The following is a 230686-nucleotide window of genomic DNA, read 5'->3' on the forward strand; positions in this document are numbered from 1 at the left end:
GGAACAGGCCGATGGCCTTGGCTTCCAGCTCTGCGCGGGTGCCGAGGCCGTGGATCAACGGCCCTTCCACCACTTGATCGAGGAGTTTTTTCGCCGGATTAAAGGCAGCCGCCGCGCTCTGGGCAATGTACGAGACGCGATTGCCGCGCAGGCCCTGCAACTCTTTTTCGCTGAGGGCGAGCATGTCGTGTTCGCCGACCTGCACCACGCCACCGGACAACCGGCAGCCCCGTCGCGCATAACCGAGCAAGGCCAGGGCAATCGTGGTTTTGCCGGAGCCGGACTCGCCGATCAGCGCCAGCACTTCGCCCTTCTCCAAGGCAAAACTCACGCCCTTGACGATCTCCACTTCGCTGCCCGGATCACCGGCCACTACGCGCAAGTCTTCGACGCGAATCAACTGGGTCATATCAATGGCCTCCCGAGCGGCGACCGCGTCGCGATGACAGGTAGTCGATCAGCAGATTGACGCCGATGGTCAGCGTGCCGATGGCCAGTGCCGGAATGATGATCGCCATCGCGCCCTGGTTGAGGCCGCCGATGTTTTCCCGCACCAGCGAGCCGAGGTCGGCGTCCGGCGGCTGCACGCCGAGGCCCAGAAAACTCATGCCGCTGAGCAACAGCACGATGTAGCCGAAACGCAGGCCCAGGTCGGTGAGCACCGGGTTGAGCATGTTCGGCAGGATTTCCCGGCACGCCACGTACAACTTGCCCTCGCCCCGGGTGCGCGCCACTTGCACGTATTCCAGCGCTTCGATATTGACCGCCATGCTGCGGGCCACCCGGAACGAGCCGGGGATGTAGCTGATGACCGCCGTGCAGATCAGCAGCGTGACCGACGAGCCGAAGGCCGAGACCATGATCAGCGCAAGCATTTTGCTGGGGATCGAAATGAAGGCGTCCATGATCCGGCTGATGATTTCGTCCAGCCATTTCGGCGAGACCACCGACAGCAGTGCGCAGCCGGTCCCGAAGAAGCTGGCCAACAGCGCCGCCACCAGCGACAGACCGACCGTGAAGCGCGCGCCCACCAACACCCGGCTGAGCATGTCGCGGCCCAGGTAATCGGTGCCGAAGGGATGCGCCAGGCTGAAGCCTTCGAAGATGTTGTCGGAGATCACTTCCCCGACCGGGTGCGGCGCCAGCCACGGGCCGAACAGCGCCACCAGCAGCCAGATCACGCAGACGGCAGCACCGACCAATCCCAGCCAGGACGGGTTGCCGGAGACCTTGGCCAGTGCCAGGGCTGAAGACGCAGGCCTGGATTTCGCAATGAGCGGGTTCATTGGTTTCTCAGCCTCGGGTTGGAGAGGATGGCGCAGAGGTCGGCAAGCAACACCAACGCCAGATAGGCCGCGCAGAACAGCATGGTGCAGGCTTGCACCAGGGCCATGTCGCGGTTGGTCACGGCATCCACCATCAGGCTGGCGATGCCGGGGTAGTTGAAGATGGTCTCGACGATCACCACCCCGCCGAGCAGGTACGACAGGCTCAGGGCGATGGCGTTGGCAATCGGCCCGATGGCGTTGGGCAACGCGTGACGCAGGACGATGCGGATCGGGCTGACGCCTTTGAGGCGGGCCATTTCCACGTAGGGGCTGTCGAGCTGGTCGATGACGGCGGCACGCGTCATGCGCGCCATCTGCGCCACGATCACGCAGCACAGGGTCATCACCGGCAGCGCGTAAGTGCGCAGAAATTGCAGCGGTGACGTGATGTCGGTGGCGTAGGACAGCGCCGACAGCCAACCGAGGTTGACCGCGAAAATAAGCACCGCCAGGGTTGCCACCAGAAACTCCGGCACTGCGACCATGGCCAGGGTAATGAAACTCAGGCAACTGTCGATGCGCCCGCCCCGGCCCATGGCCGAACCGATGCCGAGGATCAGCGCCAGCGGCACCGACACCAGCGCCGTGGCGGCCGCCAGCATCAGCGTGTTCGGCACCCGGCCGGCCATCAATTCACCCACCGGCATGGCGTTGGACATCGACTGGCCCATGTCGCCGGTGAGCAGGCTCATCAACCAGTGCAGATAGCGCAACACGCCGGGTTGATCGAGTCCCAGTTTCAGGCGCAGTGCCGCCACCTGTTCAGGGGTGGCGAACTGGCCGAGGGATTGCTGCGCCGCGTCGCCCGGCAGCACGGCCGTGATCGCAAACACGACCATGGACACGATCAACAGGGTCACGACCCCGGCACCGAGGCGCCGGCAGATCAACCACAGCGTATGGCTATTCATCGCACTGCCTCCTCAAGCGTCCAGCCACACCTGCTCGGCGAACATGTAGCCCATGAAGCCGCCCAACGGGTTGGAGTCGTAGCCCTTGATGCGCTGGTCGACACCGTCGATGTTGCTGATGAATACCGGCACGCCGATGCCGCAGTGATCGTGCACCAGGGTCTGCATGTCGCCGTACATCTTGGCGCGCTTGGCGTCGTCGGTTTCGCCCCTGGCCAGCATCAGCAACTGGTCGAACTGATCGTTCTGCCAGCCGGATTCGTTCCACGGCGCCTTGGACTGGAAGAACTGCGAGAACATCACGTCGGCGTTCGGTCGCGGGTTGATGTTGCCGAAGCTCAACGGGTGCTTCATCCAGTGATTGGACCAATAGCCGTCGCTGGGCAGACGGTTGACGTCCAGCTTGAGCCCGGCCTGTTTCGCCGATTGCTGCAGCAGCACGGCGATGTCCACCGAACCGGTCGCGGCAGGCGACGCCATGACCGGCATGGTGATGCTTTCCATGCCGGCTTTCTTGAGCAGGAACTTGGCTTTTTCCGGGTCGTAGACCGTCTGCGGCAAGTCGGTGTTGAAGTATCGCGAACCCGGCGCAATCGGGTGATCGTTGCCGACCACGGCGAAGCCACGGAACACGGCGGATTTGACCTGTTCGCGGTCCAGCAGCAGTTTCATGGCCTGGGTGAATTCCGGGCTTTTGCCGGGGAGCTGGTCCTGGCGAATGATCAAGTCAGTGTAGTTGCCCGACGGTGCATCGACGACGCGGTGTTTGGGGCTGGCGGCGATGCGCGTGGTGGAGCGAGGGTTGACCTCGTTGATCATGTGCACGTCGCCGGACAGCAGCGCGTTGACCCGCGAAGGCTCGTCGGCAATGGCGATGAATTCGATCTCGTCGAGGTACGGCAGGCCCGGTTTCCAGTAGTTCTTGTTGCGCACGGCCACCGAACGCACACCCGGCTTGAACTCGCCGACGGTGAACGGCCCGGTGCCGATGCCTTTGTTGAAATCGGTGGTGCCCTCGGGAACGATCAGCAGGTGCGACACGGCGAGGATCGACGGCAGCTCTGCGTTCGGCGCGCTGAGGCGAATCTGCACTTCGTTCGGGCCGGTGGCCTTGATCTCGGCGAACTGCTCCATCAGCGGCATGACTTTGGAGCCGGTGATCGGGTCCTTGTGGCGGCTGAGGGAGAACACCACGTCGGCGGCACCGAGGCTCTTGCCGTTGTGGAAGGTCACGTCCTTGCGCAGGGTGATGGTCCACAGCGTGGCGTCGACGTTGTCGATGCGCTCGGCCAGTTCCAGCTGCGGCACCAGGTGCTTATCGAAACGGGTCAGGCCGTTGTAGAACATGTAGTGACGAGCATAGTCGGTGGACAGCGCGCCCTTGGCCGGGTCGAGGGTGTCGGCGGTGGAGCTGGACATGCCGGCGACGCGAATCTTGCCGCCGGGTTTGCCTTTGCCGCCAGCGGTGGCTTCTTCGGCGAACAGTTTGCCGGCGCTGCCGAACAGGCTGCCCGCCCCCGCTGCGGCGACGCCGGCAAGGCCGAGCATCTGCAAGGCGTTGCGCCGCGACATGCCGCGATTGAGGCCTTCGAATACCCGCAGGCTGTCTGGGCCGGAGATAAGCTCGGGGGTGTCTTTGTGGTCAGTCATATCAAGGCTACCTGTCGATGATCGGGATATTCGAGTGCTCACGGATGTCCGGAGCGTCCTGGAAACGCAGACGACGGTGACGCTACAACGGGCGACTCAGCGCAGGCGTCAGTGCAGATAGTCCTGCAGCCGGTAGTACGCGCCCACGAACGGCAGAAACCACGGCTTGCCGAAGTGACCGGGGATCGCCGGCCATTCCAGTTCACGCCAGGGGTTGGCCGCCGCGTTGCCGGCCATGACCTCGGCCATGACCTGGCCCATGTGCACGGACATCTGCACGCCATGGCCGCTGTAGCCCATGGAATGGAACACGCCGCCGTGCTGGCCGGCGCGGGGCAGGCGGTCGGACGTCATGTCCACCAGCCCGCCCCAGCAGTAGTCGATTTTTACGTTGGCCAATTGCGGGAACATGTTCAGCATCGCCGCCTGCAGCACCTTGCCGCTCTTGGCGTCAGACACGCCGTCGGACATGGCAAACCGCGCACGGCCGCCGAACAGCAGGCGGTTGTCCGGGGTCAGGCGGAAGTAGTTGCCGATCTGGCGGCTGGTCACGTACGCCCGGTGCTGCGGCAACAACTGATCGATCAGCGCCTGGGGCAAGACTTCCGTGGCGATGACAAAACTGCCCACCGGCACGATCCGCCGGCGGTACCAGCCGAGGTCGCCGTGCTGGCAAGCGCCGGTTGCCAGCAGCACTTGGCCTGCGTGCAGCGAGCCCTTGGCGGTGTTGACCTGATAACCGCCGGCCTGGGGCTTCCAGTCCTTGACCGGGGTGTGTTGGTAAATCATTGCGCCGCGCCGGGCAGCGGCTTCCGCCAGACCGACCCCAAAGCGGCCGACGTGCATTTGCACGCCATTGCGCTGCAACAAGCCACCGTGAAACTGCGACGAGTTGACTTCGGCACGGGTCTGCTCGGCATTCAGCAGCTCGACGTCGGCGTCCACCTCCTGGCGAATCAGCTGGCAGGTGCGGGCCAGGCCTTCGTAATGCAGGGGTTTGGCCGCCAGCTTGAGCTTGCCGTTGCGCAGCAGATCGCAGGCGATCCCTTCCTGCTCGACCAGCGACACCACGGTCTGGACCGCGCTTTCATAGGCCTGGTAATAGGCGCGCGCCCTGGCCGCACCGAGACTGGCGTGCAGACCGGCGTAATCCTGGGCCACGCCGGTGTTGCACTGCCCGCCGTTGCGCCCCGAGGCTTCGCCGATGACCCGACCGGCGTCCAGCACCACCACGCTGGCACCCTTGAGCGCCAGGGCCCGCGCCGCCGACAGGCCGGTGAATCCACCGCCGATCACGGCCACGTCGACCTGCCCGGGCAAACCGCCGAGTTGGGCACCGGTGAAGGCCGGTGCGGTGTCGAGCCAATAGGATTCACTGCCCATCTTTAACCCCTTATTGCTAAAACGGCGGCGCTGAAACGGCGTGGAGACGGTGTTTGAGTTACAGACCCACGAGCGCCGGCAGTCCGCCGATGTCGGTGATCTGCTGGTACTCGAAGTACGCATTCGCCGGGACTTCATGACCACGGGCCACGAACGCCTTGTGCTTGATCTTCATGTCGTGGGCCGACATCAGGTCGTAACGGAAGCTCGAAGACACATGCAAGATGTCTTCCGGGCCGCAGCCGAGGTTGTCGAGCATGAACTCGAATGCGGCCAGACGCGGCTTGTAGGCCTGGGCCTGTTCGGCGGTGAAGACCTTGTGGAACGGCGCGCCGAGCTTGTCGACGTTGGACATGATCTGGCTGTCGCTGGCGTTGGAGAAGATCACCAGGGGAATCTTGTCGGCGATCTTCGACAGACCGGCCGGCACGTCGGCGTGGGGGCCCCAGGTCGGCACGGCGTCGTAATACAGTTGACCTTCATCGCGGTACTCGACGCCCCAGCGCTTGCAGGTCCGGGCCAGGGCGGTCTTGAGAATCACGTCGTACGGCTGCCAGTCGCCCATGACCTGATCGAGGCGATAGGCCGAAAAGTCTTTGACGAACTGGTCCATCTGTTCAGGCTTGACGCGGTCAGCAAACAGCTCGCGGGTCATGGTGCCCATGTGGAAATTGGTGAGCGTGCCGTAGCAGTCGAACGTAATGAATTTGGGACGAAGAAAGCTCATTGAGTGCGGTCCTGAAGTCAGTTGAGTGTGGCAAGCGTTCGCTGCCCTGGCGGCGCGTCGGCCTCGTTGCAGCACAGCTTCATTACATCACTGTGAAATCAGCATATGCCGTCTAAAACGACCCGTGCTCAATACAAACCACCGTTTTGGTGGCTGGGCTCAGCAGAGTTTGCGGTGCGCGCCAGCCTTGGGCAGGGCCTGTGTTTGTGCGCTTTTAGGGGGCTTTTGAAGGCGTTCGGGCGGGCAAAGGCTTAAGAATGGGCGTCGTGGCGGCAGATAATGTGGCGTGGCACGCGCGGGGTTAACCGATTCTGCGGTGAGGGCAGATTCTGCTTTCGCCCCCCCTGGATGACGGCTGACTGACCCGGGCTCAGCCACTGCGGTGCAGCCATTCTGTGTCGGCGTGCAGGACATCGGGCGGGCGCAACGGCCTGTTCGCCAAGTGGTAGAATCCCGCCCCCCGCACCGCATCGGTAAGGTGCACGGGCACGGCGAATGCTCGACCCTGAATGACCCGCCTGGCGGGATGGTGCGCTATGTTTGTAAACCTTGAAGTCCGCAGCTACGACAGGGAAAACCCCAATCACCAGCACGACCACACTCAGTTGGTGCTGCCGATCCGCGGGCGAATGGAAATCAACGTGGACGGTCGTGAAGGGGCTATCGATCAGTCATTGGCAGCCGTGGTGATGCCCGGCTCGGCGCACTCCCAACTCACCCACGTTGACAGCCGGTTTCTGATCCTGGACTGCGCCGCGACTACGCTGGAGGCCCTGCACATCGCGCCGCTGGCCAAGCGTGTGTACGTGCCGGTTTCCCCCGCCACCCGGCGGCTGATCGAGTTCGCCGAGCTGATCGGCAATGAGCAACTGGCCTTGAGCGCTTCACAGCTCGGCCCGCTGTTGCTGTCCTCCCTGTTGTCGGACACCGTCGGATCGCCGTCGCCCATGGCTCAACTGATGGGCCGTCTGCGAGCCACGCCCGGTGACCACTGGAGCAATGAGGTCATGGCGCACGCGGCAGGCATGAGCATCAGTCAACTGCACCAGCGATTCCGGCAAATGTTCGGACAAAGCCCGCAAACCTTCCTCACTGATCTGCGCATTCAGGAAGCTCAGCGATGGCTGCGTGGCACATCGTTGTCGATCGCCGAGATTGCCTTGCGTGCAGGCTTCTCCGATCAGGCCTCCCTCACCCGGGCCATGCAGCGTGTCAGCGCCACGACACCCGCGGCGTACCGCAAGGCGCACAAACAGCCTGGGTAAAAAATTCGACCGGTACGGACAATACGCCCCGATTCCATTGCCCCAGACTTGTGGCTTTAGGGTTTGGAGCGGATGAAATGTTGGCTGATCGAGCACTGCTAAAAGGCATCGGCTACGGGGGGTGTGCGGGGCTGTGCTGGGGGGTGATTTTTCTGGGCCCGCAGCTGACGCAGGGCTTGAGCGGCCTGCAGTTCGCCGTCATCCGATTCCTCTGCTACGGCGCCATCTCCGCAGCGCTGTTGATGCCCCGGTGGCGCCGGGTCTGTTCGCAACTCGGTATGGCTGACTGGAAATCACTGTTCTGGCTGAGCCTGATCGGCAACCTCCTCTACTACTCGCTGGTGGGCACCGGTGTGCAATGGGTCGGCATCGCCACGACATCCCTGATTGTCGGACTCATTCCGGTCATCGTGACGCTGGCAGGCCGTCATGACGCCAACGCCGTCTCTTTGCGCAAGCTGATTCCTTCGCTGTGTTGCGCGGTCGGGGGCGTCGTACTGATCAGCTGGCACGCCCTGTTCAAAGGCGACAGGCCGGATGCATTGACCAACGTTGGCGGGATTTTGTGTGCGGTGGGCGCATTGGTGACCTGGAGCTGGTACGCCGTGAGCAACGCTCGGCGACTGGTTCAAGTCACCGAGGTTTCGTCCCATGACTGGGCGCTCCTGACCGGGGTCATGACCGGCGCGCAGTCCCTGCTATTGGCAGTGCCTGTTCTGGGGTTTCAGGCCGGTACGTACAGCGCCGCGGACTGGCTGCATGTTTTGGGAGTGGCCGGGGGCGTCGCCTTGCTGTCGTCGGTGGTGGGTGGCGCGTGCTGGAATCAGGCGAGCAGGCTGCTGCCGCTGGCGCTCAGTGGACAAGTGCTGGTGATCGAGACATTGGCGGCGCTGGCTTTCGGCTTTATATGGGAGCACCGACTCCCGGACAACTTTGAGTGGGCGGCCATTGTGCTGCTGGTGACCGGCGTCGTCTGGTGCCTGAATTGTCACCGTGCCCCGCGCCGTGAGGCGAATGCGTCGGTGGGTGCATGAACGGTGCCCATCCGGCAAAAGTCTGTCCACCGCCCGCTGCAACTGCTTTAAAAAAGCGCTCGGTGCCGTGTTATTCAGCATCAATGTCCCGTGGCATTTGCTGCCGCCCTCGCCCCGGATTTAAGTATGAAGTTGGGTCTGGTCCCCCGGCGCGCAACGAATCTACCGAATATCCCGCGTCCTCTTGTCAGCCCTCACATCAGGTGGGATACAGGCGTTCAGTGCCACTTGAATAACGCATAACGGAGCCTCGCCATGTCCGCCCTGCCGCACCCTTCTTATACCTATCGCCCCATGACCGTGGCCGACTTGACCGCCGCCCATGATTTGTCAGTGCAACTGAAATGGCCCCATCGCCTGGACGACTGGGCGATGCTGCACCGGGTCAGCGACGGCTTCGTTGTGATGGATGGCGGCCGCCTGATCGGCAGCGCCTTTGTCTGCCCCCAGGGTGACTTCGCGACCATCGGACTGGTGATCGTCAGCAACGATTATCAGGGCCAGGGCATTGGCCGCCGCTTGATGGAGAGGGCCCTCGCCGCGTGCGAGCCGCGTACGCCGATTCTTAACGCCACCGTCGCCGGCAAGCCGTTGTATGCCAGTCAGGGTTTCGTCGAATTTGGCCGGGTGCAGCAGCATCAGGGCCAGGCCATCGTCCCGGCGCTGGTGGAGCTTGCTGACGGTGAAACCTGCCGCGCCCTCACTGCCGACGATCACGCCGCCCTCCTCGACCTCGCCAAAGCCGCCAGCGGCCTGGACCGCCGCGACGTGCTGCGCGACCTGCAGGTGGAGCACGCGGTGGGCATCGAGCGTGACGGTCAGCTGCGCGGTTTCGCCCTGCTGCGGCCATTCGGGCGCGGGCGCTGCATCGGGCCGGTGGTGGCGGAAAACATCCATCAGGCCCAGCACCTGATCGGTGTGTTGCTTGCGCAGGTGCCAGACACTTTTGTGCGCATCGACATCCCCGTGGCCTGCGGACTCAGTGACTGGCTGGAAACGGCGGGCCTGAAGAACGTCGACACCGTGGTGCAGATGGCCCGAGGCACGCCGCCCGAGGCCAGCCAGGGCGTGCAACCTTTTGCGCTGATCACCCAGGCGATCGGCTGACTTTTTTACGGAGCATCAACCATGTCATCTCCCGGTATTTTGTTGTTGGCGCGCGCTGATGGCAGCGGCGTTGCGACGTCTTTCAACTCGGCGCCATTGGGCGCGCTTGATCCCTTTGCCGAAGCGCGACAGGTGGCGTGGCGCGGCGACGACGGGGTGTCGGCCGGGCTTGTGCGGTTCACCGGCGACGCGCTGATCGAGGACTTTCCCTATAGCGAGACGCTGGTGGTGCACGCCGGCCATGTGGTGTTGAGCAGCGCGGAGCAGACGCTGGAGTTGGGCGTCGGTGACAGTGCGGTGATTGGCCGTGGCAGTCGCGTGGCGTTGCATGCCAGCACTGGCAGTGAGTGGGCGTTTTGTGCGGTGGATGTGGAGGGTGCGCCGGCGCGTCCCGGTTTGACGCTGTTGCCGGCGCATACCTGGCTGGAGCCGTCTGCCACGCTGGAGCCGCCGATTTTGATCGGGCCTGCGCCGCAGTGTCGGGCGTTGAGTCTGTTCGATGATGAGGTGACGGCGTTGAAGGTGGGGATCTGGGATTCGACGCCGTATCAGCGCCATGGTCGTGCGCATCGGTTGCATGAGTTGATGCATGTGTTGGAGGGGAGTGTGACGCTGGCCGATGATGAGGGCGGTGAGGTGACGGTTAATCCGGGGGATACGGTGTTTGTGGTGAAGGGGGCGTTTTGTGCGTGGACCAGTACGGTTTATGTGCGCAAGGTGTATGCGGTGAAGTGACCTCAGCATCTCTCTTTAGATCAAGATCAAGATCAAGATCAAGGGCGTCTGCCTGGGGGCAGACTGTTTCGCCTTCGGCGAGTTACTTGGAAAAGCACCCCAAGTAACCAAGGGTGCTTGCTCTCGGTTGGGCCCGACTTCGTCGGGTTCCTTCACTCCGGTCCCGCTCCGTGGACCCGCCGCCATCCGCCATCCATGGCGGGGGGCGGCTCTCGCGGCATCCATGCCGCTCGGCCCACTCCGCGAGACCTGCGTTCAGCCTGCACCAAAGTCGCGATTGGTGTCGTCTGGCCGTTATGTGCCTGAAGATCAAAAGCGCGCTTACGCTTAGTAGGACCGGCTTTAGCCGGGAAGAGGCCGGTCTGGACGACATCAATTTAGCAGTGTGACGCCTGACGCCTTCCCGGCTAAAGCCGGTCCTACAGGGCGCGCGGTGTTTTTTTGTGGGACCGGCTTTAGCCGGGAAGAGGCCAGTCGCAGCGCCGACGATGTTGCGGTGTACGCCTGCTTGCCGATGGAACTCGCCGTTCACACCTTCAACGCATCTTCCAGAAACGCCACCAACGCTTGCACCCTCGGGCTGCGCAGTTTGCGGGAGGGTACGAGGAGGTTGACGGGGGCGCTGTCGAAGTTCCAGTCGGCGAGGACGCGGATGAGGTTGCCGCTGGCGATGGCGTCGCTGACGTCCCATTGCGAGCGCAACACCAGGCCCAGGCCTTGTTCGGCCCAGCGGCGGGCGACGCTGCCGTCGTTGGTGAGCAGGGCCGGTTCGACGCGCAGGGTTTTGCGGGCAGGGCCTTTGCGCAGGTGCCAGAGGGTGACGTCTTCGTCGTTCTCGCGGATGCAGATGCAGCGATGGGCGCTGAGTTGGTCCGGCGCGGTCGGTTCGCCGTGTTCTTGCAGGTAGGCCGGGCTTGCGCACAGCCAGCGTTCGTTGGGGGACAGTTGCCGCGCGGTCCACAGGCTGTCGTTGAGGTGGCCGATGTGGATCACGGCGTCACTGTCGTGGCGATCCGGCCAGGGGGTTTCGCGCAGGTCCAGGTGCAGGCACAGCTGCGGATGCAGCCGGATGAAACGCGCCAGCAGCGGTGCCAGTCGCTGGCGTCCGAAACCGAAGGGCGCCGCCAGTCGCAGGGTGCCGACCAGTCTTTCGTCCTTTTGCCGGAAGGATTCGGGCAGCGCTTCGAGCTGTTCGAGCAACAGCGCGCTTTCCCGGGAGAAGCGTTCGCCATCGGCCGTCAGGCTCAGGCGGCGGGCGTCGCGGTTGGCCAGGGTCAGGCCCAGTAGGGTCTCCAGTTTACGCAGGCGCATGGACAGCGCCGGCGGCGAAACATTGAGCGCTCTGGCCGCCGCACTCAGGGATTCGGCACGGCTCAGGGCGACCGCCAGGCGCAGGTCTTCGATGGAGATCATTCACTTTTACTTAATGATTGATGAGACTGGATTGAACCACACCTTAACGACAGCTGAGTAGAGTGCAGCCTGTCCCTCGCCACCCGAGTTCCGTCATGTCTACGCCGATCGCCTCTCTCGACACGCCCGCCGCGCTGGTGGACGTCCCGCGCATGCAGCGCAACATCCAGCGCATGCAGCAGCGCATGAACAGCCTCGGCGTGCGGTTGCGTCCCCACGTCAAGACCAGCAAATGCCTGCCGGTGATTCAGGCGCAGATCGCGGCCGGCGCCAGCGGTGTGACGGTCTCGACGCTGAAAGAAGCCGAGCACTGTTTCAACCAGGGCATCAGCGACGTGTTGTATGCGGTCGCCATCGCGCCCGGCAAACTGGCCCAGGCACTGGCGCTGCGGCGCGCCGGCTGCAACCTGAGCGTGCTCACCGACAGCGTTCAGGGCGCGGAGGCCATCGTCGCGTTTGCGCGTGAGTACGACGAATCCAACCCCATCTGGCCCGTCTGGATTGAGGTCGACTGCGACGGTCATCGTTCGGGCCTCGCCGCTGAAGACCCGGCACTCATCGACGTGGCACGCATCCTCATCGACGGCGGCGTGCAGCTGCGCGGTGTGATGACCCACGCCGGTTCCAGCTACGAACTCGACAACCCCGAAGCCCTGCAAGCCCTCGCCGAACAAGAGCGAGCCCTCTGCGTTCGCGCCGCTCAACGCATTCGTGACGCCGGGATGGCCTGCCCGGACGTCAGCATCGGCTCCACGCCCACTGCCCTCTCGGCCCTGAACCTGGAAGGCGTGACCGAAGTGCGCGCGGGCGTCTATGTGTTTTTCGATCTGGTCATGCACAACATCGGCGTCTGCCAGGCCGACGAGTTGGCCCTGAGCGTGCTGACCACGGTGATCGGCCATCAGCAGGACAAGGGCTGGATCATCACCGACGCCGGCTGGATGGCCATGAGTCGTGATCGCGGCACCCAGCGTCAGCGCCACGATTTCGGTTACGGCCAGGTGTGCACCGAAACGGGCGAGTGGATCGAAGGGGCGTTGGTCACAGGCGCCAATCAGGAACACGGGATCGTTACCTTGGGCGGCGCCGACAGTGCCGACCTCGCCACACGTTTCCCCATCGGCAGCCGCCTGCGCATCCTGCCCAACCACGCCTGCGCCACCGGCGCGCAGTTCCCGGATTATCACGCCCTCGACGCCGACGGCGCGGTGCACACCTGGAGTCGTCTGCATGGCTGGTGATCTCGAAATCATTCACACGCCCCACGCAGCGGCGCCGGGCGGGCACTATTCCCAAGCAGTGGCTTACGGCGGCTTGCTGTACGTGTCCGGGCAGTTGCCGGTGCGCGCCAATGGCGAGCACAGCGCCGACCAACCGTTCGAGGTGCAGGCCTCAGTTGCCCTCGACAACCTCATGGCGATCCTTGCACAAGCGGGTTTGAGCTCCAGCGATCTGCTGAAAGTCACGGTCTACGTCGTGGGCATTGAACACTGGCCGGCCTTTGACCAACTCTATGGGCGATACCTGGGTGAGCATCGACCCGCCCGCGCCGTGGTGCCGGTCCCGGTCTTGCATCACGGTTACCTGATCGAAATCGAAGCCGTGGCGCGTGACCTGCAACCCCGCGGCCTGTCAGCCCGTAACCTGCAAGAGGAGCCTTTATGAACCCGCAAAAAAGCGATGTGCTGGTGATCGGTGGGGGCGTCATGGGCGCCTCGTCGACGTTTTTCCTGCAGCGGCGCGGTTGCTCGGTGACCCTGCTAGAACGCGACCAGATCGGTCAGTACGCCAGCGGCGTGAACTTCGGCAACGTCCGCCGCCAAGGGCGTTATCTGGGCCAGCTGGAACTGGCGAACCGGTCGTGGGGCTTGTGGAAGCGCCTGCCGGAGTTGATCGACGACGACCTCGAATTCATCCCCAGCGGGCACATGCGCGTGTGTTATCGCGAGGATGAAATCGCCGAACTGGAGGCCTACGCCGCTGCGCCGGAAGCCGAACAGCTGGACCTGAAAATCTATCGCGGCGCCGAGCTGCAAAAGCGGTTCCCCTTCCTTGGCGCAGAGGTGAAAGGCGGCTCCTACGCGCCCCACGACGGTCACGCCAACCCGCGTCTGGCGGCACCCGCCTTTGCGCGCGCGGCTCGTCGGCTTGGCGCACGGATCGAAGAACGCACCGAAGTCGCCGACGTGCAAAAGGTCGGCGGCGTGTTTCACGTCACCACCACTGACGGGCAATTGTTCGTCGCCGAGCAGCTGTTGATCACCGCCGGCGCATGGGCGACCAAGCTGTCTCAACAGTTCGATGAACCCGTGCCCCTGGAGCCCAACGGCCCGCAGATGTCGGTGACCGAGCCGGTGCCCTACGCATTGCCGACGGTGATCGGCGTGTTCACCAAGATCAAGGAAGAGGTGATCTACTTTCGGCAGATCCCGCGCGGGAACATCATCATCGGTGGCGGCGCCCGTTGCGCGCCGGACATGGTCAACCGTCGGGCGTTTTTCAAGCCTGAAAGCCTGCTCAATCAGATGCGTCAGATGAAGCGGCTGGTTCCCGGCGCCGAGAAACTCAACATCATCCGCACCTGGAGCGGCATCGAAAGCTACACGCCGGACTCCCTGCCGGTCATGGGCCGCAGCGGCATGGTTGACGGGCTGTTTTACGCCTTCGGTTTTTGCGGCCATGGCTTTCAGCTCGGCCCTGGGGTCGGCGATGTGATGGCCGAACTGATCAGCACCGGCAGCACCAGCACGTCCATCAGCCCCTTCGACATTCGCCGGTTTACTCAGCCATCACTCGTACCGCAATTGGCGACCAGCCTACTCAGCACAGGAAAACTCATATGAGCGACGCCTACGTTTATCGCATGGCCACGGCGGCCGACATGCCCGCCGCCCACGCGCTGTCCGTGCAGTTGAAGTGGCCCCATCGCGAGGCAGACTGGGCGATGGTGCAGCGCACGTCCGAGGGTTTCGTCGCTGAACATGACGGGCAATTGGTGGGGGTGGCGTTTGCCTGCCATCAGGGGGCTTATTCTTCCATCGGGCTGGTGATCGTCAGTGATCAGCACCAGAGCAAAGGCATTGGCCGCCGGTTGATGAACCTGTGCCTGGACGCCGCCGCGCCGCGCACGCCGATCCTCAATGCCACTGAATCAGGGGCGCCGCTCTATGTAAGCATGGGTTTCGTCGAATACGCGCGGATTCAGCAGCATCAGGGCGTGCCTCAGACGCCGCCTGTTCCGGCTGCGATGGGGGCTGGGCTTTGTCGCGAAGTGACCGAGGCCGACTACCCGCAGGTGATCGAACTGGCCAACGCCGGCAGCGGGCTGGATCGCACGGCGGTCCTCAATGACCTGCTGCCGATGGCGGAGTGTGTGGTGGGCGTCGAGGTTCACGGGCAACTGAAAGGTTGCGCCCTGCTCCGCCGTTTTGGCCGCGGGCATCTTATCGGGCCGGTGGTTGCGCAGAATCTGGAGCAGGCGCAACAGATGATCACGCACTTGCTGGGCCTGATCCCTGGCGCGTTTGTGCGTTTCGATATTCTGGCTGATTGCGGGCTGGTGGAGTGGCTGGAGGGTCTCGGCCTGCCATGCGTTGATCGAGCGCCCCGCATGGTGCTGGGCGAACCGCCGCGGTCACGGGATGGCATTGCCCAGTTTGCAATGGTGACCCAGGCGATTGGGTGAGTTGTAGGACCGTACTGTTGTTTAGAGGGGACGGATTTATTTACAACGCTTCACCGTAAATTAATCTGTCCCCGTTGCGACAGTCTGCCGCTGGATCTTGATCGGGTTGATCTTACCCATGCTCCCCGTGGCAACGTGACGTTTTGCATCCCCTTGCCCAAAGCACAGCAACGATCGGTAAGAGCGGAGGTCGGCTGGTGGACGACACGCGCACTCGGGGACAGATTGATTTACGGTGAAGCGCTGTAAATAAATCAGTCCCCTTCAACCATAAATAAATCAGTCCCCTTCAACCCAAAAAGCAGATCGCGTGCATGCCGCCAATCAAGCAGCGCACGCCATCCCTTGTGGGACCGGCTTCAGCCGGGAAGACGTCAGCCGTCACGCCGCAAAGCGGATGGCGTACCCCACCGCCAGATTCAGCAGATTCTCCCTTGCAGACCGCAACAACGGCATCTTTTGCCTGGGCCGGTTTGTTAGCGTATCGAGACGTCAGGACTCGCTGTTCGCAGCACTTATCACCGCTCCAGGGAGCTAGCTGGATGACCTCACACTCTTCACACACCCACGGCCTTGAGCTGCACACCGCCGGGCAGTTTTACATCAATGGCGAGTGGACTTCCCCCGCGGTTCCGGCTCTTCTGCCGGTGATCAATCCCGCCACTGAAGAGGTGGTCGCCGAGGTCGCGCGGGGTTCGGCCGAGGACGTTAATCGGGCCGTCGCAGCAGCGCGCGCGGCGTTCCCCGGATGGTCAGCAACGCCAGTCGCTGAACGCGCATCGATCCTGAGCAACATCCACGCGCTGATCCTCGAGCGTAAAGAGCCGCTGGCCCAGGCCCTGACGCTGGAAATGGGCGCGGCCATCAGTTTCTCCCGCGCCATGCAGGTGCCGCTGGCCGCCGAGCACGTGCGGGTCGCCCGGGATCTGCTGTCCACCTACCGCTTCCAGACCGTTGAAGGCAGCACCGCCATCGAGCGGGAAGCCATCGGCGTCTGCGGCCTGATCACGCCGTGGAATTGGCCGCTGTACCAGATCACCGCCAAAGTCGCGCCGGCCCTCGCCGCCGGTTGTACCGTGGTGTTGAAACCCAGCGAGCTGTCGCCGTTGAGCGCTTTGCTATTCGCTCAACTGGTCCACGACGCCGGCCTGCCCCCCGGCGTGTTCAATCTGGTCAACGGCAGTGGTCCTGACGTCGGCGCCGCCATCGCCGCCCACCCCGACATCGACATGATTTCCATCACCGGCTCGAACCGTGCCGGCGCCCTCGTCGCGCAAGCGGCGGCGGTGACGGTCAAACGCGTGACCCAGGAACTGGGCGGCAAGTCGCCGAACGTGATGCTGCCCGACGCTGACTTCGCCAAAGCCGTGCCGCTGGGGGTGCTGTCGGCCTTCCGCAACGTCGGCCAATCGTGCAGCGCGCCGACCCGGATGATCGTGCCCCGCGCCCGCCTCGCCGAAGTCGAAGCACTGGCCGCCGACACCGCCAACGCGTTGATCGTCGGTGACCCGCAATCCCCCGACACCCAACTCGGCCCGATCGCCAATGAAGCCCAGTTCAGCCGCGTCCAGGCCATGATCCAGGCCGGTATCAGCGAAGGCGCGAAATTGCTGTGCGGCGGGACGGGCCGCGTGGAAGGATTTGAAAAAGGTTATTACACCAAGCCAACGGTGTTCTCCGAAGTGGGTTCGGCGATGCGCATCGCTCAGGAGGAAATCTTCGGCCCGGTGCTGTGCATCCTCGCCTACGACACCATCGACGAAGCCGTGGCCATCGCCAACGACACCGTCTACGGTCTGGGCGCCCACGTGCAGGCGCAGGACCTCGAACTGGGCCGCGCCGTCGCCTCGCGCATCCGCGCCGGGCAAGTGCATTTGAACCATCCGGCGTGGAACCCCATGGCGCCCTTCGGCGGCTACAAGCGCTCAGGCAACGGTCGGGAGTACGGCGTTATGGGATTTGAGGAGTATCTGGAGACCAAGGCGATTATCGGCTTCAACGCCTGATCGCCAGCTGGCCGGGATCCTTGGACGTCGCAAATTGTGGGACCGGCTTCAGCCGGGAAGGCGTCATTCGTCACACCGCAAAATGGGTGGCGCACAAACCGGCCTCTTCCCGGCTAAAGCCAGTCCTACGAAGGCGTAGCGTGCAAGACTGCATCCGAAGCGCTGAAACCAGGAATCAGCGCCCACAAAAAAGGGCTGTCCGCGCAAACGGACAGCCCTTTTCAACAACCCCCCGGTTTACGCCAGGCTTTTGCTCACCACTTCATACACGTCCGGCGACAGCGGGCCGGAGGCGAGGATACGCTCCAGTTCCGCTTTCATCAGCGCTTGCCGCGCGCTGTCGTATTTGCGCCAGCGGGTCAGTGGCGCCAATTGGCGGGAGGCGATCTGCGGGTTGAAGCCGTTCAGCTCGATGACCAGATCGGCCAGGAAGCGATAGCCCGAACCATCCGCCGCGTGGAAGTTGATCAGGTTCTGCCCGGCAAAGGCACCGATCAGGGCACGCACCTTGTTCGGGTTCTTCATCGTGAACGCCGGATGCTGCATCAGCGCTTTCACCCGCTCCAGCCCGCCCGGCAAGGTGCTGCCGGCCTGTACGCTGAACCACTGATCCATGACCAGTGCGTTGTCCTTGAAGTTTTCCGCGAACACTTCCAGCGCCTTGGCCTTCTCTGCCTCGAACGGCGAGTTCACCAACACGGCCAGGGCGGTCAGCCGCTCGGTCATGTTGTCGGCCGTGTCGAACTGATCGATGGCGGCGGCCAGGACTTCCGGCTTGCCGGTCTGCATCAGGTACGACAGCGCGATGTTCTGCAACGCTCGGCGAGCGAAGTGCTCGGAAGCGGCCACATACGGCGTCTGCCTGGACAGCTCGCGGTTGGTCTGATAACGCGTCCACAGCGCGTCGCTCAGGTTATCGGCCAATTGCTGACGGGCAAACTCCCGCGCGGCGTGGATCGCATCGACGTCAGCCACTTCGCTGATTTCGATCAGATACGCCTCGCCCGGCAGCGACAGCATTTCCGCGACCATGGCCTGATCCAGAGTCTCGTCCGTCAGCACCGTGTGCAGCGCGGTGATCAGACGCTGATCCATGACCAGCGGCTCGCCCTTCTGGTGCTGGGCAATCAAGTCCTGCAGCACTTGAACCGACAATTGCTGACCGGCATCCCAGCGGTTGAAGCCGTCGCTGTCGTGCTGCATGAGGAACATCAGTTGATCGCGGTTGTACGGGAAGCTCAGTTTCACCGGCGCCGAGAACCCGCGCAGCAGCGAAGGCAGCGGCTGCTCGGCGATGTCGATGAAGGTGAAGGTCTGCTCGGCCTCGGTCACCGACAGCACGCGGGAGGTGTTCACCGCCGGTGCCTCGCCCTGCAGGCACAGCGGCAGTTCCTGTCCCTGGGCGTCCAGCAGGCCCATGGCGACCGGAATCACGAACGGCAGCTTCTGATCGCCCGGCTGGCCCGGCGTGGTCGGCGTGCTCTGACGGAAGGTCAGGCTGTAGGTCTTCGCGGCAGCGTCATAGGACTCGCTGACCGCCAGACGCGGCGTGCCAGCCTGGGAGTACCAGCGCTTGAACTGGGTGAAGTCGACACCGTTGGCGTCTTCCATGGCCTTGACGAAGTCGTCGCAGGTCACGGCCTGACCGTCGTGGCGCTCGAAGAACAAGTCGCTGCCCTTGCGGAAACCTTCAACGCCCAACAGGGTGTGGATCATGCCGACCACTTCCGCGCCCTTCTCGTACACGGTCAGGGTGTAGAAGTTGGAAATCTCGATGAAGCTGTCCGGGCGCACGGCGTGGGCCATGGGGCCGGCGTCTTCGGCAAACTGGTGGGTGCGCAGATAGGCCACATCCTGGATGCGCTTGACCGTGGCCGAGTTCATGTCCGCCGAGAAGCCGGAATCACGGAACACCGTGAAGCCTTCTTTCAGCGACAGCTGGAACCAGTCGCGGCAGGTGACACGGTTGCCGGTCCAGTTGTGGAAGTATTCGTGGGCAACGATCGCTTCGACGCGCTGGTGGGCGGCATCGGTGGCGGTTTCGGCGCGGGCCAGCACGGCGCTGGAGTTGAAGATGTTGAGGCCCTTGTTCTCCATGGCGCCCATGTTGAAGTCGTTGACGGCGACGATCATGAAGATGTCCAGATCGTATTCGCGGCCATAGACTTCTTCGTCCCAGCGCATGGACTTCTTCAGGCTGTCCATGGCGTGCTGGCATTTGTCGACGTTTTCCGGCTCGACGAAGATGCGCAGCGTAACCTTGCGCTGGCTCATGGTGGTGAAAGTGTCTTCGATGCACCACAAGTCACCGGCCACCAGCGCGAACAGGTAGGCCGGCTTCTTGAACGGGTCCTCCCAGGTTGTCCAGTGACGCTGGGTGTCATCGGAGGGGCCGGCGGCAATCAGGTTGCCGTTGGACAGCAGGATCGGGAAAGCCTGCTTGTTGGCGCTGACCGTCGTGGTGAATTTGCTCATCACGTCCGGGCGGTCGAGGTAATAGGTGATCTTGCGGAAGCCCTCGGCCTCGCACTGGGTGCAAAACATGCCGCTGGATTTGTACAGGCCTTCCAGAGCTGTGTTGGTTTCCGGGTGGATCTTCACGGTGGTGTCAAGGGTGAAGGTCTCGGAGGTGGGCTGGACGGTCAGGCTGTCAGGGGTCAGCCGGTAGCCGCTCTGTGCAAGGTCGCCCTCGGACAGGTCGACATCCGCCAGCTTCACCGACAGCAGTTCAAGCTGCTGGCCGTCGAGTTCCAGCGGTGGCAAGCCCGCGCCCTGGGCAAGCGCGGCGCGCTCCGGGTTGCGGCGCATCACCAGCTGCGCGTGGACCAGCGAGTGGTCGTCGAACAATTCGAACGTCAGGTGGGTCTCGTCAATGAGGTACTCAGGCGCCTGATAATCCTTCAGGTAAATCATTTTGGGCTGGTCGGTGCGCATGCGGTTGTCCCTTCTTCTGCTAATACGGGCTACTGATGCACGGCGAGTTGATACGCCGTGTATTTGCGAATATTGATCACGCCGGTGTCGAAGATCAGGTACTGCCCTTTGACGCCCAGCAGGGTGCCTTCGGCGATCGGATCCTTGTCCAGATTGAAGCTGACGATCTTGGTCGGATAGGCCTCTACCGGGTATCGGATCTCGATGGGCTCGACATCGTTCATCACCTGAATGGCCTGCAGGCCAAAGCGCATCTGCAAGGCCACCAGGCCTTCGGCGCAGGACTCGAACAGTTGCTGACGAATCGCCGCCAGATCAACCGCCGGTGCGTCGCCCTTGAGCAGCGCGCGCCAATTGGTGCGGTCGGCCACCTGGCTGCGGAACAGGTCTTCGACGAAACCGGACTGCTGGCGCGTGGCGCAACGCACGATCGGCAACGCCTGACTGGCGCCCTGATCCAGCCAGCGCGTTGGCAGCTGGGTGGCGCGGGTGATGCCGACCTTGACGCCCGACGAGTTGGCCAGATAGACCACGTGATCGGTCATGCAGAACTGCTCGCCCCACGCCGGATCGCGGCAGGTGCCATGCTCGTGATGGCAGCGTTCGGGGCTCATGATGCACAGGTCGCACTGCGCCAGCTTGAGCATGCACGGGTAGCAATAGCCCTGGCTGTAGCTGGTTTTGGTGCGCTTGCCGCAATGGCTGCAATGAATCGCACCGAGGAATTCCAGGCGCACGGTCTTGCCGATCAGCGGGTTGACCGGGATCTGTGAATCACCCAGCCGGAACGCGTATTCCACCCGCGAGGCCTCAAGCCGCGCGGACATTTTGTTGACGGAGCCTCTGCCGATTTCAATCAATGAATGGAGTCCGATTTGAACAGAATATTGGGCACCGGCGCCGACTTCGACGCGCACTCTTGCGGGCCCATGTAGCCGATGCGCTGGTCCTCGGGCACGTTGCGCACTTCCCAGGCAATCAACGCCTGCAGCGACAGCTCACGTTGCTCCTGGGTCAGTTTGCGGCCGTCGGACCATTTGCCGATTTCCACCGCCAGCTTCAGGCTTTCGTAGACGTCCGGGGTGATGTTTTCGATCATTTCGACAAAAGAGGACATTGGGTTCTCCCAGAATGTAGCGGGCAATTTTAGTGCTTGCGGCGGGCCAGTGCACCGCCCACAAGACCTGTAGCACAACCGATGATCAGTCCGCCGACATGGGCGCCGTTGGCGATTTCGCCAAACCCGAGCGCACCGACGACGCCGGACAGGCAGACCACCAGCCAGATCAGCATCATCCCCAGAACACCCCGTGGTAAACGATACATGGGGTTGGGGGCGAGCAATTGAAAGATCCAGCAATGGCCGAGCAAGCCATAAAGTACCCCGGACAGGCCGCCGAACAGGCTCGGGCCGCTCCAGAAATACTGGACGTAATTTGAAAACGCACTGAACGCCAGGGTCAGCCCGAGCAATTGCCAACCGCCCTGGCGCATTTCGATGCGCCGACCCAGTTCCCAGAACCACAGCGCGTTCATCACCAGGTGCAGCAGGCCGAAGTGAATCAGCATCGGCGTGACGACCCGCCACCACTGCCCTGCCCCCAGGGACGTTTCCACCGGCAGGAAGCGGATGTACTCGCCGTTGACGCGGAAGTCGTTGAAGGTCAGCCAGCTCAAGGCCTCGAAGTTGTCGCCGAGCAAGGTGACGCCGGCGACGATCAGGCACAGCAGCAAGACCACGCTGGTCACCGGGCTGCTGCGCACTTGCACCAGCGGGCTCGGCCTGCTCACGGCCACGACTTCGCGGCCCGGCGGCAACTGCGCGGTCGGGTCGCCTTCGGGGTATTGCTGATACAGCTGGCGGATGTCATCGGCCAGTTGCGGCGCATCGGGCACCCACAGCACTTGCTCGCCGGCCTCTTCGCTGACCCGATGGGGCACGTTGAGGCGCCGCAGCAATTCGACAAAACCGCTCAGGTCGGTTTGAAGCGGCAGGCGTAAGACAGCAACCGGACTCATTGACCTATCTCCGGTCGGGTGACGTCGACCCAGACGAACTTGTCCGGGTCAATCTGGGTTTCCTGATCCAGCCGGTACGCGACCAGCTTGCCGTAGAGCACGGCGCTGTAATCCAGGCACGCCAGATTGGGGCGGATCGGCGCGGGAATGCCGCTGCGCCAGTAGTGACCGACGAACAACAGCGGCTCATCGGCGCCGTACCGCAGCAGCGCGTTTTTCTCGCTGGGGGACAGCGGCCGACGGGCCACCGGCTCCGGCAGCGCGTCAGGCTGGAACACCACGTCGCCGTAGGTCTGCGGGTCGTCTTCCCAGAATTTGGTGCGGAACGAGGCGCGGGTCAGGCCGTCGCCACCGGTCAGGGTCATGCCGTGGGGCAGGCGCATGTCGGTGCCGCGCAGCAGCCGATCAAATACCGCACTGGCAAAACTGCCGGGCTCCGCGGACGCCTGCACGAAGGCCTGATCGATGCGGCCGTCGCCGTACACGCTGCGCAATGGCGCGATCAGGCTGGCATCCCAACAGGCGTGGACGACACGGAAGCGCTCGGCGTCAATGAACAGCGGCAACTGATAAAACCATTTGAGAAAGTCATTCCAGTCACCGGGGTGCTGCTCGAACTGCGCCAGGGTTTCGCCCAACAGGCGGGCATGGCGCGGCGTGTGTTCGCGCACCCACTCATGGCCGCTGTCGGGCGGCGCCGGCGTGCTCCAGCCCAAAGCGTTGAATTCATGGTTGCCCATGATGCAGAACGCCTGGCCGGCCTCCACCATGTCACGGACGATGTGCAGCGCTTCGCGAATGCGCGGGCCGCGGTCGATGATGTCGCCCAGGAACACGGCGATGCGCTCAGGGTGGCGCCAGACGCCGGCCTGAAAGCGGTAACCAAGGGTGTCGAGCAAGTGCTCAAGGGTCTGGGCACAACCATGCACGTCACCGATCAGATCGTAGCCACGCGCGGGATCGAGCATCAGTCGCTCCCGCCGCCAAGCCGACTGCCCCAACCGAGTTTGGTCCGGCAGACTTCGTAGTAGTTGTGATCGAGCGGGTGAATGAGGCGCAGCTTCTGCGGCTTCTTTTTCACGGTCACGGTGTCACCCGGCGCGCAGGTGAAGTGGTTCTGGCCATCGCAGGAAACCTGTGGGTAGATCGTCATGTCCTTTGAGACAACGATTTTCAGCTCACTGTTTCCATCGACGACAATTGGCCTGCCGGACAGTGTGTGCGGGTACATCGGCACGATGACGATAGCGTCGAGCTTGGGGTGCATGATCGGGCCGCCCGCCGACAGCGCGTAGGCCGTGGAGCCGGTCGGGGTGGCGACGATCAGGCCGTCGGCCTTCTGGCTGCAGACGAACTGGCCGTCGATATAGATTTCGAACTCGATCATCCGCGTGGATTTGCCGGGGTGCAGCACGACATCGTTGAGGGCGTCGCCCTGGCCGATCGCTTCGCCATGGCGGCGCACTTCGGCCTGCAGCAGGAAGCGGTTTTCCACCAGATAGTGGCCGTCGAGCACTTCGGCGACTTTGACTTCCAGCTCATCGGGGCGAATGTCGGTCAGGAAGCCCAGGCTGCCACGGTTGATGCCCAGCACCGGCACGTTGTGCTTGGCCAGCGCGCGGGCGGCGCCGAGCAGACTGCCATCGCCGCCGACGACGATGACCATGTCGCAGACTTCGCCGAGCATCTTGCGCGAAGAGGTCTGCAAACCATGCCCCGGCAGGACCTCGGCAATGGCGTCTTCGAGGATCACATGCAGGTGCCGGGATATCAGGAATTTCTTGAGTCGGCGAACGGTCTCCACCACCTGGGTACTGCCCAGGCGACCAATGATGCCGATATTTCGAAATTGCTCCATGGGGCTCCCGCAGGCTTGATGCGTGTAAAGAACGCGATTATGGGCGAAGGGGTCGGGGGCGGCAAATGGGCTCTCTGCGCGCAACCTTCGAGCAGCGCCGTTCCAAGGGTGCGAAATGTACGGGCTGCATCCGAAGACGACGACGGAGCGGTGGCCGCGAGCGCCACTCACCCGCTATTCTGCCTGGATGAATAATCCTTTCCCGTCCCTGAGCGCCCTGCCCCGTCAGCTCCGCACGCCCACCGTGCGTGACCTGGCGTGGGTGATTCTGTCGCCGCCCCTGCTGGCGGAAACCCGGTGGCCCCAGCGTCACCCGCTCAGCGGCAGTGACTGGGTGCAGCAGCCCGAAGCGCTTGAAGCTTTTTTAACGCAGCTGGACCAGGACGACAGCGCACTCAGCGACTGGCTGGCGAGAAGCTCGACGCGCCGGCTCGGGCTGTATTACGAGCGGCTGTGGCAATTCGCAATTCAGCACGCGCCAGGCGTCGAGCTGCTTGCGGCGAATCTGCCGATTCAGGGCGAAGGGCGCACGCTGGGCGAGCTGGACCTGCTGCTGCGGGATAAAGACGGCGTTCACCACGTCGAGCTGGCCATCAAGCTCTACCTTGGTCGGGAAGATCTGGACGGCGAAGATCCGGCGCACTGGCTGGGTCCCGGCTCCGTTGACCGGCTGGATGTGAAGCTCGCCCACCTTAATGAGCATCAACTGCCCATGTCAGGGCGCCCGGAAAGCACAGTCGTTCTCGCCGCGCGAGGTGTGGAGACCTTCAGCGCTTCGCTCTGGTTGGGGGGTTATCTGTTTTATCCGTGGTCCCTTTATCTCGGGCATAGGACCGACGCCCCGCCACAAGGGGCACACCCTGAGCATCTGCGCGGCACGTGGTTGCATCAGAAGGACTGGCCGGACTACGCAGAAAACAGCCTGGACGGTCGCTGGCAATTGCTGCCGCGTCCGGCCTGGCTGGCACCGGCGCGCTGCGACGAGGCATGGACACCCCGTGAGTTTCAGGACTGGCTGGAAGCCCTGAACCCGCTGTCGCCGGCGCAACTGCTGGTGCGCCTGACCCGCCATGCTGACGGCCATTGGGAAGAGGCCGAGCGGCTGTTTCTGGTGTCGGACCTGTGGCCGAACCTGCCGGACCCGCGCCGCGTTACAGGCTCAGTCGCAGCACCAGCGCCGCCAGAGTGATCAACAGCACCGGTACGGTCAGCACGATGCCGACGCGGAAGTAATAGCCCCAGCCGATGGTCACGCCCTTCTTCGCCAGCACATGCAGCCACAACAGCGTCGCGAGGCTGCCGATCGGGGTAATTTTCGGGCCCAGGTCGCTGCCAATGACGTTGGCGTAAATCATCGCTTCCTGCAGCACGCCGTGGGCGTGGCTTGCATCAATGGACAACAGGCCAATCAGCACCGTCGGCAGGTTGTTCATCACCGACGACAGCAGCGCCGTCAGCACGCCCGTGCCCATCGCCGCGCCCCACAAACCGTGTTCGGCAAAGCGATCGAGCCAGGTCGCGAGGTAATCGGTCAGGCCCTGATTGCGCAGGCCGTACACCACCAGGTACATGCCCAGGGAGAAAATCACGATCTGCCACGGCGCGTCTTTCAATACCTTGCGCGTCGAGATGCGGTGGCCCTTGGCAGCGATGCCCAGCAGGATCGCGGCGCACACGGCGGAGATCGCACTGATCGGAATCCCCAGCGGTTCCAGGGCAAAACAGCCCACCAGCAAAATCCCCAGCACCCACCAGCCGGTCTTGAAGGTCGCGCGGTCCTTGATGGCCGAAGACGGTTCGGCCAGTTGCGAGGCGTCGAAGGTTTTCGGGATGTCGCGGCGAAAGAACAGCATCAGCACTGCCAGCGTGGCGGCGACGCTGACCAGATTCACCGGCACCATCACCGAGGCGTAGCGGTTGAAACCGATGCCGAAATAGTCGGCGGACACGATATTGACCAGGTTGGAGACCACCAGCGGCAGGCTCGCGGTGTCGGCGATGAACCCCGCCGCCATCACGAACGCCAGGGTGGTCGCCGGCGAAAAGCGTAGCGCCAGCAGCATCGACATGACGATGGGCGTGAGGATCAACGCCGCGCCGTCATTGGCGAACAACGCCGACACAAGCGCGCCGAGCAGCACGATAAACGCGAACAGCCGCCGGCCCTTGCCGTTGCCCCAGCGCGCCACGTGCAGCGCGGCCCAATTGAAGAAACCGGCCTCGTCGAGCAGCAGGCTGATAATGATCAGCGCAATGAACGTCCCGGTGGCGTTCCAGATGATGTGCCAGACCTGAGGGATGTCACTCAGGTGCACCACCCCGAAAATCAGGGCGAGCACTGCGCCAAAGGTTGCACTCCAGCCGACACCAAGGCCTTTGGGTTGCCAGATCACCAGGGTGATGGTGACCAGAAAAATCGCGACGGCTATCAACATCTTTTTGAAGTTCTCGGAAGCAGGATGGCGAGGATGCCCAACAGCGGCAGGTAGGAGCACAGCGTGTAGACATAAACGATGCCGTGAAGATCCGCGAGGTGACCCAATAATGCTGCGCCGATGCCGCCAAAGCCGAACATCAGGCCGAAGAAGATGCCGGCGATCATGCCGACATTGCCCGGCACCAGCTCCTGGGCGTAGACCACGATGGCCGAAAACGCCGAGGCCAGGATGAAACCGATGATCACGCTGAGCACGCTGGTCCAGAACAGATCCGCGTAGGGCAACGCGATGGTGAACGGCGCCACGCCCAGAATAGAGAACCAGATCACCGCCTTGCGGCCGATGCGATCACCGATCGGCCCGCCGAAGAACGTGCCCGCCGCCACCGCCGCCAGGAACATGAACAAATGCAGCTGCGAGCTGGCCACCGACAGCTGAAATTTGTCGATCAGGAAGAAGGTGAAGTAGCTGGTGAAGCTGGCCATGTAGAAGTACTTGGAGAACACCAGCATTGCCAGCACTACCAGCGCGCTGGTCACCCGCCGTTTCGACAGCCCGTGGGTCGCCGCCTGGCCGGCCTTGATCTTGAACAGCGCCAGGTGCGCCTTGTACCAGCGGCTGATGGCATACAGCAGGCCCACGGAAAACAGCGCCACCAGCCCGAACCAGGCGATGTGCCCCTGGCCGAACGGGATGATGATCGCCGCCGCCAGCAGCGGCCCGATGGCCGATCCACTGTTGCCGCCCACCTGAAAGGTCGATTGCGCCAGGCCAAAGCGCCCGCCTGAGGCAAGCCGGGCGATGCGCGAGGCTTCGGGGTGGAAGGTCGACGAGCCGATGCCGATCAACCCTGCGGCGAGCAGGATCAGCGGGAAGCTGCCGACGGTCGCGAGCAGCATCACGCCGCCCAGAATGCACAACGAGCCGACCGGCAGCACCAAGGGGTTGGGATGGCGATCGGTGTAGTAACCGACCCAGGGCTGCAGCAACGACGCCGTGACCTGAAACGTCAGGGTGATCAGCCCGACCTGGGTGAAACTCAGGCCGTACGAGGCCTTCAGCATCGGGTAGATCGAAGGCAGGATCGACTGGATCAGGTCATTGAGCAGGTGCGCCAGTGCCACCGCACCGATGATGCGCATGACCAAGGGGCTTGATTGCGTTGATTGCGAGGCGGGAACGGGTTGGGTATCGGTCGCGGGCACGGTTGCAGGGCGGGTAACGGCCATCGGGTCCATCCATCGAACGTTGACGCGCCGTCGGACTCGTTACAGAACATGTCAGCGGCACAAGGGGTCGCCAATGTGCCATTTTTTGGGGCGCCGCTGCCATGTTTTGTTGCTGATTTGTGAGTGGGATAGCGTGTTGCAGTTGTTCTGGCACCCCGTTATCGTCTGGCAGGCGCAACCCTTGTGGGAGTGAGCTTGCTCACGAAGACGGCCTGCAATCCGCCGAAACTCCAGCAGATATTCCGACATCTACGCGAGCATAGAGCACCGCCCCCAGTCAAACCACCGTCTGCAATCTCCCCCGCGCCGTCAGCGAACCCTCGACCTCATGCAGCGACACCCTGGACGTCTCCGGCAGGGCCAGCCCGCCCGCCAGCGCCAGCAGCGCGATCACGATCAGGTAAAACGCCGGCGCCAGGTTGCTGCCCGTCGCGCCGATCAACCAGGTTGCCATCAACGGGGCCGTTCCGCCAAAGATCGTGTACGCCATGTTGTAGGTGATCGCCGAAGCGGTGTAGCGGGTGCGTGTCGGAAAGGTCTCCGACAACAGCGCCGCCGTCACCACGCCACAAAGGACAGCGCCAATCGCCAGCAACATCACGCCGACGATCGACGCCACAAACGAACCGGAACTGGCCATCAAAAACGACGGATACACCACCACGATCAGCAGGACACAGGTGCTGAGCACGGTCTTGCGTCGCCCGATCTTGTCAGAAAATGCCCCGGCCACCGGACAGATGGCGGCGGCGAACAGCAAGGCAATCAACGACACCAGCAGCGCGGTGGCACGACTCAGCCCGCCCGCCACCTGCAGGTACGTCGCGAAATAGGTGGTGAACATGTAAAACGACAGCGCCGTCAGTGACACGAACGCGCCAAGGCAGCAAATCGCCGCGCCGTGGTTGCGCAGGGTTTCCTTGAGCGGCGAATGAGCGACAGCATGCTCCTGCTTGACCGCCTGAAACGCAGGTGTTTCGTCCAGTTTCCAGCGCAGGTACAGCCCGACCAGCCCCAACGGGGCGGCGATCAGAAACGGCAGCCGCCAGCCCCAACTGCCCATGGCCTCGGTGCTCAGCGAGGCTTCCAGCGCGTAGGCAATGATCGCCGCCGCCGCGAACGCCGAAAAAGTCGATACCGGCACGAAGCTGCCGTACCACGCCCGCTGCGTGCGTGGTGCGTGCTCCATCAAGTAAGCGCACGCCCCCGCGTACTCGCCGCCGGCAGAAAAGCCCTGGGCGCAGCGGATGAGGGTGAGCAAGACAGGCGCCATCACGCCGATCGCCGCGTAGGTCGGCAACAGACCGATGATCGTCGTCGCCCCGGCCATCAACAGGATCGTGAACGCCAGCGTGCGTTTGCGGCCGATGCGGTCGCCCAGCATGCCGAAGAACACCCCGCCCAGCGGCCGAAACGCGAAGGCAACGGCGAACACCGCGAAGGTTTTCAATAACGCCGCGCTGGCGTCGCCGCTGGGGAAGAACTGCTGGGCGATGGTCGTGGCCAGAAAGCCGTACACCGCGAAGTCGAACCATTCGACGAAATTGCCGATGGCGGCCGCCACGATGACTTTTCTCAGAGTGGCAGGGTCAACCTGCTCAAGGACGGGAGTGGTCATGCATACCTCGGCGCACGTGGGAAAGATCCGATTATCGGCACAGCGCCCTGCCCGCCCGACTCCAGAAATGCCGCCGACGTACTCAGGACCGACCTGTCGGGAGGTGTGGGCCGCAGGATTCGTGCCATCGCGTGGATTGGGTCATTTGCTCCCCTTCAGACCAAACGCCCGTGGGCACAACCGTGGTTCGTATTTCACATCCCATTTATCCGCCGTAGCGACGAGCACCACATCGTCATCCACCCGCACGACGCGTTCGCGAGGTTTGGCGCACGCATCCTGTGCATAGGTTTCCAACCGGTACGCAAAAATCTCGGCCACGCCCAGTAGCGCCCTGTCGAACCACGGCGACGCGAAGGTGATGACCAGAAACAACATTGCCATGGCGATCAGCCGTGCAAATTCGAGCTGCACCCGCCGGCCTAAGCGCGCTCGCGAGCGCTTGAACAAAGCCCGCTCTGAAAACACCACAAACAGAAGGTTGTTGACCAGCGCAGACCACACGCCGTAGCCAAAAGCGCGAATGGCAACACTGATATACAGCAGCGTGAGAAACGCAACGGCCACAACGACAGTGGCGGGTACTGCAATAAAGGCGGTGGTATACGGAAAGGGATTCGACGCCGTTTTCGAGAATTCATTGATCAGCGTAGAAGCGTAGCCGGCGGACACCGAAGCGGACATGGTCAACAGCCCGGCCATCAAGGCTTTGCCATATAAAGAGCGCTTCGCCCATCGATCCACGGCTCCGATCCAGCCGTTGATCTCAATACACAGGGCAATAATCAGCGGGATACCTGACATCGCCATGAGGCTATGGGCCGCCGCTCCCAACTCACCGGTGTACGCCGCAGCGAGAAGTGACAACACAGCAATGAGCAGGCCAGCGTCATACAAGCTTACTTTGAGCGAAAGACGCCGACGCTTTCTAACGAACCTGACTTTTTTGGCGTGCAGATAACCAATGAACTTCAACAGCATTGGAACTCCTTGTTTTACGTGAGTGACGACACGCGAAGATCAGCGGCCTCGTCACTGGAACGCCTGCCTTGCAGCCCGCCCGAATGTATAAATATCAACCGGGTGCCGATCGCGAATCGCCCCTCCTGTACGTACTGCTTCAACGCCAACAGCGCCTTGCCGGTGTAGATGGGCTCGAACGGGATTCCGGATTCGCGCTCGCAGCAACGGATGAAGTCGAGCAACTGAGCATCAGTCCTGGCAAAGGCGCCGAGGGATGCATCAAGCAACGAATACGGCAGCCTTGACTTCAAGCAGCTGCTTTTTTCAAGGTCCGCATATTCCGATATTCCAGTAGTCCATTTCTCACACGTTCGCGAACCTTCCCGGAGCAATGCGTCGACGTTGCCTGCCACCCCATGATCCCCCGGCACCGCCATCGCGCCGATCACCCCATGCTGCCCTGCTTCCGCGAGCACCAGTCCCGCCAAGGTTGTGCCGGTGCCACAGGCCAGCCACCAGCCGTCGTAATCCGCCCACCCCAGATCGCCGAGTTGGCTGCGCGCCTGTTCAACGATCTCAGCGCAGCCTACCGCGCCGCCGAGCCCGCCGCCGCCTTCAGGCACCGGATAAAGATGCGGATAACGCTCGCGCCACGGCACCCAGAAATCCCTGTCATGCCGCGCGCGATAACCGGCGTAACCCAGCCAGTTCAGCTCCATGCCGAACCCCAGCAGATCCAGCACCGTTGGCGTTTCGACCGCATGCCCCCGCACCAGCCCGACCGTGGCAAAACCAAAGCGCTTGCCCGCCGCCGCCAGCGCATGCAGGTGATTGGAATGCGCGCCGCCCAGGCTGATAACGCCCCGCGCGCCGGCCTGCTCGGCGGCCGCCAGATGGTGCTTGAGCTTGAACCATTTATTGCCGCTGATCAGCGGATCGACGAGGTCCAGCCGCAGGATCGCCGCCTCCACACCGGCTGTCTGGAGCCAGTCGAAACGGAGGGGTTGCAGCGGTGCACAAGGGAGTGGTGATGAAGGAGCAAACATGAAATCGGTCGGGCAATGGACGGAGCGCGAGTCTAGCACTCGTTGCGCTGGCGTCTCGATTTGGGGGGCTGTGTAGGGGAATTCTTGATCTTCATTAGGAAGCGTCCGGTTCGTGTTTTGCCTATGGAATGACGCTTTGAAAAGCCTCATCTTCGCCCGCCTCAGCCCTCTCTCATGGACGAGTTGACCCCGTTTTCTGCCGACCGGTCAGGGGCGCTTATTCCTGCCAAGGACGCTCACTCATGCTCACCGTATTGCCACCTTTTTTCGATCACAGTCGCCATAAACTTGTTGTTCATCGCTTTCCTGTAGCGCTCGATGTACTTGCGTTCGAGGGGGAGGAGCGGCTGAGTCAGCCGTTTCATTACCGCGTTGAATTTACTTCGGTTGAGCAGGACATAGGGGCTGAACGTGTGTTGGGGCGGGATGCGCAGTTCAGCCTGCATGCGGCGGCGCATACGTTGCCTGTTCCGATTCGTGGGTTGCCGGTGCCTTCGGTTAAACCGCTGCGAACGCTGCATGGTGTGGTTACAGGTTTTAAACGTCTTTCTGGTTCGGCTGACGAGGCCAGATACGAGATCACTTTGCAGCCGCGCCTTGCCTTGCTGGGCCGAGGGCGGCAGTTTCGGATCTATCAGCATCAGTCGGTGCCGCAAATTGTCGAGAGCATCTTGCGCACGCGGCATGACTTTGAGGGACAGGATTTTCTGTTCTCGCTGGTGCGGGAGTATCCGACGCGTGAGCAGGTGATGCAGTACGGCGAGAGTGATCTCGCTTTCATTTCCAGGCTGTTGGCGGAGGTGGGGATCTGGTATCGCCTCACCAACGATGAGCGATTGGGTATTGCGGTCGTCGAGTTTCATGATGACCAGCGGCATTACGCTAAGCCTCGGGTTAGCTTGCCTTACCGGCCGCAGTCGGGGTTGGGCAGCAGTGGAGCAGACGGGGTTTGGGCGCTGCAAGTCAGTCATGAAGTGGTGGAGAAAAACGTTTACTTTCGTGCCTACCACCATAGGGATGCCAGTGCGTGGCTGGATGGGGATGTTGATCAGACCCGGGGTGACCCGACTACTTATGGCGAGGCGTATCACTATGCCGAGCCGTACAAGGCCTTGGGCGACAAGCTGGATCAGGACGAGGATCTGCTCGGGGAAAGCGGGTTTTTTTATGCCCGGTTGCGGCATGAGCGGTATCTGAATGATCAGACTCGCTTAAGTGGCGTGAGCAGCAGTGCTTCGTTGGGATTGGCGCAGGTGCTGGCGATTTCCGGTGGGGCGCCTCAGGCGTTTGAACCAGGGGCGGTGATCACTGGATTGAAGTTGCGCGCTGCGCGGGATCGCAGTTTTGAGCTGAGTTTTGAGGCTATTCCCTATTCGGAGAGCGTGTGTTTTCGGCCGCCGTTGCTGGCCAAGCCTGAGATAGCCGGGACCGTCCCGGCGCGGGTCACCAGCTCGCTGGCCAACGATCCGTATAGCCACATTGATAGTGAAGGTCGTTACAAGGTCAGCTTTCTGTTTGACCGAGACAGCTGGAAACTGGGTGAGGAAAGCCTTTGGTTGCGCCTCGCCCGTCCGTACGCAGGCGATACCCACGGCCTGCACCTGCCGCTGATTTGCGGGACCGAGGTGGCGATCGTGTTTGAGCAGGGCGACCCGGATCGGCCGTATATCGCCCATGCCCTACATGACAATCGCCATCCCGACCATGTGACGCTGCTGCGCAGCGATTACAAACGCAATGTCCTGCGCACCCCGGCGAACAACAAGCTGCGCATGGAGGACGATCGCGGCAAGGAACACATCAAACTCAGCACCGAACACAGCGGCAAGAGCCAGCTGAACCTTGGGCATCTAGTCGACAGCGAGAAGGATAAGCGCGGCGAAGGCTTTGAATTGCGCACCGATGGCTGGGGTGCGATTCGGGCCGGGCGTGGGGTGTTTATCAGCGCGGATGGCCAGGCCAAAGCGCAGGGCAAGCAGCTCGACATGAGTGCCGCAATCGGTCGCTTGCAGAGTGCCGGCGAGCAGCTGAAAACAATCTCCGCAGATGCTGACATTAGTCACGCCGATGCCGCTGGCGTCCAGGCGCAACTCGATCTGCTCAAACAGGATCTGGACGCGCTCAAATCCTCGGTGTTGCTGCTCAGCGCTCCGGACGGCATTGCCCTGACCAGCGGCAAACATCTGCAACTGGCCGCGCAAGACAACCTGATGCTCAACGCGGGCGGCCACGCCGACATCAGCGTGGTCAAGAAACTGTTCATGGGTATCGGCCAGGGCCTGAGCCTGTTCGTGCGCAAGGTCGGACTCAAGCTGATCTCCAACGAGGGCCCGGTGAGCATCCAGGCGCAGAACGATCGTCTGGAATTGCTCGCTCGCCAGGGAATAAACATCACCAGCACCGAAGACGAAATCCACATCACCGCCAAGAAGCGAATTGTCCTCAACGCCGGCGGCAGCTACCTAGCCATTGAGCGGTGCAGCATCGAGTCCGGCACCGCGGGCGACTATCTCATCAAAGCCGCGCACTTCGACTTCAGACCGAAAGCCGCGCAGGAGGTTGAACTGCCTGCTTTGCCACCGTTGTTGGATATACCGCCTGAATTGCACGAATTCTGGCCAAGCTTCAGCGGCGGCAACATTCACTACGAACGGAGCATGATCAAGAATGCTGCGCCGGTTAAAGAGCCTGAGCTAGTTGAGGAGGAAGAAGAGGAAGAGGAAATCACCGATGGCATCACCCTGCGCATCGGTCTGTTCTTTGATGGGACGGGGAACAACCAGAGCAATGCGGCGGCGACCGCACAGTGCCGACAATCGGATCTGGACAGTTTCAGCCGTAAAGAGCTGGAGAGTATTGCGGCGACGTGCAAGCAGTATGGGTTTGGGGAGTTTGACGGGAGTGCGTTCAATAGCGCGCCGGATAACAGTTACGGGAATGCGCCGAGTAATGTGGCGCATTTGTATGATTTGTATCCGGATAACACTGCAACACCAGTCGGTAAGGATTCAGAGACTGGTTATATCAGGGCGTACATCGAAGGCATCGGCACCCGTAGCGGCGGCGAGGATGACGTGCTGATCGGGCAAGCTCTCGGGCAAGGTGAAACGGGCGTGGTGGCGCGGGTCAAAGAGGCGCCTACGTTGATCGAAAGACAGTTAGAGCAGTTCCTCCAAATCAATCCCGGCACAGCTATTCGCACCGTTGAATTCGACATCTTCGGTTTCAGCCGCGGAGCCGCGGCTGCACGGCATTGCGCTAACGAAGTCCTTAAGCCTCATCGTGGGGTATTCAGCGAGCTGCTTGTCGGGGGGCGCACTGGTCTATTAAGAAGTTTCAACTCGGCCGCTGATGTGTGCATCAATTTGGTCGGCCTGTTCGATTCCGTTGCGGCCATCTCAGACCCACTACATGGCGACTTCAGCCCAGGCAATGACATTAATCGTGGCGTCAATCTCTACCTGCCACCTGACTGCGCGCGGCAGGTCATTCACCTTCAAGCACTCGACGAGTATCGAGCCGACTTTTCTCTTAATAACGTGCACCAGACGCACCTCCAGATCGGACTGCCGGGCGCCCACTCCGATGTCGGCGGGGGCTATCTGCCGCGAGCACAAGAAAATTTGTGGATGACGCAGCCCTGTAAGGCCAGCGTTCCGACCGGCCAAAGGATTGAGTTACATGCGGCTTGGGCTCGTGCAGAGGCGGACGCTAAGGTACTGCGCGAATCAGGCGTCGCTCGCGATGGCTACGTTGCGGTGAAAGCCTGGCCTGCAGCAACTAACCCACGCGGGAAAGTTGAGCCGGTCATGCAGGACTACTGGATAACCGTAATCCTTGAACGCCCAGTGCATGGCGAACTGAGCCTGATTGCACTGCGTGTCATGCGTGAGCTGGGGATACGTCACGGCATTCCATTCAAAGATCTGGAAGAGCGGCCTGAACTCGCGATACCGGAAGAGCTCATGCCTATCGCCAAGCAAATCTTGCAACGGGTAATGACGGACCGGCTCGTAAACCTTGAACCTGCGCATGAGGCGCTGCTACGAGCGCGTTACATCCATATGTCCGCGCACTGGACGCCACGAGGCCCCTTCTTGCTTAGCAAGCCAGCACCGTTGAGTCGTAGGAATGTGCATCTCAACCGCCCGCAAAAAGGCTATCCAGAGTGAAGCGCCTGATCTTCGCTGTAGGGCTGCTTATTAGTCTGAGTGCCTGCGCTGGCGCGCCAGGATTCCCGCCTGCTCCGAAGTTGCCGTATCCGGCCTGGTACATAGGTTTCGCTGCACCCAAGCACATGGAAGTCTGGGTCGAAACCGTAGATGTGCTGGACAAGCGTGGACTCGCGTTTTTCCGGGTACACGGTGGCGTCGCAAGTTATACCGGGAACGTCGAGGGCTGGCACCGAGGGGGCTCAGGAGGGAAACCTATAAATAACGTCGATCTGCCCGACCAGATCTTCCTGCGCTGGCAGTCACTGGTGGAGTCACAGGCTTACAAGGTCAGAATACAAATACCGCAGTGGGTGCGAAACGAGATGATTCGTCCAGAACGAGCGTTTTGCTTGGTCCCAAATGATTGGAAGGACGACTACCGGAATGTGATTTCCTTAGGCATGGCCCCCGGAGGGGTCGTGAAAGTCTGGGTCGGTGGTCCATGCGTGGGTTTCAAAGAAGTCGGCCGCTACCAAGCTAAAGTCGAACCGCTCGGCCCCTATCGTGGCGCAAGCAAGGGCAAGTACATCCCGCTCGAACCTGAGAACAAAGCTTATGTAGAACAACACGGCATTCCCTATGGCAGTTGGTAACTCGGCCATGAGTGCTAACAAGAGGCATCAATGCACGCGACGGCTAGCGCATCTGCGGCTTTGTTCAAGGCTTCCATTTGCAGACTGGGTTTTCCGAATGAGGCATCTGGTCTTTGCGCTCGGATTGCTGATCAGCCTGAGTGCCTGCGCAACGGGTAGCTCAGTACCCCCACCTGTTAAGCTGCCGTATCCGGCCTGGTACATAGGTTTTGCTGCACCCAAGCACATGGAAGTCTGGGTTGAGACCGTCGACGTGCTGGACAAGCGTGGACTCGCTTTCTTTCGGGTACACGGTGGCGTAGCGAGCTACACCGGGAAAGTCGAGGGCTGGCACCAAGGGGGGGCGGGAGGAAAACCTATAAACAACGTCGACTTGCCAGACCTGATCTTTTTGCGATGGCAGTCACTGGTAGAGCCGCAGTCGTACAAGATCAAAGTACAGATACCACAGTGGGTGCGAGACGAGATGGTTCGGCCGGAAAAAGCGTTTTGTCTGGTCCCAAATGATTGGAAGGAAGACTACCGGAATGTCATCACCTTAGGCATGGCCCCAGGGGGGATCGTGAAAGTCTGGGTTGGCGGCCCATGCCTGGGCTTCAAAGAAGTCGGCCGTTTTCAGGCCGAAGTCGAACCCCGTGGCCCTTACCTGAACGATAAAGGGCTGTATTACCGAGCCCCAAATCCAGCCGCTCAAGCCTGGATTGACCAGCACGGAATCCCCTACGGCAGCTGGTAACCGTCCCACCCGCAGAGTCCCTACAGACCCTGGCGGCACGCGACCCAAGCCCATCAACCCCAACCGCAACATCACCCGTTAGAACCCAACCCCCTTACAACCCCGAGGCCAACCGCGACCCCTGATCAATCGCCCGCTTGGCATCCAGTTCAGTCGCGACATCCGCCCCGCCAATCAGGTGCACGCTCTGCCCCGCCGCCTGTAACCCGTCATACAGTTCACGCAGCGGATCCTGCCCGGCGCAAATCACCACGTTATCAACCGGCAACAGTTTCTCCTCGCCCTCTGCCCCAATCCGAATGTGCAGACCCGCATCGTCAATCTTCAAATATTCCACGCTGTTGAGCATCTGCACCTGTTTGTTCTTAAGCCCCGTGCGATGAATCCAGCCGGTGGTCTTGCCCAGGCCATCGCCAACTTTCGTGGCCTTGCGCTGCAGCAGGAACACCTGACGGGCCGGTGCATGGGGATGGGGCTTGATCCCGGCCACGCCGCCGCGCGCTTGCAGCTGGGTGTCGATGCCCCACTCGTCCCAGAACGCGTCGCGATCCAGGCTGGTGGCGACGCCCTGGTGGACGAGGAATTCCGACACGTCGAAGCCGATGCCGCCCGCGCCGATCACGGCGACGGACTTGCCCACCGGCTTGCGGCCGAGGATCACGTCGAGGTAGCTCAGCACCTTGGGGTTGTCGACACCGGGGATGGCGGGCGTTCGCGGCGCGATACCGGTGGCCAGAATCACTTCGTCATAGCCTTTGCCGAGCAGGTCATCGGCCGTGACGCGGGTGTTCAGGCGCAGGTCGACGCCGGTGGTTTGCAGCTTGCGGCCGAAGTAGCGCAGGGTCTCGAAGAACTCTTCCTTGCCCGGAATGCGCTTGGCGATGTTGAACTGCCCGCCGATTTCGCTGGCCGAGTCGAACAACGTCACGTCATGCCCTCGCTGGGCCGCGACGGTTGCGGCAGCGAGGCCCGCAGGACCGGCGCCGACCACGGCGATTTTGCGGACCTGAGTGACCGGCAGGTAATTGAGCTCGGTTTCATGGCAGGCGCGGGGGTTGACCAGGCAGCTGGTGAGCTTGCCGCCAAAGGTGTGATCCAGACACGCCTGGTTGCAGCCGATACAGGTATTGATCTCGTCGCTGCGACCGGCCGCGGCTTTGTTGACGAATTCGGGGTCGGCGAGAAACGGGCGCGCCATGGAGACCATGTCGGCGTCACCTTCGGCCAGCACCTGCTCGGCGACCTCGGGGGTATTGATGCGGTTTGTGGTGATCAGCGGGATCGACACCGAGCCGCGCATTTTCGCCGTCACTTTGGCGAAGGCAGCGCGCGGGACTTTGGTGGCGATGGTCGGAATCCGCGCTTCGTGCCAGCCAATGCCGGTGTTGATCAGCGTGGCCCCCGACCGTTCGATGGCCTGGGCCAGTTGCACCACTTCTTCCCAGGTACTGCCGCCCTCGATGAGGTCGAGCATTGACAGTCGATAAATGATGATGAAATTCGGGCCGACGGCTTCACGCACGCGCCGCACGATCTCTACCGGCAGGCGCATGCGGTTTTCGTAGCTGCCGCCCCAACGGTCGCTACGATGGTTGGTGTGGGTGACGAGAAACTGGTTAATGAAATAACCTTCGGAGCCCATGATCTCGACGCCGTCGTACTCGGCGGTCTGCGCCAGGGTCGCGCAGGTGACGAAATCCTGAATCTGCTTCTCGATGCCCTCTTCGTCGAGCTCTTTGGGTGTGAAGGGGTTGATCGGCGCCTGGATCGCGCTCGGTGCGACTTGCTTGGGGCTGTAGGCGTAGCGCCCGGCGTGAAGGATCTGCATGCAAATCTTGCCGCCAGCCTCATGCACGGCTTGGGTGACGACACGATGGTTGTCCGCCTCTTCCGGCGTCGACAGCTTGGCCGCCCCCGAATACACCCCGCCTTCAGCGTTCGGTGCGATACCGCCGGTGACCATCAGGCCGACCCCGCCCCGTGCGCGCTCGGCGAAATACACCGCCATGCGCTCGAACCCGCCCGGCTTCTCTTCAAGCCCGGTGTGCATCGAGCCCATCAGGGTGCGGTTGCGCAGCGTGGTGAAACCCAGGTCCAGGGGAGCGAGCAAATGCGGGTAGTGGGGGGCGGCCATAAAAACTCCATCGAGCATCATCACGGGGCGCGAGCGCTCTGTGGCGCCCGTCGAATCAGTCAGGGCCTTGAACGAGCGCCTTGTACATGGCGCAAACAGTAAACAGCAGCCCGATCATGCTCAATGACTGAAAGTAACAAATCAATGATCTAGCGGTGCACCGTGGCGTTCATCGGGTGCCCTTTCAGCCTTCAACTTCGGCGCCGATAACTCTGTGACGACCTTGCCCCATCGCACCGATGGCTGAGCAATGTCCTACTTCTCAATACCTCGGCAGGACGATCAATGAGCTGGATCAATGATGCAAAAATTTCGACCAAGTTGATCACAGCCTTCACGCTGTGCGCATTCATCACCTTGGGAGTAGGCGTGCTGGGAAGCCGTGGCGTGTCGGACCTGTCGGACAGCCTGAAGCTGGTGTTCAGCAACAACCTGGTGTCCGTCGCAGACACCGGCCAGGCCAAAACCAACGCCGTGGGACAAAGCCGCGATCTGTATAGGTTATACACAGCCACGGCCGCCGGCCTGCCCCAGGGCGTGAAAGACGAAGTGATTGCATCGATGAACGCCAACCAGCAGCAGAGCGAGAAAGCGTTCGCCGAATACCGCAAGACCCCGCTGGCCGACGATGAGCGCGCGGCGGGCGACCAGATGGAAAAAGACTGGCCGGCCTACCAGGCACTGGTCCAGAAATACGTCGGCCTCATGAAAGCCGGCGACCTTGATAACGGCCGTGCCTTGTTGTTTGGCGATCTGCAGGCGGCGTTCCGCGTGGTGCTCGATGAATTGACCGTTATGGTTGAGTCCAATAACCGGCAGATCGGCGAAGGCGCCGAGGATGCCGCCCGCATGGAGTCCTCCGCCAAGACCTCGCTGTACATCGGCATCGCTATTGCCTTTCTGGCGGCGATCTTGCTGGGTATGTTCATCAGTCGCCTGATCAGCCGTCCTCTCGCCTATGCGGTCACGAGCGCGCGGAGCATTGCTGGCGGTGATCTGACTCAACAGATTGTCAGCACCGGCCGTGATGAGGCCGGGCAATTGTTGACGGCGCTGGGCGAGATGCAAGGCAGCCTGAAAAGCACCATTCAGCAGATTGCCGATGCGTCCAGTCAACTGGCCTCTGCCGCAGAAGAGCTGACCGCCGTCAGCGATAACGGCAGCCGAGGGTTGGTCCGCCAGAACGACGAGATCCAGCAGGCCGCGACCGCCGTCACGGAAATGACTTCCGCTGTGGAAGAAGTGGCACGCAACGCCGTGTCGACTTCCGACGCGTCGAGGACTACCAGCAAACAGGCCAGCGAGGGCCGCGACCAGGCCCGTGGCGCGGTCGAAGCCATCAACAGCGCGACCACCGAAATCGCCACCTCGACCAACATGGTCCGCGACCTTGCCGTGCAGGTCCGGGACATCGGCAAAGTGCTGGACGTGATTCGCGGCATCGCCGAACAGACCAACCTGCTGGCCTTGAACGCCGCCATCGAAGCCGCCCGTGCCGGTGAGCAGGGCCGGGGCTTTGCCGTGGTCGCCGACGAAGTCCGGGCCTTGGCCGCGCGCACCCAGGCCTCGACCGGTGAAATCGAAGGCATGATCAACAGCGTCCAGGCCAGCGCCGACCAGGCGGTCGGGGCGATGGGCAAAAGCCAGTCGCTGGTGACCGACACCCAGGCGCTGGCCCAGGCAACGGGTCGCGCCCTGGAGCAGATCGCCGACGGCATCGCCCAGATCAACGAACGCAACATGGTCATCGCCACCGCATCCGAGGAGCAGGCGAATGTCGCGCGCGAGGTGGACCGCAATCTGGTGAACATCCAGGATCTGTCTACCCAGACGGCGGCCGGTGCGCACCAGACCAACGCCTCGACTCAGGACCTTTCCCGCCTGGCGGTTTCGTTCAACACGCTGGTCAGCCGCTTCCGCCTGTAATACGCGCTGCCCGTGATGCCTGCAAATCGCCGGCATCACGATTGATCCATACAGCGCAGGCGGCCGCCGATGCCGCCTCACCTCAACGCATTCGCCGAATGGCCGTCCGGGTCGTTGGCAAACCTTCTCCAAATCGCCGTTTTGCCGTAGCCTTCCGGCAACGTCATGGCGCCCCGCGCGCCTTCTTCAGAGGCAGCTCTCCTTTCTTCATGCGCAAAGTTCTCGGCTCACTTACCGCAGCAGTGCTGGTGATGCTTCTCGTCAGCTACGGGCTGTGGACGGGCAAGCGTCATGTCGGGCACTACCTGACGGACCTGCGCATCCAGTTGGTGATCAACGACGGGCAACCCGGGGAACGCGGCAACCTGCTGGGCATTCAGCCCGAGCTGTTCCCTTCCGATTATTCGAGCGTCAAGCGCCTGCACCGCAAGCTGGCGTCCTATCTGGTGCAGGCTCGCGACCATGGGCTGCTCAACGATAAAACCATCGTGGTGCTGCCCGAGCACATCGGCACCTGGTTGTTGGCGGTGGACGAAAAAACCCAGTTCTATCAGGCCACCACCCTCGAAGAAGCCATGAACTGGCTGGCGTTCAGCAACCCGCTGCTGTTCATCGACGCGGTGATTCACGCGCGGGGAAGCAGCCGTTTCGAGGATGCACGCCTGCGCATGAAGGCGCACAGCATGGCGCAGGATTATCAAACCGTGTTCGGCGGGCTGGCGAAGGAATTCGGGGTAACGCTGGTGGCGGGCTCGATCGTGCTGCCCAGCCCGCAGGTGGAAAACGGTGAACTGCACATCGGCCATGGCGCGCTCTACAACAGCAGCCTGGTGTTCGGCCCTGACGGCATGCCCTTGGGGCAACCCCAGCGCCAGTTGTTTCCGGGCTGGAATCAGCGGGGTTACATCCGCCCCGGCAAGGACGCGCCGCTCAACGTAATCGACACCCCCGCCGGGCGGCTGGCGACGCTGATCGGCAGTGACAGCTGGTACCCCGACAACTACGCGCGCCTCAATGCCAGCGGCGTCGAGCTGATCGCAGTGCCAGCCTACGTCGCCGGCACGGACGGCTGGTCGCAACCCTGGCGCAGCGACAAGCACGACGCGCTGGCGGCCCATCTGAACCTGGGCGCCAAGCCGATCACCCAGGGCGAAGCCTGGCGTCGATTGGCCCTGACACCGGCCAGCACGGCCAAGGCCGGCGTCAGCGTTTTCATGCGCGGCCAGTTCTGGGACCAGGGCAGCGCCGGCCACAGTTTCGCCAGCCGCGACGGACAGAGCATCGCCGAGCAATCCATCAGTGCCGCCCCGAAAGGCGTCCGCCCCGGTCATGGCGCGCGCCTGATCAATCTGTGGTTGTGACCGATGAGCTCCCCTCGCGTGCGTCTGGGCGACCTGTCCGTGGGTTTCGTTCACAGCCTCGCTGATGCTATTCGCGGCGAGGGCAAAGACCCGCAACCCTTGCTGGCGCAATATGGCCTGGACGCTGCGCGACTGGGTGAGGCCGGCGCCCGGCTGTCGATCCCGCGCTACATGCGCCTGGGCCATGGGGCCATCGAACTCACCGGCGTGCCTGCCCTGGGCCTGAGGATGGGCCAATCCAGTCGCTTGAGTCACGCCGGGCTGGCTGGCATCACCGCTGCCCAAGCGCCAACGGTGCGGGAAGCGGCGCGGACGCTGATTCGCTTTGAAGCGCTGTACGGCTCGAATTATCGCGGCCAGTCGAGCCTGCGCGAAGACAGCGCCGGTGCCTGGCTGCGTTTTTACTCGATCAGTCCGTACAACGACTACAACCGCTTCGTGGTGGATTCGATTCTCAGCGGCTGGCTGCATCAGCTGTCGACCCTGAGCGGGACGAAGCTTGTCGCCGAACGTCTGGAGATCGAATTCGACGCCCCCGCCTACGCCGCGGAATACGCCACGCTCTGCGAGCAGCCCGTGAGTTTCGCGGCGGGCGTCAACCAGTTGCGCCTCAACCAGTATCAGCTTGGCCTGCGCAATCCCGACCACGTGCCCAGTACCTGGCGGCATCTGCTGCAGGTGTGTGAACGGGAACTGGAACAGCTCACCCGAACCCGCAGCCTGCGCGAGCGCATCACCCAGTTGCTGGGGCCGTTGTTGAATGGGGGGCGGGAGCCGGATCTGGAAGAAGTGGCCGCGCGACTGAAGCTGCCGACCTGGACCCTGCGCCGCAAGCTGGCGGACGAAGGCACACAGTTTCGCGCGATCCTCAATGACACCCGGCGCGACCTCGCCATGACCTACATTCGGGACACCGAACTGGCCTTTGGCGAAATCGCTTACTTGTTGGGATTTGCGTCGGCCGAAGCCTTTCAGCGGGCCTTCAAACGCTGGACCGAACAGACGCCCGGTGCGTTTCGTCGTAGCCAGCGCCAGTCGCTCTGACTGGCAGGCGTGGGCTTTCTTACAACTCGGTGGCGTCTTCGGCAGGTTCCAGCGGGTCCATCTCGTACGCCTGGTATTCCAGCAGTTCTTCCTGGTACTCGTCCATTTTTGCGCCCTCGTGGCGGGTTCTTGTGATCGATGGTGTTTTTGTGTCGCTGAGTCATTCAGCAGCAGATTCACTGACTACGCGCCCAACCCTAAAGTGCCCTCATGAACAAAAAATGAAGGCCCGTTGAACACTAGACGCGCCCGGATAAACGGCAAGTGCCAAGTGATCTCCAAGCCTTCTTTGGGCTCGCCCTCCGTTTTTTTCGGCCTGCCAGTTTTTTAGCGATGGCGGGGTTAGCCCCCTTGACGACCGCGCCGTGTTCGCAATAGTCTCCACGCCATGAACGCACCCCAGCATTGCTTCGGCCAGATAATTATTACCGCCATTCCAGTCATGGCGGGTTAGCCGACGTTTGCACCCAACCCGCCCTAGAGGCGGGTTTTTTATCTCTGTCTCCCGGGCCAAAAACCACATCAGGAGCCAGACATGATCATTCGCCCTTCCCTCGCTTTCTTCGCCGCCAACCTGATCATCGCAAGCCTTTCCACGAGGCCCACACGATGAATCAGATGCCAGCCCAGCCGCTCGCTCAGGGCGACTTGCTCAATCACTACGTCAAAAAGATCCTGACCTCCCGGGTGTATGACGTTGCCGTGGAAACCCCGCTGCACGCCGCCCGCCAGCTGTCTGCGCGCCTGGGCAATAACGTGCTGCTCAAGCGCGAAGACTTGCAGCCGGTTTACTCCTTCAAGATTCGCGGCGCGTACAACAAGCTGGCGCAGTTGAGTCCGGAAGAACTGGCGCGGGGCGTGGTGACGGCGTCGGCGGGTAATCACGCCCAAGGCCTGGCGCTGGCGGCGAAGACGCTGGGCGTGTCCGCCACCATCGTCATGCCCAAGACCACCCCGGAGATCAAGGTCGAAGGCGTGCGCTCTCGGGGCGGAAAAGTCGTACTGCACGGTGACTCGTTTCCCGAAGCGTTGGCGTATTCGCTGAAGCTGGTTGAGGAACATGGCTACGTCTATGTCCACCCGTATGACGATCCCGACACCATTGCCGGGCAAGGCACCGTGGCGATGGAAATCCTGCGTCAGCATCAGGGGCCATTGGATGCGATCTTCGTCCCGGTGGGTGGCGGCGGGTTGATTGCCGGTATCGCGGCGTACGTGAAATACCTGCGCCCGGAGATCAAGGTGATTGGCGTCGAGCCCGATGACTCCAATTGCCTGCAACAGGCCATGGCCTACGGCGAGCGCGTGGTGCTTCAGCAAGTCGGGCTGTTCGCTGATGGCGTCGCGGTGGCGCAGATCGGTCAGTACACCTTCGAGATATGCAAGGATTACGTCGACGAAGTGATCACGGTCAGCACCGATGAAATCTGTGCGGCGATCAAGGACATCTACGATGACACTCGCTCGATCACCGAACCCGCCGGCGCCCTGGGCGTGGCCGGGATCAAGAAATACACCGAACAGTACGAAGTCACCGGGCAGACCTTCGTCGCCATCGATTCCGGCGCCAACGTCAACTTCGACCGCCTGCGCCATGTGGCCGAGCGCGCTGAGCTGGGCGAAGGCCGTGAAGCGATCATCGCCGTGACCATTCCGGAACAGCCGGGCAGCTTCAAGGCGTTCTGCGAGGCCATCGGCAAGCGGCAGATCACCGAGTTCAACTACCGCTACCACACTGACCGCGAGGCACACATCTTTGTCGGCGTGCAGACCCACCCCGACACCGACCCGCGCAAAGCCCTGATCGCGAGCCTGACGGAGCAGGGTTTCCCGGTGCTCGACCTGACCGACAACGAACTGGCCAAACTGCACCTGCGGCATATGGTGGGCGGGCATTCGGAGCGGGTCAGCGATGAAGTGGTACTGCGCTTTGAATTCCCCGAGCGGCCGGGTGCGCTATTCAACTTTCTGAACAAGCTGGGCGGGAAATGGAATATTTCGATGTTCCACTACCGCAATCACGGCGCCGCGGATGGCCGAGTGGTGGCGGGGTTGGTGGTGCCGGAGGATGAACGGCATCTGGTGCCCCAGGCCCTGGCGGAAATTGGCTATCCGTATTGGGACGAGACCAAGAACCCTGCTTACAAGCTGTTTTTGGGGGGATGCGGCTACGAACGACACCGAAGATCTGCAGGCCCAGCGCACCCTTGTGGGAGCGAGCTTGCTCGCGAATAGGCCAGACCAGCCACTAAATCTCCAGCGGCTGAAATGACCTCGTGAGCAAGTTGGAACCCCGGTCACTCACAAGTTTTACGTCAAGCTACACAGCTCACTGCGCCGGCGTTGACTCAACCGCTGGCGCAGCGCTCGGCTCGGTGGTCGTCGCCGGCGCAGGCGTTGTGGCAGGCGCGGCCTCCGCAGGCGTCACTGTTTCGGCCTTCAACGGCTCCGGTTCGGCAGGCGCAGGCATTGGCTCGCTGCTCTGTTCGGCAGCGGGCGCAGGCTGAGTCGCAGGCGTTGCTAACGGCGCTGGCACAACGGGCGTGGCGGGTGCTGGCGTGACCGGCGCTGCTGAGGCAGGTGCAGCAGCGGGTTTTTGCTCGGTCAATGCCGCTGGTTTGCCTGGCACCGGCTCAGGCATGCCCAGGTCGGTCTTGGGCTTCTCTTCAATGTGCGCGGCCTTCTTCACCTCTGGCGGCAGGAAGTTTTCCACCAGCCCGAAGAAACGATCATAAAACTTGGAGGATGCCACGGTTTCGCTGGCGACCTTGACCATCGAGTCGTCGGTCGAGCCAATCGGCATAGACACCGAGCCCAGCACCCCTACCCCCAGGCTCGCCGAGTTGTTGACCTTCTTCAACGCATAGCGATCCTGCAGTGCGTTGGCGAACATGGTGGTCTTGTTGTCGGCACTGCCGTCCGGCGCACACACCACGTTGAAGCTGATCTCCATGTGGGTTTCGCCGGTCTGCTGGAAGCTTTTATGGCCGCTGATCACTTTGGGATCGCTGCTGGTGATGATGTAGCCCTGGCTCAGCAGTGCCCGCCGGGCCGCTTCGCAGGTGGCGGCATCCGACACCGGGTAGTTGCGGGAGAACGTCCCGGCATCGTCGAAATTCTCATGCTCATAGACCGTCGGTTTTTTCGACGAGCAGCCTGCGGCAGCCAGCAGGGTAATGACCCAGCATGCGGTACGAAAGCTCAGTAATTTAGGCATCAAACATCCTGGGGCAATTGGTCGACTGAAAGTGGACCGGAGAAAACGCCGGTAAGTCTGCAACAAGCCTGCCATGGGATCAACGCACAGTTTGCAACCGTGTGGATACATCGAAAGGGTAACTGTGCACGGGGCCTGCACCCGTGGGCCTGTCAGGGAAGCGCGGGGTGCGCTGATCAGACAGCAACAGGGTCGGAAAAATCGGCACGCCGGGCCTGGCATCGATCAGTCGACGGCCTCAGGCCCGGCATGCTCTGGGCTTCAGACCTCGCCGTGCACCAATTTCACGCCGAGGAATTCCAGCGCACGCCAGTAGCCGGGGTAAGTTTTGCCGACGCATTCCGGATCCTGAATCCGCACGCCCGCCACTTTCAAACCGGCCAGCGCGAAACACATGGCGACGCGATGGTCGGAGTGCGTGTTGATCAAGGCGTTGCTGCTGGTGCCCGCCAGACTCGGATCAGACGCAACGAGTAAGTCATCCCCTTCTACCGAGGCCAGCCCGGGCCGGACCTGATTCAGGCCATCGTGCAGCGCCTGAACGCGATCGCATTCCTTGACTCGCAGGTTAGCCAGATCGACGAAGCGCACCGGCGTCTCGTTGAAAGCTGCCAGCACCGCCAGTGTAGGAATCGCGTCCTGCATCTGTGAGCCATTGATGACCGCAGGCATCTTCGGAAACTGCGCGATCACTTCCATGGCCTTGGCGTCTGGCTGAGTGAACGCCTCCCCGGCCACGCCCAGGTCGATCTTGCCGCCCGTCAATGCCTCGGCAGCCCACAAATAGGTTGCGGCCGAGGCGTCGGGCTCGATCTGGTAATCGCAGGCGGTGTAACCCGTCGGCGCAACGCGCCACAACGCATCATCCAGCACCTCGACCTCGGCCCCGAACGCACGCATGCAGGCGATGGTCAGGTCGATGTAGCCACGGGCGCCGATCTCCTTGCCGGTCAGCGCCACTTCAATCGGCGCATCGCCACAGGCCGCCACCATCAACAGGGCGGAGACGTACTGACTCGACAGGCCGCCGTCGATTTCGAAGCGAGTGGCGGTGATCGAACCTGTCCCGTGCACCACCACCGGCGGACAACCGGTGGCGCTTTCCGCGTTCAAGCCGCCTTTGCGCAAGGCCTCAAGCAACGGGCCGATCGGGCGTTTCTGCATGTAGTGGTCACCGTCTAGGGTTACGCTGCCATTGACCGTGCACACCGCCGCTGTCAGGAATCGTACCGCCGTCCCGGCATTGCCGAGAAACAGCGCGTCTTTCGGCGCCTCTAGATGCCCGCTGCTGGTGACGACGAAGCTGGTGTCGTCTGGCTCGTCGATGGTAACGCCCATCTGCCGCAGGGCATTGGACATGTGCCGGGTGTCGTCGCTTTTCAGTGCACCGCGCAAATGGCTGGTGCCTCTGGCGAGGGCAGCCAGGAGCAGCGCGCGGTTGGTGATGGACTTCGAGCCGGGCGGCGACACATGGCCCGTCAGCGGTACGCCCGGCGGGATGACAGTGATGGTTTGGTTCATGCCCATGGTCCAGCTCTCCAAATTCGAAATCAGGCACCGCACAGCGCCGCGTTTACAGCCGGCGATGATGGCATTTATCGCCGGGCTGTGCAGCATCCAGCGCGACAGGCGATGCTTTCGCCAAATCGCAGGCACAAAAAAAGCGATCCTGGGATCGCTTTCTCTGTTGCTTCAAGGCGTTCAAGGACCTCGAAGCTATGTATGGCGCAGCGGACGGGACTCGAACCCGCGACCCCCGGCGTGACAGGCCGGTATTCTAACCGACTGAACTACCGCTGCTTGTCGCACAGATTTGCATCTGCTTAACGCTGTTGAAACCGACCCTTGGGCCTGTTTCGTAAAACACTGACCGAAAACCGTGGTTTTCAATCTCGAACCGGGAACACCCCATTCGGAAAATATGGCGCAGCGGACGGGACTCGAACCCGCGACCCCCGGCGTGACAGGCCGGTATTCTAACCGACTGAACTACCGCTGCGCATTGCGTGGACTTTCGTCCTGCTGAATCTCAGTATCCTTCAGCGTCTGATGCTGCTGTGAAACACTCAACGATGGTGGGTGATGACGGGATCGAACCGCCGACCCTCTGCTTGTAAGGCAGATGCTCTCCCGGCTGAGCTAATCACCCTTGCTTCGCTGAGGCCGCGAAATTTACGCAGGTGACGAACCTAAGTCAATAGCCCGCTTGAAGTTTTTTAAAAAGAGCGATTTTTAGCAGCAAGCACGAAGCTGCACATCAGGAACAAAAAAGCGAGCCCCGAGGCTCGCTTTCTTGTTCAGGCACCTGCTTACAACGCAGCAAGACCCCGCGCGAGATCCGCCTGCAGGTCAGCGACGTCTTCCAGCCCTACCGCAACGCGGATCAGGCTGTCACGAATACCGGCGGCTTCACGTTCCTGCGGCGACAGCCGACCGTGGGACGTGGTGCTCGGGTGGGTGATGGTGGTCTTGGTGTCGCCCAGGTTGGCGGTGATCGAGATCAACCGCGTGGCATCGATGAAGCGCCACGCGCCATCCTTGCCACCCTTCACTTCAAAGCTCACCACCGCGCCGAACGCCTTCTGCTGACGTTTGGCCAACGCGTGCTGCGGGTGGCTCTCGAGACCGGAGTAATGCACCTTCTCGATGCCCTCCTGCTGTTCGAGCCACTGCGCCAGTTCAAGGGCGCTCTGGCAATGGGCACGCATGCGGATGTTCAGGGTTTCGAGCCCCTTGAGGAAGAGCCAAGCGTTGAACGGGCTCAGGCTCGGGCCCGCGGTGCGCAGGAAACCGACGACTTCTTTCATCAGTTCGCTGCAACCGACCACCACGCCGCCCATGGCGCGGCCCTGCCCGTCGATGAACTTGGTCGCCGAGTGCACGACCACGTCCGCCCCCATACGCAGCGGCTGCTGCAGGGCCGGTGTGCAGAAGCAGTTATCGACCACCAGCAGCGTGCCTTTGGCGTGGGCGATTTCCGCCAGCCCGCTGATGTCGACCAGCTCCGCCAACGGGTTGGAAGGCGATTCGACAAACAGCATCTTGGTATTCGGTTTGATCGCCGCGTCCCAGCCGGACAATTCGGCGAGGGGGACGTAATCGACCTCGACCCCGAAGCGCTTGAAGTACTTTTCAAACAGGCTGATGGTCGACCCGAACACGCTTTTCGACACCAGCACATGGTCGCCGGCGCTGCAGAAGCTCATCACCGTAGCGAGAATGGCGGACATACCGGTGGACGTCGCCACCGCCTGCTCGCCGCCTTCCAGTGCGGCCATACGCTCTTCAAACGAAGCCACTGTCGGGTTGGTGTAGCGCGAATAGACGTTGCCGGGGATTTCTCCGGCGAAAGTCGCGGCCGCCTCGGCTGCCGTGCGGAACACGTAGCTGGACGTGAAAAACAGTGGATCGCTGTGTTCGCGTTCCGGCGTGCGGTGCTGACCGGCACGAACCGCGAGGGTGTCGAAACCGACGCCCTCGAGATCGCTGTCCAGTCGACCGGCATCCCATTCCTGAGTCATGCCGCCTGCTCCTTGTCTGGATTAGTTGTTGTACAGATCGATGATCGCGCTCACCGCCTGAGTCTTGACCTTGGAGGCGTCATTGCGCGCCTGCTCGATCTTGTTCAGGTAGTGCTCGTCGATGTCACCGGTCACGTACTTGCCGTCGAAGACCGAACAGTCGAAATTGTCGATCTTGATCTTTTTGCTGCCGCTCACCGCCTCGATCAGGTCATTCAAGTCCTGATAAACCAGCCAGTCGGCACCGATGAGGTCGGCCACGTCCTGGGTGGAACGGTTGTGAGCGATCAGCTCGTGGGCACTCGGCATGTCGATGCCGTAGACGTTGGGGAAGCGCACGGCCGGGGCCGCGGAACAGAAATAGACGTTCTTGGCGCCGGCTTCACGGGCCATCTGGATGATCTGCTTGCAGGTGGTGCCGCGCACGATGGAGTCGTCCACCAGCATCACGTTCTTGCCACGGAATTCCAGCTCGATCGCATTGAGCTTCTGGCGCACGGATTTTTTCCGCGCGGCCTGGCCCGGCATGATGAAGGTGCGGCCGATGTAGCGGTTCTTGACGAAGCCTTCGCGGAATTTCACGCCCAGGTGGTTCGCCAGTTCCAGCGCCGCCGTACGGCTGGTGTCCGGAATCGGGATGACCACGTCGATGTCGTGATCAGGACGCTCGCGCAGGATCTTGTCGGCCAGCTTCTCGCCCATGCGCAGACGCGCCTTGTAGACCGAGATGCCGTCGATGATCGAGTCCGGGCGCGCCAGATAGACGTGTTCGAAAATGCACGGGGCGTATTTCGGGTTGGTGGCGCACTGACGGGTGTGCAGCTTGCCGTCTTCGGTGATGTACACCGCTTCGCCCGGGGCCAGGTCACGGATCAGGGTGAAACCGAGCACGTCCAGCGAAACGCTCTCGGACGCGATCATGTACTCCACGCCTTCGTCGGTGTGACGCTGACCAAAGACGATCGGGCGGATGGCGTCCGGGTCGCGGAAGCCGACGATGCCGTAACCGGTGATCATCGCCACGACCGCATAACCGCCACGGCAACGCTTATGCACGTCGGTGACGGCCGCGAAGATGTCTTCCTCAGTTGGCTGCAACTTGCCGCGCACGGCCAGCTCGTGGGCGAACACGTTGAGCAGGACTTCAGAGTCGGAGTTGGTGTTGACGTGGCGCAGGTCTGATTCGTAAATCTCCTTGGCCAACTGCTCGACGTTGGTCAGGTTGCCGTTGTGCGCCAGGGTGATGCCGTAAGGCGAGTTGACGTAGAACGGCTGGGCTTCGGCTGACGTGGAGCTGCCTGCCGTTGGATAACGTACGTGACCAATGCCCATGTGCCCGACCAGACGCTGCATATGGCGTTGGTGAAACACGTCCCGAACCAGACCGTTGTCCTTGCGCAGAAACAACCGGCCGTCATGGCTGGTCACGATACCGGCAGCGTCCTGGCCGCGGTGCTGGAGGACGGTGAGCGCGTCATAAAGCGCCTGATTGACGTTCGACTTGCCGACGATACCGACGATGCCACACATGCGACACAACCCCTACTTAGTGGAACTGGATTTACCGATCACTTCCGGCGGCGTTGTAGGCGGCAGGAGGTGATCCTTGAACGGGATGTCAACAGGTACGCTGACTCCGCTGGCTAGCCACTTGCTGGACATCCCGAGAATCAGGTTTTTCGACCAGTCAGCGACCATGACAAATTGCGGGAGCAGCCTCGACTGCTGCCACCATTGATCCTGTTGCACCGGGCCCAGGCTCAACAGCCCGACCGCGACGACGACCAGCAAGGCTCCGCGCGCCGCGCCGAAGACCATGCCCAGAAAACGATCGGTCCCGGACAGCCCGGTGACGCGAATCAGTTCTCCAATCAGAAAGTTGACCATGGCGCCGACCAGCAGTGTGGCGACGAAAAGAATGGTGCAGCCCGCAATCACGCGCGCCGAAGGTGCTTCGATGTAGTTGACCAGATACTGGGCCAGCGATCCGCCAAACATCCAGGCGACGGCACCTGCGATGATCCACGTCAGCAAGGACAGTGCTTCTTTGACGAAGCCGCGCTTGAGACTGATCAAAGCGGAGATGGCGACAATTGCAATGATCGCCCAGTCAACCGGAGTAAATGACACGTCGCAGCCTACAGACTGATAAGGCGGCGGATTTTAGCAGAGCACTCGCCTGCCGGTAAGCAGCGATTGCGGATGAAGGCCAATTAAGGCGAACTATTGGACTTTGTTCGAGGTCGGGGCGGGTTGAACCCTAAATCGAGGGTGTCAGATCCGGCCCCGGGCAGACGCAACGAAACTTACTTACGCTCCGGCTGGAAACGCACGACGATGCCTTTGATTTTCTGCTGCTTTTCCAGCGTGTCACGCAGACGATCGGCTTCAGCGCGCTCGATCACCGGGCCCACGAAGACACGGTTCACGCCATCGGAGGTGCGGATGTAGGCGTTGTAGCCCTGAGTGCGCAGGGTTTTCTGCAGATTGTCGGCGTTGGCACGGTTGGACAGGCTCGCCAGTTGCACCGACCACGTGACCGACAGACCATTTGCATCAACCCGGCTGGTGTCAGCCGCCGACGCGACAGGCGCGGGCGCTTGTGCGGGAGCAGGTGTAGGCGCTGGAGCAGGTTTCGCGGGCGCGGTCTGAACGGCCTTCGGCGCAACAGCCACAGGCCTGGAAGGCGCAGGGGCAATGGGCATGGCAGGCGGCTGCTGACTGGTGCGCTGCTGAACGGGCTGAGCAGTATGGGTGGACTGAGCAGGCTGCGTCAGTTCGTCATCGGTCGGCACGGGCTCCTGCGGCAATGGCTGCTGTTCAGGCACGCTGACCGGCTCGACCTTGATCGGCGAGGTGGCCGGCGCTTGCGGAGCGGCAGGCGCATCGACCTGCACACGGCGGGCTTCGTCCTGACGCGAAAACAGCATCGGCAGAAAAATCACCGCGATGGCAATCAGCACCAACGCTCCCACCATGCGCTGTTTGTACGCTTTATCCAGCAAAGCCATGTGTCACTTCCTCCGTGACGTGCCAGCAAGCCATTCCAGGGCCTCGGCTACGCAGTAAAAAGACCCGAACAGAACAATCTCGTCGTCGGCTGTCGCGTGGGCGCACTGGGCTTCAAGCGCCAGCGCGATACTCGGGTGAGACGTCACGCGAGCGCCAAGGTTCTGCAACGCCTGTTCGATCTCTTGCGCCGGACGACTGCGCGGCGTTGGCAGCGGCGCCACGGCCCAGCTGCTGAACGTTTCGCTCAACTCCGCCAGAACGCCTTGCAGGTCCTTGTCACTGAGCAGACCGAACACCGCCAGCCGCTTGCCTGCCACCGGTCGCTGATTCAGGCGCTGGGCGAGAAACGTTGCCGCATGGGGGTTATGGCCGACATCCAGCAGAAGGCTCAGCGATTTGCCCTGCCAGTCGATGCTGCGACGATCAAGGCGACCGGTGACGCGCGTGTTGACGAGCGCATCGCGAAGGGTCGCCTCATCCCACGGCAAATCCAGCAGCAGGTAGGCCTGCAGCGCCAGGGCCGCGTTCTGCATGGGCAGGTCGAGTAACGGCAGCGAATGCAGTTCGACTTTCCGGCCGTTTGCGTCGGTGCCCGACCAGTCCCAACCCGTCGCGTTGATCTGCAGCTCGAAATCGCGACCGCGCAGCGACAGCGGGCAATTCAGTGACCGCGCCTTGTCGAGCAATGGCTGCGGTGGATCTAGATCGCCGCACAGCGCGGGCTTTCCTTCACGGAATATCCCGGCCTTCTCGAAGGCCACGCTCTCACGGGTATTGCCTAGAAACTCCGCGTGATCGACACCAATGCTGGTGACCAGCGCCATGTCGGCGTCGATCAGGTTGACCGTATCGAGCCGCCCGCCGAGACCGACTTCCAGCACGACGGCGTCCAGCCCGGCCTGCCCGAACAGCCAGAAGGCTGCCAGCGTGCCCATTTCGAAGTAAGTCAGGGAGACGTCACCACGGCCACGCTCGACCACCTCGAACGCCGCGCACAGCTCGGCGTCAGTCGCCTCAACGCCCTGCACCTGGACACGCTCGTTGTAGCGCAGCAAGTGCGGCGAGCTGTAAACGCCGACTTTCAGGCCCTGTGCCTGCAACAAAGAAGCAACGAATGCGCAGGTCGAGCCCTTGCCGTTGGTGCCGGTGACGGTGATCACTTTCGGCGCCGGCCGGGTCAGGCCCATCTGCCTGGCCACCTGCTGCGAACGTTCCAGCCCCATGTCGATGACCGAGGGGTGCAGTTGTTCCAGGTAACTGAGCCAGTCGCTCAAAGAGCGTGCGGTCATAGGTTGGCCGGAGCAGGCGGCACAACGATCGGCTCAAGTTTCGGCGCCACGAATTTCGGCGTGGGAAGCCCCATCATCTGCGCCAGCACGTTCCCCAGACGCTGACGCAGTTCCTGACGGTGGATGATCATGTCGATTGCGCCATGGTCGAGCAGGAATTCGCTGCGCTGGAAGCCTTCCGGCAGCTTCTCGCGCACGGTCTGCTCGATCACGCGAGGGCCGGCGAAGCCGATCAGGGCCTTGGGCTCGGCGACAATGATGTCGCCCAGCATCGCCAGACTGGCAGAAACACCGCCGTAGACCGGGTCGGTCAGCACGGAAATAAACGGCAGGCCTTCTTCACGAAGACGCGCCAGCACGGCCGAGGTCTTGGCCATCTGCATCAAAGAGATCAGCGCTTCCTGCATGCGCGCACCGCCGGAGGCCGCAAAGCAGATCATCGGGCAGCGGTTTTCCAGCGCGTAGTTGGCGGCTTGCACGAAGCGCTCACCCACGACCGCACCCATCGAGCCGCCCATGAAGGAGAACTCGAATGCGCTGCACACCACCGGCATGCCCAGCAGGGTGCCGCTCATGGAAATCAGCGCATCTTTTTCACCGGTCTGCTTCTGGGCGGCGACCAGGCGATCCTTATACTTCTTGCCGTCGCGGAATTTCAGACGGTCAACCGGCTCCAGATCAACGCCGATCTCCTGGCGGCCTTCGGCGTCCAGGAAGATATTCAGACGGGCACGGGCGCCGATGCGCATGTGGTGGTTGCACTTCGGGCAGACGTCCAGGGTCTTTTCCAGCTCCGGGCGATACAGCACCGCTTCGCAGGACGGGCACTTGTGCCAAAGACCTTCGGGCACCGAGCTCTTCTTGACCTCGGAACGCATGATCGAAGGGATCAGTTTGTCTACCAACCAGTTGCTCATGCTTTCTTTCTCCAGTACCGATGGCTCGAACGCGATGGCAATCGGTGCCATGCGCATGCCCTTAAACCAATGTCATGTACGGTGCCGCGAAATGTCGTACAGCGATCGGCGCGAGGCCTGACCTGCCAAAACAACACTCAGCAACACCACTCTCAACTTCCATCACGAGACGCAAGACGTCTTCGCTCAATCAATTCGGCCACGCGCATCAGCGGATGGCAGGCTAGTGGACGGCGACCGTTGGTCCGCCGTCACATCCCGGCCAATGTTGCCGGGCAAATGCCCTAAGCACCGTGTACTGCACTCATGAATGCACGGATCTTGTCGTGATCTTTCAGCCCCTTGGATTTCTCCACCCCGCCGCTCACATCAACCGCATAGGGATGCACCTGAGCGATGGCCTGAGAAACATTAGCCGACGTCAGGCCGCCGGCGAGAATCAGCGGTTTGCTCAAGTGTTTAGGAATCAGTGCCCAGTCGAAGGTTTCACCCGTCCCGCCCGGAATACCCGCGACATAGGTGTCGAGCAGGACGCCGCAGGCGTTGACGTAGGTGTCACAAATGGCTGCGATGTCATCGCCAGCCTGGACGCGCAGCGCCTTGATGTACGGGCGGCTGTAGCCATCGCATTGCTCGGGGGTTTCATCGCCGTGAAACTGAATGAGGTCGAGGGGAACGATGTCGAGCAGGGCTTTGAGCTCAGCGCGTTCGGCATTCACGAACAGGCCGACGGTGCTGACGAAGGGCGGCAGCGCAGCAACGATGGCCTGGGCTTGCTCGACCGTCACGAAGCGCGGGCTCTTGGGATAAAACACCAGCCCGATGGCATCGGCACCTGCGTCAACGGCGGCCAACGCATCTTCTATGCAGGTAATCCCGCAGATCTTGCTGCGAACGGCTGACATGTAGTGGAGACCTCAAGCCTTGCGAAAGTCCCGGATGGTAGCAAATGCAGTCACCTGCGTCAGCCGTCCAGTTCCGAGAAGCCAGTGAGAAAATGCGGCCCGATGTAGCGATCCGGTAATGGGAACTCGTCGCGGTATTCCACCTGAACCAGGTACAGGCCGAAAGGATGAGCCGTCACACCGCCGGTTCTTCGTACCCGGCTTTCGAGCACTTCCTTCGCCCACTCGATCGGCCGCTCCCCTGCCCCGATGGTCATCAGGACGCCGGCAATGTTGCGCACCATGTGATGCAGGAAGGCATTGGCGCGAACATCGATGACGATCATCTTGCCGTGGCGGGTGACGCGCAGATGGTGAAGCTGCTTGATCGGCGACTTGGCCTGGCATTGCCCGGCACGGAACGCACTGAAGTCGTGGGTACCGACCAGATACTCGGCGGCCAGCGCCATGCGTTCGGCATCCAGCGGGCGGTGGTTCCAGGTGATTTCCTGGCCGAGGTGCGCCGGGCGGATCTGATCGTTGTAGATCACATAACGATAGCGACGGGCGATGGCTTTGAAACGCGCGTGAAAATGCGCGGGCATGACCTTGGCCCAAGTCACGCTGATGTCGTGGGGAAGATTGATATTGGCGCCCATGGTCCAGGCTTTCATGCTGCGCTCGGCCTGGGTATCGAAGTGCACCACCTGACCGCACGCATGCACACCCGCATCGGTGCGCCCGGCACACATCAGTGACACCGGCGAATCGGCCACTTTAGACAGGGCATTTTCCAGCGTTTCCTGGACGGTCAGCACGCCGGTCAACTGGCGCTGCCAGCCGCTGTAGCGCGAGCCTTTGTATTCCACGCCCAGAGCGATTCTGGAAAAACCTTCGGCGGCCAGTTCGGCTGCCGCTGTTTCTGCCTCGGTGTCTGTAGTTGCCAAAAGCTTAAAGCCTGTCGATGTTCGCAAGGGCGGCCATTATACGGATCGAAAAGAAAGACGCCATCGGCAGCGGCCAACGGTTAACCCGGAGGCGAGGGCAAGCCGAAATGCCCGACACGGAAACGCAAACGACCGCCGAAGCGGTCGTTTATTACAGCGGTGAATCCGCTCAGACAAGGCGCGACAGCATGTCCCGTGCTTCGGTCTTCTGGCCGTCGTCACCTTCCGCCACAACCTCATCGAGGATGTCGCGCGCGCCGTCGGCGTCGCCCATCTCGATGTAGGCCCGGGCGAGGTCCAGCTTGGTCGCGGCTTCGTCGGTGCCGGACAGGAAGTCGAATTCCGGTTCGTCGTCCGCCAGCAGAGCATCTTCTTCGGTGAACCGAGGCGATGCTTCCACCGGCTTGTCCAGCGCCGTGTCGAACGGCTTGGCGATCGGTGGCTGCTCAAGGCTCTGTGACAGACGGTCCAGCTCGGCGTTGACGTCGTCGATCTCGGAGGCGAACGCCTCGGACGCCTGCTCGGTTTCCATCTCGTCAGCCAGTGAGAGGTCGAAATCGGCAGGCAACTCGATGTCGTCTTCCAGCCCAGGCTTGTCGGCGCCCAGCGACGCAGGCTGTTCGAACGGCGGCAGATCACGCAGATCGTCTTCCATTCCTAGCAAGTAATCGTCTTCGGCCTTCAACGCCGGCTGATCTTCTGCCAGATCCAGATCGAAATCGTCCAGATCGGCCGGTTTGGCAGCAACGGATGTCGCCTGCTGCTCGCGCAGGATCGCGTCGAAATCCAGGTCATCGGAAGCCGACCCGGCAAACGGCGCGTCCAGGTCCAGGTCGTCGAGTGCAGCGGTGTCCTGTGCCGCAGCGCGGTTGGGCGCAGCAGCAGGCGATTCGCTGTCCAGGTCATCCAGGCTCAGGTCAAAGGCGTTGTCGAACTCCTCGTCCAGCGGCACTTCGGTGACCGTTTCGGCAGCCGGAGCAGGCTGCGCGGCGACTTCAGGCTCATCATGGAGCAGCTCTTCAACGTACTTTGCGTCCATTTCCGCTGCCAAAGCCGCTGCGGCTGCCACCCCTGCTGCTGCGGCAGCCGCAGCAGCCATGGACGGATAGCGGGATTTCAGCTCTTCGACTTCAGCGTGGTTCTTTCCCGTGGCGATCAGTTGCCGCTCCTGCGCGACAAACCCGGATTTGTTGTCCTGCTCGGCATAGACTTCCATCAGCTTGATGCGCAGATCACTGCGCTGCGGCTCGTGCTTGATGGCGTCTTCGAGAACAGCGACCGCCTGATTGGTGCGGCCGTATGCAATGTGGATTTCAGCCTGAACGAGCGCGTCAGCCGGATGTTCGCGGACCGGCTCGGCGACGGTCGGCGCCGGCGGCGTCTTTGCGTGGGGCGCCGGCGCCTCCAGGCCTTCGAAGCTGCTGGCAGGCATGTCCATGTCGGACGCGAAGTCAGACTCTTCGGCCAAGGCACGTGCCATCTGACGATGCCGTTCGGCTTCGATCAGCGCGTTGCGGCGGCGGGCCAGCAGCAACAGAAGCAGCAGCAACAGCAACAGCGCGCCGCCGCCGATCAACCCCATCAGCATCGGGCTGGCGAGGATCTTCTCGAGGGCGCTGCGGTTATCTTCATCGACCACCGGTTCTGTCGGCACAATCAGCGCTTGATCGGGCGTGGCGCTGGTAACTGCCGCCCCGTCCACCGGCAATGCGTCTTCCGGGGCGATTTCGTCGGGGGCCTTGCCTGCAACATCAGGCGCCGCTGCGTTCGGCACGACCTGGGCCTGCATCGCCGGGTTGGCGGCGTTGTTCGGATTGGTGACGCTGTTGGGGCTGACCGCGGGATTGGCAGGATTGGCGGCATCAATGGGCGGCGGAACCGCTGCGCCCGACGACTGCATTTTCGCCAGCTGGTCATTCTTCAGTTGAATCAGGCGCTGCAGTTTGTCGACCTGGCTTTGCAGGTCGGTCATGCGGCTCTTCAGCTCGGCATTGTCCCGACGCGTCGTATCCAGGCTTTCCTGGGTTGTCGCCAACTGGTTGCTGATATCGGCATTGTCACCGGCTTTGCCTTTCGCCCCCGCCTTGTTGGCAGAGACGAGGCTGAGGTTGTCCTTGGCGTCAATCTGCGACGGCGCAGCGCCAGCCCGGTCGCGACGGGTCGCATCAACCTGACGCGCGCCGCTCGGCAGGCGTCGGCCTTCGCGCCAGGCGCGGTTCTGCTCGGCCACTTCGGCCACCGCGCGGGGCTGCGCCAGCGCTGTTGATTCCTGCGGCGACGGCAAACGCAACACCTGGCCTTTTTTCAGGCGGTTGATGTTGCCGGCAATAAAGGCATCAGGGTTCAGCGCCTGAATCGCCAGCATGGTCTGCTGCACAGTCCCGCCATTTTTCACCCGCTCGGCAATTTCCCAGAGCGTGTCGTTATTGGCGGTGGTGTATTGAGTGAATTTGGGTTCCGGCGCCGGCGCTGGAGCGGGCGTTGGAGGCGCAGCGGCCGGTGTTTCGGCGGCGGGAGCCGGGGCAGGCGCGGCGCTCGGTGCCGTCGAAGGCAGTTGAGCGGCGGCCGCCGCGGCTTGCGGGGAGAATTTCGGCGGGTCCAGCAACAGGCTGTACTCGCGCAGCGCACGGCCATTGGGCCAGAGCACTTGAACGAGGAACTTCACGTAGGGATCGCGGATGGGTTTGGTGGAGGTGATGCGCAACACGCTCTTGCCACCAGGATTGACCACCGGGGTAAAGGTCAGGTCATCCAGGATCGCCACCCGGCCGACGCCGGCCTGAGCAAACTCCGCAGAAGTCGCCAGACTCGGCACTACCTGGGAGGCATTGAGGTCCTGCACTTCCGTCAGCTCGATTTCGGCCAACAGCGGCTGATTCAGGGTCGACTTCACGGTCAGACCGCCGAGGCCGAGCGCTTGGGCCATTCCCGATGACAGCGCCGAAGCCGCAGCGATTGCTAAAACGAGTTTACGAACCTGAACCATAGCCCATCCCTTGTTTGAAATTTCCCCGGCAATCGCGAAGATAATGCCTGCTCGGGTGTAGGGCGTATCGACACGCCGCAGCTAGAATGATTCTTCGAATTGTGGGCAAGTATCTTTTACGCAACATCTTTTATCAACAACTCAGCCACCTGCACAGCGTTCAACGCGGCGCCCTTGCGCACATTATCCAGCGTGACCCAGAAATTCAGTTCACAAGCGTCGTCGACGCCCCCGCGCAAACGTCCTACATAGACAGCATCCTGTCCTACCGCGTCGCCCACCGGCGTCGGGTAATCGCCGGCCTCAACCAGCTCGATGCCCTCGGCCGTTTCAAGCGCCGCATTGACCGCCTTGATGTCGACCGCCTCGCGGGTCTGCACCGACACGCTCAGGCTGTCGCCGAAGAACACTGGCACCTGAATGCAACTCACGCCGACCTTGATTAAAGGCAGCGAGAGCAACTCGCGCAACTCGCTGACCAAACGTTTTTCCAGTGGCACATGACCTTCGGCGTCAGGCTTGCCCACCTGGGCCAGCACGTTGAACGCCATCTGCCGGTCAAACACCTTGGGTTCGAGGGGGCGAACGTTGAGCAGCTCAGCGGTTTGCCGGGCCAGTTCGGTGACCCCTTCGCGGCCCATGCTCGACACCGCCAGGCACGCCGTCACGGTGATCCGCTCGATGTTCAGCAGTGCGCGCAACGGCGCCAGCACCAGCGCGAGGGCGGCGGCGCTGGAACTTGGGCAGGCCACCTGCTGCGGTGTGGCCAGATCAGCCAAACGGGCGCCGTTGACCTCGGGCACCACATTCGGCGCCTGCTCGACTGACAAGCCGGCGGACAGGTCGATCACCACGCAACCGGCGGCGGTGGCGCGCTCGGCATAGCTGCGGGTGACGGCAGCGCCCGCGGCGAAGAACGCAATGTTGGCCTTGCTGAAATCAAAGGCATCGACTTCACGCACACGGACGTTCTTGCCACGGTACGGCACCGAGCTGCCGGCCGACTCGACGCTGGCGAGCAGGTGCAAATCGCCGACCGGGAAGTCGCGCTCCTCGAGAATCTGGACGATGGTTTCGCCGACAGCACCGGTGGCGCCGATCACGGCGATATCAAAGGACTGACTCATGGAAAAACCTCAGGAAAAATCGGGGGGCGGCACTGTAACTGCCTGGCAAAAGTCAGGCAATTGGCCGCGAGCGGATTAGCGAACGTGGTGGGAACAGAAATGAAGGGATCAGGGCTCAAGGCCAATGGGGAAGAACTCGCCGCCGCTCCACACCCCCAGCCAGCGCTGGCCGTCGATCTCACGCGTCACGGCCAGGTCCACCAACTGATAGAAGACGTTGCGGTGGATCAGCGCTTCGAGGTTGTTGCGCACCAGAATATAAGGCGCCGGTTCCTGGCTCTGCGGATCGAGGTCAATACGCAGCGGGTGGTCGGTCCCCGCCTCCACCACGTCGTCGACGTTGGTAGTAAAGCGCAGCAACTGCGACTCACCGCTGCCTTCAACGTCCAGCAGGACCGCCACAAAAGGGGCGTCGTCGACCTTGATGCCGACCTTCTCGACCGGGGTGATCAGAAAGTAATCGTCGCCATCGCGGCGAATGATGGTGGAAAACAACCGGACCATCGGCTTGCGACCGATGGGCGTGCCCAGATAGAACCAGGTGCCATCGCGGGCGATGCGCATGTCGATGTCACCGCAGAAATCCGGGTTCCACAGGTGCACCGGCGGCAAGCCCTTGCCGCTCCTGGCAATCTGGGCCAACAGATCGTTGGCTTTGTCCTGCCCACTCATACGCCACTCCTCAGCGGGCTTCGACGCCCAGCAAACCCCGAGCGTAAGCCTCCATCGGGGGTCCTAGCAAATCCTCGGGCTTGGTGTCGTACAAAGTCAGCAGACCACCACGGAGGTGAATGCGGGCCGAATCGATAAGGTAGCGGGTGTTGGTTTCGATCAGCATCAGCTGTATGACGCCGTTGTCGATGCCAAGACGGTCCACTGCTTCCTGATCCGACCACTCGTCAAACGTGCCGATGCGGTCATCAGCCTTGGCAAAACGGGTGTACAGCAGATAGTGCGCGCCGGCGGCCCGAGCCTCGGTCATCGCGTCATCCAGACCTTCCGGGGCGCGGGCGCGGCGGACCATCGGGAAATATTCGATAAAACCGTTGAAGGCTTCTTCGGCCACGACATTGGGACGCGGGTAGGCGCCGCCCGGAGGAGCAAAGGCGCCTTGGGCGATATAGATGAACGAGTCAGGTTGCACGCGGAAGTTGTTCAACCGGCGGGTCGAACTGTGATCCAGCAGCCCGGCGTCACTGAGCTCATCGTGAGCGCCTTGTGCCAGATCGCTGACGTGCATGCAGCCACTCAACGCCAGTAGAGCCAGCAGTAAAACCAGGCTACGCATGTTTATCTCCAAAGTCCGGCGACGGAAAACCGGCGAATGGCCGGTTAATGCAGCTTTTGCGCCATGTCGGACCTGGAGAAGGTTTCGCTCGCTGAATCGGGTTTTTGCGGCTGCGATTTATTCGGCAGCAGGGTCAGCCTGGGAGTCGGATTGGAGCTCGGGTTTGGTCTCGTGGCCGTGGTCGACATCCCGCTTGCGCTTGTTGCCCATGCGCACACCGATGTCCATCAGGAACTGGAAGAAACCTTCCTGATCTTCAAGGACATTGCTCCAGAACGGCGAGTGGTACAACGCCACCGCGCCATGCACCAGAGCCCAGGCGGCGCAGTAGTGGAAATACGGAGGGACATCTTCCAGCTTGCCTTCGGAAATTCGGCCCTTGATCAACAAGGTCAGGTGCTCGAAGTTGGAGGCGCGGATCTTGTGCAACTCCTCGACCAGCTCCGGCACCTGATTGCCCTTGACGACCTTCTCTTCCAGGCGGTCAAACAATCGGTAGCGCTGGGGGTCGCGCATGCGGAATTCAAAGTAGGCGCGGGACAGCGCTTCCTTGTCCTTGTCGACGTCCGCCGAATGCAGCAGCTCGTTCAAATCACGCTCGTAGTCGAGCATCAGGCGCAGGTAGATCTCCGCCTTGGATTTGAAATGCTTGTAGATGGTGCCTTTGCCGATACCCACGGCATCCGCGATCATCTCGACGGTGACGCTGTCTTCGCCCTGTTCGAGGAACAGCTTGAGCGCGGTGTCGAGAATCTCCTGCTCACGGCGGCGAAACTCACGGACTTTACGAGGTTCTTTCTGCATAGGAGGAGACTGTGGGTTCGGAATCGGAAGCGCCACATTATGCCTATCCCGCAGAAGAATGCACGAACGATCCGACCTGTATCCGTTTTCTGACGATTTTCGACAACCGCAGGCAAAAAGGAAACGCTTGAGGCCGAGACAGTCTCGGTTTTTGGCGGGATGAGGCAGGCAGTCGAAAATCATGGGCGTCGGTGGTATTGCGGTATCAGCAGGCCGTCAGGTATTCCAAAACTGTTTAAAAATCGTACAGCGTGCGGCTGGACGCCTGCGGATTATAGCCAATACTTATATTCGCCAACGCAGCATCTCCCCCAAGTGCCAGCGTTGGTAAGGACACCAATGGATAGCGTGTCTTTGTTTTACTCCTAATGGTCTTAACCCGGATTCACCCCCCAGAACCCGGGTTTTTTTTGCCCTCGATTTGCTGAACGTCGGGGGCTGGGCAATCACTGCCATGCACGGCAGATCAGCCCTGGACGCGCGCCAGCGGGAACAGCCGCTTGAAGTTCTCGCTGGTCTGCTCGGCAAAACGCTCGTAGGTCTCGCCGCGCAACATCGCCAGAAACTCGGCCACTTCACGCACGTACTGAGGCAGGTTCGGCTTGCCCCGATACGGGATCGGCGCCAGGTACGGCGAGTCGGTCTCGACCAGCAGACGGTCGGCGGGCACTTTGCTGGCGACGTCCCGCAGCGCGTCAGCATTGCGGAAGGTGACGATGCCGGACAGGGAGATATAAAACCCCAGATCCAGCGCGGCCTTGGCCATGTCCCAGTCTTCGGTAAAGCAATGCAGCACCCCGGCTTGAGGCAACGCGGCTTCGCGTAACAGCGCCAGCGTGTCGGCACGCGCACCGCGGGTGTGGACGATCACAGGCTTGCCGGTCACGTTGGCCGCCTGCAGATGAAGCCGGAACGAGGCCTGCTGCAACTCGGCTGCCTCAGGCTCGTAGTGATAATCCAGACCGGTTTCGCCGATAGCCACCACGCGCGGATGGTTGAGTTCGCCGAGCAGCCACTCCAGCGCAGGCGCCTCGCCGGGCTTGAGGTCCAACGGGTGAATGCCGACCGAGCAATCGACATCGTCGTAGCGGTCGGCCAGCGCTTTCACGGCACCGGCATTTTCGGCACTGACGCCGATGCACAGGAAGTGCCCGACGCCCCGCTCTCTCGCCGCTTGCAGGGCGTTGTCGAGGGAGCCGTCGTGGGCGCTGAGGTCGAGGCGGTCAAGGTGGCAATGGGAATCTACAAGCATGGCGGCGGGGGCAACTTACATCGTGTGGGTAGGACGGTCGGACTTAAGCGCTCCGGCCAGGTAGTTTTCAATCATGTTGCGCGCGGTGTTGTCGCCATCGTTGAACTGCACCCCAACGCCAGCGGCGCGGTTCCCCTGAGCGCCCTTCGGCGTGATCCAGGTGACCTTGCCCGCGACCGGAATCTTTTCGGGCTCGTCCATCAGGTTGAGCAACATGAACACTTCATCGCCCAGCTTGTAGCTTTTGCTGGTGGGAATGAACAGGCCGCCGTTTTTGATGAACGGCATGTACGCGGCGTACAGGACGGACTTGTCCTTAATGGTCAGGGACAGAATGCCGTTACGTGGACCTGGACTCAGTGGCACGCTCATCTCGTTTCCTCAGGCAATGCATGATGTCATGCAGATGGCCAGTCTAACCCTGTCCGGTCAGGCCTGCCCACTGCACCAATAATGCTTCGAGCAACAAAACCCTGTTCAGGTTCGCTTTTGACATGACCTTCTGGCGCTGCAGCAGCACCCAGTCCTGAATCGCCAGCACGTTGCGCTGGGACGATTTCTGCGCCAGGTACTGCACGACCTTGCGCATGTCAGCCAGGCCCAGGCCTTCTTCGTCCTGGGTCAGCTGATAGCGCAGGATCAGGCTCGACCAGTCGCAGAACCAGTCGAACAGCAACAACAGCGGTATGTCCTTCCAGCCTTCGGCCAGCTGGGTCGGCGATTGCTGGCCCTTGAGCAGCTTTTTAACGCCGTCCACCACCAGCGCCCGTTGCTCATGAACACCCTGGGCGTGCAGCTTGACCGCCACCAGGGGCGAACCGGCCGCGAGGGTCAGCAACTCAACGCGTTCCTGCTCGGTGCAATCGGGCAGCGCATCGGCCAGCCAGGCGATGCTCATGGCATCACCGGGCAGCGGACACGCCTGTTGCACGCATCGGCTCTTCACCGTAGGCAGCAGCCGACTCGGCTGATGGCTGACCAGTAACAGAACGGTGTTGCCCGACGGCTCTTCCAGACTTTTCAGCAGGGCATTGGCGGCGTTGATGTTCATCGACTCGACCGGCTCGATCAGCACCACCTTGCGCCCGCCCATCTGCGCGGTCTGTACCACGAAACTGACCAGATCGCGCACTTGATCGACCTTGATGGCCTTGTCGGCCTCTTCAGGCTCCAGCACGTAATGGTCGGGGTGACTGCCGGCCGCCAGCAGCGAGCAGGATTTGCATTGGCCGCACGCTTCAAGGCCTGCCGGGCGTTGGCACAGCAGCAGGTACATCAAACGCTCAGCCAGCGCCCGCTTGCCGATACCGGCCGGACCGTGCAGCAAATAGGCGTGAGCATGTTGCTTGCGGCCCGCCAGTTGCTGCCACAGGCCATGCTGCCAGGGATAAGCCTCAGCCATGCCGGCGAGCCGCCAGCAGCGCGGTCAACTCAGGCACCAGCACATCAAGGGAAGCCTGGACTTCAGTCAGCGGCAGCGCCGCGTTTACCAGGCGGTAACGCTCAGGCGCAGCGGCCGCGCGCGACAGATACGTACTGCGCACGGCGTCGAAGAACGCTCGGCCCTCTTGCTCGAAACGGTCCAGCTGACCGCGCGCGGAAGCCCGGGCCAGGCCGATCTCGATGGGCAGATCGAACACCAGGGTCAGATCGGGACGCAGCGCGCCCTGGACGAAATCTTCCAGCACGGCGATGCGTTCGATGGGCAGGCCTCGGCCGCCTCCCTGATACGCGTACGTGGCATCGGTGAATCGGTCGCAAAGCACCACGGCGCCCCGCGCCAACGCCGGGCGAATCAGCGCGGCGAGGTGCTGCGCGCGGGCGGCGAACATCAACAGCAGCTCGGTATCCACGAACATTTGCTCGTCACCGGGCGTCAACAGCAGCTCGCGGATACGCTCGGCCAGCGGCGTCCCCCCGGGCTCGCGGGTCAGGACGACATCAATGCCCTCACTGCGCAGCCGTTCGGCCAGGTAGTCGCGGTTGGTGCTTTTGCCAGCGCCTTCGGGGCCTTCAAGGGTAATAAACAAACCGGTCACGGGCAGTCCTTGGTCAGATTTATGGCGAGTGTGCTCGCGGTTGTCATTTGCCGGGGTCATTGGCTGGAGTCGACGGAGCTGCAGCGTCTGTCTGCGGTCTCGGCGACTGCTCGCTGGCGTCCGGCTCAGCCCCCTTGGGCTCGGTCGCCTTCGATTCTGTCGATGGCGGCTCTATGGGTTGCGGCGCTGAAGGCTGCTGCGCGGGCGGCGGCTCGACGGCATTTGCCGGCAGCGCCGGTGCGGAGACAGGCGTCGGGCTGGAACGATAGTCCGCGCGACGCTTGAGCTGAAACTCCTTCACTGCCGCGTTGTGTGCATCCAGATCGGCGGAGAATACGTGACTGCCGTCCCCTCTCGCCACGAAGTACAGGCTGTTGCCGGCCACCGGGTGCATCGCCGCATGGATCGCTTCACGCCCGACCATGGAAATCGGCGTTGGCGGCAAGCCGGAGATGACATAGGTGTTGTAGGGGGTAGGCTCTTTCAGCAATGCCCGGGTGATCTTGCCGTTGTACCGGTCGCCGAGGCCGTAAATGACGGTCGGATCGGTCTGCAGCAACATGCCCTGTTGCAAGCGACGCACGAATACGCCGGCGATCTGGCCGCGTTCCTGAGGCACGCCGGTTTCCTTTTCCACCAGCGACGCCATGATCAGCGCCTGGTAAGGATCGGTGTAAGGCACATCGGCAGCGCGCTTCTCCCATTCCTCCTGAAGCACTTCATCCAGGCGGTTGTAGGCTTGCTTCAGCAGCTCGACGTCGGTCATGCCGCGCACGTAGCGGTAGGTGTCCGGGAAAAAACGGCCTTCGGGGAAGACGTCCGGATGCCCCAGCTTCGCCATCAGCTCAGTGTCGCTGAGGTCGCTCGCCGTCTGCTCCAGCTTGACCTGTTTGGCCAGTGCCGCGCGCACCTGACGGAAGGTCCAGCCCTCCACCAGGGTGACGCTGTACTGCACCACTTCACCTTTTTGCCAGAGATCGAGCAGCGACTCGGCGTTCATGCCCGGTGCCATGCGGTATTCGCCACTGTGCAGCGACTGGCCCTGCAGATTGAAGCGCCAGTACAAACGCAGCCAGAACGCGTCCTTGATGACGCCGTCGGCTTGCAGCCGATTCAACACGCCGGTCGGCGAAGAGCCAGACGGCACGTCCAGCAGTTTTTCCTGGGTCAGATTGAGGGGCTGCTGCAGCGCGCTGTTCTGCTGCCAATAAGCCACGCCCAGCAACAGCCCCGCCAGAACCACACCTGTTTCCAGCAAGACGAGTAATTTTCGGATCACGAATCAGATATCCAGAAGCCCGCGAACAAGGTGTTGGAGTTTACGGGTCAGCGGCCCAACCGGCCAGTTGAGATGCTCGACGCCGCACACCGGCCAGATGCCGTACACGCTGTTGCAGACAAACACCTCATCGGCCTTTTGCAGGTCGGACATCTGCAGGTCAAGCTCACGGGCCGGCATGTTCTCGCGCTCCGCCAGCGCCAGGATCTCGGCCCGCATCACGCCGGCCACGCCACAGCGGCGCAGGTCCGGCGTCAGCAACACCCCGCCCTTGACCATAAACAGATTGCTGTAGACCGCTTCAACGATACGCCCCGACACGTCCCGCATCAGCCCTTCGGCGTACTCGGCACTTTGCCACTCGCCACGGGCCAGCACTTGCTCAAGGCGATTGAGGTGCTTGAGCCCGGCCAGCAGCGGCTGCTCGGCGAGGCGGGTCTGACAAGCGAACAGTTTGACGCCCTGCGCTGCATGGGCCTCGGGATACGCCGGCAGCCCACTTGACTGGAGGATGCGTCGCGGCTGCGCGTCCGAAGCGGGTGCATAGCCCCGCACGCCATCGCCACGGGTAACGATGAGCTTCATCACACCATCACCCAACTGGGCAGCGAAGCGGCAGCATTCCTCTTCGACCAATGCCAGATCCAGGTTCAGCGCCAGGCGCTGTGCACCCAGTGCCAAGCGTTGCAGATGACGCGGGAAGAGCAATGGCTGTCCGGCCTTGACGAGGACGGTCTCGAAGAGACCATCGCCGTACGCCAACCCCCGATCCTTGACGGCAAGGGAGTCAGCAGCAAGGCCATCGATCCAGCTCACGATCATTCGGCGTACCGGCGGAAGACCAGCGAACCGTTGGTGCCACCAAAACCGAAGGAGTTGGAGATCACCACGTCGATCGGCATCTTGCGCGGCTCGTGGGGAACGAAGTCCAGGTCGCAGCCTTCATCGGGCTCGTCGAGGTTGATCGTCGGTGGCGCGACCTGATCCTTGATCGCCAGCACACTGAAAATCGCTTCGATTGCACCGGCGGCGCCCAACAGGTGGCCCGTCATCGACTTGGTCGAACTGACGGCCAGTTTGTAGGCGTGCTCGCCGAACACCTTCTTGATGGCGCTGACTTCGGCCAGATCACCTGCAGGCGTCGAGGTGCCGTGGGCGTTGATGTATTGCACGTCCTCTGGACGAATCTTCGCGTCACGCAGGGCATTGGTGATACAGCGCGCGGCACCGGCGCCGTCATCCGGCGGCGAGGTCATGTGAAACGCATCGCCGCTCATGCCGAAGCCGATCAGCTCGGCATAAATCGTCGCGCCCCGGGCTTTGGCATGCTCGAGCTCTTCGAGGACCATGGCGCCGGCACCGTTGGACAGTACAAACCCATCGCGACCCTTGTCCCACGGACGGCTGGCGCGGGCGGGCTCATCGTTGCGGGTAGACAGCGCGCGCGAGGCGCCAAAGCCGCCCATGCCCAAGCCGCAGGCCGCCATTTCAGCGCCGCCGGCAATCATCACGTCGGCTTCGTCGTAAGCGATGTTGCGCGCGGCCATGCCGATGCAGTGGGTGCTCGTGGTGCACGCAGTGGCAATGGCGTAGTTGGGGCCCTGTGCGCCGAGGTGGATCGACAGGAACCCGGAAATCATGTTGATGATCGACCCCGGCACGAAGAACGGGGATATCTTGCCTGGCCCCTGTTCATGCATCAGCCGGCTGGTGTTCTCGATATTGGTCAGGCCCCCGATGCCCGATCCCATCGCCACGCCGACGCGCTCGCGATTGGTGTCGTCGATCTCGATACCGGAGTTGCGCACGGCCTGAAAGCTGGCAGCCAGCCCGTACTGGATGAACAGATCGAGTCTGCGGGCCTCTTTGGCCGACAGGTATTCCTCGACGTTGAATCCCTTCACCGATCCGCCAAAACGGGTGGTGTATTTGGACAGGTCCGTGTGTTCGATAGGCCCAATGCCACTCTGGCCAGCCAGAATGCCTTGCCAGGTGCTCGGCACATCCGTGCCCAAAGGCGTCAGCATACCCATACCGGTGACCACGACGCGTCTACGCGACACAGGACTCTCCTTTCTTCTATTGATGAAACGCTGCCCTATTCAAAGAAAAAACCGCACGCCAGGGGCAGTGCGGTTTCTCCAGGACAGCAAACTACGATTACAAAATCTTACGCCTGGTGGGCAGTAACGTAATCGATAGCGGCTTGTACGGTGGTGATCTTCTCGGCTTCTTCGTCAGGGATTTCGGTCTCGAATTCCTCTTCCAGAGCCATTACCAGCTCTACGGTATCAAGGGAGTCGGCACCCAGGTCTTCAACGAAGGAAGCAGTGTTCACGACTTCCTCTTCCTTGACGCCAAGTTGTTCGGCAACGATTTTCTTGACGCGCTCTTCGATGGTGCTCATACCGTGTTTTAACTCCTAGTGGACAAATTCAGGCAGCTGGCCGATGGGTAAGTGTATAGAAGAGGTTTTGCGCATTTCAAGCTAAACGCAATTCCCGCTACGCCCAACAGCCCTCTACCCCTTAAAAGATTTCAGCTTTATAACGGATTTTAGACAGCCCGTATGACATTTTTTCGATACGACCGGTCACATGTACATGCCGCCGTTAACGGGGATTGTAGCCCCGGTAACGTAGCCTGCACCTTCTGAGGCAAGAAAAGCGACAACATGCGCGATCTCTTCTGCCTGCCCCAGTCGGCCCAGAGGAATCTGTGCCGTCAGGGAATCACGTTGCGCTTCTGGCAGCTCGCGGGTCATGTCGGTGTCGATGAAACCCGGCGTCACCGAGTTGACCGTCACTGCGCGCGACCCGACTTCACGTGCCAGGGCACGGCTGAAGCCTTCCAGACCCGCCTTGGCGGCTGCGTAGTTTACTTGACCTGCGTTGCCCATGGCACCCACCACCGAACCAATGCTGATGATCCGGCCCCAACGTGCCTTGGTCATCCCGCGCAGAACGCCCTTGGACAGGCGAAACAGACTGCTCAGGTTGGTGTTGATGACGTCATGCCACTCGTCATCCTTCATGCGCATCATCAGGTTGTCACGGGTGATACCGGCGTTGTTGACCAGGATCAACGGCGCACCAACGCGTTCGGTGATCTGGGCCAGCGCGGCGGCAACGGATTCGTCGCTGCCCACGTCCAGCGCCAGGCCGAAGCCTTCGATGCCGTTTTCCTTGAAATAAGCGGTGATCTTCTCGGCGCCGGACTCGGACGTCGCCGTACCCACGACGGTGGCGCCGTTACGACCCAGTTCAAGGGCGATCGCCCGGCCAATGCCACGGCTCGCGCCGGTGACAAGTGCAACTTTACCCTGACTCATGCAGGCGTCTCCTAATCAGGCCAGCGCCGCGCGAGCGGCGGCGAAGGCGTCTGGGGTATTGAGGTTGTGAGTGGTCACGCCATCAGCGCAGCGCTTGTTCAAGCCGGCGAGCACCTTGCCCGGGCCGCACTCGACCAGTTGCAGGGCGCCCTGAGCCGCCAGGGTCTGAATCGATTCGACCCAGCGCACCGGCTTGTACAGCTGCTGCAGCAAATCGGTTTTCAGCGTTTCGAGATCGGACACGATACTTGCGGTGACGTTCTGAACCAGCGGGATCTGCGGCACCTGCCAGTCGATGGCGGCGATGGACTCGGCGAAGCGTTCGGCTGCCGGACGCATCAGTTCGCAGTGGGAAGGCACACTCACCGGCAACGGCAAGGCGCGCTTGGCGCCTTTGGCCTTGCAGACTTCGATGGCGCGCTCCACAGCGGCCTTGGCACCGGCAATCACAACCTGCCCGGGCGAATTGAAATTCACCGCGCTGACCACGTCGCCCTGAGCCGCTTCGGCACAGGCGGCTATAACCACCGCATCGTCGAGACCCAGAATGGCCGCCATGCCGCCCTGCCCCGCCGGCACAGCTTCCTGCATTAATTGACCGCGACGCTCGACCAGCTTGACCGCGTCCGCAAGGCTCAGGCTGCCGGCCGCGACCAGCGCGCTGTACTCACCCAGACTGTGGCCGGCGACATACGCCGGGCGCACGCCGCCTTCCGCCAGCCACAGGCGCCACAAGGCAATCGATGCAGTGAGGATGGCAGGCTGGGTTTTATCGGTCTGGTTGAGGCTCTCTTCCGGGCCCTGCTGGGTCAGCGCCCAGAGGTCATAGCCCAGCGCAGCGGAAGCTTCTTTGAACGTCTCCAGCACCAGCGGATGCTGCGCGCCCAGCTCGGCCAGCATGCCGAGGGACTGCGAGCCCTGGCCCGGAAAGACAAATGCGACGGAAGCAGACATTAACAAGCCCCTGATTATTCTCGTCAAAATGAGCGTCCGGCGGGCCGAACGCGAGGTAATTCAATGTGTTGCGATGGACAGTTGGATGACCATGCGGTCACAGGCGTCACATTCTAGCCCAAGACTCGCATTGAAGCCCTAAAGCAGATCCTCAAGACGACCGCGCAAGCGCTGCGGGAGGTTTTCCTGAATCTCGATCAGCGCCCGCTGTATCGCGCTCTGGAAACCCTGAGCATCGGCCGAGCCGTGACTCTTCACCACGATGCCCTGCAGACCGAGAAAGCTGGCACCGTTATGCCGCGCCGGGGCCAGATCGGCCTTGAGCCTGCCGAGCACAGGCCTTGCCATCAAACCCACCAGTCGCGACAGCGCGTTGCGGCGAAACAGCCGCTCGATCCGCTCGCCAATCATCAGCGCCAGGCCCTCGCTGGACTTCAGGAGCACGTTGCCGACAAAGCCATCGCAGACCACGACATCCGCCTCACCCCGATACAGGCCATCCCCTTCGACAAAGCCGATGTAATTCAGCCCCGGTGCGGCCTGCAAAAGACTCGCGGCCAACTTGACTTGCTGATTGCCCTTGATGTCTTCGGTGCCAACGTTCAGCAGTGCGACTCTGGGTCGCACCACGCCCAGCGCCTCGGCGGCCACCGAACCCATCACGGCGAACTGATAAAGATGTTCGGCGGTACAATCCACGTTCGCACCCAGATCCAGCAACTGGCAATAACCGCGCTGTGTCGGAATCGCGGCCACCATGGCCGGCCGGTCGATACCGGGCAAGGTTTTCAGCACGAAGCGGGACAGCGCCATCAAGGCACCGGTATTGCCTGCACTGACACAGGCGTGGGCCTTGCCATCGGCGAGAAGCCCCAGCGCAACGCGCATCGACGAATCAGGCTTGCCGCGCAAGGCCTGGGACGGACGCTCATCCATGGTGATGATCTCGCTGGCATGCACAACGTGCAGGCGTGAGCGATCGACACCGGAGTGGCGTGCGATGAGTTCTTCAAGAAGGGGGGATTGACCGACGAGGGTCAGGTGCAGCGAGGGTGTAGCAAGCAGGCAGGCAATGCTGGCCTGAACAATGTGGCGGGGACCGAAGTCCCCGCCCATTGCATCGATCGCGATGACCGGAGCAGACAAGAAATTACTCGTCAGCGCCCTTGTCGATCACTTTACGGCCACGGTATACGCCTTCTGGCGATACGTGGTGACGCAGGTGAACTTCACCCGTGGTTTTTTCTACAGAGAGAGTGCTAGCCTCGAGAGCGTCGTGGGAACGACGCATGTCACGGGCAGAGCGGGATTTTTTGTTCTGCTGAACAGCCATAATTGATTAACTCCTAAACGTTTGGGTCACGCTTTAACTGCGCCAATACACTGAACGGGTTGGACCGCGTTACCTCGTCCTCGCTCGGTTCGGACTCGTTGAGGTCCGCCGGCGGCTGGCATTCTTTCGGATCATGAGTTGGAACAATGGGCAAGGCGAGCAGAAGCTCATCCTCGATCAAAGCCAGCAGATCCATGGGATCTTCGCCGAGTTCCAGCACGTCATAGCCTTTCGGCATCGACTGGGTGTTTGCACCCTCCTTCACCACGGCATAACTGCATTCGCTGTGGATCGGAAAGGTGACCAGCTCAAGACAACGCTGGCAAACCATTTTGACTTCGACGTCAATTGCACTGTGGATAACCACAGCGCGCTGCTCGTCTCGCTCAAAAACGAATTTCGCCTGCACCGTACCGAGATTGTCAGCAAGCGGGTCGCAGAGTCTCTCCAAATCAGCCAGCAGCATCTCTCCCTGAAGAGTAGTGCCACGATCAGCTAATTTGCGCGGGTCAACGTGAGGTGGAATCGGGTCATTCAACATAGGCGCAGCATTCTAGGGACGACCCTGGCGACTGTCAAAGGAAATTCAGGCCTGTTCGCAACCTGACCTGCTGATTACACTCGACTTTCATGTTTCGGAGCTACCCATGCTGCCTCTACTCCTTGCTTCCAGCTCGCCTTACCGCCGTGAATTGCTCGATCGCCTGCGCTTGCCATTCGTCTGTGCGTCGCCTGACATCGACGAAAGCCGCCGGCCGAACGAGCCTGCTATCGACCTTGTGACCCGCCTGGCGCGTGAGAAAGCCATGGCACTGGCCGAACGATTCCCCGACCACCTGATCATCGGGTCAGACCAGGTCGCCGTGCTTGGCGAACAGATCCTTGGCAAGCCGCACACGTTCGAGCGCGCGCTGGAACAGCTGAAGGAGAGCAGCGGCAACAGCGTCAGCTTCCTCACCGGCCTTGCGCTCTTCAACAGCCGCACGGGTCAGTGCCAAGTCGATTGCGTGCCCTTCACCGTGCACATGCGCCAGCTGGACGAGACGCGTATCAGCCGCTACCTCCACGCCGAACAACCCTATGACTGCGCCGGCAGCTTCAAGGCCGAAGGACTGGGCGTCAGCCTCTTTCGCAGCACCGAGGGCGCGGATGCGACCAGCCTGATCGGCCTTCCTTTAATACGCTTGGTGGACATGTTGATGAACGAAGGCATCGAGCTGCCCTGATCTCGACAAAATAAACAGATGCGAAAAGCCCGACCAATGGCCGGGCTTTTCTTCACACGCGAAGGCTGAAGCGATCAGCGCAGGGACGGCCCTTTGAAGCCTGCCCACATTGCGATCTGCTCGGCCACGCTGGCGCCCATCTTTTTGGAGAAACGATCGAACGCCGACTCTTGCACTGTGTAATCGACCATCTCTTTCTCGCCGATGATATCCCGCGCCACGTAGCTGGCACTGCCAAGCCCATCGACCAGACCCAGGCCCACCGCCTGCTCGCCTGTCCAGACCAGCCCCGAGAACAGTTCCGGATGGTCCTTGTCTTTCAGGCGATCACCGCGACCCGCCTTCACGCTGGCGATGAACTGCTTGTGGGTAGTGTCCAGAACGCCCTGCCAGAAGGCAGTCTCGTCAGGCTTTGGCGGCTGGAACGGATCAAGGAACGCCTTGTGCTCGCCCGACGTGTAGGTACGACGGTCAACACCCAGTTTTTCCATCGTGCCGACGAAACCGAAGCCGGCTGCCGTGACACCGATCGAACCCACCAGACTGGCTTTGTCCGCGTAGATCTGGTCAGCGGCGCTGGCGATGTAATACGCACCGGACGCACCCAGATCAGTGATCACCGCATACACCTTGATGTTTGGCTTCTGCGCGCGCAGACGACGGATCTCGTCGTAGATATAGCCGGACTGCACCGGACTGCCGCCCGGGCTGTTGATGCGCAGAATCACGCCCTTGGTTTTTTCATCTTCAAACGCTTTCCGCAAACTGCCAACGATGTTGTCGGCGCTGGCCGCCTCGGTGTCGGCAATCATGCCCTTCACTTCGATCAGCGCAGTGTGACTGGTGCTGCGCGAGGCGCCCTTGCCGAAATCCATCAGCGGCGAGAACAGCGCCAGTGCGCCGAACAGATAAAGGAAGGTCAGGGATTTGAAGAAGATTCCCCAGCGTCGTGACCGACGCTGCTCCTGCACGCTGGCGAGCAGGGTCTTTTCCAGCAGTTTCCAGCTTTTTGCATCCCCTGCGTCGTCGCGCTCTGGCGAAGACGGAGACTTCCATTCGTCCGACATAGATCAGTTACCCCAACAACGAAGTTTCAGCAGTCCGCGCACCCAACCAGGTGCGCAATTCGGAAAAGTGCTCGATCGCCAGACGCGGCTGGTATTGAAGCAGGGAGCCAAGCGCTTGCGCGCCGTACCCGACAGCCACCGAATCCATTCCGGCGTTACGCGCCATCAGCAGATCGAACGAAGCGTCGCCAACCATCAGCGCCTTTTCAGGCCTGACGCCGCAATGCTGCAGGATTTCATTGAGCATCAGCGGATCGGGCTTGCTGGCCGTTTCATCCGCCGCGCGGGTGGCGTCGAAGAAGTCGGTCCAGCCGTGCGCCTTCAACACCCGATCCAGACCACGCCGGGCCTTGCCGGTGGCGACCGCCAGACGATAGCCCTCGGCACGAAACGCCTCCAGCGACTCATGGACCCCGTCGAACAGTTTCGAGGGCTCAATGTCCATGGCCATGTAACGGTCGGCGTAGTGCTGCCGGAAATCGATCAGGTCATTGGCCGTGATATCCGGGTACAGCGTGCGAATCGCTTCCGGCAAACCCAGACCAATAATGCCCTTGATCGCTGCATCGTCACGTACCGGACGGCCGGCAAGCTGTGCGGCGGCTTGCATCGCGTCGACGATACGACCGATGGAATCGGACAGCGTGCCGTCCCAGTCGAAGATCAGCAGTTCGTAATCAGGGCGCAAGCAGCAATCGCTCCACGGTCTTGGCCCACATCTCGTCGACGGGCGCTTCGAGTTTCAACTCGCCACCGTCCGGCAGCGGCACGGTCAGGGCGTAGGCGTGCAGGAACAGACGCTTGCCGCCGAGATCACGAATTTCGCGACTGAAATCTTCATCGCCGTACTTGGGGTCACCGGCGATGCAGTGGCCGGCATGTAAGGCGTGCACGCGAATCTGGTGGGTACGGCCGGTAATGGGCCGGGCTTCGACCATGGTGGCGAAGTCGCCGAAGCGGCGCAGGACCTTGAACAGAGTCAGCGCCTCCTTGCCCTCCTCATTGACCTCGACCATGCGCTCGCCGGAGCGAAGATTGCTCTTGAGCAACGGTGCCCGGACCTGCTTCTGCGCGGTCGGCCAGTTTCCGCGGACCAGCGCCATGTAACGCTTGTCCACGCCGTCGCCGCGCAACTGTTCGTGCAGGTGTCGCAACATGCTGCGCTTTTTGGCGATCATCAGCAGCCCGGAGGTGTCACGGTCCAGACGGTGGACCAGTTCCAGCTCCTTGGCGTCGGGACGCAGCTGACGAAAGGCTTCGATGACGCCAAAGCTCAAGCCGCTGCCACCGTGAACCGCGATGCCTGCGGGCTTGTTGAGGACGATCAGGCCTTTGTCTTCATGGACAATGGCGGCCTCAAGACGCTGCAGCAAACCCTGGGCAACCGGCACAGGTTCGTCGCGCTCAGGCACTCGAACGGGTGGGACGCGCACGACATCGCCCGCCTGAAGCTTGTACTCGGGCTTGATCCGGCCCTTATTCACACGCACTTCGCCCTTGCGCAAAATGCGGTAAATCAAGGTCTTGGGAACGCCCTTGAGGTACGTGATCAGAAAGTTATCGATGCGCTGACCGGCAAATTCCGGCGCAACCTCTACCAGCCGGACGCCGGGGGTTGGGGGGGTAAGATTTGTCATGGCGCAAATCATAACAATTTTTTATGGATTTGAAGCACTTAATGATTGCTGCTATAGTCGCGAACGCCGCCAAAAGCGGCCTGGACAGCGGACAAACGGTATGACAGCCGGCCCTGCCCAACGCAATTCACGAGGGCGCGAGGCCGTCCTACGGGGCTTTCGGTGACAACGGAAGATATGCAAGCGTAACGAGCGCAGGTGACATGAGGCCTGAAACAAGCCCGATCGCAGAGTGAGTCACTCGCCATCGAGGCCCACGTTCAAGGCCAGTTCACAAAGTGCAGTCGCTGGCAGTCGCTCCGGGCGAATGCTTCGGAAACCATGCCTTATTTGAGCCATGACGCGCGGACTTCCCATGGAAGATCGCGATAAATGCAACCCGCTGCGGATTCAGCGCGCGGCAGCACCCGAATTATCAGGGATACGTGTGGGGTGGAGACGCACAACCGTCGGACTGTGTAGCACAAGGCTTTATTCAAGACGCTTCATATCGTCCGCTACCGATGGTTGATTCCTCCTCCTGACAAAGCTTTTGCTGACAGGGTGTCATTTGTCACCACAGCAAGCAGGAACGTCGTCGCGACTCGGCCCCGCTGGCCGAACCTCGTTAGACACTGGAGTGTTCAAGCACTCCTGACGTGCCCTGACACCGACCGTGAGAAGTCGTGTGTGCCGAACGCCGTTTCCGGCAGCCCGGAAACCGACGGTACTACATGAAAAGAATGCTGATTAACGCAACTCAACCCGAAGAGTTGCGTGTTGCGCTGGTAGACGGCCAGCGCCTCTACGACCTGGACATCGAATCCGGGGCCCGCGAACAGAAGAAGGCCAACATCTACAAAGGCCGGATCACGCGTATCGAACCCAGCCTTGAAGCCGCGTTTGTCGACTTCGGCTCCGAGCGTCACGGCTTTCTGCCGCTGAAAGAAATCTCCCGCGAATACTTCAAGAAGTCGCCCGAAGGCCGCGTCAACATCAAGGACGTCCTGAGCGAAGGCCAGGAAGTCATCGTTCAGGTCGAGAAAGAAGAGCGCGGCAACAAGGGCGCTGCCCTGACCACGTTCATCAGCCTCGCAGGCCGTTACCTGGTCCTGATGCCGAACAACCCGCGCGCCGGCGGCATCTCCCGTCGTATCGAAGGCGAAGAGCGCAATGAACTGCGTGAAGCGCTGAACGGCCTGATCGCCCCTGCCGACATGGGTCTGATCGTTCGCACTGCCGGTCTTGGCCGCAGCAGCGAAGAAATGCAGTGGGACCTCGATTACCTGCTGCAACTGTGGACCGCGATCAAAGAGGCCTCCCTCGACCGCTCCGCGCCCTTCCTGATCTATCAGGAAAGCAACGTCATCATCCGCGCCATCCGCGACTATCTGCGCCAGGACATCGGCGAAGTGCTGATCGACAGCGTCGAAGCCCAGGAAGAAGCGCTGACGTTCATCCGTCAGGTGATGCCGCAGTACGCCAGCAAGATCAAGCTCTACGAAGACAGCGTTCCGCTGTTCAACCGTTTCCAGATCGAAAGCCAGATCGAAACCGCCTTCCAGCGCGTCGTCGAACTGCCTTCCGGTGGCTCCATCGTCATCGATCCGACCGAAGCACTGGTGTCCATCGACATCAACTCGGCGCGCGCCACCAAAGGCAGCGACATCGAAGAGACCGCCCTGCAGACCAACCTTGAAGCGGCTGAGGAAATCGCCCGTCAACTGCGTCTGCGCGACATCGGCGGCCTGATCGTCATCGACTTCATCGACATGACCCCGGCCAAGAACCAGCGCGCCGTGGAAGAAAAGGTCCGTGAAAGCCTCGAAGCCGACCGTGCCCGCGTTCAGGTCGGTCGCATCTCGCGCTTCGGCCTGCTGGAAATGTCCCGTCAGCGTCTGCGTCCATCCCTGGGTGAGAGCAGCGGCATTGTCTGCCCGCGTTGCAACGGCACCGGCATCATTCGTGACGTTGAATCGCTGTCCCTGGCAATCCTGCGCCTGATCGAAGAAGAAGCGCTGAAAGACCGCACGGCCGAAGTGCGCGCTCAAGTGCCGATCCCGGTCGCTGCGTTCCTGCTCAACGAAAAACGCAACTCGATCACCAAGATCGAACTGCGCACCCGTGCGCGCATCATCATTCTGCCGAACGACCATCTCGAAACCCCGCACTTCGAAGTGCAGCGTCTGCGTGATGACAGTCCGGAAGCCCACAGCCTGCAGACCAGCTATGAAATCGCTGCCGCTGCTGCTGAAGTGGAAGAAGTTGCACCGCCTGCCGCCGCCACCCGCACCCTGGTTCGCCAGGAAGCGGCAGTCAAGACCGCTCCGGCCCGTGCCAACGCACCGGTTCCGGTTGAAGCCGCTGCACCGGTTGCCGCTGCGCCTGCACCGGTTGCCCACGAGCCAAGCTTGTTCAAAGGCTTGGTGAAGTCGCTGGTCAGCCTGTTCGCTTCCAAGGAAGAGCCTGCCGCTGCCGCACCTGCCGCCGTGGTCGAAAAACCGGCTGCCGAGCGTCCTGCGCGCAACGACGAGCGTCGAAATGGCCGTCAGCAGAGCCGCAGCCGTAACGGCCGTCGTGACGAAGAACGCAAGCCGCGTGAAGAACGTGCGCCGCGTGCCGATCGCGAAGAACGCGCACCCCGTGAAGAACGTGCCCCACGTGAGGAGCGCGCGCCTCGTGAAGAGCGTGCACCGCGCGAGCCGCGTGAAGCCCGTGAAGAAACTACCGCACCGCGTGAAGAGCGTCAGGCCCGTGCGCCTCGCGAAGAGCGTCAGCCACGTGCTGGGCGTGAAGACCGCAAGCCGCGTGAAGAGCGTGTGCGTGAACTGCGTGAGCCGATCGACGCCGCACCGGCTGTCAACCTGCCCCGCGAAGAACGCCCTGAGCGCGCCCCGCGTGAAGAGCGTCAGCCGCGTGCGCCGCGTGAAGAACGTCAACCACGCGCCGAACAGGCTGCAGTAGCAGCCGAAGACGAAACCCTGCTGGCCAGCGAAGAGCAACAGGATGACAACCAGGAGCACGCCGAAGGCGATCGCCCTCGTCGTCGTTCTCGTGGTCAGCGTCGTCGCAGCAACCGTCGTGAGCGCCAGCGTGATGCCAACGGCAATGAAATCGAAGGCAGCGAAGGCGTTGAGGGTTCGGAAGGTTCTGAAGCCCACGACGGCGAAGGCAATGAGCACAGTCATGAGTCCCATGACGAAGTGCACGCAAACGCCGACCGTGGCGATGTCGTTGCCGGTGCAAGCGTTGCTGCCGTAGCGGAGCGCGTCATCAGCGCCACCGCCGAAGCCGATGCCCACCGTCAGGCTGAACGTGCGAACACGTCCGTTGAAGCCCGCGCGACTGAAGCAGCACCGGTGGCTCAGGCCTCCGAAGCAGCGCCAGAAGCGCCCGCCGTCGAGTCCCCTGCCCCTGAAGCCAAGCGCTCGGTGATGCCGGAAGTGGAAGTGGCAACATTCGACGCCTCACTGAGCCCGTTCGAACGCCAGGTGAAAGCCGCCGCTGAAGCCGAATCGACCGACACGCCAGCCAGTGGCGAGACTTCGGTCGCTGTTGAAGCGCCAGCGGTTGTGGAAGCCCCGGCCTTTATGCCGACCCCTGCGCTGGTGCATGAAGCGGTTGAAGTCGCCGTGGCTGAGCCGGTTCACGTTGTTGAACCGGTTAAAGCCGAGCATGTCCAGCCTGCTGAGCCTGTTCAGACGGCCGAGCCTGCCGAAGCGTCTGAGCTCGTTCAGATCTCTGAACCTGCTCAAACCGCCGAGCCAGTGCACGCCAAGGCCTCGGTAATCGACGCGCCGACCGTGGTTGAACCCGTTGCTCAGCAGCCTGTGGCCGCTGAACCGGTCATCGCGCCAGCCGTAGAAGCGCCAGCTCAGACTGCAGCGCCGGAAATCGTCGCTGCCCCAGTGGCGGTCGAACCTCCTCAAGCGCCAGTTGCAGAACCGGCCAAAGAAGAGACGCCTGCGCTGCCGGTTGCCAGCAATGGCCGTGCACCGAACGATCCCCGTGAAGTGCGCCGCCGTCGTCTGGAAGCCGAGCGTCAGCAGAAAGAGGCCCAAGCCTCGGATGAGCCTAAACCGCTCGTTTGATCGGCGGTAACTAAAAAGCCCCACCTGTGTAAGCAGGTGGGGCTTTTTTATGCCTGGAGGTTTGAAATCAGCCGGGTTGAAAGATCAGCGCAGCAGGCACGTCCACGTCCCACAACACGCCTGGGTCGTCGACCTCGATCTCCTTGATCCGCGCACCCACGAACAGCCGTTTGGCCCCCTTCTCCCCGGCAAGGGCCATGAGCGCCGGCCCGAACGCACGACCAAAAGCGACGGGGTGCCCATACCGCCCGCCATGGACCGGTACGCTGATGGCGTCGTCCTCCACCGAGCAGGCCACGCGCTCGAGTGTGTCAGCATGAATGAAGGGCATGTCGCCCAATGCAATCAACCAGCCGCAATGAGCAGGCTCCGCCGAAACGGCAGCAGCGATACTGTCGCCCATGCCAGGGGAATCCAGCACCACCACTTCACAGCCGTGACGCAGGCCCAGCTCGGCCACGCTGCAGTAATCGGCTCGTGTCAGAAGGACGGTTTTATCGGCGAGGGTTTTTACGTGGGCAAGCACCTGCTCCAGCACCGATCGCTCCATGCCGTCACGCCCGATGCATTGCGCCAGCAGCTTGTTGCGGTGGTCACCGGCAACCGCTCGATAGCGACTGCCGAGGCCCGCCGCCAGCACGACGGCACACAGCGTTTCACTCATGTTCAACCCTCATGGGATACACGCTGACTGAAACTCAAAGCGGAAGAGGACGGATCCCACGGTCAATACAGGTTAGGCTCCATCTCAAGCGCAACGCCGAAGCGCTCGAGGATGTCCGCCTGAATCCGCTGCGCGAGACGGAGCAATTGCCCGCCGGAAGCCTCTCCGTGATTGACCAGCACCAGCGACTGCAGCGCATGAACGCCGGAGTCACCATCACGAAAGCCCTTCCAGCCCGCCTGCTCGATCAACCAGCCGGCCGCCAGTTTTACCTGGCCATCGGCCTGAGGGTAGCCGACCACGCCAGGGTGCGTGAGTTTGATGACAGCCACACGCTCGGCGGACACCAGAGGGTTCTTGAAGAAGCTCCCCGCGTTGCCCAACGTCGCCGGGTCCGGCAGTTTTTCGCTGCGAATGGCGCAGATCGCCCGGCTCACGTGGATCGGCGAGGGCTCTTTGATGCCCTGCTCTTCCAGCCGCTGACGCACCGGACCGTAATCGAGATGAAGGCTCGCCGAGTAACTGAGCTTGAAGCGAACCCGCAGGATCAGCCAGCGGTTTGGCTGACGCTTGAACAGGCTGTCCCGGTAACCGAACGCGCAGTCGGCCAAGCCAAATTCCCGCAGCTCGCCGTTGTGTCGATCGATCGCGGTCAGGCTGTGGAAAACATCCTTGAGTTCAACGCCGTAAGCGCCGATGTTTTGCATCGGTGCAGCACCGACAGTGCCGGGGATCAGGCTGAGGTTTTCCAGCCCGGCCAGTCCCTGAGCGAGCGTGTCCTGGACGAAAGGATGCCAGGGCTCCCCAGCCTCCGCTTCAACAATGGCGCCGCCGCAATCCTCGTGGGTGATGCGGATGCCGCGGCTGGCCATGCGCAGCACGAGGGCATCGACGTCACGGGTCAGCAGCAGGTTGCTGCCGCCGCCGATGACCATCAGCGGCACGTCGTGGCTGGCCGAATACGCGAGGGCCTCGCGCACGTCGTCGTCGCTGAACGCCTCGGCAAAACGCCGGGCATGCACGGCCACGCCGAACGTGTTGTAGGGCTTGAGAGACACGTCGTGCTGCACATTCAGGGTCATGGGTGCATCCGCGAAAACAGTGGAAGAACGACCAGAGCCATGCTCATCAACCCTCCAGCAGACGACGAACGCGTTCCAGGTCTTCAGCGGTGTCGACGCCGGCCGGTGGCGCTTCAAGGGCATCGGCCACGTGAATGCGCACGCCGTGCCAGAGCGCACGCAACTGCTCGAGGTTTTCGGTGTTTTCCAGCCAGCATGGGCCCCAGCTGACGAAGTCGTGGAGGAACCCGGCGCGGTAGGCATAAATGCCGATGTGACGGCGATACGGCACGCCTTCCGGCAGCTCGTCGCGGGTCTTCGCAAGCGCATCGCGAGCCCAGGGCAGCGGCGCGCGGCTGAAGGTCAGCGCCAGACCATTGAGGTCCGAGCAGACCTTGACCACATTGGGATTGAACAGCGATGCCACGTCCTCGATCGGCTCGGCGAGGGTCGACATGCGCGCTTCAGGGTGCGCGGCGAGGTTGTCGGCAACCTGATCGATCACAGCCGGCGGGATCATCGGTTCGTCGCCCTGGACGTTGACCACGATGGCGTCGTCGGCCAGACCCAGCTTGGCGGCGACTTCAGCCAGGCGGTCGGTCCCGGAGTTGTGATCGTCGCGGGTCATCAGCACTTCGGCGCCGAACAACTGGCAGGCGTCGACGATGCGCTGATCGTCAGTGGCAACCACCACGCGCTCTGCGCTGCTTTTGCGCGCCTGTTCCCAGACGTGCTGGATCATCGGCTTGCCGGCGATGGTTTTCAGCGGCTTGCCCGGAAAGCGACTGGAGCCGTAGCGTGCCGGAATGACAACGGTGAACGCTGCGGTCATTTGTCCAGACGCTCGTCGGCGGTGAGGGTGCGCGCTTCGCTTTCCAGCATCACCGGGATGCCGTCGCGGATCGGATAGGCAAGGCCGGCGCCTTTGCTGATCAGCTCGGTTTTATCGGCGCTGAGCTTGAGCGGCCCCTTGCAGATCGGGCAGGCAAGAATGTCGAGCAATTTGGTGTCCATAAGAGATCCTGAGCGAGTCATGGCAAAAGACGGGTTAACTGCGAATCGAACCAACTGACGAACGCCGGCGAAGGCGCGGCTTCCACGGCCAGATACCACCAGTCCGGCGCGGCGAAGGAGGCGCATTTGACGGCGTCCTTCTCGGTCATGACCACGGGCAATGCCGGGGTGAACGACAGGGACTGGGCACTGAACACGGCGTGGTCGGCGAACGCATGTGGAACAGGCCGCCAGTGTAGTCCTTCGAGGGTGTTGAAGAAACGTTGTGGATTACCGATGCCGGCCACTGCGTGGACCTGCTGACCGGGCGGGAAATGATCGACCGGCCGGCGTTCACCGGTGACCAGATTGACCAGCGCGGAGGGCTTGAGCTGAAACCCAAAGCCGTCTTCGCGATCCGCGCCGGCACCGTTGTACAGCAGGGCATCCACGCTTTGCAGCCGCTCGACCGGTTCGCGCAACGGGCCCGCCGGCAGGCAGCGCCGATTGCCAAGCCCGCGGACGGCATCGATCAGCACCAGTTCGAGGTCGCGGTTCAGGCGATAGTGCTGCAGGCCGTCATCGGAAAGAATGAGGTCGAGGGGCTCCTCAGCCAGCAAGGCGCGCACGGCTTGCGAGCGGTCCGGGTCGATCATCAGCGGCACGCCGGTACGATTGACGATCAGCAGCGGTTCATCGCCCGCGTGCTCGGCAGTCTGTTGCGGCAGTACCCGCCAGGGCAGGCTCGGCGGTTTGGCGCCGTAGCCGCGACTGACCACACCGACGCGCAGGCCGCGCGCCCGGCAATGATCGATCATCCACAGAATCAGCGGCGTCTTACCGGTGCCGCCGATGGTGATATTGCCGACGACAACGACCGGAACGGGCGCTTTATAAATATCGCCCTGCCCTTCAAGAAAACGCGCGCGCTTTCGGTTCACCACACGCTGGTACAGGCATTCGAGCGGGCGCAACAACACCAGCGCCGGATGGCCGTTGTACCAGGCGTCGAGCAGTCGGTCAGTGAATGCCATCAGTTAGCCGATGCGGCCTCGACGGTGGTCATGCGCAAATGAGCGAAACCGAGTTTGCCGGCAGCATCCATGGCGGTAATCACCGCCTGATGGGGGGTCTTGCCGTCAGCGCTGATCGACAGCGGCAGGCTGGTGTCGCCCTCGGACTCCTTCTGCAAGGCATCAATCAGGGTTTCCAGCTTGCTGTCGCCCAGCAGCGTGTTGTTCACCGAGTAAACACCGTCGGCATTGATGGTGATGTCGAGGTGCTTTTTGTCGACATCATTGGCCGAGGCACCGGTCACCGCCTGGGGCAGGTCTACGCGCAGCTGGGTTTCCCGGGTGAACGTGGTGGTCACGACAAAGAACAGCAGCAGGATGAACACCACGTCGATCAGCGACACCAGATTGATGTCGATGGTCTCCCTGGGCTTGCGACGGCGGAATTTCACTTCTTCTTGCCCTCGCCACGCGCGGCAGCCTTGAGGTCCGGCTTGGCGTCGGTCAGATCGACGTCACGATCGCCCTGCACGACTTCCACCAGCTTGATGGCTTCCTGTTCCATGCCGACGACCAGTTCATCCACGCGGCTTTGCAGGTAGCGGTGAAAGAAGATCGCGGGAATCGCAACGGTCAGGCCCGAGGCGGTGCAGATCAGTGCCTTGCCAATACCGCCGGCGAGCATGCCTGCGTTGCCGGTCATGCCGCTGCTGGTGAACGAGCTAAAAATGTCGATCATGCCGAGCACGGTGCCCAGCAGACCCAGCAGCGGGGCCATGGCAGCGATGGTGCCGAGTGTTGCCAGATAGCGTTCGAGCTCGTGAATGACCCGGGCTGCGGCCTCCTCGATGCACTCTTTCATGATCTCGCGGCCATGACGGGAATTGGCGAGGCCTGCGGCGAGGATTTCACCCAATGGCGAATCGGCGCGCAGCTCTTTGAGCTTTTCGGCGCTCAGCTGGTTGTCCTGAATCCAGCGCCACACCTGGCCGAGCAAATGCGGCGGCGTGATGCGGCTGGCGCGCAGGGTCCAGAGGCGTTCAATGATGATTCCGACGGCGGCGATGGAACTCAAAATGATCGGTAGCATCATCCAGCCACCTGACTTGACCAGCTCCCACACAGCGACCACCCCCTCAAAAAAAGTGGCGCCACTCTAACATAGCGTCGGCGCCTCGCCGAACGTGTCGATGAATAACCAGACCTTTCAGTCACGCCAGAAGCGTCGCGTCCTACGTTCGGCCTGCGCCTTTTCGTAGGCGCCCAATTGCACGGTGATAGCACCCAGCACAGCACTGTCGTGAATCTCCATGCCCGACCACGCATACCGCGACATCACTAGAGGATGGGGATGACCGAACGCATTATTGCGGCCTCGGGAAATCAGCACGCCCCGGGCGCCGACCGCGCGCAGAAACGCCCGGGACGACGAGCTGCGGCTGCCGTGGTGGGGGGATTGCAGCCAGTGGGCGCTGACGTCAAACCCGTCGTCGAGCATGGCGCGCTCTGCCTCCACGTCGATATCACCGGTCAGCAACAGCCGCTCGCCGTTGGCCTCGACGCTGAGCACGCAGGAGGCCTGATTGCCCTCGGCGGCTTGATCCCAACTCCAGGTGGAAAAAGTCACCTCATCCCACGTCCATGTTTCCCCGTTACGGCAGGACTCGGCCGACAACTCGGCAGGCATGCGCCCTACGTCACCCGTCAGCACCCGCGCAACGGGCACGCCTTTTAGAACGGCGGCGGCGCCACCGGCATGATCAGAATCGGCATGACTGAGCAGCAGCGTGTCCAGCTGCCTGACCCCGGCGCGCCGAATGGCCGGCAACACCACGCGCTCGCCGATATCGAAATCGCCGAAGCGCGGCCCCGCGTCGTACAGCAGGGCGTGATCACGGGTACGGAGCAATATGGCAAGACCCTGCCCCACGTCCAGTTGCAACACTTCGACTTGCCCGGCGGGCACTGTCTTCTGCGGCGGAAAGATGCACAGCAACAGTAACGGCCAGCCCAGCGGACGCATCGGCAGGCCTTTGGGCAGTAACAGCAGCAACGCGCCGAGCAGGCTGAGCGGCCAGATCCACACCGGCACGTGGGGCCCGGTCCAGGCGGGAGCGAGATCCGCCATGAACGAGAGCCATCGAAACAACCCGTCCATCGAACCGCCCGCCAGCCACAGCAGGCTTTCGCCAAGGGATGGAATCGCCAGCAGCAGCGTGCCGAGCAACGCCAGCGGCAGAATCAACAGGCTTACCCACGGCACGGCGAGCAGATTGACGACGGGGCCGCTCACGCTCACCGGCAGGTTCAGCGCCAGCAACACCGGCATCAGGCCAAGCGCAATCAGCCATTGTGCGCGGGTCCAGCTCTGCAGCCAGCTCCACCGCCCGAGTCGCCCGCTGAAGATCAGCATCAGGATCGCGACGGCCAGAAACGACAGCCAAAAGCCGGGGCGCAGCGTGATCAACGGCTCGGCGATCAGCACCAGATTCAGCGCCAGCAAAAGCGGCCACGTGGTGCCCAGATGGCGGAACCGCAGACGCCACAGCAGCACCAGCCCCAGCATGGTGACAGCCCGCTGCACCGGCACTTCAAACCCCGCCAGCACGCCATAGGCCAGCGCGCCCGAGAAGGCCGCGATGCACGCCGAGGGCAGCCAGGGCAAAAGCGCCGGCCACGCACCCCAGCGGGCCAGCCCGGCGACGAGCCCGTAGAGCAAGCCGGCAAGCAAGCCGATGTGCGTCCCGGAGATGACCAACAGGTGAACGGTGCCGGTGTCCTGCAGGACCTGCCAGTCGGCGGCGCTCAGTCCTGAATCGTAACCGAGCACCAAAGCAGCCAGCCCGCCCTGTCGGCCCTGGGCATCCACACTGAGCAGGCGCTGGCGGATGCCGTCGCGCCAGTTGCCCCGGGCCGGTTCGAGCAACTGGCCGTCCACCACGGTGCCGGTGGCGCCAATGCGCTGGGCCAGCAGCCACGCCTGGTAATCGAACGCGCCGGGATTGACCAGCCCACCCGGCCGCTTGAGTTTGACCGCCAGACGCCAGCGCTCGCCGCTGCCGACCGGCGGGCCGCCATACCAGCCGATGCGGATCTGCTCGGGCAACCGCGCGCGTCGTGAAACGGGATCATCCAGCTGAAACCGCACCACGCCGTCGAGGGTCTGTGGCAGCCCGACCACGCGCCCTTCCAGCCAGAGCGTTTGCCCATCGAGGCGCTCGGCCAGTCGGTCATCCAGCGCCGACGACGCCGAGACGCAGGCCCAAGTGAGGCCGAACAGGTAAAACGCCAGCGGGTAGGTGCGAAACGGCAGCAGCATCAGCGCCACCACGGGCATCGCCAGCAGCGACCAGACCGGCGGTAATGCTGGCAAAAAACGTAGCGTCAGCAATCCGAGTGCGAGGGCGAGCATCCCTGTGCGCATGAGGCTTTCCTTATCTGCAGGCTAAATCAACCTCCATGGCTTAGTCGATGCCCCGGCACGCGCGCTTATTAATTGTCACAAAGTCTGAATTTGCGTTTGCGACTATCCGTGCATACTTCCTCGAATTTCCCGCCCACCTCGCCGGATTCCCGTATGCCACGCCACCTGATCAAGCGGTACATGCCCGATCCGAACAGCATCCGGGAACACAAATCCTTACGCTTTCTTGGCTCTCTTCTGCACGACCCCAACCTCTGGCACCTCAATCGACGCTCCGTGGCGCGCGCGATGGGGATCGGGCTGTTCGCCGCCTTGATGCCGATGCCATTGCAGATGCTGCTGGCCGCCGTGCTGGCGATCTGGGTGCGGGCCAACATGCCGATTGCGGTGAGTCTGTGCTGGCTGACCAACCCGCTGACGATGCCGCCGGTGTTCTATTGCACCTACAAAATCGGTGCGCTGCTCATGGGCTTGCCGCCACGGCATTTCCCGGACGAACTGAGCTGGGACTGGATCAGCGGGCAGCTTTCTACCCTGTGGCAACCATTTTTGCTGGGGTCGGTGGTGGCGGGGATCGTGCTGGGCGTGGCGGGGTATTTCGGGACAATGGCGTACTGGCGCTGGTGGGTCGGACGGCAGTGGAAGCAGCGCAAGGCTAAACGTCAGTAGCGCCAACGCCGCCAATCCGGTGGGAGCGAGCTTTCTCGCGAAGAGGTCAGTACATCCGCTACCCATTCAGCGCGTGTAATGGAGTCTTCGCGAGCAAGCTCGCTCCCACATAAGAATGCGGCGGACTCATAATCGAGTCCGCCGCTATTTCACAAGATCGTCCTAGATCTGTTACTGACGCATCCCGCGTCCGCTCACCAGGAGTCGCGCACAGCCCAGATAGAGCACGATGGTCGCAACGACCATGAACGCCAGGGCGATGCTGATCTTGATGTCCGACACCCCGAGGATGCCGAAGCGGAAGGCATTGACCATGTGCAGCACCGGGTTGGCCAGCGACACGGTTTGCCAGAACGGCGGCAGCAGGTTGATCGAATAGAACACCCCGCCCAGGTAGGTCAACGGCGTCAGCACAAAGGTCGGGATGATCGAGATATCATCAAAGTTGCGCGCAAACACGGCGTTGATAAAGCCCAGCAGCGAGAAGATCGTCGCGGTCAGCAGCACCACAATGATGGTGATCCCCAGGTGATGCACCTGCAGGTCGGTGAAGAACATCGACAGCATCGTGACGATCACCCCCACCGTCAGCCCGCGCAGTACACCGCCTATGGTGTAGCCGATCAGAATGGTGTGGGGCGACACCGGCGAGACCATCAGCTCTTCGACCGAACGCTGGAACTTGGCGCCGAAGAAGCTCGAGACGACGTTGCCGTAGGAGTTGGTGATCACCGACATCATGATCAGGCCGGGCACGATGTACTGCATGTAGGTGAAGCCACCCATGTCGCCGATCTGCCGACCGATCAGGTTGCCGAAGATCACGAAGTACAGAACCATGGTGATCGCCGGCGGCAGCAGGGTCTGCGGCCAGATCCGCATGAACCGGCGGACCTCCCGGTAAACGATGGTGTTCAGGGCGATCAGGTTGGGACGCAGCTCCGAGCTCATATCGCCACCTTCGCCAGATTCTTCTCGACCAGACCCACGAACAACTCCTCAAGGCGATTGGTTTTATTGCGCAGGCTCAGCACCTGAATGTTCTGCAGCGACAGCTGGCTGAACAGCGACGTGATGCCGATGGTCTTGTCGACCTGCACCTCAAGCGTCTGGCTATCCACCCGTTTCACCGGATAACCGTTGAGCTGAGGCGCGGCCTGCAGTGGATCGCGCAGGTCCAGCAGGAAGGTCTCCACATGCAGCTTGTTGAGCAGGTTCTTCATGCTGGTGTTTTCGATGATCGTGCCGTGATCGATGATGCCGATGTTGCGGCACAGCTGCTCAGCCTCCTCCAGATAATGCGTGGTGAGGATGATGGTGATGCCCTTCTCGTTCAGCTCGGTGAGGAAGGTCCACATCGAACGTCGCAGCTCGATATCAACGCCGGCAGTAGGCTCGTCGAGGATCAACAGACGCGGCTCGTGAATCAGCGCGCGGGCGATCATCAGTCGGCGTTTCATGCCGCCGGACAACGAACGTGACGGCGAGTCGCGTTTGTCCCACAAACCCAGCTGGGTCAGGTACTGCTCGGCGCGCTCTTTGGCGATCTTCGGCGGGATGCCGTAATAGCCCGCCTGAGTCACGACGATATCGAAAGTCTTCTCGAACTGATTGAAATTGAATTCCTGCGGCACCACGCCGATCGAGCGCTTGAGTTGCGCCGGATTGGTATCGAGGTCGTGGCCGAAGATGTTCACCGTGCCGCTGGTTTTGTTGACCAGGGTCGAGATGATCCCGATGGTGGTGGATTTGCCGGCGCCGTTGGGGCCGAGCAATGCGAAGAAATCACCCTCGGCGACGTCCAGATCAATGCCCTTGAGGGCCTGGAAACCGTTGCCGTAGGTCTTGGTTAGCTGCCGGATGGACAGAGCTGAACTCATGACTGAACACACACCAATAAAAAATGAAAAGGGAAGATAAACGAATACGAACGTGCAGTTGCCAGGCTCACAGGGGCACTGACATTTACCGTGCTGCGCAGCAGGAATATCAGGCGCAACACAAGGCTACAAACGCAGTGGCCGCAATGTTGCGTGCCGATGCCGCCCAAGTACAGCGACATCGATTGATAGTCAGTATTAACTCGACACGGGCTGAACTCAGGTCAGCGCGGTCATGACGGCTTTTCGATACGCCGGACGCTGTTGCAAACGCTCGTACCAGGCTTTGAGGTGGGGCAGCTCGCGACGTTCAATCGGCATTTCGAACCAGGGATAAGCGAAGCAGCCGAGGGGAATGTCGCCCACGCCGAATTCGTCGCCCGAGAGGTACGGCTGATGCGCCAGTGCTGCGTCGACGATGACCAGCAGGCGCTCGACTTCAGCTTTGGCCGCGTTGATCTGCGTCCAGTCCTGTTTGTCGGCCGGCGTGCGTACTACGCCCCAGAACACCGGGCGGAAAGGGCCGGCCAGCGTCGACGTAGTCCAGTCCATCCACTTCTCCGCCTGAGCGCGCGCCTTGGGGCTGGCGGGATAGAAAGCAGGATCCGGCGCGTATTGAGCCGCCAGATAACGGACGATGGTGTTGGATTCCCACAGCACGAACTCGCCGTCTTCAATCATCGGCACCACACCATTGGGGTTCTTCGCCAGGTACTCGGGCTGATCGTTGACACCAAAGGCGCCGCCGGCATTCAGCGACTCGTATTCCAGTCCCAGTTCCTCGGCGATCCACAATGCCTTGCGCACATTGGACGAGTTCTTGCGGCCCCAGATCTTCAACATGTTGTCATTCTCCGTGTGGTCAACGAGCGATGAGTGGCGTTTGCGGCGGGCCACAGTCTACTCCGGGATGCGGGTGTTCGAGCCACAACTCCCTGTGCATCGGCCAGCCCCCGAACTCCCTTGGTAGCCCGGGGTCACTATCGAAGCGCGGGCCAGAGCGGTCGACTGCGCAGCCGGTTGCGCTTATCGCACCGTCATCATGGAGGGCTGTTTATGTTGTTGCTGTGGATCGTAGTGTTGGTGGTCGGCGTGGCCTGGCTGGCCCATCGGCGAGTTGCGCCCTTCCCCGCCCTGGGCATCGTCGCGGTGTATCTGCTGGCGATGGGCGCGTTCAGCCATGCCCACGGCTGGATGATCATCCCCTGGGTGTTGTGGATTGGCGTCGCGTTGATGCTGGCGCTGCCGGACCTGCGCCGCAAACACTTCAGTGCGCCGATGTTCTCGTGGTTTCAGAAAGTGCTGCCGCCGATGTCGGCCACCGAGCGTGACGCCATCGACGCCGGCACCGTGTGGTGGGATGGAGAGCTTTTCAGCGGACGTCCGGACTGGAACACCCTGCTCAGCTATCCGAAAAGCAAACTGACCGATGAAGAGCAGGCGTTCCTCGACGGCCCGACCGAAGCACTGTGTGCCATGGTCAGCGACTGGGAGATCGGTCAGGCCATGGACCTGCCGCCGGAAGCCTGGGCGCATATAAAGGAGCATGGTTTCTTCGCGCTGATCATTCCCAAGGAATACGGCGGTAAAGGCTTCTCGGCCTACGCCCACTCGCAAGTAGCGATGAAGTTGGCGACCCGCAGCGGCGATCTGGCCTCCACAGTGATGGTGCCTAACTCACTGGGCCCGGCGGAACTGCTGCTGCATTACGGCACCGAAGAGCAGCGCAACCACTATTTGCCGCGCCTGGCGCGAGGCGACGAGATCCCGTGCTTCGCACTGACCGGCCCGCTGGCCGGCTCCGACGCAGGGGCGATGCCTGACACCGGGATCATCTGCAAGGGCCAGTGGGAAGGTGAGGAAGTCATTGGTCTGCGCCTGAATTGGGAAAAGCGCTACATCACCCTCGGCCCGGTCGCCACCCTGCTCGGCCTCGCGTTCAAGGCCTACGACCCTGAGCATTTGCTCGGTGACGAGACAGACCTGGGCATCAGCCTGGCGCTGATTCCAACCGACACCGCCGGTGTGGAAATCGGTCGCCGTCATGTGCCACTGGGCGCGGCGTTCATGAACGGTCCGAACTCAGGCAAGGACGTGTTCATTCCGCTGGAATACCTGATCGGCGGCCAGGACATGCTCGGCAAAGGCTGGATGATGCTGATGAATTGTCTGTCGGTCGGCCGTTCGATTTCCCTGCCGGCGGTCGGCACCGGCGCTGCGAAGTTCACCAGCCTCGTTACCGGGCAGTACACCCAAGTGCGCGAGCAGTTCAACGTACCGCTGGCAGCGTTCGAAGGGATTCAGGAATCCCTCGCGCGCATCGGTGGCAACGCGTGGTTGATGGACAGCGCGCGCATTCTGACCGCCAACGCGGTGGACCTGGGCGAGAAGCCTTCGGTGCTGTCGGCGATTCTGAAATATCACCTGACCGAGCGTGGCCGCGAGTGCATCACCCACGCGATGGATGTGCACGGCGGCAAGGGCATCATCATGGGCCCGAACAACTACCTCGGTCGCTCATGGCAAGGCGCGCCGATCTTCATCACCGTGGAAGGCGCGAACATTCTCTCGCGCAACCTGATGATCTTCGGTCAGGGCGCTATTCGCTGCCATCCGTTCGTGCTGAAGGAAATGGCCCTCGCCGGCCGTAAGGATCACGATCGGGCGGTCGTGGAATTCGACGGCCTGCTCATGCAGCACATTGGCTTCGCCGTGCGCAACGCGGCCAGCACGCTGGTGCTGAATCTGGGGCTGGGGCATTTCGAAAGCGTGCCGGGGGATCGCCTGAGCCAGCGTTATTTCCGCGCGCTGAACCGGCAGGCTGCTGCGTTCGCAATGTTGGCGGACCTGAGCATGATGCTGCTGGGCGGCGAGCTGAAACGCCGCGAGCGTCTGTCGGCGCGTCTTGGCGATGTGCTGAGCCACATGTACCTGGCGTCCGCCGCGCTCAAGCGTTACCACGATCTGGATTATCCCGAAGCGCTGGCGCCGCTGTTTTGCTGGTCCATGGAAGAAGCGCTGGGCGAGTCCGAGCGTGCGCTGGATGAGCTGCTGAGCAATTTCCCGAACCGCATCCTCGGCGGGTTGCTGCGGGTGATCGTGTTCCCGTTCGGCCGTCGCCACAAAGGGCCATCGGACAGGCTCGATGCCCAGGTCGCGGAGATCCTCGGCCGCGCCAAGGGAGACCCGGCGTTGGAATCGGTGCTTGCCGGTTGCTATCGCCCGACCGACGCAGAGGATCCGGTCGGCGCGTTGCAGCACGCCAGCGACTTGCTCGACGGCGCCAAGGCGATCCGCAGCAAACTTCATCACGCGGTGAAAAGCGGCCAGGTCAAACCGACGGGTGGCGAGCATCTGATCGACGCCGCGCTCAACGCAGGCGTGCTGCAGGCGGCGGAAGCGGAAACCTTGCGCGCTGCAGAGGCGGCGCGACGCAAGGTGATCGATGTGGATGATTTCGACAAGGAAGCGCTGGTCGCCACTGAAGGCAAAACCCGCTAACAACGACGTACCCTGTAGGAGTGAGCTTGCTCGCGATTGCGGTGGGTCAGCAACATGCACCTTAGCTGACACGCCGTCATCCGCGAGCATGGGAATCGCTCCTGCAGTTGCTGCCCACGACTTACGTCTACATACACCGCTCTAGCGAATTGTCCTACACTCCTTGGTAACAACAAGAAAAACCCAAGGGGACGCATCATGATTAACCAACGCCTGACTCATCGCTGCCTGCTCTCTGAAATTGCCTCCGGGGAGGATCTTTACAGAGGCAAGCCGACACAAACCCTGCAAACCCTGCTGATGATGGGCTTCGTCACTCGTCTGCCCAGTCCTGACCGTACCTATGCTCATCTCGCGCTTACCGAAGCAGGCCATCGGTATCTGGCCGGGTTGTGGCATTGAGATAGCCGCAGGCGGCGGGGGCCTCTATACTCCTGCGCCTGTTTTTGTCTCTGAGGGCTTCATCATGGCCGACGCCAATCTCGACCACATCATGAATCTGCTGTTGCATTTGCGCGGCATCCTGGTCGCGCTGGGAGAGGCCGAGCAGGTCCCCGAAGAAAGTCATGCGCTGTTTCTGGAGCGTTACGATGAGTTGCTGACGCTGTTGCCGGCTGATCCGATCGAGAGTCAGTATCTGGGGCAGGATTTGTTGTGTCAGGTGATTCAGCGCTATCCGCAGATTGCTCATTTGGTGCCGCGGGATTTGTTGTGGTTTTTCGCGGGCGATTGTCTGCATTTCATGCCGGACGATGAGATTGATTTGTATACGGCGCTGGAGGAGCGTCGGTTTGAGGCGATGGAGAACGAGGAGCCGTTCGACTGGAATCAGGAGAAGCAGTTGTTGGCGATGTCGCAGTCTGAGTCCAAGCATTGATCTGAGGTTATCCGGATCAAGATCAACATCAAGATCAAGATCAACATCAAGAGCGTCCGCCTGGGGGCGGACTGTTTCGCCTTCGGCGAGTTACTTGGAAAAGCACCCCAAGTAACCAAGGGTGCTTGCTCTCGGTTTGGCCCCTCCTCCGTCGGGGTTCCTTCACTCCGGTCCCGCTCCGTGGGCCCGCGCCGAACGGACATCCATGTCCTGACGGCGCTCTCGCCGCATCCATGCGGCTCGGCCCACTCCGCGAAACCTGCGTTCAGCCTGCACCCAAGTCGCGTTTTGCGGTGTCTGGACATTCTGCGTATGAAGATCAAGATCAAGATCAAGATCAAGATCAACGGCGGATCAAAGGCTTCCCGGCTGATGCCGGTCCTACGGGGGGCGCCGCCGGTCCTTATGACTGCGCGCATTTGTGGGACCGGCTTTAGCCGGGAAGAGGCCGGTATGGGCAATTGCAAGTTCGCCGCCTAACGCTTCGATCCTTCCCACGCTCTGCGTGGGAAGGCATCCTGTGACGCTCCGCGTCACTCTGAGCTTGGCAGTTATCCTTCTACCTTATAAAAGATTCCCTGATCTTACCTGCCCGCTAAATGCATATTTTTTATAATTAGCTTAGCGCCAAATCGAATTTCACAGACCCCCGACTTCCCCCTATGTTGCTGACTCGCACCCGCGCCCTCCCCTTGGTGCAGGTTGTTCCATCAGCACGAGGAGTTGTCATGAGCGTCGAGTTCATCGGTTATATCGCGACCCAACCCGGGTCGGAGATTCATCCGCGCAGCGGGCCGGCGGTCCAGCCTGAGTATGTGGAGAAAGTCGCCCGTGCCCATGAAGAGGCGGGCTTTGATCGTGCACTGGTTGCCTACCATTCCAACAGCCCGGACAGTGCGTTCGTGGCGTCTTACGCGGCCAGCGTCACGACAACATTGAAGTTTCTCGTCGCACACCGTCCGGGTTTTATCTCACCCACCGTCGCCGCTCGGCAATTCGCCACGCTGGATGTGTTCACTGGCGGGCGGATTGCGGTGCACATCATTACAGGCGGCGATGATCAAGAGCTGCGCGCGGACGGCAGTTTCATTGGCAAGGATGAGCGTTACGCGCGCACGGACGAGTACCTCGGCGTGGTGCGCCAGGAATGGACGGCCGAGAAGCCGTTCGATCACCAGGGTGATTACTACCAGTTCGAGGGCGCTCACTCGCTGGTCAAGTCGCCGCAGCCGCATATTCCGCTGTATTTCGGGGGTGCCTCGCAGGCTGCGCTGGAAGTTGCGGGCAAGCATGCCGATGTCTATGCGCTGTGGGGCGAGACCTACGAGCAAGTCAGGGACATCGTCAAACAGGTGCGGGCCGAAGCCGCAAAACACGGCCGGACGGTACGTTTCAGCCTGTCGTTGCGGCCGATTCTGGCGGAGACGGAGGAAAAGGCCTGGGCGCGTGCGGACAATATTCTTGAGCGGGCGAAGGCACTGGCGCAGGCTTCAGGGTTTGAACGCCGAGAGCCGCCAAATGAAGGTTCGCGGCGTTTGCTGGAAGCCGCGGCCCAAGGTGCGCGTCTGGACAAACGCTTGTGGACCGGCATTGCCGGGCTGCTTGGCGCGAAAGGCAATTCCACCGCGTTGGTGGGCACCGCAGAGCAAGTGGCCGAAGCGCTGCTGGATTATTACGACTTGGGAATCACGACGTTCCTGATTCGCGGTTTTGATCCGCTGGAAGACGCAATCGATTACGGCAAAAAACTGATCCCGCTGACACGCGAATTGGTAGCGCGGCGTGAGCAGGAGAAGAACGAGAAAGTGGCGTAATCGCCGCCTGCGCGGCAGGCCTCATCAACACCCCATGCCAGGCGCGCCGCGTCACGGCGCGCCAGGATTCGACATCACGCCTGATAATCCGTCCCGTGCCGATCCAGTTCGCGGATCAGCGCGTTCCAGTGCCGTGTCACGCCCGGACCGGTGCCGCTTTTCAGGACTTTGGCCTGTTCTTCCACTTTCCTGACCACTTCCTCGGGCGGGAAGATCAATTCGGCATTGCCCGCCGCCTGCGCCGCGATCTGAATGTTGCACGCGTATTCGAGGTTGTGGAGCTGCTGAAACGCGTGCTCGACACTCACCCCTGCCGTGAGCAGACCGTGGTTGCGCAGGATCATCACGCTCTTGTCGCCCAGGTCCGCCACCAGGCGTTCACGCTCGCCGAGGTCCTGCGCGATGCCTTCGTAACCGTGGTACGCCACGCGCCCGGAGAACCCGAGGGAATGCTGGGAGATCAGCAACAGCCCGTTCTTCTGCGCGGACACGGCAATCCCGTCGCGGGTGTGGGTGTGCAGCACCGCCTGTAAATCAGGGCGCGCTGCATGGATGGCGCTGTGGATAACGTAGCCGGCGTTGTTGATGCCCAAGCCGGTCGGGTCATCGACGAGGGTGCCGTCGATGTCGACCTTGACCAGATTGGACGCGGTGATCTCGTCGAACAGCAAGCCAAAGGCGTTGATCAGGAAGTGCTCATCAGGCCCCGGCACGCGCGCGGAAAAGTGCGTGTAGATGTGGTCGGTCCAGCGTTTCAGGGCGGCGATCCGGTAAGCCGCCGCCAGTTTCACCCGCACCTCCCACTCTTCCGGGCTGACCCGATCACGCACGCTGCCGGCATTGACGGCGGTGCTGACGCCGGACTGAACGGGTAAAGAACTGACGTTGCTCATGCATGACTCCCTGGTGGTCTGTTTCAGACGTAATCGGGGCAGCCTATGCGCTGAGCAAACCATTTAGAAATCACATTTTCTTCTAAGCTAATTATCAGTATTTTTTATTATTAGACTGGGGCAGCCCTCAAGCCGCATCCCGCTCCTGCTTCAGCGATTGCGCCACCAGACCGCCGAAGGACGCCACCGGCGCCTGCAGATTGCCGAGGAAGCGTGGGTAGATCAGCCACAGGTCCATCACCGGCTTGAAATCCTTGAGCGGCATGACCGCCAGTGAATCGCGGTGGACGCTGCGTTCCAGCAGCGGACGCGGCACCAGACCCAGGCCCATACCATCGGCAACCAGCCCCAGTTGCAGCTCGGTGCCGAAGGTTTCCAGATTAACCTTCAGGCTTAACCCCTGATCAGCCAGCGTGCGTTGCAGTCCGGCGCGGAAACCGCAGCCATCGGGGTTGAGCACCCAGCCCAGCTCGTAGCAGTCCGCCAGCTTCACCGGCTTTTTCGGCAGCGCGCTCCTGGCGCACACCACCGCCAGCTCCATCTTGCCGATGGACTCGCCGACGATACCTTCAGGGAAGATCTTCCCGGCCGGGAACAGCGCCGCGGCCGCGTCCAGTTCGCCATTCTCGATTTTGCCGATCAGGTGGCTGCCCCAGCCAGTGATCACTTGGGCGCGCAGGTCGGGAAATTGCCCGCGCAGGTGTTTCAACGCATCCAGCAGCACGACGTCGCCGATGGTTTGCGGCACCCCCAGCCTGAGCAAACCGCTGGGCGGCGTGTCGCTGGCGACGAGTTCACGCAGAGAGTCCATTTCCCGCAGGATCGCCAGACACTTCTGATACACCTGCGTGCCCATTGGCGTCGGCTTGAGCGGTTTGGTGTTGCGGTCAAACAATTCGACGCCCAGCGCTTGCTCGAAATTCTGCATCCGGCGCGTGATGGCGGGTTGGGTCAGGTCGAGGGATTCAGCGGCATGGCTGATCGACTGGCAGCGAATGACCGCTACGAAAGCATCGATGTCATCAATTTTCATTCGGATCGCACATGGAATAAGAGAAACAAGATAGGCAAAAATCATAATGGCTATCGAAGGCGCTGGATAGCCTCACAACGGCCGGCACCCTGCGAGTCGGTTATCAACGACTTTTTGGTTATAACCTAATCATCAATAAATAGCATATTAGCCAGTCGCATTATGCTTATATTAAGCATCCCCTTCCGACCGGAGCCGATATGACTCACATCCGACACCCTGAACGACTCAGGGCCTTTATCGGCGCGTTGGCCGAGCTGATCGATAGCAACCCGGGGGAAGGCGACCTGCTCTCCCGGGGTGGCAAGCTGCTGGGGCAACTGGTCAGTCATGACGACTGGCTGCCGGATGAGTTCGCCGTGCCCGATCCGGCGCGCTATCAACAGTTTCTGTTGCACGCCGACTCACGGCAGCGGTTCTCGGTCGTCAGCTTCGTGTGGGGGCCGGGCCAGAGCACGCCGATTCATGATCATCGCGTCTGGGGCTTGATCGGTATGCTGCGCGGCGCCGAGTATTCCCAGGGGTTCGCCCGCAGCGCCGATGGCCGACTCGAACAGGAAGGCCGGGCGATCCGCCTGGAGCCCGGTCATGTCGAGGCACTATCGCCGCGCAGCAACGACATTCATCAGGTCAGCAACGCCTTCGACGACCAGGTGTCGATCAGTATTCATGTCTACGGCGCCAACATCGGCGCCGTGAAGCGCGCTGTTTACCAGCCCGATGGCAGCGAAAAGCTGTTCATCTCCGGCTATTCCAACGCTTTTCTCCCGAACATCTGGGACCTGTCCAAAGAGAACCAAGCCCAATGAGCCATGACACCCGTTCATACGCCGACATCCGCCGCGCCCTGCTCGCCCATGAAGAGGTCGCGCTGGTGGATGTGCGCGAAGAAGCCCCGTTCGCCGAAGCTCACCCGCTGTTCGCCGCCAACATCCCGTTGTCGAAACTGGAGCTGGAAGTGCTCGCGCGCATCCCACGTCGCGATACCGCTGTCACCGTTTATGACAACGGCGAAGGTCTGGCCGAACGCGCCTTGAAGCGTTTTCAGGACCTGGGTTACAGCGACGTCAAGCTGCTTGAAGGCGGGTTGCAGGGCTGGCGCAACGCTGGCGGCGAGGTATTCATTGACGTCAACGTGCCAAGCAAGGCGTTCGGCGAACTGGTGGAGCACCATCGCCACACGCCGTCTTTGGCCGCCGAGGAGGTCAAGCAGTTGCTCGACGCCAAGGCCGACGTGGTGGTGCTGGATGCGCGGCGGTTCGATGAATACCAGACCATGAGCATTCCCACCGGCGTCAGCGTGCCCGGCGCCGAACTGGTGCTGCGTGCCCGTGAGCTGGCGCCCGATCCCAATACCCGGATCATCGTCAATTGCGCCGGCCGTACGCGCAGCATCATCGGCACCCAGTCGCTGGTCAACGCGGGCCTGCCCAACCCGATTTCCGCCCTGCGCAATGGCACCATCGGCTGGCTGCTGGCCGGGCAGACCCTGGATCACGGGCAATCCCGGCGCTTCCCGCAAGTCACTGAAGCGACCCGGGAAGTTGCTCGGGCGGATGCGCGCAACGTGGCGGACAAAGCACGAGTGAAACGCGGCAGCCGGGCGGACTTGCCGGTCTGGCAGGCAGAGACGACTCGCACGACGTACCTGTTCGATGTGCGCACGCCGGAAGAATTCGAAGCCGGTCACGTGCCGGGGGCGCGTTCGACGCCGGGCGGCCAACTGGTGCAGGAGACTGACCATTACGCCAGCGTGCGCGGCGCACGAATTGTTTTGCTCGACGACGACGGCGTGCGCGCGAACATGTCGGCTTCGTGGCTCGCGCAGCTCGGCTGGGAGGTGTTCGTGGTGGACGACCTGGGCCCTGAGGATTTCAGCGAAAAAGGCGGCTGGAACGCGCCGAGTCCGCCCGCGCCGCAGGTCGAGGAGATCAGCGCCGAAACACTGCGCCAGTGGCGCGAACACGGTGGCGTGGCGGTGCTGGATTTCACCGCCAGCGCCAACTACGTCAAGCAGCATATTCCGGGTGCCTGGTGGACGCTGCGAGCCGACCTTGCCAGCGCGCTGCAGAACATTCCGGTCGTCGAGCGTTACGTGCTGACCTGTGGCAGCAGCAAACTGGCGCGCCTGGCTGTGTCTGAGGTCGAAGCGCTAACGGGCAAGCCGGTGTTTGTGCTCAAGGACGGCACCGCCAGTTGGGTCGCGGCGGGGTTAGAGCTTGAGCACGGCGAAAGCCATCTGGCCTCCCCGCGCATTGATCGCTATCGCCGGCCTTATGAAGGCACTGATGCGCCGCGTGAGGCGATGCAGGCGTATCTGGATTGGGAGTACGGATTGGTCGAGCAGTTGGGCCGCGACGGGACCCACGGGTTTAATGTGATCTGAGCCGCCGCATGACGGCTGGCCCCCGTCGCGCGGACGACGCCAGCCCCTGTGGAAGTGAGCGTGTATACAGAGATGGTGTTCCAGCCGCTGAAGATTCAGCGCGTGTGCCCGCCACCTCGTGGGCAACCGCTCCTGCACAAAAAGCATCGCCCCAAAATTAGTTATGCATTAATTTAATAATTATGATCTACATCATCACACAAATACATAATTAGCATATAACCAAAAGATACTTCTATTCCGTTTCTTATAGGCTTAAGGTCAATCCCCTTGCCGACCCCTTCTCCAGGCGGAGGCCGAGAATCCACATCCACGCCTGGAGACACGCACCATGTCCGCCCCTTTCACTCCCCTGCTCCGCGTCCGACACGTGATACTCGGCGCACTGCTCGCATTCTCATTCAGCCAAATCACACAGGCCGCCCAGCCACTCCAGCCGCTGCTCGTCGCTAACCAGAAGTCCGCGCTGAAGGTGCTGCTGGAGGTGTCCGGCGAGCTCAAGGACGTGCCCTACGAGATCAAGTTCTCCGAATTCCCTTCGGCGTCGCCATTGGGCGAAGCACTGAACGCAGGGGCCGTTGACGTTGGCGCACTGGGCGACGCGCCGTATGTCTTTGCGCTGGGCGCGGGTGCCGCGTTGAAGGTCATCAGCATCACCCACGTCAGCGGCCGCTACACCACCGCATTGATCGTACGCAACGACTCGCCGATCAAGTCGGTTGCCGACCTCAAGGGCAAGCGCATCGTCACCGGGCGCGGCTCCATCGGCCATTACCTGGCCATCCGCGCGCTGAACGAAGCAGGACTGAAGACCAGCGACGTGAATTTCGTCTACCTGCTGCCCAGCGAGTCGCGGCTGATCCTCGACAACGGCGATGCTGACGCCTGGGCCACCTGGGCGCCCTACACCACCGTTGCCACGCAGAACGGCGCGCGCATTCTGCCCAACGACCCGGACTTGCTGACCAATCATTCCTACCTCGCTGCGACCAGCAAGGCCATCGCCGACAAGCGCGTGCAACTGGACGACTTCGTGGTGCGCCTCGACCGCGCCTACCGCTGGGCCAACGCCCATCCCGCCGAATACGCCGCCGCCCAGACCAAAGTCACCGGGCTGCCACTGGCCGTGCACCTGGCGGTCAACCAGGACACCAAAATGGAACGCGTGAGCATCGAAGACGGCGTCATCAAGGGCTTGCAGAACACGGCGGACATCTACCAGCGCGAAGGCATCCTGAATAAGCACGTCGACGTGTCCCACGTCTTCGATGCGCATTTCAACGCCATCCGCCTGGCCGCCGAGCAATCAGCCGAGCAAGCCGCCCACCAAAACAATCCCCAAGCTGCGCGCTAAGCGCTCGACTCAGGAGCACACATCATGAGCAAGCCTCGTCAACTCAAATTCGGTGCCATGGTTCACGGCGTAGGCCACGGTTGGGGCGAGTGGCGCCACCCGGACGCACAGGCCGACGCCAGCACCAACGTCGACTGGTATAAAGGCCAGGCCCGACTGGCTGAAGACGCGAAATTCGACTTCGTGTTCATCGCCGACAGCCTGCACATCCACGCGAACTCCAGCCCGCACTACCTCAACCGTTTCGAGCCACTGACCATTCTCTCGGCGCTGGCGGCGACGACATCAAAGATCGGCCTGGTGGCCACCGTGACCGTCAGCTACACCGAACCCTTTCAAGTGGCGCGGCAGATCTCTTCCCTGGACCACATCAGCGGCGGCCGCGCCGGCTGGAACGTCGTCACCTCATGGCTCAGCGGCACCGCCGAAAACTTCAGCAAGAGCGAGCATCCGCCCCACGCCGTGCGCTATCGCATTGCCAGGGAGCACGTGTCGGCGGTCAAAGGGCTGTGGGATTCCTGGGAGGACGACGCCTTCACCCGCAACAAGCAGACGGGTGAGTTTTTCGACCGCAGCAAGCTGCACGCCTTGAACCACGCGGGCGACTTCTTTCAGGTCAAAGGCCCGCTGAACATCGCCCGCTCACGCCAGGGTCAGCCGGTGCTGTTTCAGGCAGGGACTTCCGAGGACGGGCGCAACTTCGCTGCAGAGTATTCCGATGCGATTTTCGTCCACGCCGAGTCCCTGGAAGAGACTCAAGCGTATTACGCCGACCTCAAGCGCCGCGCGGTCGGCTTTGGGCGCAACCCGGATGACCTGTCGATTTTGCCGGGCATTCGCCCGATCTTGGGTCGCGACGCCGAAGAGGTTGAGCAGCGTTATCAGCAAGCGGTGGAACTGGTGAGCATCGAAGACGCTATCGTTGCGCTGGGCCGGCCGTTCAACGATCACGACTTCCGCCAATACCCGCTGGATGCGCCGTTTCCGGACCTGGGCGATCTCGGCGCCAACAGCCAGAAAGGCGGTTCGGATCGGATCAAGCAGCAGGCCAGGGAGCAGAACCTGACCCTGCGTCAGGTTGCGCTGGATTTCTCCCGCCCCCGCCGCGAGTTCGTCGGCACGCCCGAACAGGTCGCCGACCAGATTCAGCACTGGTTCGAGAACGGCGCCAGTGATGGCTTCATCATCAATTCGCTGTTGCCTGATGGGCTGAAATACTTCACCGAGTTGGTGATTCCGGTCCTGCAGCAACGCGGCCTGCAACGCAGTGATTACACCGGCTCGACCCTGCGCGAACACTTTGGTCTGGAGTTTCCCGTCAATCGTCATACCGCCGCGCGGTTGGCAGCGGCTGCGAAGGTCACGGACGCTGAAAAATCGCAGGTCCCGGCATGAGCGCAGGATTGAATCGGCAGCCTGATGCTTCAGCTGATGCCGAGACCGAGGCGGCCTTTGTGGCGCGTTTGCAGGGGATCACCGAGCGGCTGGCCGAGACCGCGCAGCACTACGATGAAACGGCTGAATTCCCACACGAGAATTTCCGTTTGCTGCACGAGCAAGGTCTGCTCGGGCTGACGGTCGAAGGCGCGCTGGGGGGCGGTGATGCGGATCTTAAGCGGGCACAGCAAGTGATCAGCGCGGTGGCGCGCGGCGAGCCCTCCACTGCGCTGATTCTGGTGATGCAGTACATCCAGCACGCACGCATTCGGGAGGTCAAAAACTGGCCCGAGCATTTATACCGACGGGTCGCGCTGGACGCGGTGCATAAAGGTGCGCTGATCAACGCGCTGCGGGTCGAGCCGGACTTGGGCTCGCCTTCTCGCGGCGGGCTGCCGGCGACGATTGCGCGCAGGACGGCGGAAGGCTGGCGGATCAGCGGTCGGAAGATTTACTCGACGGGGAGCCACGGCCTGACCTGGTTTAACGTTTGGGCGCGCAGCGATGACGCGGATCCGCTGGTCGGGGTGTGGCTGGTGCGCAAGGACAGCCCGGGCGTGAGCATCATCGAGGACTGGGATCATTTGGGCATGCGCGCGACCTCCAGCCACGAGGTGATTTTCGACGACGTGCTGGTGCCGCTGGATCATAGGGTCAACACCAGCCCGGCGAGTTCGCCGCAGCCTGAATTGGATGCAACAGGGTTGCTGTGGATGTCGGTGTTGTTGTCTTCGGTGTACGACGGCATTGCGCAATCGGCGCGGGACTGGCTGGTGAATTTTCTGGAGCAGCGCACGCCGTCCAACCTGGGGACCTCGCTGTCGACGTTGCCGCGCTTTCAAGAAGTACTCGGCCATATCGACACCTTGTTGTTCGCCAACCGGACACTGCTGGAATCGGCGACTCATGGGCTGACGCCGGCCAGTCATGGGGCGCAGATCAAATACCTGGTGACCAGCAACGCCATTCGCGCGGTTGAACTGGCGATTGAAGCCACCGGCAACCCCGGCCTGTCCCGCAGTAACCCGCTGCAACGGCATTACCGCAACGTCGTCTGCGGCCGAGTGCACACGCCACAGAATGACGTGGTGTTGCAGGGGGTGGGCAAGGCCGTGTTTGCCGGGCGAGCAGTCAGGCAGTAAGTAGCGCCGCATTCCACAGTAGGACCGGCTTCAGCCGGGAAGAGGCCAGTTGCGACACCCTCAATCTTGCAGCGTCATGTCCAACGTCTTCCCGGCTAAAGCCAGTCCTACGTTCGCCGATCAAGCCAGCATTTCAGGCGGCTCGAACGCGGTGATCGGCGGTACTTCGCCGTGCCACTTTTCAACGTCAACCGTCACTGTCTGCGCCGAGCAGCCCTGAGACAGACTCGAAGACCCAATGTCTTCAGTCAGCACATTCGGGTTGCCGTGCTTCTCCAGGCTGTTCGGCTGACCCTTCACCAGCGGATCAAACCAGGCCCCCGTGGCGATCTGTACCACGCCCGGGCGAATGTCGTCGGACACAATCACCCCGGCCAGAAAAGCACCTCGATCGTTGAACACCCTGACCACATCCCCCTCGGCAATCCCGCGCGCCAAGGCGTCCTGCCGGTTGATCGTCAACGGCTCCCGCCCCTGAATTTTCGAGGACTGGCTGTACGCGCCGTGGTCATACTGACTGTGCAGGCGCGTCTTCGGCTGGTTCGACAGTAGATGCAGGGGGAGCGGCTGGGCGGGTTTGTCCAGCCAAACGGGATGGCCGGGGCAGTCGGCATAGCCAAAGCCTGCGATCGTCTCACTGAAAATCTCGATCCTGCCCGACGGCGTCTGCAGCGGATTCCCCTGGGGATCATCCTGAAAGGCCTTGAGCAGCACAGTATCGTCTGCCGGGTAATCCACTTCGAACACGCCCTTGCGCCAGAACTCCTCAAAATCCGGCAGCTCGATGGCAAAGCTTCCGGCACGTGGTCGCGACTCTTCATACAGCAAGCGCAGCCATTGCCCGGCATCACGGCCCTCAGTAAACACCTGCTCGCAGTCGAGCCGACGGGACAGCCCGGCGAAGATCGCATAATCGTCCCGCGCCTCCCCCACCGGCTCGATCACCTTGTGCATGGCGATCATGAAGCGGTCGGACGCCGCGCTACCGATGTCATCACGCTCCAGCGCAGTGGTCGCAGGCAGCACAATGTCCGCGTGTTTGGCCTGAGCGGTCCAGAACTGCTCGTGAACGATGATGGTTTCCGGACGCTGCCAGCCCTGCAGCAGTCGATTGATGTCCTGGTGATGATGAAAAATGTTGCCGCCGGCCCAGTACACCAGTCGGACGTCCGGGTAGTGATAACCCTTGCCGTTGTAATCGAACGCCTCGCCGGGATTGAGCAGCATGTCAGTGACCCGCGCCACCGGAATGAAATCCTTGACCGGGTTCACGCCCTGGGAAAAGCGCGGCCCGGAAAACGCCTTGCGCCCGCTGCCGGTGTTGTTCATGCAGCCATAACCCAGCCCGAAGCCGCCGCCGGGCAGACCGATCTGACCAAGCATCGCCGCCAACGTCACGGTCATCCAGAACGGTTGCTCGCCAAACTGTGCCCGCTGCAGCGAATAGGCGACGTTGATCATCGTGCGCTTGCCGGCCATCTCCCGCGCCAGGCTGACGATCCGTTGCGCCGGAATATCCGTCAGCGCTGCCGCCCACTCCGGCGTCTTCGCCACGCCATCTACCGCGCCGAGCACATATTCGATGAAGCGCTCATGCCCCACCGTATAACGACGCAGAAAATCTACGTTGTGCAGTCCTTCGTCCACCAGCACCCAGCACAGCGCCATCATCAGCGCGGTGTCGGTGCCGGGCCGCACGGCAAGCCATTCATTGCGCTGCGGTCCGGTTAAATCGTCACGCAACGGGCTGACATTGACGAACTGCACGCCAGCGTCCGACATCCTGCGAATGCCGTTGCTGACCAGATGATCGCTGGCACCCCCGGGGCTGCATTGCGCGTTCTTCAACGGCAACCCGCCAAACGCGACGAACAGCTCGCAATGCTCCGCCAGATTCTGCCAGGAGGTGTGGGCCGCCAGCAGCCAGTCCATGTTGCCGACGATGTGCGGCATCAGCACCCGGCCGGCGCCGAGGCTGTAACTGTCGACGCTGTAGACGTAGCCGCCGCAGCTGTTGAGGAAACGGTGCAACTGGCTTTGCGCATGATGAAACCGCCCCGCGCTGCCCCAGCCGTAACTGCCGCCGAATATCGCTTTGTTGCCATGCTCACTCTTTACCCGCGACAACTCGGTGGCGACCAGATCCAGCGCAACATCCCACGGCACCTCGACGAAGGCTTCGTGGCCGCGCAAGTGCGGGTTGCGCAGGGCCGGATGATCGTCGAAGCGCTCGAGAAAACTGCGGCGCACGGCCGGCCGACGGATACGCGTGGCCGAGTCGATTGCCCCGGGAATAGACGAACCAATCGGCGAAGGGTCCGCGTCCCACTCCACCGGATCCATGGCCTGAAGCCGTCCGTCAACAACCCGCGGACGGTAAGCGCCCCAATGCAACGAGGTGAAACTCATGGGTCAATGCTCCAGCAAGTGGGCCTGTGCGGTGACTGCCGTGATCGATCAACGCGCCGCTTGTGCCGACGCGTCAGCCCCGGCGTCAAGCGCAGCGGCAAAGGAGTCGTCGAACACAGTGCCAGCCGGATAGGACTTCGTCAGCCCCGCAGCGTTGAAAAAGTCGATGGTCTGCTGCGCCTGGGTAATGACCTGGGGTGAAATCGGCAGCACCACCGTCGCCGAACGCTCGAACCAGCCCCGCGCCACCGCGGGATCGGCCTTGGACAGGACCGCCCACGCATTAGCGTACGTGTCGGTGTTCTGCTTGTTGGCGACCGACCAGGCCCGAGCTTTTTGCAGGCGCTGGAGGAAGTCGGTGATTTCCGGGCGCTTGTCTTTGATCGAGCGGTCATTGGCGACGACAAAGCTCTGCGCCGGGATCAGGTTTTGCGCGGTGGTGATCACCCGCCCGCCCTGGCGCTCCTGCTGAATCACGTAGGGATCCCACGTGGCGATGGCGTCAACCGAACCACCGTCCAGAGCATGGGAAGCGTCCAGCGCACTCAAATATCGATACTCCACCGCATCCCGCGCGATGCCGGCCTTGTCCAGCGCAGTCAGCATCAATTGCTGGCTCCACGAACCCTTCCAGATCGCCACCCGCTTGCCTTTAAGGTCGGCCACCGATTTGATCGGCGAATCCTTGCCCACCACGATCGCCACCCCCGCCAGGTTCTGCCGTGAAACGCCAATCACCTTGATGGGCGCCCCCCAACGCGCCGAGAAACAACACCGGCGCATCACCCAGCAAGCCGACGTCGAGACTGCCGGCATTCAGCGCTTCCGCGACGGGCGAGCCGGCGGTGAACTGCTTCCATTCCAGCGTGTAGGGCAAATCGTTGAGAACGCCAGCGGCTTCCATGACGGTTCGGGCGCCATAGCTTTGATCGCCCACCACCAGTTCTGCGGCATGCACCGCGCTGAGTGAGCTGGTGAATAGAAGAAGGGATAACACAGGACGCAACAGAAGGGATTTGATCGACACAGGCAATCTCCGGGGAGGCTCCATCGGAACCGGATCATGAAATGAACGCCGGTCCGCCTGTGCGGTAGCCGATTCTTGGGCCTGCGCCGGGTGAAGCAGCGTCAGGGATCAGAACCATAGCATCGAAGGTTATATTAATTAAATTCAATATAGTTATATGTAAATATGCGGAAGGTGCAGGAAACCGCGAAAGTGCGTGAGCTTGATAAACCTAACGATTTTGCTTGAAGAGGTACGTATTGCATCGCTCGCCCATCATCCCGAACTAGGCGAATACGGGCCAATGGCATAGTATGCCAACATTCAATGAGCTCACATTTCTCAACCTGGAGCGGACTATGGCTACGCGTAACGTTGTACTGACCACGCATCAGGAACAGGTAATTCACGAACTGGTCCAATCCGGGCGGTACCAAAATGCCAGCGAAGTAATGCGCGAAGGACTGCGGCTGCTGGAACAGCGAATCGCTGAAGATACGGCAAAAGTTGAGGCCCTTCGCCAAGCCACCTCGATCGGCTTGATGGACCTTGAGCAGGGTCGCTTCACCGAACTCTACGAAGGCGACCTCAAGCAGTACCTCGAAGATTTGAGCGTTGAGGCAAATGTCGCCACACGCGCGAAGAACTGAGCATGTCGCACTATCGTATATCCAGCGCAGCGCGCGCCGACATCATCGACACTCTCAAGCACTCTGAGGCGCAGTTTGGCGACCAAGCACGACAACGCTATCAAGCGCTGATCCTTGAAGCGCTGCAGCTCATCGCTAACGCGCCCCACCGCATCGGCAGCTGTCAGCGGGATGAACTTGCACCGGGTCTTCGCAGCTTCCACCTCACTTACGCTCGCCAGCATGCCAGGCACATCCATGGTCCAGTCAAAAGCCCGAGACATCTCGTGTTGTATCGTGTGGCTAAAGACGAAGCAATTGAGGTCGTCAGGCTGCTTCATGACGCTATGGAAGTGGAGTTGCATGTGCCACGAGCCTGATCCACTGCCCGCCAAAGCTGCGCACTTGCTCACTCGCCGAAAATGAGGACGCTGCCTGCGCCACTTTAAGAGAGCTTATTTTCTTCAAATCCCGGACAAACAAAAACGCCGCTCTGTTGAGCGGCGTTTTTGAGAATTTGGAGCGGGAAACGAGACTCGAACTCGCGACCCCGACCTTGGCAAGGTCGTGCTCTACCAACTGAGCTATTCCCGCAAATGGCGTCCCCTAGGGGACTCGAACCCCTGTTACCGCCGTGAAAGGGCGGTGTCCTAGGCCACTAGACGAAGGGGACACAGCCTGGAAACACCATGGTGTTGTGTTCCAGTTCCAGAAACACATCCGAAGACGCTTTCTGGTTTCACTCAACTTCGCCCGAAAGCAAAGCTGCTTAAAAATGGAGCGGGAAACGAGACTCGAACTCGCGACCCCGACCTTGGCAAGGTCGTGCTCTACCAACTGAGCTATTCCCGCAATGGCGTCCCCTAGGGGACTCGAACCCCTGTTACCGCCGTGAAAGGGCGGTGTCCTAGGCCACTAGACGAAGGGGACACGCTACAACATTCACTCCCTGCTACGCTCTGCTGTGTGCTTTACGCTGCAAGTGGCGCGCATTCTATGGATGGATATAGGGGTCGTCAACCCCTCAGTGAAAATATATTCAAATCAATGACTTCGCCCTCTATTTAGGCAATGAACGGCCGATACACACGTGTCAGCCGCCATGGGGAATATCAGGCGGAGTGACAGGACCACCTTCCCGCGATAGTGGATAGCCACTACACTCGCGCAAATTACTTGACTGAGGCTTGTGCGGTGACACCACTCTTTATCACCTTCTTGGTTGTAGCAGGCATCGTGCTCCTCATTGCGGTGGGCTATCTGAATCATGTCGCAGAAGGCAAAAAGGTCGAGCGCGCGCGAAGCATGGTCGAGCTCAATGATCGGTTGCGTCGCTGCAGCGAGCTGTCGGAAACCTTCCCCGGTCAGCTGATGACACCGGCGCTCAAGCTGCTGCTGGTGCGCCTGGAGCTGAACGTGGTCAAGCGCCTGCTCGCTCTGGAAAAAAGGAACAACCCGAACCTTCAGGAACGCCAGGCTGAACTGGAAGCGCTGGTGGCCCAGGGTGACGCGATCACGGTCAGCAACCCGGCGAGCCCGATTCAGACCGAAGCCAAGGCCAAGGACGTGCGCTTTCTGTTAGAAGCCATGCACGGCCAGGTCACGCGAGCGGCCCACGATGGTTTCCTGCAAACGGCTGAAGCCAAGCACTGGATTCGCGAGATCCGCAATTTGCTGGTGCTGCTGCACATCGAGTTCTTCAACAACCTGGGCCAGCACGCGATGAGTCAGGAGCAGCCTGGCCAAGCCCGTCTGGCCTTCGAGCGTGGCGTTCAATACCTGAAAAATCAGCCTGAGCCCGCGCCGTGGAAAGCCCACTTGCAGGCCATGGAACGGCAACTGGCCAAGGCCAACTCCATGGTGCTGGACACCATCGCACCGACTGAAGACGACAATAACGAGCTGACCGAAGGCTTGAAGGTCGTGGACGCCGACGCCGAGTGGAAAAAGAAAGCTATCTACGACTGATGGCTGATGCCTGACGCCCCGCGCAACACGGTGCGTCAGGACCTCATCTCAGCAATCGGTTGATTCCAGGAAAATCGCCGCCAGCCGCTCAATCCCCGCCTGATCTTCCTCGCTGAAGCGTCCGACACTCGGGCTGTCCAGATCCAGAACGCCAATCAGCTTTCCGTCCTTTATCAAAGGCACCACCACCTCGCTATTGGAAGCACTGTCGCAGGCGATGTGTCCGGGAAACTCATGGACATCGTGCACGCGCTGGGTTTCGCGGCTCTGTGCCGCCGTGCCGCAGACGCCCTTGCCGAACGGAATGCGCACACAGGCGATCTGGCCCTGGAACGGACCCAGCACCAGCTCTTCGTTGCGATTGAGGTAGAAGCCTGCCCAGTTCAAGTCGTCGAGCTGGCTATAAAGGAAGGCCGAAAACTGCGCCGCGTTGGCGATGAAGTCGCGCTCGTCGGCCAGCAGGGATTCCAGTTGTGCAGCCAGCAGGCGGTAGCCATCAAGGCCCTCCCCTGCGGAATTCAAATCGATCATGCGTCTTGCTCCAGCATTTTCAAACCTACCCAATAACGGGCGAACTGATACGCGCAACGACCGTTGCGGTTGCCACGGCCGGTCGCCCAGCGCACGGCGTGGATCTCAAGCGCTTCATCGCGTTGCCATTGCAGGCCGGCCTTGGTCGCCAGTTCGCCAATCCAGTGTTCCACCACATCCAGGAAATGCTCCTGGGTGAAGGGATAGAACGAAAGCCAGAGGCCGAAACGGTCCGACAACGCAATTTTGTCCTCGACCGCTTCGCTCGGGTGAATCTCGCCGTCGTCACCACGCTGCCAGTGAGCGTTATCGCTCTCCTTCTCCGGCACCAGATGACGGCGGTTGGACGTGGCGTACAGCAGGACGTTGTCCGGCGCTTGCTCCAGCGAACCGTCGAGCACGCTTTTGAGCACCCGGTAGTCGCCTTCACCGGATTCGAACGACAGGTCATCGCAGAACAGTACGAAGCGCTGGGGCAACTTCTGCAGTTGCTCGACCACACGCGGCAGATCGCCCAGATGATCGCGCTCGATCTCGATCAGGCGCAGGCCGGCTTTGGCGTGCTCGGCCAGCAAGGCGCGGACCAGCGACGACTTGCCCGTGCCACGGGATCCCCAGAGCAGCGCATGGTTGGCAGGCAGGCCGTCGATAAACTGCTGGGTATTGCGGCCCAGTTGCTCGCGCTGGCGGTCGACGCCGATGAGGTCGGACAGGCGCATGTCCAGCGTGACTTCCAGCGGCATCAGGTAACCGCCGCGGCCTTCGTGCACCCAGCGCGCGGCCAGCGTCGTCTCCCAATCGACGGGCTGACGCACCGCCGGCAACAGAGGTTCGAGACGCGCCAGTACCGACTCGGCGCGTTCCAGAAATGCGTTCAATCGAGAATCCACGGTTTCTCCTTGATTTAACGGGTTAACGCCCGGCCGCGATCAGCTATGCTTGCCATGCGACGGACACAAGAAGTGACAGTGCCTTTATGGATATACCGATCACCCACCGGCTGTCATTCAAACAGGCCCGTTTGACTGTGCTGATCGGCTTTGTATTGGGCACGCTGCTCAGCCTGTTTCAAATTGCCCTCGATTATGCCAGCGAAGACGCGTCCATCGATCGTGAAATTCGCTCCTTGCTGCAAATCAGCCACAACCCCGCCTCGCGTATTGCGTACAACCTGGACGCAGAACTGGCGCAAGAGCTGACCCTCGGCCTGCTGCACTCCCCGGCCGTGGTCGGCGCGCGGCTGACCGATAACAACAACGTTCAGCTCGCTGCCGTGTCTCGACCCTTGGCGAACAGCGCTTACCGGATGGTCAGTGATTTCCTGTTCGGCGGGAGTCGGCAGTTCGAAGACATGCTGCATCTGGACCACATGCCTGACGAGTCGATCGGCACCTTGCACCTGGACGTCGACACCTTCGCCTTCGGCAGCCATTTCCTGCAGCGGGCCGTGATTACACTGGTCAACGGCTTCGTGCGCAGCCTGGTGCTGGCCGGCCTGTTGCTGGCGCTGTTTTACTTCACCCTCACCAAACCGCTGACGGGCATGATCCGTGCACTGTCCGAACGGGATCCGCGCAGCCCCGTTCAGCCGCCAGTGCCCTGCCCGCGCGGCCATGAGCAAGACGAAATCGGCGTGCTGGTGGCGGTCACCAATCGGCAGTTCGAGAGCGTGGCCAGTGAGTTCGCGCGGCGGCGGGAGGCGGAAAACCGGCTCACCGATCATCTCAACGAGCTGGAAGACATCGTCTCCGCGCGCACCAATCAGCTCGAAGCCAGCAACGCCCGGCTCAGTCAGTCCAACGAAGAACTGCAGATCGCGCGCAGTACCGCGCTGGACATGGCCCACGCGCGCTCGGCGTTTCTGGCCCACATGAGCCATGAAATCCGCACGCCGCTCAATGGCTTGTTGGGTATGCTGGCGCTGTCCCTCGATGGCCCGCTGAGTGCAGAACAGCGCCAGCAGCTGTCCATCGCCCACGACTCGGGCAAAGTGCTGGTCGAACTGCTCAACGACATTCTCGACCTGTCGAAATTCGACGCCGGCCAGGTAGAGCTTGAGCGCATTCCGTTCGATCTCGCCGCCTTGATCGAAGACACCGCCAGCCTGCTGTCGCAAAACGCGGCGCCGAATGTCGAGCTGACCTGCCTGATCGACCCGCGCTTTCCGGCGTCCGTGCTGGGTGACCCGACCCGGGTGCGGCAGATCGTCAGCAATCTGCTCTCGAACGCGCTGAAGTTCACCCGCGCCGGCCGCGTGGACGTGCGCCTCAGTCAGCACGGCGACCACGTGCGCATCGAGGTCTGCGACACCGGCATCGGCATCGCGCAGGACGCTCAGGCGAAAATCTTCCAGCCGTTTACCCAGGCCGAAGCCGCGATCACCCGGCAGTACGGCGGAACCGGCCTGGGCCTGACCCTGACCCACAACCTGACCGATGCCATGAACGGGCAATTGAGTATCGAGTCCGCTGTCGGCGTCGGCAGCCGCTTTCGTGTGGACCTGCCGCTGCCGGCACAAACGCCCCCGCTGCAATGGCCGTTGCTGAAGGGCAAGGTACTGGTGGCCAGCGACACAGGCAGCGGTTTGCTGGAAATGCTCAGCGGACTGCTGCCGGAATGGGGCGTTACCTGTCAGCCGCTGGCAGAAGGCGCGCCACCCGACGCCGACGCAGACCTCCTTATCACCGATTGCCCGCAATGCCTGGTGGCGATCCGCGAAGCGTGCACGGTGCCGGTGTTGCTGGTGACGGCGTACGGCAATTTCATGCCCGGCGAGCAGGTTGCGATCCTGGCACCGCTGCAGCAGCAGGCGCGGCCGTTGCCGCGCAACGTCCTGCATCAAAGCCTTGAGCGCATTCTGGATGCCGACGGTCAGGCAGGTATCAGCCACGAACAGGGTGGCCCCTCACCCACCCATCGGGCGCGTATTTTGCTGGTGGAGGACAACCCGGTTAATCAACTGGTGGCGAAGGGCATGCTCGGCAAGCTCGGCTGCGATGTGGTCATCAGCAGCAATGGCGCCGAGGCGCTGCAGCAACTCGAGCAGGACCACTTCGATCTGGTGCTGATGGACTGCAACATGCCGGTGATGAACGGCTATGACGCCACCCGCCGAATCCGGGAAATCGGGCGCTGGTCGGATCTGCCGATCATCGCGCTAACGGCCAACGCGATGCCGGAAGAACGCGAACACTGCAAGGCCGCGGGCATGAGCGACTACTTGGCCAAGCCGTTTCGTCGCGAGGAATTGATGGCGTTGCTGGATCAGTGGATCCCCGTGGAACAGCCGCATTAAAGGGTGCTTCGATCAACCGGTCGCGTGTTCTTTCAACAGCGCTTCGATGTCGGCCTTGATGTCTTCCGGCTTGGTCAATGGGGCATAACGCTTGACCAGCTTGCCGTCACGGCCCACCAGAAACTTGGTGAAGTTCCACTTGATGCCTTCCGAACCCAGCAGCCCCGGCGCGCGCTTCTTGAGCTGCACGAACAGCGGGTGGGCGTGGCTGCCGTTGACGTCGATCTTCTTGAACAGTGGAAAGCTCACCCCGTAGTTCAGTTCGCAAAAGTCGGAAATCGCGCCTTCGTTGCCCGGCTCCTGCTTGCCGAACTGGTTGCACGGAAAGCCCAGCACCACCAGCCCGCGATCCTTGTAGCCCTGCCACAACTCCTCAAGGCCCTTGTATTGCGGGGTGAAACCGCACTTGCTGGCGGTGTTCACCACCAGTACCGCCTTGCCGCCGAAATCAGCCAGGGTCTTTTGCTCGCCCTTGATCGTTTGCACCGGAATGTTCAGCAGTTCGTCGCTCATGGCGATGCCTCGAAATTGTAAACCGCCAAGCTAGCGCGCCATTGTCCGGCGCGCTATCCCATTGTTGCCGGTGATAAGCCTGCATCAGGCGCTGCGCGGCACCAGGTCCAGGCACACGGAGTTGATGCAGTAGCGCAGACCGGTGGGCGGCGGACCGTCCGGGAACACGTGGCCGAGGTGGGCATCGCATTTACTGCAGACCACTTCGGTGCGGATCATGCCGTGACTGACGTCGCGCACTTCGACCACTGCGCTGCCTTCCAGCGGCGCGTAGAAGCTCGGCCAGCCGCAACCCGAATCGAACTTGGTCTTCGAATCGAACAGGGGCTCGTTGCAGCAGATGCAGTGGTAAATGCCGTCGGTCTTGGTCTCGTTGTATTTGCCGCTGAATGGACGCTCCGTGCCCTTCAGCCGGCAGACGTTGTACTGCTCCGGATCGAGCATCGCTTTCCATTCTTCAAGGGTTTTATCCAGCTTAGCCACGGGTAGACCTCCGTAAATGAAAAAGCCCGATCTGTGTCTTTTCCACGGATCGGGTGGCACGTATGATTGCGCCTTCGTTGGACGCCAGTCTGTCACCCGCGTTTCTCGCGTACAAACCCATTTTGATGGCGTCATGCTCAGCGGTCTGCGCTTCTTCATACAGCGGGCCGTCTCTTTTCGGGACCAATCACCATGCAGTTCAGCAAATCGAACAAGCTCGCCAACGTCTGCTACGACATTCGCGGGCCGGTGCTCAAGCACGCCAAGCGCCTGGAAGAGGAAGGCCATCGCATCCTCAAGCTGAACATCGGCAACCCGGCGCCGTTTGGTTTCGAGGCGCCGGACGAAATCCTGCAGGACGTGATCCGCAACCTGCCCATGGCTCAGGGATACAGCGATTCGAAAGGTCTGTTCAGCGCGCGCAAGGCGGTGATGCAGTACTACCAGCAGAAGCAGGTCGAAGGTGTCGGCATCGAAGACATCTATCTGGGCAACGGCGTCTCGGAACTGATCGTGATGTCGATGCAGGCCTTGCTCAATAACGGCGACGAAGTACTGGTGCCGGCGCCGGACTACCCGCTGTGGACCGCAGCCGTGGCATTGTCCGGCGGCAACCCGGTGCATTATCTGTGCGACGAGCAGGCCAACTGGTGGCCTGATCTGGAAGACATGAAGGCCAAGATCACGCCGAACACCAAGGCCATGGTGATCATCAACCCGAACAACCCGACCGGCGCCGTCTATTCCCGTGAAGTGTTGCTGGGGATGCTGGAGATTGCCCGTCAGCACAATCTGGTGGTCTTCTCCGACGAAATCTACGACAAGATTCTTTACGACGACGCCGTGCACATCTGCACCGCGTCTCTGGCTCCAGACTTGTTGTGCCTGACCTTCAACGGGCTGTCGAAATCCTACCGCGTGGCGGGTTTCCGTTCGGGCTGGATCGCCATTTCCGGGCCCAAGCACAACGCAGTCAGCTATATCGAAGGCATCGATATCCTGGCAAACATGCGGCTGTGTGCCAACGTGCCCAGCCAGCACGCGATCCAGACCGCCCTGGGTGGCTATCAGAGCATCAATGACCTGATCCTGCCGCCGGGCCGCTTGCTGGAACAGCGCAACCGGACCTGGGAATTGCTCAACGACATCCCGGGCGTCAGTTGCGTGAAGCCGATGGGTGCGCTGTATGCCTTCCCGCGCATTGACCCGAAAGTCTGCCCGATCCACAACGACGAGAAGTTCGCGCTGGACCTGTTGCTCTCGGAAAAACTGCTGATCGTTCAGGGCACGGCATTCAACTGGCCGTGGCCGGACCACTTCCGCGTGGTGACGCTGCCGCGGGTGGATGACCTGGAGCAGGCCATTGGCCGGATCGGCAATTTTCTGAAGACTTACAAGCAGTAACGGACCTGATGGAGCCGGCTCACGGGTGACCACCCGCAAGCCGGCTCCGGGCGATTCAAGCGCAATCGCTCTGCCCCTACCCTCTCGCCGATGACACTTATCGCCGGGGCGACAGCAAACGACACAGTTTGAAATGATCGCCCGGTTGAATACGCCCCGACATCACCTTATATACCCCCGCAGTACGTTACATATTCTTCCTGAGGAGAAACTCTTAACCATGATGCGCATTTTGCTGTTTTTGGCCACTAACCTTGCGGTCGTGCTGATTGCCAGCATCACCCTGAGCCTTTTTGGCTTCAACGGGTTCATGGCGGCCAACGGGGTTGATCTGAACCTCAATCAGCTGCTGATCTTCTGCGCTGTGTTCGGTTTTGCCGGTTCGCTGTTCTCGCTGTTCATCTCCAAGTGGATGGCGAAGATGAGCACGGGCACCGAGATCATTACCCAACCCCGCACCCGCCATGAGCAATGGCTGCTGCAGACCGTAGAACAACTGTCCCGCGATGCGGGCATCAAGATGCCGGAAGTGGGTATTTTCCCCGCCTACGAAGCCAACGCCTTTGCCACCGGCTGGAACAAGAACGACGCGCTGGTTGCGGTGAGTCAGGGCCTGCTGGAGCGTTTTTCGCCCGATGAAGTGAAGGCGGTGCTGGCTCACGAGATCGGTCACGTAGCCAATGGCGACATGGTTACGCTGGCGCTGGTCCAGGGCGTGGTCAACACCTTCGTCATGTTCTTCGCGCGGATCATCGGCAACTTCGTCGACAAGGTGATCTTCAAGAACGAAGAAGGCCGTGGCATCGCGTTCTACATCGCGACCATCTTTGCCGAAATCGTGCTGGGCTTCCTCGCCAGCGCCATCGTCATGTGGTTCTCGCGCAAGCGTGAATACCGCGCCGACGACGCCGGTGCCCGCCTGGCCGGTACGGGCGCGATGATCAGCGCTCTGCAGCGTCTGCGTTCGGAGCAGGGCGTTCCGGTGCAAATGCCTGAGAGCATGACGGCGTTCGGCATCAACGGTGGTTTGAAGCACGGCCTGGCCGGGCTGTTCATGAGCCACCCGCCGCTGGAAGAACGCATCGAGGCGCTTCGTCGCCGCGGTTGATTCCGTGATAGCTGTACGAGAAAGGGCGACGTGAAGTCGCCCTTTTCTTTTGTGCTCGTTTCTTGGCGCTGCGCTATCGGCGATACAGCCGATACGCATATTCCATCAGGGACGTCGCGCCTGCCTGCTTGAACTTCACGCCCTGCCCCAGCACGTCCAGATCCGCGACGCGCTTGACCCGCCAATCGGGGGACAACAGCTGCAGCACCTCATCCTCATCCACCGAGAACGGCGGACCGGCGATCAGCGACTGATCATAGTCCAGCGTCACCAGCAAGCCGCAGGCGTCGTTGGACAGTAAGTGATTGAGCTGTTTGACATAACGCCAGCGCAAGTCCGGTGGCAGCGCGATCAGGGCGGCTCGGTCGTAGAATGCGGTGCAGTCGCCAACGTCTTCGGGCTTGAGGGCAAAGAAGTCGCCGCACCAGATCTCGCAGCCCTCCGCACGATAAAGCTTGAGCGCGCCACGCTCCTCGATCGTCGGCTGCAAGCCGTTCTCGCTGAAGAATCCCGCCACCGCTATCTCAGACAATTCCGCGCCCACCACGTGAAAACCCTGGTTGAGCAGCCAGACCATGTCGATGCTTTTGCCGCACAACGGCACCAGCACGCGTTCCCCCGGCATGGCGGTGAGCTCTGGCCACAGGCGCAACAGGTGCGAATTCACAGACGCCTGATTGAAACCGATCTGATTGATCGCCCAGCGCTCATGCCAAAACCGCGGCTCCATAGACACTCCTGATATCCCGATCAAAACGGACGAAAACTTATATTAGATTTAGATGGATATACTGCCCGATCATGCCACTCACCTTATACGCTCAGGACACTGCAAATGCTGCCTAGCCTGTTCATTTCCCATGGCTCGCCCATGCTTGCGCTCGAACCGGGCGAAAGCGGGCCTGCACTCGCGCGTCTGGCCGCCGCCCTGCCGCGGCCCAAGGCCATCGTGATTGTCTCGGCGCACTGGGAAAGCAATGAACTGCTGGTCAACGGCAATCCCCAGCCGGAGACCTGGCATGACTTCGGCGGCTTCCCTCCTGAACTCTTCGCCGTGCAGTATCCGGCGCCCGGCATGCCGGAGCTGACTCACCGCGTGCTGGAACTGTTGGCGGAGGCGGACCTGCCGGCGCGCATGAACACCCAACGGCCGTTCGACCATGGGGTCTGGGTGCCGCTGTCGTTGATGTACCCGCAGGCGGACATCCCCATCGTGCAGGTTTCACTGCCCTCGCGCATGGGCCCTGCCCTGCAGACGAAGGTGGGGCAGGCATTGAACCGACTGCGCGAGGAGAGCGCGTTGCTGATCGGTTCGGGGAGCATCACCCATAACTTGCGAGAGCTGGACTGGCAGGCGGGGCCGGAAAGCATCACGCCGTGGGCCTTGGTGTTTCGCGACTGGATGGTGGACAAGCTGGCGGCGGACGATCTGGAAGCCCTGCACGACTATCGAAACCAGGCGCCGCACGCTGCGCGCAATCACCCGACGGATGAACACCTGCTGCCGCTGTATTTCGCGCGGGCGGCGGGCGGGGAATTCAGTATTGAGCACCAGGGGTTCACGATGGGTGCGCTGGGGATGGACATTTATCGGTTTGGTTGAGGAGCGCTGATTCAGCTCCGTAGGACTGGCTTTAGCCGGGAAGAGGCCAACCTAGGCGACATCGATTTTGCGCTACGGCATATGACGCTTTCCCGGCTAAAGCCGGTCCTACTGAGATCAAAAGCCTGTCGGCGGCGTGCCAGATACGCCCCACGCGTCTACCTGTTCAAGTTCAGACGGCAGCCCCAGCCCGGACGACGCAGACTCATGTGGGACCGGCTTTAGCCGGGAAGAGGCCAGCTCAGTCGACATCAATTATGTGGTGTGCCATCTGACGCTTTCCCGGCTAAAGCCGGTCCCACTGACATCAAAAGCCTGTCGGCACGGCAACATCCCGTAACCGCCCTACCGTTGACCACTCGTCGGACCGCCTGCATCCTGCGCCGCCTTAAATTGGCGGACATCAGGAAGGTCATGTTCAAGGACGATAAAGAAGATCCCTTTTGGGCTAACTCGATCTTCGAAGGCACTACGCTTCCCAACGGAGGCGCGTCGTGGGCAGCGTGGAATCCGCCTCCCGAACCCGTGCGGGTGCCCACTCCGATGCCAGAGCGCTGGCCGGCCCCGAAGGAGCGCACGGACAAGGTCTTCGCCAAATCCTGCACCGGGGAATGGTGCAGCACTGACGCCGGCACTGAGGTAGAGCCCGCCTCCAACTTCGGCGCGATCATGATGGCGGGCGCCATGCTGCTGCCCTCCGCCTCCAACGCCATTGCCGCCGCACTCGGCGCAGACATGGGACTGGGCCGCATGGCCGGTGGCGGCATCATGCAACGCAGCCATACCTGGCTGCTTCGCGGAGCCGGCGGCCCGGCGAGTCTGTTCATCGTCGGCATGCTCCCGGCGAAGATGGGCGACGGCACGCTCTACACCGACGACGAATTGCGCAACCTGACTCAGGCGACCACAAGGGTGCGCTTTCAGTTGCGCCGTGATGCCGAAGGCGAGTTGCAGATTTACGGCATCCATTCCAAGGCATCCGGCGACGATTCGGTCCGCACCGTGCAAGCCCGCTGGAATGCCGACAAAAGCGCGATGGAAGCCCATCTCAACGGCGTCACCATTCTCATGACGCCCCGCCGGGGTCGATACGGGACGCTGGAACCGCTGGTCTACCCTGAAAACAGCGATGTCCGTTTAGGCACCATCCTCGTCCACCCGATCCCGGACGACGCCGACAGCCAGCTCGAAGGCCTCCCCGGCGACGACATCACCGCAGAAGACTGCATCCTGGTCTTCCCCGCTGATTCGGGGCTGAGGTCGATGTATGTGGTGTATGCGCGGCCGTTTAATGGGGATCATGGGTATTATCTACCCCCAAAGGGACTTCCGGCATTTCCTGATGCCGTTAAGGCGCCTTCAAAGACAAGTGTCCAAGGCGGTGGCGGCACTCGCAAACGATGGAAAGACCGCAAAGGCAGAATTTTTGAGTGGGACGCCCAGCATGGCACAGTTGAAATGTACGACAAGCAGGGTAAGCATTTAGGCGAGTACAACCCGGATACAGGTGAGCAAACCAAGCCCTCAAACCCAGGCCGTAGAATCGAAAAGTAGGAGCATTCATGTATCCATGCATCAGTGGATTTCTGGCAGACAGCAGCGAAGATGAGTCGCTTAAATTTGAGCTGGATCTCGAGGAATCCCTCATCCAGGCAATCCTTCCCATACTTGGTCTTCAGAGCATCAATGAAATGGCAGCAGGCGAATGGCTGCTCTCAAATGAACAGGTCATAAAAATGTCGACACTTGTGGGCCAGCCACTGCCTGCTGACTTGCAACTGTTCATAGGACTTGAAGCTTGAACGGAAGATCATGGAACTAGCGAGTACACCACTAGCCTAGTCCGGAAGATATCCGTGTACCTAGAGATTAATGGTTTTCTGCCGAATAATGATCCGGACGATTCTTTGAAATACGAGCTGGCAGTGGACAGAGCGCTGACTGATCAGATTGTCAGTGTTCTCGGCCACGAAAGTCTTAATGCCATGGCAGCAGCCGAATGGCCTCTTACGGGTAAGCAAATTGCAGAGCTCTCGTTACTGCTTGGACAGCCCCTTCCCTCGCATCTGGCATTATTCATAGGCGTCGTCGCGTAGGCGTCATCACCGTGGCTCAAAGGGAGTCTTCACTCAAGCCCAGCAAATCGCCAAATCTCACACAAAAAAATCCCCGAACCAGTCGGGGATTTTTTTATTCAGACGATCAGCTCAAGAGCAGATCAGTCCTCGCGATAGCGACGCAGCTTCAGCTGCTTGCCGGCAACGCGGGTGTCTTTCAGCTTGGCCAGCAGACGCTCGAGGCCGTCTTCCGGCAGCTCGACGAGGCTGAAGCTGTCACGCACCTGGATGCGACCGATTGCTTCGCGGGCCAGACCGCCTTCGTTGAGGATGGCGCCCAGCAGGTTTTTCGCAGCGATGCCGTCACGGGCACCCAGCGCGGTACGGCAGCGAGCACGGCCTTCGGCCAATGGCACCGGAGCACGACGTTCGCGGTCGCCACGATCAGGACGGTCGCCGGCTGGACGCTCAGGACGATCACCACGTGGCGCGTTGTTCGGCACCAATGGACGTTCTTTCTCGATCGCGCTCAGGGTCAGCGCCTGACCGTTGGTGGCCTTGCGCAGCAGAGCAGCGGCCAGGGCACGCGGGGTGCAACCGATGTCGGCAGTCAGGCGGTCCAGCAATTCGCCATGGCTTGCTTCGGCATCAGCGACCAGCGGCGACAGGCTGTTGGTCAGTTTCTTGATGCGGGCATCGAGAACGGCCTGGGAGTCCGGCAGGCGGACTTCGGCGATTTTCTGACCGGTCATGCGCTCGATCACTTGCAGCATGCGACGCTCACGCGGCGTTACCAGCAACAGCGCGCGGCCTTCGCGACCGGCACGGCCAGTACGGCCGATACGGTGAACGTAGGCTTCCGGGTCGTACGGCATATCAACGTTGAACACGTGGGTGATACGCGGAACGTCCAGACCACGGGCAGCAACGTCAGTCGCAACAACGATGTCCAGACGGCCATCCTTGAGGGAGTCGATGACGCGTTCACGCTGGTTCTGGGCGATGTCGCCGTTCAGCGCAGCAGCCTTGTAGCCTTTGGCTTCAAGGGCGCTGGCCAGGTCCAGAGTGGCCTGTTTGGTACGCACGAACATGATCAGGGCGTCGAAATCTTCGACTTCCAGCAGGCTCAGTACGGCAGAGGTCTTCTGGTCAGCGTGAACCAGCAGGTGAGCCTGCTCGATCGCGGTGACGGTCTGGGTCTTGCTCTGGATCTTGACGTGTTTCGGGTCTTTCAGGTGACGCTCGGCAATCGCGCGGATCGACTGCGGCAGGGTCGCCGAGAACAGTACGGTCTGACGCGTCTCAGGCATGGCCTTGAAGATGACTTCGAGATCATCCATGAAGCCCAGCTTGAGCATTTCGTCGGCTTCGTCGAGAACCAGGTGGTTCACGGTCGCCAGGACTTTCTCGTCACGACGCAGGTGGTCGCACAGACGGCCCGGGGTAGCGACGACGATTTGAGCGCCGTTACGAATGGCTTTCAGCTGCGGGCCCATCGGCGCGCCGCCGTAGACAGCCACAACGGTCACGCCCGGCATTTGCTTGGCGTAGGTTTCGAACGCGGTGGCCACTTGCAGGGCCAGCTCACGAGTCGGCGCGAGGATCAGCGCTTGCGGCTCGCGTTTCGTCGGGTCGATCAGGCTCAGGATGGGCAGAGCGAAGGCGGCGGTTTTACCGGTACCTGTCTGCGCCTGACCGATCATGTCGTGACCAGCGAGAATAATCGGGATCGATTGCTGCTGAATGGCCGAAGGCTCTTCGTAGCCGGTAGCGATAACAGCTGCAAGAATGGTCGGGTGAAGGTTAAGAGCGGCGAAGCCGCCGGATTCCTGGGTCATGGGTCTGCCTCTGAGTGCATCCGCAAAGACCCATGCTTCAAAGCTGCGCGTGCCGTGTAAGACCCTAGAGTCACCCTGGCTGCTTTGTCGGCGGGGATTTGCGAAAACGTATTGATGAATGGATCGTCATGGGGTGGTTCGTGACCGAACCGGTTCGAGAAGATGGCTTCGCGAACCTAAACCGTGACGAGGGCCCTATGAAAGGCCGGCGCGCACTATACCGGAATTGCTGAAACAAGTGAGGATTTTTTTTGCGAAACAGCCCCTTGCGGCCAACTGTCACAGGCTTTGCGCAAAGCTGCGTCAGTGTCTACTTTTCAAGTGCCCGGTATCGGTTGCGAGCAGAGCTTAAACGATTCACCCAGACAGTGCGACACCCCACCCTCCCTTTCTCCTCATCTGCAGGACATAGCGACATGACCTCTTCGATCAAAGGCCACGTCAGCCGGGAACAGCGCGGCGCAATCATGCTCATCGGCCTGGACCGGGTCGCCAAACGCAATGCCTTCGACATGGACATGCTCAACCAGCTGAGCCTGGCCTACGGCGAGTTCGAGCGTAACGACCAGGCACGGGTCGCGGTGGTATTTGCCCATGGCGAGCATTTCACCGGCGGGCTCGATCTGGCCGAGGCCGGGCCGGCATTGAGAGAGGGCTGGACGCTGCCGCCCGGCGGTTACGATCCCTGGGGGCTGTCGATCGGTCAGCGGGTGAGCAAGCCGGTGATCGTCGCGGCCCAGGGCTGGTGCCTGACGATGGGCATCGAGCTGATGCTCGCGTCCGATATCAATCTGTGCGCGAGCAATGCCCGCTTCGCCCATCTGGAAGTGCAGCGCGGTATTTTTGCCTGCGCCGGCGCGACTCTGCGGCTGCACCAGATCGCAGGTTGGGGCAATGCCATGCGCTGGCTTTTGACGGGCGATGAATTCGACGCCCACGAAGCCTGCCGCATGGGCCTGGTGCAGGAAGTGATGGCACCCGAAGACCTTCTGCCCTCGGCGCTGCGCCTGGCCCAACACATTGCCGACCGCGCACCGTTGGGGATTCGCACCACTCTGGAGTCCGCGCGTCAGGCGCTGCTCGAAGGTGAAAACGTGGCGGCCAAGGCGTTGCCGGCGCTGGTCCGGCGGGTGCTCGACAGCGAGGACGCCAAGGAAGGCCTGCAGGCGCTGCTGGAAAAACGCCCGCCGCTGTTTAGGGGTTGCTGATCAGGTCGCGGGCCGCAGCGTCTTGATCAGCGCCAAGAGCGAATAGCCCAGGTCCGGCGCGAGGTTTTCGGCGCGCAGGGTCAGGGCGTCGATGTCCAGCGTCTGGTCCAGGTCGGCAGGGACGATGAGGATGACGTTGCCCTCCTTCACCGGCAGCTCCCAGTAATGACGGTGGTACAAACCGCGCAGCAGCGCCGCGCCCAAAGGTTTGCCATCGTCCGACGCCCACTGATTGATGATCAGCCAGCCGCCGGGGTTGAGGCGCTGTTGGCATTTCTCTAGAAACCCCCAGGCCAGATGGCCCACGGCAGGGCCGGTGTCGGTATACAGGTCAACGAAGATCAGGTCCGCGTCTTCGGCGGTCGGCAGCAGATCGAGCGCATCGCCGATGCGCACATACAACCGGGGATCGTCCTGCAGGCCCATGTATTCCATGGCCAGTCGCGGCACGTCGGGGCGCAGTTCGATGGCTTCCACGTCGTCCAGAGGCAGAAATTTCAAACACGCCTGGGTCAGCGTGCCCGCGCCCAGCCCCATGAACAGCGCGCTTTCCGGGGCCGGATGGCACAGGGCGCCAATGAACATGGCCCGGGTGTAGTCGTATTCAAGCCAGGCCGGATCGGCCGTGAACGTGCAGCTCTGCTCGATGGCGTCACCGAACTCCAGGAAGCGGTAATCGGCCACTTCAAGTACACGGATCTTGCCGAATTCGTCGTGAACTTCGGCCAACACGTGCTCTACGCGTTCCTCGGTCATTGCTGTTCTCGTGCCCATGGTCAAAGTGATTCGGGATCGCGCCCGCGGGGATCAGCATCGCCGCACTCAGCGATCGCCGTAGCCGCGCGGCGGACCTCGGGTGCAGACAGACGCAAGACGCGCCCCGGAAAAGCGCGGATTGTCGGCGAATCGCGCCCCGCAGGTCACGCAAATTCTCGGGGTGAGCTGCTAACATGCCTGTCCGATCGCACTGACTTCGAGTTCAACATGAGCCAACCCTGGAGCCCCGACAGCTGGCGGAACCTGCCTATCCAGCAGCAACCTCAATACCCTGACGCCGACCATGTTCGCCGTGTCGAGCAGACCCTCGCCAGCTATCCCCCGCTGGTGTTTGCCGGGGAAGCACGCGAGCTGCGCCGGCAGTTTGCCGAGGTGACCGAGGGCCGGGCGTTTCTGCTGCAGGGTGGCGACTGCGCCGAGAGCTTCTTCGAGTTTTCGGCCGCAAAAATCCGCGACACCTTCAAGGTCCTGCTGCAAATGGCGATCGTCATGACCTTTGCCGCCGGCTGCCCGGTGGTCAAGGTCGGGCGCATGGCCGGGCAATTCGCCAAACCGCGGTCTTCCAACGACGAGACAATAGACGGCATCACGCTGCCGGCCTATCGCGGCGACATCGTCAACGGCATCGGTTTCGACGAGAAGAGCCGCGTGCCCGACCCGGATCGTCTGCTGCAGGCGTATCACCAGTCCACCGCGACCCTCAATCTGCTGCGCGCTTTCGCCCAGGGCGGTTTCGCCGACCTGCATCAAGTGCACAAGTGGAACCTGGATTTCATCGCCAACTCGGCGCTGTCGGACAAATACAGCCAGCTCGCCGATCGCATCGACGAGACCCTGGCGTTCATGCGCGCTTGCGGCATGGACACCTCGCCGCAGCTGCGCGAAACCAGTTTCTTCACCGCCCACGAAGCGCTGCTGCTGAATTTCGAAGAAGCCTTCGTTCGCCGCGACAGCCTGACCAATGACTTCTACGATTGCTCGGCGCACATGCTGTGGATTGGCGACCGCACGCGGCAACTGGATGGCGCTCACGTGGAATTCCTGCGCGGCGTGAAGAACCCGATCGGCGTCAAGGTCGGCCCGAGCATGAACACCGATGACCTGATTCGCCTGATCGATATCCTCAACCCGGACAACGATCCGGGCCGCCTGAACCTGATTGCACGCATGGGCGCCAACAAGGTCGGCGACCATTTGCCGGGGCTGATCCGTGCCGTGGAGCGCGAAGGCAAGAAGGTGCTGTGGAGTTCGGACCCGATGCACGGCAACACGATCAAGGCCAGCAGCGGTTACAAGACCCGCGACTTCGCCCAGATCCTGGCGGAAGTGAAGCAGTTCTTTCAGGTGCATCAGGCGGAAGGGACCTACGCCGGTGGCATCCACATCGAGATGACCGGTCAGAACGTCACCGAATGCATCGGCGGCGCGCGTCCGATTACCGAAGATGGCTTGTCGGACCGCTACCACACCCACTGCGATCCACGGATGAATGCCGATCAGTCGCTGGAACTGGCGTTTTTGATTGCCGAGACGTTAAAGCAGGTGCGTCGGTAAAGGGGTTGGTGCGTCTGTAGGACTGGCTTTAGCCGGGAACGCGCCGGATGTCACACTATAGAATTGTGGGTGCTCGCGCTGGCCCCTTCCCGGCTGAAGCCGGTCCCACAACGGCGCGCTATTTCTGTAGGACTGGCTTCAGCCGGGAAAGCGTCGGATGTCACACCCTAGAATTGAGGGTGCTCGCGCTGGCCCTTTCCCGGCTGAAGCCGGTCCTAAAAAATCAGGCAGCTGCCGTCACAGATGATCAAAACCGCTGGCCACAAACGCCTCCCGCAAGCGCGCCGCACTGGCGCGCTGGCAGTTGATCAGCACATCTGGCAATTCCAGCCAGTTGGCCAGTTGCCGCAAGTGGAATGCGAGGGCGTGCATGCCTTCGTCATCCAGTCCGGGTTGCTCTTCGTGAACCCCATGAACCGCCAGACGCCCCGCTGCCCTTTCAGCCCGCAAGTCGATGCGCGCGGCGATGCGTTCGTTGTGCAGAAACGGCAGCACGTAATAGCCGTAAACCCGCTTGTGCGCCGGGGTGTAGATCTCCAGCCGGTAATGGAAATCGAACAGCCGCTCGGTGCGCGCCCGCTCCCAGATCAGTGAATCAAACGGCGACAGCAACGCGCTGGCGGCAATCTTGCGCGGCACGGTCAGACCCGGAAGGGCGTACGCCGGTTGCTTCCAGCCCTGCACCTGAACCCGCTGAACCGCGCCCTCCTCCACCAGCTCCGCCAACCCGCGCCTGGCGGGGGCCGGGTCCTGCCGGAAATAATCGCGCGCGTCCTTCTCGGTACCGACGCCCAGCGCTTTGACCGCATGCAGCAGCAAGCCACGCTGGGCATCCGCTTCCTCGATGTCAGGGTGATTGACGATTGCCGAAGGCAGAACCCGCTCGGGCAAATCGTACAGCCGCTCGAAACCGCGACGGCCGGCAACCGTGACCTCACCCGCTGCAAACAACCATTCCAGCGCATGCTTTTCGGCGCTCCAGTCCCACCAGGGTCCGGCGCGATCCTGCCGGGTGCTGATGCTGCCCGCACCCAGCGCACCCTGCTCGCGGACGGTCTGCAACACCCGGCCGATAACGGTCTGCTGCTCGCGGCCGAACTTCGCCAGTTGCTGATAAATGCCTTCGCCCTGGGATGCGCGCTGCATCCGCCAGCGCATCAGCGGGTACAGCTCGACCGGCAGCAACGACGCCTCGTGGCCCCAGTATTCAAACAGATTGCGGTGCCGACCCTGGCTCCACGCCGCCTGCTCCAGCAATGTGCGCGAATAAGGGCCGAGCCGGGAAAACAGCGGCAAGTAGTGCGATCGCACCAGCGCATTGACCGAATCGATCTGCAGCACCCCGAGTCGTTGGATCAGTTGCGTGACGTGCGCTGCCTTGATCGTCGCAGGCGGCTGGCGGCTGTTAAAACCTTGGGCGGCCAGCGCCAGACGGCGCGCGTGCTTGAGGGAAAGTGGCGGGTTGATCGGCGGTTCGGCGGGCATTGCGACCTCCATGGCGGTGCCCAACGCTAACCGATCCCCCGCTGCTCTGTCAGTGCTTCATCGGGTCATCCCAGAAAGGACGCTCCACTTCTTCGTAGACATCCGCCCGACTCAGGCCCATGTCTTTCAACGCGTCATCGCTCAGCGCAGCCAGTTCGACACGCTGGTGATGCAGCTTGCGCCAGCGAGCGACCTGCGCCACGGCCGATTTCCACCAACGTTCCGGCGCGGATTCCCGCGACAGAGGTTTTGCGACCAGTACGTAACCTTTTTGACCTTTCATCGTCTTGCCCTCCAGTGGGGATGGGCAGATTCTCTCGCCGCGCCTAAGATCAATCCAACGAATGTTTCTTATGCACTGCATCTGGGAGATTGATGCATGACCACTTACCCGAGTATCGACAGCGAGCTGCTGCGCACCTTTGTCGCGATCGCCGATGAGGGCGGTTACACCAAGGCCGGCGAGGTGGTGAATCGCACGCAGTCGGCCGTGAGCATGCAGATGAAACGGCTGGAGGAGGACGTGGTGCGCCGCCCGTTGTTTCTCAAAGACGGCCGCACCATCAGCTTCACGGCGGAAGGTCAGGTGCTGCTGGGCTACGCGCGCCGGATCCTGAAATTGCACAGCGAAGTGTTCAATACCCTGCGCGAGCCGCACATGGTCGGCACGGTGAAGATCGGGACGCCGGATGATTACGTGATGCGCTTTCTGCCGGGGATTCTGCAGCGCTTTGCCCAGGCGTATCCGCTGGTGCAGGTGGAAGTGCATTGCGAATCGTCGTCGCAGTTGCTGCAACGCCAGGACCTGGATTTAAGCATCGTTACCCGTGAGCCGGGCAAGGAAATCGGCCAGATCCTGCGCCAGGAGCGCTTCGTCTGGGCCGTCGGCGCAGGCTTTTGCCCACAGGAGCAGACGCCGATGCCACTGGCGATGTTCAACACCGACTGCTTTTGCCGGCAGTGGGCAATCAACGCGCTGCAGGCGTCCGGCCGTGAATTCCGGGTGGCCTACACCAGCGCGAGCCTGTCAGCGATCATGGCAGTGGTCAGCGCCGGCTTGGCAGTAACGGCGCAGCTGCAAAGCCTGATCACCTCGGACCTGGAAGTGCTGGGTGAACAGCACGGGCTGCCGCAATTGCCGTCGGCGAGCATTGTGCTGCTGCGCAACCCCAATAACCCATCGCCGATCACCGAATGCCTGGCCGATCACATTGCTGAAGGGTTCAGGCTGTAACAAGTACTCATTGCGTTAGATCACAGCTTGAAGCACAGCATGATCGCGCAGATCACCAGAAAGCCGCAGAACAGCGAGCGCAGCACGCGCTCCGGTAAACTGTGGGCCAGCGCGACGCCCCAACTGATGCTGGCCAGCCCGCCAATCGCCAGCGGAATGCCCATCAGCCAGTCGACATGGCCGTGAATAGCGTAGGTCGCCAGCGTGATCGTGGTGCTCGGCGCCGCCAGTGCCAGCGCCAGGCCCTGGGCCGCCACCTGGGTCGCGCCGAACAGTCCGGTCAGAATCGGCGTCGCAATCACTCCGCCGCCAACGCCGAACAGCCCGGCGGTGACACCCGAGCCGAGGCCCAGCAGCCACAACCATCGAGTGTGACGCAGCTCGGCGCTGGCGATGCCTTTGGGCCAAACCATCTGGATCAGGTTGAACAGCGTCAGTACGACGAGAAATCCGACGAAGCCCAGGCGCATGCTTTGCGGATCAACGCGCACGGCCCACAGCGAGGTCAGCCAGGACATCGTGAAACTGGGCACGATGAGCATCAGCGCATGACGCACCGACACCCGATTGCGTTGGTTGTAACGCCACAGCGCCAGCAGCACATTGGGCAGCACCATCAACAACGCCGTGCCCTGGGCCAATTGCTGATCGAGCCCGAACAACACGCCCAACGCCGGAATGGCCACCAGCCCGCCGCCGATGCCGAACAGTCCGCCCAGCGTGCCCATGGCGGCGCCCAGCAGCAGGTACATCAATACATCGACAATCACGGGCGATCCTCTGAACCGATTTCAGCGCGCATGCTACGCAGTCAGCGCCGCCGAGGAAATCCGCTTTGGCGATATCCAGCATGTCCAACCGACGCACAAACAGCGGCGTTGACCTCCGATCGATAGAGAGCCACGCGCGGGGCGATTACCGAAATTATCTGGTGCATTAAACATCAGGGCACTAAATTACCGAGCATTACTGACTGAGCGAGGGACACCCATGAACGCCAACGAGCCCACCCACACGGCCGGCGCTGGCAGTTGCGACGAACTGCTGCTGGATAACCAGCTGTGTTTCGCCCTGTACTCGACGTCGCTAATGATGACCAAGGTCTACAAGCCGTTGCTGCAGGAGCTGAACCTGACTTACCCGCAATACCTGGCGATGCTGGTGTTGTGGGAGCGCGACGGCCTGACCGTCGGAGAAGTCAGCACCCGCCTGCTGACTGACCCTGGCTCACTGACGCCGCTGCTCAAACGGCTGGAAGTCGAAGGCCTGATCCGCCGGACCCGCAGCAAGGAAGATGAGCGCGTTGTGCTGCTGACCCTGACCGAGCAAGGCAAGGCGCTGCACCGAAAAGCCCAAAGCGTTCCGCAATGCATTCTGGCCGCCAGCGGCATCAATCTTGAGCAGCTCAAGGCCCTGCAGAAAGACCTGCTCGCACTGCGTGGAAATCTGCACGAAAGCATCTGATCAACCGCGTAATCGGCACCTCTGAAAAAATCTCAAAAATTTATCTTGCGCGCTAAACATTAGGGCAGTACATTCTCTCCCACTTGCTTAGCGCACAAACATTTAGCGCCAAGCTTAAGCTTGAATCCCTAACCATCAGCACGTGAGGAATTACCATGCAAGCTCTCTACACTGCAGTCGCAACCGCAACCGGTGGCCGTGATGGCCGCGCTGTTTCCGACAACAAAATCCTCGACGTTAAACTGGCCACCCCGAAAGAACTGGGCGGCGCAGGCGGCGAAGCCACCAACCCTGAGCAGCTGTTCGCTGCCGGTTACTCGGCCTGCTTCATCGGCGCACTAAAATTCGTCGCCGGTCAGAGCAAGAAAACCATCCCGGCTGACGCCTCGATCACTGCCCACGTCGGCATCGGCCAGATCCCCGGCGGTTTCGGTCTGGACATCGACCTGCACATCAGCCTGCCGGGCCTTGAACAAGCCGAAGCCCAGGCGCTGGTCGATGCAGCCCACCAGGTCTGCCCTTACTCCAACGCCACCCGCGGCAACGTCGACGTTCGTCTGCACGTGACTGTGTAAAAACTGGCGTAAGACCTACGCCCCACACCTCGTCTGACCGGGAGAAGAACATGAACACGTTTGGCAAGATTCTGGCTGGCTCGCTCCTCGCACTGTCCGTCGGCAACGCTTTCGCGGCGACCGATACGGGCGTCGAGCACAACACGCAGGCGTTTCTGGACGCACTGAATTCGGGAAGCGGCAAGCCGATCGAACAGCTTTCGCCCAAAGATGCCCGCGCCGTACTGACCGGTGCCCAGGCCGGGGTCAAGCTGACCCTGCCCAAGGCCGATGTCAGCCAGAAGACCATTTCGGTGGACGGCCAGAACATTAGCCTGACGATCGTTCGTCCGGCTGGCGTCAAAGGCACCTTGCCGGTGTTCATGTACTTCCACGGCGGCGGCTGGGTGCTCGGCGATTATCCGACCCACGAACGTCTGGTGCGGGATCTGGTAGAGGGTTCGGGCGCAGTGGCGGTGTTCGTCAACTACACGCCTTCGCCTGAAGCCCACTACCCGACGGCGATCAACCAGGCCTATGCGGCGACCAAATGGGTCGCCGAGCATGGCAAGGAAATCAACGTGGACGGCAAGCGTCTGGCGGTGGCGGGCAACAGCGTCGGCGGCAACATGGCGGCGGTCGTCAGCCTGATGGCCAAAGACAAAGGCACCCCGGCCATCCGTTACCAGGTGCTGTTGTGGCCGGTGACCGATGCCAACTTCGATACGGGTTCTTACGATCAGTTTGCCGAGGGTCACTTCCTCACCCGCAACATGATGAAGTGGTTCTGGGACAACTACACCACCGACCCGAAGCAGCGCGCCGAGATCTATGCCTCACCGCTGCGGGCCACGACCGATCAGTTGAAAGGTCTGCCGCCTGCCCTGGTGCAAACGGCGGGTGCTGACGTGCTGCGCGACGAAGGTGAAGCCTACGCTCGCAAGCTGGACCAGGCCGGTGTGCCGGTAACAGCGGTTCGCTACAACGGCATGATTCACGATTACGGGCTGTTGAACGTGGTCAGCCAGGTGCCGGAAGTGCGCTCGGCGCTGCTGCAGGCTTCGCAAGAACTGAAGGTTCATCTGAAGTAAACGCAGTATAAAAACGGGTCGATCAGCAATGGTCGACCCGTTTGCATTGCTGGATTCCGTCGTTCATATCCCGCACTGTCGCGCAGCATTCGCAGTCCCTGTGGGAGTGAGCTTGCTCACGAAGACGTATTTCCAGCCGCTGAAGACTTGGCGGATGTACCGGCCTATTCGCGAGCAAGCTCGCTCCCCCAGTTCTTTGTCGACAGCTGCATCTGCGGCGGCGTCACCTGCTCCTACAAGGTCAGCGTGTTTCGCAGCTCGCTTTTACATCACCCACAAAAAAGCCCGACTCGATGGTCGGGCTTTTTCGTTTCCGGCATCACATCACCGGCATTACAAACGCAGTGCTTATTTGGCACGGCCTTTGTAGGAACCGCCTTCACGGGTGTCGATTTCGATCTTGTCACCGATTTCGATGAAGTCAGCTACCTGCAGCTCGGTGCCGTTGGCCAGTTTGGCCGGCTTCATGACCTTGCCCGACGTGTCGCCACGAGCAGAACCTTCGGTGTAGTCGACGGTGCGCACGATGGTGGTCGGCAGCTCTACGGAAACCAGACGGTCTTCGAAGAAGATCGCTTCGCAAACGTCGGTCATGCCTTCTTCAACGAATGGCAGAACGGCTTCGATGTCTTCAGCGTTCAGCTCGTACATGGTGTAGTCGGTGGTGTCCATGAACGTGTAAGTGTCGCCGCTGATGAAAGACAGCGTGGCTTCTTTACGGTCCAGGATCACGTCTTCCAGCTTGTCATCGGCGCTGTAGACGATTTCGGTCTTGTAGCCGGTCAGCAGGTTCTTCAGCTTGGTCTTCATGATCGCGCTGTTACGGCCCGACTTGGTGAATTCAGCTTTCTGAACCAGCCAAGGATCGTTTTCCAGCTTGATCACGGTACCGGGTTTAAGCTCTTTACCAGTTTTCATTACGAGTATCCGAATTTGGATGAAAGATCTTTCTAAGCCCTGTACGAAAAGCCACTTTTCGTACAGGGCTTAATACAAGGCCGCGTATCATATCCAACTTTGGTAAAACCTTACCAGCGCAGTCGTCAGATCGTCCTGCAAGGCCTGTTCCAGACACCAGCGCTCGGCATGGGCGGCCAGTTCGTCGGCGTGTTGTTCCAGCGCATCCCAGCCCTGAGTCATGTCTGTTCCGCCATTCCAGCTGCGCCAGACGTCGGTCAGCGCCTGCTGCGCCTCCTCCGACAATCCCGCCAGATACAACTCCAGAAACGCATCGAGTTTGGCCCAGTGGGCGTCGTCGTCCTGCTCATAGATGTGCCAGATCAGCGGCCGCCCCGCCCATTGCGCGCGGACGAATGAGTCTTCGCCGCGCACCACATTGAATTCGCAGCACCACAACAGCCGGTCATAGTCTTCCTGGCGCACGAACGGCAGCACCTGAATCGTCAGGCCATCGCGCACCTGCACGGCGCCCGCCTTCAATTCTTCCACGCCCAACCAACGCTGAACGTCGCCCAGAATACGGCCTTCGGGCACCAGCAGATGGGTCGTCCGATCAGCCCGGGCCAGGCAATCCAGCCAACTGCCGAGGCCGGCGTGTTCGTAGGCAAACAGCGACATCAGCCGCGCGTCGGCGTGGGGCGCGATGTTCAGGCGCTGGAGAAAGGACTGCCGCACGGCAGGATCCGCCTGAAACGCCCGACGCTTGTCGATCAGGCCCGCCTCACGCAGCAACCCGCCGGTCTTGTCGGTGAAGCCGGGGAAGAAGAAATATTTGCGCAGGCCCGAGGACTGGATCGACGGCAGGCCGTGGCAACCGGAGACCCAGTCCTCGGCGCTGAGGTATTCGAGGTTGAACCACAGCGGCCGCTTCTCCCGCCCGAGCATGGCCTCGATGTAGTCCGGCGGCAGACGACAGGCGAAGGCTTCGACCACGACGTCCGGCAGCTCGGCCGGTTGCCAGGTCTTGGGCCATTCCTTCGGCCAGTGACAGACGGTCACGCCATCGCGTACTTGCTCTTGCGCCAGCGGATCGGCGCCCGGGCACAGCCGCGCGAAGGCGTTCAGGTCATCGATCCAGAGCCGAACCTTCAGGTCGTGTTCGGCGACCAGTTGTCGGGCCAGGCGAAAGGTCACGCCGACGTCGCCGAAATTATCGACAACGCTACAGAAAATATCCCAAGAAGCTTTCATCCGGGCTCCCTGAGGATGTTCAAAAAAACCGATTGTCCCTCATTGCGGCGCAGAATCACCAGCCCCGGTCGTGCGACAATCGCTGCCACCGCTGGCCACATGCATACAAGTCTGGAGTCTGTCATGTACGTCAACCACCGCGAACTGTCCGTCACGCTGCGCCCGCTCAAGCTGATCCTGTCGATTGCCGCCGGTATCTGGCTGGGCTTTCTCGCCGTCCTGCTGAGCCTGTGGCTGATCTACAAAATGCTCCCCGCCGAGCAGACCCAGGCGCTGAGCAATGCGGCCGCGCAGATCACCGCCCCGCCTGCGGCCAAGCCTAAGCCGGAAAGTGATAACCCGATGTTCGATCAGTACCGGCAGATTCTGCGCGACAGCGAAGCGCGACAGACCCAAGAGGCCGAACAGGCGGAGCGGCAACGCAGCTTCAACGGGCCCAAGTGCCAGTTCTGGATGCAGCAGAACCAGACCGCCCCCAGCGAGAAAAGCCGTGCGAGCGTCTATCAGTTCTGCGGTTGAATCCCCTCTGTCGAGCCATCCCATGTCCGTGAATACGCCATGCCCGCCATGCCCGTGAACAAGCAAACCGTCCTGCAGTGCATCGTCGAGAAGCTCCAGGTCGATCTCGATGTGGCGGTGCGGGCCGCACAAACCGCCTACGAAACCGCGACTCACGAAGAGAACATCGCCGAGAACAAGTACGACACCCTTGGGCTGGAGGCGTCGTATCTGGCGGCGGGTCAGGCGCGGCGCGTGGAAGAAATCCGCCAGTCGCTGAACCTGTGTCGCAACCTGGTGCTCAAGCCCTTCGATGAACAGCGCGGCATCCAGACCGGCGATCTTATTGCCCTCCTGGCGGACAACGGCGCGGAACAGCGGTTGTTTCTGGCGCCTGACGCGGCGGGGCTAAAAATCACGGTCGACGAGCAGGTGATAACGGTGATCACGGCACGCTCGCCGCTGGGTCAGAGCCTGCTTGGCAAGCTCGATGGCGATGAGGTGGAGGTGGTGGTCAACGGCAGCCGTCAATCGTTCGAGATCACGCAAATCCTGTGACCCACTGATCATTTGCAGGGTTGTAGCGTCTGACTTTTTGTGGGTAAGGTGCATAGTCGCACCACAAAGGGTGAACCCCGGAACACGGAGCCGGGGACACGGATTTAACCAAGGAGATATTTCATGACGAACGTCATCACTTTCCCTGACGCCCATGAACGTGATCGCCTCAAGTCCAGTGACCACCACGGGTTGAGATACCTGAACAAGAAAGAGCGACAACTGATCGACCGCCTGCGCATGACCAGTCACGCCGGCCGCCAGTATGTTTACGACTACGCTAGCATCATGCAGCGATCCAAGCCGCTGTACCCCGAACCGGTGGACTGACGCGGCTCACTCGGGACACACGCCGGTTCAGCAGAGGTTCAGTACAACGCCAGGGGGTGTGGGCCTATAGTGGGCAGATGTTTCTGTCTTCAGGTAAGCCTCATGCCCACTGCAACGCCTGTCCCTTCGCCTGCGGAACCGGGCACGCCCGCCGCCAACGCGCCGGTGGATCACCTGCGCTTTCACAAACGCCACGCGCACCTGGCGCCGACCTTTGGCACCGATGCCTTCGCCCTCAAGGCCGAGGCGTTCGCGCGCTTCTTCGGCACACCCACTTTTCTCGGCGCACAGACGCTGCTGGTGTTGCTGTGGGTGGGCGCCAACCTGAGCGGGCTGGTGTCGTTCGATCTTTACCCCTTCATCTTGCTCAATCTGGCATTCAGCCTGCAGTCGGCCTATGCCGCGCCGCTCATTCTATTGGCCCAGACCCGACAAGCCGCCCGGGACAAGGCCAGTGCCGATGCCGACGCGGAGCACCGTGAAGCGCTGGCGACGGCCAACGAAGAGCGTATGGCCCGCGCGGCGCAAAACACCGCGCAGATGCTCGAGCTGCTGGAGCAGAACACCCGACTCACCGAAATGACCAAAGCGCTGACCGAACGGGTGGAAGCGCTGACGGCGGACATGCACAAGCATTTCGTAAAGCGGGATGGGCATGTTTGATCTGAGGTTCATGTGCTAGCGCGCTTCCATCACGGCCGGCGGCGCACGTGTAATCTGGAGTCAGACGCGATACCTGTGGGAGTGAGCTTGCTCACGAAGGCATTGGCACATCCGCAGAATTTCCTGTGGCTGAACCAAGGTCTTCGTGAGCAAGCTCACTCCCACAGGATCTTCATTTCCTACAGGCATCGCAGCGTCTGAGGAGAGGCGCGGCCCCTGCGGAAATCACATTTCACTGAACGATCAAGCTCACGCGCTGCCCCAAACTCCATGGCATTCATGATCCCCCGTCAAAAGTCCCGTGCCCGCGCTGTGGTTTTTCCCTGCCAGCCGACGCGGGATACTGGGCATCTGATTCGTACCTCCCCTTCCCCCTTGAACCCTGGAGTCTTCCCATGACTGTTCCCGCATTTGGCCTCGGCACCTTTCGCTTGAAAGATCAGGTCGTCATCGACTCGGTCAGCAACGGCCTGGAGCTGGGCTATCGCGTGATCGACACCGCGCAGATCTACGGCAATGAAGCCGAGGTCGGTCAGGCCATCGCGCAAAGCGGCGTGCCCCGTGACGAGCTGTACATCACCACCAAGATCTGGACCGACAACTTCGCCGCCGACAAGCTGATCCCGAGCCTGAAGGAAAGCCTGACCAAGCTGAAAACCGATCACGTCGACCTGACGCTGATCCACTGGCCATCGCCGAAAGGCCAGGTGCCGGTCGCCGAATTCATGGGCGCGCTGCTGGAAGCCAAACAGCAAGGCCTGACTCGCGAGATCGGTATCTCTAACTTCACCGTCGCGCTGATGAAAGAAGCCATTGCCGCGGTCGGCGCCGAAAACATCGCCACCAACCAGATCGAGTTGCACCCCTACCTGCAAAACCGCACCGTGGCCGATTTCGCCAAACAGCACGGGATCAAGATTACGTCGTACATGACCCTGGCCTACGGCGAAGTGCTGAAGGACCCGGTGATCGAGCAGATCGCCCAGCGCCACAATGCGACGCCTGCACAAGTGACGCTGGCGTGGGCGATGCAGCTGGGTTACGCGGTGATCCCGTCGTCGACCAAACGCGCCAATCTGGAAAGCAACCTGAAAGCCGTGGACCTGAAGCTCAGCGAAGACGACATGGCGCAGATTGCCCAGCTGGACCGCGGTCATCGCCTGACCAGCCCGGCCAGCCTCGCGCCGCAGTGGGATTGATGTCAGCCCTGATTCTGGCTTCGGCCAGAATCACCCCAATCAGCGCCCCTTAATAACGCAGCCGAACCATAAACAGGCGCCCTACCTGGCCCTTTCCTGAAATTGGTTCGCTTACCGCCTGAACCAATCCCGCCCCTCCCCGCGAACCAGACTTCCGAACCATTGCCGATTGGCCCGAAGCGCCGGGAGCATGCCTGACCGCACGCCCGGCCATCGGACCTTGCCAGTGAACCAATTTCCATTGGCATCGCTATTGCACTCGTCCTCTGTAGCCAGGCCCTGCTTCATAAAGCCTCTGGCCTCCGGTTCACCCCGTGACGAGAGACGCAGATGGACAGCATCGACACCGACGCAACCCACGACACTTCGTCGAAGATGGCCCTCGACGCGCTGCGCCAGTTGGTTGCGCAGCAGGCGGCGTTTCCCCAGCGACCGTTACCGACCGAGCGCGACCTGGCAGTGGATTTCGGCGTCAGTCGCCGGGCCATTCGCCGCGCCTTGGCGGTGCTCGAAGCCGAGGGTCATATCTGGCGGCGGCAGGGCAAGGGCACGTTCGTCGGCCCTACCCCGCCGAGCGCGGCCATGAGCTTTGCCAAGCTGTCGAGCCGGACCAATTTCAGCGAAGTCATGGAAGCCCGTATCTATCTGGAGCCGGCGCTCGCTTCACTGGCCGCATTGCGCGCCAGCGGCGAACAGATGGCGATCCTGCGCCGATTGGCCGAGCGCACGACCCATCAGCAACACGCCAGCGAACCCGACGCCGAAGGCATCGAGCTGTGGGACAGCGCCTTGCATCGCGGGATCGCTGAAGCCGCCGGCAACCGGCTGATGCTGGACATATTCGAAATGCTCGACGCGATCCGGCTTGATCCGGCATGGCGCGACCTGCGCCAACGCGCCCGCAACACCGACCGCCTGAGCACCTACAGCCACGATCACCACGACATCATCGGCGCCATCGAAAGTCGCGACCCGGCCAAGGCCGCCACCGCCATGCGCGGTCACCTGCGTGCGCTGCAACAGGCGCTCGATCACGTCATCCAGCAAGACCTCGAGGCCAGCGTATGAGTGCTTCACCCGCGAACACCCCATCGGTATTGAGCGTCAGCGACCTCACCGTGCGCTTCAAGGATGCCCCGGCCAACGTCGTCGACGGCGTGTCGTTCGCCATTCAGCCGGGCAAGACCCTGGCCATCGTCGGCGAGTCCGGCTGCGGCAAAAGCGTGACGTCCATGGCATTGATGGGCTTGCTGCCCGACACCGCGACGGTCCAGGCCAGTGCTTCGAACCTGCTGGGCGAGCCGCTGCTGGGCATGTCCGACGAGCGCCTGCTGGATGTGCGCGGCAATCGCATGGCGATGATCTTTCAGGAGCCGATGACCTCGCTCAATCCGGTGTTCACCATCGGCGATCAGATTGCCGAAAGCGTGATTCGCCACCAGGGCCTGTCCGCCAGCGCCGCCCGCCAGCGCGCGCTGGAAATGCTGGAAAAGGTCCGCGTGCCCGACGCCCTCCAGCGCCTTGATGCCTACCCCCACGAGCTGTCCGGCGGCATGCGTCAGCGCGCGATGATCGCCATGGCGCTGGCCAATGACCCCGCGCTGATCATCGCCGACGAACCCACCACCGCCCTGGACGTGACCATTCAGGCGCAGATTCTTTCGCTGGTCGCCAGCCTCCAGGCTGAAACCGGCACCTCGATGATGCTCATCACCCACGACCTCGGCGTGGTCGCCGAAGTGGCCGACGAGGTCATCGTGATGTACGCCGGCCGCGTCGTCGAAAGCGGTTCGGTCAAAACCCTGTTCGATGATCCGCAGCACCCCTATACCATCGGCCTGATGGGCTCGATGCCCTCGGTCGGCCCTCGCGAGGGGCGTTTGGCAACGATCAATGGGCGCGTCCCGACACCGGCTGAAATGCCCACCGGTTGCCGTTTCGCCAGCCGTTGCCCGTTTGTCATCGCCGCCTGCCGGGAAGCTCGCCCACCGTTGTTGGAAGTCTCCGCCGGGCATTTCGCCGCCTGCATTCGCGTGCCACTTGAACAGCATCTGGGAGTCAGCGCATGAGCCTGTCCGGACAACCCATCGTCGATGCCGGGAGTGCTGATTCGGCCCTCGAAAAGCCGATTCTGGAAAGCATCGCGGTGAGCAAGCACTTTCACAGTGAAGCCGGACTGTTCCAGCGCAAGAAGCCCCCGGTGCAGGCGGTCAACGAGGTTTCCCTGGCCGTGCGCCGGGGCGAAACCCTGGCGCTGGTGGGTGAATCGGGCTCGGGCAAATCGACCCTGGGCCGGGTGCTGCTTAACCTGCTCAAACCGACCGCGGGCGACGTCATTTATGAAGGCCGCAACCTCGGTAATCTGCCCGCCGACAAGCTGCGTCAGGTGCGCCGGGATCTGCAGATCATTTTCCAGGACCCGTTCGCCTCGCTGAACCCGCGCATGAGCGTGGAATCGATCATCGGCGAGCCGATCTGGCTGCACCGGGACGACAGCCGCAGCGCGCGTCAGGACAAGGTCGCCGAGCTGCTGCGCACGGTGGGACTGGCGCCGGAGCACGGCAGCCGCTTTCCCCACGAATTCTCCGGCGGTCAGCGCCAGCGCATCGGCATCGCCCGGGCGCTGGCTTCGGAGCCACGGCTGATCCTCGGCGACGAGCCGGTGTCGGCGCTGGACGTCTCGGTGCAGGCCCAAGTGGTTAATTTGCTGGAAGACCTCAAGCACCAGTTCGGCCTGACCCTGCTGATCGTCGCCCACGGCCTCGCGGTGATCCGCCACATGAGCGACCGCGTGGCGGTGATGTACCTCGGCGAGATCGTCGAGCTGGCGCCGGTCAACGCGCTGTTCGAAACGCCGTTTCACCCTTACACCCAGGCGCTGATGGCCGCCGTGCCGGTCAGTCACCCGGACCTGCGTCGCCCGCGCCCGCTGCTCGGCGGTGACATGCCAAGCCCGAGCAAGCCGCCGTCCGGTTGCCGTTTTCACACCCGTTGCCCCCACGCCAAGCCGCTGTGCCGCGAAGTGAAGCCGCTTTTCGAAACCGTCGAGCCGGGGCGTCAGGTGGCCTGCCATTACTGGCGCGAAATCGCCAACGCCGGCGCCGGTTCGCTGATCGTGCCGACGCCCAGCGCCGCCTACAGCCAGCGCCTGAACCTGTTCAAAAGCCATCAAGCCCTTTCTCTGGAGAGTCAGCCATGAAATTCGCCCACCTGATGACAACCACGTTGTTGCTACTCGCTGCGAATGCGGCTGTCGCCGAAACCACCTTGCGCATCGGCATTCAGGACGACCCTGACATGCTCGACCCGCACCGCTCGCGGACCTACTCGGGGCGTCTGGTCTACACCGCGCTGTGCGACAAGCTGGTGGACGTCAATCCTGATCTGACCTACGCGCCACAACTGGCCACCGCCTGGAATTGGAGCGAGGACGGCAAGACGCTGACCATGACTCTGCGCGACGGCGTGACCTTCCACGACGGCGAGGTGTTCGACGCCGCCGCCGTGAAGTTCAACCTCGACCGCGCCCGCACCCTGCCCGACTCCCTGCGCAAGAGCGAACTGGCGTCGGTGGACAGCGTTGAGGTGATCGACGCGAAAACCGTGGCGATCAAGGTCAAGCAGCCCGACGCGACGCTGATCTCGCAACTGTCGGACCGCGCCGGGATGATGCTCGCGCCCAAGGCTTCGGCGACCGACGTGGCCTCCAAGCCGGTGTGTTCCGGGCCGTACAAATTCGTTCAGCGCGTGCAGCAGGACCGCATCGTGCTGGAGCGCTTCGACAACTACTGGAACAAGCAGGCGTACCACTTCGACAAAGTGATTTTCCTGCCGATTCCGGACACCTCGGTGCGCCTGGCGAACCTGCGTTCCGGCGACCTGGACATCATCGAACGCGTCGCGCCCACCGACGTGAAGACCGCCAAGGCGGACAGCCACGTGCAGGTGTTCAGCACGCCGGGCCTGGGCTACATGCAGTTGATGTACAACACCAACAACGGCGACAAGGCCAACAACCCGCTGGGCAAGGACAAGCGCGTGCGCAAGGCCTTCGAGCTGGCCATCGACCGTGACGCGATCAATCAGGTGGTCTTCGAAGGCCTGTACGCACCGAGCGCCCAACCGTTCCCGAAAAACAGCCCGTATTACGACAAGGATCTGCCGGTGCCGACCCGCGACGTCGAAGCCAGCAAAAAACTGCTCGCCGAAGCCGGCGTGAAGACGCCCCTCAGCGTCGAGCTGAAAGTCGCCAATAACCCCATCGCCCAGCAGGTCGGCCAGATCATTCAGGCGATGGCCGAAGAGGCCGGCTTCAAGGTCAATCTGATCGCCACCGAATACGCCACGCTGCTCAGCGAGCAACAGACCGGCAACTTCCAGATCGGCATGAGCGCCTGGTCGGGTCGTCCTGATCCGGATGGTGATATCCACCAGTTCGTGACCTGCAAGGGCGGCCAGAACGACGGGCATTTCTGTGACCCGAAACTCGACGAGCTGCTGAACAAGGCGCGCACCGTGAATGATCAGGCCCAGCGTCAGGCCATCTACTTCGAGGCCCTGCGCCTGCTCGCCGAAGACGTGCCGACCAGCTACCTGTATTTCGATCCACGAATCATCGCCATGCGCAGCAACCTCACCGGTTTCGTGCCCAATCCCGATGGTTTGATTCGCTTGAACAACGTCGCTTTCAAATGACAGCGGCGCCCGTGGACTACCGCTTCGGCCGCGAGGATTCGTCATGCTGACTTTCATCCTGCGACGCCTGCTCAGTGCCATTCCGACGCTGATCCTGGTTTCGCTGTTCGTCTTCACCCTGCAAAAGCTGCTGCCCGGTGATCCGGTCCAGGCCATGGCGGGTGAAGAGCGCGACCCGGCGGTGATGGAATACCTGCGCGAGAAATACCGGCTCAACGACCCGCTGCCGCTGCAATACGTGCACTGGGTCGGCAATGTCCTGCAGGGCGACTTCGGCACCTCGCTGCGCACCGAACAACCGGTGACCGTGCTGCTGGCGTCGAAGCTGCCGGTGACCATCGAGCTGGCGGTGCTGGCGTTGATCATCGCCTTGGTGATCGGCATTCCCACCGGGGTGATTTCGGCGGTGCGCAAGGGCACGTCGGTGGACTACGCGGCCAACGTGTTCGCCCTGTCGGGGATCTCCATTCCGCACTTCTGGCTGGGGATTCTGTTGATCATGATCTTCGCCGTGAAGCTGCAGTGGCTGCCGGCTTCGGGCTTCGTGCCGCTGGGTGAAGACGTCGGGCAGAACCTGAAAACCCTGATCCTGCCGGCCTTCGTGCTGGGCGCCGGGCTGTCGGGCGTGCTGATGCGCCACACCCGCAGCGCGATGCTCGAAGTACTGCGCGCCGACTACGTGCGCACCGCGCGTGCCAAAGGCCTGTTTCCGCGCACGGTAATTCTGAAGCACGCCTTGCGCAACGCGCTGATGCCGATCGTTACGCTCACCACGCTGCTGTTCGGTGAATTGCTCGGGGGCGCGGTGCTGACCGAGCAGGTCTTCAGCATTCCCGGCTTCGGCAAGATGATTGTCGATGCTGTGTTCAACCGCGACTACGCCGTGGTGCAAGGCGTGGTGCTGTGCGTCGCGATCGGCTTCCTGCTGCTGAATCTGCTGGCCGACGTGCTCTACCGCCTGATCAATCCGCGTCTGAGGACTGCCTGATGACTTCGATTGCGACCCATCCTTCAGCGCCGCTGAACGCGCCGTCCCAGGCGCCGTTGAGAGAACCATTGCGGCCGCGCACCCGTTCGCCGTTCGTGAAGAAATTCCTCGCCAACAAGGGCGCGGTGGTCGGCGCGGTGGTGCTGATCGTCTTCATTCTTGCCGCGCTGCTGGCGCCGTGGATTGCGCCCCATGATCCGCTGAAAGCCAACTTCCTCGCCGTACGCAAGGCGCCTTCGCTGATCTACTGGCTGGGCACCGACGAGCTGGGCCGTGACCTGTTTTCCCGCCTGCTCTGGGGTGCGCGCAGTTCGCTGCTGGCCGGCGGGGTTTCGGTAGCGATTGCCATGGTCATCGGCGTGCCGCTGGGCCTGTTGGCCGGTTACTTCGGCGGCAAGCTCGATGCGGTGATTTCCCGAATCATGGAAGCGCTGCTGTCGTGTCCGTTTCTGGTGCTGGCGATTGCCCTGGGCGCGTTTCTCGGCCCGAGCCTGAGCAACGCGATGATCGCCATCGGGCTGTCGGCGATGCCGATCTTTTCGCGCCTGACCCGCGGTCAGGTGCTGGCAATCCGTCACGAAGATTACCTGGAGGGCGCCCGCGCCATCGGCCTGCCGGATCGCTGGATCATCCTGCGCTACGTGCTGCCGAACGTGCTCTCACCGCTGGTGGTGCAAGCAACACTGACCATCGCTTCGGCGATCCTGGCGGAGGCGAGCCTGTCGTTCCTCGGCCTGGGTCAGCAACCGCCCTCGCCGTCCTGGGGCTCGATGCTCAACACCGCAAAGAACTTCATGGAACAGGCCCCGTGGATGTCCATCGCCCCGGGCGTGGCGATCTACATCACCGTGCTGTGTTTCAACCTGCTGGGCGACGGGCTGCGTGATGCCCTCGACCCGAAAAGCTGACGGATTTATGCCAAAGGGCTCGAAAGCTGCGCCTCGATAACCAATCAACTGCCAAGAAGAGAACGACTGCATGTTCGATGATCTGGATTACAGCCAACCCTACGCGTCCGCCCGCTCGCCGGTGATGGGCAACAACATGGTCGCCTGCTCGCAACCGCTGGCCGCACAGGCCGGGCTGGACATGCTGCGTCAGGGCGGCAACGCCGTTGATGCCGCCATCGCCGCCGCCATGGTGCTGACCGTGGTCGAACCCACCGGCTGCGGCATCGGCAGCGACGCCTTCGCCATCGTCTGGGACGGCAAGACGCTGCAGGGCCTGAACGCCTCGGGCCGCTCGCCGAACGCCTGGACGCCGGAGCATTTTGCCGGTCAGCAGGAAATGCCCCAGCGCGGCTGGGCCTCGGTGACGGTGCCGGGCGCGGTATCCGCCTGGGTCGCGTTGTCCGAGCGCTACGGCAAGCTGCCCTTCGCCACCCTCGCCGCGCCCGCCATCGGCTATGCGCGGGACGGTTATCAGGTCACGCCGATCATTGCCGAACTGTGGCGGCGCGGCGCCGGGCTGTTGAAGGATCAGCCGGGCTTTGCCGAGTGCTTTCTGCAAGGCGGCAAAGCGCCAAAGGCCGGGGAGAAAGTCACGCTGAAAGATCACGCGAAAACCCTGGAGCTGATTGCTCAGACCAAGGGCGAAGCGTTCTATCGCGGCGAGCTGGCCCAGGCGATGATCAGCCACGCCAACGCCAATGGCAGCGTCATGAGCCTTGAGGATCTGGCGAACCACCGGGTGGACTGGATTGATACCTTGTCGGTGCCGTACGCCGGAGCCTTGGTCCACGAGCTGCCGCCGAATGGTCAGGGCATTGCCACGCTGGCGGGTCTGGGCATCCTCGAAGCGCTGGGCGTGGGCGAACAGCCGGTGGACAGCGTCGAGACCGTGCACCCGGTGCTGGAAGCGATGAAGCTGGCGCTGGCCGACCTCAACCAGCACGTCACCGACAACGATCACATGCGCGTCGCCGCTGAACACATGCTCGACCCGGCCTACCTTCGCGACCGCGCGGCATTGGTCGGCGAACAGGCGCAAGACCCGCTGCATGGCGCGCCCAAGGCCGGCGGCACGGTGTACCTGTCGGCGGCGGACGAGAGCGGGATGATGGTCTCGTTCATCCAGTCGAACTACATGGGTTTCGGTTCCGGTGTGGTGGTGCCGGGCACGGGCATCAGCCTGCAGAATCGCGGTGCGGGTTTTACCCTGGACCCTGATCACGTCAACACCGTTGCACCGGGCAAGCGGCCGTTTCACACCATCATTCCGGGCTTCGTGATGAACGCCGACGGCACGCCGTTGATGTCCTTCGGCCTGATGGGCGGGCCGATGCAAGCCCAGGGGCATTTGCAGATGATGCTGCGCATTCTTCGCTACAAGCAGAACCCGCAGGCCGCTGCCGACGCGCCGCGCTGGCGCATCGAGTCAGGTCTGAAGGTCGCGGTGGAGCGCTCGTTTGATCCGCAGGTGATCGAAGCGCTGCGCGCCAGGGGTCACGATGTGGAGGTTGAAGACCCGAGCGGCGTGTTTGCGTTTGGCGGCGCGCAGATCATCCAGCGCACGGCCCATGGGTATGTGGGCGGGACCGATCCGAGGAAAGATGGGTTGGTGGCGGCGTATTGATCCGGCGCTAGCTCGGTAGCGGCCCCTTCCCGGCTAAAGCCGGTCCCACTAACTGCATGCGTTGTGTCAGTGGGACCGGCTTTAGCCGGGAAGAGGCAGGTCCTGCTGACAGGGCTGTTGCGGCTAACGCAACTCCCGATCCTCAGCCAGACACCACCGCAACAATCCCCACTACACTCAACACCATCACCGTGCAACCCAGCACCGCCACCTCACGCAACGGCGGTGGAATGCGCTCTTGAGTCATCCCTCGGGCGCTTTTGCGGTAGCGGGCGTTGAGGCCGATCTGGATCATGATGCCCGCGATCAGGGAAAGGATGACCGGCAGCAGGGCCACCCACCCAAACGGCGGAATCCAGCGCAGGAACAACAGGCACACGCCGATCAACGTCAGCAGCGTGCGGCGCCAGGCCAGCAGTGTGCGTTCGGGTTGCAGGCCGGGATCGTCGTGGCGCAACGGCGTCGACGGCACGGCATGACCGCGCCGGTTCACGACACGCCGTAAATCAGAAAGACGATCAGCCCCGCCGCCACCAGTGCGCCCCCCATCGACAGAATCGGCACCAGCACCGGTAACGGCAGCGGCTTGCGTTGACGCATCGCCCGCTCGACTTTCAGCCAGCGCACGCAGGCACTGGCGCTCACCAACAAGGCCAATACCAGCAACGACAGGGCCACAGCCCGACGCAGGCCGGGGCTGAACACGTCGCTGGTGAAGGCTTCGACCGCAATGCCACCGGCCAGGAACGCCAGCGCCGTGCGGATCCAGGCAAGAAAGGTGCGTTCGTTGGCGAGGGTGAAGCGCGGGTCAGGCTCGCAGCCGCCACCGAGCAGCGAAGCCGACAGCCGATCACGCTCCGGCGGCGTAACAGGGGCATGGGCGGGAGGGATGACGTTGCCGGGCTCGGGGGAATTCATGTCGCACCGTGGTCGGGTAGATGCGACGGATCATACCGGTCATGCCCGGGAAAGGCCCGTGTCCACAGCGACATGGGGTTGTCTGTTGGCGCAGCGCGGGGTTTCTCGAATAGGGCCATGCGCCGATATTCGTGGCGACGACAAGCGTGTGGGAGTGAGCTTGCTCACGAAGAGGCCGGTACAGCCGTTGCATCTTCTGTGACTGGAACGCCGCTTTCGTGAGCAAGCTCACTCCCACAGGATTTGCATCTATCGCACAATATCCAGCGGCAAGTGATGAACGTGTGGGAGTGACCGGGGTGGCGCTCCACCTTGCTCACGAAGGGGCCAGTACATCCGCTAAATCTTCAGCGGTTGAAACGCAGCCTTCGTGAGCAAGCTCACTCCCACAGGGTCTATGTTTGCTGCGCCACCGTGCAGCATCCGTGAGGCGGAGTGACCAACATTTAAATCATCTGTTGGCAGCCAGCTCCACCCACACTGCGCCATCGGGATACTGATACCGTTCCAGCGTTTCGGCGTGCATTTCGATGCTGTACCCCGGCCGTTGCGGCGGCATGTAGCGGCCGCGGCGGATGACCACCGGATCAAGGAAATGCTCGTGCAGGTGATCGACGTATTCCAGCACGCGTTTGTCCAGGGAGCCCGATACGGCGATGTAATCGAACAGCGATATGTTCTGCACGTATTCGCACAACCCGACGCCGCCACCGTGGGGGCACACCGGGATGTCGAATTTGGCCGCCATCAGCAGCACGATCAACACTTCGTTCAGCCCGCCCAGCCGGGCCGCGTCGAGCTGGCAGAAATCCAGCGCGCCGGCCTGGAACATCTGTTTGAACATCACCCGGTTGTGGCAATGCTCGCCGGTGGCCACGCCAATCGGCGCGATGCGCTGACGGATCGTCGCGTGGCCGAGGATGTCATCGGGGTGGGTCGGTTCTTCGATCCACCAAGGCTCGAACGCCGCCAGCCGGCGCATGTTGCTGATCGATTGCTCGACGCTCCAGACCTGATTGGCGTCCATCATCAGCGTGCGTTCCCAGCCCAGTTCGTCCCGCAGGATCGCGGCGCGGCGCATGTCTTCTTCGATGTCCGAACCGATCTTCTGCTTGATGTGGGTCCAGCCTTCGGCCACGGCTTCGCGGGCGAGACGGCGCATCTTCTCTTCCGAATAACCCAGCCAGCCCGGCGCGGTGGTGTAGCCGGGATAGCCCTCCTCCCGCATCTGCGCCTCGCGCTTCGCTTTGCCGGGCACTTGCCGACGGAGCAGCGCGATGGCCTCTTCGGGGGTGATGGCGTCGGTGACGTAGCTGAAGTCCAGGCATTTCACCAACTGCTCGGGGGTCATGTCGGCCAGCAACTTCCACACCGGCTTGCCCTCGGCCTTGGCCCACAGGTCCCACACCGCATTGACCAGCGCGGCGGTGGCCAGATGGATCACGCCTTTTTCCGGCCCCAGCCAGCGCAACTGGCTGTCGCCTGCGGTGATGCTGTGCCAGAAGCCGCCCATGTCCGCAGTGATCGATTCCAGGCTCAGCCCCACCACGCAGGGCGCCAGGGAGTGAATCGCTGCCGCGCAGATTTCGTTGCCACGGCCGATGGTGAACGTCAGGCCATGGCCCTCCAGCCCGTCGGAGGAATCGGTGTGCAGCACGACATAGGCGGCGGAATAGTCCGGCGCGCTGTTCATCGCGTCGGAGCCGTCGAGGGACAGTGAGGTGGGGAAGCGGATGTCGCGGACGGAAATGGAGGTGATCTGCATAGTGGGCTCTTATTGTTTGTGGCAACGCATACCTGTAGGAGTGACCGGGGTGGCGTTCCACCTGGCTCGCGATTGCAGCGTGCCAGTCAACGCTTCAGTACCTGATCAATCGCAATCGCGAGCAAGCTCACTCCTACAGTCATAGCCGACTGTAGGCCAATGCGCGATACAGGCATAATCGCCAAATCCTAACCACCGATATCAAATCCGATATGTCAGACACGTCACCCTCCGCTGGTCTGCCTGGCACCTTCCCGATGCTGAAAATCTCCAGCCGGCAGATCGCATTGCTCAACGCGTTGGGCGAACTGGGCAATCTGCGCAAAGCCGCCGCCGCCATTCACACCACCCAGCCCGCCGCCAGCCTGTTGTTGCAACAGCTGGAAGAACGCCTCGGCGTGCAACTGTTCGAGCGCTTGCCGCGCGGCATGCAGCCGACGCTGTTCGGCGAGGTGATGATTCGCTACGCCCAGGGCGCGCTGCATGAATTCGAATACGCCGAAGCGCAGCTGGCCGAGCTGGCACGCGGGGCGACGGGGATGGTGCGCATCGGCACGGTCATGGGCCCGGTCCCGACGCTGCTGACCCGCGGCGTGCTGGCGTTCAAGACCGCGCACCCGAAAGTGCGCATTGCCCTTGAAGTCGGCACCAGCGATGAGCTGCTGCCGGCACTGATTCGTGGCGATTTCGATGTGGTGCTGGGCCGGCTGCCCGATCAGCTCGACGGCCAGAGCCTCGACATTCAGCTGTTCGAACAGGGCGAACGCATGCGCATCATCGCCCGGCCGGGGCACCCGCTGGTCGACCACAGCGGCCTGACCCTGACGGAGCTGGCGCCACTGACCTGGATCCTCCACCCCATCGGCAGCCCCATGCGGCGCCAGGTTGAAAATGCGTTGCAGGCGGCGCAATTGATTGAGCCGCTGGACATCATCGAAACCCGTTCGATTCTGGCCACCACCTCGATGCTTGAATCCTCGGACATGATCGCCGTGGTGCCCAATGACGTCGCCGAGCATTACGCACGTTACGGCATGATCGCCATCCTGCCGGTCGAGCTGCCGCTGAGCATGGCCAATCTTGGGCTGATGACGTCGAAAGCCCGACCGATGTCGGCAGCGGTGAAGGCACTGCTGACATTTCTAAAGTCTCCGATAGCGGCATGAATCGATAACCCTGCGTTATCGCGTAATCGAAACCTTTCATTGGGAAATTACCCGCTGGCTTCATAGAGTGGCTGAAAATCGGCCAACAACGTCCGCGCTTATGAAGCGGCGTCGTGTAAGTCGTGATAACAATAACCGGCCAGCCACGGTGCGCTTCCCACGGGGAGCCGTCGCCTCGCACTGCTGACGCAGGCCGCCACCGTCATGAGAGGCCGCATGGAACTCATTGCCAAAACCGCCGCGTTCGACAGCAGCGCGCTGTTCATCCGCCTGAACCCCCTCGATAACGTGCTGATCGCTCGCCAGGCGCTGAACGAAGGCACGCACCTGGACGAAGAAAACGTCACGGTCTCGCAGCCGATTCCTTCCGGGCACAAGGTCGCGGCGGTCCGGGTCGAGCAGGGTCAGCCGCTGCGGCGTTACGGCCAGATCATCGGTTTCGCTTCACAGCCCATCGACGCCGGGCAGCACGTGCATGTGCACAACGTCGAGATGGGTGACTTCTCCCGTGACTACGCCTTTGGCGTCGACGCCCACGAGACGCCGAAAACCGAGGCGTTCTTTCAAGGCATCGTGCGCGCCGACGGCCGTGTGGCGACGCGCAACTACATCGGCATTCTCACCTCGGTGAACTGCTCGGCCACCGTGGCCCGTGCCATCGCCGACCGTTTCCGTCGCGACATTTTCCCGGAAGCCCTCGCGGACTACCCCAACATAGACGGCGTGGTCGCGCTGACCCACGGCTCCGGTTGCGCCATCGATTCCAAGGGCGAGGCCATCGACCTGCTGCGCCGCACCCTCGCGGGCTACGCCGTGCACCCTAACTTTGCAGCGGTGCTGGTGGTGGGCCTGGGCTGCGAGACCAACCAGATCCAGGACATGCTCGACAGCCAGGGCCTGAAGGCCAGCGACCAACTGCGCGCGTTCACCATTCAGGGCACCGGCGGCACGTCGAAGACTATCGCCAGCGGTATCGCCCAGGTGCAATCGCTGCTGCCCCAGGCCAACCGGATCACCCGCGAAACCGTCAGCGCCCGGCACTTGATCGTCGGTCTGCAATGTGGCGGCTCCGACGGCTATTCCGGCATCACCGCCAACCCGGCGCTGGGCAATGCCGTGGACCGGCTGGTGGCGGCGGGCGGTACGGCGATTCTGTCTGAGACCCCGGAAATCTATGGCGCCGAGCATTTGCTGACGCGGCGGGCGGCCAGTCAGGCCATCGGCGAGAAGCTCGTCCAGCGGATTCACTGGTGGGAGGACTACTGCCAGCGCATGAACGCCGAGCTGAACAACAACCCGTCTGCCGGCAACAAGGCCGGCGGGCTGACGACCATTCTGGAGAAGTCCTTGGGTGCGGTGGCCAAGGCCGGCTCGACCAACCTGATGGGCGTGTATGAATACGCCGAAGCCGTTCGCGCCCAAGGCCTGGTGTTCATGGACACCCCCGGCTACGACCCGGTCTCTGCCACGGGGCAAGTGGCCGGCGGCGCTAATCTGATCGCGTTCACCACCGGTCGCGGTTCTGCGTACGGTTGCGCGCCGACGCCGTCGATCAAGCTAGCGACCAATAACCGCGTGTTCGAATTTCAGCAGGAGGACATGGACGTCAATTGTGGCGGCATCGCCGATGGCACCACGACGATTGAAGAACGCGGCGCGTATGTGTTCCAGATGATGCTGGACATCGCCTCCGGCGCCCGCAGCAAAAGCGAGCAGCACGGTTATGGGCAAAACGAGTTTGTTCCCTGGCACATCGGTGCGGTGACCTGAGGTCTGTCGAGCAATCGACGCTCTTCGTGGGACCGGCTTTAGCCGGGAAGCTTTCAAGCCTTAAAACAATAAAAAAAGGTGCGCAATGAAATCCCTCAAGACCTACCAGACGATCACCATCGTCTTTCTGATGCTGTTCGGCGTGGTCAATTATCTGGACCGCAGCGCGCTGTCCATTGCCAACACGACGATCCAGAAAGACATGCTCATCAGCCCGTCAGAGATGGGCATTCTGTTGTCGGCGTTCTCGCTGGCCTATGCCTTCGCGCAGTTGCCGATGGGCATGATCATCGACAAGCTCGGCAGCAAGATCGCATTGGGTGGCGCGCTGATGGTGTGGTCTATCGCGCAGACGGCGTCGGGCTTCGTCAACAGCTTTAGCGGCTTCTTCGCCCTGCGCGTTTTGCTTGGGATTGGCGAAGCACCGATGTTTCCGTCGGCCGCCAAAACCCTCAACGAGTGGTTCGAAGAGCACGAGCGCGGCACGCCGACGGGCATCGTCTGGTCGGCCACCTGCATCGGCCCGTGCCTGGCGCCGCCGCTGCTGACGCTGTTCATGGTCAACTTCAGCTGGCGCGGGATGTTCATCATCACCGGCGTGCTCGGCATCGTGCTGTCGCTGTGCTGGCTGATGTTCTACAAAAGCCGTGCGCAGTACCTGAAGGAACTAGCAGCCGAGGGACGCGAACCGACCGTTCAGGTGGTTCAGGCCGATGCTGCGCCGAAGGCTTCGTTCTTCGCCGGCTGGCTGGACCTGTTCAAGCACCGCAGCACTTGGGGCACGTTCCTCGGTTTCATGGGCGTGATCTACATGCTCTGGCTGCACCTGACCTGGTTGCCCGGCTACTTCCAGCGCGAACACGGCCTCGACCCCTATCAAACCGCCTGGGTGGTGTCGTTCGCCTACGTGTTCGGCGCGATCGGCACCATCGCCGCCGGACGGATCTGCGATCGGCTGGTCAAGCGCGGCGTCGGCGTGCTCAACAGCCGCAAATACACAGTGATCGGCGGGCTGGTGTTTGCCGCCGTGTTCACCCTGCCGCTGACCTTCGTCACCGGCCTGAGCGGTTGCGTCGCGCTGCTCTGCCTGGCGCTGTTCGGCATCAACCTGTCCAGCGCCACGGCGTGGATGGTCGTCAATACCGTGGTCGACACCAAACGCGTGGCGTCCCTGGGGTCGATCCAGAATTTCGGCGGCTACATCGCCGGCTCTATCGCGCCGATCGTCACCGGGTTCAGCGTGCAATATTCCGGCACCTTTGCCACTGCCTTCGCGGTCAGCGCCATCGTCGCGTTGCTCTCAGCGGTCGCCTACTTCGTGCTGCTCAAGGCACCGATCCCCGAACACACCACCACGGCGCAGAAGGACTGGCAGGCGAATCTGGATGAGGTGCAAGGGCGTCGGGTCTGAATGATAACCTGCAACGTATTGCTGGGAACGCACGCGGCCCCAAGAACGCAGTTATAGCCCGGTGAACGCGATCCCTGTAGGAGTGAGCTTGCTCGCGAAGACGGCATTCCACCCGCTGAACATTTAGCGGATGTACTGGCCCCTTCGCGAGCAAGCTCGCTCCCACATGTCAACCTCAGCCAAACTCGCACCCGGCCCTATAACCACGTCACGCCCACACCACAGCACATCTCCCGCAGATGATTTATAACCCATAATTTTCCCTTCAAAATCCCGCACTTGTCCTACGCTGTGAGTCAGACGGGTCGCTGTTGCGATGCTGCGTGTCCGAACGAGAGGATTGTTCGTCACAGTGGCGGGTCTGAAATCGTGGCAGTCAGCGAGGGTGGGGTTTGAGACAGGTAGAAGGATCGGAGTTCGGCGTCAGAAACCGACGACTCAAACGCATGCCGGTGTTGTGGCTGGCGGGGCTGTTTACCTTGTTGGTGTGCATCTCCATCACCAGCATCACCGTCTGGCAATTACGCCAGACGCGCATGCACGAGCTGGAAATCGCCAATATCAACGTCGCCAACCTTTCGCGCTCAATGGCGCAGCACGCCGATGACGCCTTCGACCAGGCCCACATCGCGGTGTCGTCGGTGGTCGAACGGCTCTCATTTGATGGCTTCGGCGCCGCCAGTGGTTCGCGGATGCACGATTATCTGCGCGCCACGGCCGCCAGCGTCGAGCAGATTCAGGGCCTGTTCATCTACGACAAGGACGGCAACTGGGCGGCAACTTCTCTCAACCACATGCCGGCCAACGCCAACAACGCGGACCGAGAATATTTCCGCTTTCACCAATCCATCGACAGCACCCTCCCCCATATCGGGGCGGCCATCCAGAGCCGTTCCACCGGTGACTGGATCATCCCGGTGTCGCGACGGTTGAACGATGAGATGGGCAACTTCGCCGGTGTGGTGCTGGCCACCGTCGAGCTGAACTACTTCGAACGGTTCTTCGAGCGCTTCGACATCGGCAAGCATGGTGTCATCACCCTGGCAATGGCCGACGGGACCTTGTTGGCGCGACGCCCGCTTCTCGAAAACGTACGCGGTACGTCCATCGCCGACGGCGAATTGTTCCGTCTTCACGTCAGGGAACACTACGAAGGCACGGCGAACGTCGTGTCGATGCTTGACCACGAACAGCGCCTGTATGGCTACAAGAAACTGGACCGCTACCCGATGGTGGTGCTCGCCGGCCTGTCCCAGCGCGAAGTGCTCGACGAGTGGCGGCAATACGCATGGCGCTCGCTGGCGATCATCATCTGCGTAGTGGTCGCCAACTTGCTGTTTGGCGTCTTGCTGTTCCAGCAGATCCGTTTCGGCCTCAACGCCGAATCACAGCTGCGCATCGCCAGCCACTCGCTGGAAAAACTCGCGCTGCAGGACAGCCTCACCGGCCTGGCCAATCGTCGGCATTTTCAGGAGATCCTCAGCCTGGAATTTCGCAACGGTGAGCCCAACCTGCATCCGCTGAGCCTGATCATGATCGACATCGATTTTTTCAAGAGCTACAACGACAACTACGGCCACGTCGCCGGCGACAAATGCATCGTCGCCGTGGCCGAGTGCATTCGCAGCAACCTCAACCGTACCGGCGACTTGGCGGTGCGCTACGGCGGGGAAGAAATGGCCGTGTTCCTGCCCTACAGCGACGTGCACGGCGCGGTGAGCCTGGCGGAAAAGATCCGGTTGGCCGTGCTCACCCGAGCCCTCGAACATCAGGGCAATCCGATCGGCATCGTCAGCATCAGCCTGGGGGTTTATGGCTGTAAAGCGCAGGAATGCCAGACCATGGAAGACTTCGTCAAACGCGCGGATGCCGCGCTGTATGCCGCCAAGCACCAGGGCCGCAATCGCACCGTTGCCTGGCAGGAATCGACTGTGCTCAGTGCGCTGCCCGCGCCGTAACGATCTGCGCGACCTTGCCGCGAAACAGCTCCAGCCGATCAGCCGGCGCGTCATGTTCAACCACCAGCGCGCCGACTTCCTCGCACTGCGCGACCTGATAGTGCGCGATGCTGGAGAGCTTCTCGTTGATCACCGCCACCGCCACTTGACCGCTGCGCGCCACCACGGCGCGCTTGAACTCGGCGACATCCATGTCGAACGCGGTTACGCCCTTCAGCGCATCCAGCGCACAGGCGCCGAGAAAGCACAGATCGAAATTGAAGTGGGCCAGTTGCTGAATGGTGGTGAAGCCGTAGGTGCTGCCCGCGACGGGGCTCAGGCGCCCGCCGAGCAGAATCACTTCCACCGACGGCAGCTTCATCAGCTCGACGGCGATCAGCGGCGCGTTGGTGGTGACGGTCAACGGCATGTACGGATCAAGGGCTTTGGCAATCGCCAGATTGGTCGAGCCGCCGTCGATAAACACGTGCTGCCCGGCACTGATCAATCCCGCCGCCGCGATACCCAACTGACGCTTGCGCCCGGGCTCATGCTCGACACGCGCAGCGATCGGCCCGTCCGACGCCAGAGAAATCGCCCCGCCGTACACGCGTTTGCACAGGCCGGCGGACGCCAACGCGCCGAGATCGCGGCGAATGGAATGCTCCGACACATTGAACTCGGCCGCCAGCTCCGCCGCAATCACCCGACCGCGCACGGCCAGACGCTCGGAGATCAAACGCTGACGCTCGCCGGGGAATGCTTCGGGGTTGGCGGACATAAGGCCTCGATAGAGAGCTGAATCGATCAGAAACGAGCAGGATCATGGGGCGACGCAATTGGCAAAGTCAATGCGGCAGCGATTTGAGAAGACCGGGAGGGGCAGGGAATCTACTGCGGCCAGACCACCGTCTTCGTGAGCAAGCTCACTCCCACATGGCCAGTTTTTGCCGTCGGACATCGCGGTTGCCTGGATAAAGGGCCGGCACTTCCCGGTCTCTCAACTCACGCCGATTTCCAAGGAAATAGAACACCATGTGGGAGCGAGCTTGCTCGCGAAGAGGCCGGTACATCCGCCGAATTTCCAGCAGCAGAAATGCCGTCTTCTTGAGCAAGCTCACACACATATCGCGCCAGCCACACTACCCCGTCTCGACTTCACTGCATCAACGAATAAACCAGCGCCGAGATCGAGATCAACCCTATCACCACCACAAACACGTTCGACAGTTTTCCCGCATAGCGGCGCATGGCGGGCACGTTGCGCACGGCGTACATCGGCATGAGGAACAGCAGCGCCGCAATCACCGGGCCGCCGAGGGTTTCGATCATCCCGAGAATGCTTGGGTTGAGGGTTGCCACCAGCCAGCAGACCACCAGCATGAAGCCTGCGGTCAGCCGATCGAGCGTACGTGGCGAAGGACGGCGGCCGGTCTTTATCACCAGACCTTTGAGGCCTTCGCTGGCGCCGATGTAGTGGCCCAGGAACGACTTGGTGATTGCAACGAAAGCAATCAACGGCGCCGCAAACGCGATGGTCGGGTTGCTGAAATGGTTGGCCAGATAGGACAGGATCGACAGGTTCTGCGCCTTGGCTTCCGCCAGTTGCTCCGGCGCCAGGGTCAGCACGCAGCTGAAGACAAAAAACAGCACCATGACCACCATCAGCAGATGGGCACGGGCCAGGATCTGCGCGCTACGGGGTTCGGCCTGCTCGCCATACTGGCGCTTCTGGTCGACGGCAAAGGCCGAAATGATGGGTGAGTGGTTGAACGAGAACACCATCACCGGAATCGCCAGCCACAGCGTGTGCAGCAGCGCCGAAGGCGCCGGAAGGCTGCTTGCCGTGGTGAGAATGCCGCCGTTCCAGTGGGGAATCAGGAACACCGCGAGGAACAGCAAGGCCACGATAAACGGGTACACCATCAGGCTCATGGCCTTGACGATGATCTGCTCACCGCAACGTACCACCGCCAGCAGGCCGAGGATCAGCACGAACGCCAGCAGCGCTCGCGGCGGCGGCTGCACGTGCAGTTGGTGCTCCATGAAACTGCCGACCGTGTTGGTCAGCGCCACGCTGTAGATCAGCAGGATCGGAAACACGGCGAAGAAATACAGCAGCGTGATCAGGGCACCGGCTTTCTTGCCGAAATGCTGCTCGACCACCTCGGTGATGTCCGCGCCATCGCGGCCCGAGAGCACGAACCGGGTCAGCCCGCGGTGCGCATAGAAGGTCATCGGGAAGGCCAGCAGGGCCAGAATCACCAGCGGCCAGAACCCGCCGATACCCGCGTTGATCGGCAGAAACAACGTGCCCGCGCCGATGGCGGTGCCGAACAGTCCGAGCGTCCAGGTGGTGTCGTTGCGGTTCCAGGTAGTCACGCTCGCGGGTGCGGCGTCGACGGTGTGTTCGACGCTGTTGGCCTGATCATTCATCCGGTCGATTCTCCGTTGCCGGTGATAGCTACATGGTCAAAAGCGCGTCGAAAAACGTGGCAGTCGGCGCCCCTGACCGGTTCTCTACAGGGAAAGGGGCGCGATTGTCCGGGATTAGAGACCAGAATCAAAGGCTTGTCGGACCAAAAGCCTGCGGGGCCGGATGATGGAAGTTACAAACCAGCTTAACTTCCTGCACAAATCAGCAACGCTTCTTACCTAACAAACCAGACAATTCCCACACCGAAAACGGACGAATTAGTGTGCGAAACGTATTGTAAATCCATGGGAGTACAACTTCCGTTAACCCTCCATTAGGCTCTCGACCCACATTCAACCGCCCATGGAAGGTAACGCGTGCTCAAGACTTTTGCCGTCATCACTTTGCTCACTGCAAGCACTTACGCGAGTGCAAACAACGCTCCCGCACAATGCGCAACACTTGATGAGCAACAAGCGAAAATCCTGTTCGACCGATGGAACAACGCACTGCAGACTGGCGATTCCGGAAAGGTCGCCGCGAACTACACGCCAGACGCGGTGCTGTTGCCGACCCTCTCCAACCGGCCCAGAACAGACCTTGCCGGTAAAGTCGATTACTTCAATCACTTCCTTAAAAACAAACCGGTCGGCACCCTCGACAGCAGCACTGTTATTACAAGTTGCAACAGTGCAATCGATACCGGCCTTTACACGTTTCGTTTCAGCGACGATTCAGAAGTCCAGGCGCGTTACACCTTTACTTACGCACTTGTGAATAACCAATGGCTGATTACCTCCCACCACTCTTCGGCCATGCCGGAGTAGCGAACATTCAGCAAACCCTCGGCCTGGCGTCCAACGTCGGCCGACTCCACTTTCAGACCCTTCCCACACGTCACTCGCCTGCGACATCCCGCCGCAACGGCATGCTCAGCTCCACCCGCAAACCGTCGTGACGGCTGTCAAAGCGCAGCGAGCACGCGCAACGCTGAACAATGGCCTGAACAATCGCCAAACCCAGCCCGGCGCCGGGGCTCTTGCCGTTGCGCCAGAAGCGCTGGGTGAGCTTGTCCAGGTCCGGCTCGGGAATGCCGGGGCCGTGATCGCGAACGCGGAAATGGGCCTGCCCGTCGAAGGTTTCGACACTCAGTTCCACCTTCGCATCGGCCTGGCTGTGGCGCAGGGCGTTGTCCAGCAGATTGCGCAACGCGGCGACCGCCAGTGCCGCCGGCATCTGCACGGCGGCGCGGGACAACTGCGAGGGCAGGATCAGTTCGATGCGCTGTTCGTCGCCGTGACTGGCATCGTGAATGGCCAAACGCGCGACCTGCTCGGCATCGCACTGCACGCCGTCGTCAAACGACAGGCTGCCCTCGACCCGCGCCAACAGCAGCAGCTGTTCGAGGGTGCGGTGCATCCGGTCGGCGCCCTCCTCCGCATGGGCCAGCGCCGTGTCGCGCTTCTGGCCGTCGGTCATGCGTGCCACCTGCAGATGGGTCTTGATGGCCGTGAGCGGGCTGCGCAGTTCATGGGCAGCGTCCCCGGTCAGCCGCCGCTCGCGCTCCAGGGTCTGGGCGATGCGCTGAAACAGCTGATTCTGGCTGACCAGCAGCGGCTGCAACTCGCTGGGCAGGTTCGGCACCTCCAGCGGTTCGACCGAGTCGGCGCTGTGCCGATTCAAGGCGTCGCGCATGCGGTTGAGCGGCGCCAGCCCCCGGCCGATGCCGAACCAGACCAGCGCCAGGCTGCCGAACAGCGCGACCAGCACCGGCACCGATGCGGCGAGGAGCACCGAATGCCCCAGCACGTCGCGCTCGATCTGCCGGTCGGCGGTGGTCACCCGCACGTTGTCATGCATCATCGTGTACACGCGCCAGTGGTCGCCGTTGATCATCTGGTCATGGAAGCCGCTGGCGTCGGCCTTCAGCGGTTCGCTCGGCGAGCTGTCGGTGCGCGCCAGCACCTGCCCGCGCAGGGAACTCAGCTGACAGGCCATGCCACTGGGCAGCGCCGGATCGTCCGCCCGCAGCGAGCGGGTTTCACTGCCGGTGAGCATCTGCATCTGTTCGAGCAGCCCGGCCACCATGCGCGCCGAGGCCTCAAGGCGTTGATCAAGGGATTGCATCATCTGCGTGCGCAAGTCCCTCAGCATCCACACTGCGGCCAGCACCCAGATCAGAATGAACGCCGAGCCCAGGATCAGACTCAGCCGCGTGCGCAGGCTCATCATGGCGCTGACTCCGAATCAAGGCCGGCCGGGCCGAGGCGATAGCCCAGACCCCGCACGGTTTCGATGATCCGGCCGCCCAGTTTGCGCCGCAGGTGGTGAATGTGAACGTTAAGGGCGTTGCTCTCGACTTCGTCGCCGAAGCCGTACACGCAGTCCTTTAACTGTTCGCCAGAAAGCACGCGGCCGCTGTTGTTGAGCAACGCTTGCAGCAAGGCCTGTTCACGGCGGGAGAGATCAACCGGCTGACCGGCAAGGCGGGTTTCCCGGCTGCTCGGGTCGTAGCTGAGCACGCCGTGTTCGATTACGTTGACGCTGCGCCCGGCCATGCGGCGCACCAAGGTGTGCAGGCGCGCGCTGAGTTCACGCAGGTCGAAGGGCTTGAGCAGGTAATCGTCCGCCCCGGCCTGTAAGCCGTCGACGCGGTCGGTCACTGTATCGCGAGCAGTGAGAATCAGCACCGGGATTTCGACCCCCTGCTGTCGCAACTGCCGCAACAGCTTCAGGCCATCTTCATCGGGCAGGCCGAGGTCGAGAATCATCACGTCGAAATGTGCGGCCGACAGCATCGCCCGCGCCGACGAGGCCGTGGCCACGCGATCCACCGTCAGGCCCTGGGCGTCGAGGCCCGCTACGATGCCGCTGGCAATCAGGTCGTCGTCTTCACAAAGCAGTACGTGCATGGTCGGCCCCGAAAAAAAAGGCGATTGAAGCGCAGAGGGATTAACGGCGGATTATGCACCAGCCGCCGCAGACGCGACGCGCCCCGTAGGGTTAATCGACTGTTAATCGCCGCTGCTCAGCATCGGGCAACCGAGCACGCGCTGCACACACTCATCCCGCAGCATCAGCGCATGTCTGCCTCCTACCTGTTCTGGGAGCAGGCGCGGCCCTGGGTGAAGTCCGGCAACGTGCAATTGCGTCACATCATGGTCGGCGTGATTCGCGAAGACAGCGCCGCCAAAGCCGCGAGCCTGCTGGCCGACGCGAACCCGGAAGTGGCCTTGCAGAACCACGAACAGGCGGGCAAAGCCAGCACGCTCAAGGCCATGCAGAACATTCCCAAAGACATCCAGGCCAAACTCGACGCCAACATGAAACTGATGGAAGACATGGGCCTGTCAGCCACCCCGTCGATCTTCTACAAAGATGAGGCCGGACATCTCCAGCAGCAACAAGGCGCGCCCCGGCCTGAGGCACTGGCGAAGATGATGGGTCCCAAATAGCTGCGCATGAGTGAGGCCGTCTGGCGTGGGGCCTTCTGACCGGTGGCGACACGCGTGACAACGTGGGTACTGCGCCGGCGGGTCATCCGTGTAAAAATGTCGATCACCATTTCAAGAGCCACAGTCAGGAGGCTCGCTCCATGCGTTACGCCGAAGATCACAAAGCCCAGACCCACCAGCGCATCCTTCAGGAAGCCGCCGCGCGCTTTCGCCGTGACGGCATCGGCGCCACCGGTTTGCAACCGTTGATGAAGGCATTGGGCCTGACCCACGGCGGTTTTTATGCCCATTTCAAATCCAAGGACGACTTGGTCGAAAAGTCGCTGCGCTGCGCTGTTGACCAGTTGTACGCCTCACGTGCCGAGAAAATGGCCGAGGACAGTTCGACCCAGGCGTTCATCGATGCGTACCTGTCGAGCGCCCATCGTGATCACCCGGAAAAGGGCTGCCCATTGCCGACCATGGCGTCCGAGCTGGGCCAGCGCGGGCAACCGAGCGAGATTACCGACGAGTTGATCAACCGCATGCTCGCCACCCTCGAAGCAGGAATGCCAGCCGATGGGCAAAACAGCGACAAGAGCGTGATGCTCATGTCCGGGCTGGTGGGGGCAATGGTGCTGGCGCGCAGCGCAAAGGATCCGGCGCTGGCCGAGCGGATTCTTGAAACCACCCGCGATCAGCTCAAGCAACTGATCGAAGGCTGACGCTCACTTCCCTGCCCTTCTCGCGGCAGGGGAGTGTCTTGCTTGTCTCAGCACCGCTCAGGGATGCCAGCGACGAAACAGCACGCTGGCGTTCACACCGCCGAAGCCAAACCCGTTCGACAGGGCGTACTCGATGTCCATCGGGCGTGCCTTGCCGTGGACGATGTCGATGCCTGCCGCCGCCTCATCAGGGTTCTCCAGATTCAGCGTCATCGGCGCGATCTGATCGCGAATCGCCAACGCCGTGAAAATCGCTTCGATGCCGCCCGCAGCGCCAAGCAAGTGCCCGGTGGCTGATTTGGTCGACGTCACCGCGACGCCATTCTGGTCGCCGAACACCGTTTTGATCGCGGCCATTTCACCCTTGTCGCCCACCGGGGTGGACGTGGCATGGGCGTTGACGTGCTGGACATCGGAGGGCTGAATGCCGGCCTGCCGAATCGCTGCCTGCATCGCCCGACGCGCGCCACTGCCATCTTCAGGCCCGGCCGTCAGGTGATAGGCGTCCGCGCTGGTGCCGTAACCGACCAGTTCAACGATGGGCGTTGCACCGCGAGCGAGTGCGTGCGTGCTCCAGTGTTTCGATGACGATGATCCCCGCGCCCTCGCCCATGACGAAGCCGTCGCGGTCACGGTCGAAGGGCCGTGAGGCGCGCTCCGGTGTGTCATTGAAGCCATTGGAAAGCGCCCGCGCGGCAGCGAAACCACCCAAGGCGACGCGATCGATACAGGCTTCGGCGCCACCGCAGATGGCCACATCCGCTTCCCCGTTGCGGATCAGCCGCGCGGCATCGCCAATCGCCTGAACGCCCGCCGCACATGCCGTCACCGGCGCGCCCAGCGGGCCTTTGAAACCGTGCTGGATTGACACATGCCCGGCCGCCAGATTGACCAGAAACGAAGGAATGGTGAACGGCGACAACCGCCGCGGCCCACGGGTATCCGCAATGCGAACCGCCTCGGCGATGGCACCAAAACCACCTACGCCGGCGCCAATGATGGTCGCAGTACGCTCCCGATCCTCTTCAGTCGATGGCGCCCAGCCTGCCTGTTTGACCGCCTGCTGCGCAGCGCCCAGGGCAAACAGGATGAAGCGGTCCATCTTCTTCTGCTCCTTGGGCGGCGCGGCAGCGTCAGCGTCGAACCCGGCTTCAGGGTCTTGCTCCAGGGTCGGCACCGGGCCGCCGACCTTGCCTGCCAGGTCAGCCACCGTCTGCTCAGGCAACTGCACAATGCCCGAGCGGCCTTCAAGCAATCGCTTCCATACCGCTTCGACGCCGGAGCCCAATGGCGTCACCAGCCCCATACCCGTCACTACGATGCGACGCTCGCTCATGGGTTCACCTTTTCCTCATTTTTGGCAGTCGCCGACACCGTTAAGCGCCAGCCGTTTTATAACGTTGCGCCGCGTGCTGCAGCGACAGATTCGGGCCCAGCGCCAGGCGTGCCTGGGTGAAGGCCTGCCAGTCAGCGGCATCCGGCAACGATGGAATGGTGATCAGCTCTTTCTGATCGAACCCGGCCAGCGAAGCGTCGACCATTTCGTTGACGTCCATGACCATTTCCGGCGGGAAGGCGTTGATGTCCAGACCGGCGCGCTCCCAGATTTCAGTGCGAGTGGCGCCGGGCAGCACGGCTTGAACCTGCACGCCCTTTTCGCTCATCTCGGCGGCGAGCGACTGGGTCAGGCTCAACACATAAGCCTTGCTGGCGGCGTACACCGCGTTGAAGCGCTCCGGCAACAGTGGCACCACCGACGCAATATTGATGATCCCTCCGGTACCGCGCGCCGCAAAACCGGCGGCTGCGGCGGAGGCCAGATGGGTCAGCGCAACGATGTTGAGTTGAATCAGGCGGTCCACTTCGCCCAGATCCGATTCGGCAAGGGGCGTGCTTAGCGCAACCCCGGCGTTGTTCACCAGCAGCGTGAGCGATGCGTCCGAGCGCAGACGCTGCTCGAGGACGCTGACATCGACGGGCTGGGTCAAGTCGGCTTTGATCACCTCGACATTGATCGAATGTTTGGCGCGCAGATCCGTCGCCAGTGCTTCCAGTCGCGACTGGTCACGGGCCACCAGCAGCAGATCAAATCCGCGCTGCGCCAGGCGGTCCGCATAGGTGAAGCCAATGCCCGACGACGCGCCGGTGATGACAGCTTTGCCTTGAGTCTGAGTAGTCATGAACGTTCTCCGTGGGAAAGTGAGCGTAGCTGCGGAAGGATATTACGCCCGTAATTTAAAAAATAATATGTCGGTCGACATTTTTCTATTTTGATAGGTAAACGGTGCGCCTGGAGCCATGACGGACATAAAAAAGACCGATCAAAAGATCGGCCTTGAGCTCATGGGGTCTCAGTCAATTGCCAGCTTGTCGCGGTTCTTGTCCAGCAGCGCCTTGCCGATGCCCTTCACTTCGATCAACTCATCCACGGCCGTGAATCCGCCGTGTTCTTCACGGTAAGCAACGATGGCGTTGGCTTTGGCTGCGCCAATCCCGGACAGCTCTTTCTGAAGGGTTTCCGCACTCGCGGCGTTAAGATTAACCTTTGAGCCCTGCGCACCCGCTGGCGCGGAAATGGCAGGTTGGGTGGCGTCTGCCGGGGTGACGGCAGGGGTGGCAGAAGGCGCGGCAGTCACAGCGAGGGACGTACCCGCCAGCAGCGCGAAGATCAGGGAGGACAGATAAGAAGTACGCATGAGTCATGCTCCATGGGCATCGTAAGTGGAAGCAGCATTCCTGAGCTGCTTCCCAAACCTAGCCGATGGCGACAGACCGTCAACGCAGGGATCGGTGACCGAATATGTACTGACTCGCAGGCCCCCTAAAGCCGGGCCTCGCGCTCGTTTCAGTGCCCCATGTCGCTGCGTAAGAAAAGGTTTCCGGAACGCGAGCGTCTACGGTTCCCGGCGACGCTGCTGATGAATCCAGTCGACGATATCGCCCTCTGGCGCATAGCCAGCGACGGTGTCGCCGAGGATCTGCCGAACGCGGGTGTAATCGTCGTCGTCCAGTGCCTTGAGCAGCTGCGAGAGGCTCTGCTTGAAGACGTCCCACGACAGAAAGTCTTCCTGCGCGCTCATGATCATCGGGTGGCGAGTCGCCGCCACGTTGTTGCCGATCAACAGCTCCTCATAGAGCTTCTCGCCAGGCCGCAGACCGGTGAACTCAATGGCAATGTCGCCCTGGGGATTGTGCTCCGAGCGGATGCTCAGGCCCGACAGGTGCACCATTTTCTCGGCCAGTTCGATGATGCGCACCGGCTCGCCCATGTCGAGCACGAACACGTCGCCGCCCTGCCCCATGGAGCCGGCCTGGATCACCAACTGCGCCGCTTCCGGGATGGTCATGAAGTAGCGGGTGATTTTCGGGTGCGTCACCGTCAGCGGGCCACCGGATTTGATCTGCTGATGGAACAGCGGGATCACCGAGCCGGATGAACCCAGTACGTTGCCGAACCGCACCATGATGAATCGCGTCTTGTTGACCTGATGCACATTGGAGCGGTCACCGAACATCACCGGCGCGGTCTCTCGGCTCAGTGCCTGCAGCGTCAGCTCGGCCAGGCGCTTGGTGCTGCCCATCACATTGGTCGGGCGCACGGCCTTGTCGGTGGAAATCAGCACGAAGTTGGCCACGCCCGCCTGCAGCGCCGCTTGGGCCGCGTTAAGCGTACCGACCACGTTGTTGAGCACGCCTTCGGCGATATTGTGCTCGACCATCGGCACATGCTTGTAGGCCGCCGCGTGGTACACGGTGTTGACCTGCCAGGTCTTCATCACATCCAGCAGCTTGGCGTGATTGCGAATGGAGCCCAGGATCGGCAGCAGTTTGACCTTGAGCGACTCGCGGGCCACCCGCCGCTCCAGCTCGGTAAGAATCGTGTACAGGTTGAATTCGCTGTGATCGAGCAGCAACAGCGTGGTCGGCTTCAACAGCAGGATTTGCCGGCACAGCTCCGAACCGATCGACCCCCCGGCCCCGGTGACCAGTACGCACTGGTTCTTGATGCAGTGTTCGAGCAGTTCCTCTTGCGCTGGCACGGCGTCGCGCCCGAGCAGGTCGGCGATGTCGACTTCCTGGAGATCGTCAACCTTCACTCGACCAGCCGCCAGATCAGAGAAATTCGGTACGCTGCGAACATGCAGCGGGAAGCCTTCCAGGAAGCCGAGGATTTCCCGGCGACGGGCTCGGGCCGACGACGGAATCGCCAGCAGGATTTCCTGGGCGCCGGTGACGTCGATCATCTGCTGAATGTGCTTGGGCTTATAGACCAGCAGCCCGGAAATGACCCGATTGGAGATCGAGTCGTCGTCATCGATGAACGCTACCGGACGCATCGACCGGCCCATGCGCAGTGCAGCGACCAACTGGTTACCTGCTGCGCCGGCACCGTAGATGGCGACTTTTGGCAGGCCATCGTCGCGGGTTGCAAAGGGCACATGGCGAGCGGCAGAAAACCAGTCACCGAGAAAATACTGACGCATCGCCAGGCGCAGGCCGCCGATCATGACCATGCTCAGCCACCAGTAATTGAACATCACCGATCGCGGCACCACATGCTGGTGGTTGCTGTAGAGATAGACCACGACCCCGAGAATCAGGGCCGACAGGCTGACGGCTTTGATGATCGCGATCAGCGCGTCGTTGCCGAAATAGCGCATCACCGCGCGGTACATGCCGAAACGAATGAACAACGGGATCGCCACCACGGGCGCGCTTGCGAACAGCCAGGTATGGATTTCCAGGGGGTTGATGAGTTCATCGATGCCCAGACGGACGACAAACGCCATCCACAACGCGAACCAGATCAGACAGACGTCTGCGGCGACCTGCATGATCCGCTTGTGCCGGCGAGGCAGCGCCAGCAGCGAAGTGCGTATTTTTCCCATCATCCCCTCAAGCACGCGTTCAAACTCCTTTCAGTCGACCCCTGCACCGGCCATTGATTCCTGCCCCGCGGGGGAATCGGATCAACAGCATCAGCGCCAATGTCCAGGCTCAGCCCTTTTCAAGCGCCCCTGCTTTGAAGATGACTGTCAGAGCGAGCAATGGAGCGTAAGCAATGATCACGCCGAGTGCGCCATCCAGCCCGAAACGGACGACACACACAGCGACCGGCAACAGCCAGCACAGATTGATTACACCGACTGCGGACGTCACCGGAAGGTGCTTGCCAAAACGTCGCGAGGCGAATTGATAAGCGTGACTTCTGTGCGCCTCATAGACCTTGTCGCCCCGAAAGAGCCGACGGATGAGGGTTACTGTAGCGTCTACGATGAAAACCCCGAGGAGAATAAGCCATACCCACAAGAACTGCGAGGAAATCCACGCGCCCTGCAGTGACAGACAACCGAGCATGATGCCGAGGAATCCGCTGCCGGCGTCGCCCATGAAGATCTTCGCCGGAGGAAAATTCCAGAACAGAAAGCCCGCGACGGCGCACGCCAACAGGATCGGCAGCCACACCAGAGTGGCAACGCCGCTCAGGGCGTAGATGATCGCAGCGCCAACGCAGACACAGATTGCCTCTACGCTGGCGATGCCGTCGATGCCGTCCATGAAGTTATACAGATTGAGCAGCCACACCAGGTAGAACGCCGTCAGCACGTTAACGATCAAGCCCGGATCGAGCGTCATCCCGAACACGCTGATTGCCGGAAGGCCGCCTAACCAGAACAACGCCCACGCCGCTGCGAAAAAATGCCCCAGCAGGCGCCATCGCGCGGCGATATGGCCGTGATCGTCGAGAAACCCCAGCGCCGCGATCAACGCGCCCGCGCCGAACATGGCCAGGAACAGGTCGCGGCCCATCAGCCCCGCCCATAGCATCCAGACCAGCGCGACCAGATAACTGATGACAATCGCCACGCCGCCGCCCCGTGGCGTCGGAAGGGTGTGAGAGCTTCTACCGTTCGGGATATCAAGCAAGCTTTTGTGCAGCGCATAGCGTCGCAATACATGCGTCAGCGCAAACGAAAACACGACAACCGCAACCGCGACCCACCAATAATTCATGCTCGATCCGTCACCCGAAAATGCTCGACGGTCTTCTTGAGGCCGTCCTCTACCGACACCGGCGGCTGCCACTGCAACCGCTCGCGGGTTTTACTGATGTCCACGCGCAGCGAACCCAGCACACGCTCGGCCGCCGATTTGCGACCCAACAGTGTGGCGCCGAGCATGATAAGGGATTCGGGTACGGGAATGAGCCAACCGGATGCCCCCATCTGCGCCTTGAGGCGGCTGGCCAGTTCGGTCGTGGAGAGGTCCCGGCCATCGCTGACCAGAAAGACCTGATTCGCGGCGGCAGGATGATCGATGCAGACGCGGATCAGGTCGGTCAGGTTGTCAAGCGAGACCAGGCTGCGCGCGTTGTTCACCGCGCCCAGCGGCAGCGGCACGCCTTTGCGCAACGTGCGCATCAGTTGCAGGAAGTTGGCTTTGACGCCGGGGCCGTAAACCAGCACCGGGCGGATGATCACCACTTCCATTGCCGAGGTCGTGGCCAGGGCCAGAAGGCCTTGTTCCGCTTCGTGCTTGGAAATGGCGTAGGGATCGCTCGGATTGGGCGCGTCGTCCAGACGAAAGCAGTCGCCCCGCGCGGTGGACTCACCGTTGACCTTGATCGTGCTGATGAAGATGAAACGCCGGACGCCTGCTGCGGCGGCCTGCTCAGCCAGATTCAGCGTGCCGAGGGTGTTGACCTCCCGGTACAGCGAAAGCGGATCGGCCGCGGTGTCGTGCATGACATGCACCCGCGCTGCGGCGTGAACGACCGTGTCGACGTCATGCAGAACTTCCTGCCATGGGGTGTCGGCAGTCAGCCCGGCAACAATGGCCGTCGTCACGTTTGGAGAAGAATGGGGCGTCGCCCCTCTGCTGACCGCGACAATGTGCGCGTCAGGCAGGTGTGCAAGGTGGTCAACTAGCGCTGTTCCCAAAAATCCCGAACTCCCTGTTACCAGGATTTTTCTGGTCATATCCGATCCATGCACATAAGAATTCGCCGTCCATCATGACGGCCGCTGCGAAACAGCGGCGCCATTGTAGACGATTGGCGTGCGGCCCCGCCAATCAGCAAGAGGGACCGCGCGCCCGGTGCATCACTTGCCGTTGATCAGCGCTTCGATCTCTTTGACCTTGGCTTCTACAAGGGCGGGATCACGACGGCTCTCGACGTTCAGACGCAGCAGTGGCTCGGTGTTGGAGCCGCGCAGGTTGAAGCGCCATTCGTCGAACTCAAGGCTGATGCCGTCGGTTCTGTCGATGTTCGAGCAAGACGGCGTGTAGTGTTCCAGGATCTTGGCGATGATGGATTTGACGTCGTCGACCTTGTAGTTGATTTCGCCGCTGCACGGGTAGGCCGCCATGCGTTCATCAACCAGTTGCGAGAACTTCTTGCCGGACACCGACATCAGCGCGGCGACCAACAGCCACGGGATCATGCCGCTGTCGCAGTAGGCAAAATCGCGGAAGTAGTGGTGAGCACTCATTTCGCCGCCATACACGGCGTCTTCCAGGCGCATGCGCTCCTTGATGAACGCGTGACCGGTTTTGCACAGCACCGGCGTACCGCCCGCCTGCTTGACCTGATCGATGGTGTTCCAGGTCAGGCGCGGGTCGTGAATGATTTTCGAACCCGGGTGTTGCTTGAGCAGCATTTCGGCCAGCAGGCCCACCAGGTAGTAGCCCTCGACGAAACGGCCTTGCTCGTCAAAGAAGAAGCAGCGGTCGAAATCGCCGTCCCACGCCAGGCCCAGATCGCAGCCGTGCTTGAGCAGCGCGTCGCGGGTGATGCTGCGGTTTTCCGGCAGCAGCGGGTTCGGCACGCCGTTCGGAAAGTTGCCATCCGGCTCGGCGTTGATGATCACCCACTCGAACGGCAGCTGGGAGCGGATCGCGTCCAGTGCGGGACCGACGGCGCCATTGCCCGGGTCGGCGAGGATCTTCAATGGACGGAGGTCGGCACCTTTGACGTAAGTCAGCAGGTGCTCGATGTAGGCGGTCTTGTCCGGCTTGGACTGAACGCTGCCGTGCTGAGCGGCCACTTGACCGAAGTCGCCCGCATCCACGCGCTGGCGAATGGCATCAAGGCCGGTATCACCACTGATGGGACGGGATGATTTCTGGACCAGTTTCATGCCGTTATAACCCTTCGGGTTATGACTGGCCGTGACCATCACGCCGCCGTCTGCATCGTAGTGGCTGGTGGCAAAGTAGACTTCTTCGGTGCCGCACAGGCCGATGTCGATGACATCCGCGCCGGCTTCCTGAATGCCCTTGATCAACGCCTGAGCCAGGGCCGGGCTTTCAAGACGCATGTCTCGGCCCACTACGATATTTTTGGCACCCAGTTCAACCACCATGGACCGGCCGATGCGGTATGCAATGTCATCGTCAAGGTCATTGGGGACCTGACCACGGATGTCGTAGGCCTTGAAACAGCGAGTCTGAAGAGCGGGATAGTCGGAATTCATGTGTAAAAACCTATGCGACGAAAAAACCCGAAGGTTCCTCTGTTCAGTAGAAGCAGCTCGAATGACGAACTGCACGCAACCCTCGCGCCTGAAAGCTTGAGGCGTGGGTTAGGCATTGAAAAAGGAGATTAGTTATAGGTGCGCTTGTAATTATCTTCAACGCAAGCGTTGAGGTGTCTGGCGCGCAGGGATTCTATCAAGGTAGACATGACGCCTTGGGTTTCCTGCGCAGACGCGCGACTGAAACCAGAAGGGGGCCAATCAACATGCCCACCAGCAATGCAAAGATCACCGGCACGGCGACCGGCAGCTCGGGTGCATTCCAGCCAAAGAACACCAAGGCGACGTTCTGCTGGTTTTCCAGCACAAATACGACAATCACCGCTGCGATCAACAGGGCGATAGCCAGAAAGATCAGACGCTTCACATTTCGCATGAGAACTCCTCAAAGAGCTATTGGAGCTCATGCTCCTCTTCTTCGTTCACCCGGTCGCGGAGCTCTTTGCCTGGTTTGAAGTGAGGGACGAACTTGCCGTCGAGGCTGACAGACTGACCTGTCTTCGGATTGCGGCCTACGCGAGGTGCGCGATAGTGCAGGGAAAAGCTGCCGAAGCCGCGTATTTCAATACGGTCGCCCGTCGCAAGGCACTGCGACATCTGCTCGAGCATGGTCTTGATGGCCAACTCCACATCCTTGGATGAGAGCAGTCCTTGATGGGTGACAATTCGTTCGATCAACTCCGACTTCGTCATATTTTTCCCTTCTTTTTCAAGCAGCTAGGTAAAGCGCTTTGAAGGTTTTAGCATGACCAGAAGGATTTGAACAGAGTATGTCCAGACTTAAATGAGCGGAGGTTGAACATCCTCAACAGGCATTGGCCGAACACAGCGCAAAAACACCCGCCCACAAAAAAGGGCGACCGAAGTCGCCCTTTTTCAATGGTCAGACAGAACTCAGTTCTGTTTTTCCATTTGAGCACGCAGCAGGTCACCCAGAGTGGTAGGACCAGTGCTTTCAGCGGTTTCAGGCTTGCTACGCAGGCTCTGAATCGCTTCTTTCTCGTCTTCAACGTCTTTCGACTTGATGGACAAGCTGATCACGCGGCTCTTGCGGTCAACGCTGATGATCTTGGCTTCGATCTCTTCGCCTTCTTTCAGAACGTTACGCGCGTCTTCAACGCGGTCACGGCTGATTTCGGAGGCTTTGAGGGTCGCTTCGATGTCGTCGGCCAGAGTGATGATGGCGCCTTTGGCGTCAACTTCTTTAACGATACCGCGGACGATAGCGCCTTTGTCATTGACAGTGACGTACTCGGAGAACGGATCGCTTTCCAGCTGCTTGATACCCAGCGAGATGCGCTCACGCTCTGGATCAACCGACAGGATCACGGTGTCAAGCTCGTCGCCCTTCTTGAAACGACGTACGGCTTCTTCGCCCACTTCGTTCCAGGAGATGTCGGACAGGTGAACCAGGCCGTCGATTCCGCCGTCCAGACCAATGAAGATACCGAAATCGGTGATCGACTTGATGGTGCCGGAGATCTTGTCGCCCTTGTTGAACTGGCCAGAGAAATCTTCCCACGGGTTAGATTTGCACTGTTTGATGCCCAGGGAGATACGGCGACGCTCTTCGTCGATGTCCAGAACCATGACTTCCACTTCGTCGCCAACCTGAACGACTTTAGACGGGTGGATGTTCTTGTTGGTCCAGTCCATTTCCGAAACGTGTACCAGGCCTTCCACGCCTTCTTCCAGCTCTGCGAAGCAGCCGTAGTCGGTCAGGTTGGTAACACGCGCGGTAACGCGAGTGCCTTCCGGGTAACGAGCCTTGATAGCAACCCATGGATCTTCACCCAGTTGCTTCAGACCCAGGGAAACACGATTGCGCTCGCGATCGTATTTCAGGACCTTTACATCGATCTCATCGCCAACGTTGACGATTTCCGATGGATGCTTGATGCGCTTCCAGGCCATGTCGGTGATGTGCAGCAGGCCATCGACGCCACCCAGATCGACGAATGCGCCGTAATCGGTGAGGTTCTTGACGATACCCTTGACCTGTTGGCCTTCCTGCAGCGATTCCAGCAGAGCTTCGCGCTCGGCGCTGTTTTCGGCTTCCAGGACACTGCGACGGGAAACAACAACGTTGTTGCGCTTCTGGTCCAGCTTGATGACCTTGAATTCCAGCTCTTTGCCTTCCAGGTGCGTGGTGTCGCGCACTGGACGGACGTCAACCAGAGAACCTGGCAAGAACGCACGGATGCCGTTAACGTCGACTGTGAAGCCGCCTTTAACCTTACCGTTGATAACGCCCTTGACCACTTCCTCAGCTGCGAAAGCCGCTTCCAGAACGATCCAGCACTCAGCACGCTTGGCTTTTTCGCGGGACAGCTTGGTTTCGCCAAAGCCGTCTTCGACCGCGTCCAGCGCAACGTGGACTTCATCGCCAATCTTGATGGTCAGCTCGCCAGCGTCGTTGTGGAACTGCTCCAGCGGGATGAGGCCTTCAGACTTCAGACCAGCGTGAACGGTGACCCAACCAGCCTGGTAATCGATATCGACGATGATCGCGGTGATGATCGAACCGGCCTGAAGGTTAAGAGTCTTTAGGCTTTCTTCGAAAAGTTCAGCAAAGCTTTCGCTCATTTTAATTCCTGTTGATAAGGGCGAAGAATACGCCCATCTGCCACGCTCCAGACAACGTGGGTTTCGTTCATATGAAAGAAAGCCTGCGGGACTATGACTGGTCTCCCACATGGCTTTCTGGTCATCCGGCGAGATCGCGGAGTGCGACTTCACTCAGGATGCGTTCAAGCACCTGCTCGATGGACAATTCGGTGGAATCCAGCTGAATGGCGTCATGCGCCGGCTTGAGCGGGGCTACCGCTCGCTGGGTGTCGCGCTCGTCGCGGACACGGATCTCATCTAGCAGACTCGGCAGACTAACATCGTCACCCTTGGCCTTCAACTGCAAATATCGCCGACGGGCACGCTCGTCGACGCTGGCCGTCAGAAAAATCTTCAGTGGCGCGCCGGGAAAGACCACCGTGCCCATGTCGCGGCCGTCGGCAATCAGGCCCGGAAACTCCTGAAAAGCCCGCTGGCGCTGCAGCAGTGCTTCGCGGACAGCCGGCAACGAGGCCACCTGCGACGCGCCGCTGCCGACATGCTCATTGCGGATGGCTGACGTGACGTCCTCCCCTTCCAGGATAATGCGCTGACCGTGGTCGTCTGTCGCTGCCATGAACTGCACATCCAGATGCGCAGCCAGCAGTTTCAATGCTTCTTCGTTGGTCAGATCGACGCCATGATTGACCGCGGCGAAGGCCAGCAGCCGATACAGCGCCCCAGAATCCAGCAGGGACCAGCCCAGACGTTTGGCCAGCTTGCCGGCCACCGTGCCCTTCCCGGAACCGCTGGGTCCGTCGATCGTAATGACCGGAGCTTGAACTTTCACGATTGCCCCTCTTGCGTTACACGAATACCCACCTGAGCACACAGCGCCAGGAAACTGGGAAATGAAGTCGCCACATTGGCGCAGTCCCGGATGAGGATCGGACTGGCCGCGCGCAACGACGCGATACTGAATGCCATGGCGATACGGTGATCACCCTGCGCATTGATTTCACCACCGCCAACGGTTCCACCATCAATAATGATGCCATCTGCGGTGGATTCAACGTTTATACCGAGCGTCGCCAGACCGTCGGCCATGGCCTCAAGACGGCCGGATTCCCTGACGCGTGAGCCCTGGACACCGTTAAACACTGTTCGCCCTTCCGCGCACGCGGCGGCAATAAAGAGTGCTGGAAGCTCGTCGAACGCCAGAGACACCAGCGTCCGTGGAACGTCGATACCCATGAGGCGCGCAGAGCGCACGTGCAGATCAGCCACCGGCTCGCCGCCCGCATCGCGCGGGTTGTGCAGCGTGATGTCCGCGCCAATCAGGCGCAGGATATCGATAACGCCGGAGCGCGTCGGGTTGACACCCACGCCTTCCAGAATCAGGTCGGAGCCTTCGGCGATGGACGCTGCCACCATAAAGAACGCCGCCGAGGAGATGTCGCCGGGCACTTCGATGGGTGCGGCCTTGAGCTCAACCCCTGAATGCAGCGCCACTGTCGCGTCATGAACGGCAACCGAATGACCGAAGCCTTGCAGCATGCGCTCGGTGTGGTCCCGGGTCGGCGCGGGCTCATGCACCATCGTTGTGCCATTTGCGTAGAGACCGGCGAGCAACAGCGCGGATTTCACCTGGGCGCTGGGCAACGGCATGTCGTACCGTATGGCCTGAAGACCCTGCCCGCCACGAAGGGTCAGCGGCGGCCGGCCGTCCTCTGCGGTTTCAATCACGGCGCCCATCTGGCGCAGCGGCTCGACGACGCCGGTCATCGAACGCCGTGACAGCGAGGCATCGCCGGTCAGCACGCTGTCGAATCGCTGCGCGGCCAACAGGCCACAGAGCAGGCGCATCGACGTGCCCGAGTTACCCAGATAAAGCGGCCCCGGCGCCGGTTGAAGCCCGTTGAGGCCGACGCCGTGAATGGTCAGGCGACCGTGGTGCGGCCCTTCGATGACCACGCCCATGTCGCGGAATGCCTGCAACGTTGCCAGCGCGTCCTCACTTTCGAGAAAGCCTTCAACGACGCTGGTGCCTTGGGCCAGTGACCCGAGCATGATCGCCCGGTGGGAAATCGACTTGTCACCCGGCACACGAACCTGCCCGCGGACAACACCGCCGGGCTGCGCCATAAACGTCAGGTCGGCGCCCGCAGCTTTTTCAACGTAGGCGCGACGGGCGAGGATCTTGCCGAAATGCTCTCGGGCGACCCGGGCCCGGGTGAACACACCGAGCAATTGGTGGCCATCGCCTGCATCCACGGCGTCACGCAGCGCATCGAGATCACTGCGGAAGGTGTCGAGGGTGCGCAGCACGGCCTCGCGGTTCGCCAGGAAGATGTCATGCCACATCACCGGATCACTGCCGGCGATGCGCGTGAAGTCGCGGAAACCGCCCGCCGCATAACGGAAGATGTCGAGGTTTTCGTTGCGCTTGGCCAGCGAGTCCACCAGACCGAACGCCAGGAGGTGCGGCAGATGACTGGTCGCCGCCAGCACTTCATCGTGGCGCTCAACCTCCATGTGCTCGACGTCCGCGCCCAGAGCCGACCAGAGACGGTCGACCAGCGCCAGCGCCGAGGGATCGGTTTCGGCCAGGGGCGTAAGGATGACTTTGTGGCGCTTGAACAGCTCGGCGTTGGAAGCTTCCACCCCGCTCTGCTCGGAGCCGGCAATCGGGTGACCCGGCACGAAGCGCGGCGGCATCACGCCAAAGGCTTCGCGGGCAGCGCGGACCACATTGCCTTTGGCGCTGCCGACATCGGTCAGCACGGCATTGCCCAAGTCCAGGCCCGCCAGTACGCCGAGGAGCTTTTCCATGGCCAGGATCGGCACGGCCAACTGAATGACGTCAGCCCCCACGCAGGCGGCCGCGAGATTGTCTTCACAGCGATCGACCACGCCCAGTTCGACGGCCAGCGTGCGCGATTGCGGGTCGAGATCGACGCCCACGACTTCGCGGCACAGGCCACTTTCCTTCAACCCTTTGGCGAACGAACCACCGATCAATCCGAGGCCGACCACCACCAGGCGGCCGATCACAGGCGCAGCGGGTTGCAGCGACGTGACATCAACCACGCGCCAGAACCTTGCTCAACGCCTCGAGGAAACGACTGTTCTCGGCCGGCAGACCAATGCTCACCCGCAGGTGATCGGGCATGCCGTAACCGCCGATCGGGCGAACGATCACGCCTTCGCGCAGCAATCCTTGATAGACCGAAGCGGCTTCGCGGCCCAGGTCAACGGCAATGAAATTGGCTTTGGAAGGAATCCAGCTCAGGCCCATCTGACCAAGCCCTGCTTCCAGCTGCTGCATGCCGGCTTCATTCAACTGACGGCTTTGCGCAACATAGTCAACGTCGTCCAACGCGGCGCAGGCGGCGGCCAGCGCGAGGCTGTTGACGTTGAATGGCTGACGCACGCGGTTCAGCACGTCGGCCACGACCGGCGAGGACAGGGCATAACCAACGCGCAAAGAGGCCAGGCCATAGGCCTTGGAGAACGTGCGCGACACCACCAGGTTAGGGTAATCGCTCAGGAAGTTGAGACCGTCAGGCAGTTCAGCGCCCTCGGCGTATTCAATGTAGGCCTCGTCCAGCACGACCAACACGTTGTCGGGCACCTGCGCGAGGAAGTCAGCCAGCGCACTCGGTCCGAACCAGGTCCCGGTGGGGTTGTTCGGGTTGGCGATGAAGATGACCCGGGTGTTGCTGTCGATGGCGGCGAGCATGGCCGGGAGGTCGTGACCCCACTCTTTCGCCCTGGCGACGTGGGCGGTGGCGCCCACGGCCTGGGTGACGATCGGATAGATCGCAAACGCGTGTTCGCTGAACACCGCATTGAGCCCCGGCGCCAGGTAGGCACGGGCGACAATTTCCAGAATGTCGTTGGAGCCGTTGCCCAGCGTCACTTGTTCGGGCTGCACGCCACAGGCTTGCGACAAGCGCTGCTTGAGCTCGAAACCGTTGCCGTCCGGGTAGCGGGTCAATTCCGCCAGTGCGTCTTTGATCGCCTGCAACGCCTTGGGGCTGGCGCCCATGGGGTTTTCGTTGCTCGCCAGCTTGATGATGCGCGCCGGATCGATATCCAGTTCACGCGCCAGTTCGTCCACCGGTTTGCCGGGAACGTAAGGCGATAGTTTTTGCACGCCGGGCTGTGCCAGCGCGAGGAAGTCGCCGCTCATGTACCGCTTTACCTCTTCAGAAAAACCCGTGGGGCTGCAAGTCCGGACGCAGGATCAAAGCACTGCTTTCGGATAGGAACCCAACACCTTGAGCGCCACGGCTTCCTGGCTGATCTGCTCGAGAACGGCCTTGATCAGCGGGTCGCGGTGGTGGCCAACGAAATCGATGAAGAACACGTAGGTCCATTTACCGCTTCGCGAGGGACGCGTTTCGATGCGCGTCAGGTCGATGCCGTTCTGGTGGAAAGGCACCAGCAGCTCATGCAGCGCGCCCGGCTTGTTGCTCATCGAGACGATGATCGACGTCTTGTCGTCGCCGGTCGGCGGCACTTCCTGATTGCCGATCATGAGGAAGCGCGTGGAGTTGTCCGGACGGTCCTCGATCTTCTCGGCAATCCGCGTCAAGCCATAAAGGCCGGCCGCCATATCACCGGCGATCGCCGCCGAGTTCCACTCACCCTTGACCCGCTTGGCCGCTTCGGCGTTGCTGGCAACGGCGACGCGTTCGACGTTCGGGTAATGCGCGTCCAGCCACTTGCGGCATTGCGCCAGGGACTGGGCGTGGGAGTAGATGCGGCTGATGCTGTCGGTCTTGGTGTTCTCGCCCACCAGCAGATGATGGTGAATGCGCAGCTCGACTTCGCCACAGATAACCATGTCGTGCTCAAGGAAGCTGTCCAGAGTGTGGTTGACCGCACCTTCGGTGGAGTTCTCCACCGGGACGACGCCGAAGTTGACCGCACCGGCGACCACTTCACGGAACACTTCGTCGATCGCTGCCATGGGCTTGCTGATCACGGCGTGGCCGAAATGCTTCAGCGCAGCGGCTTGAGTGAAGGTGCCCTCAGGTCCGAGATACGCGACCTTGAGCGGCTGCTCCAGCGCCAGGCACGAGGACATGATTTCGCGGAACAGCCGCGCCATCTCTTCGTTGCTCAGCGGGCCACGGTTACGCTCCATGACGCGCTTGAGCACCGCCGCTTCACGCTCGGGCCGATAGAACACCGGCTCTTCGCCTGCCGGCAGTTCGGCCATCTTGACCCGCGCCACTTCCTGGGCGCAGCGGGCGCGTTCGCTGATCAGTTCCAGAACCTTTTCGTCCAGGCTGTCGATGCGGACCCGCAGTGCCTTGAGCTCTTGTTCAGACATTAGCCGTGTTCCTTCTCGAACTCTGCCATGTACGCGGTCAGGGCGTTGACCGCACTGAGGTCGATGGCATTGTAGATGGACGCGCGCATGCCGCCGACAGAACGGTGGCCTTTGAGGTTAAGCAGGTTGCGCGCTTCGGCACCCGCGAGGAACGGCTTGTCCAGGCGATCATCGGCCAGACGGAACGGCACGTTCATCCACGAGCGGTCGGACGGGTTGATCGGGTTGCTGTACAGACCGCTGGCGTCGATGAAGTCGTACAGCGTGCGCTGCTTGAGTTCATTGCGCGTGGCCATGGCCTCGACGCCACCCTGCTCTTTCAGCCATTCAAAGACCAGACCGGACAGGTACCAGGCCAGCGTTGGTGGCGTGTTGTACATGGAGCCGTTGTCGGCCGCGACCTTGTAATTGAGCATCGTCGGGCACAGCGAACGCGCGCGACCCAGCAGGTCCTCGCGGATGATTGCCACGACGATGCCACTCGGGCCGATGTTCTTCTGGGCACCGGCGAAGATCATGCCGAAACGCGAGACGTCGACAGGGCGCGAGAGGATGTCCGAGGACATGTCGGCGACCAGCGGCACGTCACCGGTATCCGGAATCCAGTTGAATTGCAGACCGCCAATGGTCTCGTTGGGCACGTAGTGAACGTAGGCCGCGTCTTTCGACAGCTTCCAATCGTTCTGGCCGGGAATGGCGAAGTAATCGGAGGGTTTGGCGCTGGCGGCGACATTGATGTTGCCGTAGCGCGATGCTTCTTCAATGGCTTTCTGCGACCAGATGCCGGTGTCGATGTAGTCGGCCGTGCCTTTTTCCGGCAGCAGGTTCAACGGAACCTGAGCGAATTGCTGACTGCCGCCACCTTGAAGAAACAGCACTTTGTAATTGGAGGGGACAGACAGCAGATCGCGAAAATCCTGCTCCGCCTTGGTGGCGATGGAGACGAACTCGTCGCTGCGATGGCTCATTTCCATGACGGACAGGCCTTTGCCATGCCAGTCCAGGAGTTCGGCCTGGGCGCGCAGCAGAACAGCTTCAGGGAGCGCAGCAGGACCTGCGCAGAAGTTAAAGGCTCGCTTGCTCATATCCACTCTCGTCGTGTCACTGAATTAATTTGGAACGGGTGAAATGCGGGGAAGTGCGGAACAGGGACTGTATTGTGTCAGAAGATCCGCATCGCGACCGTCGTTACCTCCGATTGCTCCTACAGACGTTCTCTGGTCGGGCACTGAGATCGACGGTAGGAGCAATCGGAGTTTGCGACGGTCGCGAAAGCGATCTGTCTGACAGCATGCGTCCCATGATTCTAAGGAGGGGGCCGGGTCACCAGCCCCCTCTCAGCGTTACTCCTGCGGCTCTTCTTCGTCAGCCGCGTGATCCGCCTGCACATCGTCAGCGGACTCGTCGGTGTCGACGGCGCCAATCACGTCGCCATCAACCTCTTCGCCCTCGAACGCTTCGCCTTCCAGCTCTTCGCCTTCGACTTCCGATGGTTCCTGCACGCGCTCCAGACCGACCAGTTTCTCGTCCTTGGCCAGTTTGATCAGGGTCACGCCCTGAGTGTTACGGCCCAGACTCGATACTTCGCCAACGCGGGTACGCACCAGCGTGCCCTGGTCGGAAATCAGCATGATTTCCTCGCCGTCCTGCACCTGAACCGCGCCGACCAGACGGCCGTTACGCTCGTTGCTGACCATGGCGATGACGCCCTGACCGCCACGCTTGTACTCAGGGAACTCAGTGATCGCGGTGCGCTTGCCATAGCCACGCTCGGAAGCGGTGAGGATCTGGCTGCCCTGCTCCGGAATCAGCATCGAAATCAGCTTCTGCCCTTCAGGCAGACGCATGCCGCGCACGCCGCGAGCCGTACGGCCCATGGCACGCACTTCGGATTCCTTGAAGCGGGTGACCTTGCCGCCGTCGGAGAACAGCATGATTTCCTGCTCGCCATCGGTGACGGCCGCGGAAATCAGGATGTCGCCTTCGTCCAGCTCCAGCGCAATCAGGCCGACGCTGCGTTGACGACTGAAGGCCACCAGCGGGGTCTTCTTGACGGTACCGTTGGCGGTCGACATGAAGATGAACGGCGCCTTCTTCTTGTCGGCGGCCTTGATGCGCGCCTTGCGCTCTTCTTCGGTCTCGTTGCTGTTCTCGAGGTCTTCGGCGTCGGCGTCCACGCCTTCGGCTTCTTCTTCGTCAGCGCGCTTGCGCATGGCTTCGAGGTCGACCGGCAGCATGGTGGTGATGTATTCGCCTTCGCTCAGCGGCAACAGGTTGACCAACGGACGACCACGGGCAGCGCGGGACGCTTCCGGGATCTCGTAGGTCTTGAGCCAGTACACCTTGCCTTTGCTGGAGAACATCAGCAGCGTGGTGTGGCTGTTGGCGACCAGCAGGTGAGCGATGTAGTCCTCATCCTTGACGCCGGTGGCCGATTTGCCTTTGCCGCCGCGACGCTGGGCCTGATAAACGGCCAGCGGTTGAGTCTTGGCGTAGCCACCGTGGGAGATGGTCACGACGCGCTCTTCTTCGGGGATCATGTCGCCGAGGGTCAGGTCCAGGCGCGCATCAAGGATCTCGGTGCGACGCACATCGCCATATTCGGCGCGGATCAGCTCCAGCTCTTCGCGGATGACTTCCATCAGGCGCGTGGCGCTGTTGAGGATGCGCAGCAGCTCGCCGATCTGAGTCAGGATTTCCTGGTACTCGGTCAGCAGCTTCTCGTGTTCCAGACCGGTCAGGCGGTGCAGACGCAGCTCAAGGATCGCCTGAGCCTGTTCCGGCGAGAGGAAATACTTGCCGTCACGCATGCCGTACTGAGGATCGAGGTTTTCCGGGCGGGACGATTCGGCGCCTGCGCGCTCGACCATTTCGACCACGGCGCTGGATTCCCACGGCGTGCTGATCAGACCTTCCTTGGCTTCGGCCGGGGTCGGCGAGGCTTTGATGAGGGCGATGACCGGGTCGATGTTCGACAGGGCAACGGCCTGACCTTCGAGGATGTGACCCCGCTCGCGGGCCTTGCGCAGTTCGAACACGGTGCGACGGGTAACGACTTCGCGACGGTGACGAATGAAGGCTTCCAGCAGGTCCTTGAGGTTCAGGATGCGTGGGCGGCCGTCGATCAGCGCAACGATATTGATACCGAAGACGCTTTGCAGCTGGGTCTGAGCGTAGAGATTGTTGAGGATGACCTCAGGCACTTCGCCGCGACGCAGCTCGATGACCACGCGCATGCCGTCCTTGTCGGACTCGTCGCGCAGCTCGGTGATGCCTTCGAGCTTCTTCTCTTTGACCAGCTCGGCGATCTTCTCGATCAGACGGGCCTTGTTCAGCTGGTACGGCAGCTCGGTAATGACGATCTGCTGGCGACCACCGACCTTGTCGATGTCTTCGACGATGGAGCGGGCGCGCATATAGATGCGGCCACGGCCGGTCTTGTAGGCTTCGACGATGCCGGCACGACCGTTGATGATCGCGGCGGTCGGGAAGTCCGGGCCGGGGATGTACTGCATCAACTCGTCGACGGTGAGGTCGCCGTTGTCGATGAGCGCCAGACAGCCGTCGATGACTTCACCGAGGTTGTGCGGCGGAATGTTGGTCGCCATGCCCACGGCGATGCCGCTGGAGCCGTTGACCAGCAGGTTGGGAATACGGGTCGGCATGACCGCAGGAATCTGTTCGGTGCCGTCGTAGTTCGGCACCCAGTCCACGGTTTCCTTGTGCAGGTCGGCCAGCAGCTCATGGGCCAGCTTGGTCATGCGCACTTCGGTGTATCGCATGGCAGCGGCGTTGTCGCCGTCCACCGAACCGAAGTTGCCCTGGCCGTCTACCAGCAGGTAGCGCAGGGAAAAGGGTTGGGCCATACGAACGATGGTGTCGTAGACCGCGGTGTCGCCATGCGGGTGGTACTTACCGATAACGTCACCGACCACACGGGCGGATTTCTTGTACGGCTTGTTCCAGTCGTTACCCAGTTCGCTCATCGCGAACAGTACCCGCCGGTGCACGGGCTTCAAGCCGTCGCGCGCATCGGGCAGAGCTCGTCCGACGATGACGCTCATCGCGTAGTCGAGGTAGGACTGCTTCAGCTCGTCTTCGATATTGACCGGGAGGATTTCTTTGGCCAGTTCGCCCATGAGAAGCCTGATTCCTTTTTCTGGTGAAACCTCGCTCAGCCATCCGGGATGAACAAGGCTTGCCGCTGCCGACGATTGTCAGGCAACGACTTACGACAAATCAGCGAGTTATGCCATGAATGTGCGCAGTCATAAGGGTCGCCATGCGCCCCTTTGGAAACCGCCGGATGGTACCACAATCGCCGTCAGGCACGAAGTCTTTGCAGGCGCCGTGAACACGCCATTTCGCCAGCAGACGCCTGATACGCGCTCACAGAGCCCGATAGCGCGTTTGGCGACGAATGGCATTATCGGCTGCGGGGTGATCAATGCAGGCGTTTGCGGCACATCAACAGGGCCATTTTGGTCGTGTCGGGGCGTTCGACGATGCCCTTCTCGGTGACGATGGCGTCGATCAGATCGGCGGGCGTCACATCGAACACAGGGTTGAAGGCGTCGACGTCGGCACCCACGCGCTTGCCGCCGACTTCAAGCAATTCACGGCCGTCGCGCTCTTCGATGGGAATGTCGTCGCCACTGGCAAGGTTCATGTCGATGGTCGAGCTCGGCGCCACGACCATGAAGCGCACGCCGTGGTGCATCGCCGCCACCGCCAACTGGTAAGTGCCGATCTTGTTGGCGACGTCGCCGTTGGCGGTGATGCGGTCGGCGCCGACGATGACCCAGGTGATGCCTTTGGTTTTCATCAGGTGCGCGGCCGCGGAGTCGGCATTGAGGGTGACCGGAATGCCTTCGTTGACCAATTCCCACGCGGTCAGACGGGAGCCCTGCAGCCAGGGACGGGTTTCGTCGGCGTAGACGCGTTCGATCATGCCTTCCAGGTGTGCCGCGCGGATGACGCCGAGCGCGGTACCAAAGCCGCCAGTGGCCAGTGCGCCGGTGTTGCAATGGGTCAGCACGGTCTGCAGATTGCCCTGATGCTTGCGGATCAGCTCGGCACCCAGTTGCGCCATGGTCAGATTGGCTTCGCGGTCGCTCAAGTGAATGGCCACAGCTTCGGCCTCCATGGCCTTCAGCGGATCTTCATGATCCTTCAGGCGATACAGGCGCTCGCGCATGCGATTCAGCGCCCAGAACAGGTTGACCGCCGTGGGCCGGGAGTTGGCCAGCAGGTCGAAGTCTTCTTCCAGGGCCATTTGCCAGTCGCCGCCTTCGGCCAGACGATCAATGACCGCCAATACGATGCCGTAGGCCGCACTGATACCGATGGCTGGCGCGCCGCGCACAACCATCGTGCGAATGGCTTCGGCCACGCCTTCAGCTGTGGTGTAGGGATGCCAGGTTTCTTCGAAGGGCAGGACCCGCTGATCCAGCAGATGCAACGTGCCGTCCCGCCAATCGATGGCCTTTACCTTCTCCGCAGCCAGTAATCGATCGCGCATTGCACACCCCACTTGATGAATTTTTGAAAAGCTGCCGCCACAGCGACGGTGCAAAGAAGCAAATCGCCAGCACCTTAAAAAGCCGCCGATTATAGCGAGCCGCCTGCGAAGACGCTCGGGTATACTTCGCCGTCCCCGTAATAAGCCATTGGATGCCCGCCCCATGCCCCATTCCGCTGCCCCGCTCGACCTGTTGTTGCTGCCGGACTGGCTGGTACCGGTCGAACCCGCCGGCGTTGTGTTGAAGCAGCACGGAATCGGCATCCGCGATGGCCTGATCGTTTACATCGGCCCCCGCGCCGAGGCCCTGCGCCAGCCGGCCATCGAAGTGCGCGAGTTGCCGGGCATGCTGCTCAGTCCCGGGCTGATCAACGCCCACGGCCATGCGGCGATGACGCTGTTCCGCGGTCTGGCCGACGATCTGCCGTTGATGACCTGGCTGCAGGACCATATCTGGCCAGCCGAGGCGAAATGGGTCGATGAGGATTTCGTCCGCGACGGCACCGATCTGGCCATTGCCGAGCAGTTGAAAGGTGGCATCACCTGCTTCTCCGACATGTATTTCTTTCCGAAGGTCGCCTGCGAGCGGGTGCACAACAGTGGCATTCGCGCACAGATCACCGTGCCGGTGCTGGACTTCCCGATACCCGGCGCGCGCAACAGCGATGAATCGCTGCACATCGGTATCGAGCTGTTCAACGACCTCGCCCACCACGATCGCATCAAGATCGCCATGGGCCCCCACGCCCCTTATACCGTCAGCGACGAGAACCTGGAGAAGATCCGGGTCATCGCCGATGAGCTGGACGCAATGATCCAGATGCACGTTCACGAAACCGCTTTTGAAGTACACGAGGCCGTTCAGCAGCGCCAGGAACGGCCCATCGCGCGGCTGCAGCGTCTGGGCCTGCTGGGCCCGCGTTTCCAGGCGGTGCACATGACCCAGATCAGCGATGACGACCTGGCGATGCTGGTCGAAAGCAACTCTAGCGTCATTCACTGCCCCGAATCGAACCTGAAACTGGCCAGCGGCTTCTGCCCGGTCGAGCGCCTGTGGCAGGCCGGGGTCAACGTCGCCATCGGCACCGACGGCGCGGCCAGCAACAACGACCTGGACCTGCTCGGCGAAACCCGCACCGCCGCGCTGCTGGCGAAGGCGGTGGCCGGCTCGGCCACTGCGCTGGACGCCCACCGTGCGCTGCGCATGGCCACGCTGAACGGCGCCCGCGCTTTGGGCATCGACGATCACACCGGCTCGCTGCAGATCGGCAAGGCCGCCGACATGGTCGCGTTCGACCTCTCTGGCCTGGCGCAACAGCCGGTCTACGACCCGGTGTCACAGCTTATTTATGCGACGGGTCGCGACTGCGTCACGCACGTCTGGGTCGCCGGCAAGCCATTGCTGCAGGACAAACGCCTGACCCGCATGGACGAAGAAGCGCTGACCCGAACCGCCAAAGCCTGGGGCAACCGCATCGCGGCAGACAAAGCCTGACCCATTGAGCACCGCCACGGTCAGATACCGTGGCCGGACAACGAATTCAAGTTTTAGAGGATCACACATGAGCAACGTCGACCACGCCGAAATCGCCAAATTCGAGGCCCTCGCCCATCGCTGGTGGGATCGCAACAGCGAGTTCAAGCCGCTTCACGATATCAACCCGCTGCGGGTGAACTGGATTGACGAGCGCGTGAATCTGGCCGGCAAGAAGGTGCTCGATGTCGGTTGCGGCGGCGGCATTCTGAGCGAGGCCATGGCCTTGCGCGGCGCCACCGTGACCGGCATCGACATGGGCGAGGCGCCGCTGGCCGTGGCGCGCCTGCATCAGCTCGAATCTGGCGTGAACGTGGAATACCGGCAGATCACCGCCGAAGCACTGGCCGACGAAATGCCCGAGCAGTTCGATGTCGTGACCTGCCTGGAAATGCTGGAGCACGTGCCGGACCCGTCGTCGGTGATTCGCGCCTGCTACAAGATGGTCAAGCCGGGCGGTCAGGTGTTTTTCTCCACCATCAACCGCAACCCGAAGGCGTACCTGTTCGCCATCATCGGCGCCGAATACATCATGAACCTGCTGCCGCGCGGCACCCATGACTTCAAGAAATTCATCCGCCCGTCCGAGCTGGGCGCGTGGAGCCGCGATGCCGGGCTGCAGGTCAAGGACATCATCGGCCTGACCTACAACCCGCTGACCAAGCACTACAAGCTGGCGTCCGACGTCGACGTCAATTACATGATCCAGACATTGAGAGGCGTCTGAGCCATGCGCTTGAGGGCAGTTCTCTTCGACATGGACGGCACGCTGCTCGATACCGCGCCGGACTTCATCGCGATCTGCCAGGCGATGCTGGCCGAACGCGGCTTCCCGCGTGTGGACGACAAACTGATTCGCGACGAGATCTCCGGCGGGGCCAGGGCGATGGTCTCGGCGGCGTTCGCCATGTCCCCCGAGGCGCCTGAATTCGAGGCGCTGCGACTGGAGTTTCTGGCGCGCTACCAGACCGATTGCGCCGTGCACAGCAAGCTGTTCGACGGCATGGCCGAATTGCTGGCCGACATCGAAAAAGCCAAGCTGATCTGGGGCGTGGTGACCAACAAGCCGGTGCGTTTCGCTCAGCCGATCATGGAGCAGCTGGGTCTGTCGGAGCGTTCCGCGGTGCTGATCTGCCCGGACCATGTGACCAGGAGCAAACCCGACCCGGAGCCGCTGTTGCTGGCCTGCAAGACGCTCGATCTGGACCCGTCCAGCGTGCTGTTCGTGGGCGATGACCTGCGTGACATCGAATCCGGCCGCGACGCCGGCACCAAGACCGCCGCCGTACGCTATGGCTACATCCATCCCAACGACAATCCCGATCACTGGGGCGCGGACGTGGTGGTGAACCACCCACTGGAGCTGCGCCGGGTGCTGGATGATGCGTTGTGCAGCTGCTGATCGCTCATCAGCGCAGCTCGGCATAGACACAGCGCACTACATAGAGAGAGGAGCCCCCATGTTCAATTATTCCGCCCGCCCCGATCTGCTCAAGGACCGGGTGATCCTGGTCACCGGCGCCGGCCGTGGCATCGGTGCCGCTGCCGCAAGAACCTACGCCGCCCACGGCGCGACGGTCTTGCTGCTGGGCAGGACCGAAGCGAACCTGAGCGCGCTGTATGACGAGATCGAAGCTGCCGGTCATCCGCAGCCGGTGGTCATCCCGTTCGATCTCGAGACTGCCCTGCCCCATCAATATGACGAACTCGCCGCGATGATCGAAGCGGAGTTCGGCCGGCTCGATGGCGTGTTGCACAACGCCTCGATCATCGGCCCGCGCACGCCGATCGAGCAGCTCACCGGCGAGCAGTTCATGCAGGTGATGCACATCAACGTCAACGCCACCTTCATGCTGACCACCGCGTTGCTGCCGCTGCTCAAGCTCTCGGGTGACGCGTCCATCGCCTTCACTTCCAGCAGCGTCGGCCGCAAAGGCCGCGCGTATTGGGGCGCCTATGGCGTGTCCAAGTTCGCCACCGAGGGGCTGATGCAGACGCTGGCCGACGAGATCGACGGGCTTGGGTCGCTGCGCGCCAACAGCATCAATCCGGGCGCAACCCGCACCGACATGCGCGCCCAGGCGTACCCGGCGGAAGATCCGACCAACAACCCGACGCCGGACGAGATCATGCCGGTGTATCTGTACCTGATGGGCCCGGACAGCAAAGGCATCAACGGACAGGCACTGGATGCGCAGACCCGCTGACTTTGGGGCAAGTCGTCCGTCAACCACAAGGGGCGCTCCCGAACGCGCTCCCTCATCTGAATATCAGACAACCCCAGGGCCCCCCCACTCGGCAGTTTCCTGCCGTCTTGTGTAGCAGAACGCCTTCAGGATCGATACGTTAGTCAAATCCAAGGCGCGGAAAGGTATCAAACCTGTCACAATCCGCCGCAACTTATTGATTGACAATACTTTTCACGCAGGCAGTCGAATTGGCACGAGTTTCGCTCTCTCCATTTCAAGCCCGTAGAGGCGAAGGAGCGGAACCATGAGTCTTCCAACCACCAATGCCATAGATTTCGACAGCGCCCGGCTGCAACGCCATGGTTTCGCGCCGCCCCACAGCCTCGTCCGGCCTGCCCTCGATTACGAACAGCTCAGGCGTCAGCTCGATTTGCAACTGCAGACCAGCCTCGAAGCGGACAAGATCCTGTCGATGCTTTTCCAGAGCGTTCAGCAACTCATCCCGCTGAATGCCCTCAGCTACAAACACCTGCCCACCGATCTGCGTCTGGAACTTGGGGAGCGCGCCCGGCACAGCGCTATCTACCGCATGACCCACGAAGGCGAGCAGTTGGGCGAGCTGTCGTTCCAGCGCGACCACCGTTTCGCCGAGGATGAGCTTGAGCAACTCGAATCGTTGCTGTCCAGCCTGCTGTATCCCCTGCGCAACGCCCTGCTGTATCGCCACGCCAGCCTGAGTGCGCTGCGTGACCCGCTGACCGGCGCCGGTAACCGGATCGCGATGGAGCAGTCGCTGATTCGCGAGTTCGAAATCGCACGCCGCCAGCAGCAACCGCTGTCGGTGCTGATGCTCGACATCGACCACTTCAAGGGCATCAACGACACCCATGGCCATGCCACGGGCGATGAAGTGCTGCGGGCGGTGACCAACGCGGTCAAGGATCGCCTGCGCAATATCGATCAGGTGTTCAGATTTGGCGGTGAGGAGTTTCTCATCGTGCTGACCAACACCAGCCGTGAGTCAGCCGCGCTGGTAGGCGAGCGCTTGCGCAGTGCGGCACTGCAACTCAGTTATCCGGTGACAGGACGGCCTCTGGATCTGACCGTGAGCCTCGGTTGCTCGACGCTGCTGCCGGGCGAATCGTCCGACAGCATGTTGCGCCGTGCCGACACGGCCCTGTACGCCGCCAAGCGCAAGGGCCGCAACCGCCTGGAAATGGCGGGCTGACCGATCAGGCGCGGGCGGGGATCCGGTGTTCACGGACCGAGCCGCTACTTTCCTGGGATAGTTCCAGCGTCATGCACCGCTCAAGGAACAGGAACATGTACTCGTAGCTCTTGCAGACCGCCATTCGCAGGTCACTCTGCAATTGCTCGCTGGGGTTGTTGCCGGCCAGGGTGCAGATGATTTCCAGCGCTTCCCAAGGGTGGGAATCGTCGTACTGCGCATGCATCTTCAGCCACTTCATTGCCCGCTTTCGTGTGTCCGGCGGGAACATGTCCGCGTAGGTATCCTGGGAACAGACGACCGCCGACCATTCACCGGTGGCACCTTCGATGGCGTAGTTGGTCGCCGCGATGGCGACTACCAGTGAATCCGACGAACAACTGTGCCAGCACCAGTGATTCAGTGCGTGGAGTTCCGAGGGCACCAACTGCGCCTGCAAGTCTTCCAGCGTCACCCCGTGGGCAGCGCTCCAGTTGACCCAGTAATCGGCGTGGTTGAGTTCGACCCGAATGTTGCGCATCAACCATCGTCGCGCCATGTCTTCACCCGGGTGTCGGGCGAATCGGGTTTTGGTCAGGTTATGCGCCATATAGACCGCGAACTGTTCGACGACCGGCCATCCCCCAATCAGGTACTGGCGCATGGTCTTAGAACTGAGCCGCCCGTCACGCATGCGTTGATAAAGTTCATGCCCTACCACCTTGGCCTTGGCGTCACTGCAATCGTCAATCAATTGCTGTGCCCAAGCGGGGTAACTGCTGGCATCCATCAGCGGACCGGTTCTAATGAACATATCGATCACTGTGTAGCTCCTTATGTAAGTTGCGTAGGATGTGTTCAGCGAAAAGTCCCGGGAGCGCTGAACAACAGTGGGGTCTGCCTCGCGGGCCGTGCGTGCAGACATTCACAGGTGAATAATTGCGGTCGCTCGATAACGTACCCCTGAGCGTAGTCCACACCGATTTCCAATAACGCCTGCTCTATCTGGGGGCTTTCGACGAACTCGGCGATCGTCTGTTTGCCCATTACGTGCCCGATATGGTTGATCACTTCCACCATCGCCCGGTTGACCGGATCGTCGAGCATGTCTTTTACGAAACTGCCATCAATCTTCAGGAAGTCCACAGGCAAGTGCTTCAGGTAAGCGAATGACGACATGCCTGCACAGAAGTCATCCAGAGAGAAACGGCATCCCAGACTTTTAAGTTCATTGATGAACCGAATGGCGCTGCCCAAATTGGCGATCGCACTGGTTTCGGTGATTTCAAAACAGATAAGTTCAGGAGGGATTGCGTAGATCTGGAACTGCTGTCGCAAATACTCAAGAAAGGCGTCGTCGCCAATGCTGGTCCCGGACAGATTGATCGCACACACGGCCATCGGCCCTTTGCCGTGTCCGGACTTGAGACAGTCGGCGATGATCATGAAGACGTGCTGCACGACCCAGCGGTCCAGGGTGGTCATCATGCCGTAGCGCTCGGCGGCGGGGATGAAACTGTCCGGCAGGATCATGCGCCCGGACTCGTCGCGCAGCCGCAGCAGAATCTCGATATGGCCAGGGCCTTGCACGGCGTTGCGGCCCAGTGCTGCAATTTCCTGGGAGTACAGACAGAAGCGGTTGTCTTCGAGGGCCATGTGCAGGCGCTGAATCCAGGCCATTTCGCCAAAGCGGGTGGACAGATCAGAGTCGTCGTCGTGGTAGACCTGAACCCGGTTGCGGCCCTTTTCCTTGGCCATGTAGCAGGCCATGTCGGCGGCGCGCAGCGAGGTCTCCAGCGTGGTCGGGACATCGTCGATGTGCACCAGACCGATGCTGACGGTGGTGACAAACGGCCGGCCTTTCCAGACAAAGTGCAGGCTTTCCACGGTTTGCCGCAGGCTTTCGGCCACGCGCTCAGCGGCCTCCGGCGCACAGTGTTCGAGAAGGATGCCGAACTCGTCGCCCCCAAGGCGCGCCAGCGTATCGCCTTCGCGCACGCCCTGCTGCAGCAGTGTGCAAATGTGCCGCAGCAGCTCATCACCCGCGGCATGGCCGCTGGTGTCGTTGACCAGCTTGAACTGATCGAGGTCAAGGAACATCAATGCATGCTGCGCCGGCTGCTCGGCCAGGCCGTTGAGGGCCAGTTCGAGGCGGTATTCGAACTCGCGGCGATTGGTCAGTCCGGTCAGCGCATCGTGGGTCGCCTGCCAGGACAGGTTGGCGATGTACTGACGCTCCTGGGTCATGTCGTGCAACACCAGCACGGCGCCACTGACCTTGCCTTCGGTGCGGATCGGCGAGCCGACCAACGCGACCGAAACGGTACTGCCGTCCAGGCGCTGAATCAGTCGTGAGCTTTCACTGCCGCCGCCCAGATTGCCACTGAGCATGCGCTCGATCAGGGTCGAGGTGTCTTTCTGATCGTTCTCGTCGAGCAGGCTGAACAGCGCGGCCAGCGGCAGACCGGCCGCCTGCTCGTTCTTCCAGTGGGTCATGAGCTCTGCGGCGGGGTTCATGTAGACGATGGAGCCGTCGACATCGGTGGTGATGACGCCGTCACCGATGGACTCCAGGGTGATCTGCGCGCGCTCTTTTTCCGCCTGCAGCGCGATCGCAAAGGCGTGGCGCTGCTCCAGCAGTTTATGGGTGCGCAGCAGCGCAAGGATGATCAGGCACAGCGCCGTGGCGAGGTTGACCACCAGCAGAATCCGCAGGATGACCCGCGAGCCCTCCCCCAGTGCGTCGCTGAAAGCCATGGCCGCCGGCGTGACGCCTTCGTTGATGGCGCTGATGCGCTGGCGCCAGCCCAGGACTTCACTGTTGGTGACGTTGCCTTCCTGAATCCGGGCGTGCATTTCACGGGCGACTTCATCGAGCTGCACGAGATAGTTGTCACCGACCTTCCACAGGTCGATGGCCTTTTCCAGGTAGCTGAAGTGCTGGAAGTTCAGATAGAGCCAGATGATGCTCTGCGCATCGTCGGGATGGTTACCCCCCTGCAGAATCCCGGCCTTGGCGCGCACGATGTCGGGCACCGGCTGATCCATCGCCAGGCGCAAGTCATGCCCGCCCTGGGGAATGGCGATCGCCTGCTGGTATTTCAGGTAGTTGATGTCGTCGCGGCTGTTGGCGTAGAGATTCAGATAATAAATGGCGTCTTTCTGGCCCTTCGACCACAGGCTCTCACCGCCGATGTAGCTGCGGACCGCGGACATCATGTACAAGCTGACGCAGCCGAGCAGTGCCTGTAACAGCACAACAGCGATAAACGGCCAGACGATGCCCAGAAGACGAGGCTTCCCGAGGATCCGCTTTTGCTTCATGGTGTCCCTTTGATCAGCACTGCCAGATTCTCAGCCCCCCCACGCCAGGCAACCTTCCTGGAGCCTGAGGGACTTCGCTAATTCCACGACGCAGCAGACAATCTCTCACATCTTTTACAAGACGTAACCAGCCAATTGGGTGCGAAGACGTAAATATGACGCTTTTCACATTTTCGGTAAGTGCCTGAGCAAGCATAGCCCAAGAATTGACGTGCTCCAGTGGCAATACGCTATTGCGTACTGCCCCGTAGCTCGCCCGGTCGTATCACACCTGTTGCAGGTGTCCATAGAGCCTAGCGTAGAGCCCGCCGTCTGCAATCAATTGCTGATGATCCCCGTCTTCGGCGATGCGCCCGCCATCGAACACCAACACGCGATCGGCCTGTTTCACCGCTGACAGCCGGTGGGCGATGATCAGCGTCGTGCGGCCGCTGAGGAAACGGTTCAGGGCCTGGTGAAGGTTGTACTCGGTGGCGGCATCCAGCGCAGAAGTGGCCTCGTCGAGAATCACCACCTTGGGGTCGGCCAGCACCATGCGCGCGATGGCCAGCCGTTGGCGCTGGCCGCCGGAGAGGCGAACCCCCGAACGCCCGACCACGCTGTCCAGCCCCAGGGGCAGCGCGCGGATCGTCGCATCCATCTGAGCGATTTCAAGCGCCTGCCAGCAGGCGTTGTCATCCTGCTCGCGGCCCATAAGAAGGTTGGCGCGGACGGTGTCGTTGAACAGCGCCGGGTGCTGCAACACCACCGCGACGTTCTCGCGGACGGTGTCCAGGCCGATCTCCTGCAAGCTTGAACCTCCGAAACGAATGACCCCGGATCGGGCGGTGTACAGGCCAAGGAGCAACTGAACGAGCGTGCTTTTGCCGCCGCCGCTGGCCCCCACGATCGCGACTTTTTCGCCGGGATTGATCGACAGGTCCAGCTGATCGAGGACCAGCTCGTCGTTGTAGCCAAAGCTCAAACCGCGCACGTCGATGCTCACCGTCTGCCGCCCCACGAACGGATTGGTCTGTCCCGGGTACTGAGGCTCGTCCGCGCGGGCCAGCAGTTCATTGATGCGGGTCAGGGCGCCGCCGGCCGCGTAATAGGCGTACTGCAGATTCAGCAGTTGTTCGACCGGCCCGATCATGAACCACAGGTAGCTGAACACTGCGAGCATGTGGCCGATGGACAGGTCGGAGAACAGCACCGTGAGCATGGCGGCAGCGCGGAAGATGTCGATGCCGAATTGAAACAGCAAGCCGCTGGCGCGGCCCGACGCGTCGCTTTTCCACTGGGATGACACCGCGTAATCGCGCACTTCCCGGGCGCGCAGGCCGAGCAAACCGAGGAAATAGCCCTGACGGTTGCTGGCACGGATTTCCTGAATGGCGTCGAGGGTCTCGGTGAGCGCCTGGGTGAAACGCGAGGTGCTGTCGTTTTCCAGCTTCTTTAGGTGTTTGACGCGCTTGCCGAGTTTCACCGTGGCGAACACCACCAGCGGATTGAACAGCAGGATCAGCAGCGCCAGTTGCCAGTGCATCCACATCAGGATCGCAGCGGTGCCTGTGAGGGTGAGCATCGCTACAAGGAACTTGCTCAGCGTCTCGCCGACGAATTTGTCCACGGTGTCCAGATCCGTCACCAGATGCGCGGTGACGGTGCCGCTGCCCAGGCTTTCGTATTCGCTCAGCGAAATGCGCTTGAGCCGTTCGATCAGGCGCGTGCGGATGCGGTAGACGATGTCCTTGGCCAGCCCGGCAAACAACCGCGCCTGAATCACGTTGAAGACCAGCGCGCCCAGTCGCAGGCAGAGTGTCGCCACCAGCATCAGCCCGATGTAGCCAACAGGCTTGTGCAGGCTGTCGGGCAGGAACTGATCCATGAAGATCAGCGCCGAATTGCCTTTGCCCAGCAGCACTTCATCGACCAACAAGGGCAGCAGCAGCGGGATCGGCACCGAGCAGAGGACCGCCAGGACAGCGACACCATTGGCCACCCACAGCGCCTTTTGGTGCTGCAGGACGAGGCGGCGGATCTGCGCCCAGTTCAGGCGATCACCGGCCAGACGCTCATGTGCCGATGCGGCGCTACTGCGATGTTCCAGGTCGGAGACGTCAGGCACTGGCGTTGCGCTCCAGCCAACGACCCAGCAAAGGCCCGAGGACATCGAGGGGTTGATAGCCGTTGGTCAGCAGCGCCAGTTGGCCATTGCGCTCAGCGAGCAGCGTCGGAAAGCCGGCAATCCCCAAGTCCTGAACCCAGGAGAAATCCGACGCGGTCGCGGTGTGCTGTTCGACGCTGTCGAAGGCTTCGGCGAATTCGATGCGCGGCAGGCCGGCTTTTTCCGCCAGCTCCGCCAGCACCGAGCCGTGGGTGACGTCGCGGCCATGAAGATAGAAGGCCTGCTGGATTTCTTTGACCAGCCGCCAGGCGACGTCCGGCGCCAGGCTGCGCGCCGCAACGATGGCACGGCAGGCCGGCGCGGTGTCGTAGACGAAACCGTCGGGCAAGGCGCCGTCGAAACGGAATGCCTGCCCCGTGGCGTCGTGCACCGCTTGCCAGTGTTCGAGAATGTAGCGTTTGGTCGTCGGCTCCAGCGCCGCGCCACTGCCGGTGCGCAATCCGCCCACCACCAGATGCAACGGCACCCCCGCCGCTGCCGCCTGCTCGACCAATGCTTCGGCCACCGGAGAAAACCCCCAGCACCACGAACACATCGGGTCCATCACATACAGCAGGCGGGTGGACATGGCTCAGGCCTCGTTGTTTTGAGTTTCAGTCGCCTGGCCGTCAAGCGCACGGTAATTGCGACCGATCGGGTGCGGCTGATTGCGCGCCTTCGCCAGTTCGATCTGCTTTTGCCGGTCGATGGCGCTGCGGCGGGTTTTCTCGCTCAGCGAATCCCAGCAATGCGGGCAGCTGACGCCCGGCGAATAATGTTCGCTGGCACGGTCCTCTGCGCTGATCGGCGTGCGGCAGGCATGGCATTGATCGTAGTCGCCTTCGGTCAGGTCGTGACGCACGGTGACGCGATTGTCGAACACGAAGCAGTCGCCCTGCCAGCGGGTTTCTTCCTGGGGCACTTCTTCCAGGTATTTGAGAATGCCGCCCTTGAGGTGATAGACCTCTTCGAACCCTTCGCCAAGCATGTAGCTGGAGGCCTTCTCACAGCGAATGCCGCCGGTGCAGAACATCGCGACCTTCTTGTGCCTGGCCGGATCGAAATTCGCCTTGATGTAATCGGGAAATTCACGGAATGAAGTGGTCTTGGGGTCAATCGCGCCTTCGAAGGTGCCGATCGACACCTCGTAATCGTTGCGCGTGTCGATCAGCAGCACTTCAGGGTCGGCGATCAGCGCGTTCCAGTCCTTGGGGTCGACGTAAGTGCCGACGGCCTTGTTCGGGTCAACGCCCGGCACGCCCAGGGTCACGATCTCTTTCTTGAGTTTGACCTTGGTGCGGTAGAACGGCTGCTCGTCGCAGTACGATTCCTTGTGGTCGATGTCGACCATGCGCGGGTCTTTCTTCAGCCAGGCCATCAAGCCGTCGATGCCCTCGCGGCTGCCGGACACCGTGCCGTTGATGCCTTCTTCGGCGATCAGCAAGGTGCCTTTGATGCCGTTGTCGACCATCGCCTGCAGCAGTGGCTCGCGCAGTGCGACGTAATCGGAAAGGGTGACGAATTTGTACAGCGCCGCGACGACGATGGGTGCGGGTTGGGTCATGTGGCGTCTCCAGGTGGTGACCCTCGCAAAGGGCCTACCGGGTGAATGATTCAGATGAACGCGTGCCGACCGGGCAACGCGGCGCGGATTCTATCAAGAATCGAACGTGGGCAGGCAGGAGGGTTGATCAATCGCCTCATCACCCCGTCCACCTGCCGGGAACATCGGCCTGAGCGTCACGGACTAAATGACATCGCTTGCCCACCCCCACAGGAACAAATCCCATGCATATTCTTCACCTTGCCAGCTCTCCCCGCGGCGATCGCTCTGCCTCTCTCAGACTCGCTGCGCGCTACCTCGAGACCCTGACCTCGTTGCACGCCGACGCCACGGTGGATGTCCTGGACGTCTGGACGACCGATCTGCTGCCCTTCGACGGTGCCGCGCTGGAGGCCAAGTACGCCGATCTGCAAGGCGTGCAGATGAACGCCGAGCAACAGGCGGTGTGGGAGCAGATCCACACATTGGGCGAGCGCTTCCATCGCGCCGACGTCATCGTTTTCAGCGTGCCGATGTGGAATTTCGGTATTCCTTACCGCCTCAAACATCTGATCGACGCCGTGTCGCAGCGGGGCGTGCTGTTCGATTTCGACGCTCAGGGCATGCGCGGTCTGCTCAAAGGCAAGAAAGTGGTGGTGTTCGCGACACGTGGGGTAGCGCTTGGGGAGGACTTCCCCACAGAGGACTACGATCATCAGGTCGCTTACCTGAAAACCTGGGCCCGGATGGTGGGTATTCCGGCCATCGATGCAGTGATCTCGGAAGCCACCCTCGCGGATGCGACGACGGCGGAGAAGAATTTCAACGCGGCGCTGGCGCAGGCCTCGAAGCTGGCTGCCGACCTGACATGAACGCCCGTCAAATCAGGGGGGCATTCGTACCTAACGAATGTTAGGTAGCCTATTGACCGAGGCGGTATTCAAGCCTAAGGTTGGCCTACCTAACAACCGTTAGGTTAAAAATCTTCCATCACAGGACAGCGCCATGACGACCAGACTGCAGCTATTCACCTCTCCTTCGGCGTTCCCCAATCCCCAGCGGCTACGGCTGTTCATGCACGAAAAGGGCATCGCCGATCAGTTCGATGAAACCATCTATGACATGGCGCCCGGAGGCGAGCAGCGCGGCTGGCGTCACTTGAATATGAATCCATGGGGAGAAACCCCTACGCTGCAGTTGGCGGATGGCAGCTTTATTTCCGAAACACCGGCCATTGCCCGTTTTCTCGACCAGTCTTATCCCGGCCGCAAGATCATGGGCGAAACCGCGCTGGAGCAGGGCCTGGACAACATGTGGGATAACCGCATCTGGGTGCATATCCTTTATCGGATCGTCACGGCTTTTCACGTCTTGCACACCGGGCTGGGCTTCAAGCTGGAGCTGACAAAGAATGAGGCATGGGGTGAGCACTGCCGCAAAGAGGCACTGATGCATGCTGCTTTGGTGAATCGTCATCTGGCCGACGGTCGCGAATGGCTGCTGGGCGGCGCCGAACCCACGTTTGCCGATATCACGCTGGCCACCGCCATTGCCTTTTCCAAATTTCCGGTAAACGCCACTCCGCTGGACGAGCGCTTCGAGCACCTGGACAGCTACTGGCAGCGCTGGCAGAAACGTCCGGCTTTCCAGGCCGCCTACGCCGATCGCAGCAGTGGCATACCGGAACTGGATTCGCCTTCCGCGTGATCCGACTGGATGGGCACGTCATGATCTGAGAGGACGAGGGCTGGAGCTTTTGCTTTAAGATGGCCGGCTCCACTGCAACTCGTCCGACCCATGAAAGGCACGACAATGAGCATCAACGCCCGCGAGGCCATACTCCTGGCTGCCCGAAACATTGCCCAGTCACAGGGTTACAACGGCCTGAATTTTCGCGACCTGGCCCATGAGGTTGGCATCAAGGCCGCCAGTATCTACTACCACTTTCCGAGCAAGGCCGATCTGGGCATTGCTGTCGCCAAACGATACTGGCAGGACGGTGCGGCCGCATTGGAAACGCTCAGCGAGCAGACGCCGGATCCGGTGGAGGCATTGCGCCGATTCCCCGAAATTTTTCGTCGCTCGCTGGAGGCCGACAACCGGCTGTGCCTGGGAAGTTTTGTAGGGGCTGAAGCCGATAATCTTCCCCCCGCAATGGTCAAGGAGATGCAGGCTTTCGCTCAGGTGAACGTTGAATGGCTGAGCCGACTGCTCGTCTCGGCGAAATACTGCGAGGAAGCCGACAGCGACATCCGCGCGCGCGCCATTTTCTCGGCCGTCGCGGGTGCGCAACTGATCGCGAGAAGCACATCAGACATTTCGGTTTTCGACACGCTGATTGAAGCCTACCGTGCCTATGGTCCCCTGCCGGCGTAACAGTCGCTTGCCTCCCGAAGAAGGCTGAACACCTTCTTCGGGCGGCGCGCGTCAGTCGTGCCCACCCGCACAGGTCGGGGAAGACGGCGCGGCGCTGAGCTTCGCCCATTCTTCCGGGGTGTAGGTGTGCAGCGCCAGCGCGTGGAACTCACCCATCAGGCCACCGAGCAGGCCATAGACCTTCTGATGACGCTTGACCGCGTTGAGGCCGGCGAACTGCTCGCTGACCACCACCGCTTTGTAGTGAGTGTCCGTGCCGCGACTGTGCATGTGGCTTTCATTGAGCACCTGGAGGTACTCGGGCTGAAAGACCGTCAACGCGGATTCGATTCGCTGTTGCATGCTCATGTCAGGCTTCGCTTATGGCTTCTTGGCAGGAGCGGCCGGTGCAGCAGGCTTGGCGCCAGCCGGGGTCAGTTCCTTGGTCATGTCGGCGAGCAGCTTGTTGACCACAGGCACCGCGCTTTCCAGTTTGCTCTGGGTCAGCTGGAACGACTGCTGGCTGATCTGCGGCATCTTGGCCTGGACTTTCTGGCCCAGTGGAGACTGGTAGAAGGCAACCAGATCTTTCAGCTCGCTTTCGGTGAAGTTGGAGGTGTACAGCTTGACCATGTCAGGCTGCAGCTTTGGCCAGCTGATCACCTGATCCAGCGCGGCATTGGCCTTGCCCTGATAGGTTTCGAGGGTGACTTGCTTGGACGCAGGTGCTTTGGTTTCAGCGAAGCGCTGAGCGAACATCTGCTGGACTTGCATGTAAACCGGCGCACCCAGTTGATCGGCGTGAGCCAGTTTGAGGAACGCTACAGCACTGGCTTCATGGCTGGCGGTATCGGCAAGAACCTGGCCGCTGGCACATACCAGAGCAACCGCAGCACAAATGGCACGAAGACGGGTCATCGAGTTTCCTTATCTAGCAGGCGAGGCAGAACCCCAAGGCCGGCCATTCTGCGCCCCTTTGCGCATTTCCCTCAACCCCTGACCCTACGAGCGGTTATCCCGCGGACCTGACGCACTCGCGCGCATGAAGGTTTAGGGCGACCAGTCCGGGGCTTTTGTCGCACACTGTCCGCACCTGTTCCGACCGCACAGCAGCCACGGGGAACCCCACCGGCTCCCCGGTTACTAAACTGCGCAAATCGATCTTAAGGAGAGAGTCCAGTGAGCCGTACCGAAACCGACAGCATAGGTCCGATCGAAGTCCCCGAAGACGCTTACTGGGGGGCGCAGACGCAGCGCTCTCTGATCAATTTCGCCATCGGCCAGGAACGCATGCCGCTGCCGGTATTGCACGCGCTGGCGCTGATCAAAAAAGCCGCCGCCCGGGTCAACAACCGCAACGGCGACCTGCCCACCGACATCGCCAACCTGATCGAGCAGTCCGCCGACGAAGTGCTGCAGGGCCAGCTCGACGACCAGTTTCCTCTGGTGGTCTGGCAGACCGGCAGCGGCACGCAAAGCAACATGAACGTCAACGAAGTCATTGCCGGCCGTGCCAACGAACTGGCGGGTGGCGTTCGCGGCGGCAAATCGCCGGTTCACCCCAACGATCACGTCAACCGCTCGCAAAGCTCCAACGACTGCTTCCCCACCGCCATGCACATCGCGGCCGTGCAAGCAGTTAAAGAGCAACTGCTGCCGGCCATCGCCGAACTGGCCACCGGCCTCGCCGAGCAGTCTTCGCGGCACATGAAGCTGGTGAAAACCGGCCGCACGCACATGATGGACGCCACACCGATCACCTTCGGCCAGGAGCTCTCGGCTTACGTCGCTCAGTTGGACTACGCCGAAAAAAGCATTCGCGCCGCGTTGCCGGCCGTGTGCGAGCTGGCCCAAGGCGGCACCGCCGTCGGCACTGGCCTGAACTCGCCCCATGGATTCGCCGAAGCGGTGGCCGCCGAACTGGCTGCGCTGTCCGGCCTGCCCTTCGTCACCGCGCCGAACAAGTTTGCCGCGCTGGCCGGGCATGAGCCGCTGACCGCGCTGTCCGGCGCGCTGAAAACCCTCGCCGTGACCCTGATGAAGATCGCCAACGACCTGCGCCTGCTGGGTTCCGGCCCCCGCGCGGGCCTGGCTGAAGTAAAGCTGCCAGCCAACGAGCCAGGCAGCTCGATCATGCCGGGCAAGGTCAACCCGACCCAGTGCGAGGCGCTGTCGATGCTGGCGTGTCAGGTCATGGGCAACGACACCACGATCACCTTCGCCGCCAGTCAGGGCCACTTGCAGCTGAACGTGTTCAAGCCGGTGATCATCCACAACCTGCTGCAATCGATCCGTTTGTTGGGCGATGGCTGCCGCAACTTCAACGAGCACTGCATCGCAGGCATGGAACCGGATGCCGCCAAGATGGCCGAGCATCTGGAACGCGGCCTGATGCTGGTGACCGCGCTGAACCCTCACATCGGCTACGACAAATCGGCGCAGATCGCCAAGAAAGCCTACAGCGAAGGCCTGACCCTGCGTGAAGCGGCGCTGCAACTGGGTTTCCTCACCGACGCCGAGTTCGACGCATGGGTGCGCCCGGAAAAGATGCTCGAGGCCGGCAGCAATGGCTGAACCCATCAGCGGCGCCACGCCACTGGAAGGCTACGGCAAACGCATTCTGATGATCATCGGCACGCCGAAAAGCATCAGCCTCGGCCACGCGCTGGGCGAGGCTTATGCCCAGGGCGCGCGGAGCAAAGGTCATGTGGTGCGGGTGCTCAAACTTGACGAGATGGATTTCGACCCGGTGCTGCGCGGTGGCTACGAATCCGCCCAGACACTGGAACACGATCTGCTTGAAGCCCAGCGCGAGGTGCACTGGGCCCAGCATCTGGTGTTCGTTTATCCGGTCTGGTGGGGCGGTTTGCCGAGCCTGCTCGGTGGATTCTTCGACCGGGTGTTCATGCCCGGTTTTGCCTTCAAGGCCCATGGCAGGCATCACCCCTCCAATGAGCTGCTGAAGGGCCGAACAGCAGAATTGCTGGTGACAATGGACACGCCGTCGCGTTATTTTCGCTGGGTCTTCAAGGCCCCTGCCCACCGGCAGATGGTCAGGACGATCCTTGAGTTCGGTGGGATCAAGACCATACGGCTGACGGAGTTCTCGCCGGTACGCACCTCTACCGAAGAGCAGCGTCAACAGTGGATTCGCGACGCCGAGGCGCTGGGCAAACGCTGAAACCCGAGGCCCGCACCGCCAGGCAGGTTGCTGCGGGCTCGCACGTTGATGGAACCGTTAAGAACGCTACTATTCAAATGCTCTGACTTACCCTGTGGCGACACTTGTCGCCCACCCAGATCACTCGCGTACCGACCTAATGCCCGGAGAAGGCCATGTTAAGCAAGCGTGAACAAGATCCAGCTCCCACCGTACGTTTTCGCAGCGACCGCGTATCCCGCGTCAATGGTCTGTATTTCTTCAGCACCCGGGAAAACACCCTCGAGGGTCCATTCATGAGCAAGGAAGACGCTGCTCGGGAAACCGAGGTCTATGTCAGGCGCATGCAGGCCGCCAGCGCGTATCAGCCAGGCATGCCCTCCTCGCTCAACGGCTGACTCATCCCGCCTTTACGAATGATTGCGGCGAAAAGTTTCCTCGCCCATTGCTGCGATCTGTCCGTCGATCAGTGCATCGAAGGGACGCAACAAGCCATCGAATGACGTTTCCGGCTCCAGCGTGTGCAGCGCATGGACGATGGCCTCGAGTGTCGACAACGCCTCGGGGCCCGGTGCTTTGCGCAATCGGTAGCGCGACGCTGGCGCGTCGGTCAACACCACTCTGGGCAGCGCCGCCAGCAGCGGATTAAGGTGCAGCAGCTTGCGCGCCTTGCGCCAGGTGCCATCGGGTACGACGAGCAGCACGGGTGCATCGTCGACACGGTTAGCCTTCAGCGAAACAGCCTCCTCCCCCGGAAACAGCAAACACGCTTGGTAACCGGGCTGGCTCAGCCATTGCGGCAGATCCTCGAACACCTCCCCCACCTGCAATTCCGCATTCGTCAGGCCTAGTGCTGCCAGGCGCGCCGTGTTGAGCGCGTGATTGACTTCGCTGGGGTGCTGCAGGATCAGCACGCGCGTGCGGCTGCCCAACGCAGGAATCAGCGCACACAGGCAGTGATCGGTCGGACGCAGGCAGCGTTCGCAGCGGGCACGGGACATTGTCGGTTTCCTACAGTGGATTGAGCTGCGCTTTCAGCAGATCGCGAAAGGTCTGGATCAAAGGCTCCCGGCTGCGTCCGCGACGCAGGATCATCGAAAACGGTGCCTGATAGCCAAAGGTCGCCGGCAGCAAGACGCGCAAGTGCCCCGAATCCACCCACGACTGGGCGTAGTGCTCGGGCAAGTAACCGATGTAGGCGCCGGACAAAACCAGAATCAGCTGCGCTTCCATACTCTCGACGGTCGCGGCGCTGTGCTTGAAGCCGTGGCGGGCGAGCTCGGCCTGGCTCCAGTAGCCGCGCCCGACCATGCGTTGTTGGGTGATGACCGGTTCCGGGATGCGCCGTTCGGCATACAGCGCGTGGCGATTGCTGCAATACAGCCAATGCTGCTCGCGGTACAGCGGCTGATAGAGCAGGCCGTTCATGCGGGTGGAGAACGAGCCGATCGCCAGGTCCAGTCGGTTGTCCAGCACGCCCAGCTGCAATTCATAGGGGCTCATCACGGCCAGGTGCAAATGCACGGCTGGATGCTCCGCACTGTAGGCGCCGATGACTTCCGCAAAGGGCAAAGCGCGGTCACTGACCGTCGAGTCCAGCACCCCCAGGTTAAGCGTGCCGCGCAGCTCGCCCTTGAGCGCAGCCGCGTAGAGTTCGAAGCCTTCCAGCTCGCCGAGCAGGCGCAGGGTTTCCTGATGAAACAGCTCGCCCTTGCTGGTCAGGCTGAACCCGCCGCGCCCGCGATGACAGAGCACGATACCCAACGCCGCTTCGAGCTGGCTCATGTAGGTGCTGATCGCCGACGTCGACAGATTGAGTTCCTGCTGAGCACTGGCAAAGCCCTGATGGCGCACCACGCAGGCAAAGATGCGCAGCAATTTGAGGTCGGGGAGCGCGCTGGCCATGGTCGTTCCAGGGTGGGTTTTGCGCGCAGCTTACCCGATACTTCAGGAAAATCTGAACTAAGTATTTCGCCTGGCCGATTGTTCGCGGCTGGCGCGGTAACCAGAATCGGGGCCATGCTGGAAGCCCGCTTCCGCCCCTTTTGATTACCACCGATGAGGCATTCCCGTGGACAAGATTTTCCATCAACCACTGGGCGGCAACGAAATGCCGCGCTTCGCCGGCATCGCCACCATGATGCGCTTGCCGCACCTGCAAACCGCGGCCGGGCTGGACGCGGCCTTTGTTGGCGTGCCGCTGGACATTGGCACGTCACTGCGCGCCGGCACCCGTTTCGGCCCGCGGGAAATCCGCGCTGAATCGGTCATGATTCGCCCCTACAACATGGCCACCGGCGCCGCCCCTTTTGATTCGCTTTCCGTGGCGGACATCGGTGATGTGGCGATCAACACCTTCAACCTGCTGGATGCGGTGCGCATCATCGAAGAGGCCTACGACGGTTTTCTCCAGCACGACATCATCCCGCTGACCCTCGGCGGCGATCACACCATCACGTTGCCGATCCTGCGCGCCATGAAGAAGAAGCACGGCAAGGTCGGGCTGGTGCACATCGACGCCCATGCGGACGTCAACGATCACATGTTTGGCGAGAAGATCGCCCACGGCACGACGTTCCGCCGGGCGGTGGAGGAAGGTCTGCTGGACTGCGATCGCGTGGTTCAGATCGGTTTGCGCGCCCAGGGTTATACCGCTGAAGACTTCAACTGGAGTCGCAAGCAGGGGTTCCGGGTGGTCCAGGCCGAGGAATGCTGGCACAAGTCGCTGGCGCCGCTGATGGCCGAAGTACGCGAGAAGGTGGGCGGCGGTCCGGTGTACCTCAGTTTCGACATCGACGGCATCGACCCTGCCTGGGCACCGGGCACTGGCACACCGGAAATCGGCGGGCTGACCACAATTCAGGCAATCGAGATCATTCGTGGGTGCCAGGGGCTGGACCTGATTGGCTGTGACCTTGTTGAAGTCTCGCCGCCCTATGACACCACCGGCAACACCTCGCTACTGGGCGCGAACCTGCTGTATGAAATGCTCTGCGTGCTGCCGGGTGTGGCGCACCGCTGACAGCGGGCGTGGATGCTTCGCTGTTTAGTGGGACCGGCTTCATCCGGGAAAGGCCCGTCCGAGTGCCCTCAATTTTCGCGGCGTGACGACTGAGGCTTTCCCGGCTAAAGCCGGTCCCTCAATGAGTGCCCTGCATCGGGCGCGCCGCTCCTCCATTGCGCGCCAATACAAAAATCTCCCCACACCTGTCATTCCCCTTCCGCGAACTTGGGCTAGCCTTAATGCGACACCGTCGGCGTTGTGCAACGCAGCGCGGGTTTTTCAGGGTGGTTGCTTTTGGGGATTCCTGCCACAACCCTCTGTATTTTGATGCTGGGGTGATTACCACTTAAATCAAAGCAGAGGCCTGCCATGAAGCGGAGCGAAGTCAGACAGCATGTGATCGACACGATCGGAAAGATCCTGGTCGACAAGACCCTCATTCAGGAAGAAGACGACGTGATGCTAAGTGCGCTTGAGCTGGATGAAGAAGACTTCAGAGAGTTCTTCTCGATTCTGCAAAGCGACTTTGGCATCGTCCTGCCCAACCAGATCAAAGCCGATATTGCAGGGATGTCAGCACATTCACCCAATGGCCAACTGACCGTGCAGGGCCTGGCCGACCTGATTCTCGTCGAGATGAAACGCAGAACTCATCACTGAGCCGCAGATGGGATCGATTTAGAAAAGATAGTGAGGCGAGCTGGGTGTTTGACCGAACGGTCGGAGGAAACAGAGCGGGCTATCGGGCGATAGCGCCGCTTTTCAGCGCGCCTGGCGAAGAGCGCTTAGCGCCGTGGACGACGACGCTCATCATCATTGCTGCGCACGGGAATGGGTTGCAGCTTTGGCTTTTCGATCAACCCGAGCGCGACGCCTACATCGTGAAGCCATTCTTGCAATTTGCTGTTCATATAACGCCCCCTTCAGGGAAATACTCGGCAGCCAATGTCCGAACTGCTTAGAGCAGATCATAGTGCTAAGGCGCACTTTACGCCTGCTACCGAGTGTCGCGGCAGGAATTTTTTGCCTTACATGACGTTATGACACTGCAAATCGCACATTCGAAGACTTCACGCGACAAACGGCAGGGCGGTCAACCGGCGCCCACAGCCGTGAACGCCGCACATTCATGGGCCTGGCGGCGTCTGGCGAACAGATAGAACAGCCCGCCGCCAAGGAAATATCCTGTAAACCATGCGAAGTTGGCCATCGGCTGCAACGCCGGGACGAAGGTGATCGCAATGCCCGCCCCCGTCGCCAGGATCAACGCCTTGACCGCCGTGTAGTTCACCCCGCCTGTGTACCAGTAGCGCCCGGTCGGGCCATCGTTGAACAACGCATCGACGTCGATCTGCTGCTTCTTGATCACGTAATAGTCCACCAGCAAGATGCCGAACAGTGGCCCGATGAACGCCGCCAGCACGTCCAACGTGTAATGGATGACGGCGGGGTTGTTAAACAGGTTCCAGGGCGTAATGAAGACCGACGCCACTGCCGCGATCATCCCGCCTGCACGCCAGCTGATCTTGCTGGGGGCGACGTTGGCGAAGTCGAAGGCCGGTGACACGAAGTTGGCGACGATGTTGATGCCGATTGTGGCGGTCACGAAGGCAAACGCGCCGAGCAGTACTGCAACGTCGTTGTCGATGCGGGCCACGGTGGCGATCGGGTCATGGAGCATCTCGCCGAACACCGGCAGCGTTCCCGAAACAATGACGACGGTGACCAGCGAGAACGCCAGAAAGTTGATCGGCAGGCCCCAGAAGTTGCCGCGACGCACTTCAGACATGCTCCGGCAGTAGCGACTGAAATCGCCAAAATTGAGCGTAGGACCCGAGAAGTAGGACACCACCAGGGCCGTGGCCATGATCACTTGGGAGAACGCTTCCCAGCCGGTCAGGGATTTCTCGGAGAGGGTGAAGCTGATGTTGGCCCAGCCCGCTTTCCAGACAATCCAGCCCGCCAGAATGAACATCACGGCGTAGACCACGGGGCCGGCCCAATCGATGAACCGGCGGATCGAATCCATGCCGGTCCAGAACACCGCAGCCTGTACCACCCAAAGCGCCAGAAAGCCCATCCACCCGAGGTAGGACAAGCCGGCAAAGTGCGGTTCTGCGTAGACCGACATGTGTGGGAAAAAGCGCAGCACTACGATGATCAGCGCGCTTGAAGCCAGGTACGTCTGCACTCCGTACCACGCCACCGCGATAAGGCCGCGAATCACTGCAGGAATATTCGCACCGAACACGCCGAAAGCGAGACGGCAGATCACCGGGTACGGCACCGCCGCCTGCTGACTGGGCCTGGCCAACAGGTTGGCGATCACCTGAATGATGCAGATGCCCACCAGCAGCGCGATCAGCACCTGCCAGCTCGCCAGCCCGAGGGCGAACAGGCTGGCGGCGAAGACGTAGCCGCCCACGCTGTGCACATCACTCATCCAGAACGCAAAAATGTTGTACCAGGTCCACTTCTGCGGCACGGGACCCAGGTCCTCGTTGTACAGGCGGGGGCTGTAGCCCTTGGGCAATGGCTCGGTCATCGCATTTCTCCCTTAAAGGACGAACCGGCTCCCGACGTCACATGTGCACACACTGCGTACGGGAGCGAGTGTGGGTTGTATACGAAGCGAGAGGCAGAATGCGTGCCATTGCGGACCAAAACCGCTGGCAAGGCGCCAAAACAGCGGGTTTCCAGCAACCGAAGACACCGAAATTTTAGATTTCAAAACGGGGGATTGCAGATGCCGCGCCTGCCCGCAGTGCACCGTGACCAATGTCGGTGCGTTTTCATGGGGCAGGAGACGGGCAAAAGGGAGAGGAAAAATGTGTATACGATCACCGCGAGCTTTGTTCCAACTTATAAGCCCGCGTGCTATCGCATCCTCGTAAGAAACAGTCCCGATTCACTCGGGCAAATGCGCCAGTCCATCCGGGTCAGTCATCGCCCGCTCCAGCAGATCCGCCGGCAGACTCTTGCTGGCCCGCGCACCGAGCAGCTTGAGCTGTTCGCTGCGGCTAACCAGATTGCCGCGCCCCTCGACGAGCTTGTTGCGCGCGGCGCCGTAAGCCTTGTCCAGCTGCTGAAGACGGTTGCCGACCTCGTCCAGGTCCTGGATGAACAGCACGAACTTGTCATAGAGCCACCCTGCCCGCTCGGCGATCTCCCGGGCATTCTGGCTCTGCCGCTCCTGCTTCCACAGACTGTCGATGACCCGCAGCGTCGCCAGCAGCGTGGTCGGGCTGACGATCACGATGTTGCGATCAAAGGCCTCCTGGAACATGTTGGGCTCGGCCTGCAACGCCGCAGAGAACGCCGCTTCGATCGGCACGAACAGCAAAACGAAATCGAGACTGTGCAGCCCTTCAAGGCGTTTGTAGTCTTTGCCGGACAGGCCTTTGACGTGATTGCGCAGGGACAGCACGTGCTGCTTCAGCGCCGCCTGGGAAATCACCTCATCGTCGGCCGACACGTACTGCTGATAGGCCGTCAGACTGACCTTCGCGTCGACAACGACCTGCTTGTCGCCGGGCAGCATGATCAACACGTCAGGCTGGAAGCGCTCGCCGTCGGGGCCCTTCAGGCTGACCTGAGTCTGGTATTCGCGGCCCTTTTCAAGACCGGCATGCTCGAGCACCCGCTCCAGAATCAGTTCGCCCCAGTTGCCCTGGGTCTTCTGGCCCTTCAGCGCACGGGTCAGGTTGTTTGCCTCATCGCTCAGGCGCAGGTTGAGCTGCTGCAAGCGCTCCAGCTCCTTGCTCAGAGAGAAACGTTCGCGGGCTTCGTTCTGGTAACTGTCTTCGACGCGCTTTTCAAACGACTGGATGCGTTCCTTGAGCGGATTGAGCAACTGCCCCAACTGCTGCTGGCTGGTCTCGGCGAAGCGCTGTTCGCGCTCATCGAAAATCTTGCCGGCCAGCTCTGCGAACTGCGCACGCAGCTCGTCGCGGGAGCCCTGCAGATCGGTGAGGCGTTGCTGGTGACTGTCCTGTTGTTCGCGCAGCTCGGCGCCAAGGGATGCGCACTGGGCGTCCAGTCGGCGCAGCTCGGCCTCTCTGGCGGTCCGTTCGCGGCCCCAGTCTTCCTGGGCCTCGCGCGCGCCCTCATGCTGCTGGCGCAGCAGCTCCACTTCCCGGCGCAGTGCTGCGAGGTCCGCCTGCTTCACCGCATTAGCCTGGGCGAGATCGCTGATCTCGTCGCGGCTGGCATCCAGCTGAGCATTGAGCCCATCCTGCGCCATCTGAGCGTTACTCAAACGCTCGTCGAGCAACGCGGCGTCCGCCTCCCGTTGCGCCAGGCGCCGCTGCAACTGCCACGCCAGCCCCAGCAAAGGCACCGCCGCCACCGCCAATCCCAGCAACAGGCTGGTTAACTCAAACACCATAAAATCCAGACTCCGACATTCAGGCAGGCAGCATTATGCGCAGAAGCGAGCTCGACGTCCCATCCGGATAAACCAGTGCCAGACCAAGACAAAAATACGAGCGAATGCTTCAGAAGCAGCGTGGTAGAGCCAGCGCTTGGGACAATCCACAGAACCTGTGGATAACTCAGTGGACAACACCCCTTAAGCTCTCGCAAACGCACGTAGAATGGGGCCTGCGTTCAAACTGACGATTTTTTCACCAGCGTAAAAAAACGATGGTTTTCATTGACTTAATAATTCGTTGCATTAAATCAAGCGGTTAGCGGACGACGTGACAGTGACATGACAGATACCTTTCGCAATGTGCACAAGTGAATTTCGTCTGTACATAAGCCGGTTTCCATAGTCATGGCATTCGCTCAAAATTCGCGGAAATAAGGCATGGGGCCACCCTTCTCGCTCCATATGCTGTAGTCTTTTTCGCCCCGCGTTATGCCGCTTAGCTAACCTATTGCAAGTCAGCGCTTGCGTTGTTCCTGGAACTCCATTAGCATCGCCGCCGTTAGTACCAAGCTGAAAGTCAATTCTGATCGAACAAATCCCCCAATCCAGGTCCGCCAACTGAGCGAACGGATTGAAAACAGGGATCGATCACCTCGATGGTTTCCAGACATGAACTCACACGACCTGCCGAAGAAACGGAGGGGTGTGCAGATTATTCATGCTCTCATCAACCAGCCTGCAAATTGATCAGGATCTTCACCTCGAGCATCGAACCTTAGCTCGCGTTGTGTTGCCTGCCCTCCTAAGTACCTACCGGTCAGCCCCGCGCCACATTTTAAATGCGCTCAACTGGCTGCTTTTTGTTCCAGACAGGTTCTGCGCCCTGCCACTGACTCGCATTCGAGCATCGGTCCGCGTTTACTGGAACGTTTTTATTTTGCACGCCTCTTATTGCGTGTCGATTCAGGAAACAGCCATAACATGACTACTCATATCCAGACTCAAAACGCTATTCGTACACTGACCAACGCTTTTGCCCCGATGAACTGCCTGATCATGGCAACGCGCAAAGGCTGCTTCAGCTTCACCATCGTCAACGAGCACGGCATCGCCCGCCATAGCGAGCGTTTGTACCCGGATCAATACTCCACCGATGCTCCGCTGCAGGCTGTCATCGACCGTACGCGCCAGGCCCTGGTTGCTTAATACCGTTGCCTGATACCGTCCGTCGGTAAATATCGCTGCATCGACAAGGCCTCACCCGATAACGGTGGGGCTTTTTTGTATCTGTTTTACTTACAGAAAAAGCGACAGATGCAGTAATGAATACCAGTCACGCCGTACATGCCGACCGGGAACTCACCATAAAACAGGCCTTTACACCGTAAATATCACACTACACTTCAAGTCAGCGGCGCAGGTCGCTGCCGGTGGGCCCACTCCATCACTGCTGCCAAGCGCCAGGGCCCGCCGACTCATCAACTCCCCGAGGGTGTTATGGGAATCGCCGCCAGTGAACTGTGTCGCTACGTCATCCGCCCGACGCTTCTCTATCTCGGCCGAGCGAATCGGGCCGCCGAATCCTTGCTGCTGGGGGTCGCCGCCAGCCAGTCCGCGTTAGGCGCCGAGCTGGATAACCCGCGCGGCCATGGGCTTTACAGCATTGCGGACACTCAGCACCGCCAGCTCTGGGACGAATACCTCGCCCGCGATCCGGACCTTGCCAGCCTCGTCCGGGGCCTGGCGAGCCAGCACGCGTTCCTCACTGGCCCCGATCTGGAACTGACGGTCAACCTGCGTTATTCGACTGCCATCGCGTGGTTGATGGTCGAGGCGAGCCATATTTCGCTTCCGGATGCAGATGATTCGTTGGCCATGGCGCAAATGTGGCGCGAGATATTTCAGCCCGGCGGCCAACTGCAGGATTTCACCTCGGCCTGGCAAACATGGGTCAGCCCCTTGTTTCAGCCCTCGACGGCCATTTCGTGACCGATTGGTATTGAATGAAAAAGCCGCGAACTTTCAGGATTGTCCTACAAGAACCGCTCTAAATCGGCTGATCCAGGCTATAGCGCGCTGGCAGAAATATTGGTAATTTCCGCGCGGTGATCAACAGGAGTTCTAACAATGAAAAAAACAATGATCAAATCCAGCCTCAGTCTCGCCATCACTCTTGCCTCTACTCAGATTTTCGCCTCCGGCTTTGCCCTGAACGAACAAAGCATCAGCGGCATGGGGACCGGTTTTGCGGGCCGTACCTCGTCCGTCGATGACGCCAGCATCGTGTACGGCAACCCGGCCGGCATGTCGCGCCTCAAGCGCGCGCAGGCGACCGTGGGGGTCGCCGCAATCGATGCCTCGACCGACATCACCGACACCAGCGGCCGCAGCACCGGTTCCAACAAAGGCGACATGGTTCCTTTCATCGCCGTGCCGATGGGCTTCTACGTGAACCCGGTCGACGAGCACTGGGCGTTCGGCTTCGGTGTCTACGCGCCATTCGGCCTGGTCACCGACTATGAAGACAACTTCCAGGGCCGCAACTTCGGCAGCAAGAGCATCGTCAAGGTCGTAACCTTCCAGCCGACCGTCAGCTACGCATTCAACGATAAGGTGTCGATCGGCTTCGGTCCGACCATCAACCGTATTTCCGGTGCGCTGGAATCGGCACTCAATGTCAGCCCGCTGCTGGGTGCCCGCACCGGCGACGGCCGCGTGCAGGTCAAGGGTGATGACGTCGGTTACGGTTTCAACGCCGGTATCCTGGTGCAAGCCACCGATACCACCAGCGTCGGCCTGACTTACCACTCCAAAGTGACCTACAACCTCGAAGGCCACACTGAAGTGACTCCGGGCGCAGGCGTGCCTGCCCAAGTACTGGGCGCGGGTCGATACGACGCCAAGCTGAACATCGACACGCCTGAAACCGTGGACTTCTCGGTCACGCAGAAGATGAACGATGCCTGGAAGCTCTACGCCGGGGCCACCTGGACACGCTGGAGCCGTCTGGAAGACATCACCGTGAAGAATTCGGGCGTCACTCGCGCGGGTGGCGTTGCTGCGCCAAGCCTGGTCGGTACCATCACCGAAGAGCAGAACTGGCACGACACCTGGGCCTACGCCGTGGGTACGTCGTATCAGTTGAACAAGCAGTGGGTGTTGCGTACCGGTCTGTCGTTCGACCAGTCGCCGACCAACAACGAGAACCGCTCGCCGCGCATCCCAACAGGCGATCGCACGATCTTCAGTCTGGGCGCCGGTTACAGCCCGACCGACGACATCACCATCGATGTGGCCTACTCCTACTTGCAGGAAGAGAAGGTCAAGGTCGCCGACTCGAACGCTCTGGGTCAAAGCTACAACGCCAAGTACGACAACAGCGCCAACGGTTTCGGCGTCGGCATGACCTACCGCTTCTGATGCAGTGGGCGGGACAGGCAGATCACCTGTCCGCCAGACAAAAAACCCCGCAACCAGTGATGGCTGCGGGGTTTTTCGTTGTGGCCGGTCTGCTCTGCCTCAGCGCGCCTTCACGGCTTCGAAGCGATAGCCTTCTCGATGGCTGAAATCAATTCGGGATCGTCCGGCGCGGTGTTGCTGGAAAAGCTGGCAACCACGTTGCCTTTGCGGTCGACCACGTATTTATAGAAGTTCCAGCGCGGCGGATTGCTTTGCTCGGCGAGGACCTTGAACAGGTTGATGGCATCGGCGCCACGCACCGGCTGGGGTTCGGTCATGGTGAACGTGACGCCGTAGTTCACGTAGCAGACCTTGGCGGTCTCGGCAGCGTCTTTGGATTCCTGCAGAAAGTCGTCCGAGGGCACCCCAAGGACTTCAAGCCCCTCACCCTTGAAGCGCTGATTGAGCGCTTCCAGCCCTTTGAACTGCGGCGCGAAGCCACAGAAGCTCGCGGTGTTGACCACCAGCATGGGCTTTCCGGCGAACTGTTTGCACAGGTCGATATCCTGTTTCGCCCGCAGCTTGGGCAGGTCGCCCTGCAGCAGTGGCGGGCAATCGGCGGCCGCCGCGGCGCCACTGAGGGCAAGCAACAACAGCGGCGCGTGAATCCAGCGTAGGGCCATGGCGACGTCCATTCATGAGCGGGCAGGAAAGGTGGGGCTGCCGCTACGCTACTCCGCCGCGCGATGAATGCCTAGCGCCAACCAAACGGGCTATCAGCTGGCTTTGTCGGTGGCCGTGAACGCCCGCTGGATCGCCTGGGGCGGTTCGCCGAAGTTGCGCAGAAACGCCTGGCGCATCCTTTCCCGATCGCCGAAACCGGTCTCCCGGGCGACCACTTCAATGGGGTGCCGACTGGTTTCCATCATCGCCCGTGCCACTTCCACCCGCAGGCATTCGATGGCTTTCGCCGGGGTCTGGCCGGTCTCCTCGCGGAACACCCGACTGAACTGACGAGGACTCAAGCGGGCGATGGCGGCAAGTGCATCAATGGAGAGATCACTTTTGAGGTTCTCGCGGGCGTAGGCCAGCGCCAGCTGCACGCGGTCGGACTTGGGGTCCAGTTCCAGCAGCGTCGACAACTGGGAATGCTCGCTGCCGCGACGTTGATAGATCACCAGCTTGCGAGCGACCTGCCGGGCGATGTCGGCGCCAAGGTCGTTCTCGACCATCGCCAGTGCGAGATCAAGGCCGGCGCTCATGCCCGCACCGGTCCAGATCTGGCCGTCCACGGTAAACAGTTTGTCGTCCTCGACGCGAACGTTGGGGTAGCGCTTGCGAAACTCGGGGGCGTGAATCCAGTGCATGGTGGCGCGCTTGCCGTCGAGCAGACCGGCCTCTGCCAGCACAAACCCGCCCGTGCACAGCGATGCCACCCGCCGCGATTGAGCCGACGCAGTGCGCACGAACTCAAGCAGGCTGGGAGTCGGCAATTGCAGGTCCATATAACCGCTGACGATGATGGTGTCGTAACCTTCGGCCTGCAATTGCGTGGTATTGACCGAAAAGCCTTCGGACGACATCACCGCCCCGCCGCTTTCCGACACCAGATGAAAGGAGTACGCCGCCTCGCCCTGCATCAGGTTCGCGCAGGTCAGCACGGACCCGACCGACAGGCTAAGGGACTGGAATTGCGGGTACACCACCAGCGCAACGCTATGCATGACACCTCTCAGAATGATCAGCCGACCGCAGATCCTGTGGGAGCGACCGGGGTGGCGCTCCCACAAATCAATCGCACATCAGCGCCAACGTCACCAGCACCAGGGTTTCCAGCAGTTCGAGCATCGCGCCAGCGGTGTCGCCGGTAGTGCCGCCCAGCCGTTGCATCATCACCCGACGCAGCCAGAAGAAGCCACACGCTGTCACCACCAGCACCCACGCCGCCGCGCCGCCACCGATGAGCACGCAGACCACCGCCACCGCCGCCAGCACCCGCACGCCCGTCTTGCGCGGCAGGTGATCGGCCAGCGCCTGGCCTAGCCCGCCGGCGCGCACATACGGCGTGTTCAGAAACAGCGCCAGCATCGCCGCGCGGCCAATCACCGGGGCCAGCAGCAGGCCAACATCCGTGTGCGCGTCAATCAACGCCAACAGCGCGGTGAATTTCAACAACAACACCACCACCAGCGTGACCACCGCAATCGGGCCGCTACGCGGATCTTTCATAATCAGCAGCGTGCGGTCGCGGTCGCCGAAACCACCAAGCCAGGCGTCGGCGCTGTCGGCCAGGCCATCCAGGTGCAGCCCACCGCTGAGCATCACCCATGCCGCCAGCAGCAAAGCGGCATGCAACAACATCGGCGCTCCGTCGAGCAGATGATTCAGCGCCATCAACAGCACGCCGAACAGCAAACCCACCAGCGGGTAAAACAGCAGCGAGCGCCCCGATTCCTGGGGCGTCGGCATGCCCGGCAGGCGAATGGGCAGGCTGCTGAGGAACTGCAAGGCGATCCAGAACGGCAGCATTTAAACCTCCGTCAACTCACCGTTGCCCTGGACATCGAGCCCGAACATACCACCGTGGGCCACGGTGACCTGCAGCAAGTGTTCGCGGGGCAGACCGCGGGCGCGGGCCAGCAGCAAACGCATCACCCCGCCATGGCTGATCAGCAGAATGCGCTGTCCGTCATACGCCCGCTGCAACCGCTCGACGGCAGCCAACACGCGGGTGGCAAATAACTGAACCGGCTCGCCATTGGGCGGCGTAAATCCGTACGGATCTTCCCAGAAACGTCCCAACCCGGCAGCATCGGTTTCCATCAATTGCGCAGGGCTCTGGCCTTCCCAGTCACCGAAATGCAATTCCTGAAGTCCGGCTTCCAATTCCACGGGCAAGCCCAGCCGCCCGGCCAGCTCGTTGGCGAAACGGGCGCAGCGTTGCAGTGGCGAGCTGACGATCCGGTCCCAAGGCCCACGATCAGCCACCGCCGCACGCATCTGCTGCCAGCCGATGTCGGTCAGCGCGTCGTCGATGCTGCCGCGCAGGCCGCCGCCGAATTCGGTTTCACCGTGGCGCAGCAAATCCAGATGCAGCGTCATGCCGGGCGATCTGCCACGGCGGCTTCGGCGAAGGTCGCCATGCCTTTATGCAGCTCGCAGGCCAGACGCAACAATGGCACCGCCAGCGCCGCGCCACTGCCTTCGCCCAGACGCAATCCCAGGTCCAGCAACGGCTCGGCCTGCAGCGCGTCCAGCACCAGGCGATGGCCCGGCTCGGCACCGAGATGGCCGAAGAACAACCACTCCCGGCACGACGGATTAATGCGCACCGCCACCAGCGCCGCCACGGAACAGATAAAACCATCGACCAGTACCGCGATGCCCTCCTGCGCGCAGGCCAGGTAGGCGCCGACCAGCGCCGCGACTTCAAAACCACCGAGGGCGCGCAGACTGGACAGCGCGTCGCCGACAGAAGCGGCATGCAACCGCAGCGCACGTTCGATCACTTGCGCCTTGTGGCTCACGCCTTCGGCATCCAGGCCGGTGCCGGGGCCGGCCAGCGAGGCGGCGGCGCAATCGAGCAACGCGCACGCCAGCGCACTGGCGACGGTGGTGTTGCCAATGCCCATTTCGCCGCCGATGAACAACTCGGCGCCCGCGGCCTTGGCGCGCAGTACGCTGTCGCGACCGCCATCGAGCGCAGCGTGAAGTTGTGCCTCAGTCATCGCCGGGCCTTGGGCAAAATTCGCGGTGCCCGGGCCGAGGTTGAGGTGACGCACGCCCGGCAGGTCCAGCGGGGCAACCGTGCCCAGATCGACCACGTCCAGCTGCGCCGACAGCTGCCGCGCCAACACGCTGATGGCCGCGCCGCCCATGATGAAGTTGTGCAGCATCTGCCCGGTGACTTCCTGCGGGTAAGCCGAGACCCCTTCAGCGACCACGCCGTGATCGCCGGCAAAAATCGCGATCCAGACCTCATCGACCTCCGGTTTCAGGCGACCCTGCAGGCCGGCCAGTTGCACCGCCACGTCTTCCAGACGACCCAAAGAACCGGTCGGTTTGGTCAGTTGCTGCTGACGGGCCAACGCTTCTTCGCGGCTGGCGTGATCGACTTCTCGGGCAGGCGCGAGCCACCAGGCGTTACTCATAGTGCGGGTCCTTTCAGGATCATGGGCAGTCCGGCGACAGTGAACACCACGCGCTGGCAACGTTCGGCCAGCGCCTGATGCAGCCAGCCGGCTTCATCGACATAACGACGGGTCAGCTCACCGAGGGGCACGACGCCCAGCCCGGTTTCGTTGCTGACAAAAATGATTTCGCCCGGCAGTTCCGCCAGACCATCGAGCAAGGCTTCGCGCTCTTGAACCAGCCGCTGCGGATCGTCCAGCATGAGCAGATTGGTCAGCCACAGGGTCAGGCAATCCACCAGCAGGCAGCCGCCCTCCCCGGCGTTTTCCCGGAGGACGCGGGCCAGTTCGACAGGTTCTTCGACTAGCCCCCACTCCGCCGGACGACGCTCGCGGTGCACGGCGACGCGCTGGTTCATTTCGCCGTCCAGAGGCTGGCTGGTGGCGATGTAGATGACGTCGAGGCCGCTGTCGCTGGCGAGGTTTTCAGCCAGCCGACTTTTGCCGGATCGTGCGCCGCCGAGGATCAATTGCAGCATCAGGGTTGCTCCAGGCCGCAGAGTTCACGCAGTAATGTGCCGTCCAGGTGGGTTTCCACCAGATCGGCCAGGCGCTCGATGTCGCGCTCGCGCAGGGCGTGGTAATCCACCGACTGCACATTCTCTAACCCGGCCCATCGCAGCAACGCGCTGCTCGACGCAGGATTCTCGAACAGCCCGTGCAGGTACGTGCCGAGCACTTGGCCGTCAGGACTGCACGCGCCATCGCAGCGACCGTCGGCCAGCTGGACCAACGGACGCTCCAGCGCCGCGCCGGTGGTCACGCCGGCATGAATCTCGTAGCCGCTGACGTCGGCGTCTTCGAGGGTCAGCCGCCCGCTCACATTGCGCAGCTGTTTCTCTTCTTCCAGCACCGTGCTCAAGGCCAGCAGCCCCAGGCCCGGGCTTGAACCCGCCGCGCCTTCCAGTCCGTGCGGGTCGTGCAACTCTTCGCCCAGCATTTGCAGGCCACCGCAGATGCCCAGCACTTTGCCGCCGTAACGCAGGTGGCGGCTAATGGCGGTGTCCCAACCGTTGGCGCGCAGATAGGCGAGATCGCTGCGCACGCTTTTCGAGCCGGGCAGGATGATCAGGTCAGCGCCGGGAATCGCCTGCCCAGGGCCGACGAATTGCAGATTGACCTGGGGGTGCAGGCGCAGCGGGTCGAAGTCGGTGTGGTTACTGATGCGCGGCAGGACCGGCACGATGACATTGAGCACCTGCTCGGCCTTGTCGGTCTGGCGCTGATCAAGACCGTCTTCAGCCTCCAGATGCAGGTCCATCACGTAGGGCAGCACGCCCACCACCGGTTTGCCGGTGCGCTGTTCGAGCCAGTCGAGGCCGGGCTGAAGCAGCGCGATGTCGCCGCGAAAACGATTGATGATGAAACCTCTGACCCGCGCCTGTTCGCTGGGCGACAGCAATTCCAGCGTGCCGACCAGATGGGCAAACACCCCGCCGCGATTGATGTCCGCCACCAGCAGCACCGGGCAATCCACCGCTTCGGCAAAGCCCATGTTGGCGATGTCGCCGGCGCGCAGGTTGATCTCGGCCGGCGACCCGGCGCCTTCGACCATGACCACCGGCCAGCCCTCGCTGAGGCGGCGATGGGAAGCGAGTACGGCCTGCATCGCGATGGCTTTGTAGTCGTGGTAGGCGACGGCGTTCATGGTGGTGACGGCGCGCCCGTGAATGATCACTTGCGCGCCCGTGTCGCTGTTGGGTTTGAGCAGCACCGGGTTCATGTCGGTGTGGGGTTCGAGGCCGCAGGCCTGGGCTTGCACGGCCTGGGCGCGGCCGATCTCGCCGCCGTCCGCGGTCACTGCGCTGTTGAGCGCCATGTTCTGTGGCTTGAACGGCACGGTGCGCACGCCCTGTCGGGTCAGCCAGCGGCACAGCGCCGTCACCAGCGTGCTTTTACCGGCATCGGACGTGGTGCCCTGCACCATCAGGGTTTTGCCGATGTTCATGGGCGCTCCCGGGAGAACTCACTCAGTGCCTGTTCCAGACGCTGCCAGTCGGCGTCCTCGCGGGGCAGGCCGAAACGCAGGCTGCTGTTGTTGTTGCTGTTGTTAATAAAAAGCCGCAGAAGGATGCCCCGGTGTGCGCAGAACTCATACAGTTCTTCCGCCAGCGGCGTGATCAGCCACTGAAACAGCGCGCAGCCGCCCTTGGGCGCGAAGCCGTGGCGGCTGAGCACATCAACCAGACGCTGACTGGCCTGCTCGGTGCGCTGGCGCTGGCGTTGATGCCCGGCCACGTCGTTGAGACAGGCCTGACCGATGATGCGGGTTGGCCCGCTGACTGACCAGGGGCCGATCTGCCGCGCCATGACTTTGAGAAAGCGCGGCTCCGCCAGCACAAAACCCAGGCGCACACCGGCCAGCCCGAAGAACTTGCCGAACGAGCGCAATACGATGAGCCCCGAACGCTGGGTGTAAGCCGCCAGGCTCAACTCCGGCGTGTTGTCCATGAACGCTTCGTCGACCACCAGCCAACCACCACGCTGGGCCAGCCGCGTGTGCCATTCCAGCAGGCGTTCGGGCGTGAGGCTCAGGCCGGTGGGGTTGTTCGGGTTGACCACGACGAGCACATCAAGGGTGTCGATGAACCGCTCCACTTCGTGCTCAAGCACTTCGCGCACCAGAAAACCGGTGTTGCGCCAGGCCTCGGCGTGCTCGGCGTAGCACGGCGACAGCACGCCGACCTTGCCCGCCTGACGCAGACGCGGCAGCGCCTGAATCGCCGCTTGGGAACCGGCCACCGGCAGCACGTCCGTGGCGCCGTAGTAGCGGCGGGCGGCGGCTTCCAGACCGTCATCGGTTTCCGGCAGGCGCGCCCAGGCCGCTTCAGGAATCGCCGGGATTGACCACGACCACGGCGAAATCCCGCTGGACAGGTCCAGCCAGTCCGCCTCATCAATGCCGTATTTCAGGACTGCGCCACGCAATCGGCCGCCGTGTTCAAGCATAGAATTCTGTCCCCAGACACAAAATCAGCAACCACAGCCACACGCCGCGCTGCACCAGTTGCCAGCCGCGATCGATGGAGTCGGCGTCCGCAGGCACGCCTTCGCCCAGGGTCGCGCGCTCATGCAGCTCGCCGTGATAAATCGCCGCGCCACCCAGCTCGACGCCCAGCGCACCGGCGCCGGCGGCCATCACCGGGCCTGCATTGGGGCTGTCCCACTTCGGGGCCTGGGTGCGCCAGCAGCGCAGGGCCAGTCGGGTGTTGCCCAGCAGCGCGTAGGTTAATGCCACCAAGCGTGCCGGAATGTAGTTGAGCAGGTCGTCGATTTTCGCCGCCGCCCAGCCGAAGCGTTCGAAGCGCTCGTTGCGATAGCCCCACATGGCGTCGAGGGTGTTGCTCAGCCGATAGAGCACAACGCCCGGCGCGCCCAGCACGACGAACCAGAAAATCGCCGCGAACACCGCGTCGCTGCCGTTTTCCAGCACCGATTCCGTGGCGGCACGGGCCACTTCGGTGCTGTCCAGCTCGGAGGTCTGGCGACTGACCAGATAGCCGACGCGCCGACGCGCTTCGGGCAGATCGTCGCTGCGCAGCGCCTGGGCGACCGGCTCGACGTGCTCGCCCAGACTGCGAAGACCCAACGCGCAGTACAGCGCCAGCACGTCCACCAGCCAGCCAATCAACGGTAGCCAACTGAGCAACGTGGCGATCAGGGTCAGCGGAATGACGGCGATGAACCACGCCGTCACGCCATGGCTGCGCCAGCCCCGGCCGGCAGCATTCAGGCGCTGTTCGATGCGCTCGGCAAAACGGCCGAACGCCACCAGCGGGTGGTTCCGTTTTGGCTCGCCGAGCAACGCGTCCAGCGCGACCCCGGCGACGCTCAATAACGCCACACTCATTCAATCACTCCCCATGTGTTCTCGTAGACCAACTCTTGCAACGCGCGCGGCTGCGCCCAGCCCTCCAGCACCAGCATCGGCGCCGGGTAAAATGCCTTGACCGGGCCCAGGCACAGGATCGCCAGGGGTTTTGAACCGGTTGGCATCTTCAGCAGATCAGCCAGGGCCTGGGGATCGAACAGCGACACCCAGCCCATGCCTAGACCCTCGGCACGGGCCGCCAGCCAGAGGTTCTGGATCGCGCACGACAACGACGCCATGTCCATTTCCGGCAGGGTGCGACGCCCGAAGATGTGTTTGTCGCGGTCGTCCATCAACGCGGCGACCAATACCTCGGCGCAGTCGCTGATGCCCTCGACCTTCAGCTTCATGAAATCGTCGGACCGCTCGCCCAGGGCTTCGGCGGTGCGGATGCGTTCTTCTTCCACCTGCGCCTGAATCTGCGCGCGCAGCGTCGGGTCGGTGATGCGCAGGAACCGCCACGGCTGCATCAGGCCAACGCTCGGCGCGTGGTGGGCGGCTTCGAGCAGACGGGCCAGCAACTCGGGCGCGACTGTGCCCCCGCAGAAGTGACGCATGTCGCGACGCTCGGCGATGGCGCGGTAAACGGCGGCGCGTTCGGGGTCGGTGAAGGTGTGTTCAGTCATGGCTCGCCTGTCCCGCGCGTGAAACACAGCAATCACCCGCGATGCGCCCCTTGTAGGAGTGAGCTTGCTCGCGAAAGCGGTTTTTCAGACAAGGAGTGGGATCGGACGCGCCCACTTCACGAGCAAGCTCGCTCTCACAGAATGCGGCGGTTGAATTAGATGGGCTCATGGCAAAAACAGCGCCGCCATCGCCTGGGGATTCGAGGGAAAGTAAAAGTGCACGTATGACGCGGTCATGCGCCCTTCGCGGTACACCGCTTCGGCGCCGCGCCCGCCATTGGGGCTGAGGCCGCGGGCGATGGGGGTCAGCTCGGTGCTGGTCAGGGAGTGGTGATAGGTGTGGCCACGCAGGATGCCTTCCGGCAGTTCGACCGATTGCAGGGCCAGGGCGGCCAGACGCTTTTGCATCACGGCTTCCCCCTTGAGCAAGCCCACCCCTTCGGCGCGCTGGCCGTCGACATCGGTCAGGGCATCGAGTAAATACAACATCCCGCCGCATTCGGCGAGCAAGGGTTTGCCGGCGGCGTGGTGCGCGCGAATCGCGGCCAGCATGCTGTGGTTTTCCGCCAGCGCCGTGTGATGCAGTTCCGGGTAACCGCCCGGCAGATACAGGCTGTCGGCGTCGGGTAATTCGCGGTCGCGGATCGGCGAAAAGAACGACAGTTCGGCGCCCATCTCCCGCAACAGGTCGAGGCTGGCGCCGTAGAAAAACGCGAACGCCTCGTCGTGGGCGATGGCGATTTTCACGCCGGCCAGTAGCGGTTCGGCCGGCACGAATTCCGGCGCGGTAAAGGTCACGGACGGCGGCAACGTGGCGTCGCAGGTGCTGGCCAGCGCGGTGGCCGCAGCGTCAAGGCGCATGTCCAGGTCATTCAATTCGCTGGCCTGCACCAGGCCGAGGTGCCGGCTGGGCAGCTCAATGCCGGTTTCACGGGACAACGCGCCGTACCAGCGCAGGCCTTCGGTCAGGCTGCCTTCGAGCAACTGCGCGTGGCGCACTGTGCCGACGCGATTGGCCAGCACGCCGGCAAACGGCAGATCCGGCTGATAGCGCGCCAGCCCAAGCGCCAGGGCGCCAAAGGTCTGGGCCATGGCCGTGCCGTCGATCACCCCCAGGACCGGAACGCCGAAACGCCGGGCCAGGTCTGCGCTGGAGGGCGTACCGTCGAACAAGCCCATGACGCCTTCGATGAGGATCAGGTCGGCGTCGGCGGCGGCTTCCCACAACAGGCGCCGACTTTCGTCCTCGCCGATCATCCACATGTCCAGTTGGTACACCGGATGGCCGCTGGCGCGTTCGAGAATCATCGGGTCGAGAAAGTCCGGTCCGCATTTGAACACGCGCACCTTGCGCCCCTGATTGCGATGCAGACGGGCGAGTGCGGCGGTGACGGTGGTTTTGCCCTGGCCGGACGCGGGCGCAGCGATCAATACTGCCGGGCAGTGCCGGAGCTGGCGCTCACTCACAGTTCGATGCCTTTCTGCGCCTTGATGCCGGCTTGAAAGGCATGCTTGACCACGCCGATGTCGGAAACGGTGTCGGAGAGGTCGATCAGTTCCTGCTTCGCCCCGCGACCGGTGACGATCACGTGCTGCATCGGCGGGCGCGCCTGCAAATCGCTCAGCACCTGCTCCAGGTCCAGATAGCCGTGCTTGAGGGCAATGTTCAGCTCATCGAGCACGACCATGCCGATAGAGGCGTCCTTGAGCATTTCCCGGGTCACGGCCCAGGCGGCTTCGGCGGCGGCGATGTCGCGCTGGCGGTCCTGGGTTTCCCAGGTGAAGCCCTCGCCCATCACGTGGTAACGCACTTGTTCGGGAAAGCGGCGGAAGAACAGCTCTTCGCCTGTGCTGTGGCGGCCCTTGATGAACTGCACGACGCCGCACTGCATGCCGTGGCCCATGGCGCGGGCGAGCATGCCGAAGGCCGAGCTGCTTTTGCCTTTACCGTTGCCGGTCAATACCAGCAGCAGTCCGCATTCATTTGGCGCGCTGGAAATGCGCTCGTCCATCACCGCCTTTTTGCGCAGCATGCGCGCCAGGTGGCGTTCGTCACGTTCGGGGGATTCGCTCATCTCAGCTCTCCGCTTGAGGGCAGGTGTGGCAAACGGAGGGCACGAGCAAGGACTGTCAGCAGGCACCGGACATGGCCCGGCCTGCAGCAGAGCATCGCCCTCCGTGATGCTGTTCGATGGATCAGGCCGGTCTCCGGACTCATGAGTTGCCACAACCGTGGCAGGCCAGGCGCCTTCCCATGTTCAGCGAACACAGTGGCATTGTGCGTGGCCCAGACTCATTTACCGTTGCGGAGGCAGCGCCGGAATTGATCGCACGAGCAATCGCACCGGCTTCCCTGTTTCACCCTGTGGACCAACAAGGTCCCGGGCACCTGAAACATGGCGCGAAGGTTAGAGGGTTGACTGGGGAGCGTCAATCGAACCGTGGACAGAGCGCCCACGGGTTTACGGGATTTCACCCTGGAATGCACAGGTGTTCCTGCAGCAACAGCCCATGAACACGTTGCCTCAAAAACGACTATTGCCTGGCCAAGTTCGACGGCTGGATAACGCGCTTGGCATTCAGCCAGGCCTTTTGCCAATAAGGCTTGTCCAGGCTGTCGAGTTTGACGGTGCCGCCGGTGGCCGGTGCGTGAACGAATCGCCCTTCCCCGACGTAGATGCCGGCATGGCTGACGTGGGAGCCGCCACCCGTGGCAAAGAACACCAGATCACCGGTCTGCAACTGGCTGCGGTCGATGTCCGGGCCACGCAGGGTGATCATTTCCCGCGTGGATCGCGGCAGGGTGATACCGGCGGCGTCGTGGTAGACATAGCCGATCAGGCCGCTGCAATCGAAACCCGAATCAGGCGTGTTGCCGCCCCAGCGATAAGGCGTGCCAACGAGGCCGATCGCGCGCAACAAAACGTCGTCGGCGAGCGGTGAAGAAAACTGGGGAGGAGCGGAAACTACAGGCCGGTAGACGACCTTGCGTGGAGCAGGCGGTGGAGTGCTGGAACATGCGGCCAGCAGCACAGCCAGAGAGGCGACGATCAGGCGAACCGTTAACGACATAAACACGACAACCTGTGCGGGATGCAGCTTACTTTGCCGAGGGCCGGGGTCGCGCGCAAGAGGGGTTGGCCCTTTGCGCGCCCGGAATTAACGGGTTTGGCGCTTGAGTGTAGTCGAGCTCATCGCGGTGGTGGTTGCAGGTACCGTTGAGGGTGCCATCGCCAGCGCGCGTTTGGCTTCGATGAACGTCTTGGCCCAGTAGGCATCGTCGAGGCTGTCGACGCGGACACCACCGCTGCGGCGGCTGCTGGAGTGAATGAATTGATCATCGCCCAGGTAGATGCCCGCATGGCTGACACGACCACGGCCGGCAGTGCTGAAGAACAGCAGGTCGCCTGGCTTGAGGTCATTGCGTTTAACGAGAGGGGCATCGATGTTGATCATTTCGCGGGAGGAACGCGGCAGGCTCATGCCCGCCTCTTCGCGGAAGAGATAACCGATGAAACCGCTGCAGTCGAAACCGGAGGTGGTCGATGTGCCGCCGAAGCGATAGCGAGTGCCTATCAGGGATTTGCCGCGCTCGAGAATGCTGTCAGCCAGAACCGGCAGGCGGTACGGCTTGTTGTCGGCAAATTGAGCGAGCTCGTCTTCGGTGGCGACTTCGTCATCCAGTACGGAGGACGCGTAATCGGCACGCTTGCTGGCGGATTGAGCGGTGGCAGAGTCCCGGAACTGGGGGCTTTGCGACTGTTGTTGCGACGTCGGCATCTGGGCCGCACAGCCGAACAACAGCGTTACGAGTGCGAGAGGCACGAGGGGTGCGAAGCGGTTTAGCATGTGCACGACCGTGGCTGAAGTGTAAAGAAGCCGAGACTATGCCTTCAATCGTACCCATTTGCAAATTCAATCGAAACAAATGTGACTTACGATGTCGTCCATCACTTCTAAGGCTCTACACCTCAGAAACGCATCCATGTGCGCGGAATGATCGGTCGGCGAAGGGTTTATCTCGGCAGTAAAGCCTCCCGTCACCCGAGCGCGCAGCATAGGCTCATGAATGTACGGGAAGCTGGCGGTGGTTCCGGTGCTGAGCACAGCGTCAAAGCCTTTTGCCATCTCTTCCTGAAGCACGTTCAGTGCCAACTCTGGCAACATCTCCTCAAACAACACCACCGATGGCCTCAAAACGCCAGTACAGCGGGCGCACAGCGGTGGCAGTGGCCGGTTGAGGTGCTCGCTCAACTGCAGATCCTCGGCGCCACAAGATTGACAGTAGAGCGGCGCCAACTGGCCATGAATTTCGATCAGCCGTTCTGGCGGACTGCCCGCAGCGCGATGATAGCCGTCGACGTTTTGCGTCAACACCCAGCATTCCGGCTTGCGCCGCTGCAATTCGGCGATGGCATAGTGCGCCGCATTGGGACGTCCGCCCAGGCAAGCGCTGCCCAATTGTGCAATGTATTTCCAGCACAGCGCCGGATCACGACGCAGTATCGGGCCGGACAACGCCATTTCGATCGGCAGGCCGTCGTCGGTCTCGCCGTTGTACAGACCACCGACACCGCGATAGGTCGGCAAACCCGAATCCGCCGAAAGGCCAGCACCGGTGATGATCAGGATGCGTGTGGCATGACGCAGGGCCGCCGCAGTTTGCAGGACCAAAGCCTGATCGACCACGGACGCGCTTACCAACCGAGGGTTTCTTTCAGGAACGGAATGGTCAGCTTGCGCTGGGCCTGCAGTGAGGCTTGATCGAGCTGTTCAAGCAGGTCGAACAGCGCACTCATGCTGCGCTTGCCGCGGGTGAGGATGAAATGCCCCACTTCGTCGGTAAGGTGCAGCCCCCGGCGGGACGCGCGCAATTGCAGGGCGCGGAGTTTTTCTTCGTCGGACAACAGGCGCATCTGGAACACCAGCGCCATGGTCAGCCGTGATTTCAGGTCCGCCAGCTTGACCGGCAGCTCTCGGGGCGAGCATGAAGCGGCGATGAGCAAGCGTCGGCCACTGTCGCGCAGCCGGTTGAACAGGTGGAACAAGGCCTCTTCCCATTCAGGCTTGCCCACCACCGCCTGCAAGTCATCGAGGCACACCAGTTCGTACTGCTCCAGATGATCGAACAGGCCGATGCCTTGATCGAGAAGTTCGGCCATCGGCAGGTAAACCGCTGGCTCGCCCATCTGTTCGAATCGCAGGCAGGCGGCCTGTAACAGATGCGTACGCCCTACCCCGTTCTTGCCCCACAGATAGATGAGGCTTTCCGTCCAGCCGGCCTCGGCTTCGCACAGCCGCTCGACATAGCCGAGTGCAGCGGCATTGGCGCCTGGATAGTAATTGATGAAGGTGGCGTCATCACGCAGACGCACACTCAGGGGCAGCTGAACTGGTTTCATGCTGGCTGAACGGTTCGTGACGAACCGCCAAGGGGCCTCTGTGAAAAGTGCGCAAAGTCTATACCCGCAGGGCTGGCCGCACAATGCGGCAGACCGCCAGCAAAATCAAAGGCTTGCGTATGTCACTGGTATCACTGGGGAATACGGGCAAAACCCGCCGAGAAAGGAGGCGCGCGGTGAGCACCGCGCGCCGGTACGCATCCTGATTCGCGGGAATCAGAGATCCGGGTCGTCCAGACCGCCGTAGATGTCCGAATCCTTGTACAGGTCATGAACATGGCGCACCAGGACCATGATCACCGCCGCCACCGGCAGGGCCAGCAGGATGCCGGTGAAGCCGAACAGCTCGCCGCCCGCCAGGATCGCGAAGATCACCGCAACCGGGTGCAGACCGATGCGGTCACCCACCAGCAACGGGGTCAGCACCATGCCTTCCAGTGCCTGACCGACCATGAACACCGCGACGATGCCCAGCATCGGATACAGGTCGCCGCCGAACTGGAAGAAACCCGCCAGAATCGCCGAGCCGATGCCGATCACAAAACCCATGTACGGCACGATGGCCGCCAGGCCGGCAATGACACCGATCAACAGCCCCAGCTCCAGCCCGACCAGCATCAGGCCGGCGGCGTAAATCACGCCCAGCGCGACCATCACCAGCAACTGGCCGCGAATGAACGCACCCAATACCTCATGGCACTCGTCCGCCAGCGCGACGATCTTCTTCTCGCGGTGACGGGGCAGCAGGCTGCGCACCTTCGCCATCATCACGTCCCAGTCACGCAACAGATAGAAGCAGACCACCGGGATCAGCACCAGGTTGGTCAGCCAGCCGATCAGCGCCAGGGTCGAGGTCGTGGCCTGGGACAAGACGATGCCAACGATGTCGCCGGTCTGGCCCATGTGCTCCGAGATCGCCGCCTTGACCTTGTCGAACTTCCAGAAGCCGTCTGCCAGCCCCAACTTGGCCTGCGCCCACGGCATGGCGGTGTGTTGCAGCCAGTCGAGAATCTGCGGTGCCAATTCGTACAGACGATAAAGCTGCTTGGCCAGCATCGGCACCAGCACCAGCAGCAGGCCCATGAAAATCAGGGTGAACAACAGAAACACGGTCACCACACTCATGGTGCGGGACAGCTTCAGTTTTTCCAGCCGGTCTGCCAGCGGATCGCCCATGTACGCCAGCAGCAGCGCCACGAGGAACGGCGTCAGAATCGAATGCAGCAGCCAGACGAACAAACAGACCAGGATAACCCCGCCCAGCCAGAACCAACGACGCGTATCAGTCATTACTGCCTCTTTCCCCAGGATGATGTGCTTCGAGCAACGTCGTTATGAACCTGTTCACCAACGGAAGTGCAATGCGCTGTCCGAAACAGCAGGCGGCTGCGGTGCTACCGGCGTGCCGTCCGCAGCAACGGGCGCGGCGTTGACCGGCGCGCTGGCGATTTCACCGGCCGGCACTTCCTGCAGTTTCGCCAGCGCCAGTTGAGAACGCAATTGATCGGGGCTGCCACTGACGTCGAACGCGATGCGATCACCGTCGGCTGATTTCAGGCGGCCGCCGAACGGTTCGAGCAGGCGCAACAGCTGCGCGTAACGCTCAAGATTCATGCCCTGCACATCCAGCACCATGCCCGTCGAGGCACCCGGCTTGACCACGAAGCGCGGCGCCAGACGCTGGCTTACTGCCAACAGTACCGCGTCCGCCAGTTCCGCCGAGCTCGCGCCGCTGGCACTGCCCTGCTCCATCTTGTCCCCCAGCCACAGGTGCCATTTGCCCTGCCACTGGCCGCCGTTTTCCTGCGCGTGAACCGCCAGAATCGCGTCCGAGCCGTAACGCTCGGAAGCCTCCTTGAGCGGGCCGACGTTGTTGCCGTCGAGGGTCTTGGCGTTGCCGATGCCCTGCTCGCCAAGGTCTGCCAGCGGCAGACGTAACGGCAGACCGCGATGCTGAGCGGCGCGGCGAAGAGGCTCGGCAGAGGCTTGGCCGTCGCCGACCAGGTTGGCGCCGTCAGTGGCGTCGTTCAGCCACCAGGCCATGATCACCGGACGGTTGGTGCCCCACAACGACAGTCCCGCCTGACGCATCACGCGTTCGGTGCTCCCCGGGTCGAAATCGACCTGCAGGGTTTCGGGCGGGCCGGCGTCGTAGCCGTACTGGCTGATGATTTGCTGAGGGTCCTTGCGCACCTCGGCAAGGCCGCCGTTCTGCACGGCCTTTGGGTCTCCGGTCAGGCGGATGACCAGGGTTTCCAGCGCGGCCTGGGTGGCGCGGTTTTTTTCGTCCGGGGTCTGGCCGCTGACGGGCTCGCGCACCTGATAGAGATTGTTCACCGTCTCGGCGAACGCCGGCAGACTCATCAATGAGAGGCAACCCACGAACAGGCAGTTTTTTAGGCGCATGAAGGAAGGTGGACGCATGAAGGATTCCCGCTGGGTAAAAAGGCAACGCTATAAATAGCTGCATGAACACAAGTGACCCGACTCTGACCGCAGACGCGCCCGAATCGCTCACTCAGGCGCCAACGTTACACCGGATCCCGCCAGCGACGAACGGGTGCGGCGGGATAAACCGGGTTATTTTTTCTTCACGACAGTCCTGCCCGTCGGCCCAAGGATGGCCGCTTGCGCCCAACCCTGATAAAATCGCGCGCCTTCGCAGACCGGCGATGACAAGGCCCCGCGTCGTTGCCACTCGGTCGTTACCCCGAATCCCCCCCCTAAAGGCCTGGATCATGAGCAAGCAACCCTCCCTGAGCTACAAAGACGCCGGTGTTGACATCGACGCCGGTGAAGCGCTGGTCGAACGCATCAAGAGCGTCGCCAAGCGCACCAAGCGCCCGGAAGTGATGGGCGGCCTCGGGGGCTTCGGCGCTCTGTGCGAAATCCCGGCTGGCTACAAGCAGCCTGTTCTGGTCAGCGGCACCGACGGTGTCGGCACCAAGCTGCGTCTGGCACTGAACCTGAACAAACACGACACCATCGGCATCGACCTGGTCGCCATGTGCGTCAACGATCTGGTGGTCTGCGGCGCTGAGCCGCTGTTCTTCCTCGACTACTACGCCACCGGCAAACTGAACGTCGACACCGCGGCTCAAGTGGTGACTGGCATCGGCGCGGGCTGCGAGCTGGCGGGCTGCTCCCTGGTCGGCGGCGAAACCGCTGAAATGCCCGGCATGTACGAAGGCGAAGACTACGACCTGGCCGGCTTCTGCGTCGGCGTCGTGGAAAAAGCAGAGATCATCGACGGCTCCAAGGTTGCCGCCGGTGACGCGCTGATCGCCCTGCCGTCTTCCGGCCCGCACTCCAACGGCTACTCGCTGAT

206 protein-coding genes, 7 tRNA genes, 9 pseudogenes and 1 riboswitch (2 of these 223 only partly in view) are annotated in these 230686 nt (G+C 61.7%); of the genes and pseudogenes, 84 read left to right on the forward strand and 138 right to left on the reverse strand.

The genetic code is table 11. The features are described 5' to 3' along the window. From ACYASU_RS10485 to ACYASU_RS10510, 6 genes are all read right to left on the reverse strand, one after another. Window positions 1-409 carry the start of an ABC transporter ATP-binding protein gene (locus tag ACYASU_RS10485; RefSeq protein ID WP_463582752.1) on the reverse strand. It extends 1433 nt beyond the left edge of the window, so the window shows 409 of its 1842 coding nt (coding positions 1-409); the start codon lies at window positions 407-409; the stop codon falls past the left edge of the window. A gap of 1 nt (window position 410) precedes the next feature. After that, window positions 411-1286 carry an ABC transporter permease gene (locus ACYASU_RS10490; protein ID WP_108123039.1) on the reverse strand — a complete coding sequence of 292 codons (876 nt, stop codon included), beginning with the start codon at window positions 1284-1286 and terminating at the stop codon, window positions 411-413. After that, window positions 1283-2239, reverse strand: coding sequence for an ABC transporter permease (locus tag ACYASU_RS10495; RefSeq protein WP_463582753.1), 957 nt, complete (start codon window positions 2237-2239; stop codon window positions 1283-1285). The genes ACYASU_RS10490 and ACYASU_RS10495 overlap by 4 nt, the downstream gene beginning before the upstream one ends. Window positions 2240-2251: 12 nt before the next feature. Then, a complete protein-coding gene (locus ACYASU_RS10500) occupies window positions 2252-3889 on the reverse strand; it encodes an ABC transporter substrate-binding protein (protein WP_192172691.1) in 1638 nt (545 codons plus the stop codon). Window positions 3890-3997: 108 nt separating this feature from the next. Beyond that, complete coding sequence (locus tag ACYASU_RS10505; protein ID WP_463582754.1) at window positions 3998-5272, reverse strand: NAD(P)/FAD-dependent oxidoreductase; 1275 nt, start codon at window positions 5270-5272, stop codon at window positions 3998-4000. A 58-nt stretch (window positions 5273-5330) separates the two neighbouring features. Continuing rightward, window positions 5331-5999: a haloacid dehalogenase type II gene (locus tag ACYASU_RS10510; RefSeq protein ID WP_074887989.1), complete on the reverse strand. Its 669-nt coding sequence runs from the start codon at window positions 5997-5999 to the stop codon at window positions 5331-5333. A gap of 536 nt (window positions 6000-6535) precedes the next feature. On the opposite strand from ACYASU_RS10510, the gene ACYASU_RS10515 reads away from it, so the two are divergent. The 4 genes from ACYASU_RS10515 to ACYASU_RS10530 all read left to right on the forward strand — a co-directional run bounded on the left by ACYASU_RS10515 (window position 6536) and on the right by ACYASU_RS10530 (window position 10140). Then, a complete protein-coding gene (locus tag ACYASU_RS10515) occupies window positions 6536-7264 on the forward strand; it encodes an AraC family transcriptional regulator (protein WP_463582755.1) in 729 nt (242 codons plus the stop codon). A gap of 77 nt (window positions 7265-7341) precedes the next feature. Then, on the forward strand, window positions 7342-8298 hold the full coding sequence (locus tag ACYASU_RS10520; protein ID WP_463582756.1) for a DMT family transporter: 957 nt from the start codon (window positions 7342-7344) through the stop codon (window positions 8296-8298). A 255-nt stretch (window positions 8299-8553) separates the two neighbouring features. Next, window positions 8554-9405, forward strand: coding sequence for a GNAT family N-acetyltransferase (locus tag ACYASU_RS10525; protein ID WP_463582757.1), 852 nt, complete (start codon window positions 8554-8556; stop codon window positions 9403-9405). A 21-nt stretch (window positions 9406-9426) separates the two neighbouring features. Then, window positions 9427-10140: a cupin domain-containing protein gene (locus ACYASU_RS10530; RefSeq protein WP_463582758.1), complete on the forward strand. Its 714-nt coding sequence runs from the start codon at window positions 9427-9429 to the stop codon at window positions 10138-10140. A 528-nt stretch (window positions 10141-10668) separates the two neighbouring features. On the opposite strand, the gene ACYASU_RS10535 is transcribed toward ACYASU_RS10530, so the two are convergent. Further along, the gene (locus tag ACYASU_RS10535; protein ID WP_423574931.1) at window positions 10669-11553 is read right to left on the reverse strand and encodes a LysR family transcriptional regulator; all 885 of its coding nucleotides are present in this window, start codon (window positions 11551-11553) and stop codon (window positions 10669-10671) included. A 95-nt stretch (window positions 11554-11648) separates the two neighbouring features. On the opposite strand from ACYASU_RS10535, the gene ACYASU_RS10540 reads away from it, so the two are divergent. The 5 genes from ACYASU_RS10540 to ACYASU_RS10560 all read left to right on the forward strand — a co-directional run bounded on the left by ACYASU_RS10540 (window position 11649) and on the right by ACYASU_RS10560 (window position 17244). Next, window positions 11649-12794, forward strand: a complete 1146-nt coding sequence (locus tag ACYASU_RS10540; protein ID WP_463582759.1) for a DSD1 family PLP-dependent enzyme — start codon at window positions 11649-11651, stop codon at window positions 12792-12794. Then, window positions 12784-13218, forward strand: coding sequence for a RidA family protein (locus tag ACYASU_RS10545; RefSeq protein WP_463582760.1), 435 nt, complete (start codon window positions 12784-12786; stop codon window positions 13216-13218). The genes ACYASU_RS10540 and ACYASU_RS10545 overlap by 11 nt, the downstream gene beginning before the upstream one ends. After that, complete coding sequence (locus ACYASU_RS10550; protein WP_463582761.1) at window positions 13215-14396, forward strand: NAD(P)/FAD-dependent oxidoreductase; 1182 nt, start codon at window positions 13215-13217, stop codon at window positions 14394-14396. Before ACYASU_RS10545 ends, ACYASU_RS10550 begins: the two co-directional genes overlap by 4 nt. Then, on the forward strand, window positions 14393-15238 hold the full coding sequence (locus ACYASU_RS10555) for a GNAT family N-acetyltransferase (protein ID WP_463582762.1): 846 nt from the start codon (window positions 14393-14395) through the stop codon (window positions 15236-15238). The genes ACYASU_RS10550 and ACYASU_RS10555 overlap by 4 nt, the downstream gene beginning before the upstream one ends. 542 nt (window positions 15239-15780) lie before the next feature. Continuing rightward, complete coding sequence (locus ACYASU_RS10560) at window positions 15781-17244, forward strand: aldehyde dehydrogenase family protein (RefSeq protein ID WP_463582763.1); 1464 nt, start codon at window positions 15781-15783, stop codon at window positions 17242-17244. A 237-nt stretch (window positions 17245-17481) separates the two neighbouring features. Here the strand turns inward: ACYASU_RS10560 and pepN are convergent, their stop codons facing one another. The 6 genes from pepN to ACYASU_RS10590 are packed head-to-tail and all read right to left on the reverse strand — an operon-like array spanning window position 17482 to window position 24055. Continuing rightward, window positions 17482-20178 carry an aminopeptidase N gene (pepN, locus tag ACYASU_RS10565; protein ID WP_463582764.1) on the reverse strand — a complete coding sequence of 899 codons (2697 nt, stop codon included), beginning with the start codon at window positions 20176-20178 and terminating at the stop codon, window positions 17482-17484. A gap of 29 nt (window positions 20179-20207) precedes the next feature. Further along, complete coding sequence (locus tag ACYASU_RS10570) at window positions 20208-21038, reverse strand: DUF2797 domain-containing protein (protein ID WP_163022093.1); 831 nt, start codon at window positions 21036-21038, stop codon at window positions 20208-20210. Then, window positions 21035-21295 (reverse strand): YeaC family protein, encoded by a 261-nt coding sequence (locus tag ACYASU_RS10575; protein ID WP_074888021.1) that lies wholly within the window; start codon window positions 21293-21295, stop codon window positions 21035-21037. Before ACYASU_RS10575 ends, ACYASU_RS10570 begins: the two co-directional genes overlap by 4 nt. 29 nt (window positions 21296-21324) lie before the next feature. After that, a complete protein-coding gene (locus ACYASU_RS10580; RefSeq protein ID WP_463582765.1) occupies window positions 21325-22197 on the reverse strand; it encodes a rhomboid family intramembrane serine protease in 873 nt (290 codons plus the stop codon). Beyond that, window positions 22194-23168 carry a metallophosphoesterase gene (locus tag ACYASU_RS10585; RefSeq protein ID WP_463582916.1) on the reverse strand — a complete coding sequence of 325 codons (975 nt, stop codon included), beginning with the start codon at window positions 23166-23168 and terminating at the stop codon, window positions 22194-22196. The genes ACYASU_RS10580 and ACYASU_RS10585 overlap by 4 nt, the downstream gene beginning before the upstream one ends. Further along, a complete protein-coding gene (locus ACYASU_RS10590) occupies window positions 23165-24055 on the reverse strand; it encodes an NAD(+) kinase (RefSeq protein ID WP_037011709.1) in 891 nt (296 codons plus the stop codon). The genes ACYASU_RS10585 and ACYASU_RS10590 overlap by 4 nt, the downstream gene beginning before the upstream one ends. Before the next feature lie 187 nt (window positions 24056-24242). On the opposite strand from ACYASU_RS10590, the gene ACYASU_RS10595 reads away from it, so the two are divergent. Next, on the forward strand, window positions 24243-25244 hold the full coding sequence (locus ACYASU_RS10595; protein WP_463582766.1) for a DUF1853 family protein: 1002 nt from the start codon (window positions 24243-24245) through the stop codon (window positions 25242-25244). On the opposite strand, the gene ACYASU_RS10600 is transcribed toward ACYASU_RS10595, so the two are convergent. The 5 genes from ACYASU_RS10600 to ACYASU_RS10620 all read right to left on the reverse strand — a co-directional run bounded on the left by ACYASU_RS10600 (window position 25207) and on the right by ACYASU_RS10620 (window position 31349). Then, the gene (locus tag ACYASU_RS10600; protein WP_346630533.1) at window positions 25207-26490 is read right to left on the reverse strand and encodes an arsenic transporter; all 1284 of its coding nucleotides are present in this window, start codon (window positions 26488-26490) and stop codon (window positions 25207-25209) included. The two genes, ACYASU_RS10595 and ACYASU_RS10600, sit on opposite strands and share 38 nt — an antisense overlap. Beyond that, a complete protein-coding gene (locus tag ACYASU_RS10605; RefSeq protein WP_463582767.1) occupies window positions 26484-27722 on the reverse strand; it encodes an MFS transporter in 1239 nt (412 codons plus the stop codon). Before ACYASU_RS10605 ends, ACYASU_RS10600 begins: the two co-directional genes overlap by 7 nt. Before the next feature lie 277 nt (window positions 27723-27999). After that, the gene (locus ACYASU_RS10610) at window positions 28000-29340 is read right to left on the reverse strand and encodes an MFS transporter (RefSeq protein WP_463582768.1); all 1341 of its coding nucleotides are present in this window, start codon (window positions 29338-29340) and stop codon (window positions 28000-28002) included. Between the two features lie 141 nt (window positions 29341-29481). Further along, window positions 29482-30321 (reverse strand): hypothetical protein, encoded by an 840-nt coding sequence (locus ACYASU_RS10615; protein ID WP_463582769.1) that lies wholly within the window; start codon window positions 30319-30321, stop codon window positions 29482-29484. Window positions 30322-30335: 14 nt separating this feature from the next. Further along, the gene (locus ACYASU_RS10620; RefSeq protein ID WP_463582770.1) at window positions 30336-31349 is read right to left on the reverse strand and encodes a 1-aminocyclopropane-1-carboxylate deaminase/D-cysteine desulfhydrase; all 1014 of its coding nucleotides are present in this window, start codon (window positions 31347-31349) and stop codon (window positions 30336-30338) included. Window positions 31350-31591: 242 nt separating this feature from the next. Here ACYASU_RS10620 and ACYASU_RS10625 point away from each other — a divergent pair. The 4 genes and pseudogenes from ACYASU_RS10625 to ACYASU_RS10640 all read left to right on the forward strand — a co-directional run. Then, window positions 31592-33934, forward strand: a pseudogene (locus tag ACYASU_RS10625) (type VI secretion system Vgr family protein); the annotation flags it as partial. A gap of 759 nt (window positions 33935-34693) precedes the next feature. Further along, a pseudogene (locus ACYASU_RS10630) lies at window positions 34694-35521 on the forward strand (phospholipase effector Tle1 domain-containing protein); the annotation flags it as partial. Then, window positions 35518-36156 carry a DUF2931 family protein gene (locus tag ACYASU_RS10635; protein ID WP_463582771.1) on the forward strand — a complete coding sequence of 213 codons (639 nt, stop codon included), beginning with the start codon at window positions 35518-35520 and terminating at the stop codon, window positions 36154-36156. The pseudogene ACYASU_RS10630 and the gene ACYASU_RS10635, both read left to right, overlap by 4 nt. A 97-nt stretch (window positions 36157-36253) precedes the next feature. Then, window positions 36254-36892 carry a DUF2931 family protein gene (locus tag ACYASU_RS10640; RefSeq protein WP_463582772.1) on the forward strand — a complete coding sequence of 213 codons (639 nt, stop codon included), beginning with the start codon at window positions 36254-36256 and terminating at the stop codon, window positions 36890-36892. A 94-nt stretch (window positions 36893-36986) separates the two neighbouring features. Here the strand turns inward: ACYASU_RS10640 and ACYASU_RS10645 are convergent, their stop codons facing one another. Further along, the gene (locus ACYASU_RS10645; RefSeq protein WP_463582773.1) at window positions 36987-39026 is read right to left on the reverse strand and encodes an oxidoreductase; all 2040 of its coding nucleotides are present in this window, start codon (window positions 39024-39026) and stop codon (window positions 36987-36989) included. Between the two features lie 285 nt (window positions 39027-39311). On the opposite strand from ACYASU_RS10645, the pseudogene ACYASU_RS10650 reads away from it, so the two are divergent. The 5 genes and pseudogenes from ACYASU_RS10650 to ilvA form a co-directional block, all read left to right on the forward strand. Continuing rightward, window positions 39312-39785 (forward strand): annotated as a pseudogene (locus tag ACYASU_RS10650) (MCP four helix bundle domain-containing protein); the annotation flags it as partial. Between the two features lie 12 nt (window positions 39786-39797). Further along, a pseudogene (locus tag ACYASU_RS10655) lies at window positions 39798-40952 on the forward strand (methyl-accepting chemotaxis protein); the annotation flags it as partial. Window positions 40953-41161: 209 nt separating this feature from the next. Then, window positions 41162-42313 (forward strand): carbon-nitrogen hydrolase family protein, encoded by a 1152-nt coding sequence (locus ACYASU_RS10660; protein ID WP_463582774.1) that lies wholly within the window; start codon window positions 41162-41164, stop codon window positions 42311-42313. 3 nt (window positions 42314-42316) lie between these two features. Next, on the forward strand, window positions 42317-43357 hold the full coding sequence (locus ACYASU_RS10665) for an AraC family transcriptional regulator (protein WP_463582775.1): 1041 nt from the start codon (window positions 42317-42319) through the stop codon (window positions 43355-43357). A gap of 618 nt (window positions 43358-43975) precedes the next feature. Next, window positions 43976-45517, forward strand: a pseudogene (gene ilvA / locus ACYASU_RS10670) (threonine ammonia-lyase, biosynthetic); the annotation flags it as partial. Between the two features lie 169 nt (window positions 45518-45686). Here ilvA and ACYASU_RS10675 read toward each other — a convergent pair. The 31 genes and pseudogenes from ACYASU_RS10675 to ACYASU_RS10825 form a co-directional block, all read right to left on the reverse strand. After that, entirely contained in the window at window positions 45687-46574 is an 888-nt protein-coding gene (locus ACYASU_RS10675; protein WP_463582776.1) for a DUF2242 domain-containing protein, read from the reverse strand. Window positions 46575-46835: 261 nt separating this feature from the next. Next, a complete protein-coding gene (gene aroA, locus ACYASU_RS10680; RefSeq protein WP_463582777.1) occupies window positions 46836-48101 on the reverse strand; it encodes a 3-phosphoshikimate 1-carboxyvinyltransferase in 1266 nt (421 codons plus the stop codon). A 196-nt stretch (window positions 48102-48297) separates the two neighbouring features. Then, window positions 48298-48374: transfer RNA gene (locus ACYASU_RS10685), tRNA-Asp, on the reverse strand. Between the two features lie 122 nt (window positions 48375-48496). Further along, window positions 48497-48573, reverse strand: a tRNA-Asp gene (locus ACYASU_RS10690). Between the two features lie 74 nt (window positions 48574-48647). After that, a tRNA-Val gene (locus ACYASU_RS10695) sits at window positions 48648-48723 on the reverse strand. Between the two features lie 160 nt (window positions 48724-48883). Beyond that, window positions 48884-50095: an O-succinylhomoserine sulfhydrylase gene (locus tag ACYASU_RS10700; RefSeq protein WP_463582778.1), complete on the reverse strand. Its 1212-nt coding sequence runs from the start codon at window positions 50093-50095 to the stop codon at window positions 48884-48886. 21 nt (window positions 50096-50116) lie between these two features. Continuing rightward, window positions 50117-51625, reverse strand: coding sequence for an amidophosphoribosyltransferase (purF, locus tag ACYASU_RS10705; RefSeq protein WP_065986403.1), 1509 nt, complete (start codon window positions 51623-51625; stop codon window positions 50117-50119). 12 nt (window positions 51626-51637) lie between these two features. Further along, window positions 51638-52225, reverse strand: coding sequence for a CvpA family protein (locus ACYASU_RS10710; RefSeq protein WP_463582779.1), 588 nt, complete (start codon window positions 52223-52225; stop codon window positions 51638-51640). A gap of 176 nt (window positions 52226-52401) precedes the next feature. Next, entirely contained in the window at window positions 52402-53106 is a 705-nt protein-coding gene (locus tag ACYASU_RS10715) for an SPOR domain-containing protein (protein ID WP_463582780.1), read from the reverse strand. Beyond that, window positions 53090-54396, reverse strand: a pseudogene (folC, locus tag ACYASU_RS10720) (bifunctional tetrahydrofolate synthase/dihydrofolate synthase). The gene ACYASU_RS10715 and the pseudogene folC overlap by 17 nt, the downstream one beginning before the upstream one ends. Beyond that, entirely contained in the window at window positions 54393-55313 is a 921-nt protein-coding gene (gene accD / locus ACYASU_RS10725) for an acetyl-CoA carboxylase, carboxyltransferase subunit beta (RefSeq protein WP_192172945.1), read from the reverse strand. The pseudogene folC and the gene accD overlap by 4 nt, the downstream one beginning before the upstream one ends. Window positions 55314-55597: 284 nt before the next feature. Further along, window positions 55598-56218 carry a phosphoribosylanthranilate isomerase gene (locus ACYASU_RS10730; protein ID WP_463582781.1) on the reverse strand — a complete coding sequence of 207 codons (621 nt, stop codon included), beginning with the start codon at window positions 56216-56218 and terminating at the stop codon, window positions 55598-55600. A 59-nt stretch (window positions 56219-56277) separates the two neighbouring features. After that, entirely contained in the window at window positions 56278-57102 is an 825-nt protein-coding gene (truA, locus tag ACYASU_RS10735) for a tRNA pseudouridine(38-40) synthase TruA (RefSeq protein WP_122623808.1), read from the reverse strand. 211 nt (window positions 57103-57313) lie between these two features. Continuing rightward, entirely contained in the window at window positions 57314-60130 is a 2817-nt protein-coding gene (locus tag ACYASU_RS10740; RefSeq protein WP_463582782.1) for a motility hub landmark protein FimV, read from the reverse strand. 116 nt (window positions 60131-60246) lie between these two features. Further along, the gene (locus ACYASU_RS10745; protein ID WP_463582783.1) at window positions 60247-61257 is read right to left on the reverse strand and encodes an aspartate-semialdehyde dehydrogenase; all 1011 of its coding nucleotides are present in this window, start codon (window positions 61255-61257) and stop codon (window positions 60247-60249) included. Window positions 61258-61365: 108 nt separating this feature from the next. Continuing rightward, a complete protein-coding gene (locus ACYASU_RS10750; protein ID WP_463582784.1) occupies window positions 61366-61929 on the reverse strand; it encodes a DUF1285 domain-containing protein in 564 nt (187 codons plus the stop codon). A gap of 10 nt (window positions 61930-61939) precedes the next feature. Continuing rightward, window positions 61940-62545 carry a DUF4823 domain-containing protein gene (locus ACYASU_RS10755; RefSeq protein ID WP_463582785.1) on the reverse strand — a complete coding sequence of 202 codons (606 nt, stop codon included), beginning with the start codon at window positions 62543-62545 and terminating at the stop codon, window positions 61940-61942. Window positions 62546-62662: 117 nt separating this feature from the next. Further along, window positions 62663-63349, reverse strand: coding sequence for a TetR/AcrR family transcriptional regulator (locus ACYASU_RS10760; RefSeq protein WP_463582786.1), 687 nt, complete (start codon window positions 63347-63349; stop codon window positions 62663-62665). 466 nt (window positions 63350-63815) lie between these two features. Then, complete coding sequence (locus ACYASU_RS10765) at window positions 63816-64601, reverse strand: TatD family hydrolase (RefSeq protein ID WP_463582787.1); 786 nt, start codon at window positions 64599-64601, stop codon at window positions 63816-63818. 15 nt (window positions 64602-64616) lie between these two features. Continuing rightward, a complete protein-coding gene (locus ACYASU_RS10770; protein WP_037011754.1) occupies window positions 64617-64973 on the reverse strand; it encodes a PilZ domain-containing protein in 357 nt (118 codons plus the stop codon). A gap of 43 nt (window positions 64974-65016) precedes the next feature. After that, window positions 65017-66003 (reverse strand): DNA polymerase III subunit delta', encoded by a 987-nt coding sequence (locus ACYASU_RS10775; protein WP_463582788.1) that lies wholly within the window; start codon window positions 66001-66003, stop codon window positions 65017-65019. Beyond that, window positions 65996-66640, reverse strand: a complete 645-nt coding sequence (gene tmk / locus ACYASU_RS10780) for a dTMP kinase (protein WP_463582789.1) — start codon at window positions 66638-66640, stop codon at window positions 65996-65998. Before tmk ends, ACYASU_RS10775 begins: the two co-directional genes overlap by 8 nt. A 43-nt stretch (window positions 66641-66683) precedes the next feature. Further along, the gene (mltG, locus tag ACYASU_RS10785; protein WP_463582790.1) at window positions 66684-67919 is read right to left on the reverse strand and encodes an endolytic transglycosylase MltG; all 1236 of its coding nucleotides are present in this window, start codon (window positions 67917-67919) and stop codon (window positions 66684-66686) included. Window positions 67920-67922: 3 nt separating this feature from the next. Continuing rightward, window positions 67923-68738: an aminodeoxychorismate lyase gene (gene pabC / locus ACYASU_RS10790; protein ID WP_463582917.1), complete on the reverse strand. Its 816-nt coding sequence runs from the start codon at window positions 68736-68738 to the stop codon at window positions 67923-67925. Next, window positions 68738-69982 carry a beta-ketoacyl-ACP synthase II gene (gene fabF / locus ACYASU_RS10795; RefSeq protein WP_192172729.1) on the reverse strand — a complete coding sequence of 415 codons (1245 nt, stop codon included), beginning with the start codon at window positions 69980-69982 and terminating at the stop codon, window positions 68738-68740. Before fabF (ACYASU_RS10795) ends, pabC begins: the two co-directional genes overlap by 1 nt. Window positions 69983-70089: 107 nt before the next feature. Further along, window positions 70090-70326, reverse strand: a complete 237-nt coding sequence (gene acpP, locus ACYASU_RS10800; RefSeq protein WP_007987170.1) for an acyl carrier protein — start codon at window positions 70324-70326, stop codon at window positions 70090-70092. 186 nt (window positions 70327-70512) lie between these two features. Continuing rightward, the gene (gene fabG / locus ACYASU_RS10805) at window positions 70513-71250 is read right to left on the reverse strand and encodes a 3-oxoacyl-ACP reductase FabG (protein WP_037011760.1); all 738 of its coding nucleotides are present in this window, start codon (window positions 71248-71250) and stop codon (window positions 70513-70515) included. A gap of 15 nt (window positions 71251-71265) precedes the next feature. After that, the gene (gene fabD / locus ACYASU_RS10810) at window positions 71266-72204 is read right to left on the reverse strand and encodes an ACP S-malonyltransferase (RefSeq protein ID WP_346630548.1); all 939 of its coding nucleotides are present in this window, start codon (window positions 72202-72204) and stop codon (window positions 71266-71268) included. Between the two features lie 138 nt (window positions 72205-72342). Next, window positions 72343-73350 (reverse strand): phosphate acyltransferase PlsX, encoded by a 1008-nt coding sequence (gene plsX / locus ACYASU_RS10815; protein WP_463582791.1) that lies wholly within the window; start codon window positions 73348-73350, stop codon window positions 72343-72345. 4 nt (window positions 73351-73354) lie between these two features. Further along, complete coding sequence (gene rpmF, locus ACYASU_RS10820) at window positions 73355-73537, reverse strand: 50S ribosomal protein L32 (RefSeq protein WP_003179396.1); 183 nt, start codon at window positions 73535-73537, stop codon at window positions 73355-73357. Window positions 73538-73550: 13 nt separating this feature from the next. Beyond that, window positions 73551-74078: a YceD family protein gene (locus ACYASU_RS10825; RefSeq protein ID WP_192172733.1), complete on the reverse strand. Its 528-nt coding sequence runs from the start codon at window positions 74076-74078 to the stop codon at window positions 73551-73553. 106 nt (window positions 74079-74184) lie between these two features. Here ACYASU_RS10825 and ACYASU_RS10830 point away from each other — a divergent pair, with 106 nt between their 5' ends. After that, the gene (locus tag ACYASU_RS10830) at window positions 74185-74763 is read left to right on the forward strand and encodes a Maf family protein (protein ID WP_463582792.1); all 579 of its coding nucleotides are present in this window, start codon (window positions 74185-74187) and stop codon (window positions 74761-74763) included. Between the two features lie 74 nt (window positions 74764-74837). On the opposite strand, the gene sppA is transcribed toward ACYASU_RS10830, so the two are convergent. Genes sppA through rluC form a run of 3 tightly spaced genes read right to left on the reverse strand, consistent with a single transcriptional unit; the run spans window position 74838 to window position 77467 of the window. Continuing rightward, entirely contained in the window at window positions 74838-75830 is a 993-nt protein-coding gene (sppA, locus tag ACYASU_RS10835; RefSeq protein WP_192172735.1) for a signal peptide peptidase SppA, read from the reverse strand. Window positions 75831-75837: 7 nt separating this feature from the next. Beyond that, on the reverse strand, window positions 75838-76518 hold the full coding sequence (locus ACYASU_RS10840) for an HAD-IA family hydrolase (RefSeq protein ID WP_463582793.1): 681 nt from the start codon (window positions 76516-76518) through the stop codon (window positions 75838-75840). Then, window positions 76508-77467, reverse strand: coding sequence for a 23S rRNA pseudouridine(955/2504/2580) synthase RluC (gene rluC, locus ACYASU_RS10845; RefSeq protein WP_192172737.1), 960 nt, complete (start codon window positions 77465-77467; stop codon window positions 76508-76510). The genes ACYASU_RS10840 and rluC overlap by 11 nt, the downstream gene beginning before the upstream one ends. A gap of 713 nt (window positions 77468-78180) precedes the next feature. Here rluC and rne point away from each other — a divergent pair. Next, entirely contained in the window at window positions 78181-81537 is a 3357-nt protein-coding gene (gene rne, locus ACYASU_RS10850; protein ID WP_463582794.1) for a ribonuclease E, read from the forward strand. Between the two features lie 67 nt (window positions 81538-81604). Here rne and ACYASU_RS10855 read toward each other — a convergent pair whose 3' ends face one another. The 8 genes from ACYASU_RS10855 to ACYASU_RS10890 form a co-directional block, all read right to left on the reverse strand. Further along, window positions 81605-82201, reverse strand: coding sequence for a nucleotidyltransferase family protein (locus ACYASU_RS10855; protein WP_463582795.1), 597 nt, complete (start codon window positions 82199-82201; stop codon window positions 81605-81607). 62 nt (window positions 82202-82263) lie between these two features. Then, the gene (murB, locus tag ACYASU_RS10860) at window positions 82264-83283 is read right to left on the reverse strand and encodes a UDP-N-acetylmuramate dehydrogenase (protein WP_463582796.1); all 1020 of its coding nucleotides are present in this window, start codon (window positions 83281-83283) and stop codon (window positions 82264-82266) included. Window positions 83284-83329: 46 nt separating this feature from the next. After that, a complete protein-coding gene (gene kdsB, locus ACYASU_RS10865) occupies window positions 83330-84094 on the reverse strand; it encodes a 3-deoxy-manno-octulosonate cytidylyltransferase (RefSeq protein ID WP_369306694.1) in 765 nt (254 codons plus the stop codon). Continuing rightward, complete coding sequence (locus ACYASU_RS10870) at window positions 84091-84276, reverse strand: Trm112 family protein (protein ID WP_071551147.1); 186 nt, start codon at window positions 84274-84276, stop codon at window positions 84091-84093. Before ACYASU_RS10870 ends, kdsB begins: the two co-directional genes overlap by 4 nt. A gap of 17 nt (window positions 84277-84293) precedes the next feature. After that, complete coding sequence (gene lpxK / locus ACYASU_RS10875) at window positions 84294-85289, reverse strand: tetraacyldisaccharide 4'-kinase (RefSeq protein WP_463582797.1); 996 nt, start codon at window positions 85287-85289, stop codon at window positions 84294-84296. Further along, a complete protein-coding gene (locus ACYASU_RS10880) occupies window positions 85289-85720 on the reverse strand; it encodes an ExbD/TolR family protein (protein WP_463582798.1) in 432 nt (143 codons plus the stop codon). The genes lpxK and ACYASU_RS10880 overlap by 1 nt, the downstream gene beginning before the upstream one ends. Further along, window positions 85717-86391 carry a MotA/TolQ/ExbB proton channel family protein gene (locus ACYASU_RS10885; protein ID WP_133777417.1) on the reverse strand — a complete coding sequence of 225 codons (675 nt, stop codon included), beginning with the start codon at window positions 86389-86391 and terminating at the stop codon, window positions 85717-85719. Before ACYASU_RS10885 ends, ACYASU_RS10880 begins: the two co-directional genes overlap by 4 nt. A gap of 84 nt (window positions 86392-86475) precedes the next feature. After that, window positions 86476-88692 (reverse strand): DNA internalization-related competence protein ComEC/Rec2, encoded by a 2217-nt coding sequence (locus tag ACYASU_RS10890; RefSeq protein ID WP_463582799.1) that lies wholly within the window; start codon window positions 88690-88692, stop codon window positions 86476-86478. A 153-nt stretch (window positions 88693-88845) separates the two neighbouring features. On the opposite strand from ACYASU_RS10890, the gene ACYASU_RS10895 reads away from it, so the two are divergent. Continuing rightward, entirely contained in the window at window positions 88846-89361 is a 516-nt protein-coding gene (locus ACYASU_RS10895; protein ID WP_463582800.1) for a DUF2062 domain-containing protein, read from the forward strand. 171 nt (window positions 89362-89532) lie between these two features. On the opposite strand, the gene ACYASU_RS10900 is transcribed toward ACYASU_RS10895, so the two are convergent. From ACYASU_RS10900 to ACYASU_RS10910, 3 genes are all read right to left on the reverse strand, one after another. Beyond that, window positions 89533-90312, reverse strand: a complete 780-nt coding sequence (locus tag ACYASU_RS10900) for an ABC transporter permease (RefSeq protein WP_463582801.1) — start codon at window positions 90310-90312, stop codon at window positions 89533-89535. Then, on the reverse strand, window positions 90309-91241 hold the full coding sequence (locus ACYASU_RS10905; protein ID WP_192172746.1) for an ABC transporter ATP-binding protein: 933 nt from the start codon (window positions 91239-91241) through the stop codon (window positions 90309-90311). Before ACYASU_RS10905 ends, ACYASU_RS10900 begins: the two co-directional genes overlap by 4 nt. 219 nt (window positions 91242-91460) lie before the next feature. Beyond that, window positions 91461-92084 (reverse strand): glutathione S-transferase family protein, encoded by a 624-nt coding sequence (locus tag ACYASU_RS10910; RefSeq protein WP_282373551.1) that lies wholly within the window; start codon window positions 92082-92084, stop codon window positions 91461-91463. A 213-nt stretch (window positions 92085-92297) separates the two neighbouring features. Here ACYASU_RS10910 and ACYASU_RS10915 point away from each other — a divergent pair, with 213 nt between their 5' ends. From ACYASU_RS10915 to ACYASU_RS10935, 5 genes are all read left to right on the forward strand, one after another. Next, entirely contained in the window at window positions 92298-94742 is a 2445-nt protein-coding gene (locus tag ACYASU_RS10915; protein ID WP_463582802.1) for an acyl-CoA dehydrogenase, read from the forward strand. A gap of 198 nt (window positions 94743-94940) precedes the next feature. Then, window positions 94941-95144: a helix-turn-helix domain-containing protein gene (locus tag ACYASU_RS10920; RefSeq protein ID WP_163022082.1), complete on the forward strand. Its 204-nt coding sequence runs from the start codon at window positions 94941-94943 to the stop codon at window positions 95142-95144. A 64-nt stretch (window positions 95145-95208) separates the two neighbouring features. Continuing rightward, a complete protein-coding gene (locus ACYASU_RS10925; RefSeq protein ID WP_133776461.1) occupies window positions 95209-95619 on the forward strand; it encodes a PA2817 family protein in 411 nt (136 codons plus the stop codon). Window positions 95620-95931: 312 nt separating this feature from the next. Continuing rightward, window positions 95932-96099: a hypothetical protein gene (locus tag ACYASU_RS10930; protein WP_463582803.1), complete on the forward strand. Its 168-nt coding sequence runs from the start codon at window positions 95932-95934 to the stop codon at window positions 96097-96099. 248 nt (window positions 96100-96347) lie between these two features. Next, window positions 96348-97433: an LLM class flavin-dependent oxidoreductase gene (locus ACYASU_RS10935; RefSeq protein WP_463582804.1), complete on the forward strand. Its 1086-nt coding sequence runs from the start codon at window positions 96348-96350 to the stop codon at window positions 97431-97433. A 74-nt stretch (window positions 97434-97507) separates the two neighbouring features. Here ACYASU_RS10935 and ACYASU_RS10940 read toward each other — a convergent pair whose 3' ends face one another. Next, window positions 97508-98326, reverse strand: a complete 819-nt coding sequence (locus tag ACYASU_RS10940) for a class II aldolase/adducin family protein (protein ID WP_423572768.1) — start codon at window positions 98324-98326, stop codon at window positions 97508-97510. A 127-nt stretch (window positions 98327-98453) separates the two neighbouring features. Next, window positions 98454-99359 (reverse strand): LysR family transcriptional regulator, encoded by a 906-nt coding sequence (locus ACYASU_RS10945; protein ID WP_463582805.1) that lies wholly within the window; start codon window positions 99357-99359, stop codon window positions 98454-98456. A 200-nt stretch (window positions 99360-99559) separates the two neighbouring features. Between ACYASU_RS10945 and ACYASU_RS10950 the strand changes: the two genes are divergently transcribed. From ACYASU_RS10950 to ACYASU_RS10970, 5 genes are all read left to right on the forward strand, one after another. Continuing rightward, window positions 99560-100168: a cysteine dioxygenase family protein gene (locus ACYASU_RS10950; protein ID WP_463582806.1), complete on the forward strand. Its 609-nt coding sequence runs from the start codon at window positions 99560-99562 to the stop codon at window positions 100166-100168. Beyond that, entirely contained in the window at window positions 100165-101745 is a 1581-nt protein-coding gene (locus tag ACYASU_RS10955; RefSeq protein WP_463582807.1) for a rhodanese-related sulfurtransferase, read from the forward strand. Before ACYASU_RS10950 ends, ACYASU_RS10955 begins: the two co-directional genes overlap by 4 nt. A 331-nt stretch (window positions 101746-102076) precedes the next feature. Beyond that, the gene (locus ACYASU_RS10960; RefSeq protein ID WP_463582808.1) at window positions 102077-103099 is read left to right on the forward strand and encodes an ABC transporter substrate-binding protein; all 1023 of its coding nucleotides are present in this window, start codon (window positions 102077-102079) and stop codon (window positions 103097-103099) included. 24 nt (window positions 103100-103123) lie between these two features. Further along, window positions 103124-104494 (forward strand): LLM class flavin-dependent oxidoreductase, encoded by a 1371-nt coding sequence (locus ACYASU_RS10965; protein ID WP_463582809.1) that lies wholly within the window; start codon window positions 103124-103126, stop codon window positions 104492-104494. Further along, window positions 104491-105678 carry an acyl-CoA dehydrogenase family protein gene (locus tag ACYASU_RS10970; protein WP_463582810.1) on the forward strand — a complete coding sequence of 396 codons (1188 nt, stop codon included), beginning with the start codon at window positions 104491-104493 and terminating at the stop codon, window positions 105676-105678. Before ACYASU_RS10965 ends, ACYASU_RS10970 begins: the two co-directional genes overlap by 4 nt. 120 nt (window positions 105679-105798) lie before the next feature. Here the strand turns inward: ACYASU_RS10970 and ACYASU_RS10975 are convergent, their stop codons facing one another. Both ACYASU_RS10975 and ACYASU_RS10980 read right to left on the reverse strand, forming a co-directional pair. Continuing rightward, window positions 105799-108087: a molybdopterin guanine dinucleotide-containing S/N-oxide reductase gene (locus ACYASU_RS10975; RefSeq protein WP_463582811.1), complete on the reverse strand. Its 2289-nt coding sequence runs from the start codon at window positions 108085-108087 to the stop codon at window positions 105799-105801. A gap of 48 nt (window positions 108088-108135) precedes the next feature. Continuing rightward, window positions 108136-109138, reverse strand: a pseudogene (locus tag ACYASU_RS10980) (ABC transporter substrate-binding protein). 314 nt (window positions 109139-109452) lie between these two features. Here ACYASU_RS10980 and ACYASU_RS10985 point away from each other — a divergent pair. Then, the gene (locus ACYASU_RS10985) at window positions 109453-109743 is read left to right on the forward strand and encodes a type II toxin-antitoxin system ParD family antitoxin (RefSeq protein ID WP_192172763.1); all 291 of its coding nucleotides are present in this window, start codon (window positions 109453-109455) and stop codon (window positions 109741-109743) included. A 2-nt stretch (window positions 109744-109745) separates the two neighbouring features. Beyond that, complete coding sequence (locus tag ACYASU_RS10990; protein WP_463582812.1) at window positions 109746-110102, forward strand: type II toxin-antitoxin system RelE/ParE family toxin; 357 nt, start codon at window positions 109746-109748, stop codon at window positions 110100-110102. A 138-nt stretch (window positions 110103-110240) separates the two neighbouring features. Here the strand turns inward: ACYASU_RS10990 and ACYASU_RS10995 are convergent. The 4 genes from ACYASU_RS10995 to ACYASU_RS11010 all read right to left on the reverse strand — a co-directional run bounded on the left by ACYASU_RS10995 (window position 110241) and on the right by ACYASU_RS11010 (window position 110652). Further along, window positions 110241-110316: transfer RNA gene (locus ACYASU_RS10995), tRNA-Gly, on the reverse strand. Between the two features lie 3 nt (window positions 110317-110319). Further along, window positions 110320-110395, reverse strand: a tRNA-Glu gene (locus ACYASU_RS11000). A gap of 103 nt (window positions 110396-110498) precedes the next feature. Further along, window positions 110499-110574 (reverse strand) — tRNA-Gly (locus tag ACYASU_RS11005). Between the two features lie 2 nt (window positions 110575-110576). Then, window positions 110577-110652: transfer RNA gene (locus ACYASU_RS11010), tRNA-Glu, on the reverse strand. Window positions 110653-110916: 264 nt separating this feature from the next. On the opposite strand from ACYASU_RS11010, the gene ACYASU_RS11015 reads away from it, so the two are divergent. After that, window positions 110917-111690 (forward strand): hypothetical protein, encoded by a 774-nt coding sequence (locus ACYASU_RS11015; protein WP_192172765.1) that lies wholly within the window; start codon window positions 110917-110919, stop codon window positions 111688-111690. 48 nt (window positions 111691-111738) lie between these two features. On the opposite strand, the gene ACYASU_RS11020 is transcribed toward ACYASU_RS11015, so the two are convergent. Both ACYASU_RS11020 and ACYASU_RS11025 read right to left on the reverse strand, forming a co-directional pair. Continuing rightward, complete coding sequence (locus ACYASU_RS11020; protein WP_282367377.1) at window positions 111739-112221, reverse strand: GAF domain-containing protein; 483 nt, start codon at window positions 112219-112221, stop codon at window positions 111739-111741. Next, window positions 112218-113111 carry an ATP-binding protein gene (locus tag ACYASU_RS11025; RefSeq protein ID WP_282367379.1) on the reverse strand — a complete coding sequence of 298 codons (894 nt, stop codon included), beginning with the start codon at window positions 113109-113111 and terminating at the stop codon, window positions 112218-112220. The genes ACYASU_RS11020 and ACYASU_RS11025 overlap by 4 nt, the downstream gene beginning before the upstream one ends. Before the next feature lie 86 nt (window positions 113112-113197). On the opposite strand from ACYASU_RS11025, the gene ACYASU_RS11030 reads away from it, so the two are divergent. Next, window positions 113198-115516, forward strand: coding sequence for a hybrid sensor histidine kinase/response regulator (locus ACYASU_RS11030; RefSeq protein ID WP_463582813.1), 2319 nt, complete (start codon window positions 113198-113200; stop codon window positions 115514-115516). A gap of 12 nt (window positions 115517-115528) precedes the next feature. Here ACYASU_RS11030 and ACYASU_RS11035 read toward each other — a convergent pair whose 3' ends face one another. Further along, a complete protein-coding gene (locus tag ACYASU_RS11035; RefSeq protein WP_423572781.1) occupies window positions 115529-116029 on the reverse strand; it encodes a glutathione peroxidase in 501 nt (166 codons plus the stop codon). A gap of 84 nt (window positions 116030-116113) precedes the next feature. Next, on the reverse strand, window positions 116114-116512 hold the full coding sequence (gene msrB / locus ACYASU_RS11040; RefSeq protein ID WP_192172770.1) for a peptide-methionine (R)-S-oxide reductase MsrB: 399 nt from the start codon (window positions 116510-116512) through the stop codon (window positions 116114-116116). A 192-nt stretch (window positions 116513-116704) separates the two neighbouring features. Here msrB and ACYASU_RS11045 point away from each other — a divergent pair, with 192 nt between their 5' ends. Further along, window positions 116705-117916 carry a pyridoxal phosphate-dependent aminotransferase gene (locus ACYASU_RS11045; protein ID WP_065993069.1) on the forward strand — a complete coding sequence of 404 codons (1212 nt, stop codon included), beginning with the start codon at window positions 116705-116707 and terminating at the stop codon, window positions 117914-117916. Window positions 117917-118136: 220 nt separating this feature from the next. Beyond that, complete coding sequence (htpX, locus tag ACYASU_RS11050) at window positions 118137-119024, forward strand: protease HtpX (protein WP_037011815.1); 888 nt, start codon at window positions 118137-118139, stop codon at window positions 119022-119024. 73 nt (window positions 119025-119097) lie between these two features. On the opposite strand, the gene ACYASU_RS11055 is transcribed toward htpX, so the two are convergent. Then, window positions 119098-119754, reverse strand: coding sequence for a thiopurine S-methyltransferase (locus ACYASU_RS11055; RefSeq protein WP_463582814.1), 657 nt, complete (start codon window positions 119752-119754; stop codon window positions 119098-119100). A 105-nt stretch (window positions 119755-119859) separates the two neighbouring features. Between ACYASU_RS11055 and ACYASU_RS11060 the strand changes: the two genes are divergently transcribed. The 4 genes from ACYASU_RS11060 to ACYASU_RS11075 all read left to right on the forward strand — a co-directional run bounded on the left by ACYASU_RS11060 (window position 119860) and on the right by ACYASU_RS11075 (window position 122723). Then, window positions 119860-120627 carry a DODA-type extradiol aromatic ring-opening family dioxygenase gene (locus ACYASU_RS11060; RefSeq protein WP_463582815.1) on the forward strand — a complete coding sequence of 256 codons (768 nt, stop codon included), beginning with the start codon at window positions 119860-119862 and terminating at the stop codon, window positions 120625-120627. Window positions 120628-121041: 414 nt separating this feature from the next. After that, a complete protein-coding gene (locus tag ACYASU_RS11065) occupies window positions 121042-122181 on the forward strand; it encodes a colicin E3/pyocin S6 family cytotoxin (RefSeq protein ID WP_463582816.1) in 1140 nt (379 codons plus the stop codon). Between the two features lie 8 nt (window positions 122182-122189). Continuing rightward, entirely contained in the window at window positions 122190-122429 is a 240-nt protein-coding gene (locus tag ACYASU_RS11070; protein WP_463582817.1) for a pyocin S6 family toxin immunity protein, read from the forward strand. 54 nt (window positions 122430-122483) lie between these two features. Continuing rightward, complete coding sequence (locus tag ACYASU_RS11075; RefSeq protein WP_463582818.1) at window positions 122484-122723, forward strand: pyocin S6 family toxin immunity protein; 240 nt, start codon at window positions 122484-122486, stop codon at window positions 122721-122723. A 122-nt stretch (window positions 122724-122845) separates the two neighbouring features. Here the strand turns inward: ACYASU_RS11075 and ACYASU_RS11080 are convergent, their stop codons facing one another. Then, entirely contained in the window at window positions 122846-124522 is a 1677-nt protein-coding gene (locus tag ACYASU_RS11080; RefSeq protein WP_192172776.1) for a DEAD/DEAH box helicase, read from the reverse strand. Window positions 124523-124938: 416 nt separating this feature from the next. Here ACYASU_RS11080 and ACYASU_RS11085 point away from each other — a divergent pair, with 416 nt between their 5' ends. Continuing rightward, window positions 124939-125730, forward strand: coding sequence for a crotonase/enoyl-CoA hydratase family protein (locus tag ACYASU_RS11085; protein WP_463582819.1), 792 nt, complete (start codon window positions 124939-124941; stop codon window positions 125728-125730). Here the strand turns inward: ACYASU_RS11085 and ACYASU_RS11090 are convergent, their stop codons facing one another. Further along, window positions 125731-126486 (reverse strand): spermidine synthase, encoded by a 756-nt coding sequence (locus ACYASU_RS11090; RefSeq protein ID WP_463582820.1) that lies wholly within the window; start codon window positions 126484-126486, stop codon window positions 125731-125733. Window positions 126487-126714: 228 nt separating this feature from the next. Here ACYASU_RS11090 and ACYASU_RS11095 point away from each other — a divergent pair, with 228 nt between their 5' ends. Then, window positions 126715-128061 (forward strand): class II 3-deoxy-7-phosphoheptulonate synthase, encoded by a 1347-nt coding sequence (locus ACYASU_RS11095; RefSeq protein ID WP_282367418.1) that lies wholly within the window; start codon window positions 126715-126717, stop codon window positions 128059-128061. Window positions 128062-128298: 237 nt separating this feature from the next. On the opposite strand, the gene ACYASU_RS11100 is transcribed toward ACYASU_RS11095, so the two are convergent. Then, window positions 128299-129546, reverse strand: coding sequence for a winged helix-turn-helix domain-containing protein (locus ACYASU_RS11100; RefSeq protein WP_463582821.1), 1248 nt, complete (start codon window positions 129544-129546; stop codon window positions 128299-128301). A gap of 49 nt (window positions 129547-129595) precedes the next feature. Continuing rightward, window positions 129596-129829 (reverse strand): DUF1127 domain-containing protein, encoded by a 234-nt coding sequence (locus ACYASU_RS11105; protein WP_346630574.1) that lies wholly within the window; start codon window positions 129827-129829, stop codon window positions 129596-129598. A 96-nt stretch (window positions 129830-129925) separates the two neighbouring features. On the opposite strand from ACYASU_RS11105, the gene ACYASU_RS11110 reads away from it, so the two are divergent. Further along, entirely contained in the window at window positions 129926-130780 is an 855-nt protein-coding gene (locus tag ACYASU_RS11110) for a LysR substrate-binding domain-containing protein (RefSeq protein ID WP_065993052.1), read from the forward strand. Window positions 130781-130800: 20 nt separating this feature from the next. On the opposite strand, the gene ACYASU_RS11115 is transcribed toward ACYASU_RS11110, so the two are convergent. Beyond that, entirely contained in the window at window positions 130801-131532 is a 732-nt protein-coding gene (locus tag ACYASU_RS11115) for a sulfite exporter TauE/SafE family protein (RefSeq protein ID WP_463582918.1), read from the reverse strand. 238 nt (window positions 131533-131770) lie between these two features. Here ACYASU_RS11115 and ACYASU_RS11120 point away from each other — a divergent pair, with 238 nt between their 5' ends. The 3 genes from ACYASU_RS11120 (at window position 131771) to ACYASU_RS11130 (ending at window position 133889) form a co-directional block, all read left to right on the forward strand. Continuing rightward, the gene (locus ACYASU_RS11120) at window positions 131771-132244 is read left to right on the forward strand and encodes a MarR family winged helix-turn-helix transcriptional regulator (RefSeq protein WP_463582822.1); all 474 of its coding nucleotides are present in this window, start codon (window positions 131771-131773) and stop codon (window positions 132242-132244) included. A gap of 155 nt (window positions 132245-132399) precedes the next feature. Then, window positions 132400-132819, forward strand: a complete 420-nt coding sequence (locus tag ACYASU_RS11125) for an organic hydroperoxide resistance protein (RefSeq protein ID WP_065993050.1) — start codon at window positions 132400-132402, stop codon at window positions 132817-132819. A 50-nt stretch (window positions 132820-132869) separates the two neighbouring features. Then, on the forward strand, window positions 132870-133889 hold the full coding sequence (locus ACYASU_RS11130; RefSeq protein ID WP_346630576.1) for an alpha/beta hydrolase: 1020 nt from the start codon (window positions 132870-132872) through the stop codon (window positions 133887-133889). A gap of 348 nt (window positions 133890-134237) precedes the next feature. On the opposite strand, the gene ACYASU_RS11135 is transcribed toward ACYASU_RS11130, so the two are convergent. Then, window positions 134238-134807, reverse strand: a complete 570-nt coding sequence (locus ACYASU_RS11135) for an elongation factor P (RefSeq protein WP_037011849.1) — start codon at window positions 134805-134807, stop codon at window positions 134238-134240. A gap of 87 nt (window positions 134808-134894) precedes the next feature. Beyond that, window positions 134895-136040, reverse strand: coding sequence for an elongation factor P maturation arginine rhamnosyltransferase EarP (gene earP / locus ACYASU_RS11140; protein WP_463582823.1), 1146 nt, complete (start codon window positions 136038-136040; stop codon window positions 134895-134897). A gap of 123 nt (window positions 136041-136163) precedes the next feature. On the opposite strand from earP, the gene ACYASU_RS11145 reads away from it, so the two are divergent. The 12 genes from ACYASU_RS11145 (at window position 136164) to ACYASU_RS11200 (ending at window position 147545) form a co-directional block, all read left to right on the forward strand. After that, window positions 136164-136559, forward strand: coding sequence for a hypothetical protein (locus tag ACYASU_RS11145; RefSeq protein WP_192172786.1), 396 nt, complete (start codon window positions 136164-136166; stop codon window positions 136557-136559). Window positions 136560-136613: 54 nt separating this feature from the next. Further along, window positions 136614-137096 (forward strand): GreA/GreB family elongation factor, encoded by a 483-nt coding sequence (locus ACYASU_RS11150; RefSeq protein WP_463582919.1) that lies wholly within the window; start codon window positions 136614-136616, stop codon window positions 137094-137096. Between the two features lie 123 nt (window positions 137097-137219). Beyond that, a complete protein-coding gene (locus ACYASU_RS11155) occupies window positions 137220-137426 on the forward strand; it encodes a hypothetical protein (RefSeq protein ID WP_065993044.1) in 207 nt (68 codons plus the stop codon). Between the two features lie 102 nt (window positions 137427-137528). Continuing rightward, window positions 137529-138089 (forward strand): DUF1003 domain-containing protein, encoded by a 561-nt coding sequence (locus ACYASU_RS11160; RefSeq protein WP_463582824.1) that lies wholly within the window; start codon window positions 137529-137531, stop codon window positions 138087-138089. Between the two features lie 395 nt (window positions 138090-138484). Next, a complete protein-coding gene (gene dkgB, locus ACYASU_RS11165) occupies window positions 138485-139288 on the forward strand; it encodes a 2,5-didehydrogluconate reductase DkgB (protein ID WP_463582825.1) in 804 nt (267 codons plus the stop codon). Window positions 139289-139618: 330 nt separating this feature from the next. Continuing rightward, on the forward strand, window positions 139619-140356 hold the full coding sequence (locus ACYASU_RS11170; RefSeq protein WP_065993032.1) for a FadR/GntR family transcriptional regulator: 738 nt from the start codon (window positions 139619-139621) through the stop codon (window positions 140354-140356). Beyond that, complete coding sequence (locus ACYASU_RS11175) at window positions 140353-141357, forward strand: ABC transporter ATP-binding protein (RefSeq protein ID WP_463582826.1); 1005 nt, start codon at window positions 140353-140355, stop codon at window positions 141355-141357. Before ACYASU_RS11170 ends, ACYASU_RS11175 begins: the two co-directional genes overlap by 4 nt. After that, window positions 141354-142487, forward strand: a complete 1134-nt coding sequence (locus tag ACYASU_RS11180; protein ID WP_463582827.1) for an ABC transporter ATP-binding protein — start codon at window positions 141354-141356, stop codon at window positions 142485-142487. Before ACYASU_RS11175 ends, ACYASU_RS11180 begins: the two co-directional genes overlap by 4 nt. Beyond that, window positions 142484-143983: an ABC transporter substrate-binding protein gene (locus tag ACYASU_RS11185; protein ID WP_463582828.1), complete on the forward strand. Its 1500-nt coding sequence runs from the start codon at window positions 142484-142486 to the stop codon at window positions 143981-143983. Before ACYASU_RS11180 ends, ACYASU_RS11185 begins: the two co-directional genes overlap by 4 nt. 43 nt (window positions 143984-144026) lie before the next feature. Then, entirely contained in the window at window positions 144027-144971 is a 945-nt protein-coding gene (locus tag ACYASU_RS11190; RefSeq protein WP_037011865.1) for an ABC transporter permease, read from the forward strand. After that, a complete protein-coding gene (locus ACYASU_RS11195; protein ID WP_369306443.1) occupies window positions 144971-145879 on the forward strand; it encodes an ABC transporter permease in 909 nt (302 codons plus the stop codon). Before ACYASU_RS11190 ends, ACYASU_RS11195 begins: the two co-directional genes overlap by 1 nt. A 70-nt stretch (window positions 145880-145949) precedes the next feature. Beyond that, window positions 145950-147545, forward strand: coding sequence for a gamma-glutamyltransferase family protein (locus ACYASU_RS11200; protein ID WP_463582829.1), 1596 nt, complete (start codon window positions 145950-145952; stop codon window positions 147543-147545). 142 nt (window positions 147546-147687) lie between these two features. On the opposite strand, the gene ACYASU_RS11205 is transcribed toward ACYASU_RS11200, so the two are convergent. The 3 genes from ACYASU_RS11205 to ACYASU_RS11215 all read right to left on the reverse strand — a co-directional run bounded on the left by ACYASU_RS11205 (window position 147688) and on the right by ACYASU_RS11215 (window position 150228). Next, window positions 147688-148038 carry a DUF202 domain-containing protein gene (locus tag ACYASU_RS11205; protein ID WP_463582830.1) on the reverse strand — a complete coding sequence of 117 codons (351 nt, stop codon included), beginning with the start codon at window positions 148036-148038 and terminating at the stop codon, window positions 147688-147690. Beyond that, entirely contained in the window at window positions 148035-148463 is a 429-nt protein-coding gene (locus ACYASU_RS11210) for a YidH family protein (RefSeq protein ID WP_463582831.1), read from the reverse strand. Before ACYASU_RS11210 ends, ACYASU_RS11205 begins: the two co-directional genes overlap by 4 nt. Before the next feature lie 451 nt (window positions 148464-148914). After that, on the reverse strand, window positions 148915-150228 hold the full coding sequence (locus ACYASU_RS11215; RefSeq protein WP_463582832.1) for an L-fuconate dehydratase: 1314 nt from the start codon (window positions 150226-150228) through the stop codon (window positions 148915-148917). A gap of 257 nt (window positions 150229-150485) precedes the next feature. On the opposite strand from ACYASU_RS11215, the gene ACYASU_RS11220 reads away from it, so the two are divergent. The 4 genes from ACYASU_RS11220 to ACYASU_RS11235 all read left to right on the forward strand — a co-directional run bounded on the left by ACYASU_RS11220 (window position 150486) and on the right by ACYASU_RS11235 (window position 156533). Beyond that, complete coding sequence (locus ACYASU_RS11220; protein WP_346630587.1) at window positions 150486-151394, forward strand: LysR family transcriptional regulator; 909 nt, start codon at window positions 150486-150488, stop codon at window positions 151392-151394. A gap of 216 nt (window positions 151395-151610) precedes the next feature. Next, window positions 151611-153164 (forward strand): UxaA family hydrolase, encoded by a 1554-nt coding sequence (locus tag ACYASU_RS11225; RefSeq protein ID WP_346626539.1) that lies wholly within the window; start codon window positions 151611-151613, stop codon window positions 153162-153164. Between the two features lie 85 nt (window positions 153165-153249). Then, window positions 153250-154575, forward strand: a complete 1326-nt coding sequence (locus ACYASU_RS11230; protein ID WP_463582833.1) for an MFS transporter — start codon at window positions 153250-153252, stop codon at window positions 154573-154575. Window positions 154576-155021: 446 nt separating this feature from the next. Then, window positions 155022-156533, forward strand: a complete 1512-nt coding sequence (locus ACYASU_RS11235) for a sensor domain-containing diguanylate cyclase (protein WP_463582834.1) — start codon at window positions 155022-155024, stop codon at window positions 156531-156533. Here ACYASU_RS11235 and ACYASU_RS11240 read toward each other — a convergent pair. Together ACYASU_RS11240 and ACYASU_RS11245 are read right to left on the reverse strand one after the other, a co-directional pair. Beyond that, the gene (locus ACYASU_RS11240) at window positions 156511-157293 is read right to left on the reverse strand and encodes a DeoR/GlpR family DNA-binding transcription regulator (RefSeq protein WP_463582835.1); all 783 of its coding nucleotides are present in this window, start codon (window positions 157291-157293) and stop codon (window positions 156511-156513) included. The two genes, ACYASU_RS11235 and ACYASU_RS11240, sit on opposite strands and share 23 nt — an antisense overlap. Before the next feature lie 377 nt (window positions 157294-157670). After that, window positions 157671-158948, reverse strand: a complete 1278-nt coding sequence (locus ACYASU_RS11245; protein ID WP_463582836.1) for a serine/threonine transporter — start codon at window positions 158946-158948, stop codon at window positions 157671-157673. Window positions 158949-159305: 357 nt separating this feature from the next. Here ACYASU_RS11245 and ACYASU_RS11250 point away from each other — a divergent pair, with 357 nt between their 5' ends. After that, a complete protein-coding gene (locus ACYASU_RS11250) occupies window positions 159306-159755 on the forward strand; it encodes an SgcJ/EcaC family oxidoreductase (RefSeq protein WP_463582837.1) in 450 nt (149 codons plus the stop codon). 70 nt (window positions 159756-159825) lie between these two features. Here ACYASU_RS11250 and ACYASU_RS11255 read toward each other — a convergent pair whose 3' ends face one another. Both ACYASU_RS11255 and ACYASU_RS11260 read right to left on the reverse strand, forming a co-directional pair. Beyond that, entirely contained in the window at window positions 159826-161160 is a 1335-nt protein-coding gene (locus tag ACYASU_RS11255) for an ATP-binding protein (protein ID WP_463582838.1), read from the reverse strand. Next, a complete protein-coding gene (locus ACYASU_RS11260) occupies window positions 161157-161840 on the reverse strand; it encodes a response regulator (RefSeq protein ID WP_282367483.1) in 684 nt (227 codons plus the stop codon). The genes ACYASU_RS11255 and ACYASU_RS11260 overlap by 4 nt, the downstream gene beginning before the upstream one ends. A 186-nt stretch (window positions 161841-162026) precedes the next feature. Between ACYASU_RS11260 and dsbG the strand changes: the two are divergent. Next, window positions 162027-162383 (forward strand): annotated as a pseudogene (gene dsbG, locus ACYASU_RS11265) (thiol:disulfide interchange protein DsbG); the annotation flags it as partial. A 140-nt stretch (window positions 162384-162523) separates the two neighbouring features. Continuing rightward, window positions 162524-163087 carry a TetR/AcrR family transcriptional regulator gene (locus tag ACYASU_RS11270; protein ID WP_463582839.1) on the forward strand — a complete coding sequence of 188 codons (564 nt, stop codon included), beginning with the start codon at window positions 162524-162526 and terminating at the stop codon, window positions 163085-163087. A gap of 57 nt (window positions 163088-163144) precedes the next feature. Here ACYASU_RS11270 and fabF (ACYASU_RS11275) read toward each other — a convergent pair. The 17 genes and pseudogenes from fabF (ACYASU_RS11275) to mtnA form a co-directional block, all read right to left on the reverse strand. Then, window positions 163145-164423 (reverse strand): annotated as a pseudogene (gene fabF / locus ACYASU_RS11275) (beta-ketoacyl-ACP synthase II). Window positions 164424-164463: 40 nt separating this feature from the next. Continuing rightward, window positions 164464-165267: an SDR family NAD(P)-dependent oxidoreductase gene (locus ACYASU_RS11280; RefSeq protein WP_463582840.1), complete on the reverse strand. Its 804-nt coding sequence runs from the start codon at window positions 165265-165267 to the stop codon at window positions 164464-164466. A gap of 171 nt (window positions 165268-165438) precedes the next feature. Then, on the reverse strand, window positions 165439-165783 hold the full coding sequence (locus tag ACYASU_RS11285) for a ComEA family DNA-binding protein (RefSeq protein ID WP_192172811.1): 345 nt from the start codon (window positions 165781-165783) through the stop codon (window positions 165439-165441). Between the two features lie 198 nt (window positions 165784-165981). Beyond that, entirely contained in the window at window positions 165982-167976 is a 1995-nt protein-coding gene (locus ACYASU_RS11290; RefSeq protein WP_407073233.1) for a polysaccharide biosynthesis protein, read from the reverse strand. Window positions 167977-168085: 109 nt separating this feature from the next. After that, complete coding sequence (locus ACYASU_RS11295; protein WP_463582920.1) at window positions 168086-169102, reverse strand: MraY family glycosyltransferase; 1017 nt, start codon at window positions 169100-169102, stop codon at window positions 168086-168088. Next, entirely contained in the window at window positions 169099-170067 is a 969-nt protein-coding gene (locus ACYASU_RS11300) for a UDP-glucose 4-epimerase family protein (protein ID WP_463582841.1), read from the reverse strand. Before ACYASU_RS11300 ends, ACYASU_RS11295 begins: the two co-directional genes overlap by 4 nt. A 123-nt stretch (window positions 170068-170190) precedes the next feature. Next, window positions 170191-171564 carry a phosphohexomutase domain-containing protein gene (locus tag ACYASU_RS11305; protein ID WP_463582842.1) on the reverse strand — a complete coding sequence of 458 codons (1374 nt, stop codon included), beginning with the start codon at window positions 171562-171564 and terminating at the stop codon, window positions 170191-170193. A 196-nt stretch (window positions 171565-171760) separates the two neighbouring features. Beyond that, window positions 171761-172000 (reverse strand): lipopolysaccharide assembly protein LapA domain-containing protein, encoded by a 240-nt coding sequence (locus tag ACYASU_RS11310; RefSeq protein WP_463582843.1) that lies wholly within the window; start codon window positions 171998-172000, stop codon window positions 171761-171763. Window positions 172001-172017: 17 nt separating this feature from the next. Next, window positions 172018-172317: an integration host factor subunit beta gene (gene ihfB, locus ACYASU_RS11315; RefSeq protein WP_037011901.1), complete on the reverse strand. Its 300-nt coding sequence runs from the start codon at window positions 172315-172317 to the stop codon at window positions 172018-172020. A gap of 201 nt (window positions 172318-172518) precedes the next feature. After that, window positions 172519-174210: a 30S ribosomal protein S1 gene (rpsA, locus tag ACYASU_RS11320; protein ID WP_065992985.1), complete on the reverse strand. Its 1692-nt coding sequence runs from the start codon at window positions 174208-174210 to the stop codon at window positions 172519-172521. A gap of 121 nt (window positions 174211-174331) precedes the next feature. Further along, the gene (gene cmk, locus ACYASU_RS11325; protein WP_065992981.1) at window positions 174332-175021 is read right to left on the reverse strand and encodes a (d)CMP kinase; all 690 of its coding nucleotides are present in this window, start codon (window positions 175019-175021) and stop codon (window positions 174332-174334) included. Beyond that, window positions 175018-177225, reverse strand: a complete 2208-nt coding sequence (locus tag ACYASU_RS11330) for a bifunctional prephenate dehydrogenase/3-phosphoshikimate 1-carboxyvinyltransferase (protein WP_463582921.1) — start codon at window positions 177223-177225, stop codon at window positions 175018-175020. The genes cmk and ACYASU_RS11330 overlap by 4 nt, the downstream gene beginning before the upstream one ends. A 28-nt stretch (window positions 177226-177253) precedes the next feature. Next, window positions 177254-178366, reverse strand: a complete 1113-nt coding sequence (hisC, locus tag ACYASU_RS11335) for a histidinol-phosphate transaminase (RefSeq protein ID WP_463582844.1) — start codon at window positions 178364-178366, stop codon at window positions 177254-177256. A gap of 54 nt (window positions 178367-178420) precedes the next feature. After that, the gene (pheA, locus tag ACYASU_RS11340; protein ID WP_192172818.1) at window positions 178421-179515 is read right to left on the reverse strand and encodes a prephenate dehydratase; all 1095 of its coding nucleotides are present in this window, start codon (window positions 179513-179515) and stop codon (window positions 178421-178423) included. Then, entirely contained in the window at window positions 179515-180600 is a 1086-nt protein-coding gene (gene serC / locus ACYASU_RS11345; protein ID WP_463582845.1) for a 3-phosphoserine/phosphohydroxythreonine transaminase, read from the reverse strand. Before serC ends, pheA begins: the two co-directional genes overlap by 1 nt. A gap of 258 nt (window positions 180601-180858) precedes the next feature. Next, complete coding sequence (gene gyrA / locus ACYASU_RS11350; RefSeq protein ID WP_463582846.1) at window positions 180859-183654, reverse strand: DNA gyrase subunit A; 2796 nt, start codon at window positions 183652-183654, stop codon at window positions 180859-180861. 305 nt (window positions 183655-183959) lie between these two features. Then, complete coding sequence (gene mtnA, locus ACYASU_RS11355) at window positions 183960-185036, reverse strand: S-methyl-5-thioribose-1-phosphate isomerase (protein WP_282367513.1); 1077 nt, start codon at window positions 185034-185036, stop codon at window positions 183960-183962. Window positions 185037-185199: 163 nt separating this feature from the next. Between mtnA and ACYASU_RS11360 the strand changes: the two genes are divergently transcribed. The 5 genes from ACYASU_RS11360 (at window position 185200) to ACYASU_RS11380 (ending at window position 189987) form a co-directional block, all read left to right on the forward strand. After that, window positions 185200-186531 (forward strand): TRZ/ATZ family hydrolase, encoded by a 1332-nt coding sequence (locus tag ACYASU_RS11360; protein WP_282367515.1) that lies wholly within the window; start codon window positions 185200-185202, stop codon window positions 186529-186531. Between the two features lie 67 nt (window positions 186532-186598). Continuing rightward, window positions 186599-187297: a bifunctional 2-polyprenyl-6-hydroxyphenol methylase/3-demethylubiquinol 3-O-methyltransferase UbiG gene (ubiG, locus tag ACYASU_RS11365; RefSeq protein WP_192172823.1), complete on the forward strand. Its 699-nt coding sequence runs from the start codon at window positions 186599-186601 to the stop codon at window positions 187295-187297. Window positions 187298-187300: 3 nt separating this feature from the next. Further along, window positions 187301-187972 carry an N-acetylmuramic acid 6-phosphate phosphatase MupP gene (gene mupP / locus ACYASU_RS11370; RefSeq protein WP_463582847.1) on the forward strand — a complete coding sequence of 224 codons (672 nt, stop codon included), beginning with the start codon at window positions 187301-187303 and terminating at the stop codon, window positions 187970-187972. A 58-nt stretch (window positions 187973-188030) separates the two neighbouring features. Next, window positions 188031-188777: a YciK family oxidoreductase gene (locus ACYASU_RS11375; RefSeq protein WP_463582848.1), complete on the forward strand. Its 747-nt coding sequence runs from the start codon at window positions 188031-188033 to the stop codon at window positions 188775-188777. A 286-nt stretch (window positions 188778-189063) separates the two neighbouring features. Continuing rightward, a complete protein-coding gene (locus ACYASU_RS11380; protein WP_463582849.1) occupies window positions 189064-189987 on the forward strand; it encodes a GGDEF domain-containing protein in 924 nt (307 codons plus the stop codon). Between the two features lie 4 nt (window positions 189988-189991). Here the strand turns inward: ACYASU_RS11380 and ACYASU_RS11385 are convergent, their stop codons facing one another. The 5 genes from ACYASU_RS11385 to trhO all read right to left on the reverse strand — a co-directional run bounded on the left by ACYASU_RS11385 (window position 189992) and on the right by trhO (window position 197000). Beyond that, the gene (locus ACYASU_RS11385; protein WP_463582850.1) at window positions 189992-190789 is read right to left on the reverse strand and encodes a TenA family transcriptional regulator; all 798 of its coding nucleotides are present in this window, start codon (window positions 190787-190789) and stop codon (window positions 189992-189994) included. Window positions 190790-190824: 35 nt separating this feature from the next. After that, window positions 190825-193290, reverse strand: a complete 2466-nt coding sequence (locus ACYASU_RS11390; protein WP_346626521.1) for an EAL domain-containing protein — start codon at window positions 193288-193290, stop codon at window positions 190825-190827. A 265-nt stretch (window positions 193291-193555) separates the two neighbouring features. Then, window positions 193556-195442 (reverse strand): ABC transporter ATP-binding protein, encoded by a 1887-nt coding sequence (locus ACYASU_RS11395; RefSeq protein WP_463582851.1) that lies wholly within the window; start codon window positions 195440-195442, stop codon window positions 193556-193558. Next, window positions 195390-195992 carry a DsbA family protein gene (locus ACYASU_RS11400; protein ID WP_192172951.1) on the reverse strand — a complete coding sequence of 201 codons (603 nt, stop codon included), beginning with the start codon at window positions 195990-195992 and terminating at the stop codon, window positions 195390-195392. The genes ACYASU_RS11395 and ACYASU_RS11400 overlap by 53 nt, the downstream gene beginning before the upstream one ends. 36 nt (window positions 195993-196028) lie before the next feature. Next, window positions 196029-197000, reverse strand: coding sequence for an oxygen-dependent tRNA uridine(34) hydroxylase TrhO (trhO, locus tag ACYASU_RS11405; protein WP_346626519.1), 972 nt, complete (start codon window positions 196998-197000; stop codon window positions 196029-196031). A gap of 224 nt (window positions 197001-197224) precedes the next feature. On the opposite strand from trhO, the gene ACYASU_RS11410 reads away from it, so the two are divergent. From ACYASU_RS11410 to ACYASU_RS11420, 3 genes are all read left to right on the forward strand, one after another. Further along, window positions 197225-197851: an FMN-dependent NADH-azoreductase gene (locus tag ACYASU_RS11410; RefSeq protein ID WP_463582852.1), complete on the forward strand. Its 627-nt coding sequence runs from the start codon at window positions 197225-197227 to the stop codon at window positions 197849-197851. Window positions 197852-197984: 133 nt separating this feature from the next. Beyond that, window positions 197985-198686: a glutathione S-transferase family protein gene (locus tag ACYASU_RS11415; RefSeq protein ID WP_346626517.1), complete on the forward strand. Its 702-nt coding sequence runs from the start codon at window positions 197985-197987 to the stop codon at window positions 198684-198686. 105 nt (window positions 198687-198791) lie between these two features. Further along, window positions 198792-199355: a TetR/AcrR family transcriptional regulator gene (locus ACYASU_RS11420; RefSeq protein ID WP_463582853.1), complete on the forward strand. Its 564-nt coding sequence runs from the start codon at window positions 198792-198794 to the stop codon at window positions 199353-199355. A gap of 51 nt (window positions 199356-199406) precedes the next feature. Here the strand turns inward: ACYASU_RS11420 and ACYASU_RS11425 are convergent, their stop codons facing one another. After that, window positions 199407-199703, reverse strand: a complete 297-nt coding sequence (locus ACYASU_RS11425; RefSeq protein WP_463582854.1) for a BolA family protein — start codon at window positions 199701-199703, stop codon at window positions 199407-199409. 12 nt (window positions 199704-199715) lie between these two features. Beyond that, a complete protein-coding gene (locus ACYASU_RS11430) occupies window positions 199716-200252 on the reverse strand; it encodes a DUF2059 domain-containing protein (protein WP_463582855.1) in 537 nt (178 codons plus the stop codon). Between the two features lie 261 nt (window positions 200253-200513). Here ACYASU_RS11430 and ACYASU_RS11435 point away from each other — a divergent pair, with 261 nt between their 5' ends. From ACYASU_RS11435 to ACYASU_RS11445, 3 genes are all read left to right on the forward strand, one after another. Further along, window positions 200514-201908 (forward strand): class II fumarate hydratase, encoded by a 1395-nt coding sequence (locus ACYASU_RS11435; protein ID WP_463582856.1) that lies wholly within the window; start codon window positions 200514-200516, stop codon window positions 201906-201908. Next, window positions 201901-202515, forward strand: a complete 615-nt coding sequence (locus ACYASU_RS11440) for an NAD(P)H-dependent oxidoreductase (protein ID WP_463582857.1) — start codon at window positions 201901-201903, stop codon at window positions 202513-202515. The genes ACYASU_RS11435 and ACYASU_RS11440 overlap by 8 nt, the downstream gene beginning before the upstream one ends. A 155-nt stretch (window positions 202516-202670) precedes the next feature. Then, complete coding sequence (locus ACYASU_RS11445; protein WP_192172835.1) at window positions 202671-202892, forward strand: DUF6316 family protein; 222 nt, start codon at window positions 202671-202673, stop codon at window positions 202890-202892. Between the two features lie 12 nt (window positions 202893-202904). On the opposite strand, the gene ACYASU_RS11450 is transcribed toward ACYASU_RS11445, so the two are convergent. Beyond that, window positions 202905-203495: a tRNA-uridine aminocarboxypropyltransferase gene (locus tag ACYASU_RS11450; protein WP_463582858.1), complete on the reverse strand. Its 591-nt coding sequence runs from the start codon at window positions 203493-203495 to the stop codon at window positions 202905-202907. Window positions 203496-203505: 10 nt separating this feature from the next. Then, window positions 203506-204399 (reverse strand): LysR family transcriptional regulator, encoded by an 894-nt coding sequence (locus ACYASU_RS11455; RefSeq protein ID WP_282367551.1) that lies wholly within the window; start codon window positions 204397-204399, stop codon window positions 203506-203508. Between the two features lie 166 nt (window positions 204400-204565). On the opposite strand from ACYASU_RS11455, the gene speB reads away from it, so the two are divergent. Continuing rightward, complete coding sequence (gene speB, locus ACYASU_RS11460; RefSeq protein ID WP_463582859.1) at window positions 204566-205516, forward strand: agmatinase; 951 nt, start codon at window positions 204566-204568, stop codon at window positions 205514-205516. Between the two features lie 351 nt (window positions 205517-205867). Further along, window positions 205868-206158 carry a hypothetical protein gene (locus tag ACYASU_RS11465; RefSeq protein ID WP_463582860.1) on the forward strand — a complete coding sequence of 97 codons (291 nt, stop codon included), beginning with the start codon at window positions 205868-205870 and terminating at the stop codon, window positions 206156-206158. 125 nt (window positions 206159-206283) lie between these two features. Here ACYASU_RS11465 and ACYASU_RS11470 read toward each other — a convergent pair whose 3' ends face one another. The 3 genes from ACYASU_RS11470 to ACYASU_RS11480 form a co-directional block, all read right to left on the reverse strand. Beyond that, window positions 206284-206409: a PA1414 family protein gene (locus ACYASU_RS11470; protein ID WP_122535674.1), complete on the reverse strand. Its 126-nt coding sequence runs from the start codon at window positions 206407-206409 to the stop codon at window positions 206284-206286. A gap of 182 nt (window positions 206410-206591) precedes the next feature. Beyond that, a complete protein-coding gene (locus tag ACYASU_RS11475) occupies window positions 206592-208043 on the reverse strand; it encodes an NCS1 family nucleobase:cation symporter-1 (RefSeq protein WP_463582861.1) in 1452 nt (483 codons plus the stop codon). Between the two features lie 363 nt (window positions 208044-208406). After that, entirely contained in the window at window positions 208407-209771 is a 1365-nt protein-coding gene (locus ACYASU_RS11480; RefSeq protein ID WP_463582922.1) for a DNA recombination protein RmuC, read from the reverse strand. Window positions 209772-210851: 1080 nt separating this feature from the next. Between ACYASU_RS11480 and ACYASU_RS11485 the strand changes: the two genes are divergently transcribed. From ACYASU_RS11485 to ACYASU_RS11495, 3 genes are all read left to right on the forward strand, one after another. Beyond that, window positions 210852-211076: a hypothetical protein gene (locus ACYASU_RS11485; protein WP_122535677.1), complete on the forward strand. Its 225-nt coding sequence runs from the start codon at window positions 210852-210854 to the stop codon at window positions 211074-211076. A 291-nt stretch (window positions 211077-211367) separates the two neighbouring features. Further along, on the forward strand, window positions 211368-211859 hold the full coding sequence (locus ACYASU_RS11490) for a hypothetical protein (RefSeq protein WP_423572869.1): 492 nt from the start codon (window positions 211368-211370) through the stop codon (window positions 211857-211859). A gap of 138 nt (window positions 211860-211997) precedes the next feature. Continuing rightward, complete coding sequence (locus ACYASU_RS11495; protein WP_192172842.1) at window positions 211998-213290, forward strand: OmpP1/FadL family transporter; 1293 nt, start codon at window positions 211998-212000, stop codon at window positions 213288-213290. Window positions 213291-213400: 110 nt separating this feature from the next. On the opposite strand, the gene ACYASU_RS11500 is transcribed toward ACYASU_RS11495, so the two are convergent. From ACYASU_RS11500 to ACYASU_RS11585, 18 genes are all read right to left on the reverse strand, one after another. Continuing rightward, entirely contained in the window at window positions 213401-213952 is a 552-nt protein-coding gene (locus ACYASU_RS11500; RefSeq protein ID WP_192172843.1) for a glutathione peroxidase, read from the reverse strand. A gap of 93 nt (window positions 213953-214045) precedes the next feature. Beyond that, on the reverse strand, window positions 214046-214993 hold the full coding sequence (locus tag ACYASU_RS11505) for a GlxA family transcriptional regulator (RefSeq protein WP_463582862.1): 948 nt from the start codon (window positions 214991-214993) through the stop codon (window positions 214046-214048). 67 nt (window positions 214994-215060) lie between these two features. Next, the gene (locus tag ACYASU_RS11510; RefSeq protein WP_463582863.1) at window positions 215061-215798 is read right to left on the reverse strand and encodes an adenosylcobinamide-GDP ribazoletransferase; all 738 of its coding nucleotides are present in this window, start codon (window positions 215796-215798) and stop codon (window positions 215061-215063) included. Beyond that, window positions 215799-216371 (reverse strand): alpha-ribazole phosphatase family protein, encoded by a 573-nt coding sequence (gene cobC / locus ACYASU_RS11515; protein WP_463582864.1) that lies wholly within the window; start codon window positions 216369-216371, stop codon window positions 215799-215801. After that, window positions 216368-217420 carry a nicotinate-nucleotide--dimethylbenzimidazole phosphoribosyltransferase gene (cobT, locus tag ACYASU_RS11520; RefSeq protein WP_463582865.1) on the reverse strand — a complete coding sequence of 351 codons (1053 nt, stop codon included), beginning with the start codon at window positions 217418-217420 and terminating at the stop codon, window positions 216368-216370. Before cobT ends, cobC begins: the two co-directional genes overlap by 4 nt. Beyond that, window positions 217417-217938 (reverse strand): bifunctional adenosylcobinamide kinase/adenosylcobinamide-phosphate guanylyltransferase, encoded by a 522-nt coding sequence (gene cobU, locus ACYASU_RS11525; protein ID WP_463582866.1) that lies wholly within the window; start codon window positions 217936-217938, stop codon window positions 217417-217419. Before cobU ends, cobT begins: the two co-directional genes overlap by 4 nt. Beyond that, entirely contained in the window at window positions 217938-219407 is a 1470-nt protein-coding gene (locus ACYASU_RS11530; RefSeq protein WP_463582867.1) for a cobyric acid synthase, read from the reverse strand. The genes cobU and ACYASU_RS11530 overlap by 1 nt, the downstream gene beginning before the upstream one ends. Beyond that, a complete protein-coding gene (gene cobD, locus ACYASU_RS11535; RefSeq protein ID WP_463582868.1) occupies window positions 219404-220408 on the reverse strand; it encodes a threonine-phosphate decarboxylase CobD in 1005 nt (334 codons plus the stop codon). The genes ACYASU_RS11530 and cobD overlap by 4 nt, the downstream gene beginning before the upstream one ends. Then, window positions 220401-221309, reverse strand: a complete 909-nt coding sequence (gene cbiB, locus ACYASU_RS11540) for an adenosylcobinamide-phosphate synthase CbiB (RefSeq protein WP_463582869.1) — start codon at window positions 221307-221309, stop codon at window positions 220401-220403. Before cbiB ends, cobD begins: the two co-directional genes overlap by 8 nt. Next, on the reverse strand, window positions 221306-221956 hold the full coding sequence (gene bluB / locus ACYASU_RS11545; protein WP_463582870.1) for a 5,6-dimethylbenzimidazole synthase: 651 nt from the start codon (window positions 221954-221956) through the stop codon (window positions 221306-221308). Before bluB ends, cbiB begins: the two co-directional genes overlap by 4 nt. Before the next feature lie 165 nt (window positions 221957-222121). Then, entirely contained in the window at window positions 222122-223423 is a 1302-nt protein-coding gene (locus ACYASU_RS11550; RefSeq protein WP_463582871.1) for a cobyrinate a,c-diamide synthase, read from the reverse strand. Then, a complete protein-coding gene (cobO, locus tag ACYASU_RS11555) occupies window positions 223420-224031 on the reverse strand; it encodes a cob(I)yrinic acid a,c-diamide adenosyltransferase (protein ID WP_282367588.1) in 612 nt (203 codons plus the stop codon). Before cobO ends, ACYASU_RS11550 begins: the two co-directional genes overlap by 4 nt. Before the next feature lie 107 nt (window positions 224032-224138). Next, a riboswitch (cobalamin riboswitch) is annotated at window positions 224139-224364 on the reverse strand. Window positions 224365-224491: 127 nt separating this feature from the next. After that, window positions 224492-225028 (reverse strand): C40 family peptidase, encoded by a 537-nt coding sequence (locus tag ACYASU_RS11560; RefSeq protein WP_192172855.1) that lies wholly within the window; start codon window positions 225026-225028, stop codon window positions 224492-224494. 87 nt (window positions 225029-225115) lie between these two features. Next, window positions 225116-225805, reverse strand: a complete 690-nt coding sequence (locus ACYASU_RS11565; protein WP_369306501.1) for a C40 family peptidase — start codon at window positions 225803-225805, stop codon at window positions 225116-225118. Window positions 225806-225871: 66 nt separating this feature from the next. Continuing rightward, window positions 225872-226645 (reverse strand): NAD-dependent deacylase, encoded by a 774-nt coding sequence (locus ACYASU_RS11570; RefSeq protein WP_463582872.1) that lies wholly within the window; start codon window positions 226643-226645, stop codon window positions 225872-225874. Between the two features lie 8 nt (window positions 226646-226653). After that, window positions 226654-227358 (reverse strand): DnaA regulatory inactivator Hda, encoded by a 705-nt coding sequence (hda, locus tag ACYASU_RS11575; protein ID WP_074890952.1) that lies wholly within the window; start codon window positions 227356-227358, stop codon window positions 226654-226656. Window positions 227359-227574: 216 nt separating this feature from the next. Then, complete coding sequence (locus ACYASU_RS11580; protein ID WP_463582873.1) at window positions 227575-228648, reverse strand: AI-2E family transporter; 1074 nt, start codon at window positions 228646-228648, stop codon at window positions 227575-227577. A 54-nt stretch (window positions 228649-228702) separates the two neighbouring features. Next, on the reverse strand, window positions 228703-229764 hold the full coding sequence (locus tag ACYASU_RS11585) for a DUF2066 domain-containing protein (RefSeq protein WP_463582923.1): 1062 nt from the start codon (window positions 229762-229764) through the stop codon (window positions 228703-228705). Between the two features lie 332 nt (window positions 229765-230096). Between ACYASU_RS11585 and purM the strand changes: the two genes are divergently transcribed. Then, window positions 230097-230686: the 5' portion of a phosphoribosylformylglycinamidine cyclo-ligase gene (purM, locus tag ACYASU_RS11590; protein ID WP_463582874.1), read on the forward strand. The gene runs 469 nt beyond the window's last position; 590 of the gene's 1059 nt are visible here — the first part of the coding sequence; the start codon lies at window positions 230097-230099; its stop codon lies beyond the right edge, outside the window.

This window comes from Pseudomonas sp. HP_12 (assembly GCF_055283955.1).

Excerpts from the sequence above, each read along its gene's own strand:
- ACYASU_RS10490 (WP_108123039.1), bottom strand. The coding sequence starts at position 1,286 with ATGAACCCGCTCATTGCGAAATCCAGGCCTGCGTCTTCAGCCCTGGCA.
- ACYASU_RS10495 (WP_463582753.1), bottom strand. The coding sequence starts at position 2,239 with ATGAATAGCCATACGCTGTGGTTGATCTGCCGGCGCCTCGGTGCCGGG.
- ACYASU_RS10500 (WP_192172691.1), bottom strand. The coding sequence starts at position 3,889 with ATGACTGACCACAAAGACACCCCCGAGCTTATCTCCGGCCCAGACAGC.
- ACYASU_RS10505 (WP_463582754.1), bottom strand. The coding sequence starts at position 5,272 with ATGGGCAGTGAATCCTATTGGCTCGACACCGCACCGGCCTTCACCGGT.
- ACYASU_RS10510 (WP_074887989.1), bottom strand. The coding sequence starts at position 5,999 with ATGAGCTTTCTTCGTCCCAAATTCATTACGTTCGACTGCTACGGCACG.
- ACYASU_RS10515 (WP_463582755.1), top strand. The coding sequence starts at position 6,536 with ATGTTTGTAAACCTTGAAGTCCGCAGCTACGACAGGGAAAACCCCAAT.
- ACYASU_RS10520 (WP_463582756.1), top strand. The coding sequence starts at position 7,342 with ATGTTGGCTGATCGAGCACTGCTAAAAGGCATCGGCTACGGGGGGTGT.
- ACYASU_RS10525 (WP_463582757.1), top strand. The coding sequence starts at position 8,554 with ATGTCCGCCCTGCCGCACCCTTCTTATACCTATCGCCCCATGACCGTG.
- ACYASU_RS10530 (WP_463582758.1), top strand. The coding sequence starts at position 9,427 with ATGTCATCTCCCGGTATTTTGTTGTTGGCGCGCGCTGATGGCAGCGGC.
- ACYASU_RS10535 (WP_423574931.1), bottom strand. The coding sequence starts at position 11,553 with ATGATCTCCATCGAAGACCTGCGCCTGGCGGTCGCCCTGAGCCGTGCC.
- ACYASU_RS10540 (WP_463582759.1), top strand. The coding sequence starts at position 11,649 with ATGTCTACGCCGATCGCCTCTCTCGACACGCCCGCCGCGCTGGTGGAC.
- ACYASU_RS10545 (WP_463582760.1), top strand. The coding sequence starts at position 12,784 with ATGGCTGGTGATCTCGAAATCATTCACACGCCCCACGCAGCGGCGCCG.
- ACYASU_RS10550 (WP_463582761.1), top strand. The coding sequence starts at position 13,215 with ATGAACCCGCAAAAAAGCGATGTGCTGGTGATCGGTGGGGGCGTCATG.
- ACYASU_RS10555 (WP_463582762.1), top strand. The coding sequence starts at position 14,393 with ATGAGCGACGCCTACGTTTATCGCATGGCCACGGCGGCCGACATGCCC.
- ACYASU_RS10560 (WP_463582763.1), top strand. The coding sequence starts at position 15,781 with ATGACCTCACACTCTTCACACACCCACGGCCTTGAGCTGCACACCGCC.
- pepN (WP_463582764.1), bottom strand. The coding sequence starts at position 20,178 with ATGCGCACCGACCAGCCCAAAATGATTTACCTGAAGGATTATCAGGCG.
- ACYASU_RS10575 (WP_074888021.1), bottom strand. The coding sequence starts at position 21,295 with ATGTCCTCTTTTGTCGAAATGATCGAAAACATCACCCCGGACGTCTAC.
- ACYASU_RS10580 (WP_463582765.1), bottom strand. The coding sequence starts at position 22,197 with ATGAGTCCGGTTGCTGTCTTACGCCTGCCGCTTCAAACCGACCTGAGC.
- ACYASU_RS10590 (WP_037011709.1), bottom strand. The coding sequence starts at position 24,055 with ATGGAGCAATTTCGAAATATCGGCATCATTGGTCGCCTGGGCAGTACC.
- ACYASU_RS10595 (WP_463582766.1), top strand. The coding sequence starts at position 24,243 with ATGAATAATCCTTTCCCGTCCCTGAGCGCCCTGCCCCGTCAGCTCCGC.
- ACYASU_RS10600 (WP_346630533.1), bottom strand. The coding sequence starts at position 26,490 with ATGTTGATAGCCGTCGCGATTTTTCTGGTCACCATCACCCTGGTGATC.
- ACYASU_RS10605 (WP_463582767.1), bottom strand. The coding sequence starts at position 27,722 with ATGGCCGTTACCCGCCCTGCAACCGTGCCCGCGACCGATACCCAACCC.
- ACYASU_RS10610 (WP_463582768.1), bottom strand. The coding sequence starts at position 29,340 with ATGACCACTCCCGTCCTTGAGCAGGTTGACCCTGCCACTCTGAGAAAA.
- ACYASU_RS10615 (WP_463582769.1), bottom strand. The coding sequence starts at position 30,321 with ATGCTGTTGAAGTTCATTGGTTATCTGCACGCCAAAAAAGTCAGGTTC.
- ACYASU_RS10620 (WP_463582770.1), bottom strand. The coding sequence starts at position 31,349 with ATGTTTGCTCCTTCATCACCACTCCCTTGTGCACCGCTGCAACCCCTC.
- ACYASU_RS10640 (WP_463582772.1), top strand. The coding sequence starts at position 36,254 with ATGAGGCATCTGGTCTTTGCGCTCGGATTGCTGATCAGCCTGAGTGCC.
- ACYASU_RS10645 (WP_463582773.1), bottom strand. The coding sequence starts at position 39,026 with ATGGCCGCCCCCCACTACCCGCATTTGCTCGCTCCCCTGGACCTGGGT.
- ACYASU_RS10660 (WP_463582774.1), top strand. The coding sequence starts at position 41,162 with ATGCGCAAAGTTCTCGGCTCACTTACCGCAGCAGTGCTGGTGATGCTT.
- ACYASU_RS10665 (WP_463582775.1), top strand. The coding sequence starts at position 42,317 with ATGAGCTCCCCTCGCGTGCGTCTGGGCGACCTGTCCGTGGGTTTCGTT.
- ACYASU_RS10675 (WP_463582776.1), bottom strand. The coding sequence starts at position 46,574 with ATGCCTAAATTACTGAGCTTTCGTACCGCATGCTGGGTCATTACCCTG.
- aroA (WP_463582777.1), bottom strand. The coding sequence starts at position 48,101 with ATGGGCATGAACCAAACCATCACTGTCATCCCGCCGGGCGTACCGCTG.
- ACYASU_RS10700 (WP_463582778.1), bottom strand. The coding sequence starts at position 50,095 with ATGACTCAGGAATGGGATGCCGGTCGACTGGACAGCGATCTCGAGGGC.
- purF (WP_065986403.1), bottom strand. The coding sequence starts at position 51,625 with ATGTGTGGCATCGTCGGTATCGTCGGCAAGTCGAACGTCAATCAGGCG.
- ACYASU_RS10715 (WP_463582780.1), bottom strand. The coding sequence starts at position 53,106 with ATGGCTTTGCTGGATAAAGCGTACAAACAGCGCATGGTGGGAGCGTTG.
- accD (WP_192172945.1), bottom strand. The coding sequence starts at position 55,313 with ATGAGCAACTGGTTGGTAGACAAACTGATCCCTTCGATCATGCGTTCC.
- ACYASU_RS10730 (WP_463582781.1), bottom strand. The coding sequence starts at position 56,218 with ATGTCAGCCGTTCGCAGCAAGATCTGCGGGATTACCTGCATAGAAGAT.
- ACYASU_RS10740 (WP_463582782.1), bottom strand. The coding sequence starts at position 60,130 with ATGGTTCAGGTTCGTAAACTCGTTTTAGCAATCGCTGCGGCTTCGGCG.
- ACYASU_RS10745 (WP_463582783.1), bottom strand. The coding sequence starts at position 61,257 with ATGAGTCAGTCCTTTGATATCGCCGTGATCGGCGCCACCGGTGCTGTC.
- ACYASU_RS10750 (WP_463582784.1), bottom strand. The coding sequence starts at position 61,929 with ATGAGTGGGCAGGACAAAGCCAACGATCTGTTGGCCCAGATTGCCAGG.
- ACYASU_RS10755 (WP_463582785.1), bottom strand. The coding sequence starts at position 62,545 with ATGCGTAGCCTGGTTTTACTGCTGGCTCTACTGGCGTTGAGTGGCTGC.
- ACYASU_RS10760 (WP_463582786.1), bottom strand. The coding sequence starts at position 63,349 with ATGCAGAAAGAACCTCGTAAAGTCCGTGAGTTTCGCCGCCGTGAGCAG.
- ACYASU_RS10765 (WP_463582787.1), bottom strand. The coding sequence starts at position 64,601 with ATGCTTGTAGATTCCCATTGCCACCTTGACCGCCTCGACCTCAGCGCC.
- ACYASU_RS10770 (WP_037011754.1), bottom strand. The coding sequence starts at position 64,973 with ATGAGCGTGCCACTGAGTCCAGGTCCACGTAACGGCATTCTGTCCCTG.
- ACYASU_RS10775 (WP_463582788.1), bottom strand. The coding sequence starts at position 66,003 with ATGGCTGAGGCTTATCCCTGGCAGCATGGCCTGTGGCAGCAACTGGCG.
- acpP (WP_007987170.1), bottom strand. The coding sequence starts at position 70,326 with ATGAGCACCATCGAAGAGCGCGTCAAGAAAATCGTTGCCGAACAACTT.
- fabG (WP_037011760.1), bottom strand. The coding sequence starts at position 71,250 with ATGAGTCAGGGTAAAGTTGCACTTGTCACCGGCGCGAGCCGTGGCATT.
- fabD (WP_346630548.1), bottom strand. The coding sequence starts at position 72,204 with ATGTCTGCTTCCGTCGCATTTGTCTTTCCGGGCCAGGGCTCGCAGTCC.
- rpmF (WP_003179396.1), bottom strand. The coding sequence starts at position 73,537 with ATGGCTGTTCAGCAGAACAAAAAATCCCGCTCTGCCCGTGACATGCGT.
- ACYASU_RS10825 (WP_192172733.1), bottom strand. The coding sequence starts at position 74,078 with ATGTTGAATGACCCGATTCCACCTCACGTTGACCCGCGCAAATTAGCT.
- ACYASU_RS10830 (WP_463582792.1), top strand. The coding sequence starts at position 74,185 with ATGCTGCCTCTACTCCTTGCTTCCAGCTCGCCTTACCGCCGTGAATTG.
- sppA (WP_192172735.1), bottom strand. The coding sequence starts at position 75,830 with ATGTCGGACGAATGGAAGTCTCCGTCTTCGCCAGAGCGCGACGACGCA.
- rluC (WP_192172737.1), bottom strand. The coding sequence starts at position 77,467 with ATGACAAATCTTACCCCCCCAACCCCCGGCGTCCGGCTGGTAGAGGTT.
- rne (WP_463582794.1), top strand. The coding sequence starts at position 78,181 with ATGAAAAGAATGCTGATTAACGCAACTCAACCCGAAGAGTTGCGTGTT.
- ACYASU_RS10855 (WP_463582795.1), bottom strand. The coding sequence starts at position 82,201 with ATGAGTGAAACGCTGTGTGCCGTCGTGCTGGCGGCGGGCCTCGGCAGT.
- murB (WP_463582796.1), bottom strand. The coding sequence starts at position 83,283 with ATGACCCTGAATGTGCAGCACGACGTGTCTCTCAAGCCCTACAACACG.
- kdsB (WP_369306694.1), bottom strand. The coding sequence starts at position 84,094 with ATGACCGCAGCGTTCACCGTTGTCATTCCGGCACGCTACGGCTCCAGT.
- ACYASU_RS10870 (WP_071551147.1), bottom strand. The coding sequence starts at position 84,276 with ATGGACACCAAATTGCTCGACATTCTTGCCTGCCCGATCTGCAAGGGG.
- lpxK (WP_463582797.1), bottom strand. The coding sequence starts at position 85,289 with ATGGCATTCACTGACCGACTGCTCGACGCCTGGTACAACGGCCATCCG.
- ACYASU_RS10890 (WP_463582799.1), bottom strand. The coding sequence starts at position 88,692 with ATGCGCACAGGGATGCTCGCCCTCGCACTCGGATTGCTGACGCTACGT.
- ACYASU_RS10895 (WP_463582800.1), top strand. The coding sequence starts at position 88,846 with ATGCCACGCCACCTGATCAAGCGGTACATGCCCGATCCGAACAGCATC.
- ACYASU_RS10900 (WP_463582801.1), bottom strand. The coding sequence starts at position 90,312 with ATGAGCTCGGAGCTGCGTCCCAACCTGATCGCCCTGAACACCATCGTT.
- ACYASU_RS10905 (WP_192172746.1), bottom strand. The coding sequence starts at position 91,241 with ATGAGTTCAGCTCTGTCCATCCGGCAGCTAACCAAGACCTACGGCAAC.
- ACYASU_RS10910 (WP_282373551.1), bottom strand. The coding sequence starts at position 92,084 with ATGTTGAAGATCTGGGGCCGCAAGAACTCGTCCAATGTGCGCAAGGCA.
- ACYASU_RS10915 (WP_463582802.1), top strand. The coding sequence starts at position 92,298 with ATGTTGTTGCTGTGGATCGTAGTGTTGGTGGTCGGCGTGGCCTGGCTG.
- ACYASU_RS10920 (WP_163022082.1), top strand. The coding sequence starts at position 94,941 with ATGATTAACCAACGCCTGACTCATCGCTGCCTGCTCTCTGAAATTGCC.
- ACYASU_RS10925 (WP_133776461.1), top strand. The coding sequence starts at position 95,209 with ATGGCCGACGCCAATCTCGACCACATCATGAATCTGCTGTTGCATTTG.
- ACYASU_RS10930 (WP_463582803.1), top strand. The coding sequence starts at position 95,932 with ATGAAGATCAAGATCAAGATCAAGATCAAGATCAACGGCGGATCAAAG.
- ACYASU_RS10935 (WP_463582804.1), top strand. The coding sequence starts at position 96,348 with ATGAGCGTCGAGTTCATCGGTTATATCGCGACCCAACCCGGGTCGGAG.
- ACYASU_RS10940 (WP_423572768.1), bottom strand. The coding sequence starts at position 98,326 with ATGAGCAACGTCAGTTCTTTACCCGTTCAGTCCGGCGTCAGCACCGCC.
- ACYASU_RS10945 (WP_463582805.1), bottom strand. The coding sequence starts at position 99,359 with ATGAAAATTGATGACATCGATGCTTTCGTAGCGGTCATTCGCTGCCAG.
- ACYASU_RS10950 (WP_463582806.1), top strand. The coding sequence starts at position 99,560 with ATGACTCACATCCGACACCCTGAACGACTCAGGGCCTTTATCGGCGCG.
- ACYASU_RS10955 (WP_463582807.1), top strand. The coding sequence starts at position 100,165 with ATGAGCCATGACACCCGTTCATACGCCGACATCCGCCGCGCCCTGCTC.
- ACYASU_RS10960 (WP_463582808.1), top strand. The coding sequence starts at position 102,077 with ATGTCCGCCCCTTTCACTCCCCTGCTCCGCGTCCGACACGTGATACTC.
- ACYASU_RS10965 (WP_463582809.1), top strand. The coding sequence starts at position 103,124 with ATGAGCAAGCCTCGTCAACTCAAATTCGGTGCCATGGTTCACGGCGTA.
- ACYASU_RS10970 (WP_463582810.1), top strand. The coding sequence starts at position 104,491 with ATGAGCGCAGGATTGAATCGGCAGCCTGATGCTTCAGCTGATGCCGAG.
- ACYASU_RS10975 (WP_463582811.1), bottom strand. The coding sequence starts at position 108,087 with ATGAGTTTCACCTCGTTGCATTGGGGCGCTTACCGTCCGCGGGTTGTT.
- ACYASU_RS10985 (WP_192172763.1), top strand. The coding sequence starts at position 109,453 with ATGGCTACGCGTAACGTTGTACTGACCACGCATCAGGAACAGGTAATT.
- ACYASU_RS10990 (WP_463582812.1), top strand. The coding sequence starts at position 109,746 with ATGTCGCACTATCGTATATCCAGCGCAGCGCGCGCCGACATCATCGAC.
- ACYASU_RS11020 (WP_282367377.1), bottom strand. The coding sequence starts at position 112,221 with ATGATCGATTTGAATTCCGCAGGGGAGGGCCTTGATGGCTACCGCCTG.
- ACYASU_RS11030 (WP_463582813.1), top strand. The coding sequence starts at position 113,198 with ATGGATATACCGATCACCCACCGGCTGTCATTCAAACAGGCCCGTTTG.
- ACYASU_RS11035 (WP_423572781.1), bottom strand. The coding sequence starts at position 116,029 with ATGAGCGACGAACTGCTGAACATTCCGGTGCAAACGATCAAGGGCGAG.
- ACYASU_RS11045 (WP_065993069.1), top strand. The coding sequence starts at position 116,705 with ATGCAGTTCAGCAAATCGAACAAGCTCGCCAACGTCTGCTACGACATT.
- htpX (WP_037011815.1), top strand. The coding sequence starts at position 118,137 with ATGATGCGCATTTTGCTGTTTTTGGCCACTAACCTTGCGGTCGTGCTG.
- ACYASU_RS11055 (WP_463582814.1), bottom strand. The coding sequence starts at position 119,754 with ATGGAGCCGCGGTTTTGGCATGAGCGCTGGGCGATCAATCAGATCGGT.
- ACYASU_RS11060 (WP_463582815.1), top strand. The coding sequence starts at position 119,860 with ATGCTGCCTAGCCTGTTCATTTCCCATGGCTCGCCCATGCTTGCGCTC.
- ACYASU_RS11065 (WP_463582816.1), top strand. The coding sequence starts at position 121,042 with ATGTTCAAGGACGATAAAGAAGATCCCTTTTGGGCTAACTCGATCTTC.
- ACYASU_RS11070 (WP_463582817.1), top strand. The coding sequence starts at position 122,190 with ATGTATCCATGCATCAGTGGATTTCTGGCAGACAGCAGCGAAGATGAG.
- ACYASU_RS11080 (WP_192172776.1), bottom strand. The coding sequence starts at position 124,522 with ATGACCCAGGAATCCGGCGGCTTCGCCGCTCTTAACCTTCACCCGACC.
- ACYASU_RS11085 (WP_463582819.1), top strand. The coding sequence starts at position 124,939 with ATGACCTCTTCGATCAAAGGCCACGTCAGCCGGGAACAGCGCGGCGCA.
- ACYASU_RS11090 (WP_463582820.1), bottom strand. The coding sequence starts at position 126,486 with ATGACCGAGGAACGCGTAGAGCACGTGTTGGCCGAAGTTCACGACGAA.
- ACYASU_RS11095 (WP_282367418.1), top strand. The coding sequence starts at position 126,715 with ATGAGCCAACCCTGGAGCCCCGACAGCTGGCGGAACCTGCCTATCCAG.
- ACYASU_RS11100 (WP_463582821.1), bottom strand. The coding sequence starts at position 129,546 with ATGCCCGCCGAACCGCCGATCAACCCGCCACTTTCCCTCAAGCACGCG.
- ACYASU_RS11105 (WP_346630574.1), bottom strand. The coding sequence starts at position 129,829 with ATGAAAGGTCAAAAAGGTTACGTACTGGTCGCAAAACCTCTGTCGCGG.
- ACYASU_RS11110 (WP_065993052.1), top strand. The coding sequence starts at position 129,926 with ATGACCACTTACCCGAGTATCGACAGCGAGCTGCTGCGCACCTTTGTC.
- ACYASU_RS11115 (WP_463582918.1), bottom strand. The coding sequence starts at position 131,532 with ATGTACCTGCTGCTGGGCGCCGCCATGGGCACGCTGGGCGGACTGTTC.
- ACYASU_RS11120 (WP_463582822.1), top strand. The coding sequence starts at position 131,771 with ATGAACGCCAACGAGCCCACCCACACGGCCGGCGCTGGCAGTTGCGAC.
- ACYASU_RS11125 (WP_065993050.1), top strand. The coding sequence starts at position 132,400 with ATGCAAGCTCTCTACACTGCAGTCGCAACCGCAACCGGTGGCCGTGAT.
- ACYASU_RS11130 (WP_346630576.1), top strand. The coding sequence starts at position 132,870 with ATGAACACGTTTGGCAAGATTCTGGCTGGCTCGCTCCTCGCACTGTCC.
- ACYASU_RS11135 (WP_037011849.1), bottom strand. The coding sequence starts at position 134,807 with ATGAAAACTGGTAAAGAGCTTAAACCCGGTACCGTGATCAAGCTGGAA.
- earP (WP_463582823.1), bottom strand. The coding sequence starts at position 136,040 with ATGAAAGCTTCTTGGGATATTTTCTGTAGCGTTGTCGATAATTTCGGC.
- ACYASU_RS11145 (WP_192172786.1), top strand. The coding sequence starts at position 136,164 with ATGTACGTCAACCACCGCGAACTGTCCGTCACGCTGCGCCCGCTCAAG.
- ACYASU_RS11155 (WP_065993044.1), top strand. The coding sequence starts at position 137,220 with ATGACGAACGTCATCACTTTCCCTGACGCCCATGAACGTGATCGCCTC.
- ACYASU_RS11160 (WP_463582824.1), top strand. The coding sequence starts at position 137,529 with ATGCCCACTGCAACGCCTGTCCCTTCGCCTGCGGAACCGGGCACGCCC.
- dkgB (WP_463582825.1), top strand. The coding sequence starts at position 138,485 with ATGACTGTTCCCGCATTTGGCCTCGGCACCTTTCGCTTGAAAGATCAG.
- ACYASU_RS11170 (WP_065993032.1), top strand. The coding sequence starts at position 139,619 with ATGGACAGCATCGACACCGACGCAACCCACGACACTTCGTCGAAGATG.
- ACYASU_RS11175 (WP_463582826.1), top strand. The coding sequence starts at position 140,353 with ATGAGTGCTTCACCCGCGAACACCCCATCGGTATTGAGCGTCAGCGAC.
- ACYASU_RS11180 (WP_463582827.1), top strand. The coding sequence starts at position 141,354 with ATGAGCCTGTCCGGACAACCCATCGTCGATGCCGGGAGTGCTGATTCG.
- ACYASU_RS11185 (WP_463582828.1), top strand. The coding sequence starts at position 142,484 with ATGAAATTCGCCCACCTGATGACAACCACGTTGTTGCTACTCGCTGCG.
- ACYASU_RS11190 (WP_037011865.1), top strand. The coding sequence starts at position 144,027 with ATGCTGACTTTCATCCTGCGACGCCTGCTCAGTGCCATTCCGACGCTG.
- ACYASU_RS11195 (WP_369306443.1), top strand. The coding sequence starts at position 144,971 with ATGACTTCGATTGCGACCCATCCTTCAGCGCCGCTGAACGCGCCGTCC.
- ACYASU_RS11200 (WP_463582829.1), top strand. The coding sequence starts at position 145,950 with ATGTTCGATGATCTGGATTACAGCCAACCCTACGCGTCCGCCCGCTCG.
- ACYASU_RS11210 (WP_463582831.1), bottom strand. The coding sequence starts at position 148,463 with ATGAATTCCCCCGAGCCCGGCAACGTCATCCCTCCCGCCCATGCCCCT.
- ACYASU_RS11215 (WP_463582832.1), bottom strand. The coding sequence starts at position 150,228 with ATGCAGATCACCTCCATTTCCGTCCGCGACATCCGCTTCCCCACCTCA.
- ACYASU_RS11220 (WP_346630587.1), top strand. The coding sequence starts at position 150,486 with ATGCTGAAAATCTCCAGCCGGCAGATCGCATTGCTCAACGCGTTGGGC.
- ACYASU_RS11225 (WP_346626539.1), top strand. The coding sequence starts at position 151,611 with ATGGAACTCATTGCCAAAACCGCCGCGTTCGACAGCAGCGCGCTGTTC.
- ACYASU_RS11230 (WP_463582833.1), top strand. The coding sequence starts at position 153,250 with ATGAAATCCCTCAAGACCTACCAGACGATCACCATCGTCTTTCTGATG.
- ACYASU_RS11235 (WP_463582834.1), top strand. The coding sequence starts at position 155,022 with ATGCCGGTGTTGTGGCTGGCGGGGCTGTTTACCTTGTTGGTGTGCATC.
- ACYASU_RS11240 (WP_463582835.1), bottom strand. The coding sequence starts at position 157,293 with ATGTCCGCCAACCCCGAAGCATTCCCCGGCGAGCGTCAGCGTTTGATC.
- ACYASU_RS11245 (WP_463582836.1), bottom strand. The coding sequence starts at position 158,948 with ATGAATGATCAGGCCAACAGCGTCGAACACACCGTCGACGCCGCACCC.
- ACYASU_RS11255 (WP_463582838.1), bottom strand. The coding sequence starts at position 161,160 with ATGATGAGCCTGCGCACGCGGCTGAGTCTGATCCTGGGCTCGGCGTTC.
- ACYASU_RS11260 (WP_282367483.1), bottom strand. The coding sequence starts at position 161,840 with ATGCACGTACTGCTTTGTGAAGACGACGACCTGATTGCCAGCGGCATC.
- ACYASU_RS11270 (WP_463582839.1), top strand. The coding sequence starts at position 162,524 with ATGCGTTACGCCGAAGATCACAAAGCCCAGACCCACCAGCGCATCCTT.
- ACYASU_RS11280 (WP_463582840.1), bottom strand. The coding sequence starts at position 165,267 with ATGACTACTCAGACTCAAGGCAAAGCTGTCATCACCGGCGCGTCGTCG.
- ACYASU_RS11285 (WP_192172811.1), bottom strand. The coding sequence starts at position 165,783 with ATGCGTACTTCTTATCTGTCCTCCCTGATCTTCGCGCTGCTGGCGGGT.
- ACYASU_RS11290 (WP_407073233.1), bottom strand. The coding sequence starts at position 167,976 with ATGGGAAAAATACGCACTTCGCTGCTGGCGCTGCCTCGCCGGCACAAG.
- ACYASU_RS11295 (WP_463582920.1), bottom strand. The coding sequence starts at position 169,102 with ATGAATTATTGGTGGGTCGCGGTTGCGGTTGTCGTGTTTTCGTTTGCG.
- ACYASU_RS11300 (WP_463582841.1), bottom strand. The coding sequence starts at position 170,067 with ATGACCAGAAAAATCCTGGTAACAGGGAGTTCGGGATTTTTGGGAACA.
- ACYASU_RS11305 (WP_463582842.1), bottom strand. The coding sequence starts at position 171,564 with ATGAATTCCGACTATCCCGCTCTTCAGACTCGCTGTTTCAAGGCCTAC.
- ACYASU_RS11310 (WP_463582843.1), bottom strand. The coding sequence starts at position 172,000 with ATGCGAAATGTGAAGCGTCTGATCTTTCTGGCTATCGCCCTGTTGATC.
- ihfB (WP_037011901.1), bottom strand. The coding sequence starts at position 172,317 with ATGACGAAGTCGGAGTTGATCGAACGAATTGTCACCCATCAAGGACTG.
- rpsA (WP_065992985.1), bottom strand. The coding sequence starts at position 174,210 with ATGAGCGAAAGCTTTGCTGAACTTTTCGAAGAAAGCCTAAAGACTCTT.
- hisC (WP_463582844.1), bottom strand. The coding sequence starts at position 178,366 with ATGAGCGGCGACTTCCTCGCGCTGGCACAGCCCGGCGTGCAAAAACTA.
- pheA (WP_192172818.1), bottom strand. The coding sequence starts at position 179,515 with ATGTCTGAACAAGAGCTCAAGGCACTGCGGGTCCGCATCGACAGCCTG.
- serC (WP_463582845.1), bottom strand. The coding sequence starts at position 180,600 with ATGAGCAAGCGAGCCTTTAACTTCTGCGCAGGTCCTGCTGCGCTCCCT.
- gyrA (WP_463582846.1), bottom strand. The coding sequence starts at position 183,654 with ATGGGCGAACTGGCCAAAGAAATCCTCCCGGTCAATATCGAAGACGAG.
- mtnA (WP_282367513.1), bottom strand. The coding sequence starts at position 185,036 with ATGCGCGATCGATTACTGGCTGCGGAGAAGGTAAAGGCCATCGATTGG.
- ACYASU_RS11360 (WP_282367515.1), top strand. The coding sequence starts at position 185,200 with ATGCCCCATTCCGCTGCCCCGCTCGACCTGTTGTTGCTGCCGGACTGG.
- ubiG (WP_192172823.1), top strand. The coding sequence starts at position 186,599 with ATGAGCAACGTCGACCACGCCGAAATCGCCAAATTCGAGGCCCTCGCC.
- mupP (WP_463582847.1), top strand. The coding sequence starts at position 187,301 with ATGCGCTTGAGGGCAGTTCTCTTCGACATGGACGGCACGCTGCTCGAT.
- ACYASU_RS11375 (WP_463582848.1), top strand. The coding sequence starts at position 188,031 with ATGTTCAATTATTCCGCCCGCCCCGATCTGCTCAAGGACCGGGTGATC.
- ACYASU_RS11380 (WP_463582849.1), top strand. The coding sequence starts at position 189,064 with ATGAGTCTTCCAACCACCAATGCCATAGATTTCGACAGCGCCCGGCTG.
- ACYASU_RS11390 (WP_346626521.1), bottom strand. The coding sequence starts at position 193,290 with ATGAAGCAAAAGCGGATCCTCGGGAAGCCTCGTCTTCTGGGCATCGTC.
- ACYASU_RS11395 (WP_463582851.1), bottom strand. The coding sequence starts at position 195,442 with ATGTCCTCGGGCCTTTGCTGGGTCGTTGGCTGGAGCGCAACGCCAGTG.
- ACYASU_RS11400 (WP_192172951.1), bottom strand. The coding sequence starts at position 195,992 with ATGTGTTCGTGGTGCTGGGGGTTTTCTCCGGTGGCCGAAGCATTGGTC.
- trhO (WP_346626519.1), bottom strand. The coding sequence starts at position 197,000 with ATGACCCAACCCGCACCCATCGTCGTCGCGGCGCTGTACAAATTCGTC.
- ACYASU_RS11410 (WP_463582852.1), top strand. The coding sequence starts at position 197,225 with ATGCATATTCTTCACCTTGCCAGCTCTCCCCGCGGCGATCGCTCTGCC.
- ACYASU_RS11415 (WP_346626517.1), top strand. The coding sequence starts at position 197,985 with ATGACGACCAGACTGCAGCTATTCACCTCTCCTTCGGCGTTCCCCAAT.
- ACYASU_RS11420 (WP_463582853.1), top strand. The coding sequence starts at position 198,792 with ATGAGCATCAACGCCCGCGAGGCCATACTCCTGGCTGCCCGAAACATT.
- ACYASU_RS11425 (WP_463582854.1), bottom strand. The coding sequence starts at position 199,703 with ATGAGCATGCAACAGCGAATCGAATCCGCGTTGACGGTCTTTCAGCCC.
- ACYASU_RS11430 (WP_463582855.1), bottom strand. The coding sequence starts at position 200,252 with ATGACCCGTCTTCGTGCCATTTGTGCTGCGGTTGCTCTGGTATGTGCC.
- ACYASU_RS11440 (WP_463582857.1), top strand. The coding sequence starts at position 201,901 with ATGGCTGAACCCATCAGCGGCGCCACGCCACTGGAAGGCTACGGCAAA.
- ACYASU_RS11445 (WP_192172835.1), top strand. The coding sequence starts at position 202,671 with ATGTTAAGCAAGCGTGAACAAGATCCAGCTCCCACCGTACGTTTTCGC.
- ACYASU_RS11450 (WP_463582858.1), bottom strand. The coding sequence starts at position 203,495 with ATGTCCCGTGCCCGCTGCGAACGCTGCCTGCGTCCGACCGATCACTGC.
- ACYASU_RS11455 (WP_282367551.1), bottom strand. The coding sequence starts at position 204,399 with ATGGCCAGCGCGCTCCCCGACCTCAAATTGCTGCGCATCTTTGCCTGC.
- ACYASU_RS11465 (WP_463582860.1), top strand. The coding sequence starts at position 205,868 with ATGAAGCGGAGCGAAGTCAGACAGCATGTGATCGACACGATCGGAAAG.
- ACYASU_RS11470 (WP_122535674.1), bottom strand. The coding sequence starts at position 206,409 with ATGAACAGCAAATTGCAAGAATGGCTTCACGATGTAGGCGTCGCGCTC.
- ACYASU_RS11475 (WP_463582861.1), bottom strand. The coding sequence starts at position 208,043 with ATGACCGAGCCATTGCCCAAGGGCTACAGCCCCCGCCTGTACAACGAG.
- ACYASU_RS11485 (WP_122535677.1), top strand. The coding sequence starts at position 210,852 with ATGACTACTCATATCCAGACTCAAAACGCTATTCGTACACTGACCAAC.
- ACYASU_RS11490 (WP_423572869.1), top strand. The coding sequence starts at position 211,368 with ATGGGAATCGCCGCCAGTGAACTGTGTCGCTACGTCATCCGCCCGACG.
- ACYASU_RS11495 (WP_192172842.1), top strand. The coding sequence starts at position 211,998 with ATGAAAAAAACAATGATCAAATCCAGCCTCAGTCTCGCCATCACTCTT.
- ACYASU_RS11500 (WP_192172843.1), bottom strand. The coding sequence starts at position 213,952 with ATGGCCCTACGCTGGATTCACGCGCCGCTGTTGTTGCTTGCCCTCAGT.
- ACYASU_RS11505 (WP_463582862.1), bottom strand. The coding sequence starts at position 214,993 with ATGCATAGCGTTGCGCTGGTGGTGTACCCGCAATTCCAGTCCCTTAGC.
- ACYASU_RS11510 (WP_463582863.1), bottom strand. The coding sequence starts at position 215,798 with ATGCTGCCGTTCTGGATCGCCTTGCAGTTCCTCAGCAGCCTGCCCATT.
- cobC (WP_463582864.1), bottom strand. The coding sequence starts at position 216,371 with ATGACGCTGCATCTGGATTTGCTGCGCCACGGTGAAACCGAATTCGGC.
- cobT (WP_463582865.1), bottom strand. The coding sequence starts at position 217,420 with ATGAGTAACGCCTGGTGGCTCGCGCCTGCCCGAGAAGTCGATCACGCC.
- cobU (WP_463582866.1), bottom strand. The coding sequence starts at position 217,938 with ATGCTGCAATTGATCCTCGGCGGCGCACGATCCGGCAAAAGTCGGCTG.
- ACYASU_RS11530 (WP_463582867.1), bottom strand. The coding sequence starts at position 219,407 with ATGAACATCGGCAAAACCCTGATGGTGCAGGGCACCACGTCCGATGCC.
- cobD (WP_463582868.1), bottom strand. The coding sequence starts at position 220,408 with ATGCTTGAACACGGCGGCCGATTGCGTGGCGCAGTCCTGAAATACGGC.
- cbiB (WP_463582869.1), bottom strand. The coding sequence starts at position 221,309 with ATGAGTGTGGCGTTATTGAGCGTCGCCGGGGTCGCGCTGGACGCGTTG.
- bluB (WP_463582870.1), bottom strand. The coding sequence starts at position 221,956 with ATGACTGAACACACCTTCACCGACCCCGAACGCGCCGCCGTTTACCGC.
- cobO (WP_282367588.1), bottom strand. The coding sequence starts at position 224,031 with ATGAGCGAATCCCCCGAACGTGACGAACGCCACCTGGCGCGCATGCTG.
- ACYASU_RS11560 (WP_192172855.1), bottom strand. The coding sequence starts at position 225,028 with ATGTCGTTAACGGTTCGCCTGATCGTCGCCTCTCTGGCTGTGCTGCTG.
- ACYASU_RS11565 (WP_369306501.1), bottom strand. The coding sequence starts at position 225,805 with ATGCTAAACCGCTTCGCACCCCTCGTGCCTCTCGCACTCGTAACGCTG.
- hda (WP_074890952.1), bottom strand. The coding sequence starts at position 227,358 with ATGAAACCAGTTCAGCTGCCCCTGAGTGTGCGTCTGCGTGATGACGCC.
- ACYASU_RS11580 (WP_463582873.1), bottom strand. The coding sequence starts at position 228,648 with ATGACTGATACGCGTCGTTGGTTCTGGCTGGGCGGGGTTATCCTGGTC.
- ACYASU_RS11585 (WP_463582923.1), bottom strand. The coding sequence starts at position 229,764 with ATGCGCCTAAAAAACTGCCTGTTCGTGGGTTGCCTCTCATTGATGAGT.